Here is a 225026-nt window from a genome sequence, read left to right on the forward strand (position 1 = left end):
CCGACCAACCCGCATTGTGGAACGAGGATATTGGTGAAGAGCCCGTTCATTGATTCCCGGAGAGCCGACGCCCGCCTATGTATGTAAAGCACATTGACGCCTTCCCCTATCAAAAAGGGGGCATGAGCGAAAAAGTCAGAGCGTTCGACTGGAGCAAGACGTCGTTGGGGCCCTTGCATCTCTGGCCCACATCATTGCGTATTGCCGTCGATACCTTGCTGGCGTCCAAATTTCCGGCATGCCTGGTCTGGGGCACGGACCTCACCACTGTCTATAACGACGCTTTCAAGCCGCTGCTGGGGGCAAAGCCCGAATCCTTGGGCAAGGGTTTCGACGACGTCTGGAGCGAGGCCTGGGAGCACGTTGGGGCATTTGCCTTCCGCGCTTTCAGCGGCGAGGCGACCTTCATCGAAAATTTCGCCGTACAAGTCAATCGCCATGGCACCATGGAACAGGCGTATTTCACGTTCTGCTATAGCCCTGTGCGTGACGAGAGCGGTGCCGTGGCCGGTTTTCTCGACACGGTGGTGGAAACCACCGACACGATGGTTGCCCAACAGCAATTGCGCGAGCAGGCCGCCATTTTCGAGCGGTTGGTGGTCGAGCGCACTGCCGATCGCAATCGGTTCTGGCAATTGTCTTCGGACATCATGGTGGTGACGCGCGAAGACTTGACTGTCACTTCAAGCAACCCGGCCTGGTTTCAGGTACTCGGGTGGGAAGCTGACGAGTTACTGGGCGCGCAGATCCTCGACCTTGTTCATCCTGACGATCAAGCCATGGTGCAGTCGGCAGTAGAGAGGATGTCGCAAGGCGAGCGGGTCAGGGACATAGACACCCGTCTGCGCACCAAGGACGGGCACTATCGCTGGATCAACTGGGCGGCGGCGCCGGCCGAGGGCTTCTATCATGCGGTGGGACGCGATGTCAGCCCTGAGCGAGAGCGCGCCGAAGCCTTGCGCCAGGCCGGGGAGCTGCTGCGTCATAGCCAGAAAATGGACGCGGTAGGGCAACTGACCGGGGGCCTGGCGCATGACTTCAACAACCTGCTCGGTGGTATCGCCGGCAGCCTGGAGATGCTCGCGCTCCGGCTGGAGAAGGGCCGGCTGGATGAACTCAGCCGTTATATCGACGCCGCCCAGGGGGCGGCCAGGCGCGCTGCCACCCTGACTCACCGGCTCCTGGCCTTTTCTCGCCGGCAGACGCTTGATCCGAGCCCGACAGACGTCAATCAGTTGGTCCATGGCATGGAAGATATGATCCGCCGGACCCTGGGCCCGACCATCACCCTTGCGGTCGATGTGGAACCCGGGTTGTGGACGACCCTGGTTGATGCCCACCAATTGGAAAGCACTTTGCTCAACCTGTGTATCAATGCCCGCGATGCCATGCCTGAGGGAGGGCAGCTGGGCATTTGTGCCCGTAACTACAGCCATGCAGGCAACACCTGGAGCGATGAGGTTCTGCCCTTGGGCGATTACCTGACGCTGAAGGTCATCGATACGGGCTGTGGCATGACGGCCGAGGTGATAGAGCGCGCTTTCGAGCCGTTTTTCACCACCAAGCCCGTCGGCCAGGGCACCGGCCTGGGGTTGTCGATGGTGTATGGCTTCGCTCGCCAATCCGGCGGGCGTATTCGAATCCACTCCACGCTCGGACAAGGCACCCGGATGCAGTTGTATCTGCCGCGTCACGAAGACGGCCAGTCATTGCCGCTCGATGAACCGCCTGACACGGTAGAGCCCCTGGTGGGAACAGGGGATCGGATTCTGCTGATCGACGACGAATCGACCCTGCGGATGCTGATCAAGGACATGTTGAGCGAGCAGGAATTCCAGGTCATGGAAGTGCCGGATGGGCATGCCGGCCTTGCCGTGCTGCAAGCCGACACACCGATCGACCTATTGATTACCGATATCGGCTTGCCGGGAGGCCTCAATGGTCGGCAAGTGGCTGACGCCGCACGGGTCCTGCGCCCCGGCCTCAAGGTGTTGTTCATTACCGGCTTTGCCGAACAGTCGGTGACTGATCGCCAGGGCCTGGAGCCCGGAATGGAGGTCATGACCAAGCCGTTCTCGCTGGATGATCTGACCCGGCGCGTGCGGGCCATGCTCAACGCTGATTGACCGTGTCATGCTGGGGGCTTTGCTGGGGCGCCTGGGGCTTGCGGGCGCGGCGCTCCAGTATCAGGTAGACCACGCAGGCAATTGCCAGTGGCAGCAGGAAGTAGAGCGCCCGATAGCCGATCAGCGCCGCCAGCAGGGTGCCTTTGGAGTATTGAGGGTGAAGCAGCGTGATGAACACGGCTTCGAGTACTCCGAGCCCGGCCGGGATATGGGTAATCACGCCGGCGATGCTACTGATCAATAGTATTGCCAGAATCGTCGGGTAGCCGACCTTGCCTGGTAGCAGCAAGTAGATCAGCAGAGCCATCAACGCCCAGTTGCACGGCCCCATCAGTGCCTGTGTCACCGCCAGGCGAAAGGATGGCAGGGTGATTTCGTGGTCGCCAATGGACCAGGTGCGACGCCTGGCGAAGCGGCAAGCCAGCAGGTAGGCGCATGCGGCCAGCAAAAGCATCGCACCGATCACCCGCAACCCCATGGCGCCGACTTGAATGCCAGGTGGTAACTCCGGCAGCCCCATGACGAACACGCTCCCGGCCACCAACAGATAGCTGAGCCAGTTGGTGACCAGGCACAGGCTGAGAATTTTAGTGATGGTCGCTACGTCCAGCCCCAGCTTTGAGTACAGGCGGTAACGCAGGGCCACGCCACCTACCCAGGAACTGAGGTTGAGATTGAAGGCGTAACAGACAAACGCCAGCGGCAGCACCTGGCGAGTGGGTAGCTTATGCCCGGTATAACGACGCCCAAGCAGGTCGTAACTGCTGAACAGCGTATAGCTGCACAGTGCGATTGCCACCCCGATCGCCAGGGTGCTCAACCGGTAGGATTGCAAGGCTTGCTTGACCTCCTGCCACTCCAGATTGCGCAGCAGCATGAACAGCAGCACCGGCACCAGAATGAAAAAGAGCAGGGTCAAACCGCGTTTGGCCCAGACCCATTTGCTTTTGTGCGTGTGGGGGGCGTTTGGCTTCATGGGTGTTTGGCCTGATCGAGAGGCGCAGGGGCGCCGGGCGGCGCTTCCGGCGTCGGCACCATGGGTATCAGTTTGGGGGAGTGGGCTGGCAGCCAGCCAACGATGGCAGGAAAGCGCCGCAGAAAGTGGAACGTGAGGAAAATAAGCGGAGCCCGCCACCAGTACCCGCGCAGTACCCGTTGCAGGGTGACGGCCTTGCAGTGAGCCTGTGCAAGACCCAGCAGATGCTCATGCAGCCGCTCGTTCAGCTTGCGGTCGCGGATAATCAGGTTGGCTTCCAGGTTCAGCGCCAGGCTCAGCGGGTCGAGATTGCTCGATCCTATCGTCGACCATTGGTCATCGATCAGTGCCACCTTGCCGTGCAACGGTCGCTCACAGTATTCATGAATGACCACACCGTCGCGCAGCAAGTAGTTGTAGAGCAGGCGTGAGCACAAAAGCACCAGTGGCAAGTCGGGCATGCCCTGCAGAATCAGGGTCACTTTCACGCCACGGCGGGCGGCATTGCGTATTGCCCGCAATAAGCGATAGCCGGGAAAGAAATAGGCGTTGGCGATCACAACCCGCTCCCTGGCGCTCCGGATGGCGATCAGGTAGTGCTGTTCAATGTCGCGCTGGTGCTCGTGGTTGTCCCGGATGCACAGCAGCATGCTCGCCTGGGCGCTGTCGGCCTCGATGGGCGCCGAACGGCTGCGCCAGGGCGTTGGATTGCGCCGCACCCGGCTGGTTTCATCGAGCAATTGCAGGCTCGCGCGATGCAGGTCAGCGACGATCGGGCCGCGTACCCGTACGGCATAATCCTGTTTGGCCATCGGGCCGAAGTCGGCCAGGTGATCGGCCGAGTAATTGATGCCGCCGACAAAGGCCGTCTCGCCGTCGATCACCAAAATTTTACGGTGCATTCGCCGAAACAGATTGGTGCGCATGCCCAAAAGCTTGGGGCTGGGATCGAACGCCTGCAGGTGCACGCCAACCTCGACCAATGCCTGCAGGAAGTCCGAGCTGAGGTCGGCGGTGCCATAGCCATCGACCAGTACCTCGACGCGAACGCCGCGCCGCGCCGCATCGATCAACACCTGTTGCAGTTGCTGGCCGACCTTGTCTTCGAAAATGATGAAGGTCTCGAGCAGCACTTCTTCGCGGGCATCGTTGATGGCCTGGAAGACACTTGGGAAGTAGTCCTCGCCGTTGATCAGCAGTTGCACCTGATTGCTGTCTCGCCATGTTGCGCTCATAGATGCACCTCCACAGCCAGGGGTGCATGATCGGAAAGGTGAGACCAGGGCTTGCGTGATAGCACCTGCGGTTGATGGGCGGTGGCATTGCGAAGGTAGATGCGGTCCAGGCAGAGCAAGGGCCAGCGCGCTGGAAAGCTCTTGGCGGGTGCACCGAACGCCTGCGTGAAGACTTCCTGCATGGTGCATTCGGCCAGTTGCGCATCGGCCCGCTTGCGCCAGTCGTTGAAGTCGCCGGCCAGGATTACCGGCGCATCGGCCGGCAAGCTGTCGAGCAGATGGCACAGCAGCTGCAACTGTTTTTGGCGTTGGCGCTCGCGCAACCCCAGATGGACGCAAATGGTATGTACCTCGGGCTGCCCTGGCAGTGCCAGCACCGAATGCAGCAAGCCGCGTTCTTCGTTACCGGTAATGGTAACGTCCAGGTTGGCATGACGCACGATCGGGAACTTCGACAACAGGGCGTTGCCATGTTCGCCATCGGGATAGACGGCATTGCGGCCATAGGCGAACACCGGCCACATGCTGTCGGCAAGAAACTCATATTGTGGAATGTCGGACCAGTTGTCATAGCGCTGGCCATGCTGGCGATGGGTGCCGAGCACTTCTTGAAGGAACACGACGTCGGCCGACAGGGTGCGTACCGCATCGCGCAGTTCCGGCAACACAAAGTGCCGATTCAACGGGCTGAAACCCTTGTGTGTGTTGACCGTCAGTATTCGCAGCGAACGGACCTGGAGGGCCTGTGCACTGAAGGGTTGCGGTTGGGGCCTACTCATGCGCAATGTCCCTGGCTGATCATCGGAGAAAGGTTCAGGCAGCCGCAAACGCGAGGCTCACTCTATTTTCCGACTTTCCGGGGCTCAGGAAGTTTCAGGCTGTCGGATACCCGGCGCACCTGCTTGATGGCAGGTTTCAGGCGGCGGAGCTGATGCCGCAGGCGAGCAGGGTCCGCTCGATGGCGCCGACCACCAGGTTTTCCATCAGCGCCAGGCGCTGGGAGTCCGGCAGTGGGCAGTCCTCCAGCCAGCCCGGCAAGTGATTGACCAGGTTGGCGATGGCATGCCCGGCGGCCTTGAGCTGCATGCCGCCAAGGGTGGTATGCGGGGCAATCAACTGCAACAGCTGGCGTTCGTACTGCTCGCGCAGGTTGATGATCTGTTGTTGTTGGGTGTCAGTCAGGCAGCAAAGGTCACGTTCGGCCAGGCGAAACTGCAAGGGGCGCTCCCGGTGCAGGTTCCAATGGGCCCGGATCAGCACGCCAAGCGGATTTTCCGTAGCGCGCAGCCGCTTGGAACCCAGCGTCAGCGTGGCCAGCAGCTCTTCGTGCAACTCTTCGATCAGATCGAACAGCAGATGCTGCTTGCTGGGGAAATGATGGTAGAGCGAGCCGGCCGTGAGCCCCAGATGGGCCGCCAACTCACGCATACTGACCTGGCCGAAGCCCTTCAAGGCGAAGAGCTCCAGGGCCTTGTCACGACTTTCTTCATAACGCGAGCATTGCGCTGGATTAGTCATCGTGACGTTCCTGGCCTTAGTAGGAATGAAACCCGCGACCGCTCTTGCGGCCCAGGTAGCCGGCCGCGACCATCTCCTTGAGCAGCGGGGCGGGGCGGTATTTGCTGTCGTTGAAGCCATCATGGAAGGCTTCCATGATGGCCAGCAGGGTATCGAGCCCGATCAAATCGGCCAACGCCAGCGGGCCGATCGGCTGGTTGCAGCCCAGGCGCATGCCGGTGTCGATGTCCTCGGCACTGGCCAGGCCTTCCTGCAACACCATGACCGCTTCGTTGATCATGGGCACCAGGATGCGATTGACCACAAAACCTGGACGGTTGCCGGCGGTGATGGCCGTCTTGCCGACCCGTTCGGCCAGGGCCAGGGCCAGGGCATGGGTCGCATCGCTGGTCTGCAGGCCACCAATCACCTCAATCAGCGTCATCACCGGCACCGGGTTGAAGAAGTGCAGGCCGATAAAGCGCTCGGGCTGGCTGACACTGGCAGCCAACTGGGTGATCGACAGCGACGAGGTGTTGGAAGCGATCACGCAGTCCGCTTTCACCTGGGCGTTGACCTGCTGCAGGATGCGCAGCTTGAGCTCGAGGTTCTCGGTTGCCGCCTCGATCACCAGCTCGACGTTTTGCAGGCTTGCATAGTCGGTGCTGGTCTGGATGCGTTCGAGCGCATGGCTGGCCTGCTCGGCAGTGAGGGTTTCCTTGCTCACCTGACGCTCGAGGTTCTTGCGCAGGGTGCCCATGCCACGTTCGAGCGCGGCGTCGGACAGGTCGATCAAGGTCACCGAAAAACCGGCCAGGGCGCAGATCTGGGCAATGCCGTTGCCCATGGTGCCAGCGCCGATGACTGCAATGTTTTGCACGTTCATTTAACTACTCCGCAAATGATCAGACGCGTTCGAACAGCAGCGCAATACCTTGGCCGCCGCCGATGCACATGGTCGCCAGGGCATAGCGGCCCTGGGTGCGATGCAGTTCGTAGATGGCTTTGGTCGCGATGATCACGCCGGTTGCACCGACCGGGTGGCCGAGCGAGATGCCCGAGCCGTTAGGGTTGACCTTGGCCGGGTCGAAATCCAGTTCGTGGGCGACGGCACAGGCCTGGGCGGCAAAGGCTTCGTTGGATTCGATCACGTCCAGGTCGGAGACTGTCAGGCCGGCCTTCTGCAGGACCAGGCGGGTAGCCGGAATCGGGCCCAGGCCCATCATCGACGGCTCGACGCCGGCATGGGCGTAGGCCACCAGCCGGGCCATGGGGCGCAGGTTCTGCTGGCGTACGGTGGCGCCGGTGGCCAGGACCATGGCGGCAGCGCCGTCGTTGAGGCCCGAAGCGTTGCCGGCGGTCACGGTGCCGTCTTTCTTGAACGCGGTTTTCATGGCCGCCAGTTGCTCGGCGGTGACATCGCCACGGACGTGCTCATCGACAGCGAACAGTTGCTTGCCTTTGCGGCTGGCCACTTCGATCGGCACGATCTGCTCGACGAAACGCCCTTCGGCGATGGCACGGGCTGCGCGCTTTTGGCTGACCAGGGCCAATTCGTCTTGCATCTGCCGGGTGATACCGCGGTTTTGCGCGATGTTTTCCGCAGTGATGCCCATGTGGATGCCGGCAAACGGATCGTGAAGAATGCCGAGCATGTAGTCGATGGCCTGCATGTCACCCATGCGTGCGCCCCAGCGCGCCTGCGGCAGCAGGTAAGGGCCACGGCTCATGGATTCGGCGCCGGCGGCGATGACCGCACCGGCATCGCCGAGCATCAGGCTTTGCGCGGCCGAGACGATCGCTTGCAGGCCCGAACCGCACAGGCGGTTGACGTTGAAGGCCGGAGTTTCCTTGGGAATACCGGCATTCATGGCGGCAACGCGCCCCAGGTAGGCATCGCGCGCCTCGGTCGGGATGACGTTGCCCATGACCATGTGGCCGATCAGCTCCGGCGCCAGGGTCGAGCGCTCCAGGGCAGCGCGGGTCACGTCGGTGGCCAGCTGCGACAGCGGTACATCCTTGAGCGAACCGCCAAAGCTGCCGATGGCCGAGCGCGCGGCGCTTACTACATAAATATCGTTATTGCTCATGTCGACTCCACTGATCGATAGCGGGGGCGTTACGGCAAGGGCATTGGCAGCTGAGGGCCGACGTGCTATTGGTGCCGGTCGGTTTCATGCTGCCCTGATACCCTGCAACGGCCACCCTGGGGGTTGTGTCGAGTCTAGGGGCGCAGGCGGGCACGGCCTATGCCAAAACTGTCCAGCGTACCTGGCATTTTTTGCCACAGTCGGCTGGCGTCATGTCGGAAAATGAAATGCGGGAAAACGATTCAGTCGCGGTCTACTTCGTCCACGCCATGCTCCATGGGCTGCGCGCTCAACCTGAACGGGTCGAGCGCTTGCTGGAGCAGGCGGGCATCGCTGCCAACATGCTGGAAGACCCCACGGCGCGGGTCCCGGCCCCGGCCTTCGCACGGCTTTGGCTGCTGTTGATCCGTGACCTGGACGATGAGTTCTTTCATCTGGACTCCCATGGCATGCCGCCGGGCAGCTTTGCGCTGATCTGTCGGGCATTGATCCAGGAACCGAACCTGGAGAAGGCCTTGCGCCAATGCCTGGCCAATTTTGCGCTGTTTCTGCGCGACCTGCGCGGCACCCTCAGCATCCGTGGACAACGCGCAGTGATCAGCCTGGAGACCCGCCTGCAAGACCCGGTCGCCCGCAGCCTTGCCGAGGAAACCTTTCTGGTGTTGGTTATCAGCCTGCTGTGCTGGTTGGGCGGGCGGCGTATTCCCATCGACCGCACCGACCTGTACGACCTGCGCCCGCCACTGGCTGACGACCCATTGCTGTGGGGGCCCAACCTGACCCTCGGCGCCGGGCGCACCGAAATCGAATTCGCGGCCAGTTGGTTGCACCTGCCGGTGATCCAGGACCTGGCAGCCCTCAAGACCTTCCTGCGTACCGCACCGCAATGGCTGGTCATCCGTTTTCGCAATCAGCATGGCCTGGCCGCGCAGGTCTACCAAAGGCTGCGCAACAGCCAGTATGGGCAATGGCCGACATTGCTCGCCATGGCCCGGGAGCAAGGCTTGAGCCCGACGACCTTTCGCCGCCAGCTGGAGCGCGAAGGCCGTTCCTTCCAGGAGATCAAGGATGAAGTGCGCCGGGCCATGGCGTTCGAGCGCTTGCGCGAAACCGGCCTGAGCATCGCCGAAATCGCCGAGCAGACCGGTTTCCAGGAACCCAGCGCGTTTCACCGGGCGTTCAAGAAGTGGACGGGGGAGAGCCCGGGCAGCTATCGGCTGCGCACGCGGCGTAACCGCGGCGAGCCGATTTAGGGGCGCTTTCGTTCAGTCGTCGAGGGCAGCAGCCAGCCTCTTGACCTGGATAAGGTTGCCGCCGGCCACTTTGGTGACACGACTGCCATATTCCGGATCAGCCTTATACAGGTAGGACAATATGATGTGTTTGCTCTCGGTGCCGGCGGTGGCCAGCGATTGGCCGAAGCTGTTGACCAGATCGCTTTTCTCCTTCTTGCTGTAGGACCTGTAAAGCTCAGCGGTCTGCTGGAAGTTCTGCTCGCGCTGGATCCTGGCCTGTTGAGTGGTACCGCTCAAGGTCTTCTGGCTGTAGCGCGCAGCGTCGTCGGCCGGACGCGGCGCGAGGATACTCGGCTCGTAATTCACGCCGCTGGTGGTCTGCCCCGGGTTCATCGCGCCATCCTGGTTGCCGTTGTTCACGGCAACGCGTGGGCGATTCACTGGCAAGCTCAATGCGTTGGCCCCCACCCGGTACATCTGGGTATCGGCATAGGAAAACAGGCGGCCCTGGAGCAGGCGGTCTTCCGACGGCTCGATCCCCGGCACCAGGTTGGAGGGCGCCATGGCAACCTGTTCGGTTTCCTGGAAGAAATTTCCGACATTCTTGTTCAGTACCATCTGGCCGATCTTGCGTTCGGGAATATTCGGCCAGATTTTCGTCGCGTCCAGGGGGTCGAAGTCAAAGCCGGCCAATTGCTCTGGCTTGAGCACCTGGATGTAGAGGTCCCATTTCGGGAAGTCGCCTTTATCAATGGCTCTGACCTGACCAGGTCGGTGGTCATGTGGCTATAGTCAGCGGCCTGTATCTTGGCTACTTGCTGGGGGTCGAGGTTTTTCTGGCCCTGAAGGCTCTTCCAGCGGAATTTCACGTAATGCACGTCGCCCTGGGCATTGATGAACTTGTAGGCATGGACGCTGTTGCCATCCATGAAACGGTAGCCGGCCGGCCAGGCTGGAGGTCTGAGCCTGACGCGGGGTGTTGAGCATTGAAAAGCCCTTGCTCGACTTGATCAAGATGCATGCCTCCCAACTCAATTGAGGTGTATGCACAGGTCAAGGCGCAGTTCAGCGATGGCGAGCTGGTCGACCTGACGATGGCCATCGCCACCATCAATTGCTGGAATCGTCTGGCGGTAAGTTTTCGCCAGGTGCCGGTGGGGTGAACGACCGTTGATCCCCAAGGCCGACGCAATGGCAAAAGGCCCTCCACACTTTAGGGGTAACGGTGGGCTTTCGAGCCGCTCGGGAGTCCGAACCCGTTAGCCCAAGTTCGGAGAACCGTCATGAATATCCGTTTATGGCTAGGCACCGGCGTGATGGCTGTGGCATGTGTCACTACCGGCGTGCAGGCCCAAGGCACGCCAGTGGAGTATGAATACGGCATGAAGCTGGACATCGCCAAGGTCATTGCGCTGACTGAACCCGACCAACAGATCTGTGAAGTCGTGAAAGCGCAAATGACCTATCTCGATTCGTCGGGCCAGCAGCGCGAACTCCAGTACCTCAAGCTTGCCGATGTATGCAGCTACCGGGACTGAAGAGTTCTTCAATCCCGGTCGGGCGTGATACCTTCAGGGTTGACCAGCCGTTCACCGCGTTCCAGCGCTGCAATTTGAGCCATGTCTTCGGTGCTCAAATGCAGTGCTGTCGCCTTGAGGTTGCCTGGATATAACCCAGGGTCATGGCGTGGGTTCCGACCACGGCAATGGCTTGGCTCTTATTGCAGCGTCGGGACGAAAAAGGCTGTGGTCTGGTAGCCTTGGAGCCTTCAGTCGCACTGGGTTTGTCGATGGCCAATCACAAGATCGAAATTCGTCGTCGCAACGTTGAGAAGATCCTTTTGGCGGCCGAGAAAGTTTTTGCCGAAAAGGGCTACGGCGGCACTGCCATGGCCGACATCGCCGAAGAGGCCGACCTGCCACGTACCAACCTGCATTACTACTTCAGCACCAAAAGCGAGCTGTACCAGGCGGTGCTGCTTGGCCTGCTGGATATCTGGAAACAGGATGCGCTGTGCTTTGAAATGCACGATGACCCGCGCGTGGTGCTCAGCAGCTACATTCGCGCCAAGATGAACCACTCGCGTACGCGGCCCCATGGTTCGAAAGTCTGGGCCAATGAAATCATCCACGGCGCGCCGAACCTCGGCCAGAAGCTGGACGAAAGCCTGTATGGCTGGGCAAAGATGAAGGAGGCGAAAATCCGTCAGTGGGTCGATGACAAGCGCATCCTCGCGGTGGAGCCTTCGAGCCTTCTCTACATGATCTGGGCCTCGACCCAACATTACGCCGACTTCAGTCATCAGGTGACGTTGCTCAACAAACATCAGCCTTTGTCGCCATTGCAGTTCGAGCGGGCGGTGGAGACGGTGACCGGTGTGATCTTGCGGGGGATCGGGTTGGAGCCTTGAGGGCCCTATCGCTGGCAAGCCAGCTCCCACAGGGGGTTTGAGTAATCCTGTGGGAGCTGGCTTGCCAGCGATGAGGTCATGTCAAACACCATAGAACCTCAAGGCTGAACGCTATACGGATTGCGCGGATCATGCTCCCAATCCAGGAACCCCTTGCCGGTGTCCTGCACCACCATCTCTATGCAGCCCTGCACCGGGCAGGTGATCTGGCACAGGTTACAACCCACGCATTCGGCGTCGATCACCTCGTAGCGATGAGTGCCGTCGGCCTGCCTGAGGCTGGCAATCGCCTGGTGCGCAGTGTCCTCGCAGGCAATGTGGCAACGACCGCAGCCAATACAGGCCTGCTGGTCGATTTTGGCGATGATTTGATAGTTCATGTCCAGGTACTTCCAGTCGGTGGTGTTGCCCACCGCTCGCCCGGAGAAGTCTTGCAGGTTGTTGTAGCCCTGGCTGTCCATCCAGCGCGAAAGGCCATCTTTCATCTCTTCGACGATGCGAAAGCCGTGAAGCATCGCCGCGGTGCAGACCTGCACCGAGCCGCAGCCCAGGGCGATGAACTCTGCCGCGTCGCGCCAACTGCCGATGCCGCCGATGCCGCTGATCGGCAGGCCGCGCGTCTGCGGATCACGAGCGATCTCGGCGACCATGTTCAAGGCAATGGGCTTGACCGCCGAGCCGCAGTAGCCGCCGTGAGTGCTCTTGCTGCCGACGATGGGCAGGGCGACCATGCGCTCGAGGTCCACGCTGGTGATCGAATTGATGGTGTTGATCAGCGACACCGCGTCGGCGCCCCCGCGCCAGGCCGCTCGCGCCGCCTGGCGGATATCGGTGATATTGGGCGTCAGTTTGACGATGACGGGCAACGAGCCGTGGGTCTTGCACCAGCGGGTGACTTGCTCCACGTACTCCGGTACCTGTCCCACCGCAGCGCCCATGCCGCGTTCGGGCATGCCGTGAGGGCAGCCGAAATTCAGCTCGATGCCGTCCGCGCCGGTGGCTTCGACCAGTGGCAGGATCGCTTTCCACGAATCTTCCACACAAGGGACCATCAAGGAGACGATCAGCGCACGGTCGGGCCAGGCCTTCTTGACCTGGGTGATTTCGCGCAGGTTGATTTCCAGCGAGCGATCGGTGATCAGCTCGATATTGTTCATGCCGATGACTTCGCGGTTGACCCCGTAATGGGCCGAATAGCGCGATGACACGTTCACCGCCGCCGGGTCTTCACCGAGGGTTTTCCAGACCACGCCGCCCCAGCCGGCCTCGAAGGCACGAACCACGTTGTAGGCCTTGTCGGTAGGCGGTGCGGAGGCCAGCCAGAAAGGGTTGGGAGCTTTGATGCCAGCGAATTGAATCGACAGATCGGCCATTTATGCGGCCTCCACGTTAAGCATCAGTTGGGCATGGATGGCCTCGGCGGCCAGTTTGCCGTGCTGCACGGCCTGGACGGTGAGGTCCTGGCCGAGCGACGTGCAGTCACCGCCGGCATAGACGCCGGGAACACTGGTTCGCAGTTGCTCGTCGACCAGGATGCGGTCGCCATCGCGCTTGAGTTCAGCGGCCAGCGGATCGCTCAGAGCGTTGTCGTCGAAGCATTGGCCGATGGCCTTGAAGATCGCGTCGGCAGCAAGCTCGAAGGTTTCGCCCGTGGTGCACAGGCGGCCGTTCTCCAGGTGAGTGCGGGCAAACTGCATGCCGCGAACGCGGCCCTGGTCATCGAGCAGTACCTGCTGCGGTTGCGCCCAGGTCAGCAGGCGCACCTGATTGGCCTTGGCGATGTCTTGCTCATGCCTGGTGGCGCCCATGTCCTCCAGGCCCCGGCGGTACACCAGGTTGACATCCCGGGCGCCCAGGCGGGCCATTTGCACGGCCATGTCGATGGCCGTGTTACCGGCACCGATCACGATGCAGCGGTCGGCCAGTGGCAGGCTTGTCAGGTCGTCGGCCTGGCGCAGCTCACGGATGTACCGGGTGGCGGCAAGCATGCCGGGCGCGCTGTCATCGGCCAGGCCCAGCTGGCGGCTGGCGGCAAGGCCGAGCCCGAGGAACACCGCGTCGAACTGCTGGTGCAATTCACTGAGGCTCAGGTCTACCCCCAGGGTGCGGCCGTGGCGAATCTCGATGCCGCCGATTTCCAGCAGGAAAGCCACTTCGCGCTGGGCGAAATCGTCCACCAGCTTGTATTTGGCGATGCCGTATTCGTTGAGCCCGCCGGCTTTTTCAGAAGCCTCGAAGATCACCACGTCGTGGCCGTGCAGCGCCAACCGATGGGCGCAGGACAAGCCGGCCGGGCCCGCACCGACCACTGCAATGCGCTTGCCGGTAGCGGCAGCGCGTTGAAAGGGGTGCTCGCTGAAGTGGGCGTTGTCCAGGGCATAGCGCTGCAGTTGCCCGATCAGCACCGGGGCGCACTCTTGATGGTGGTTGCGTACGCAGGCTTGCTGGCACAGCACCTCGGTGGGGCAGACCCGGGCGCAACTGCCGCCAAGGATATTGGCCGAGAGGATTTTTTCGGCGGCGCCCTGGACGTTCTCCTGGTTGATGTTGCGGATGAAGGAGGGGATGTCGATTTCGCTGGGGCACGCGTTGACGCAAGGCGCGTCGTAGCAGTACAGGCAGCGCGAGCTTTCCAGCACGGCCTGGCGGGCGTTGAGTGGGGGTGCCAGATCGCTGAAGCGGTCTGCCAGGGTGGTCGCATCGTTGCGTGGTTGCGGCAAGTGGTTCAGGGATTCGATCACGGTAGTGGCCTCATATTCTTATTGACCTGGGCAGAACTCCCGTAGCCGCTGCCGAAGGCTGCGCTCGCGTGCGAAGCACGCGCAAGATCTCAAGATCGCCGGGGAGCCCCTTCGGGACTCCAGCGCAGCCTTCGGCAGCGGCTACACGGTTCGCCATTTGCCCCAAAAATATCTACAGTCAGCGGTCGACCGGGATCGGGCGGCGCTGTTCGGCACGCTTTTGCAGCAGATCGAACACCGCCGGGTAGGCCGGTCGCTCGATATAGCGCCCCGCCCCGCGTTCGGCCCTAAGGTCACCGTTGGCCCAGACCAGCCGGCCCTGGCTGATGGTGTGGCTGGGGATGCCGCGTACGGTCTTGCCCTCGAAAATATTGAAATCGACGTTCTGGTGATGGGTCGCAGCCGAGATGGTCCGGCTGCCGTGAGGGTCCCAGAGCACCAGATCGGCATCGGCACCCACGCGGATCGTGCCCTTGCGCGGGAACAGGTTGAAAATCTTCGCGGTGTTGGTCGAGGTCAAGGCAACGAAGTCATGCATCGACAACTTGCCGCTGTTGACGCCCTCGTCCCAGAGCACGGCCATGCGATCCTCGATGCCGGCGGTGCCATTGGGAATCTTGCTGAAATCGTCGCGGCCGGCCGCCTTCTGCTCGGCGCAGAAGCAGCAGTGGTCGGTAGCGGTGGTGTGCAGGTTGCCGGACTGCAGGCCTTGCCAGAGGGCCTCCTGGTGACCGCGTGGGCGGAAGGGCGGGCTCATCACATAACCAGCGGCGGTCTGCCAGTCGGGGTGGCGGTAGACGCTGTCATCGAGCATCAGGTGCCCGGCCAGCACTTCGCCGTAGACCGGTTGGCCCTTGGCCCGCGCGTAGCGGATCTCATCGAGGGCTTCGCGGGTCGAGACATGCACCAGGTACAGCGGTGTACCCAGGGTTTCGGCGATGCGAATGGCGCGGCTGGCGGCTTCGCCCTCGACTTGCGAGGGGCGCGACAGGGGATGGGCTTCGGGCCCGGTGAGGCCCTGGGCGAGCAATTTGCGTTGCAGGTGATAGACCAGTTCGCCGTTCTCGGCGTGCACGGTGGGCACCGCGCCCAGTTCCAGGCAGCGTTCGAAGCTGGCGACCAGGGTGTCGTCGGCCGCCATGATCGCATTCTTGTAGGCCATGAAATGCTTGAAGCTGTTCACCCCGTGGAGGTTGACCAGTTCGGCCATCTCGAAGCGAACCTGTTCGCTCCACCAGGTGATGGCAACGTGAAAGCCATAGTCGGCTGCGGATTTTTCTGCCCAGCTGCGCCATTGGTGAAAGGCTTCGAGCAGTGATTGTTGCGGATTGGGAATGACGAAGTCGATGATCGAGGTCGTGCCCCCGGCAAGGCCTGCGGCAGTGCCGCTGAAGAAGTCTTCGCTGGCCACCGTCCCCATGAAGGGCAGTTGCATGTGGGTGTGCGGGTCGATGCCGCCAGGCATCAAATACTGGCCGCTGCCATCGAGCACTTCGCAACCGGCCGGCGGGTCGAGGTTTTCACCGATGGCCTGGATCAGGCCGCCGTCACACAGCACATCAGCGCGATAACATTCTTCGTGAGTGACCACGGTGGCACCACGGATCAACAAAGTCATACCGAGTTCCTCGCAGGCTGGACCGGTGCATTGCCGGTACTGGTTTTTTCTTGTGCCGTCCTGGCGGAAGTTCAATTCCTGCCAGTGGTGTCAAGATTTGAATCTAGTTGCTGATTTTCGATTGAGCAAGATTTTTTATATAAGCTTATAACCATGGCAACTTATTGATTGATAAGGATAAAAAATTGTTCAGACAGTATTCGGTAAAAGTCTGGGCCGGTTGGCGAGCTTGACAGGAAGCAGAAATGGTCAAGATTCCACATGAGTGAACAACCCGAAAAACCGTGGAGCGGCCATGCACCAGATCAGATCGCAAGTGACCGAGCGTGAAGGCCTGTATGAGCTTGAAGCCGGTAGCGATGTACTCGACAGTCCTCGTTACAACCACGACATCGCGCCCACCAAAGTGCGCGAGCGAACCTGGAACAAGTGGCACATCACCGCCCTGTGGGTCGGCATGTCGATCTGTGTGCCGACCTATACCCTGGGCGGTGTACTCACGGCGTATTTCGGCCTGTCGGTAGGCGAGGCGCTGCTGGCGATCCTGCTGGCCAACATCGTTGTGCTGATTCCCCTGACCCTCAACGCCTTCCCCGGCACCAAGTACGGCATTCCGTTCCCGGTGCTGTTGCGTTCTTCCTTTGGCGTGATCGGCTCCAACGTGCCGTGCCTGATCCGGGCCCTGGTGGCCTGCGGCTGGTTCGGTATCCAGACGATGTTCGGCGGCCTGGCCATTCACCTGTTCCTCGGGTCGCTGTCGGCAGACTGGAAAAGCCTGGGTGGCACCGGCGAGGTGATTGGTTTCATGCTGTTCTGGGTCTTGAACCTGTGGGTGGTGCTGCGCGGCGCCGAATCGATCAAATGGCTGGAAACCCTCTCGGCGCCCTTGTTGGTGCTGGTCGGTGCCGGCTTGCTGGTATGGGCATTGCCGAACGTATCGGTCAGCGAATTGATCGCACAACCGCCCAAGCGCGCGGAAGGTGCCAGCGTGTACGGCTATTTCTTCGCCGGTTTGACCGCCATGGTCGGTTTCTGGGCGACCCTGTCGTTGAATATCCCGGACTTCAGCCGCTATGCCAAAAGCCAGAAGGACCAGATTGTCGGGCAGATCATCGGCCTGCCGTTGACCATGTTCCTGTTCGCGGCCCTGGGTGTGGTGATGACCGCCGCATCGGCGTCCCTGGTCGGCGAGACCGTATCGGACCCTGTCACCCTGATCGGCCACATCCAAAGCCCGGTCTGGGTGGCGTTGGCCATGGCCCTGATCATCATCGCGACCTTGTCGACCAATACCGCCGCGAACATCGTTTCGCCCACCAACGACTTCCAGAATATCGCGCCCAAGCTGATCGGGCGGACCACGGCGGTGCTGCTCACCGGGTTGGTGGGGTTGGCCCTGATGGCCCACGAGTTGCTCAAGAAGCTGGGCCTGCTGGTCTCTGACGTGAGCCTGGAATCGGTCTATTCGAACTGGTTGCTGGGCTACTCCAGCTTGCTGGGGCCGATCGCCGGGATCATGGTGGTGGACTACTTCCTGATCCGCAAACAGACCCTGGACCTGGCCGGCCTGTACCGCGACGACGTTTATCCCGCCTGGAACTGGTTCGGTTTTATCGCCTTCGGCGTTCCGGTGGCGCTGACACTGCTGTCGCTGGGCAGTCCAGCCTTCAGCTGGTTCTACGACTTCGGCTGGTTCACCGGTTCGGCATTGGGCGGGTTGCTCTACTACGGACTCAGCACCCTGGGTGGCATCCAGACTGCCCGTGAAGCCAAGCCCAGCGCCTGACAAAAAGGGGATTCGGACCCCACTTCTGCCTGAGGAGGTCACCATGAGCGCAGCACAAGACGTACTGCAGTCCACCCACCGGCACATCGACAGCGACCGCCTCTGGAAATCGCTGATGGACCTGGCCCGGCTCGGGGCCACGGTCAAGGGCGGCGTTTGTCGCCTGGCCCTGAGCGACCTCGATCGCCAGGCGCGCGACATGTTCGTGCAATGGGCTGAAGAGGCGGGCTGTACGGTCAGCATCGATGCGGTGGGCAATATCTTTGCCCGTCGGCCGGGGCGCAACCCGCAGCTGCCGCCGGTGATGACCGGCAGCCATATCGATACCCAGCCCACCGGTGGCAAGTTCGACGGCTGTTTCGGCGTGCTGGCAGGCCTTGAGGTGTTGCGCACGCTCAATGACCTCAAGGTCGAGACCGAAGCGCCGCTGGAGGTAGTGGTCTGGACCAACGAGGAGGGCTCGCGCTTTGCGCCGTGCATGATGGGCTCCGGGGTTTTTGCCGAGAAATTCACCCTGAAGGAAACCCTGGCCAAGACCGATGCCGAGGGCATCACGGTAGGCCAGGCCCTCAATGCCATTGGCTACGCCGGCCCGCGCGCGGTCAGCGGGCATGCGGTGGGGGCGTATTTCGAGGCGCATATCGAGCAGGGCCCGATTCTCGAAGATCAACACAAGACCATTGGCGTGGTGCTCGGCGCGCTTGGGCAGAAGTGGTTCGACCTGACCTTGAACGGCGTCGAAGCCCATGCCGGGCCGACCCCCATGCACCTGCGCAGGGATGCTCTGGTCGGGGCCAGCGCGGTGGTTGCAGCGGTCAACCGGGTTGCGCTGGAACATCAACCGCACGCCTGTGGCACGGTGGGTTGCCTGCAGGCTTACCCGGGCTCGCGAAACGTGATTCCGGGGGAGGTCAGGATGACGCTGGACTTCAGGCATCTGGAGCCTGCGCGGCTGGACTCGATGATCGCCCAGGTGCGCCAGGTGATCGAGAGCACCTGCCTGCAGCACCACCTGAGTTTCACCTTGAAGCCGACGGCCGACTTCCCGCCGCTGTACTTCGAGAAGGGCTGTGTCGATGCCGTGCGCAGCGCGGCGCAGGCCCTGGGGCTGTCGCACATGGATATCGTCAGCGGCGCCGGGCATGACGCGATCTTCCTTGCCGAGCTGGGGCCGGCGGGGATGATCTTCGTGCCGTGCGAAGGGGGTATCAGCCACAACGAAATCGAGAACGCCGATCCGGATGACCTGGCGGCGGGGTGTGCGGTGTTGCTGCGGGCGATGCTGGCGGCGTCGGAGGCGATTGCCAAGGCGCAGTTGGCGGCTTGATTCTCTGTTGCCTGTAAGGGCCTCATCGCTGGCAAGCCAGCTCCCACAAAGATCGAATACATTGGCCCCTGTGGGAGCTGACTTGCCAGCGATAAGCTCCGAAGGAGCCTCAGTAATCACATTAAATTATCAATTTAACTTAATGATTAATAAAAACAAAAGTCACGAAATTAAAGTAATTTCTAACTTACCGAATGCTGGAAGCCAGCTCAAAAATCGGAATATACATCAGGATCACTATCACCCCGATCAGCAACCCGATGAACGTCATCAGCAACGGCTCGAACAGCCGCACGAACCACTCCAGCCAGCGGCTCATCTCCTCGTCGTAGAAGTCGGCGGTGCGCTCCATCATCTGCCCCAGGTTGCCGGACTGTTCACCGGCGCGCAGCAAGCGCAGCGAGACCGGCGTCGAAAGTTTGTTCTGCTCCAATGCGCTGGACAGCGCCTGGCCTTCGCGAATGCGTTCGCTGGCCTGATCCAGACGGGTACGCGAGGCCGCATTGAGCAAGCCTCGAACCATGCCCATGGCCGTCAGAATCGGAATGCCGCCCTGCAGCAGAATCCCCAATGAGCGGTAGAAGCGTGCCAGTTCATACATGAACAGCCGCTGGTGCACGGCCGGAACACGTTCGATCAGGCGGTTGAGGGCGCGGCGAAATCCGGCCTGGCGCATCAACAGCGCCAGCGCGGCCAGCGCGCCGAACAGGCCGCCGAACAGTTCAGCCTGATGCGCGTGCAGGAACAGGCCGGCATGCATCAACAGTCGCGACAGCCAGGGCAGGTTGTTGCCCAGCCCTTCGAACACCAGGCTGAAACGTGGCACCACGTACCCCATCAGGAACAACACCACGCCGCCGCCGACGATCAACAGCAGCAGGGGATAGATGGAAGCGCTGACGATCTTCTGCCGGACCTCGTCCATGCGCTGGCGATAACTCACGTAACGGCCCAGCGCCTCGCCGACCGCCCCGGTTTTTTCACTCGACTGCACCAGCGCCACGTACAGCGGTGGAAACACCTGCGGGTCATGCGCCAGGGCCTGGGAGAAGGACTTGCCTTCGTACAGCAGGCGGACCAGCTCATCGAGGGTTTTTCGCGCCTGGGGGGCCGACTCTTTCTCGGCCAGGCTTTCCAGTGCGTCGATCAAGGGCAGGCCGGCATTGAGCAAGGTGGTCAGTTCCTGGCTGAACAACACCAGCGCAAAGGTTTCGCCGCGGCTCCAGCGCAGGCTGGGCAAGCGTTGCATGCTGCGCAGGCTCAACACCCGCAGCCCCTGTTCCTCGGCCTGCCGGCGAGCCTCGGCAGGCCCGCTGGCCTCGATCACCAGCGACACCACTGCCTGGTTGCCGACTGCCTTGAGTTGATAGCGCATGGTTTGGCCCTCGCTCACTGCCAGCTGGTTATTTCGGCGTTTTCGCCTTCGCCGCCCGGCTGGCCGTCCTTGCCCATGGACAACAGGTCGAATTCGCCATTCTCGCCAGGCGCGCGATAGACATAGTTGCGACCCCAGGGGTCTTGCGGAACGTTTTTCTGCAAGTAGGGCCCGGCCCAGCGGGTTTCATCGGTGGGCGCTGCGGTCAGTGCCTGCAGGCCCTGTTCCGATGTCGGGTAGTGGCCGACTTCCAGGCGGTACAGATCCAGGGCCTTGGACAAGCCTTCGATTTGCGCCCGGGCAACCTTGGCTTCGGATTTGCCCAGTTGGTTGAAGTATTTGGGGGCGACGAGGCCGGCCAACAGCCCCAATACCACCAGCACCACCAGCAGTTCGAGCAGGGTGAAGCCTTGCTCACGGCGCAAGGCACGGCGTGGATAAATCGACATGAGGACCTCCCAGGGGCCAGGACCGCATCGACGTGCAGTCTCTGCAGGGCCTATGCAAATCCCGTGCGCGAGCGGCCGGTTTCGCTGCGAAGCCCAGCCGGCAGCGCTTTGCCGACCCGGCACAGTGCTTGCGTAAGAGCAAACAACCGCGCCGAAAGTGGGGAATGGTCCCCACTTTCAGGGTGGGGTGGACAGGGAGGTGGGAGCATGCGACTGCTGACGCTGTATGTCCTGGCCTGGCTGGCGTTGCCGGGCAATGCACAGGCCGATATCTATGTCTCGGTGGCGGCTGATGGCAGCTATGTATTGTCCAACGTGCACCGCGCCGGGCGCCGCTATGAACGGGTGATCGCCGAGCCTGCCAGCCTTGGCAGGCCCACCGGACTGTCGGCCTCCACCGCGCAGCGACCCTATGCCGAAATGGTGGCGGCGGCGGCCACGGCCAACGCATTGCCGGCGGCCTTGCTGCACGCTGTAATCCAGGCCGAGTCGAGCTACAACCCCAGGGCGCGCTCGGACAAGGGCGCGGCGGGCTTGATGCAGCTGATGCCCGGCACCGCCCGGGAACTGGGGGTCAGCAATGTGCTCGACCCGGCATCGAATATCCAGGGCGGGGCGCGTTACCTCAAGCGCCTGATGGTGATGTTCGACAACGATATGGCTCTGGCGCTGGCGGCCTATAACGCCGGGCCTGCGGCGGTATTGAGTCGTGGGCGAGTCATCCCGCCGTTCAGTGAGACCCAGCGCTATGTGCCCAGCGTGCTGCGCACCTATCGCGCCCTGCAGGGCCTTGCCCCGGATGCGCCGCTGTGAGGGCGGGCGGAGCAATGGCCCATCCGCGCCCATTAATGGGTACAGCCTCCATCGCGCAGCGCCAGCCCCCGATTAATGGGGGTTGGGGGGTAAACCCCCAATGCAGCTTCGAGATTTGCTCTTAACTATCTGAATATAAACAATAAAATATATGGCACGGGCCTTGCTCCAGCGGTTCTATCGATCCCCGCAGCGGCGAAATGACCCCGGAGGCCCGCCACCATGAAATGGCACACCCAACCCCATCGCCTGATAAACCTGAGCCTGCTGGCAGCTGCCTTGCTGGGCACAGGATCCTTTGTCGAGGCCGCCGCACGTTGCGAGCGAACACTAGTCGCCAATGTCGTCGCGTTCGACCAACCACTTATGTTCAACCGCCTTGGTGCGCAGAACGCCAACGGGATGATCTTCGCCCTGCGCCGCGACGTGGTCGACGACAACGATGTCCCGTTGACCCAGGGCGGTTCGGCCATTCCCGGCAAAGTCACGCTACGCCCGGACAAACGCCCGCGGCCCATGGTGCTGCGCGTGGCCGCCGGTGATTGCCTGACCGTCAACCTGCAGAACCTGTTGGCCTACCAGGCCAACCCGAACAAACACAAGGAAGGCGGCGAAGGGGAAGAGGACCCCCATGCCCTTCCCGTCGCCGACGAGCAGGTCAGCACCCGCCATGTCGGCCTGCAAATAAACGGCATGCAGCCACTCAACAGCATCTCGGACCTGGCGGCCAACACCGGGCGCAATGGCGATTTCCTGCTGGCCCCCGGCGCCAGCCGCTCTTACACGATCTACGCCGAGCGCGAAGGCGCGTACGCTGCCAGCAGTCTGGGGGCGACCTTCGGCGGCGAAGCCACCTCCGGCAACGTAGCCAACGGTCTGTTTGCCCAGGTAGTGGTGGTGCCCAAGGGTGGCCGCACCTACCGCAACGCGGTCACCGAAGAAGAAATGCGCCTGGCCAGCAGCGGCCGGACACCGGCCGGGCAACCGATCATCGATTACCAGGCCCGTTACCCGCAGCGCGAACCCTGGATCCGTGAGGGCAAGGCCGGGACGCCGATCCTGAACATGGTCGACGGCAGCGAGATCATCGCCAGCGACACCGATGCGATCGTGATGGGCCCCAATGCCGACGGCAGTTTCCCGCCTTCGACCTATCCGCTGGAGAACCTGGGCAAACGTAACCCGGCCTTGCCCAACCGGCTTGAGCCGTTCCGCGATTTCGCCTCTGTGTTCAACGACGAGTCGGCCGTGACCCAGGCGTTCCCCGGTTACTGGTCGGACCCGGTGATGGGCCGTGTGCTGGAACCGGTCGGTGATGCGTTCATGATCAACTATGGCTCCGGTGGCTTGGGCGCCGATGTCGTTGCCAACCGCCTGGGCGTGGGCCCGATGCACGATTGCCTGTCCTGTGCCTATGAGGAGTTCTTCCTCAGCGCCCACACCGCCGGCGATGTCGCCATGCTGGTGGACGTACCGGCCAACATCGGCCTGGAGCACATGCAGCCCGGCCAGGTTCCGCCCGCCGACAAGGTCGGGATCAAGGCAACCATGGCGCTGTTCCCGGCCGAGCCGTCGAATGTGAACCACAGCTACATTGGCGACTTCGTCAAATTCCGCAATACCCACAATGGCAAAGAGCAGCACATCTTCCACCTGCACGGCCATCAATGGCTGTTCAACCCGAACGACGACAACTCCGACTACGTCGATGCCCAAGGCATTGGCCCTGGCTCGGGCTATACCTATGAAATCGCCAACGGTGGCTCGGGCAACCGCAACCGGGTGTCTGGCGATGCCATCTATCACTGCCATTTCTACCCGCACTTCGCCCAGGGCATGTGGAGCATGTGGCGGGTCCATGATGTGTTCGAAGAGGGCACCCGCCTGGAAGTCTCCCAACAAGGCCCGGATGGCTATCACAGTACCCCGTTTGCCCTGCGCAGCGGCAAGCCGGCTGCCGGCGCCCGGGCCTTGCCCGATGGCGAGATCGTTGCCGGTACGCCGATTCCGGCGGTGGTCCCGCTGCCTGGCAAAGCCATGCCGCCGATGCCTGGCCAGGTGGCGGTAGTGCCCAAGCTCGGTGAACGCCTGGTTGCGGCGCATGAGGATGGCAATCCTCACGGCGGCAACAGCGAACCTTCGATCATCGGCTCGGTGGCGCTGGTCGATCGCAGCGATGCCAACCGCAACCCCGACGGCACGCTGAAAAACCCCGGCTATCCCTTCTGGATCGGCGGAATCGAAAGCACGGTCGGGCAACGCCCACCAACCCCGCCACTGGACATGCTCGACCCGACCAAGGCCCAGCAGTTGCGTGACAGCGGCGAGGCCCTGTGGGCCGCGCTTGATCCAACCCAGGTCAATGGCTGGGACGGTGGTCTGCCACGGCACTCGCTGGACGGTGTGGCAGCCGGTGGCAAAGCCGATTCAGTGGTCAGCGCCCTGGATTTCTCCAAGCGGATTACCCGGGCCAAGGCGGTCTTTATCCCTGAGGAGGGCAACGATGTCGAGCAGGCGGCCATGGCCTTCCACGCCAAGCGCGAACACCCAAGCTACGCCGTGCTGCCGGGCAACATCGTGCAGCCGCGCAATTTCCGCACCAACGGCTCGACACCGGTGGCCGGTGCGCCATACTTCGAACCGTGCATGGACGACCGGCAGAAACGCCTGACTTCCAGTGCCGGTCTCGGCGAGTTCAACAGCGGCGAGCGTGCCGATGGCATGTCCTTTACCGGCTCTTCGCCATTCACTGCCGACCATCCGCGTATCTATAAAGGTGCCAACATTCAGTTCGACGCCGTGTTCAACAAGGTCGGTTACCACTTCCCGCAGCAGCGGATGATTTCGCTCTGGGACGACGCCTGGGCGGTGATCAACAAGCAACGGCCACCAGAACCGCTGGTCATGCGCATGAATACCTTCGATTGCGTGATGTACCAGCACACCAACCTGATTCCGTCCTACTACGAGCTGGACGATTTCCAGGTGCGCACCCCGACCGACGTGATCGGCCAGCACATCCACCTGCCCAAGTGGGACCTGACTGCGGCCGACGGCTCCTCCAACGGCTGGAACTACGAGGACGGCATCCTGTCGCCAGCCACTGTGGTTGAGCGCATCCACGCCATTCGTCAATTCAACGGCTGCCAGCAGCCCGATCCGCGCGACGGTACGGCTACCTGCCCGCAAGCGAAGAACCATCCGTACTTCGGCCAATACGGCCGGGCTGACTGGGTCGGTGCGCGTACGGCCATGCAGCGTTGGTTCGTCGACCCCGTGGTGAACACACGGGGTATCGACCGTGGCCTGGGCACCATCTTCACCCACGACCACATGGGCCCATCGACTCACCAGCAACTGGGGCTGTACGCCACCGTGCTGGCTGAACCTGCCGGCTCAACCTGGTTCCATGCCGAGACCGGCGAGCCACTGGGTACGCGCCAGGACGGCGGGCCGACTTCATGGCAGGCGGTGGTGTCCACCGGTGACCTGGATGGCGATGGCCGCAACGACAGCTTCCGGGAGTTCTTCCTGGAATACAGCGACTTCCAGCATGCCTATGAAGCCGGCGTCTATGTCGGTGCCGGCCCCAACGGCGTGCCTGACGCCGGGGCATTCCCGGCCACCGCGGACAGCTTCCGTTACGCCATCAACCCGCCGGTACGCCAAGGCTCGGAAAATATGCTCGACTCGGTGACCGAAGTGGCGGGCGGCGAGGTGCCGAGTTGCCCGAACCGGCCTTGCCCGCAAGCGATTTCGGTCGATGACCCGGGGATATTCGTGGTCAACTACCGCAGCGAGCCGCTGGGGCTGCGGGTCTACGATCCGAATCGCATCGCGCCGGACGGCAAGCCCGGCATGCAGGCCGACGGTCTGGCCGGTGACCTGGGCTATGCCCTGCAAACGCGTACCGACCGAGCCATCGCTGCATTGAACATGGCGCCGAGCGCAATCACCGCGGCAACGGGCCCAACCGGTGGCACCACCACCTTCCCGCCGCATATCAACCGTGGCGGCGATCAGCCGGGCGATCCGTTCACCCCTATGCTGCGGACCTACACGGGTGACAACGTGCGCTTGCGGGTGCATGCCGGTGGCTATGAGGAAACCCACAACGTGACCCTGCACGGCGTCAAATGGCTGCAGACCGGCAGCGGCTTCGGCAGCAGCTCCAACTCCGGCTGGCGCGCCTCGCAGATGATCGGCCTCTCCGAGCAGATGGGCTTCCTGGCGCCGGTCACGATGGCCTCCAGCTCGGCGGCCACTACCGGTGACTACCTGTACTCGATGGACGCCGCGATGGAGGGCTACTGGAGCGGTATCTGGGGCGTGATGCGCAACTACACCGCCAGCCGCAATGACCTGTTCGCGCTGCCGAACAACCCCAAACCGGTGGCGGCGCGCAACACCGTGGCCTTTGACGGGGTGTGCCCGCGCTACAGTGCCAACCCCAACGGTATCGGTACCCGGCCGACCCAGCAGCGCAGCTTTGAAGTGGTCGCGGCGCTGGCCAACGACATCCTGAGCAACCCACTGGCCCTGACCATCGGTGATCCGCAGGGCGTCGGCCAGCATGTGGGCGGGCCGCTGAACCCGGACGGCGGCACCCTGGTACTCAACCCACGGCCGACCACCATCGCGCAAGCCACTGTGGTCGACCTCGAGGATGGCGTGAGCTTCACCATTGGCGGTCAGGCCGGCCCACTGCATGACCCGACCGCCGTCCTGTATGTGCGCAAGGCCGACCTGGACCCTGTCACCGGCAAGCTCAAGGCCGGGGTCCCGATCGAGCCGCTGATGCTGCGTGCGGCGGCTGGCGACTGCATCAGCGTCACCCTGGAGAATCGTCTGCCGCTGGTGATGCCTGACCTGGCCAACACCTCGGTCATGCAGGGCACGGTCAAGCGCGATCGCAATGGCGCCAAGGGCTCGACCACCTTCAACAACAACCTGATGCGGCCATCGAGCCATATCGGTCTGCACGCCCAGTTGCTGACCTACGACATCACCAAGGCCGACGGCGCGAATGTCGGCATCAACCCGGTCCAGACCGTGCCGCCGCGCAACGGCAGCAGCGGGGCTTATCCGAGCAAGACCTACCAGTACTACGCCGGGCATCTGGAGCGCGAAGGCAAGCCGGTCTCGCAGCTGGGACGCAACGTTGACAACATCAACGCCACGGCCATCGAGTTCGGTGGGCTGAACCTGACCCCGGCCGATGTGATCAAGCAGCCGCAGAAAGGCCTGGCCGGCGGCATGAGCATCCTGCCGGTCGGCGCCACCTGGACCGAAGACGCCAGCAGCCGCGCCCAGGCCACGGTGCAGGCGCCGAACCAGACCGCCTACCGCGACTTCATGCTGCTCTGGCAAAAGGGCTTGAACCTGCGCTGGGCCAATGGTCGGCCGGTGGAAAGCATCGCCTCTGGAGGTGGCGGCATGCCGGAAGATCCGGAAGACAACTCGGGCATGGCGTTCAACTACAAGACCGAGCCCATGTGGTACCGCTTCGGCCTCGCTCCGGACGCGCCGTTCGGCCATGCCGATGGTCATGGCTGGGCGGATGTCAACAACGCGCACATGGCCTACAGCAATGCGTTGGTCGGTGGCGATCCGGTGACCCCGGTCCTGCGCGTCAAGCCCGGACAGCCGTTCCGCACCCATGTGCTGATGGCCGCTGGCAGTGCGCGCGGTTCGACCTTCCAGCTCGACGGTCACCTCTGGCCGCTGCAATCGGTGCAAAGCGAGAAGACTGACAGCAATGGATTTCCGATGAACTCGCCAGGTGTCGGCTCGGTGCGCTTCGGCCACAATCCGATGTCGATGTACAGCGGCGCCCAGGAGAGTGTACTGCCGGCCGGGCACTTCAGCTTCATGATGCCCAGCGGCGGCGGGATCAACGCAGTCCCCGGCGATTATCTGATGCGCGACTACGCTGGTTTTGGCAATGCCGGCGGCCTGTGGGGACTCCTGCGGGTCACCAATGAGCCGGAACCGGCCGCCACTCCGACACCGTGAAGATTGTCTGTGGCAAATGAGGAACGGGCCCGATCCCATGGGCCCGCTCTGTACAAAAAATAATAAAGCCACCGGGCCAAGCCGGTGAGCCAGGAGGATGCGCAGTGAACGCCTCAATCGTCAAAGGACCCTTTGTTGCGCTGCTGATGGGCCTGTTCCTGGCCGCGCTGCTGTATTGGTATGAGGGGCAGTGTGATGATGTGTTGCCACTCATTACTCCCGTGGAGCCCCAGCAACGGCTGGAGCGTGACGGGGTGTCGATTGAATTCGAGGCCCGGCCGGTCAACGGCGGTGCGTTGACCGAGGGCATGTTTGCCGATGTCCGCTTTCGCATCACCGATTCGGCCTCCGGCCAGCCATTGTCGGGAATCGCCCCCGGAGCCTGGCTTGATCAGGCTCAGGCTGGCGAACTCGCTTCGGCGCGGGACAAGAGCTGCAAATCCCGGGTGGCCCTGTACCTCAAGAGCAGCATCGGGGCACGACCCTTGCTCGACCTGAACAGCTACTACCTGCTGGTACTGAACAAGGACGCCAGCCTGACAGTCATCGATCCGTCGGTTTCCGTGGGCGGGGTCACCAGCACCATGGCCCGCATCGCGCTCAAGCAAGCGCCGATGGACTGGGTTGCCGGCGCCGATGACAAACGGGTGTTCGTGTCCATGCCGACTGCCGGGGAAGTGGCGGTGATCGACGCGGAAAAATTCCAGCTGCTCGCCAACCTGAGCGCCGGCAGTGAACCGGTACGGGTCGCCCTGCAACCGGACGAACGCCTGTTGTGGGTTGGCAACAATGCCCGCGATGAGGCCAGGAGCGGGGTGACGATCATCGATACACAGTCGCTCAAAACCCTCAAGTACCTGGCCACCGGCAAAGGTCACCATGAAATCGCCTTCAGCAAGGACTCGCGTTATGCCTTTGTCAGCAACCGGGACAGCGGCACGTTGAGCGTGATCGATGTGGCAACGCTCGAGGTCCAGCAGCAACTGCACACAGGCTCGCACCCCTTGTCGGTGGCCTATTCACCCTTGTCCCAGGCCGTTTATGTTGCCGATGGCAAGGACGGCACCATTACCGTCGTCGATGCCGCCAGCCTGCAAGTGCGCAAGGTGATCAAGGGTCAGCGGGGCCTGGGGCCGATGCGCTTCAGTGAAGATGGCCGTTTCGGCATCGTGCTCAATACCCTGGAAAACCGGGCGCAAGTGATCGACGCGGCCAGTGACGAAGTGATTCATAGCCTGGAAGTGTCACCGGAACCCTTTCAACTGACCTTCACCAAGGCGTATGCCTATATTCGCGGCCTGGCCTCGCCGCGAGTGACCATGATCAACCTGTCCACCCTGGGCAAGGACCGTCAGCCGATCCTCCAGGGTTTCGAGGCCGGCCCTGCGGCACCGAGGCTGGCCGGTGATTTGCCATTGGCCCCGGGGTTGAGCCCGTCGCGCGATGACAACTCGGTGTTCGTGGTCAATCCGGTCGACAACACCACTTACTTCTATGCCGAAGGCATGAACGCACCCATGTCCGGTTACCCCAACCGCGGGCACACCGCCCGGGCGGCCATGGTCATCGATCGCAGCCTGCGCGAAGTGGAGCCGGGGGTGTACAGCTCGCGAGTGAAGATGCCGGTGGCCGGGCGCTTCGATGTGGCCTTTTTGCTCAACCAGCCGCAGATCGTGCATTGCTTCAACACTGAAATAGAAGTCAATCCGGCCCTGGAAAAAGCCCTGGCCACACCGCGCCTGGAGTTCCTGATGGACAAAGTGTCGGCGCCCCTGGGCAGTCCGTTCAACGTCCGCCTGCGGGTGGTTGAAGGGCGCAGCGGTCATCCACGCAAGGGCCTCAAGGATTTGCAGTTGCGTTACTACCTGGCGCCTTCTTCACGGCCGCAGGAAGTGCTGACCAAAGAGGTGGCCGACGGCATCTATGAAGCCGCGCTGGACCTGCCCCAGGTCGGTGCCTATTACCTGCATGCCCGCTCGGCCACCCTGGGTGCCGCCTTCGATCAGCAGACCTATACCAGCTTGCGGGTCTTGCCGGGAAACCCGGTAAAGGTCCCCACAGGGAAAACCGAGCCATAAGGAGCAACCCATGAAATCCATGACTGTGAGCATTGCCATGGCACTTTTCGGCCTGGTGGGGATGGGCGGCCAGGTTCAGGCCCATTCGATGGACGAGCATGCCCAGCATGCCCAACAGGCAGCTGACACCCGGCAGGAGGGTACGCAGGTGTCGTTTGCCGATGTGTCGTTGCTCGATCAGAACGGTAAGCCGGTGCGCCTGAACCAGGATCTGGTCCGCGACCGGATCGTGGTGATGGGCTTCATCTACACCAGTTGCACCACGGTTTGCCCATTGGTGTCATCGATCATGAGCAAAGTACAACAGCAGCTCGGCGGGCGAGTTGGCGACGACGTGCAACTGGTCTCGATCAGCATCGATCCGCAACGCGACGACCCGCCACGCTTGCTTGGCTATGCGAAAAAATTCCAGAGCGGCCCCGGCTGGAGCTGGCTGACCGGCAGCCCCCAGGCGATCAACGATACCCTCAAGGGCCTGGGCACCTGGACTGCCGATTATCGCAATCATCCGCCGCTGATCCTGGTCGGCGATGGCCGCAGTGATCACTGGACCCGCTTTTACGGCTTCACCGACCCGGCGCTGCTGGTCAAGCGCGTGCAGGAACTGGGGGCTGCGCGCGTGCACGCCCGGCATACCGCCGTCGCACAGGGGGAGCAGCCATGAAGCGCCTTCAATGGATCGCCCTGACCCTCTGCTGCTGGGCCTTGCCGACGCTGGCACATGAGGCCGCAGTGCCGCCTGCACCTGCTCAGCCGCCAAGCGGAACACATGATGCCCAGGCGTATTTTACCGACACTCAGCTGCTCGACCAGAATGGCCAGCCCCTGCGCTTTTACAGTGATGTATTGAAAAACCGCGTGGTGCTGCTCAATGTGATCTTCACCCACTGCAACGATGCCTGCCCGCTGATCACCCGTAAACTCAAGGAGGTACGCGACGCCCTGGGCGAGCCCCTGGCCAGCCAGGTGTATTTCATCTCCCTGACCAGCGACCCGCAAAACGACAGTCCGTCGGTGCTCAAAGACTTTGCCCGCAAGCAGGGTGCGGACAATCCCAATTGGCTGTTCCTGACCGGCGAACAGGCGAACATTGATCTGGTGCTGGGCCGTCTGGGCCACCTTATTCCAAGCCCCGAGCAACATTCGACGCAGCTTATCGTCGGTGACGTCGCCAATAAACGCTGGAGCAAGATCCGACCGGACGCACCGGCTGCGGCCATCGCCCAGCGCCTGCAATTGTTGACCATGCCCGTAGTCGGGCGCTGAGTGCAGGTGGCCGCCATGAAGCCCATTGCGTTGTGGATGACCGGCCTGCTGGCGTTGAGCGGCTTGGCCCATGGGCTGCAATTGTCGGACAGCGAAGCCGCCGGCAAGCGGCTGTACCGGGAAGGGCTTTCGGCCCTGGCGGTCGAACTCTCGGCCCGGGTCGGCGCTTCGGACATGCTCGTGCCGGCCCAGGCCGTACCCTGCGCCAACTGTCATGGCGCCGACGGCCGGGGCCGGCCGGAAGGCGGCGTGCGCCCGCCCGACATTACCTGGCGACGGCTGAGCACGCCTTACGGGCAGTCCGTCAATGGCCGCCAGTACCCGGCCTACACCGAGGCAGCCATCGCCCGGGCCGTTGCCGAAGGGCGTGACCCGGCCGGTAACCGGCTCGATCCGGCCATGCCGCGGTTTGTCCTGACCCTGCGCGACCAGGCCAACCTCACCGCCTACCTCAAGCGTCTGGAAGACGACAGCGACCCCGGCCTGCAAGCCCGGCACTTGCGCCTTGGCACACTGTTGCCACGGCAAGGGCCGCAGGCAGAGTTGGGCAATACGGTGGCCAGCGTACTCAACGCCTCGATTGAGCAGATCAACCAGGCCGGGGGTATTCACGGGCGCAGCCTGGAACTGGTGAGCGTCGATCCCGGTGCCGACAAGGAAAGCGCCAGGGCGGCGTTGAACACGCTGATTAATGGCGAACAGGTGTTTGCCCTGATCGCGCCGTTGGCGCCGGCCCTGGACGAGGAGATGGCCGGGCTGCTGGAGCAGGCTCAAGTACCGCTGGTGGGGTCGCTGTCGCTGTTCGGTGTGAGCCAGAACAGCAGGCAGATCTTCGAACCTCTGCCAGGCCTGCGTGAGCAGGTACTGGCGCTGGCGCGGTACGCCGCAGGCGCCCTGCAGTTGGCAACGACCGACACGGTGATCGTCCACCCGGCTGACGACACCCAATCGGCCCTGGCGGATAATCTCGCCGAACGCCTGCGCGGCCAGGGCTGGACCCGGGTGCGTGAAGTCGCTTACAGCGCCGATAGCCTGCAGGCCCTGCAAGGCGCCCAGGCAGTGTTCTATCTCGGCCAGGCCAGCGAGTTCGCCACGCTCGCCGGGCAACTGGAAAGGGCGGGCCTGAACCCCTATCTATTTGCCGCCTCGACCCAAGTGGCGAGCCAGGTCCTGCAAGTTCCGCTGGCATTTTCGGAGCGCTTGTTCCTGGCGTTTCCATTCGTTCCCCAGGACTGGACGGCAGCGGGCAGGGCGGCCTTGACCGAGCTGCGCCAACGCAGCGGCCTGGGCGGTCAGCATGCGGTCCTGCAAGTGGGTGCCTATTGCTCGGTGCTGTTGCTCAGCGAGGGGCTGAAACGGGCCGGTCGCGATGTCAGTCGACAGCGCCTGATCGACGCGCTCGAGAGTCTTCATGATTTTGACACCGGCCTGACGCCTCAACTGAATTTCGGCCCCGGCAAGCGCCTTGGCCTCAGTGGCGGGCATATCGTGCGAGTGGAATTGCCCGAGCAACGGTTCGATTCGATGGGCGCGTTCATTGAAGTCCCTTAGAGGTCCTCCACCATGAAAACCTGTTATTGGCTGCTGCTGGTGCTGTCCCTGATGGTTTCGACCGGCGAAGCGCAGGAGGAGGCCGTCGCGGCGCGGGTCAATGGCGTGCCGATCACGGTCTTTCGCCTGGAGCGGTACTTTGCTGACTATCTGCAGGCCCAGGGTCGCGCGGTCGCCAGCATCCGCAACCCGGATGTGTACAAACGCCTGCGCCGCGCCGCGCTCGATGAGTTGATCGACAAGGCGCTGCTGTTGGAGCAAGCCCGCAAGCAGGGTCTGGTAGTCGATGAGCAGGCCGTGGCTCACCAGCTGGCGTCATTGCGAGGGGATTTCGGCTCATCCGAGGTGTTTGCCCAGCGCCTGGCCGATGCGGGCTTCGATGAGGCCAGTTTTACCGAGTACCTTCGCCAGGAGTGGGCTGCCCAACACGTCTTCGCCGAACTTGTCCGGGTGCCCGAGCCGACTGCCAGCGAAGTCGAGGCTGCCTGGGCACAAGCGCATCCTGGCGCCCAGGCCAAAGATTTCTCAGCGGCTCAGAACCAAAATTTGACGCCAGAGGTCGAACGAATGCGAGAGCTTGCTATGGTTAAAGAAATGCTTATCACTCAGAGGCAGGCTCAGGCCCGCGCAACGGCGCTCAAGGAGTTGCGCTCGCGCAGTCGAATCGAGCTGGCACGCGGCCAATAACCGCCTGGCCCCCAAGTTGGGGGGGAAACCCGGATTGACCGTTGACCGCCTTCCCCCGGAGTTGGGGAAGGAGACTAGGCAGTTTGGAAAATTTCCAGTTAAATCAGCGGTATGGCTAAATGAAATTATCGGTATGCGGTCTGGCATGAAGCGTGCTTAAGCCTAAGTGAGGCGCGCACTCCCAGGCCCGAAACCGGACCTGACAGTTACAAGGAGTCCACCTTGGCAAACACAGTATTGATAGTCGAGGACGAACTAATCCTTGCGCAAAACCTCAAGGCTTTCCTTGAGACCAAGTGCCTGGATGTCCGTGTGGCCCATGACGGTGCCAAAGCCATCAGCATTGCCGAAGGTTTTGCACCCGAAGTCGTCGTACTGGATTTTCGCTTGCCCGACATGGAGGGGTTCCAGGTACTCGAAGCTGTCCGCCGCAACAGGAATTGCCATTTTGTACTGATGACCGCGCATCCGAGTGACCAGGTTTACAAGCGCGCAGAACAACTGGGCATCAGCCACATCCTGTTGAAACCCTTTCCATTGGCGGAACTGGCACGCGTGGTCTGTGACCTGATGGGCAAGGAATCCGGGGCAAGGCCGGGCACACAAGGCGAAGGGTTCGTCGAGCGGCGTCAATGCAGGAAGGAGAGTTTCCCGCTGCAGCTGTATGACGGCAGTTGGGTATTGGCGGATCGTCGACGCACCGTGCCGACGCCTCCGGTTCCCGACGACACGCAACAGCTTACCGGGGAATAGGGGCGCGTACAGACGAGCATGTGCTGGCGCGCCGGATGGGTGAAAACCCCGGAGCGTTGGAGTGCATGCCATGGAACGTCTGTCTGTTGCTGCCGTGCCGCCGTCAGCCATTGCCATACCGGAGCTTGAAACCACACCACCACGGTTTGCCCGGGCCCTGTTGCAGCAGGCCAAGGCAACCGCCGCCAGCCAGGGCGAACGCACGCTCGCCGCACTGGAAACCCTTTCGACACTCGACCCACAGGCTTTCACCCAGTGCCTTGGCCGCACGCTCCATTACCCGGTGCTCGACAGCCAGAGCCTGTTCGGCACTGCCCCGGTGTTCGAGCACATCACCCTGGCCCAGGCCATCAAGCGCGAATTCGTCATGGTGCGCCAGGGTGAAGAGCTGATCGGCGTTTTTGCCGACCCCTTCGATGAACACCGCCTGGCCTGGATCGACGAAAACCTTCGCGGCGCCTCCCTGTACCTGGCCCATGCCGCCGATCTCGGCGCCTTCCTGGCCCGTCATGAAGAGAGCTTCCACGCCGTTGAATCGCTCAACGCCCAGACCGATACCTGCGATGTGCATGAAGCGCTGGAAAGCCTGTCGCTGACCAGCATCAGCGAAGACGCCAGCGTGGTGGTCAAGCTGGTCAACTCCACGCTGTACGACGCGCTGAAAATGCATGCCAGCGACATTCACCTGGGCATGACCGGCAGCGGTCTGGTGATCAAATACCGCATCGACGGGGTCCTCAACAATATCAGCAAGGTCCAGGGCAGTGAGTTCGCCGAACAGGTGATCTCGCGGGTCAAGGTCATGGCCGAGTTGGACATCGGCGAGAAACGCGTGCCCCAGGACGGTCGGTTCAAGATCGGCATCAGCGGCCGGCAGATCGATTTTCGCGTGTCGATCATGCCGAGCATTTTCGGCGAAGACGCGGTGCTGCGGGTGCTGGACAAGCAAGACCTGGCCGACCGGGCCAATGGCGTCCGTCTGGAATCGCTGGGCTTTGAAGACGCGACCTTGCGCCACCTGCGCCGGCTGGCCGCAGAACCGTACGGCATGGTCCTGGTGACCGGCCCGACCGGCAGCGGCAAGACCACCACGCTCTACGCCATGATCACCGAGATCAACCATGGGGTGGACAAGATCATCACCATCGAGGACCCGGTGGAGTACCAGCTGCCCGGCGTCCTGCAGATTCCCGTCAACGAGAAAAAGGGCCTGACCTTCGCCCGCGGCCTGCGCTCGATCCTGCGCCACGACCCGGACAAGATCATGGTCGGCGAGATACGCGACCCGGATACGGCGCAAATCGCCGTGCAATCGGCGCTGACCGGTCACCTGGTGTTCACCACCATCCACGCCAACAACGTCTTCGACGTGATTGGCCGCTTCACCCAGATGGAGGTCGACCCCTACAGCTTCGTTTCCGCGCTCAACGCGGTGCTGGCCCAGCGCCTGATCCGCCTGGTCTGCAGCGATTGCGCCAGGCCCTGCCCACCGAGCGCCGAGGAGCTTTCGGCCTCGGGCCTCGATGCGCAGAAGGTCAAGGATTACCGCTTCGTCCACGGCAGCGGTTGTGGCCGTTGCCGTGGCACCGGCTATCGCGGCCGTACGGCCATCGCCGAACTGCTCCATCTGGACGACGAGATTCGCCAGATGATCATCGAACGCCAACCGATCGCCCGCATCAAGGCCCTGGCCTGCAGCCGTGGCTTGCGCCTGTTGCGGGGATCGGCGCTGGAACTGGTGCGTGATGGACGCACGACACTGGAGGAGATCAATCGTGTCACATTCGTGGACTGAACGTTACATCGCCGTACTCGGGCCCAATGGGGTCGGCCTGTGCCGCCGCCGTGGCGGTACTTGCGAGTGGCTGGGCAGTGTCGGCTTCATCAGCGACCACTTTCCCGCCTGGCCCGTGGCAACCGAAACCCTGGAGCGGCTGCTGGCCGAGCAGGTTCGCGGCCGCGCCGAGCTGTGCGTGGTGCTGTCGAACCACTACAGCCGTTTCTGCCGGGTGCCGTGGAGCGACCAGATCAACACCGACACTGAACTGCAGGTGTACGCCGGGATCTGCTTCGAGGAGATTTTCGGCCTCTCGGCACACAACTGGACGCTCAGCCTGTCCGCCGAGGCGGCAGGGCAGCCACGGGTCGCCGCGGCCGTGCCCGACGAACTGCTGCTGCGCCTGCGGGCCCTGGCCGGCAACCTGAGCCTGCGCCTGGTCTCGGTGCAGCCCTACCTGATGGCGGCCTTCAACCACTTCGACGGGCAAATGGCCAAGGACGACTTTCTGTTCGTCGTCGCCGAGCCAGGCCGCAGCACCTTGCTGGTGGCGCGCGAAGGCCGCTGGGAGAGCGTGCGTTCGGTCTGCGGCCCCGATTCCGACGGCGCGCTGGGCGCGCTGATTGCCCGCGAGCATGAACTGCTCGGGGATGACAGCACGCGGCCACTGCCGATCTATCTCCATGCGCCGGGTCGCATCGACAGCACGCCTTGCCTGGACCAGGAGGCGGTGGTGCTGCTGGCCTGGCAGGCGGCAGCCGCGCCGGTGCGCGATGTGCTTTATGTCATGTCCCGGACGGTGCACTGAAATGCGCGCCTTGAACCTGGATTTTCAACCCCGGCGTCGGGCCAGCGCCTGCGGCTGGAGCCTGTTGCTGGTCGGGCTGCTGCTGGGCGCCGTCGGCCTGTGGACCCACCTGCAGCTCGACACCCAGGCACAGCAAGCCCATGGCCGGCTGCGCCACGCCCAGGGCCAGTTGCACGGCGAAGCACAGGGCGCTGCCGGCCTGTCGCCGGCCGAAAGTCGCGAGCAGGCCAGCCGCCTGGCGGAGATGCGGCGTATTTCGGCGCAACTGCGCAGGCCCTGGGAGCGCTTGTTCGCGATGCTCGAAGCACTGCCTCGCGAGCATGTCGCCTTGCTCGCGCTGACGCCCGATGCCCGCAAGGGGCAAGTGCGCATCAGTGCCGAGGCGCGTGACCTGGAGGCGATGCTGGCGTTCCACCGGCAGCTGGAAGCCAGCGCCGAGCTCAGCGACGTTTCCCTGCTCAACCACGAAGTCGATGCCAAATCGGCCGAACACCCGGTGCAATTCAATCTACAGGCCAGTTGGGAGGTGGGCGATGCACATCCCTAGGTTGATCATCCATGAACACCTGCAACGGCTCGGTTGGCCGGGTGTGGCCGGGGTGGCGCTGCTGCTGTTGGCACTGGGTCATGCCGCATTCGGGCTGATGCCCGCCTGGCAGCGGCTGCAGGGCTTGAGCGAACAGAACCAGGAGGCCAGCACCTACCTGGCGCAGATCGAGCAGGGCACGGTCGCACCGCCCGAAGTCCCCCAGCGGCAACTGGACGAGTTCCGTCAACGCCTGCCGGCACAGCTGGAGGCCACTTCGGCAATCGACCGGATCTACGTCCTGGCCAGCCAGGAGCGAATCGTCCTGGCCCGTGGCGAATACTCCCTGGGCACCGACCCCAGGACTCATCTGGCGCGTTATCAGATTCTGTTGCCGGTACGCGGCAGCTATCCGCAACTGCGGCGTTTTCTCCATGCACTGCTCAGCGAACTGCCGGCCGTGGTGCTCGAGGATGTCGACCTGCAACGCAAGCGCATTGCCGACACCGAGCTCAATGGACGCATCCGACTGACCCTGTATCTGTCGAGGTCATCATGAACGCACGCAAAGGCTTGGGTTGGGGGGTGTTCCTGAGTGCGGCGGCGATCTTTGCCTGGGCTCCCGGGCACTGGTTCGAGGACGCCGATGAAGTGGAAGTGGTGCCGGCAACGGCAGCGACCGCCAAGAACGTAAAAGCGGCCACGCAACCACTGGCCGGCAAGGCTGCGGTGGCGCAGTCCAAGCCCAGCGGTGTCAGCCCGCTACAACCTCAGGCCGACCTGTTTGCGCCTCACAGCTGGAAGCCGGCACCGGTCCTTGCCACCGTGACGGCGCAGGCCCTGGCCAATGCGCCAGTGCCGCTGGCGGCCCCGACTGCGCCACCGCTGCCTTTTCAGTTCATCGGCCGGATCGATGATCGTAATGACGTGCAGGTTTTCCTGCAAAAAGGCGAAAAGCTCTATGTCGTGCGTAACGGCGACATGATCGATGACACCTACAGGATCGTGGGTATCTCCGATACCGAGATGAACATGGTCTATCTTCCTTTGCACCAGTCCCAGACTTTGTCTGTAGGGAGTGCTCCATGATTGCGGTCAAACGGTCTTCACCGTTGTTGTGGCTGTTACTGGGGACCAGCCTGTTGCTGGCCGGTTGCAGCGCCACGCTGGCAAGAAAACAAGGAATGGCCCTGATCGAAGACGGCCAGTACGAAGCGGGGATCAATCGCCTGGAGGATGGCGTAAAAGACAACCCACGTGACACCAAGCTCAATATCGCCCTGAACCATGCCCGGGCCCGCTCGGTCAAGGCGCTGCTGGCCCAGGCCGACCTGGACCGCTCGACCCGTGACTTCGCCTCGGCGAGTGAAGGTTACCGGCGCGTGCTGGTGATCGAACCGAACAATGAGCGGGCCAAGGATTCCCTGCGCCAGCTCGAACACCTGCGCACCCTCGACCAGCGCCTGGTCCAGGCCGAGACCGACCTGCGCCGCGGCGACGTGGTCGGTGCCGAGCGCCAGGTGCGTTACATCCTCACCCTGGACCCCAAGCACGAAGGTGCGCTGGAAATGCGTCGCAGCATCGATGAAGTCAACAGCCGCACCAATGTGCCAAACCCGCAGTTGCGCACGCGCCTGGAACGGCCGGTGACCCTGGAGTTTCGCGATGCCAACCTCAAGGTCATCTTCGAGGTCCTGTCCCAGGTCGCCGGGCTCAACTTCATCTTCGACAAGGACCTGCGCCCCGAGCTCAAGGCCACCATTTTCGTGCGCGATGTGCGCATTGAAGATGCCGTCGAGTTGCTGTTGCAGCAGAACCAGCTGCACCAGAAGGTGGTGAACGAAAACACCATCCTGATTTACCCCGATTCACCGCAGAAAACCAAGGACTATCAGGAGCTGGTGATGCGCACCTTCTACCTGACCAATATCGACGCCAACACCGCACTGAACATGGTCAAGACCATGCTCAAGACCCGCGATGTGTTCGTCGATGAACGCCTCAACACCTTGAGCATGCGCGACACTGCCGATGCGGTGCGCATGGCCGAGAAGTTGCTGCAATCGCAGGATCAGTCAAACCCCGAAGTGGTGCTGGAAGTGGAAGTGATGGAAGTGGCCCGCCAGCGCATCCTCGACCTCGGCATGCAGTGGCCCAACACCTTCGGCGTGCTCACCAGTGACGGTACGCCGGTGACCATTCTCAACCAACTGCGCAGCATCGACTCGAGCCGTATCACCATCTCGCCATCGCCGCAGCTGCGCATCAACGCCCAGGACAACGACATCAATACCCTGGCAAGCCCGGTGATCCGCGTCAGCAGCCGCGAGCAGGCGCGCATCCATATCGGCCAGCGGGTACCGATCGTCAGCGCCACCTCGGTGCCGTCGACCCAAGGCCCGGTGATCACCGAAAGCATCACCTACCTGGATGTGGGTCTGAAGCTGGAAGTGACCCCGGTGGTGCACCTGAACAACGAAGTGGCGATCAAGGTCGCGCTGGAAGTCAGTAACGCCACACCGCTGGAGCCGACTCGCCAGGGCACCATCCCGGTCCAGGTCGACACCCGCAACGCCCAGACCACGCTGCGCCTGCACGATGGCGAAACGCAGATCCTGGCGGGCCTGGTGCGCAACGACCACGGTTCCACCGGCAACAAGATCCCGGGCCTTGGCGACATTCCCGGTCTGGGTCGGCTGTTCGGCAGCAACAAGGACTCGGTCGGCAAGTCCGAACTGGTGCTGTCGATCACCCCGCGCATCGTGCGTAACCTGCCGTACCAGAGCCCATCGGACATGGAGTTCCCTTCGGGCACCGAAACCAGCATGCGCATCCCGAGCCAGGACCGCGCGGTGGTGGGAGAGACGGACAGCGATGTCGCCAAGCCAATGGCCGCTCAGCCACTGGCCGTAGCACCGATTCAGACGAAGCCTGCGCCATGAACACGTCCGAACGCGGTTTTACCCTGATCGAGGTGGTCGTGACCCTGGCCCTGGTCGGCCTGTTGGCCGCGATGGCCGCGCCCTTGACCGAAACCGTGATCCGCCGTGGCAAGGAACAGGACATGAAGATCGCGCTGTACCAGATCCGCGACGCCATCGATGCCTACAAGCGCGCCGCCGACGCCGGGCATATCGAAAAATCGGTCAGCAGCAGCGGCTACCCGCCCAACCTGCAGGTACTGGTCGATGGCGTTCGCGATGTGCGCAGTGCAAAGGGCGCGAAGGTGTACTTCCTGCGGCGCATTCCCAGCGACCCGCTGGCCAATGCCCGCCAGGCCAATGCCCGCCAAGACGAAGACAGCTGGGGCCTGCGCGCCTATGACAGTCCACCCGACAGCCCGCGTGAGGGCGAGGACGTCTTCGACGTCTATTCGCTGGCACGCGGCAAGGGCCTCAATGGCATTGCCTACCGGGAGTGGTGATCACATGCGACGCAGCCAGGGCTTTACCTTGATCGAACTGCTGGTGGTGATGGCGATTATCGCGACGCTGATGACCATCGCCGTGCCGCGCTATTTCAGCAGCCTGGAGACGTCTCGCGAAACCACCCTGCGCCAGAGCCTGGCAGTGATCCGTGAAGCGCTCGACCACTACTACGGCGACACCGGGCGCTACCCCGAGTCCATCGAGGACATGGTGACCCAGCGTTACCTGCGCAGCTTGCCGCTGGACCCGATCACCGAACGCAACGATATGTGGGTCCTGGTGCCACCGCCCGAGGGCGTGGCCGGCGGGGTTGCCGATGTGAAAAGCGGAGCGACCGGGAGGGCCCGTGATGGCAGCCAGTATGCGCAGTGGTAGCGACGCCAGGGGGCAGCAGGGGTTTACCTACCTCGGCGTGCTGTTTCTGATCGTGCTGATGGGCTCGATGCTGGCAACGGCCGGCGAGGTCTGGTCAACGATCGGGCAACGCCAGCGCGAGCGCGAGCTGCTGTGGGTCGGCACCCAGTATGCCCAGGCCCTGCGCAGCTACTACCGCGCCTCGCCGGGCCTGGCGCAATACCCGGCTGCGCTGGAAGACCTGCTCGAGGACAAGCGCTTTCCGTCGCCGCAGCGGCACCTGCGCAGGCTCTATCCGGATCCGTTGACCGGCAGCCGCGACTGGGGCCTGTTGCACTCCTTCGACGGGCGCATTACCGGGGTCTACAGTCAAGACACGCAGCGGCCCCTGATACAAGCGAATTTCCCAACCCAATGGGTGGATTTCGAAGGCTTGACCCAGCATTCGGACTGGCAGTTCGTTGCCGAGAAGGCCTTTCTCGACACCGCCGCAAGCGCCGCCCGTGCGGCCAAGAGCCAATGACCAGGAAGTCGTGAGGAGAAAGACCATGTTCGGTTATCGCCAGAAGCAGACCAGGTCCAGCACACATGGCAGCAGTCGGCGGCGCTTTGCCTGGGCGCTGGTGTTGTTGAGCCTGGCAGCGCCCACGTTTGCGGCGTCCGAAGAGGACGAGATGAAGGGTTTTATCGTCGACCAAGCCATTTCCCACACCGGTCACGATTTTTATCGCGCCTTTTCCGAACGCCTGCGCAGTACCAGTCGCCTGGATTTCAACCTGGTAGTGCGTGAGCGGCCCTCGGCCCGTTGGGGCAGCCTGATCTGGGTCGAGTATGAGCAGCGCACGATCTACCGGCGTTTTTTGCCGCCCAACACCGTCGACCTCGAAGAAATCGCCTATGAGGCTGCCGACCTGGTCAAGGCCCAGATTCTCCAGCGCAGGCTGGAAATCCTACTGCAAGACACCACCGATTTGGAGAAGGACGAATTATGAACAAGATGATCCCTTCACTCTCGATCTCCCTGGCATCGGGCCTGTTGCTGGCCGGCGCCGTCAACGCGACCGAGCTGGTCTACACCCCGGTCAACCCATCCTTCGGCGGCAACCCGCTCAACGGGACCTGGCTGCTCAACAACGCCCAGTCGCAGAACGACCATGACGACCCGGACCTCGAGTCGCGTTCGTCGCTGGCCGGGACCACGGCATTTGAACGCTTCACCAGCCAGCTGGAGTCGCGGCTGCTGTCCCAGCTGCTGACCAATATCCAGAACGGCAACACCGGTAGCTTGCAGACCGACGCGTTCCTGATCGAAATCGTCGACGTCGACGGCGTATTGACCATCGTGGTGAGCAACAAGGCCACCGGGGAAACTTCGGAAATCGTCGTCGATGGGCTCCGCTTCAATTGAACCACCGTCAAATAGGATGACAGACCATGAAAAAAATCTTGATGTTGGTCATGCTGGTAGCAGCCTTGCAGGGATGCGGCGTACGTGAGCCGATGCCTGCCGAGCAGGATATCGATACCCCGACCCTCACCCCGCGTGCCTCGACCTATTACGATCTGCTGGCGATGCCCAGGCCCAAGGGGCGTCTGGTAGCGGTGGTGTATGGCTTCCGGGACCAGACCGGACAGTACAAGCCGACGCCGGCAAGCTCGTTCTCGACCAGCGTCACCCAAGGCGCGGCGAGCATGTTGATGGACGCCTTGCAGGCCAGTGGCTGGTTCGTGGTGCTCGAGCGCGAAGGGCTGCAGAACCTGCTGACCGAACGCAAGATAATCCGGGCCTCGCAGAAGAAACCCAATACACCGGTGAATATCCAGGGTGAGCTGCCGCCCTTGCAAGCGGCGAACCTGATGCTCGAAGGCGGGGTCATTGCCTACGACACCAATGTGCGCAGCGGCGGGGAGGGTGCGCGTTACCTGGGTATCGGTGCGGCCCGCGAGTACCGGGTCGACCAGGTTACCGTGAACCTGCGGGCGGTGGATGTGCGCAGCGGTCAGGTGCTGGCCAATGTGATGACCAGCAAGACCATCTATTCGGTGGCGCGCACGGCCGGTGTGTTCAAGTTCGTCGAGTTCAAGAAACTGCTGGAGGCGGAGGTGGGCTATACCACCAACGAACCGGCGCAGCTGTGCGTGCTGTCGGCCATCGAGTCGGCCGTGGGGCACCTGCTGGCGCAGGGCATCGAGCGCAAGATGTGGCAAGTGGCCGATGGCAAGGGCGCGGAAGATCCCTCGGTGGACAAGTACCTGAGCCAGAACGTTGCCGATGCACCGGCGCAGTGAAGTCTGGCTTGGGCGGTCGACCGGATCACGGCGGTGATGCCATCGCGGGCAAGCCCGCTCCCACAGGGTCGCGTCGTTCACAATATGTGAATTGACAATGTTCCCTTGTGGGAGCTGGCTTGCCAGCGATACAGGCGACACGATCTCTGAAGCTATTGCCTGGCTGCCCCATCCAGCAAGGCCTCAACCAGCGCCCGCGCCATCTCGACATTCTGGATAATACCCATCACCACCCCTTTGTCGTTCAGATGCAAATGCTCGACGGCATCCCAGGCGGTGGCTTCGATGCAACCCAGCAGCATGCCGACATGCAGCAACGCATCTTCGGCGCGGATGCCTTCGCGCACGCTGAAGAGGGGCTGACTGTCACTGTCCAGGGAGCCGAAGGTTTTGTGTGCGGTGGTGGTGATTGATGGTAGATGGGGTGGATCGGGGACGATCTTGATCATGGTGCTTCTCCTATGCATATGGAGCCGTCACCTTTCGCTGCGATACGAATGGGTGGCAGCTGTGCGCGGTTTCGCAGACCGAGGCATAGGAACTCGGCGCACCCGAGGGTGCCCCACGCACAGCCGCCATAAAACGATATGGGCGCTATTGCGTTATGCCTCGGACTGCGACATCCGGTCGTTGAATTGGCAACGACCGGGCAAGACTAGCCACGCGTCCAGGCAGGCGCAACAGGTTATAGCGCGCGCGGATTATGCTTGGGAAATTTCTCTGTGCAACCCCGGAAGCAACCTACAGCCCCCTCGGCCAACGCAAATCCTGTAGCCGCTGCCGCAGGCTGCGCTCGCCTGCGCCAGCAGGCGCAGGGTCTCAAGAACGCAGGGGAGCCCCGTTGGGACTCCAGCGCAGCCTGCGGCAGCGGCTACAGGAAATTGCGTATAGATGTTGCTGTCAGTGCGCCCCAGCTGCCTTGTTCAGGTCGCTTTCAGTCCATTGGGTGTACACGCAAGCATCCGAGGTCGCCCAACGCACCCTGACCTGATCGCCAGCCGACAACGGCATCCCGCCCGCCGACAGCGCCTTGACCGTCATGGCCGTACCCCCGGCAGTCACCACGCTGCAGGTCAGGCTCTCACCCAGGAACAACACCTCGGTGACTTTGGCCGCCACTTCGTTCCAGCCCGCCGCCAACGGCTCGCTGGCAGCTTGCGCCGCACTCAACGCCACGGCCTTTTCCGGGCGAACCATCAACAGCACGTCCTGATCGGCTTTCAGCCCTGTGGTCAGGCGGATCGACAGCGGTTGCCCTTCGAACGTCGCCACGGCATTGCCCTGAGCCTTGAGCTTGAGGAAATTGGAGTTGCCCAGGAACGAGGCGACGAAGGCATTCGGCGGGTTCTGATACAAGTCATAGCCGCTGCCAAGGCCGACGATCTTGCCGTGGCTGAAGATGGCGATGCGCTGGGACAGGCGCATGGCTTCTTCCTGGTCGTGGGTCACGTAGACGATGGTGATGCCCAGGCGCCGATGCAGCTGGCGCAGTTCGTCCTGCAGGTCTTCACGCAGTTTTTTGTCCAGGGCGCCCAGCGGTTCGTCCATCAGCAGGATGCGTGGCTCGTAGACCAGCGCCCGGGCGATGGCCACGCGCTGCTGCTGGCCGCCGGACAGTTGCGAAGGGCGGCGGTGGGCAAACTGCTCGAGTTGCACCAGCTTGAGCATGGCCTCGACCCGGCGCTCGCGCTCGGCGCTGGCTTGCTTGCGGATAGCCAGCGGGAAGCCGATATTGTCGCGCACCGACAGGTGCGGAAACAGTGAGTAGCGCTGGAACACCATGCCGATGTCGCGCTTGTGCGGCGGCACGTTGACCAGCGACTGGCCATTGACCTGGATTTCCCCGGAGCTGGGCGTTTCGAAACCGGCCAGCATCGACAGGGTGGTGCTCTTGCCCGAGCCGCTGGAGCCGAGGAAGGTCAGGAACTCGCCGTCCTGGATATCCAGCGAAATGTTGTCCACGGCCGCGAAGTCGCCGTAGTGCTTGTTCAGGTTGCGCAGGCTGACCAGGGTCTTGCCTTGTTCTGTGGTGTCTTTGATTACGGCACTCATCTTCTTCTCCTGGGCGCTCAGGCGCTGACTTCATTGCGCCGGCGCAGAGCGGCGGCGATCATCATGACCAATACCGACAGGCCGATCAGCAGCGTCGAGGCGACGGCGATGACGGGGGTCAGGTCCTGGCGCAGGGTGGTCCACATTTTTACCGGCAAGGTTTGCAGGGTCGGGCTGGCCATCATCACGCTGAGCACCACCTCGTCCCACGACACCAGGAACGCGAACAGCGCACCGGCCACCATGCCCGGGCGAATTGCCGGGAAGGTCACCTTGTACACCGCCTGCAGGCGCGACGCCCCGCAGATGACGGCGGCATCCTCGATCGACTGATCAAACAGCTTCAGCGAGTTGATGATCGAAATGATGGTGAACGGCAGGGCGACGATCACGTGGCTGACCACGAAGGAAAACATCGTCCCGGTGTAGCCGAGCTTGAGAAACAGCGCATAGACCGCCACCGCGATGATCACCAGCGGCACGATCATCGGCAGGGTAAACAGCCCATAGAGCATCTCCCGCCCGCGAAAGCGTCCGCGTACCAGGGCAAAGGCCGTTGGCAGCCCCAGCGCGACCGCGAAGATCGTGGTCAGGATCGCGACCTTGAGGCTGGCGAAGGCCGCATCCATCCAGTCGGCATTGGAGAAGAACTGCTCGTACCATTTCAGCGTCCAGCCCGGTGGCGGAAATACCAGCCACTGGGAGGAGCCGAACGACAGCAGGACGATGAACACGATCGGCAGCACCAGAAACAGCGCGATCAGGCCCGTCGTCGTGTAGAGGCCGATGCGCATGCGCCGGCTCATGGCGTTGGGAGTCAGGAGCATGACGGCTTACCTCGCGTTACTGGAGCCGACCGGGGATTCCGGTTGCAGCTTCAGGTAGAAGTAGAACAGCACCAGGGTGATCAGGATCAGCAACGCTGCGGCGGCGCTGGCCAGGCCCCAGTTGAGGAACGATTGCACCTGCTGGACGATGAACTCGGGCAGCATCATGTTCTGCGCACCACCGAGCAGGGCCGGGGTGACGTAGTAACCCAGCGACATCACGAACACCATCAAGGCACCCGAGAACAGACCCGAGCGGCACAGCGGCAGGAATACCCGGAAGAAGTTGGTCCAGGGGCTGGCGCCGCAGATGGAACCGGCCTGCAGCACCATCGGGTCGATGGCCTGCATGGTCGCCTGCAGCGGCAGGACGATGAACGGGATCATGATGTAGCTCATGCCGATCACAACGCCGGTGAGGTTGTGCACCATCTCCAGGGGTTGGTCGATGATGCCCATGGCCATCAAGGCCTTGTTGATCACCCCCGAAGCCTGCAACAGCACAAGCCAGGAATAGGTGCGCGCCAACAGGCTGGTCCACATCGACAGCAGGACGATATTGAGCAGCCAGCGACCCCAGCCACGTGGCACCAGGGTAATCGCCCAGGCCAGCGGGAAGCCCAACAGCAGGCTGAACAGGGTGACCAGGCCGGCTACCGAGAAGGTATTGAACAGCACCCGTGCGTAGGCGGAGTTGGCGAACAACTGTTCGTAGTTGCCCAGGCCCGGCACCGGCTCCATGACGCCGCGCAGCAGCAGGCCGATCAATGGCGCAAAGAAAAACAGGCCGAGGAACAGCAGGGCAGGGACCAGGTTACCGGCGCCTCGCCAACGCTGTGCCATTGTGGTGGAGTCTTTCATCACCGTGGCCTTGCTCGGAGCCTGGCCGGCAGCGCTTGCGGCGCTGACGGCGGGCGTGGATTGACGGGACGTGGCGGCCGTCATTTTCACTTGACCAGCCATTCGTTCCACCGTGTCGCGATAGCCGGGCCATTTTTAGCCCAGTATGCGAAGTCTAGAGTGATCTGGTCCTTTGCGTAGGCAGTCGGCAGGTTCGGTGCGAGCTCTTCTTTGAGCAGGCTGACGCTGTCGAGGTTGACTGGCGCGTAGGCGGTCTGGTTGGCGAAGTCGGCCTGGCCCTTGGCCGAACTGGAGTTGGCCAGGAAGCGCATGGCGGCGTCCTTGTTCTTCGAGCCTTTGGGAATGACCAGCACATCGGCCATGACCAGGTTCTGCTTCCAGCTCACGCCCACTGGCGCGCCATCCTGTTGCAGGGCATAGACCCGGCCATTCCAGAACTGGCCAAGGCTCGCTTCACCTGAAGCGAGCAATTGCTGCGACTGGGCGCCGCCGCCCCACCAGACGATGTCTTTCTTGATGGTGTCGAGCTTCTTGAAGGCGCGGTCCAGGTCCAGCGGGTAGAGCTTGTCGGCCGCTACGCCGTCGGCCAGCAGGGCCAGTTCCAGTACGCCAGGGCTTGGCCATTTGTAGAGGGCGCGTTTGCCGGGATAGGTCTTGGTGTCGAACAGCGCGGTCCAGTCCTGAGGCTTGCCGGCGCCCAGCTTGCTTTCGTTGTAGCCGAGCACGAAGGAGAAGTAGAAGGAGCCGACACCGTGATCGGTCACGAAACGCGGGTCGATGCGGTCGCGCTTGATCACGTTGAAGTCCAGCGGCTCGAGCAGGCCTTCGCTGGCCGCGCGCAGGGCGAAGTCGGCTTCGACGTCGACCACGTCCCATTGCACATTGCCGCTTTCGACCATGGCCTTGAGCTTGCCGTAGTCGGTAGGGCCGTCCTGGACCACTTTGATGCCCGTTTCTTTGCTGAATGGTTCGGCCCAGGCCTGCTTTTGCGCGTCCTGGGTCGTGCCGCCCCAGCTGACGAAGCTCATGCTTTCGGCTGCCAGCGTAGCGTTGCAGGTTACGGCGAGCAGGCCGGCTGCCAGCAGCGCGGTTGCACGTTTTTTGAACACCATGGGTACGCCCTCATTTTGTTGTTGTGTTTTGAGCGGGCTGTAGATGCCCGCCTAACGGGAGCAGCAGGTCTTTCGGGCCCTGGTTCAGGGCGAACGACTATTCGGTCTACGGGATATCATATTATGGTATTCCAAACTTTTAGCAAGAGGTTGCTTCTACCGGTCATCCGCAGAGCTGCCCGGACATGCCTTGCGCAGTCGCTATAGTTAGAAGGCAGTGAAGCGAAAGGATTAAAAAAATGGCGTTGATCAGTCGTGAAGTGTGGTGGCTTGAGCCGCCCAAGCCGGGCCAGGCTGAAGCGGACCTCCATTGGGGGTTCCTGGAAATCTATTCCGACAGGCCGCCGGTGTTTGTCGATGAGCGCCCGACGGAGGAGCAGATGAAGGCGCGCAAGAGCTGCCGGAATTTTCCCAAGGCCGACGACTGACCCTTCTTGTGTATTCCAGTGATGCTGACGCCCAATTCCAGCGATTGTGAGTCACCCATCGCCGATGATTCTGAGCCACTCGTGCAGCCAGCGCTGCTGAGCGTCTGAACATTGCGTAGTCCATTTCCCAAATGCATGGCAGCGGGGTGCCCTTGTGGCGTTTTCTCTGCACACTGGCCGCCCACGATTCAAGAGCTTTCATCGTTACTACCACGACGGCCCTTGATTCATGTCCGTATGAGGGGCCTTTCCAGTGGTGGAGGCGTCTCATTGCCGCATACAGGGATTGCATGCCAAATGAACTTCGAAAACATGAACGAAGCCGAAACGCCGGTGGCCGAAAGTCAGATCAGCAAACAGGGCTGCACAGTCGTTGCGTATCATGAGTCAGTGCAGTGCTACTTTCGTCCGGGAACGGAAGAACTGGTCTTCATTGCCGACTGCCAGGCGGGTGAGTTTGAAACACACTGGCGCGACATGATGATACGCATGGACGAGTTCCATCAGGCCAAGGCCAACTACTCCAGTGTTTTGGAACACTATGCCCGTGCCGCAGCCGAGGCCGCACTTTCGCCCCCCGACGCGGAAAACCACCACAAGGCCGTGACAACGGCAGAGAGTGAACTGGAGAAAACAAGAGCGGCGCTACACAGCAAGCTGGGTGATTTTTCGCAGCAAGGGATGAGTTATGACGAGGTGGTCGAGCTTATTCCAGTCGTGGGGCAGGCAAAAGCCAAACGCGGGAGTAAGCCGACCCGCTATGCATATGTCAAAAAAGGCTATTTCAGTAAAAGCCAGGACGGCAGAAAGCTGCACACGGTCTCCTTGAAAGGCAGCGACAAGAAAGGTGGCGGGAAAAGCATCTACAGCAAGGACAAAAACGGCCGAACCCGAATCGATACGCAAAAACTGGCCGAACAACTTACAGACCTGAAATGGCCAACCTTAAAGCTTGAACTGAAAGATGTCCTCCAATGGACCGGCTCGGATTTCGATCTGGACGAGCTGAAAAAGGATTGCGTCCTGTTCGAGTGGGCAGAAAAGTGGAATGACAGCTTGTACGGCAAGACCGAGTTGGGCGCCAACGTAGACGTTTCCGGCGCTGCGCAGTTCATGCGTTTCGTGTCCAATGTCGGGGCCAGTGCGGAGTTCGACCCAAACAAGGGCCAGGCCTCCTTCAAGGGCGAAGCCAAGGCCAACCTGTCCCTGGCCTCTGCGACAGTCAACCTGACTGGCTACATACCGGACCGTCTCGGTTGGTCGTTGTCCTACACCAACACCAAAGGCCATGTCTTCGACATGGGCATGCTACGCCTGTTCGTGGCACCCGAGTTGAGCGGTTTCATCGGTGCCTCGGTGCTGATCGAAGGGCAACTGCAAGTGGTGCTGAAAGGCGACCAGCAAATGCTGGCAGGCCAGTCGGGCGGCCGATTGCCGCGCTTCAGGGAAAGGAGAACCCGAGGGGCAGTCTTCCACCAGCAGATGGCCGCTGAGGACGAAGGCTTGAGGCTCTCCGGCGAAGCCTTTGCCGGCGCACGGGCGGAGGGCAGCTTCAAGGGCGGGTTGCAATGGCTGAAACCCGCCCCGCCGGTGGATCCCAATGCCAGCTTGGCCGGCATATTGAAATCCAGCGGTGAATTTACCGAGTTTTGCAGTATCGGCGGCAATATTGCCGGGCTGGCCGGTGCTGGGGCAGGCGGCAAGTTTCATTGCACTTTTATCAATGGCAAGTTCTGCTTTCATGTGGCTGCCAGCCTGTGTTGGGGCGTTGGGGCCAAGAGTGGTGTTATCTGTGAAGTGGGTACGAATACGATTGTCGAGTTTGGTGCTTGGTTGATCTATCAGCTGTATCGGTTGGATTACAGTTTTTTTGATATGGTGGAAAAAGGGAACTTTGAGGTTTACAGTCAGTATTGTGTCATGCAGGTAGAAAGTATAGGAAGTGATATCTATGAGGGCTTCCGAGGGTTAGAGACAAATGTTAAGTCTGTTGCTATTGAATTTAGTAAATTCATAAAAGATGTTGCGGATGAAAACAAAAAGAGTCTTGAGGCCTCGAGACGGCGCAATCAACTGGCCGAAAATATCAACGCTCTCCCAGAGAGACTGTTGCGGCACACCCCCGAGGCCAAGGGGATACTACTTTATCTGCTCACACGCCATGGAACCTGGGACCTCTTGGATCCCGGAAACCGTGGTAACGGTCTGATTCCGGACATCTACCAGCAGCGTAAGGAAGCGGTCATGTGGGTGCTCAAAAGCATCCAGACCCGTGCCGAATGGCGCAAGGTGCTCTGTCGCATGACCCCGGATGGCGTCAGCATGTCCCAGGACGACAACGAGTTCGCCGTTGCCGAGCAGCAGGAAAAATATCTGGTGAGTTTCTTGCAGCTGGGCTTCAACCGCGATCAGGAGTTGTACAAGGAAAAGAGCGAACTGGCGGTTATTTATGATCGTTTGAAAACAGAAGTCGCTTGGGGGTACGCCCTGACCATGAATGATACTTTTTATTACCAGCTCAACACCGGCTCTAACACTCATTATCCGCAGCGCTGCAACTTCGGACCGTGTAATGCGGAATCACGCCATTTGGCGTAAAGGCAGGAGTTTTCATGGATACAATAAAACCGACTGTAAGCCTGTTGTTTATCTTGACCTTGATTGGTTGTGATCAGGTAGGCAAGTCAGTGAGCAATTCCGAAGTCAGGGTTTCCTCGCAGGAGCTGCAACAGTTTATTCAGAAAATTAAAAGCAATCTGGTTTTTGTCGAGGGTGGCGATTTTCTGATGGGGGATTATGGCTCGCAGTATGGCCCAGAAAAACTGCCATACGACGGCGATAGGGATAGTAAGCCACTACACAAAGTTGAGCTCAGCAGTTACTCCATTGACAGGTACAAGATCACTAATAAGGACTTTCAATTTTACCTTAAATATAACGGATTGCAGTTAAGGGTTGTGGACGAAGGGAATCAAGATGACTGGAAAAATATCAATGATGCACCGAACATACCTGCCCATTTGGACTGGTACGAGGCAGACCAATATTGCAGTTGGTTGGCGCAGATCAGCGATCTGCCATTTTCCCTGCCGACAGAAGCTCAGTGGGAGTATGCCGCACGCAGCCGTGGACAATTTTTGATGGTGGCCACCGATGACGGCACCTACAAGACTGATCACCGTCCTGTGACAGAGCAAGATGGTCCTCGAGGCATAAATATTTCCACCTCTTGGGATCGGGAAGCTTACGCCAAGCAGATGGGGTGGAAGACACGTTCCTTGACGCCCTTGCCCGTGGACAGGTTCCCGCCTAATCCGCTGGGACTATATGCCATGTCCGACAATGGTCAGGAGTGGGTCAAGGACTGGTATGACCCAGACTATTACCAAAACTCCCCGGTCAAGGACCCTCAAGGCCCGGACTCACCCGTGTTTAGGGGACCCGCATCCAATAACAAATACGCCAAGGTCTTACGCGGAGTGAGTTATGCCGACCCACAGTGGGGGGGCGGCGTAAATGTGCAGCGTAGTTACAGAAATCCAGATGGGCATTTCTACAGCGTTGTGAATAAAGAAGAGTTGTTATCAATTGCTGATAAAACAGCCCGCTGCGTAGTAAACGACCCCAAGCTATGAATTGATAAACGTGAGAATAAAACAATGTCCCAAGGGACAGGTGTTCCCATGCCAATAATAAAAAACCGGAAAAACTACCTTGCTATCGCGATCAGGACAGTAAGCCACTGAATAAGGTCAGGGCTGGCTCAGAATCATCAGCGCGGAGGATCACAATCACTGGAGCGAGGGGCTCGTAACCTATGGAACAAGTCGTTCATTTCCACAGATATGCCGTATAGAACCAGCAGCGTCCACACTTCTCACATGTTGTTACCTCACACCCCAATCGGGGGCAAAACCTGCTTCGGTAACAGTCTGGCGGGCTACCCCAGCCCTTGCGTTCAACTGCCTGTCAGGCCCGACCCAGTGCGCTTCGCGCGCTTTTCCAAACGCTCGATCGGCAAATTGGCCGGTTGATTGCATATGCTTGTCTGTACAAGTATCTGCGTGTGCGTAGGACCTTGCGTCACGCAGTACGAGTACTCACGCGCCACAAGCGCCCATGTTGGTCTTCAGGGAAAAAAACAATGAAAAAAGCTTTTCTGACCCTTTCTGCTCTGGCTTTGTGTGTGGCTGCCGGTTCTGCGCTGGCCAAGGAATACAAGGAGTTGCGCTTTGGCGTCGATCCGTCTTACGCACCGTTCGAGTCCAAGGCCGCCGATGGCAGCCTGGTGGGCTTCGATATCGACCTGGGCAATGCGATCTGCGCTGAACTGAAGGTCAAGTGCAAATGGGTCGAAAGTGATTTCGATGGCATGATTCCGGGCCTCAAGGCCAACAAGTTCGACGGTGTGATCTCGTCCATGACGGTCACGCCGGCGCGCGAGAAAGTCATCGACTTCTCCAGTGAGCTGTTCTCGGGCCCCACCTCTTTCGTGTTCAAGAAAGGCGCCGGCCTGAGCGAAGATATTGCGTCGCTCAAGGGCAAGAAAGTCGGCTACGAGCAAGGCACCATCCAGGAAGCCTACGCCAAGGCCGTTCTGAACAAGGCCGGGGTCCAGACCCAGGCCTACCAGAACCAGGATCAGGTCTACGCCGACCTGATCTCCGGCCGCCTCGATGCCTCGATCCAGGACATGCTGCAAGCGGAACTGGGTTTCCTGAAGTCGCCACAAGGTGCCGACTTTGAAGTCAGCAAGCCGGTCGACAGTGAGCTGCTGCCATCGAAAACCGCAGTGGGTATCAACAAAGGCAACCAGGAGCTCAAGGCGCTTCTGGATAAAGGCATCAAGGCACTGCACGACAATGGCACCTACGCTGCCGTCCAGCAAAAGCACTTTGGTGACCTGAACCTCCACAGCGGCCAATAACGACCCTGCGCCCATCTGTCGATGGGCGCTTTTCGATTGCCAAAGGGCTGCCCAATGTTCGAACACCTATTGCAGATTCTGGGGCTGTCAGGCTTCAGCCTGAAGGGCTTCGGCCCGCTGTTGCTGCAAGGCTCCTGGATGACCGTCAAATTATCGGTACTGTCGCTGTTGTTGAGCGTATTGCTCGGCTTGATCGGCGCAAGTGCCAAGCTTTCAAGATCGTCCCTGCTGCGCGTCCCTGCGCAGCTCTACACCACGCTGATCCGCGGGGTACCGGACCTGGTGTTGATGCTGCTGATTTTCTACAGCCTGCAAACCTGGCTGACCAGCCTCACCGAAGTGCTGGGCTGGGACTATATCGAGATCGACCCGTTCAGCGCCGGGGTCATCACCCTGGGCTTTATCTACGGGGCGTATTTCACCGAGACCTTTCGCGGCGCCATCCTCGCCGTGCCGCGCGGGCAGATGGAAGCCGCAACCGCCTACGGCCTGACCCGTGGCCAGCGTTTTCGCTTCGTGGTCTTCCCGCAAATGATGCGCTTCGCCCTGCCGGGCATCGGCAATAACTGGATGGTGATCCTCAAGGCCACAGCGCTGGTTTCGATCATCGGCCTGGCCGATCTGGTCAAGGTGGCCCAGGATGCCGGCAAAAGCTCCTATCAACTGTTTTTCTTCCTGGTGCTCGCTGCCTTGATCTACCTGGTGATTACCACTGCTTCGAATTACGTCTTGCGCCGGCTGGAGATCTTCTACGCAGCAGGCACCCGGGAGGCGGTACGATGATCGAACTTCTGCAGGAATACTGGAAACCCTTCCTGTATCACGACGGCTATCACATCACCGGCCTGGCCATGACGCTGTGGCTGCTCAGCGCATCGCTGGTCATCGGCTTCGTGATGTCGATCCCGCTGTCGATTGCCCGGGTGTCATCCAATGCCTGGGTGCGCTGGCCGGTGCAGTTCTACACCTACCTGTTTCGCGGCACGCCTTTGTATATCCAGCTGCTGATCTGCTACACCGGGATCTACAGCCTCGCCGCGGTGCGCGCCCAGCCGCTGCTCGACGCCTTCTTTCGCGATGCGCTGAACTGCACCATCCTGGCCTTTGCCCTGAACACCTGCGCCTACACCACGGAAATCTTCGCCGGGGCCATTCGCAGCATGAACCATGGTGAAGTCGAGGCGGCCAAGGCCTATGGCCTGCGCGGCTGGAAGCTCTATGCCTACATCATCATGCCGTCGGCCCTGCGCCGTTCGCTGCCGTTCTACAGCAACGAAGTGATCCTGATGCTGCACTCGACCACCGTGGCCTTTACCGCCACCGTGCCGGACATCCTCAAGGTCGCGCGCGATGCCAACTCGGCCACTTTCCTGACCTTCCAGTCCTTTGGCATCGCCGCGGCGATCTACCTGGCGGTCACTTTTTCCCTGGTCGGTCTGTTCCGCCTGGCTGAGCGCCGTTGGCTGTCCTTCCTTGGCCCAGCCCACTAATTCAGGAACTTGCACATGTACAAACTGACCGTTGAAAACCTGCACAAGAGCTACGGTAGCCATGAAGTGCTCAAGGGCGTTTCGCTTAAAGCCAAGACTGGCGATGTGATCAGCCTGATCGGCGCCAGCGGCTCGGGCAAGAGCACCTTCCTGCGTTGCATCAATTTCCTCGAGACCCCCAACGACGGCGCCATGAGCCTGGACAACCAGCCGATCCACATGGCTCACGACCGGCACGGCATGCGCGTGGCCGACGCCGATGAGTTGCAACGCCTGCGCACGCGCCTGGCGATGGTGTTCCAGCACTTCAACCTGTGGAGCCACATGACCGTGCTCGACAACATCACCATGGCCCCGCGCCGGGTGCTGGGTGTCAGCAAAAAGGATGCAGAGGAACGGGCCAGGCGTTATCTGGACAAGGTGGGGTTGCCGTCACGGGTCGCCGATCAGTACCCGGCGTTTCTCTCGGGCGGGCAACAACAGCGCGTCGCCATCGCCCGGGCCCTGACCATGGAGCCGGAGATCATGCTGTTCGACGAGCCGACCTCGGCCCTGGACCCGGAACTGGTGGGCGAAGTGCTCAAGGTCATCCAGGGGCTGGCCGAGGAAGGCCGCACCATGATCATGGTGACCCACGAAATGAGCTTTGCGCGCAAAGTGTCGAATCAGGTGCTGTTTCTGCATCAGGGGCGGGTCGAAGAGCAGGGCGCACCCGAGGACGTACTGGGCAATCCTAAAAGCGAGCGCCTGCAGCAATTTCTCAGTGGCAACCTGAAATAAGCCGGCGCAACCCACCCTCGGGCGACTGGCCAGTCGCCCGAGGGTGCTCGACTATCCCTCGAAACCTATCCCTTGAAACCAACGCACTCCACCACTTCAAGATCATACCCGGTCAGCCCCGCATATTTGAGCGGCGGCCCAAGGTGCCGGAGCTTGCCGACGCCCAGGTCCTGGAGAATCTGCGCACCGGTGCCGACTTCGGAGTAGATCCTGGACTGTGAGCGGTTGTACTGCCGAGGCGCCTGGGTCAATTGCGGTATCCGTTCGAGCAGCGCCTGCGAGGACTCGTGATTGGCCAGCACCACCACCACGCCGCAGCCTTCAGAGGCGACTTTCTGCAGCGCCGCCCACAGTGTCCAGTTGGAGGGGCCGGTGTACTCGGCGCCGACCAGGTCACGCAAGGGGTCGATCACATGCACGCGCACCAGCGTCGGGTCGTCACGGCGGATGTTGCCCATGACCATGGCCATGTGCACACCGCCTTCGATGCGGTCTTCGTAAGTGATCAGGCGGAAGGTGCCATGCACCGTCGGTAAATCCCGTTCGCCGATGCGCACCACTGTGTGTTCGGTGCTGAGGCGGTAGTGGATCAGGTCGGCGATGGTGCCGATCTTGATGCCGTGGCGCTCGGCGAATACTTCAAGTTCCGGGCGGCGGGCCATGGTGCCGTCGTCGTTCATCACTTCGACGATCACCGAAGCCGGGGTGAAACCGGCCAGGCGGGCCAGGTCGCACCCGGCTTCGGTGTGTCCGGCGCGGGTCAGGACGCCACCTTCGCGGGCACGCAGCGGGAAGATGTGCCCCGGCTGCACCACGTCTGCTGCCGTGGCACCTGGCGCCACGGCGGCCTCTACGGTGCGCGCCCGATCGGCGGCCGAGATGCCGGTGGTCACGCCCGTGGCCGCTTCGATGGAGACGGTAAAGGCGGTGCTGAAGACGCTGCCGTTGCTCGGCACCATCTGTTCCAGGCCCAGCCGCTGGCAATGCTCGTCGGTCAGGGTCAGGCAGATCAGGCCACGTGCTTCGCGGGCCATGAAGCTGATCGCTTGCGCATTGCAGTGGTCGGCGGCGAGCAACAGATCGCCTTCGTTTTCCCGGTCTTCGTCGTCCACCAGCAGGACCATCTTGCCTTGCCGGTAGTCTTCGAGGATCTCTTCGATGCTGTTAAAGGCCATGGGTATTTCTCGGTACGGGCAGTTAAATGGCTATGGTATACCGTGATACAGAAGCACACCAACCCGCCTGGCCGTTTCGCAGCCTTGCGCGCACGGTCCAGGCGGGTACCGAAAAAAAGTGACGGTGTAAGTGTTGGGTCAGCATGGCGCCCTGAAGATCCAGGAGCGCCCGGTGATAACCGGGCCTGCGCGCAAGCGACCGGTACTTGAGCTCAGGCGCTTGAAGTTTCGGAAAATGCTCACGGATCAGGGGTGCTGCCTCGTCATCGCTGATCGCAATGGCTGTGGCGCCTTGAAAACGTTGTTCCGGGTTCAGCTAGTCGAATCCCGTGTACCCGCTTTCGTCGATCCGGAAACATTCCATTTCAGCTTTTCCCTGCCACAATGCTGACACCGATCCGATCCGCCAGGTCGAGCACCTCGTCGTAGACGCCGGCGTCTTCCAGAAGGCTGCGCGAAGTGCCTTGTTGCTGCAGCACGCCGGCGGGAATCCGGTCACCGAACAGAACAAATGCGCGTGCCGAGTCGTCCTGCCTGGAGACCCACGAAAGTCCTTGCGCCTCGGGGCATTGGTGATGCACCGCCTCGGCCCACTTCCGTGTGGCCGGGTACTGATCCTTCTCTGTGTCGATCAGCTGCTTGCGGGGGATGCCCAGCTTGCGAAGTGCCACGCTTCCCAGGTCGGCCAGTTGAAGGTCTTGCGTGACCTTGATGGCTGAATGCTGTTGGCCGGAGAGCTTGTTCTTTTCAAAACTCTTGAATCCCGGCACATGCGGCACGTCATGGAAGACAGTCTCCATCAACGCGCACGGCATCGTGGTGCCGGCATACAAGGTGGGAATGGGCTGGCCCTGCTCGTTCTGGATCGGGCTGAAGCGCGCATTAACCTGGATGCCGGGATTGAACTGATCGGCCCCATACTTTTCCAGGTGAACGCGATGCAGCGCCTCGCCCGCCGCCAGCGGGGTCAGGGTGATATGGAGTTTGTCTGGCGGTGCTGGCGTAACGGACGAAGACGCCTCGTTTGGCTTAGGCGTCACCACTACGCCCGAAGGCTTGGCGGCTCGCTTAGCCATGGGCGATCTCTTGCACTTCATCGCGTGCGGCCTCTATCACCCGCTCAGGCTGCACGCCGATCAGGTCCTGCGGCCGCTTAGCCCCGAGGAAGCTGTTCGGCGAGCGAAACCAGTAGGCCATGCCCCAGCCGTCCTTGTGGCCGGCGAGCGCCTCGATGACCCTGGCCAGCGCCTTGAGCGGGCGAAAGCCGGCGTCGCGATCCAGACCGTAGGCAGGGTAATAGTCGACGCCGTTATGGTGGATGGCGAAGATCAGCCCTTGCTTCTTCCACTTGTTGGGTTGGGCGCTGGGGTTGCGCGTACTAAGCCCGGCCAGTTGAGCGACGTCTGCCGCGGTCAGCCAGTCCCCGCTCTCCAGTACGGCCTTACGCGCTTGCACGAGCATGGCCGCTTCCTTGAGCAGGCGCGGCGAAGGGGGCGTTCGCGGCATCAGCACCTCGGCAAGTCGCTCAAGCGACTCCCGATCATGCCGTTCGAGCAGCACGTCGAACATGGAGGATGCCATATTCGAGAAGTTCTCTGCCAGGGCCTCGAAGACAGTCGGCTTGATGTGATCGAACGTGACCACCAGAACCCGATCGGCGTGTGACTTCCCAAGTCGGGCCTGAACCTCTTTGGGCGTACCAATCAAGGTGGAGACTCCCGGATGCTCTTGAACATCACTCATGGATGTTCTCCTGTGATTATGCGAGTTATCAAATAGTAGCATATCCAGTATAACCCTAAAGATTCCCATCTTGCCTCATCCGGCAAGTGGCTGCGATGCCTTTCACTGTGCGTCTCGTTATCCGCTTAATTAGGCCCATTTTGCCTATCTTCAGGCGCACATCAGGGCAAATTCTCCAGCCGCCTTCAGACACCGGGGGAACCCACCGACCGCCAGACGCCAAAGCAAGGTGCTGTGGCCTGCCACAACACCCCATTCTCTGTGGCGAACTGGCAAAAACTGGCCTTTACTGATTACCACGCCCTATATCCTGAGGGACGCGCCATGCCTAAAAAAATGAAGGCCGCTGTCGTTCTTGAGTTTGGCAAACCGCTGCAAATCCAGGAAGTGGAGGTACCCACCCCCGGCCCAGGCCAGATCCTGGTCAAGATTGCCGCTTCCGGCGTATGCCACACCGACCTGCATGCCGCCGAAGGCGACTGGCCGGTCAAACCCAACCCGCCCTTCATTCCAGGCCACGAGGGCGTGGGCCACGTCGTCGGCGTGGGTACCGGCGTCAAGAATGTCAAGGAAGGCGACCGGGTAGGCATCCCCTGGTTGCATTCCGCCTGCGGCCATTGCGAGCACTGCCTGGGCGGCTGGGAAACACTCTGCGAAGCCCAACAGAATACCGGCTACTCGGTGAATGGTGGCTTTGCCGAATATGCCCTGGCGAACGCCAACTTCGTCGGTCACTTGCCGGACAACATCGGCTTCATCGAGATCGCCCCAATATTGTGTGCCGGCGTGACCGTCTACAAGGGCTTGAAAATGACCGATACCCGCCCCGGACAGTGGGTGGCGATCTCCGGCATCGGCGGCCTCGGCCACATGGCGGTGCAGTACGCCAAGGCCATGGGCCTGAATGTTGCCGCCATCGATGTGGACGATCAGAAACTGGAACTCGCGCGGCACTTCGGCGCCACGCTCACCGTCAACGCCCTGAACCAGGACCCGGCAGCCTACTTGAAGAAGGAAATCGGAGGAACCCATGGCGTGCTGGTTACCGCCGTCTCGCCAAAGGCCTTTGCACAAGCCCTGGGCATGACTCGCCGCGGCGGAACCATCGCCCTCAACGGCCTGCCGCCGGGCGAGTTCTCCCTGTCGATCTTCGACATGGTGCTCAATGGCACCACAGTGCGTGGCTCCATCGTCGGCACCCGGCTGGACCTGCAGGAAGCGTTGAATTTCGCTGCCGAAGGCAAGGTCAAGGCGACGGTCCACAGCGAGCCCCTGGAAAACATCAACGACATCTTCACCCGTATGCGCAAAGGCCAGATCGAAGGCCGCATAGTGCTCGATCTCACAGCCTGATGCCGAAGGCCAGGAGCAGTTCCAAGTGCGGACAGAGGAGGCCGGTGGACTTACTCAAAGTGTCGAACCTGGCACAACGCCAGCGAGCATGATTCAGCGCCATTCCTGCAGTGTCCCGAGGTCGAACGGCAACGGCGCGACTTCACGCATGCGTTCGGTTTCCACCGACACGACCTGTGCCTCGCGGGCTGTGCGGATGCGCTCGGACGCCTGTTGCGCCACCGACTGCTGCCGGCAGGGGCCCGTCGCATCGGCAGCGTTTCGCCGGCCTTGCCATCGGTGGCGCCATTGGCACCGGCCTGTTCATGGGCAGCGCCTTCGCCATCGGCTTTGCCGGCCCCAGCGTGCTGCTCAGTTATGCCATCGGTGCCCTCATCACCTTGCTGTTGATGGGCTGCCTGGCGGAAATGACCGTGGCCCACTCGACCTCGGGCTCGTTCGGCGCCTATGCCGAATACTATGTCAGCCCTTTGGCAGGGTTCCTGGTGCGCTACGCCTAGTGGGCGGCGATCGTGCTCGCGGCGTTGTCGGCGATGAACAGCCAGCTGTACATCACCACGCGCATGATGTTCAGCCTGTCGCGTGCCGGTCATGCGCCCAAAGCGATGGGGGCGCTGAGCAAGCGCGGGATACCGGTCAATGCCTTGATGCTGTCGAGTATCGGCATTGCGCTGGCAACCGTTCTCAATGTGTTCTTCCCCGAAACGTCCTTTTTTCGTGAAAGGGCCCAAGGCGCAGCAGCGCTATCAATCGATGCCATGAGGCCCCGATTTTACGGATAAAAGTACCGAACTGGCTGGACAGCGCAGCCTGACATTTTCAATCCGACGAGGCGTCATACCCAGCCCAATGTGCCGGCGCAGAGCATGTCGGTGCGTATTGGCGCGCCTCGTAATGATACAAATATTTTTAAACAATTGAGTTTTGAAATAAAACGTGTCATTTATAGGCGCAACAAAACCAACAACACCCCGCCAGACCGGAATCAAAGGAGTCACTAAAATGAACAAGATCGAACTTCTGGGCGCTCTCGCGCTGAGCGCCTTCAGCATTCTGGCCCATGCCGAGGAAGAGACCCTGCGTATCGGCATCGAATCGGCCTACCCACCGTTTTCCTATAAAACCCCGGAAGGCAACATCAGTGGGTTCGACTACGACATCGGCAATGCGCTCTGTGAAGAGATGAAGGTCAAGTGCCAGTGGGTCATACAGGAGTTCGACGGCATGATCCCCTCGCTGAAAGTGCGCAAGATCGATGCGGTGCTGTCGTCGATGTCGATCACTGAGGACCGCATGAAGTCCGTCGACTTCACTAAAAAGTACTATCACACCCCAGGCAAGTTCGCGATGAAGGCGGGCAACGCGATCAATGACCCCATGGTGGATCTCAAGGGCAAGAAAGTCGGCGTGCAACGCGCCTCGACCTACGACCGTTACGCCACCGAGCAGCTTGAGAAAGCCGGGGTGATCGTGGTGCGCTATTCCGGGCAGAACGAAGCCTTCCTCGACCTCGCATCCGGTCGCCTGGACGCCACCCTGGCGGACATCGTCAACACCGATGAAAGCTTCATCAAAACGCCTGCGGGCAAGGGCTTCGCCCTGACCGGCCCGGACATCAACGACCCCAAATACTTCGGCAGGGGCGCCGGGATCGCCGTGCGCAAAGGCGACAGCGCCAACGCTGCGCGCTTCAACGTCGCCATCGATGCCATCCGCGCCAACGGCAAGTACCAGCAAGTGCAGGCCAAGTACTTCACGTTTGACATCTACGGCCAATAACCCCGACCGCGGCGCTGGCGTCTCGCCTGTGAGGCGCCGCTTTCTCGTTGTCCCGCGCGCCTTGCGGCGCATCGCGTGAGGAATTTCATCATGCTTTACGGCTACGGCTCGAGCATCCTCGAGGGTGCCTGGCTCACCATCAACCTGGCCCTGACCTCCATGGCGCTGGCCATTGCCCTGGGCCTTCTGGGCGCGGCCTTTCGCCTGTCGCCACTGAAGTGGCTGGCACTGCTTGGCGAAGGCTACACCACCCTGATTCGCGGAATCCCCGACCTGGTGCTTATCCTGCTGATTTTCTACGGTGGCCAGGATCTGGTGAACCGCATCGCACTGTTGCTCGGTTATACCCGCTACATCGATATCAACCCCTTTATCGCCGGCGTCTGCACCATGGGCTTCATCTTTGGTGCCTATCTCTCGGAAACCTTTCGCGGCGCCTTCATGGCCATCCCCAAAGGGCAGGGCGAAGCCGGCGTGGCCTATGGCATGAGTGGCCTGCAGGTGTTCTGGCGCATCCTGGTGCCGCAGATGATTCGCCTGGCCATTCCCGGGTTCACCAACAATTGGCTGGTGCTGACCAAGTCCACCGCACTGATCTCGGTGATCGGCCTGCAGGACATGATGTTCAAGGCCAAGAACGCGGCGGATGCAACCCATCAGCCCTTTACCTTTTTCCTTGCGGTGGCGGCCCTGTATCTGGCGCTGACCAGTTTGTCGCTACTGGCCCTGCGTTACCTGGAAAAACACTACTCGGTCGGCATCAAAGCCGCCGACCTGTGAGTGAGGAGTGAACCCATGATTCTCGACTACGCCCTGATCTGGGAAAACCTGCCGCTGTATTTCGGCGGCGCGCTACTGACCCTGAAGATTCTGCTGATCTCCCTGGCGTGCGGCCTGGTGCTGGCGATTCCCCTGGCGTTGATGCGGGTGTCGCGCTCAGTGCTCATCAGCTTTCCGGCCTGGCTGTACACCTACGTGATTCGCGGCACGCCGATGCTGGTGCAATTGTTCCTCATCTATTACGGCCTGGCGCAGTTCGAGGCTGTACGTCAAAGCGTGCTCTGGCCCTGGTTGTCCAGCGCCACTTTCTGCGCTTGCCTGGCGTTCGCGATCAATACCAGTGCCTACAGCGCCGAACTCCTGGCTGGCAGCCTGAAGGCCACGTCCAATGGCGAGATCGAAGCGGGCAGGGCCATGGGCATGTCTCGCTGGACCCTGTACCGGCGGATTCTCCTGCCTTCGGCCTTGCGCCGCGCGTTGCCGCAGTACAGCAACGAAGTCTTGATGATGCTGCAAACCACCAGCCTTGCCTCCATCGTCACCCTGGTCGACATCACCGGGGCAGCCCGCACCGTCAGCTCGCGATTCTATATGCCGTTCGAAGCCTTCATTACCGCCGGCCTCATCTACCTGGTCCTGACGTTCATCCTGGTTCGACTGTTCAAGCTGGCCGAGCGCCACTGGCTGGCGTATCTGGCGCCACGCAAGCATTAAGGAAAATCTCATGAACCACATTCAATACCTGTTGCCCTGGAGCGCCACTGGCACCGAGCGCCACCTGTCGTTGTTCCGCTTTGGCAGTGGGCCGCGCAAGGCCTACATCCAGGCCTCGCTGCATGCCGACGAATTGCCGGGCATGCGCGTTGCCGTCGAGCTCAAGCGCCGTCTGCGCGAGCTGGAAGAGCAGGGGCGCCTGACCGGAGTGATCGAACTGGTGCCGGTGGCCAATCCGATCGGGCTTGGGCAAATGTTCCAGGCGACTCACCAGGGCCGCTTCGAGTTCTCCAGCGGGAAGAACTTCAATCGGGACTTCCCGGTGCTCGCCGACGCCGTGGCGTCCCGCCTGGAAGGCCGGTTGGGTGACGATGCGCAGGCCAATATCGCGCTCATCCGCCGCACCATGGTCGATGTCCTGATGGACTTGCCCGCGGCCGGATCGGAGCTCGATGAATTGCGCCGCCGGCTGTTGCAGCACGCCTGCGATGCCGACGTGGTGCTGGACCTGCATTGCGACTTCGAGTCGATCATGTTGCTCTACGCCTTCCCGCAAAACTGGCCACGCCTGCGTTCGCTGGCTGCGCGGCTGGGCGCAGGCGCCGCACTGCTGGCCGAGGATGCCGGCGGCAATGCCTTCGATGAAGCGTGCGCGATGCCCTGGCTGCGCCTGGCCGAACGCTTCCCCGAGGCCAATATTCCGCTGGCCTGCCTGGCCACCACCATCGAGTTGCGCGGCATGGCCGATACCGAACGCGAGCCGTGCCTGGCCAGTGCCGAGCAGATTCTCGGTTTTCTGGCCGAGCAGGGCCTGATCAGCGGCGACTGGCCTGCCGCACCAGCCACTTGCTGTGAAGCCACGCCGTTCGCCGGGGCGCAGTACGCCTATGCACCGCACCCGGGCGTGGTGAGTTTTCTGCAACCGCTGGGTGCCCGGGTCAAGGTGGGAGACCCGTTGTTCGAGGTGCTTGACCCGCTGACCGATCGACACAGCGTGGTACACGCCTGCACCGACGGCATTCTCTATGCCCGCGAGCGCCTGCGTTTCGCCCAGCCCGGACTGTGGTTGGCCAAGGTGGCCGGCAGTACTCCCATTCGCCAGGGTCGCTTGCTCAGCGACTGATTCAACAGAGTGCAAACCATGAACAAACTCGAAGTTCGCGATCTCCACAAGCGCTACGGTCGTCACGAAGTGCTCAAGGGCGTTTCCCTTCAGGCACAAGCCGGCGATGTGATCAGCATCATCGGCTCCAGTGGCTCGGGCAAAAGTACCTTTCTGCGCTGCATCAACCTGCTGGAACAACCCAACGAAGGCCGCATTCTGCTCAATGGAGAAGAACTGAAGCTGGTGGCCAACCGGCTCGGCGGGCTCAAGGCCGTCGAGCCTGGACAACTGCAGCGCATGCGCTCGCGCCTGGCGATGGTATTCCAGCATTTCAACCTGTGGTCGCACATGAGCGCCCTGGAAAATGTCATGGAAGCCCCGGTGCATGTGCAGGGCTTGAGCAAGCAGCAGGCGCGGGAAAAAGCCGAGCACTATTTGCACAAGGTCGGCGTCGCACACCGCAAGGGTGCCTATCCGGCACACATGTCCGGTGGCGAGCAGCAGCGGGTGGCGATTGCCCGGGCACTGGCGATGGAACCGGAGGTGATGCTCTTCGACGAACCGACCTCGGCACTCGACCCGGAACTGGTCGGCGAAGTGCTCAAGGTGATGCAGGACCTGGCCCAGGAAGGCCGCACCATGGTGGTGGTGACCCATGAAATGGGCTTTGCCCGCGAGGTGTCGAACCAGTTGGTGTTCCTCCACCAGGGCCGCGTCGAAGAAAGCGGCAACCCCCGCGATGTGCTGGTCAGGCCGCAGTCCGAACGGCTGCAGCAGTTCCTTGCCGGCAGCTTGAAATAGCCCGGCACACCGACTGTTGGCCGCGCACGCCAACAGTCGGCTTCGGATACACTGGCGCCCACCTTGTACCTGCACACATTGAGCCGGATATGCCTACTCCCTCGAAGAACTCGACTGTCTATGCCGCACCGGTGATGCGCAAACTGGCGCAAATCGTCCCCGACCTGCAACCGTCGCTGCGCAAGGTGGCGGACTATATCCTGCGCCATCCACTCAAGGCCGCTACCTTGACCATCGAGGAGCTGGCCCGGGAGACCGCGACTTCGCCTGCGGCCGTCAACCGCCTGGCCAAGGTCATGGACCTGGGCGGTTTCACCGGCATGAAGGCCGAGCTGGTCGCGACCTTGCAGCAAATGGTTTCCCCGGTCGACAAGTTGCGCAACGAACTGGCCCATCGCCCCGATGGTGCATTTGGCCTGCATGAGCAAATCCAGAGCGCCACCAGCAACCTCGGCACCGCCGGCACCAACAACCATGCCGAGAGCTTCGAAGCCTTCGTCAACTGCCTGACCAAGGCCCGCAAAATTTATATCCTGGGTTTTGGCAACAGCGTTTACATGGCCGGCCTGGCAGCCTCGACCCTCATGCCGTTCTGCGCCGACGCCACGGCGATCAGCATGGAGGGCGGCAACGAAAACGCGGCTTACCGGCTGGCAGCGATCACTGACCAGGACGTGCTGCTGGCCATCGCCTTGCCTCGCTATTCCCTCGACACGACGCAGCTTGCACGGTTCGCCAGCGAGCGTGGCGCGACGGTACTGGCGATCACCGATTCACCCGCATCGCCCCTGGCCCCCATCGCCCGGCACGTGCTCTTCGCGCCAGCCGACCACCCGGTCCTGACCAGTTCCAACATCGCCGTGCTGGCCTTGATCGAAGGGTTGGTGGCGGGGGTGATGACACGTAATAAACAAGCGGTAAGGCTGGCGACCGAACTCACTGAAAGCGTGATGAGTTACTTGCACATGCCGGACGGTCATAAGTCTGCCAGGAAGTAATGTGCCCGTGCGGCCTGGCAGCATGTCCTTGATTCGTTATGGCAAGTGGCTGACGTGTGCCGCATGCATTGCAGGTTCTCGCGCCGTGCCCTGCGCCCAGTCTCCCCGAATGTACTGTTCCAATTGCTGAATCAGGTCAGCCTGCGCGGTGATGGCCTCTTTAACCAGGTCGCCAATGGACAGCAAGCCCAGCAGTCGTCCGTTTTCCACTACCGGCAAATGGCGCAGGTGGCTATCGGTCATGATCCCCATGCACGTCTCGACGCTTTGGCGCGAGTCCACCGTCACCACGGGTGCACTCATGATTGCGCTGACGGGGGTGCCGAACGAGGAGCGTCCCAGCAGAACAACCTTGCGCGCGTAGTCGCGCTCGCTGATGACGCCTACCACCTGGCCATTCTCCACGACCGGCAGAGCACCGACATTTTTTTCAGTCATTACCTTCATTACCTTCAATGCATCCAGCACCATCTGATCGGGAGCGATGGTGTGGACTTGCTGGTTTTGCATGGCCTTTGACTTCAGGAGTTGTGCGACGGTCTTCATGGGGTCTCTCCAGTACAGGGTCGGGGGGTGTGGCCAAAAAAAAAGCAAAGGCGCCTGGAGCCGGCCAGCAGCTCCAGGCGCCTTTGCCTGGTGTTCATCGATTTGTGGTGGTCAACGTTGACCATCCGGGACCCGCCAAAGATTTCGGCAGGGTTGCCAGAGCTAGAGCAGATTCCATGCCAGCCACGGCAAAGGGGGCTTTTCCGGGCTTCTCGCTGCATTGCATTGAACCAGAAGGGGGCGGGTGAGCCCTGCGGGTGCTTTTTTGGGGCAATACGTGCAGGGCTCAATAGAGCCCGGGAATCAGCCGCCAGGTCTTTGCGCAATAGGCTTCGTATTCGGCACCGAACTGCGCATGCAGCAGTGCTTCCTCGGCACGAATACGCGCGATCAGCGGAATGAGCATCAGCACCGTCAGCAACACGCCGACGCCGGAGCGAAAGGCCAGTGCCCAGCCTAACGCGTTGATCAGCAGCCCGAGATAGCTGGGGTTGCGCAGCGTACGGTAGATACCCGTGGTGACCAGGGTATGGCCGGGTTGAATAGCCACCAGCCCGCTGAAGCGGTTGCCCAGCACGAAAACCGGCCAGAGCCGCAGCGCACCCCCGGCGATAAAAAGCACGACCCCCAGCCAGCGCATGCCCTCGCCATCGAGCGTCCAGATATCCAGCCGGTCGGTGTAGGCCGGCAGAAAAGCGGCGAGCAGGCCGAGCACTCCGAAAACCGGCAGCACCCATCGGTTCGCTTTGTCTTCACGCTCACCCGGGCTCAGGTTGCCCTCGGTGCAAAGTGCCAACGCAGCCAGCACCAGAGTGGCCAGCGCGATGACCACCAATGCGGGCTGGGCAAAGTACGCAGCGAAGCCACCCCATCCCAGTACGGCGAGGCCGAGATAGGCGAGGGTGGTTGCCAGGCTCAAAAGAGCCAGGCGGGGGGTGATTTTCATGGCTTGTACGCTCTGCAGGCCTCGATTCGATCAGCGTAGAAGTATCTGGAGACCGAGTCGCTAGCATCGCTGGCAAGCCAGCTCCTACAGAGTCCGCGCAAACCTGTAGGAGCTGGCTTGCCAGCGATGGCCTCACCGCCAAGTTTCAGGCAAGCCACCCTGTTCGCACTAGGCACCTCGTCTCGACTTCCACCGCCTCAACAACATCAGGTAGATGAGCGCATTGATCACCAGCACCAGCACACCCAGCCATACCTGAATGCCAGGTGTCAGCCCGGCCGGATAGATCAGCGGCCACAGATAATGTTCGATGAACCCACCGCTATAGCCCGCGTCTCCGGCAGCCCGGCGCATGTCGTTTTCCCAACCGGTCAACGGGCACGGCCACTGGAAACCCTCGACCGCTGCTCCCCAGGCCATGGCAGGCAGGTGCCACCAGCACAGGCGGGGCCATTTGAGCGCCAGCAGCCCGCCGCCCAGCACGAAGACAATGAACAGCAGGTGGAACAGCAGCAAGCCATCGGCGGCTATCCGGTAGAACATGTCGACTCCGTATCAGTGTGGCACGGGGCCCAGCGTAACCCGCGCCGCCAGGCCGCCACCTTCCCGATTGCTAAGTGTCAGACTGCCGCCGATGGCCTGCGCCAGTTGCTGGGCAATGGCCAGGCCCAGGCCCGTGCCACCGGTGTCGCGGTTGCGCGAATTCTTCGCTGCGCACGGTCTTGATGTAGGCCGGCTCACTGTCTTCATCGAGCAGGCGTTGGCGCAGCCGACTGACCAGCAGATCGATGGAGCGGTCGAACAGGTCGGCATCGCGGCCCTGGGTCAGGTTCAGCAACTGATCGCGGCTCAGCACCCGCTGAGGGTGATCGAGGAACTCCCGCAGCAGCCGATATTCGGCGCCGCTGAGTGCAACCATGGTGCCGCTGCGATCGAGCAGGTGGCGAGTGGTGGTGTCCAGTTGCCAGTCGCCGAAGCTGATCAGGCGTCCCGCTTCGGTAACCCGCAGGTTGGGCGGAAGCATCCGGGTACGGCGCAACACGGCCTTGATCCGGGCCAGCAGCTCACGGGCGGCGAAAGGTTTGACCAGATAATCGTCGGCGCCCATTTCCAGGCCGATGATTCGGTCGGTCTCGTCGTTGCGTGCGGTCAGTATCAGCACCGGGATGGCCTTGTGCATGCCGGACCGGAGCTCACGACACAGCACCAGCCCATCGTCGCCCGGCATCATGATGTCCAGCACGATCAAGTCCACCGGTGTGGTCTCGAGGAACGAACGCATCTGTCGTCCATCGGCGACCACGGTGGCGCGCAGACCGTTCTTCTTCAGGTAGTTGGCCACCAGTTCGCGAATTTCACGGTCGTCATCGACGACCAGTATGTGATCGATATGGTCCATTGCCTGCTACCTCGGTTTCCAGGGCGTGTCGCATTCTATCGAGCCACACACCGAGCGCTGCGCGGCTTTGTATTGCAGTGTATCGGGTCGGCCGTAGATACACTGGCTGACAAATCCAGGTCGATTCTAGTCCTTTTGTATCGAACTGTATTTCCTGGCCGTTTGGATACACAGCGGCTGGCAGCCCCAGCCAGGCCGACACATTCGAGATACGTGCGCAGTCCTTAATAGCCGCACCGAGTCGCCATGCCAGGCCACTCACCTGGAGGTCTGCATCATGAAAAAACTCAACAGTTATGTCAGCGGGTTGTTCCTTGCGCTTGCGAGCGTCGCAGCTCATGCCGGCAACACGACCGCCGAACGCCCATACAAGAGCGCGTGGGAACGAGTAAGCTGTAAATATCGGGGCTACAAATCGAACTTTGGCTATGCCGTGCGCTCAAACTCTTCAATTTCCAGATTAGAACGATCAGCATCAATAATTGCAGTCTGAACGCAACAACCACTTTTTGAGGTTCATGCAATGCGATTAACGCTACCTACCTTTGCTCTAGGCATTTTGATCGCACAAGGCGCAATAGCCGCAGGAGATGGAAGCGCAGCCGTCGGCGGCGGCCTTGGTGGCGCATTGGGTAACATAGTCGGTCAGCAGATTGGCGGAAGTACCGGTGCTGCGATCGGCGCTGGCGTAGGGGGTGCTGCAGGCAGCGCCGTCGGTGCGCCGAAAGGCAACAGAACCGAAGCCGCTATCGGCGGCGGGCTCGGGTCCGCAGGCGGTTCGGTGATTGGCAATCAAATCGGTGGTGCAACCGGGTCCACTATTGGCGCAGGCCTGGGTGGCGCCGCGGGCGGCGCATTAGGCAATAACGTGGCCGACGATGATCGTGATCACGGCTCAAGCAGAAAGAGTTACAACGGTAAGCACAAGCATAAGTACAAGCATAAGCATAAGCACGATTAAGTGGCTGAGTTGACTAATCCTTGATCAGCAGAAAAATCCGGAATCCGATAAGGATTTCGGATTTTTTTATGCTTATTGCCCAGGATTTGAATGCAGTTCTGGAAAATCCATTCAAATCCGCGCCAGCGCCTGGGCCAGGTCGGCGCGCAGGTCTTCGACATCCTCGACACCCACTGACAAACGCACCAGCGAATCGCCGATGCCGAGTTGCGCGCGGGTGTCTGCGGGGATGCTGGCGTGCGTCATGATCGCCGGGTGCTCAATCAGGCTTTCCACCCCGCCCAGGCTCTCGGCCAGGGCGAAGATCCGCACACTCTCGAGAAAGCGCTTGGCGCCGGCCAGGTCGCTGTTCAGGTCGAGGGAAATCATCCCACCGAAACCGCGCATCTGCCGCCGCGCCAGTTCGTGCTGCGGGTGCGACGGCAGGCCCGGATAATAGACGCGCGCCACCTGAGGCTGACGTTCCAGCCATTGCGCCAGCTCCAGCCCGTTGCTGCAGTGGCGTTCCATGCGCAGCGCCAGGGTCTTCACACCGCGCAGGGTGAGAAAAGCATCGAATGGCCCGGCGATAGCACCCACCGCGTTCTGCAGGAAGCCCAGGCGCTCGCGCAGCTCGAAGTTCTGCCCGACCACCGCGATGCCGCCGATCACGTCGGAGTGGCCGTTCAGGTACTTGGTCGTCGAGTGCAGCACGATATCGAAGCCCAGCTCCAGCGGGCGCTGAATCCACGGGCTGGCAAAGGTGTTGTCGGCCACACAGATGATGCCTCGCTCGCGGCAGATGCGCGCGACGGCGGCGAGGTCCGTGAGGCGCAGCAACGGATTGCTCGGCGTTTCGACCAGGACCATCCGCGTGTCGTCCTGCAGCGCCGCTTCGAATGCCGCCAGGTCAACCAGATCGACGAAGCTGAATCGATGTCCGGCGCTGCGTCGGCGCACCTTGTCGAACAGTCGGAACGTACCGCCGTACAGGTCATTGCCGGAGACGATGTGGGAGCCTGCGTCGAGCAGTTCGAGCACGGTGGAGATCGTCGCCAGCCCGGAGGCGAAGGCGAAGGCCTGGGTACCGCCCTCGAGGTCCGCCACGCAACGCTCCAGCGCCCAGCGCGTGGGGTTGTGCGAGCGCCCGTAGTCGAGGCCCTTGTGCACACCGGGGCTCTGCTGCGCATAGGTGGAATTGGCGTAAATCGGCGGCATCAGCGCCCCGGTGGAAGGGTCCGGCGCCTGTCCGGCATGGATCACACGGGTGGCGAAGGCGCGTGGCGCGGCGGTTTCATCGTGCTGGCTCATGGGAGGGATCTGCGCAAGTGATTGAGCATGTCGACGCGGGTAATCAGGCCGTGGAAGCCCGAGGCGTCGGCAATGATTGCCACCAGCCCACGGTCGAGCTCCGCTTCCAGTTCAGCCAGGCTGGCGCCGGGGGGCAGGGTTTCCAGCTTGCCGGTCATCGCGCTGGCCACGGTCATGCTGAAGTGCGAAGCGTCTTCGTGCACGCCAAGCAGAATATCGGACTCGTCGATCACCCCGACCAACCGCTGTCCGTCCACCAGCACCGGCAGTTGCGACACATCAGCCAGGCGCATGCGCTGGAAGGCGGTGAGCAGAGTGTCGTCCGGGCCCACGCTGATCACCCGGCCATCCTCGAAACGCCGCGCGATCAGGTCGCGCAGATCGCCGTAGCGCTTGCGCGCAAGCAAGCCCTGATCGGTCATCCACTGGTCGTTGTAGACCTTCGACAGGTAGCGGGTGCCGGTGTCGCAGACGAAGCTGACCACCCGTTTCGGCTCGGTTTGCTCGCGGCAGTAGCGCAGTGCCGCCGCCAGCAATGTGCCGGTCGAAGAACCGCCGAGAATGCCTTCGGCGCGCAGCAGTTGGCGGGCATGGTCGAAGCTTTCCTCGTCACTGATCGAATAGGACTGACGCACGCTGGAAAGGTCGGCAATAGACGGAATGAAGTCTTCGCCGATGCCCTCGACCGCCCAGGAGCCGGGTGTACCGAGGGTGCCGCTGCGGCTGTATTCGGCGACCACTGAGCCGACGGGATCGGCCAGTACCATGGCCAGGTCAGGCTGCACGCGGCGAAAGAAGCGGGTCAGCCCGGTCAGCGTGCCGGCCGAACCGACGCCGACGACGATGGCATCCACATCATGCTGGGTCTGCGCCCAGATCTCCGGAGCGGTGCTGCACTCGTGGGCCAGCGGGTTGGCCGGGTTGTTGAACTGATCGGCGAAGAAGGCGTCGGGAATCTCCTGCGCCAGCCGCGCAGCAACGTCCTGGTAGTAGTCGGGATGGCCCTTGCCGACGTCGGAGCGGGTGATGTGCACTTCGGCGCCCATCGCCTTGAGGTGCAGGACCTTCTCGGTGGACATCTTGTCCGGCACCACCAACACCACCCGGTAACCCTTGGCGCGGCCGACCAGGGCAAGACCCAGGCCGGTGTTGCCGGCGGTGGCTTCGACTATGGTGCCGCCGGGTCGCAGGCGACCGTCGCGCTCGGCGGTGTCGATCATCGCCAGGCCGATGCGATCCTTGATCGAACCGCCGGGGTTCTGCGATTCGAGCTTGAGAAACAGCGTGCACGGGCCGGTATCGAAGCGGCTGACGCGCACCAGCGGCGTATTGCCGATCAGTTCGAGTACGGCGGGGCGGGAGTCGTTCGGCATGTCGTCACCTCGCTGCGGGATTCCGCATTGGATGGACAGCAACCAGCGGCCAGTCAGCGCGCCAGTTGCAGGCAAAAGTCTCGCTTGGAACATAGGCCGGGATTGCGCCAACCGCAACTTTGTGCAGCCAGCCGGTAGCGTCGCCGCCTAAACGACAAAGGGGTTTTTTGTGTCCCTGCTAAGCTTTCCTGATGCGATGGAGGATCGTGCCATGACAAACAAATATGCCCTTCCCCTTGCGATCGAGAAGCTCTACGAAAATCAGCAGGCGATTGCTGCGGCGCTTGATGAACTGGTGCTCCTGGCCGAGCACCTGGGGCGCAACGACCTGGCCCACAACATTCGCCAGGCGCTGAAGACTCTGGACCACAATGCTCAGTCCATTGACGATGCGATAGCCGACCTGAAGAAGGTGCACTAGCGCGCCTTCCGTACTGGCTACATCGGCGCATGCGGTTAGCACGAGCTCGCGGCTCGCAGCGTCTTCGTGTGTGGATCGCCGTGCCCATCGGCACAATCCTGTGAGATGTGGGACTGCAAATGCTGAATGGTCAGAGTCGCCTCGGTCGTAAATTTACATTCGCGTTCTCGGTGCTTAGGAAATATCCTACGCAGCGCTAGTCCGTTTCCGGGTTGTCTGGCGCGCCTTCGATCACTACTCTCCTTGAGTCGCTGCAAATTCAGCGACCGGGTGTGGAAGCCCGTCGATGTCAGGCGCACAAGCGCCGCCTTTGGGACTGGCGTTTTTTTGCGCCAGCGCTTTATGGCGGCTGTGCGCGGGGCACCTTTGGTGCGCCGGGCTCCTGACATCCCGGTCTTCCACACCTGCGTACGGCCGCCACCCATCATGTGGAAGTGATGCTGACGGTTTCATCAATATGTCAGGAGTTGCACTAATGATAAAAATCGTTCCCGATCCACCATCCTCGCTTCCACCCGGAACCATCCACAAAACCGCCGAAACCGCCTTTGGCTCATGCGATGCCGGCCATGCGCCGCTGTTCGCCGTGCGCGGAGGCATCAATGCCGAAGACGCCCTGGTGCATGCCTCACTGATGCTTAGGTGCGCCTGCGCAACCGCCAATGAAGCCTGCAACCAGTCGAACAAAGTGGAGAAAGGCCTGCTTTGGTCAACCTTGCATTCGCTCGAGGTGGCCAAGGCATTGGTCGATGCGCTGCTCGATGGCGCTGAAGCACGCGGGCAGAACCCGCCGGCTGAGTAAAGTCGTCCGGGGCGCCCGTGTTGGCCGGTTGTGGGCAACACGGGCGCCTACGTCAGGGGTTATCAACCCCGAATTTTCATCTCGCCTCGGCATGCCTGGGCAAGGCGATAGAAATCAGGGCCGCCAGCAACACGAACAGCGTGGATACCCAAAGGCAGGCTTCCAGCCCGTAGCGTTGATAAATCCACCCGGACAGCAGGGTGCCGATAAGTCGGCCCAGGGCGTTGGACATGTAGTAGAAACCCACGTCCAGCGACACCCCATCCTCCTTGGCGTAGGCGACGATGAGGTAGCTGTGTAGCGAGGAGTTCACCGCGAACAGGGCGCCGAACACCATCAGCCCACCCAGCAGCACCACATGAGGCGACCAGCCCGCCGAGAGGCCAAGTGCGATAGCGGCAGGCAACCCCGCCAGCATTGCCGCCCAAACGAAGGCCGCTCGCCCGTCTGGAACGTGCCCGCGATTCTTTCCCGTGATGTTCGGGGCCAGGGACTGGATGATGCCGTAGCCGATGACCCACGCCGCCAGGAAGCCGCCGACCCGCCAGAAGTCCCAGCCCAGCACCGTGCTCAGGTACACCGGTAGCGCCACCACGAACCATACGTCACGGGCGCCGAAGAGGAACATGCGCGCCGCCGAGAGGATGTTGATCGCCCGGCTCTTGGAGAGGAGCTCGCGGAACTTCGGCTTGGCCTTGGCCTTGCCCAGGTCCTTTTTCAGCAGCAACAGGCTGGCGACCCAGATCAGCGCCAGCAGAGCAGCCATCAGCAGCACGGCGCCGGTAAAGCCCAGCCATGCCAGCAACGCACCACCAAGGAAGAAACCCACGCCTTTGAGCGCGTTCTTCGAGCCGGTGAGGATCGCCACCCACTGGTAGAGCGTGCCTTGCCGGTTGTCGGGCACCAGGAGTTTGATCGAGCTCTTGGCGCTCATCTTGTTGAGGTCTTTGGCAATGCCCGACAAGGCCTGGGCGCCCATCACCCAAGGGAGGGTCAGCCAGGCGGCGGGCACTGTCAGCATCAGCAAGGCCGCCACCTGCAGGCCCAAACCGATGTTCATGGTGCGATTGAGGCCCAGGCGGGCGCCGAAGTAGCCGCCCACCAGATTGGTAATGACACCGAAGAACTCGTAGAACAGGAATAGCGCAGCGATTTGCAGCGGTGTGTAGCCCAGGGTATGGAAGTGCAGCACCACCAACATGCGCAGCGCGCCGTCGGTGAGGGTGAAGGCCCAGTAATTGCCGGTCACCAGCAGATACTGGCGCACTGGCGAGGGCAGGGCGGACAACGCGTTCATGATCGCCCCCGTCAACCAGCCAGGCCGACCAGTCTGGCCAGTTCGGCAGCGCGGTTGGCATAACCCCATTCGTTGTCGTACCAGGCGTAGATTTTCACCTGGGTGCCGTTGACCACCATGGTCGACAGCGCATCGATGATCGAGGAACGCGGGTCGGTGCGGTAGTCGATGGACACCAGTGGCCGTTCCTCAAAGCCGAGGATGTTCTTCAGCGGGCCATCGGCGGCAGCCTTGAGCAGGGCGTTGACCTCAGCCACCGTAGTGGCGCGCTCGACTTCGAACACGCAATCGGTGAGCGAGGCGTTGGCCAGCGGCACGCGCACGGCGTGGCCGTTCAGGCGCCCGCGCAGTTCAGGGAAGATTTCCGCAATCGCCGTCGCCGAGCCGGTGCTGGTCGGGATGAGGCTCATGCCCGAAGCGCGGGCGCGGCGCAGATCCTTGTGCGGCTGATCGAGGATGCTCTGGGTGTTGGTCAGGTCGTGGATCGTAGTGATCGAACCATGGCGGATACCCAGGCTCTCGTGGATCACCTTGACCACCGGGGCCAGACAGTTGGTGGTGCAGGAGGCGGCGGTCACGATGCGGTGCAGTGCCGGATCGAACAAATGCTGGTTGACGCCCATGACCACGTTCAACGCGCCTTGCTCCTTGACCGGGGCACAGACCACCACGCGCTTTACGCCTTGCTCCAGATAGGCCTGGAGCAGCGCGACGGTCTTCATCTTGCCGCTGGCTTCGAGCACCAGATCGCAGCCCGACCAGTCGGTGTCAGCAATCGCCTTGTTGGCGGTGACCTTGATACGCTTGCCGTCGATCACTACATGATCGCCTTCGCTGCTGGCTTCGTTGTGCCAACGGCCATGCACCGAGTCGAAGTTGATCAGGTGGGCGTGAGTGGCGGCGTCACCCGCCGGGTCGTTGATGTGCACGAATTCGAACTCTGGCCAGCCCCAGGCTGCACGCAGGGCAAGACGACCGATGCGACCGAAACCGTTGATTCCTATTTTGATGCTCATGGGTTGTTCTCTTGGGCTGCTATCTACGGGCGATGACAACGGGGTGACGTCGAAAGGGCTTTTCAGATGGAGCGTTGATTAACGCGTTTGGAGAGTTCTTGCGCCGATTCCTTGCGTTCGGAATAGCGGTCGACCAGATAGTCCTGCCGCTCGCGCAGCAGCAACGTGAACTTCACCAGTTCTTCCATCACGTCCACGACACGGTCGTAGTAGGAAGATGGCTTCATGCGCCCGGCCTCATCGAACTCCAGGTAGGCCTTCGGTACCGAGGACTGGTTGGGGATGGTGAACATGCGCATCCAACGACCCAGCACACGCAGCTGGTTGACCACGTTGAAGGATTGCGAACCCCCACAAACCTGCATCACCGCCAGAGTCTTGCCCTGGGTTGGGCGCACCGCGCCCATGGTCAACGGAACCCAGTCGATCTGCGCCTTGAACACTGCGCTCATCGAGCCGTGACGTTCCGGGGAGCACCAGACCTGACCTTCTGACCAGAGCACCAATTCGCGCAGCTCTTGCACCTTGGGATGGATGTCCGGCACGTCATCCGGCAACGGCAGCTCAGATGGGTTGAAGATGCGTGTTTCTGCGCCGAAGTGCTGCAACAGGCGCGCAGCTTCCTCGGTCAGCAGGCGGCTGAACGAACGCTCGCGAGTCGAGCCGTAAAGTAGCAGGATACGCGGCTTGTGCGTGGCCGACAGCGTAGTGCCGAGTTTATCGAGGGTCGGCAGGTCGACCAGTTCGGCATCGAGGTTGGGGATGTGTTCATCAGTCATATGTTTACTCCTGAGCGAGGTCGCCCTTGGGATGATCGAACCAGCGGCGCTTGAACCAGAGGGCCATGAAGGCCACCAACCCGGCGACGTATTGGTTGTTGCCGCCCGCGATCTGATTGCACACAAATCCAGACCGTCAGATAGCGATCCAAAAAAGCAAGACGGCTTTTACTCATCGTCATTGACTCAGCAGCAAGCGGCCAGGCGCTGAGGGCGATCACCCATCACGTCGAGGCGTTTGGCGTCTGGGCTGAGCCAATGCCGGTTGGCGTCCAGAGTGGATTTCAGTACCGCGATCACCCAGTCCGGCAGACTGGGGTGCAGCCGGTAGTACACCCATTGACCTTGCCGACGATCCTCCAGCAACCCGCAATTGCGCAGTTGCGCCAGATGGCGGGAAATCTTCGGCTGGCTCTCATCGAGCGCGCAGGTCAGTTCACACACGCACAGCTCTTGCTCACGGGTGATGAGCAACATCAGGCGGACGCGGGTTTCATCAGCCAGGCATTTGAATACGGTGGTCGGTGTCAGATGGTCAGCCATAGGGGTCTCAACGTTTGGTCTTCACCAACACGAACATCTTGATGCGCTCATGAATTTCGTGAAGGGTGTGACGGAATGCATCGTGCTTGGTGCCAACTGCGAGCGGGCAGCGTTAGCCACACAAACAAACAGCACGTGGGTTTTATCGGTCATCGCCAAGTCTCGAGTTAGATATGGTTTTACGAATATACGTTTTTTCGAATATTCAGCAAAGCAGTAAACTCGACGCACCTGCAAAATGTCCATTCCGCCCCGTAGACGTTCCTGGCTCGAAACTGAATTGCAGACAACGAAATCCTCTGTGCAGGGCTTTACATGTGCATGGATATGCACATATATTCTCGCCATGAACGTTGCCACTAACCGCTCCCAAGCCATTGAGTCTGTCATTGAGTCTCTCGATGGCGCATTTTTCAAGGCCCTCTGCGAGCCGCCAAGAGTCGCGGTGCTCAAGCGCGTGATGCAACTGGGTCGAGCCGATGTAACAGCGATTGCAGCTGATTTACCCCAGGAGCGCTCGGTGGTATCTCGTCATCTTCAGGTGCTGCTGGTCGCAGGGATCGTGCGCGCGACCAAGGTGGGGCGTCAGGTGTTCTATGAGGTGGACGGCCCAGCCATCGTCAAGCGACTGGAGGACATCCTCCATCACACCAAAAGCATTGCTTCGTTGTGCTGCCCAGGCGGATCTCGCTGATTTTTGTTTACCTTAATATGTGTATAGGTGCGCATATATGAACGCAATGGATCGCTCATTCGATGTTGTCGTAATAGGCGCAGGGCAGGCAGGGCTGGCCTGTGGCTGGCATTTGAAACAGCAGGGGCTCGATTTCCTTATCCTGGATGAGCAGCAGCAACCAGGGGGTAACTGGCGTAACTACTACGACAACCTCGAACTGTTCTCGCCGGCAGCGTACTCCTCGTTACCGGGGCTGCCGTTTCCTGGAGCACCGGAGCACTACCCCTCTCGCGATGAAGTAGTGCACTACCTGGAGCAGTACGCATGCTTCTTCGAGTTACCGATTCTTCCGGGGATTAAGGTCATAAAGGTGAATCAGGAAGCTGGAGGGTTCCAGATAGTGGCTGCCAATGGGCAGCGCTTCTTTACCAGGGCACTGGTTGTGGCCTCAGGGGCATTCAGTCGCCCATTTACCCCGGACATTCCGGGGCTCGAAAGCTTTCGGGGTGTTCACCTTCACAGCGCCGAGTATCGGAATACACAAGCGTTCAGAGGGCAACGCATTGTGGTCATTGGCGCGGCGAATTCGGCAGTACAGATAGCTTATGAGCTCGCCACAGTGGCTGAGGTCACGCTGGCCACACGCGAGGCGATTCGATTCTTTGCGCAGAAGCTACTCGGCGCGGACTTCCATGCCTGGCTGAAATGGACAGGCCTGGAAAGAACCCGCTGGTTAAATGATCAGAGCACACCGGTACTGGATGACGGCACATACAAAGAAGCGCTGAAGTCAGGACTTTTCAATCATCGGTCGATGTTTGGGCAGATAACCCCGACCGGAGTTGTCTGGGCAGATGGTCAGCATGAAGCTGTTGATTGCCTGGTCTTCGCCACTGGGTTCCGCCCAAATATTTCCTTTCTTGAAGACCTGGCGGTGACGGATGATCATGGGCGATTGATGCAGCGCGATGGACGAGCACTGTATACCCCAGGCCTGTACTTTGTGGGTCTACCAATGCAGCGCAATTTCGCTTCAGCAACCCTCAGAGGTGTGGGACCTGACGCTGAAGTCATCCTCCCGCATTTGCTACGCCATCTGCGTTCCACAGGTACAGAACCGCTGACAGCAACGCAGCGATGAACAAAAGCTTAACGGCCCTGATCCGTACGCCAATTCATTCGCTCACGGAACGGTGAAGAGCACACTATACAGTACCCATTTCCATCTCCGGACTTAAGGTTCCTAGCCAAGCGACTAGACACACAATGATTATCGCCACCGAGAACTCTAGCGCCATGCTACGCCGTAAAGCATTAACGGCCCCAGTGTATTCTCCGTTCTGGATCGACCGTTTTAACAGTGGGCTCAAGTGAAAGCGGTTCAGCGTGGCCAATACAAGCATCGCTGCAAATAGTACTATTTTCAAACAAAGCAGCACGCCATAAGTGCTAAACGTTATATTTTCTACTGTTGGACCTACGATGAAAAGATAATTTACTATGCCGGTAACACTTAGGCTAACCACGATCAATGCACCCGCTGATTCGAACCCCGTAAGTACTCGGGAGAGAATGCGCACCTCTTGCTCGCCATTAAGTATTTTCGTACGCAGTAATAAAGCGAATGCCGCCAGAGCGCCGAGCCATCCTCCCGCTGCCAAAAGGTGGAAGATGTCGCTGGCGAAATGCACGTAACGCCGGTTGCCTTCGTCCATGGCTCCATGCCCTGTCCAAGCCAGGGTTGCAAGCGCGGTTGCACCGCACAAGGTAACCACCCAGAGGCTCAGGGTTGGAAAGCGTTTGTTCACCGTCATCGCTACACCTGCTAGAACAAGAGCAGCAATCCGAACCATCCATGTGAGTCCGACATCGGTACCCATAAGCACCATTTCGAAGACATGGCGTTGAAGTTCCATAAGTTCTGCAACGCCACTCATTGCCTTGGCAAGTAACAACATGGCAGCCAGAGACAGCAGTACGCCAAAAACAACTGTGCCGAAAATCAGCGACTCAAAGTTCAAGACGGCACCAGAGATTCGCTCTTTTCCCCTAAGGCTGTACAAACCAAAAATGGCCAATCCAAACAGCAGCATGAGGTCCATATAAAGAACGAAGCGAACGGCGATGTTGACTGAGTCGCTCATGAATCACTTCACTTTAAAAACAAGGTTGCCTGTTATGGGGTGAGTGTCGGAAGAGACTGCTCGCCATTCGACCTTGTAAGTACCAGTGGTTAGCGGAGCGGCAGGCGTGATGACCATCGTTTTCGGATCGTCGCTGCCTGAGACACTCGCCTTGACAGCCATTGGGGAATGCGACATGCCCGGCATGTCGGTCATGATCAGTTTTGCACCGGAGAACTGAGTTGTGAGGTTCTCAGAGAAATGCAGCTCAATCCTGGAAGGTGCTGTGGAGGTCGAGCCTTCCGAAGGAGTGGAGGACACTAGTTTTGGATGTGCTTGGGCGATAGCGCTCAAAAGCAAACCAGCGGTAAGTGCGACAGCAACGGTAGTAGTTTTAAAGAGTGACATGCAGGGCTCCTCACAGCGCAAGCTGTTGGTTCGAGGTTTTGTAGGGAAGTTCTAGTTTTGCTTCTCGATGTGGGTTGAAAACCACTGACGAATACCAAGCGTATGCCGCGCCCTGGTACGGACTGAGCCCCGGTAGTGGGTCAGGAGAGCCGCGTCAAAGAGCCAGGACACGATGACACATGACCGCAAACCGTTCGATTACATTTCAGTAAGCTTTGTGAGTGTAGACAAGGTGGTTATTCACGTTCACGACCCTGTTGTTCTCCGGTCTGATCAAGCCATTGTCGGATTTGGCCAGGAAAAGCATGTCATCGATCATTCGAGACATACGCTTCAGATCATCCAGGTTCGAGTACAGATTGTCTTCGTAGTCCTCGATGTTCCGTTTTCTGGAGAGGACGACTTTGGTGTGAGTCATCAGATTGCTGACCGGCGTACGCAGTTCATGAGCAATGTCCGCGGAAAAATTCGATAGCTGTACAAAAGCATCATCCAGCCGTGACAGCATCGCGTTGAACGACGAGACCATTTGTTGCAGCTCTTTGGGAACGGACGCTAACGGGATGCGCTCTTTGAGTGATTTAGCCGACATCGAGGCCGCGACCCTGGTCACCTGACGAATAGGGCGCATACCACTGCTGGCAACCATCCACCCTAGCTCTGCGCTGATGAATGCACTGATCACCAAGCATCATGACATCCAGAATCAACAGGTCATACGCCTCGCTCAAGGCATGTTGAAGGGCCTCGCTGCCTTCGTTCTACGATGAGCTTTCCAATCGCCCCAATCAAGAGTAATGTAGTTCAGTCTACATAATATGTATCTAAACCTACATGAATAGATGGATAGTCCTTATTCTAGGGTTGCCGACTGCAAACGCCACCGAGCGCATGCGGGCATGGCGGGCGTTGAAGGCCTGTGGTGCGGCTGTTCTGCGGGATGGCGCCTACTTGCTGCCGGATATCGAGCTCTGCCGCGAAGCGTTGGCTGCAATCGAGCGTGACATCCTTGCCATCAATGGCACGGCGTACCTATTGCCGGTCGATGACCCAGACGGTGAGCGTTTTATCGCGCTGTTCGACCGTAGCGATGACTACACCAAGCTCAATGCAGAGATCGAAGCCTGTCGCGCACAGCTCAATGTTGAAAATGCATTAGCGACGGCCAAGCAGATTCGCAAGTTGCGCAAGGCCTACGTTCAACTGACGAGCATCGACTACTTCCCAGGCCAGTCGAAACAGCAGATCGACTCAGCTTTACAGGCGCTTGAAACAACGCTGAGCAGAGCCCTGTCTGCGGATGAGCCGTATAGCCGAGACCAGCCCATTACCGTGTTGAACCAGGGCGATTATCAGGGCCGTATCTGGGCAACGCGCAAGCGCCCCTGGGTTGATCGTCTGGCCAGTGCCTGGCTGATACAACGCTTTATCGATCCCCAGGCGCGCATTCTCTGGCTGGACAGCCCCCAGGACTGCCCGGTAGATGCGTTGGGTTTCGACTTTGATGAGGCGACCTTCAGTCACGTCGGTAACCGTGTGACGTTTGAAACCTTGCAAGCCAGCTTCGACCTCGATGCACCAGGCCTCAACCGCCTGACCACATTGGTGCATTACCTCGATGTCGGTGGCTTCCAGCCCGTTGAAGCTGCCGGTATTGAGCGCGTGCTGGCAGGGCTGCGCGAAACCATTCCCCATGACGACTATCTGCTGACAGCGGCAAGTGCCATTTTCGATGGTTTACTCGCTGGGTTTGTGCGAGAGGAAAATCCCGATGAGTAACGCCTTCAAACCCGAAGTTGAACAAGATCTACTGCGACCCGAAGCCGTCAGCCTGCTGCAGGCCTTCTGGTTCTGGCTGAAGTTGGGTTTCATCAGCTTCGGCGGGCCCGCAGGCCAGATTTCGATCATGCATCAGGAGTTGGTCGAGCGGCGGCGCTGGATTTCCGAACGGCGTTTTCTCCATGCGCTGAACTACTGCATGCTGCTTCCCGGACCGGAAGCTCAGCAGTTGGCTACCTACATTGGTTGGTTGATGCATCGCACCTGGGGGGGCGTCATAGCCGGCGTGCTTTTTGTACTGCCGTCATTGTTCATCATGATTGCATTGTCCTGGGTCTACGTCGCCTTTGGCGACGTCCCCGTAGTGGCTGGAATGTTCTATGGCATCAAGCCCGCTGTGACGGCCATTGTCGTACACGCCGCTCACCGGATTGGCTCGCGAGCGCTGAAGAACAGCTGGTTGTGGGCGATCGCAGCGGCGTCATTCGTCGCGATTTTCGCATTGAATGTGCCTTTTCCCTTGATTGTCCTGGGGGCAGCCTTGCTGGGCTACCTCGGTGGGCGCCTGGCGCCGGAAAAGTTCAGAATCGGTGGCCACGGCGCTACGAAAAAGTCGTTCGGCCCGGCATTGATCGATGACGATACACCGACGCCCGTACATGCGCGTTTCCGCTGGCCTCGGCTGGTGCTGCTGATGTTGATCGGTGCCGTGCTATGGATCTTGCCGATGGGCATCCTGACCGCGCTCCATGGCTGGGATGGCACCTTGACCCAGATGGGCTGGTTTTTCACCAAGGCTGCTTTGCTGACCTTTGGTGGGGCGTACGCGGTATTGCCGTATGTGTACCAGGGGGCGGTTGGTCATTACGGCTGGTTGACCCCTACGCAGATGATCGATGGCCTGGCCCTGGGCGAAACCACGCCAGGGCCGCTGATCATGGTCGTGGCCTTCGTCGGCTTTGTCGGTGCCTACGTCCAGCAGGTCTTCGGCGCCGATCAGGCATTTCTCGCCGGAGCGGTAGCGGCCAGCCTGGTCACCTGGTTCACTTTCCTGCCTTCGTTTCTGTTCATCCTGGCCGGTGGCCCGCTGGTGGAGTCGACCCACAACGAACTCAAGTTCACCGCGCCACTGACGGGCATTACCGCCGCCGTTGTAGGGGTAATCCTTAATCTGGCGATGTTCTTCGGTTATCACGTGCTGTGGCCCCAGGGGTTTGCCGGCGATCTGGACTGGCCGTCCTTGCTGATCGCCGTGGCAGCGGCCATTGCCTTGTTTCGCTACAAGCGCGGCGTCATTCAGGTGCTGCTCAGCTGCGGTGTTGTTGGTTTAGTGGTGTATCTGGTGCGCGACGGAAACTGGGGTGCATTTTTTCAGTTGTGGTCGTAGTGCCTGTCCGTTGATCCATCGCCCATCAAATTGGGCAGGAGGTGTGACGTGAAGTGGATTACCCGTGAGCGACCGAAGATTGATCGCATAGCCTGCCCTTGGCTGATTACAAAATTTATCGATCCGCAGGCTGAGTTTTTGTACATCCCCAGCAACGCTGTGCTGCGGATTGCCGCAGAGCAAAACGCGACACCTTTCGATATTCCCGGCGTTGAGCTTACTCACGATGGCGAGCTGTGCAGTTTTGATGCGTTTCTGAAAAAGTATCAGCTCAATGATCCGGCCTTGCAGCATTTGGCCAGGATTGTGCGCGGAGCTGACACCTCTCGGCTGGAGCTAACGCCGCAATCGGCGGGTTTGTATGCGATTTCATTGGGGCTATCGCATAATTTCGCTGATGACCAGCAGATGTTAGCGCATGGGTTGATCATCTATGACGCCCTGTACGCCTGGTGCAAGGACTGTCAGAGCGAGTCGCACAACTGGCCTGCGCAGATGTGAGGCGGCGCCGAGCGCCACCACGAACAGACCAAAATAACTGGAGAGTTCAAACACCCAACCGTCGCCTTATGCGTTCAAGCCGATCCAGCCATGCATGCCGACATAGATGCCGACACCGATGATCAGCACACTGGAAAGGTAAGGTGCACGACGTGCTACGGTGCCCAACCAAGGCCAGCGGTTGGAGGCTTGTTTGGCACCAATGGCTGCAGCAGCACCGACAGCGACGAGGGTGATCGCCAAGCCAATGCTGAAGCACAGCACCAGCATGCCTCCCAACGCCACTTCTTTGACCTGGAGGCAAAGTAGCAGAACCGTAATGGCCGCAGGGCAGGGAATGAGGCCGCCTGTCAACCCGAACAGGATGATCTGGCCCGTGGTGACTTCACGATTGGTGAAACGCTTGCGGATGTCATTGGCATGCGCAAGCTCATGCGCATCCTGATACCCCTCAAGCGACAACTCCAGGCCTTCCAGCTCGGAATGCGCATGCCCATGGTCATGCTCACGATAATCCAGATCATATTCGTGGGAATGGCCGGCATGTCCGAGGCTCAAGCGCGCACTAAACTCATGAGGCTCGGGAATGTCGGCTTTCGACTCAAGGAAACCTTCGCTCTCGACAAACGAAAACACTTGGGTGCCACCGCCAGGGCGGGTAGTTATCAAGCGCACCTGTGCAGCCGGCCATGCATGCCCACTCAGCGCCTTCAAGCGCCAGCGTGGCGGCACACCCTCTTCAAAGATCGATAGTTCGATACGGCCATGACCGGTATCGATACGATGGGTTTCATCGTGGTGCCCATGGTCATGCTCGCCGTGGTGATGATCATCACCTTGCTCGAACTTGAACATCTGCTCGCCACGCCACGTACGCCACAGCATCCACAGCGCGATCAGAATGATCAGTGCGGATGATGCGAGCTGAAAGTACGGCTCGGTGGTTTGAGCATCAAGGCCTTTACCCAGATACATGCCGCCAATAGCGACCAACCACACCACTGCCGTGTGCGACAGTGTCGCGGCCAAACCCAGCAACACAGCCTGTTTCACTGAACCACGGATGGCGACAATGAAAGCGGCCATCATGGTTTTCGAGTGGCCGGGCTCCAGGCCATGCAGGGCGCCGAGCAAGATAGCGCTAGGGAAATACAACCAGGCGTGCGACCCGCCCTGTTGCAAGAGTTCAGCGAAATTGGGCATGTCAGGCCTAGAGGTATTTGGTGATTTGTTTAAACGCCTCGAGCGGAGCGCGCTCGCCGCCACTCAACGCGCAGACGGTGTCTTCCAGGCAGTGATCGATGTGATCCTGAATAAGCGTGCGCTTGGCCTGACACACCGCTTTTTCCACAGCATGCAGTTGCTGGGCAATGTCGACGCACTCACGACCTTCTTCGATCATGGTGATGATGCTTCGCAGGTGACCGTCAGCACGCTTGAGGCGCTTGATGATCGCCTCATGGCTTTGGTGGGTATGTGGATGCGGATGGTTGTGTTCGTGCTCATTCATGACTTGAGCCTCTGGCCTCAATGAATTACGCTGGCATCCTATCCCCCGGGGGGGGTTAGGTCAAACGCATCTGTATTGCCATAAAATGAGCTGAAAAGCAGCCAATATGTTCAGCAAAGCCCTGACAACGACAGTGGTATTCGCGCTTGCTCTCGCCATGCTGATGGCTTGGGCCGGGCATACCTATACGTTATCGGTGGCAACGAAACAGCCTGCCTGGGAGATTGCGCAAGACGACTATCACTCTCACGGCGAGGACGAGGCGTCTTCCTCCTATGCGAGCTTTTCAGATCACTATCATTCGCCGTTGACTCCTGACCACCAGCACGAAACGCCGCAACTTACTTCTCTGCTGATATTGACCGAACAACCCAGGCTATCGATGTGGGTTGATGCCCCGCGCTATGCCGTTCCCCGTCCGCCGATATTCTTGATCGAGCGCCCACCCCGTCCTTCGTTCGCTTCCTGACCATGGCCGCGCTGCGGCCCAAGATCACTGCAACGTAGGATTTTGATCCATGCATTCGCATACCATGCGCGGCGTGGGCGCATTCACTGTGCCCTCGCGTCGCCCGCTACTGCTGTTGTTTCTGTGCGTCGCGTCACTTTTCTTCGCCATCCCCGAGGCACTGGCTCACGCCGTGGCTGAAGGTGACAAAGGCTTCATCCAGGAAAGCTCCGGCGTCATGTTGCTGCCCTTCATCTACATGGGCGCCAAGCACATGATGACGGGCTACGACCACCTGCTGTTTCTCTTCGGGGTGATCTTCTTCCTCTATCGCCTGAAGGATGTAGGGCTCTATGTCACGCTATTCGCGGTAGGCCACTCGGTCACGTTGCTGCTTGGCGTGCTCACCGAAGTCAGCATCAGCTCCTACGTGATCGACGCCATCATCGGCTTCTCGGTGGTGTACAAGGCGCTCGACAACCTGGGCGCGTTCCAGCGCTGGTTTGGTGTCCAGCCCAACACCAAAGTGGCCACGCTGACCTTCGGCCTGTTCCATGGTTTCGGTCTGGCCACCAAGATCCAGGAGTACGAAATCTCGCCTGATGGCCTGATCCCGAACCTGATCGCCTTCAACGTCGGCGTCGAGATTGGCCAGTTGCTGGCCCTCAGCGCGATTCTCATTCTGATGGGGTATTGGCGGCGCACTGGTAGCTTCTGGCGCCACGCCTATGCGGCCAACGTCGCCATGATGAGTGCCGGTTTCCTGCTGATGGGTTACCAGCTGACCGGCCTGTTTGTCTCTGCCTAAGGAATTCTGACCATGTTCAATACTCCACTGCCAACCGTTAATGAGTTGCCCAGCAGCCGCCAGTTGCTACGTTCGACAGCCATCGCACTGGTCACCGCCGTCGGCCTTTTGGTGACTGTCGTCATGCCATCGGAATACGCCATCGATCCAACAGGTGTGGGACGTGCTTTGGGTCTGACGCAAATGGGCGAACTGAAAATCACCCTCGCGCAAGAAGCCCTGGCGGACGCCGCGCCGCCCCAGCCAGTCGCCGTCGCACCGGCTCCGCAGATCGCGCAAGCTCAGCCAATTGCGAAGCCGGCAGCAGAACCAGTGGTCGTGCCTGATTCGGCCTTGAAGACGAATAATATGACCGTCACGCTCAAGCCGGGTGAAGGGACAGAGATCAAGCTGGAAATGGTGAAGAACGCCACCGTCAGTTATGAGTGGACAACCGCCGGAGGTCCAGTGAATTACGACACCCATGGCGAGCCGTACAACGCTGAGAAAGGTTACTTCCACAGCTACAGCAAAGGTAAGCAGGTCAAAGGCGACAAAGGCGAGTTCACCGCCATTTTCGACGGTACCCATGGCTGGTTCTGGCGTAACCGTAGCAACACCAGTGTGACCATATCACTGAAAACGACCGGTAATTACTTGAGCGTTAAGCAGTAATCCAAGGACGACCGTTCTCCCGCTGAAAGGCGGGAGAACGACCTGCTCAGAGATGTTTAACTTCATCATTTTTTGGAAAGACTTCCCCATGAAAACATCAGCAACTTTGTTCCGTACGATGCTCTTGATCTGCTTCTTGGGTCTGATGACTGCATGCAGTGGTGGCGAGAAAGAAACAACTTCCGAGAGCGTCGGGCACGGGCACTCGCACGAGTGACGCCATGAAAAACAAGGCCGTAAGTGTCAGAGTGCCAGCGTTTTTCAGCGATTGGAACGCCTGCTGGAACTTCTGGATTTCTAAATATCATCAGAAAGATCAAAATCTTACAGAGCTGTAATGTTTACCTAAGGTTTCTGACAGGGGACGAGTCTTAAAGTTATATCGAGCCTTGAGCTCACTCCCCCGAGAATCATCTCTTGATGTGGATTCAACGGGTTAACCAAATCTCATTCGAGGATACCCCAATGAAATCCATGAAAGCACTGATGGTCGTTGCCGCATTAACCGTCTCTTTTCTGGCTATGGCCGAAGGCGGTGGTGACCGGACATTCGCTCGTATGGATGCAGCAAAGAAGAACACAGTGGATGCGTACCAAATTACCCAAAAGTGAGACAATCAAGCTCCTCTAGCCAAGAGCAATGCCAAAGCTGTCGACCAAGCCACGTACTGAGCGTCTTGATGAGATCCCAAGCTGACAGAAATGTAATCACTTCGGTGGTTAAAGTGTGGCAATTTCTCAGCTCGCCTGCCGTATGAATTTTGTCATTTGCGGCGGCGGGCAAGGCTCATCGGGATTCGCGACGAACTCCTGAGTGAACGCCCACCAGCCGGTAAGCACAACGCTCAGTGTGTTTCGCGCGGTTTCCCTTTTGACTGATTGGACATAAACGGCATGCATTCCAAAACCTCTAGGCGGACCTTCGTGAAAGGCCTCGCCGCTGGTGGCATTCTCGGCGGCCTTGGTCTGTGGCGCACGCCTGTATGGGCCGTGACCAGCCCTGGTCTGCCGAGCGTACTGACCGGCAATGAATTTGACCTGTTCATTGGCGAAACCCCAGTGAACATCACCGGTTCGCCGCGTACAGCCATGACCATCAACGGCACTTTGCCGGGGCCGCTGCTGCGTTGGCGCGAAGGGGATACAGTCACGCTGCGGGTGAAGAACCGCCTGGATCAGGACACTTCCATCCATTGGCACGGGATCATCCTGCCGGCAAACATGGACGGTGTACCGGGCTTGAGCTTCCATGGCATCGCGCCCGATGGTATGTATGAGTACAAATTCAAGGTGCATCAGAACGGCACTTACTGGTACCACAGTCACTCTGGCTTGCAGGAGCAGGTAGGCGTCTATGGGCCGATCGTGATCGATTCCAAGGAACCTGAGCCTTTCCAATACGACCGTGATTACGTTGTGATGTTGAGTGACTGGACCGATGAAGATCCAGATCGAGTCATGGCCAAGCTGAAGAAGCAGTCGGATTACTACAACCACCACAAGCCTACAGTTGCCGACTTCATCGACGATGTCAGCGAGAAGGGCTGGTCCGCGACAGTGGCGGATCGAAAAATGTGGGCCGAAATGAAAATGAACCCCACCGATCTCGCAGACGTCAGTGGATTTACTTACACCTATCTCATGAATGGTCAGGCCCCTGACGGCAACTGGACCGGTATTTTCAAACCCGGCGAAAAGCTTCGCCTGCGCTTCATCAATGGCTCAGCCATGAGCTACTTCGACGTCCGCATTCCAGGCTTGAAAATGACCGTCGTGGCCGCCGACGGCCAGCACGTCAACCCTGTCAGCGTCGATGAGTTTCGCATCGCCGTGGCAGAAACCTATGACGTGATCGTCGAGCCTGCCAGTGCTGAGGCTTATACCATTTTCGCCCAGTCCATGGATCGCACCGGGTATGCCCGCGGAACCCTGGCCGTGCGCGAAGGGCTGAGCGCACCGGTACCGGCAACTGATCCACGCCCGCTGTTAACCATGGATGACATGGGGATGGGTGGTATGGACCACGGCAGCATGGCGGGGATGGACCACGGCTCCATGAAGCAAGGTGATATGTCCGGTATGGATCACAGCAAGATGACTGGCATGGACCACGGCGACATGTCCGGAATGTCCGGTATGGATCACAGCAAGATGACCGGCATGGATCATGGCGAGATGTCAGGGATGGCTGGAATGGGTGGCATGGAGATGCAATCTCACCCGGCTTCCGAAACCAATAACCCCCTGGTTGATATGCAAGCCATGAGCACTGCGCCAAAACTCAACGACCCGGGTATTGGCTTACGGAACAATGGCCGTCGTGTCCTCACTTACGCCGACCTGAAGAGCACTTTCCAGGACCCTGATGGCCGCGAGCCAAATCGTACGATTGAGCTGCACCTGACTGGCCATATGGAGAAGTTTTCCTGGTCATTCAACGGCATCAAATTCTCCGACGCCGAGCCATTGCGCCTCAAATATGGCGAGCGCCTGCGCATCACGCTGGTGAACGACACCATGATGACCCATCCCGTCCACCTCCACGGAATGTGGAGCGACCTCGAGGATGAGAGCGGTAATTTCATGGTACGCAAGCACACGATCGACATGCCGCCAGGTACCAAACGCAGCTATCGAGTGACCGCCGATGCCCTGGGGCGCTGGGCCTACCATTGCCACCTGCTGTTTCACATGGAAATGGGCATGTTCCGTGAAGTACGGGTCGATGAGTAAAGGAGACGGGTTATGAGCACATATATGAATCGTAAGTCATTGATCGGTTGCGCCCTTGCTGCTGGCCTGATGACTGGAGCGATGGACAGCAAAATGAATCACGAGGCGATGGATCATGACTCAAAAACCAAAAAAGCGGATTGAGACCATGACCCATAAGCTTTTACGTCCGACCCTGATGGCGTTGACGGTTTCGGTCAGCTCGGTGTTTGTTGGTATCGCTAGCGCAGCTGAAGAGATGGATCACTCCAGGATGGATCACGGTTCGATGGGAACCATGGACCATAGCAAGATGGGCGCGATGGACCACGGCACAATGAACATGGACCAAGACCAGATGGAGGGCATGGATCACAGCAAAATGAAAATGGAGGCTGGGGCAACCACCACGAGTCGGACCCCCATTCCAGTACTGACCGATGCTGACCGTGCAGCTGCTTTTCCGCCTGTCGCTGGTCATGGCGTTCATGACAAAAAACTCAACTCTTTTTTCCTTCTTGATCAGTTCGAGTACCAGGACGCGGATAACGGCAGTGCTTTGAGTTGGGATGCGTCAGGATGGATCGGCGGCGACATTGATCGTTTGTGGCTGCGTTCGGAAGGCGAGCGCACCAACGGTGTGACCGAAGATGCCGAACTTCAAGCGCTTTGGGGGCATTCGATTGGCCCTTGGTGGGATGTTGTTACCGGCGTACGCCAAGACTTCAAACCGGGCTCGCCGCAGACATGGGGTGCCTTCGGTATCCAAGGCATGGCCCTCTACAACTTCGAAGCAGAAGCAACTGCTTTCATCGGCGAGAACGGCCAGACCGCCGCTCGATTAGAAGGTGACTACGACATTCTGCTCACCAACCGCCTGATCTTGCAGCCGACAGCCGAAGTGAACTTCTACGGGAAAAACGATCCTCAGCGCGGGATTGGCTCTGGCTTGGCCAATACCGAAGTGGGCTTGCGACTGCGCTACGAGATTGTTCGTGAATTTGCTCCCTATATCGGGGTCACCTGGAGTCGCGCCTATGGCAACACCGCCGATTACGCCAGCGACGAAGGGGAAGATACCAACGAGGCTCGATTTGTAGCCGGTATTCGCATGTGGTTCTAAGGGGCTGACATGAAAAGAACAATCAAAACGTTGAGTGCTACCGGTGTGGTTACAGCCATTGTAGGTGCCGGGGTCGTGTATTTTGGTGTGTTTAACGTGGGTGCCGATGACCCTCATTCGCATCCCGTATACACCTTGCTTTCGACCGCTCGGGATCGCTCGATCGAAGTGCGCTCCCGAGACATCAAAGTCCCCGAACTGACGGATGAAGGGCTCATTCGTGCAGGTGCCGGCAACTACAATGCGATGTGCATTGGCTGCCACCTGGCGCCAGGGCTCGCGCAAACCGAGTTGAGCAAGAGTCTTTATCCGGCTCCCCCGAATTTGTCGAAGCTCGGTGTGGATGGAAATCCTGCCGCAGCGTTCTGGATCATCAAGCACGGCATCAAGTCCACGGGCATGCCTGCCTGGGGGAGAAGCATGGCAGATCCCTATATCTGGGGAATGGTCGCCTTTCTTCAACAGCTTCCTGCCATGAATGCTGAGCAATATAGAGCTCTTGCCGCGAGCAGCGGTGGCCACCAGCACGGTGGTGGTGAGACCAGGATGCATAACCACGAAGTTCAGCATAACGGTGAAAATGAAGCGTCTTCTAGCGGTGATGCAAGTGGAGTTGGGGGGCTCGCCGAAGCTGACGTTCACCACGACGATACAAGCAACGCCCATGCTCACGATAAAGCCGTAGCACCTGCTCCGGATGAAAGCGTCGAGCACGCCCATCCTGAAGGAATGGGTTCGTCACACGATGCTCCTGCAAGTTCAGTAGCTCAGCCAAAGACTCATACCCATGCCGATGGCAAGGAGCACACCCATGCGCAATAGCTTTCTTCGTTCTGGTCGGGCACTTCGTCTCGCGACATTCGCAGTTCTGTTTATCGGCTCGGCGGCTCATGCCACAGAACCTCTGACGATTGACGTCCATCGGGACGCTAACTGTGGATGCTGCAAGAAGTGGATTCAGCACCTTGAAACAAACGGCTTCACCGTCGTTGATCATGTAGAAACCAACATGAGCGCGGTCAAGCAGGACCTGGGTGTTGTTCCGCGTCTATCGTCATGCCACACCGCGGTGATCAACGGAAAGTTCGTTGAAGGCCATGTACCTGCGGAGCAAATAGTCGCATTGAGCAAACGCGATGACCTTATCGGGATCGCTGTGCCGGGTATGCCGGCAGGCTCGCCTGGTATGGAGTTCGGTGGGAAGCAGGATGCTTATCAGGTCATCGGCCTGAACAAAGCAGGTACCGACCAAGTGATCGCGGAGTACCCAGAAAACTAATCTTCACCCCGGTTTTTGCATAGTCATCGCCCATGACCATGCCGCCGCCCATCATCCCATTCGCCATCATGCCGGCCCCCGCGCCTTCGACCGCTTGGGCAATACCTGGTCGTCATGCCAGCCTGCCCGGATCGAATAGCGCCGCCTGCACCTTGTCATTGAAGCGCGACACCATCATCAGCATGGATTCCACGGAGTCGCTGTCATCCAGCCGACAGCCCGTCAGCAAGGCAATCCCGCCCAGCATTACTCATGCTCCAGTGCCTCGATGATTGGACAATTCAGCCCTCCATCTCCGGCGTCACATTGCTGCACCAAGCTGACCAGTTTTTTTTGTAACGCGCCAAGGTCGACGATTTTCTGTTCAATCAGCGCCAGCTTGCTGACTGCTAATGCCCGCGTCTCGACGCACGCACAGCCTTTATCCAGCCGTAACAGTCCGCCAATTTCGGATAGCGTAAAGCCGAGTGCCTGTGCTCGTTTGATAAAGCGCAGGCACTCTGCCTGTTCCACCGCATAGCGGCGGTGACCACCCAGCGGCTTGGTGGGCTCATCCAGCAGGCCGAGTCGCTGGTAATAACGAATTGTCTCGACATTCACTCCAGCTGCATCCGCCAGCTTTCCAATGGTCAGCTCTTTCGACACCACGTTCCCCTTGATTCCGTACCCAGGTACAGGGTTTAGAGTATCACTTGGGCAAACAGGCTCAAGGAAACCGACATGGCATTAATCACGGGAAAAAACTCGCTAATCGCCAGTGCGCTTGCCGCTATTGGTGCATCCGTATGTTGTGTCGGACCACTGATATTGCTGACCCTTGGGATCGGCGGTGCCTGGGTCGCAAATCTGACGGCACTGGAATCCTATCGCCCGATCTTCATCGGGCTGACGCTGCTGTTTCTGGGGTTGGCCTTCCACAGGCTCTACCTTGTACCACAGGCCTGTACCTCGGGTTCGTCTTGCGCAGTCTCTCGTCCCCTCAAGCGGCAACGGTTCATTTTCTGGTTGGTTGCAGTACTGCTGCTCGGCCTATTGGCCGTGCCTTGGCTCGCCCCACTGTTTTACTGAGAGGAGATCACCATGCGCCAACTACTGATTGCCCTGCTCGTCAGTTTACCCTTGGCAGCTCTGGCCGCCCCACCAGTATCCGTTACGCTCGGAGTGCAGAACATGACATGCGCGGTTTGCCCGATCACAGTGAAGAAGGCATTGCAGAAGGTACCAGGCGTAAGTACTGTCACAGTCGATTTCGACAAGAAAACGGCCACTGTGACCTTCGACCCAGACCAAACCACGTACGAGTCGCTCACCAAAGCGACAATGAACGCAGGCTACCCCTCCACCGTGCAGAAGTGATGCCGCATGAGTACCATTGTTCTTGAGTCTGTGCTGACCTGCCCGCACTGTGGTTTCGCCAGGCGCGAAACCATGCCCACAGATGCCTGTCTGTACTTCTACGAATGCAGCAACTGCAAAAAACTACTGCGCCCTGATCCAGGCGACTGCTGCGTGTTCTGCTCCTTCGGCTCGGTGAAATGCCCACCGATTCAAGCGCAGCGAGGATGTTGTGGATAGGTGGTACACCGGGCCATCACGTTACTGCTTGACCTTGCCGCAGTGGCAAGGTCCAACCTCATAAGCAGAGAGGTTCCTCAGGAGGTGGGTGATGGCCAGCCTATTCCCCCATACCGCTACCGCCACTTCTAATCCTGTCCAGCAATGGACGCTCGGCGTAGCGGGAATGACTTGCGCCTCGTGCGTCGGGCGCATCGAAAAAGCCCTGCTAAATGTACCGGGTGTACGGTCGGCAGCGGTGAATCTGGCCAGTGAAATGGCCAGGGTTCGGGCCGTATCCGGCGTAGTATCGCTGTCAGTGTTGATTCAAACGGTGGCAGCTGCCGGCTACGAGGCCAGCGTTCCGGCTGCCGAGGTGTCCACCACGCCAGCGCTTCACCGTGACTGGTGGCCGGTGGTTGCGGCCGCCGTGCTGTCCTTGCCGTTGGTGATACAATCGTCGGAGACCTAGTGGTTGTGCGGCCGGGCGAGCAGGGTGCCGGCGGACGGCGTGGTGCACGAAGGGCGAAGCCATCTCGACGAGTCACTGCTGACCGGTGAGAGTCTGCCAGTGGCGAAAGGTGAAGGCGACCCGGTGACCGGTGGCGCAATCAATGGCGAAGGTCTGCTACTGATCATGACCTCAGCGGTCGGCGCGGAAAGCACCCTGTCCCGGATCATTCGACTGGTCGAAAACGCCCAGGCGACCAAGGCGCCGATTCAGCGCTTGGTCGATCGAATCAGCGCCGTCTTCGTACCGGTGGTGCTGATGGTCGCGGCGATGACCTTGCTGATTGGCTGGTGGCTGGTGGCTGACTGGCGAGGTGGCCGGTCCGCTGATTAACGCGGTGGCGGTATTGGTTATCGCATGCCCCTGTGCGTTGGGCCTCGCCACACCAACCGTGATCATGGCGGGTACCGGGGTCGGCGCGCGCCACGGCATTCTGATCAAGGATGCGCAAGCCTTGGAAATTGCTTGCAGTTCGTGCAGCGGCGTTGGCCGAGGCTGGCAACACCGTGTCCTGGCTTGCGGATCTATCCAAGCGACCACAGTTGTTGGGCCTGATTGCCTTCGGTGATGTGCTAAAGCCCTCCGCACGGTTAGCCGTGGCCCGGTTGAAAGCGCTGGGTATCCGTACCGTGATGATTACCGGCGACAACCTTGGAGCCGCCAGCAGCGTGGCCAGGCTACTCGGCCTCGACGAGGTACGCGCCGAGGTGCTGCCCGGTGACAAAGCAGCGGCGGTACTGGCACTGAAGGTCGACGGCGCAGTTGTGGCGATGGTTGGTGACGGCATCAACGACGCGCCAGCACTGGCAGCGGCCGATGTCGGTATCGCGATGTCGACCGGTACCGACGTAGCGATGCATACCGCCGGTATCACCCTGATGCGCGGCGACCCGGCGTTGGTGGCGGATGCCCTGCTGCTGTCCCGTCACACCTATGGGCGGATTTTGAAGAGTCTGCTCTGGGCCTTCATCTACAACCTGATCGGTATTCCGCTGGCGGCAATGGGCCTGTTGAGTCCGGTGGTGGCTGGCGCGGCAATGGCGAGGTTCAGGCCATTGCCCTGAGCCAAATCGAGGCGCTGAATGCGCGTATCACCACGCTGCGGATCATGCGCGAGGCCCTGTCATATCTGGCCGAGCATTGCGATGACGCTGAGCAACCACCTGGGCTGGTTCTGGATGACTTCCCTCCCATGACTTGCCCGAAAGGAGAACATCATGACGCGTAATAATCCCACAATGGTCCAGCTGGGAGTCGGTGCTGCCATTATCCTGGCGGCTGCCTATGTCTTGTTCCCCGCTTTTCAAGTTTGGATCATAGCCGCCGCGCCAGTTTTGCTATTGCTGCTGTGTCCGCTAGTGATGGTGTTTTGTATGCGCAACATGCACAAGGATGCGCCAACTACCGATGACACACTGAAGGTCAAACCGACCAAACGTGATCCAGACGATAGGCCGTGAGCTGTAACTATTTTCATGCTCAGCGAGTTGGGCCGGGCTGTTTAGCGCCTCCTTGTTTCTACACGAGAAGGTGCCTATTGGACTTCAGACTCGTCCTGACAGATTTGTAATTGTACAGTCAGTTATCAGCGGCTAGACTCCCCCGCATGAAACACTACCTACGGTGCTGCCTCATTTTCCTGATTAGCCTGGCGCTTCCCCTCAGTGGGATGGCGGGCATTCAGGCACCGACAGAACCTTGCCCAATGAAAACGGCGGGCATGGCCATGATGGGTGATATGGGTCAGGACTGCTGTCAGGACATGAAAAGCCCCTCCGATCACGGCAAACCCTGCAAACCTGGCCAGGAGTGCAAAACTGGCGGAATGTTGCAAGTCTCAATCGTCAAGCCCCCCATCACCGTGTTCAGCCCCGTTGTGCTTTCCTTCTCCAGCGACTTCGTGCCTGCCCAAACCCCTTCCGGGGTATGGCGACCGCCGCGCGCTTGATTCCTGTACCACATTGAGCCTCATCCCGCCCTGGCGGGATGGCCTATCTGCGCGCATGTTCAAGAGGCGCGCAGTGGATCATCACAGGAATCGTGAACATGAACTCCAAGTGTTATCGCACAGGTTGGCCCATCATGGCTGCCCTGGCGGCAAGTGTGCTGGCATTGCCGAGCCAGGCTGGCGCCTTGACGCTCGACGAAGCGTTACGACTGGCTGAAGACAATGCGCCGTCGCTGACCGCCCAGGCAGCCAAACTGAAAGCTGCCAGCAGCGCCGCCATTCCCGCCGGCGAACTACCCGATCCGAAATTACTGCTGGGTGTGCAGAACTATCCCATTGGCGGTCCCGATCGCTGGAGCATTGACCAGGACTTCATGACCATGCAGATGGTCGGGGTCATGCAAGAAGTGCCCAGCCGCGACAAACGCAAGGCACGTATCGAGGTCGCCGAGGCGGCCGTCGACCGCGCTGCGGCTGAAGGCCGCGTGGAGCGACTGAATGTCCGTCAGGCCACCGCATTGGCCTGGATCAGCAGCTATTCGGTCGAACGTAAAGAGGCACTGTTCCAGGACTTCTATCGGGAAAACCGGCTGCTGGCCGATACCGTCCGGGCGCAGATCGCCGGCGGCCGTGCCCAGCCTGCCGATGCAGTCACGCCGAAACAGGAAGCCGCTCAGTTGGCGGAGCAACAGGACGAACTGATTCGTCTGCGTGCGCAAGCCCGAGCCGCGCTCAAACGCTGGATTGGTCCGGCTGCCAATGATCAGCCAACCGGCAGCTTGCCGCCGTGGCCCATCGATACTTCGGGTTATATCCATAAGCTCCGACATCATCCGGAGCTGGCGGCTTTCGCCCCTATGACTCGTGAAGCGCAGGCCAAAGTGCGTGAAGCCGAGGCGGAAAAGCAGTCCGACTGGAGCTGGGAACTCGATTACCAGCGCCGCGGGCGGGAATTTGGCGACATGGTGAGCGTGCAATTCACCTTCGACCTGCCACTGTTCCCCGGCTCCCGACAAAATCCGAAGATCGCCGCCAAACACGCCGAACTCAATCAATTGGAGGCCGAGCGCGAAGCCCAGGTACGCGAGCATACCGAGCAACTGGAGGAGAGTCTGGCCGATTACGAGCGCCTGAACCGCGCCGTACAACGCAGCCAGGACAGCCTGTTACCCCTGGCCAAGGAAAAGGTCGGGCTGAGCATGGCCAGCTACCGCGCCGGCAAAGGCGACTTGGCAGCCGTCATCGCTGCTCGACGTGAACTCATAGAGGCCCGCCTCAAACAAATTGACTTCGAAGAACAGCGAGCGCTGACTAGTGCGCGCCTGTACTTCACTTACGGGGAAACCAGCCAATGAGCACTCGAATCTGGAAAGGGGCTTTGTTGGCAAGCTTCTCGGTTGCCTTGGGGGTTGCCGGCGGGTACTGGTTCGCTCAGCAGCGCATGAGCGCAATGCCTGGTGCCGCCACCGAACAGAGTCCCAGGACGCAAGACGAACGCAAGGCACTGTATTGGTACGATCCAATGTACCCGCAGCAGAAGTTCGATAAACCGGGTAAATCGCCCTTCATGGACATGCAACTGGTGCCGCAATACGTGGACGCCTCGACGAACAGCGCAGCCGTCAGCATCGACCCAAGTCTGACCCAGAACCTCGGCCTGCGCCTGGCGACAGTCAGTCGGGGAGTTCTCGCTTCCAGCCTGGACGTGGTGGGTGTGCTGGCGTTCAACGAGCGGGATGTCGCGGTAGTTCAGGCGCGTACCGCTGGCTTTGTGGAGCGGGTCTATGCCCATGCTCCAGGTGATGTACTCAAAGCCAACGCGGCATTGGCGGACATACTGGTACCGGAATGGGCCGCTGCCCAGGAAGAGTTTCTTGCACTCAAACGCAATGGCGATGCTGACCTGCTGGCGGCGGCACGCCAACGGCTGCGCCTCACCGGGATGCCGGCGGCGCTGATTACTCAGGTAGAGCGCAGCGGCAAGGTCCAGCCGAACCTGACCCTCACCAGTCCCATTGGTGGTGTGCTGCAAGAGTTGGAGGTACGCGAGGGAATGACGGTGGCCGCCGGCGAGACCCTGGCACGCGTCAATGGTTTGAGTAGTGTCTGGCTGGCCGTGTCCGTTCCAGAGTCGGAGGCTGGAACGATCGTCGTCGGTCAAACGGTAGAAGCACGCCTGCCAGCCTTCCCAGGGACTGTGCTCAACGGCACGGTTAGCGCGATTCTTCCGGAAACCAATCCGGACAGTCGCACCATTCGTGTACGCGTCGAACTACCCAACCCTGACGGGCGCCTCAGACCCGGATTGACGGCACAGGTGCGCCTGAGTCGCTCGACCGGGCAAAGCGTGTTGTGGGTACCGAGCGAGGCTGTTGTTCGCACCGGCCGACGCGCCTTGGTGATGCTTGCCGAAGACGCCGGTCGCTACCGGCCAGTAGAGGTTCAACTTGGGCAGGAAAGCGAAGGCAAGACGGTGGTGTTGAAAGGTCTGGAGGAAGGCCAGCAGGTGGTTTCCTCCGGACAGTTCCTGCTCGACTCCGAGGCCAGCCTCAAGGGAATCGTCGCGAGAACGCTGGAAATACCACCACCTCCCTCCACAGCTGCAGCCTTTCATGAGACCGATGGGCAGGTTATCGAAATCGACAGCAAAGAGGTAACCCTCGCCCATGGGCCGTTCAAGACGCTGGGCATGCCTGGCATGACCATGACCTTCCCATTGGCTGACCCGGCGCTCATGCAAGGACTCAAGGCGGGCGACAAGGTTCGTGTATCAGTCAGTCAAACCGACGATGGTTTGCGAGTAGAGCGCCTGGAAAAATCAGGGGGCCAGCCATGATCGCTGCCCTTATCCGCTGGTCAGTGGCCAACCGCTTCCTGGTGCTGCTGGCGACGCTGTTCGTCACCGCCTGGGGTGTCTGGTCGGTGCAGAGCACCCCCATCGATGCACTGCCGGACCTCTCCGATGTTCAGGTGATCATCCGCACGCCTTATCCCGGACAAGCACCGCAGATCGTTGAAAACCAGGTGACCTATCCGTTGACCACCACCATGCTCTCGGTACCGGGGGCAAAGACCGTGCGTGGCTACTCCTTCTTCGGCGACAGCTTCGTTTACGTGCTGTTTGAAGACGGTACTGACGTGTACTGGGCTCGCTCGCGGGTGCTGGAATACCTGAGCCAGATACAAAGTCGCCTGCCAGCCACCGCCAAACCGGCGTTGGGGCCAGATGCCACGGGGGTAGGCTGGATATATCAGTACGCGCTGGTGGATCGCAGTGGCGGCCACGACCTGGCGCAACTGCGCGCCCTGCAGGACTGGTTCCTCAAGTTCGAACTCAAGACCCTGGCGAACGTTGCCGAGGTGGCCACCGTGGGCGGCATGGTCAAGCAGTACCAAGTGCAGCTCGACCCACTCAAACTGGCGAGCCTGGGCATTACCCAGGCCGAGGTTGTCGAGGCCATCGGCAAGGCCAATCAGGAAACCGGTGGTGCGGTGCTGGAGATGGCCGAGGCCGAGTACATGGTGCGCGCCTCCGGTTACCTGAAGACCCTCAATGACTTTCGCGCGATTCCACTCAAGCTCGGTGTCGGTGGCGTACCGGTAAGCCTGGGCGATGTGGCGACTATCCAGTTGGGCCCGGAAATGCGTCGCGGCATCACCGAACTCGACGGCGAAGGCGAGACGGTCGGCGGCGTGGTGATTCTGCGCAGTGGCAAGAACGCTCGCGAAACCATTGCAGCGGTCAAGACCAAGCTCGACGAGTTGAAAAGAAGCCTGCCTGCCGGGGTTGAAATCGTCACTACCTACGACCGCAGCAAGCTGATTGACCGCGCCGTGGAAAATCTCAGCCACAAACTGCTTGAGGAGTTCATCGTCGTCGCCTTGGTCTGCGGGCTATTTCTCTGGCATCTGCGCTCATCGCTGGTGGCCATTATCTCCCTGCCGATTGGGGTGCTCATTGCTTTCATCGTCATGCGCCACCAAGGGATCAATGCCAACATCATGTCCCTCGGCGGGATCGCTATTGCCATCGGTGCCATGGTCGACGCCGCGGTGGTCATGATCGAAAACGCCCACAAAAAGGTCGAGGCGTGGCACGCGGCCCATCCTGGGGAAGAACTGGAGGGCGAACACCACTGGCATGTGATGACCGAAGCGGCCGCCGAGGTTGGGCCGGCGTTGTTCTTCTGCCTGTTGATCATCACTCTATCGTTCATTCCGGTGTTCACCCTGGAGGCCCAGGAGGGCCGCCTGTTCGGCCCGTTGGCCTTCACCAAAACCTATGCCATGGCTGCGGCGGCCGGTCTGTCGGTGACCTTGGTGCCGGTGTTGATGGGCTATTGGATTCGCGGACGGATTCCCAAAGAAGAACAGAACCCGTTGAACCGCTGGCTGATCAGGCTCTATCAACCAGCCCTGGACGCGGTGCTGCATCGGCCCAAAGTCACCCTGCTGATCGCGCTACTGGTTTTTCTCAGCACGTTATGGCCGATCGCTCGCTTGGGTGGCGAGTTCCTGCCACCGCTGGACGAGGGCGACCTGCTCTACATGCCCTCGGCCCTGCCGGGGTTGTCAGCGCAGAAGGCAGCGCAGCTGTTGCAGCAGACCGACCGCCTGATCAAGACGGTGCCCGAAGTCGAGCATGTCTTTGGTAAAGCTGGCCGCGCTGAAACCGCCACCGACCCGGCACCGCTAGAGATGTTCGAGACCACCATCCAGTTCAAGCCGCGTGAGCAATGGCGCCCCGGCCTGACTCAGGAGAAGCTGGTAGAGGAATTGGATCGGGTGGTACGTGTCCCAGGATTGACCAACATCTGGATACCGCCGATCCGCAACCGTATCGACATGCTCGCCACTGGGATCAAGAGCCCGATCGGGGTGAAGATCGCCGGCGCCAACTTGACGGATATCGATGCGGCCACTCAGGCCGTCGAGCGCGTGGCCAAGGACGTGCCCGGGGTCAGTTCGGCCCTGGCTGAGCGCCTGACCGGCGGACGTTATATCGACGTGGATATCGACCGTAAGGCCGCTGCCCGCTACGGGCTGAATATCGCCGATGTGCAATCAATCGTCGCCGGGGCTATCGGCGGTGAAAATGTTGGAGAGACGATTGAAGGGCTCGCGCGCTTCCCGATCAACGTGCGTTATCCCCGTGAGTGGCGTGACTCGCTCGGCACTCTGGAGCAATTGCCGATCTTCACCCCGCAGGGGAGTCAGATCACTCTCGGCACGGTGGCGAAGGTCAAGGTCAGCGACGGCCCGCCGATGTTCAAGAGCGAGAACGCACGACCTTCCGGCTGGGTGTACATCGATGTGCGTGGCCGGGATATTGCTTCGGTGGTTGCCGACCTGCGCCGGGTCGTCAGTGAGCAGGTCAAATTGCAGCCAGGAATGAGCCTGAGCTACTCAGGGCAGTTCGAATTTCTTGAACGAGCCAACGCGCGGCTCAAGCTGGTGGTGCCGGCCACGCTGCTGATCATCTTCGTGCTGCTCTACCTGACATTCGCCCGTTTCGACGAGGCCTTGCTGATCATGGCAACCCTGCCGTTCGCGCTGACTGGCGGGGCGTGGTTCCTCTATCTGCTCGGGTTCAACCTGTCTGTAGCTACGGGCGTCGGGTTTATCGCCTTGGCAGGTGTGTCTGCCGAATTTGGCGTGATCATGCTGCTCTATCTGAAGAACGCCTGGGCCGAACATGAAGACGCCGGTGACAGTACCGAGCGTGGTCTGGTTGCAGCGATTCGCGAAGGCGCGGTGCAGCGCGTTCGACCCAAGGCCATGACAGTGGCGGTCATCATCGCCGGCCTGTTGCCGATTTTCTGGGGAAGCGGAACCGGCAGCGAAGTGATGAGCCGCATCGCCGCGCCCATGGTCGGCGGCATGATCACTGCACCCTTACTCTCCCTGTTCGTCATTCCGGCAGCCTACCGCCTGATGCGCCGCCGGCGCCTCGCGTAGCAGGCACGCGCCGCCGGCCCGACCGGGTGGCGGCGAGTGAGGGGGGGGACTGGATCACGCGTTCACGATCATCTCGAAACCGCCGAAGATCATCCGCTGACCATCGAAGGGCATCGGGTTGACGTCCGGTTGGAGCCGGGGATCGGCCATGACCTTGGCCATCCCCGCATCGCGCATTTGACGGTTGGGCCAGAGTATCCAGGAAAACACCACCGTCTCGTCTTCCTTCCGTTTTACCGCCATCGGGAACGAGGTCAGTTTGCCGTCGGGCACATCATCCCCCCAGCACTCGACAACGCTCAATGCCCCATACTCCTTGAAAATGGCCGCAGCGGATTCGGCATGGCGCTTGAACGCCTCGCGGTTGGCGGTAGGTACGGCAGCAACTAAGCCATCAACATAAGACATGATCAATCTCCTGCCTGGATTGCGTGGATAGGCGCAATCGACCTCGCGCCGATCGCGTCTGCGATCCCGGGTCGATCTGCTTATAAGTCGATCCGGCGGGCGTCAATTCGACAGGCCTGCCGGTGAAGATCTTCACGCGCCGACCGACGGTCATTCCCGACCCTTGCAGTCGATACCAGGCTGGTGTCAGGTGCAGCAGCCATTGCCCACCCGGCAGAAACAGGACGCGCTGATCCCTTCATCGGCCCGGGCCATCGCCAGGTCGAGACGGGGTTGCACTGCCGCCAGTTCCGCGTGCTTGCCAAGGCGCTGCAGGCACTCCACATAGCCGTGCAGGCTCCATACATTGTCCGGGTGCTGTGACGCCCGACTGAGGGAGTTATCCAGCCCCAGATCGGCCCGATAGACCTGTGCCGCTTCTTCTGCCCGGCCTTGCTCCAGGAGCAGCGCGCCCAGCGCATGCCGGGCCGGTTGCATCCATCCCCACGGCTCGTCGTAGGGCAGGTTGTCGTCCAGTTCCAGTGCCTGGTGCAGGTACGCAAAGGCGCTGTCGTGGTTGCCCTTGCGATACTCGATTTCCCCCCGCAGCATCTGGGCGGCAATGGCCAGGATATCGGTGCAGGTATTGTTGAAGATGTACCGTGTCGGTGGCACTCGGGGTAATGCTTCAAGGAAGCGTTGTTGCTCGGCTTCTGCGGCGGCTATCTGCGCCAATGCCGCGTGCGCCACCCCTTTGCCGTAATGGAGTACCGCCGTCGTCATGCTGTACAGCTGCGGGTCGTCGGGCAGGGGCTCGGCAAGAATTTCCCGCCACTTGCCGAACCGTATCAGCACGTGCACCTTCATCGACACGAAGCCTTCCAGCCAATCGGCCATGGGCGGCTGCGTCACGCGCAGCAGTTCTTCGGGAATCGTCGCGGCAAGTTCATTGGCGGCGTCCAGGGCCGGGCGGTACTGGCCGAGAAACATCGCCGAATAGAGCTTGAAGTGATAGTTGTGGCTTCTGTAGAGCGTGTAGAAATGCAGCGGCCCTTCACGTTCCAGGTACTTGCGGTCGGCCAGGATCGCCTGGCCGTTGGTCACCATCCCTGCATGGTAATGGCCGCAGAGTACGTCGATATGCGACGCCATATGGCGCAAATGCCCTGCATCGGGCACCAGATCGCGCAGCACATCGCAAGCCCGCAACGCCCGTTCCGGGTGGGGCGACATCTCCATGGTATGGATATACATGTGCAGCACGCCCGGGTGTGGTTGCTCCCCGTGCTGTTCCATTCGCCGCAGCGCCTGCTCGAGAACGGCCACTGCCTCGAGCGTATCGGCGCCCGCTGCCGGAGCTCCGCTCTTGAGGTCCCATAACTGCCAGGGCGTGCGGTTGATCAGCGCCTCGGCAAACAGCGCGCTGACATCAGGATCGTCGGGAAAGGCGGCGTAGACATCGCGCATGGCCGCCGCATAGGCATCGTTCCAGGTGCAGAGCTCTTCAGGCCCTGCCGTGTGATCGGATCGGTAACGCTGCTCCAGCGCCCGGATCAGCGCCTGTTCCACTGGCGTCGCGCCGTCGACGCGTGCCAGCGCGGCTTCCGTCGCCCGGCGGGCCTCGGCCACGGCCTGGGTCAGTTCCGGCTGGGTAAAGGCGTCCCAGCGCTTGTTGTAGTTCGAGCCCGAGGCATGCGCGATGCCCCAATAAGCCATCGCGCATCGGCTGTCGAGTTCGGCAGCCTTGTGGAAACACCGTACGGATTCTTCATGGTTGTAGCCGTAGCACCACAACAGCCCACGATCGAACCAGACTTGCGCCTGATCGGAGCTCGTTGTGACCGGACGGCGGTAGGTACCCAAATCGTAATAGTCACGCATCGACTTGTCCTCGCTGGGTCGTCACTGCATGCCACACAGACCTCCATGAATTTACGTCAATGATTTCGTGGGTGAGCGCCAGCCTGATAAATGGCACTATATGCAGCTCTCGAGCAGTAGAACCGACGACTGTGCCGTTTAGATCCAGGAGCGCAACCCATTGAGTACGCAGAAAACCGTGACCGTCATTGCGCCAGACTTTTCCTTGCGCGGAAAGGTCACGCCACCGGGTTCCAAATCCATCACCAACCGTGCCTTGCTGCTGGCTGCGCTGGCTTCGGGCACCAGTCGCCTGACCGGTGCACTGAAAAGCGACGACACCCGGCACATGTCCAATGCGCTGCGGCTGATGGGCGTGATCATCGACGAACCCGACGACACCACCTTCGTGGTCACCAGCCAGGGCAGGCTGCAGGTGCCCGGGCAGGCGCTGTTCCTCGGCAATGCCGGGACCGCGATGCGTTTTCTGACGGCGGCGGTGGCGACGGTCGATGGGACGGTGGTCCTCGATGGTGATGACTATATGCGCAAGCGGCCCATCGGCCCGCTGCTGGCGTCCTTGCGTCAGGGTGGCTTGAACGTCGACAGCCCCAATGGCTGCCCACCGGTCACCGTCCAGGGTGCCGGGCAGGTTCAGGCCAGGCGCTTCGAGATCGACGGGGGTTTGTCCAGCCAGTACGTTTCGGCGCTGCTGATGCTGGCTGCCTGCGGTCAGGCGCCCATTGAAGTGGCGCTGACCGGCAAGGACATCGGCGCGCGCGGTTATGTCGACCTGACCCTGGCGTGCATGCGCGCCTTCGGTGCTCGGGTCGAAGCGCTGGACGACAGTACCTGGCGCGTGGCCGCGACCGGTTATACCGCTACCGATTACCTGATCGAGCCGGATGCCTCTGCGGCGACCTACCTCTGGGCGGCGCAGGCCTTGACCGACGGCGCCATCGACCTGGGCGTCGCCGATGCGGACTTCACCCAGCCCGATGCCCGGGCCAATGAGGTGATCGTACAGTTTCCGAACATGCCGGCTGTGATCAACGGTTCGCAGATGCAAGATGCCATCCCGACCCTGGCCGTACTGGCAGCCTTCAACCGGACACCGGTGCGCTTCACCGAACTTGCCAACCTGCGGGTCAAGGAATGTGACCGCGTCCAGGCCCTGTACGACGGTTTGAATGCCATCCGCCCGGGGTTGGCGACTGTCGAGGGTGATGACCTGCTGGTAGCGGCCGACCCGGCGCTGGCCGGGACGTCCTGCAACGCGCTGATCGACACCCACGCCGACCATCGGATTGCCATGTGCTTTGCATTGGCTGGATTGAAAGTCTCGGGTATCCGGATTCAAGATCCCGATTGCGTGGCCAAGACCTATCCGGGTTACTGGCAGGCGCTGGCCTCGCTTGGGGTGCAGATGCAGTTCGAGAACGCGTAGGTCCGAGTGATTCTGGAGGCCCTTCGGGCCTCAGCGCAGCCTGCGGCAGCGGCTACAAAGGTCCGTCGGCGTAGCCGCTGCCGAAGGCTGCGCTGAGGCCCGGAGGGCCTCTCGATTCAGAGGTATCCCTATATCTTCCACCGCCTGGCCGTTCGTGCCAGGCGATGCTGCAAGCGATCGAGGTTCTTCACCAGTTGCCGGGTCAGCAACTGGTAGCCCGCAAGCTCCGTGGGTACGCCGCCCTCGGTTGGCATCTCCAGCAGCGCGGCTTCGGCCTTGCGCTCCAGCCTGTCCGTAGCCCCTGCCTGCAACGCCCGGGCCATGCCGATCAGTTGCCGCGAGATATAGCGGTGCTCGGCACTCAAGCGGCTCTGCAACTGAGTCATGTCTGCCTGGTCCGCCCCTGTAGGGCGGATGTTGGCGAGGATCTCCAGTGTGCTCAGGCACATCCTGAAGTGGCCCTGGATAGCCTCCAGTTCGGTGATGGAGATTTTGACTTCCTTGGACACCGAAGGCATGAGCGAGCGCAGTTGTAGCATGGTGGCGTTCAGTTTCGTCATCAGCTTGAGATGCTCGTCGGCGTTGGCCGACTGCCCACTGATGATGCGCCCGTACACCGTGGCGCAGTCGCGCAAGCCACTGGCCAGGTTGTAGCGCCATGAGTAGACCGCATACAGCGGCAGGGCGAAGGAAAATGCCAGCGCCAGGACAATGCCGATGAGGATGTCCACCGTGCGCCACAGGCCGTCGGTCATCGGGTTGTAGCCATGGCCGGCGACGACGAACAGGGTGATGGCCGAGAGCAGGGCGGTATAGCCGCCCTTGCCGATGGCGTGATAGGCGAAGAAACCGCACGCCAGCGACATGATGCTGTACGTCAACAGCGGTATGCCCAGCCAGGCCTGCTGGGCGACCACCGCCAGGCCGAGCCCGGCACCGATCAAGGTGCCATAGGCCCGCTCGATGGCTTTCTTGCCGATATTGCCGTGGTGTTGCAGGCCGCCAATCACAATCAGCATGGTCACCGAGGCCCATTCACCGTGGGGCAGGTTCAGGCCGGTGGTCAACAGGATCGAGACCAGCAACCCTAGCACCACGCGCGCGGCGTGGATCAAGCGGGCGTGATGGTAGCGTCGGTACGGGTCCAGCAGGGGCCGCAGCAGTCTTCGCAGCCAGGACGGCAGGTGTAAGGAGAGAGCTGTCTTCATCCGTTGAGTGACCCATTGCCAGCAGGATTGGACAGCCATGTAACGCTGAAACGGTCGCTTATCCAAGCACATTTTGCCGGGTATAAACCACCAGCACGATTGCCCCGTGTTCAGATCCTGCACGTGTGCTCTTCATTCAAAGGTCCTTGACCAACCGCAGGGCGTCATAGATTGCCGCATGGGTATTGCGCGCGGCCACGGCATCGCCAATGCGAAACAGCTGGAACGAGCCAGCTGGGTTGGTCACCACTTGCTGAGGATTGCCAACGATCAGGTCCTGCTGCTCGATGACGCCGCCATTGCTGGAGGCGGCCTTGAGTTCGAAATACAACTCGTCCAGCGGCCGGGTGCCGTGGTTGACCAGCACCTGATCGATGCGGCGGGTCTTGCGGGCATTGCCGTAGTCGCTGTCGATGGTCGCCAGCAACGCCTGCCCCTCGCGCTCGACCGCGAGCAGGCGAAAGGTGACCGTGAAGGTAGTGTCCAGGGCCTGCAGCGAGCGCATATAGGGCACCAGGTACATGGCCATGACTTCCGGGGCGAAGCTCCGGTCGGGGGTCATGATTTCCACTTTGGCGCCGCTTTTGGCGATGAACTCGGCCGCCTGCAGACCGGCGTGGTCGCCGGCGTCATCGAACAGCAAGTCCAGCGTCTCGGTGGGTAGGGTCATGGTGTTGTTCCGTTCAATGTCGATACACCACTCCAGGCCGTTGGCATTGGCTCGGCACTCCGAGACTTGCGGTCTGACTCACCCGCTCTCACAGAATATTGTGGCCTGGCTCAGATATCTTGTAGGAGCGGCGGGGGCGCCTAGCCTTGCCCGCGATAGATTCACTGCGGTGATTCAGACAAACCGCGTCGTCTGCATCGCTGGCAAGGCTAGGCGCCCCCGCCGCTCCCACAGAAAGGTCAGGAGAAAACCGCCATGATCCAATGCAAACGCGCCTACGCCCCCGCGTCGACCGATGACGGTCTGCGCATACTGGTGGACCGTCTCTGGCCGCGCAATTGCCGCAAGGACCAACTCCCGCTGCACGCCTGGAATCGCGAGGTGGCGCCCTCGACCGAGCTGCGTCGCGCATTCAAGCAGGGCGAACTGGATTTCGACGCCTTTCGCACGCGCTACCGGCAGGAGCTGGCGGGACGACCCGAACACTGGATGTCGCTGATGGACGCCGCCCGCAAGGGCACCTTGACCCTGATCTACTCGGCCAAGGACACGTTGCACAACAATGCCCAAGTCCTGGCCGAGTGGCTTGAAGACGAACTCGACCGGGAAAACGCGCCAAGCTCGCCCGTGTGCTATGCCAATGAGCCGCATCGACATTGAGACCCGCTTATTGGCTGACCAGTCGCGCCATGAAGCCATGGATGTGCTTGGCGATTTCCACGGGCTGTTCTTCAGCGGCGAAATGTCCGGCATCGATCAAGTGCAATTCGGCATTTGGCAGATCCTTGAGGTAGGCCTCGGCACCGGGCGAGATGAAGGCAGGATCATGCTTGCCCCAGACAATAAGTGTGGGTGGCTGCTGCAACCGCAGAAATTCCTGCCATTGGGGATAGGCCTCTATGTTGCTCCAATAGTCTTGAAATAGCTGGACCTGAATTTTTTGATCATTGGCCGCCTGCAGAAATACCAGATCATGTGTCCAGCTATCTGGGTTCATCAGAAACTCTTTTCCTTTTACATCGCGTAAATATTGCCCATTGATAATGAACTCGCGACTCACGTAGGAATAGAGTTTGGCGACCTGCTCCGGCGAGCGGTCCTCATGCATTTTACGAAAGAATTCCAGTCTCGTTGGCGTCAGCCCCGATAAGTAGGCATTGGCATTTTGAACGATCAAACCCTGTAGGCGTTCAGGTTGGGCGAGCATCAATCGATACCCCACTGGCGCGCCAAAGTCCTGCATATAAAGGGTATAGCGATCAATTTTCAGTTTTTCGACCAGGCCGGCAACATGCTTGGCAAGCAGGTCGAAACTGTAGGTCATCTGATTCGGGTCAGGTCGGTCGCTATAACCAGAGCCCAGGTAGTCCGGGGCAATGACATGAAAGCTGCCAGACAACAAGGGGATCAGCGCACGATAGGTATGGGAAGAGGAAGGGAAACCATGTAACAGCAGAAGGGTCGGTTTTGAGCGATCCCCGGCCTCGCGGTAGAAGATTTTTTGCCCGTCCACATCTTGATATTGGTACGTCGTCCGGGCTGGCCATTCGAGCGTGTTGGCGAAGGCGCCTGAAGAAAACCAGCCGACAAAGAGTGCCAATAAAACAGTTGCGGGTATTCGTCCGAGTGCGTTGTGAATCACTTTCACTTGTTCTCTCCTTGAAAAAAAGTTGTCAGGGCAACCACCTGAAAGTAACAAGTGAGGTGTTTTGGCAACAACAGAATCATTATATCGAGGCATTACTCGTGCAGGCCGCATGCGGCCATGGACCTGATTGCGGCCAACCCGATGGCCCGGGCAAGACCGTCGGGTTGCGAACTATCTAGCCTTGTTTGAGCGCCGACACCATTAGCGGGGCAATCTGCTCGTCGGTCATCGCCGGGTAGACTTCCATGTCGAGCATATCGCTCCAGTTCAGTACCCATTTTTGCAGCAGCGTCACGTCATTGGCTTCAGCCACGCCGAAACCGGATCGGCGCCCGACGGCATGCCAGCGGCCGAGCATGGTTACCCCGTCAGGGGGAAGTGCGCCACCGCTCTCGATAAACCGTGTCATTGCCTTGTTGCGACAATCGTGTCTGATCGTCCAGCTGAGGATAAATAACATAGGTCACCTCCGAAAAAGGATAGGCACCCGTTGTTTTACGCGCCCTGCTGGTGCCGTGGCCACGGTCGCGCCTGCATTTCCCTTGGGAAGGAATAGCAGGCTGATGCCAGTCGTGTACGACCGCTGATCTACCGCGCTCGACCATCGCGTTTGTAGCGGCTGCTGTAAGGCTGCGTCCGAGTGCATAGCGCTCGTAAAGTCAGTTCACCGAAGCAATCGTCTCAGGCTGCCAGCCACCACCCAGCGCCTTGTAAATGGCAACAATACCGCGATAAAGATCGACCTCGGCCAATGCCTGGGCGTCTTCGGCGTTGAGGCGTTCGCGTTCGGCATCGAGCAGTATCAGGTAGTCCTCGGTGCCTTCGCGGTAGCGGATGCCGGCCAGGTCAGCAGCCTTGCGGCTGGACTCGCTCTGGCGGATCAGCGACAGCAAGCGCTGCTGGCGCTTGCCGTAGTCGCTGAAGGCGTTTTCCGATTCCTCCAGGGCCAGCAGCACTTGCTGCTCATAGCTTGCCAACGCGCCTTCGGCATCGGCATTGGCGCGGCGAATCTGCGCGCGCACGCTGCCCAGGTCGAAGGCGGCCCAGGTAATGCTCGGGCCGAGCGCCCAGGCGTTGGCGGCCGATGAACCGATCTGCGAACCGCGAGCGGCGGTAAAGCCAAGGAACCCGCTGAGGCTGACCCGTGGGAACAGGTCGGCCGTGGCCACGCCGATACTGGCGGTGGCGGCGGCCAGTTTGCGTTCGGCGCTCATGATATCCGGGCGACGCCGCAACAACTCGCCGGGGTCACCGACCGGCAGCGCCTTGGCGATGGCCGGCAATTGCGCCGGGCCAAGGTCAACGCTGAGCTGGTCGGGACGTTGCCCCAGCAGGGTGGCGATGCGGTTGCGTGCGCGGATCTGCTCGGCCTGCAGCTGCGGCACTGTGGCTTCGACCGCTGCCAGGCGGGCGTCGGCACGGGTCACATCCAGCTCGTTGCCAACCCCAGCTTCGCGCAGGCTCTCGGTGATGTCACGCGAGGCCTGCTGGTTTTTCAGGTTGGCGAGGGCGATCCTCTCTCGCAGTTGCGCACCGCGCAGTTGCCCGTAGGCATCGACCAGCTCGGCGATCAGGGTCACCTGCAGCTGGTTGAGGTCGGCGGCGGCTACGTCTTCTTCGGCATCGCTGACCTCGATCGCACGCTGGATGCGCCCGAACAGGTCAATCTCCCAGGCCATGTCCAGGCCCAGGTCATAGCGTTCGCTATTGACCCGTTGCTCGGTCTGGCCAGGAATCTGGCCTTTGCCCAGGTCGCTGCTGGCACGTGCGGTCACGACCGGCAATGTGTCGTTGCTGACGTCGTCGCGAATCGCCCGGGCGGCTTTCAGACGGGCGTAGGCCACGCGCAGTTCACGGTTGCCCTGCAGGGACTGGCTGACCAACTGGTTCAAGGTCGGGTCCTCGAACTGCCGCCACCAGATCGCATCGAAACGACCACGGTCGAATTTGCCCTGTGCCTCTTTGCCTTCGGCGGCACTGATGTGCGCCGCGGCGGTCTGCGGTGCCTGGTAGTCGGGCCCGACCGCACACGCGCTCAGGGCCAGCACCAACAGGCTCGGCATAAACAGTTTCATACTCATGCCTGGCTCTCCAGTTTCAGCAGTTTGGCGGCTTTGCGTGCGTCGCTTCGTTCGACGTAACGACGGATCAGCACAAAGAACACCGGTGTCAGCAACAGGCCGAAGAAGGTTACCCCGAGCATCCCGGAGAACACCGCCACGCCCATGGCATGCCGCATTTCGGCACCGGCACCGGACGACAGCACCAGCGGCACCACACCCATGATGAAGGCGAAGGAGGTCATCAGGATCGGCCGCAGACGCAGGCGGCAGGCTTCCAGCACTGCGCTGAGTGGATCGAGGCCTTCCTCTTGCTTGTCCTTGGCGAACTCGACGATGAGGATCGCGTTCTTGCACGCCAGGCCCACCAGTACGATCAAGCCGATCTGGGTGAAGATGTTGTTGTCACCACCGGACAGGATCACCCCGGTGATGGCCGACAGCACCGTCATCGGCACGATCAGGATCACCGCCAGTGGCAGGCTCCAGCTTTCGTACTGGGCTGCCAGCACCAGGAACGCCAGCAGTACGCAGAGCGGGAAGACGAACAACGCGGTATTGCCGGCCAGGATCTGCTGGTAGGTCAACTCGGTCCACTCGTAGGTCATGCCGTTGGGCAACTCTTCCTTGAGCAGCTTCTCGATGGCTTTCTCGGCCTGGCCGGAGCTGTAGCCCGGTGCTGCCGCGCCGTTGATCTCGGCGGTGACGAAGCCGTTGTAGTGCATGACCCGGTCCGGCCCCGAGGTGTCGCTGACCTTGATGAAGGTCGCCAACGGGATCATCTCGCCAAGATTGTTGCGTACCTTCAACTGACCGATCTGCTCGGCCTCGAGGCGGAACTGCTGTTCGGCCTGGACGTTGACCTGATAGGTGCGGCCAAAGCGGTTGAAGTCATTGGCATACAGCGAGCCCAGGTAGATCTGCAGGGTGTCGAAGATGTCACTGATCGCCACGCCATGGGTCTTGGCCTTTTCCCGGTCGATAGCGGCATCGACCTGGGGCACGTTGACCTGATAGCTGGTGAACAGGCCGGCCAGTTCCGGCACGTTGTGGCTCTTGGCGATGATGTTCTGGGTTTCCTTGTACAGCGCCTCATAACCCAGGCCGCCACGGTCCTCGATCTGCAGGCGGAAGCCACCGATGGTGCCCAGCCCCTGTACCGGCGGCGGTGGGAAGATCGCGATATAGGCGTCCTCGATGTCGGCGAACTTGGCGTTCAGCGCGGCGGCGATGGCAGCGGCCGACTGGCTCGGGTCCGTGCGCTCATCGAAGGGCTTGAGCGGGGTGAACACGATGCCGCTGTTGGGGCTGTTGGTGAAGCCGTTGATCGACAGCCCCGGGAAGGCCACGGAGTTGGCCACGCCCGGTTGTTCCAGGGCGATTTCCGACATCTTCTTGATGACCGCTTCGGTACGGTCCAGGCTCGCCGCATCCGGCAACTGGGCGAAGGCCACCAGGTATTGCTTGTCCTGGGCAGGCACGAAGCCGGTCGGGGTGGTGGCAAAGCCCAGCCAGGTCAGGACCATGAAGCCTGCGTAGAGGACCAGGGCAATGCCGCTGCTGCGGATCACGCGGGTTACGGTGCCGACATAGCCATGGCTGGCGCGGTCGAAGAAGCGGTTGAACGGGCGGAACAACCAGCCGCCGAGCAGCTTGTCGAGGAATTTCGAGAAGCGGTCCTTGGGCGCGTGGTGGTCCTTGAGCAATACCGCGGCCAGGGCCGGCGACAGGGTCAGGGAGTTGAAGGCCGAGATCACCGTGGAAATGGCGATGGTCAGGGCGAACTGCTTGTAGAACTGCCCGGTAAGGCCGGAGATGAAGGCCGCCGGCACGAATACCGCGCAGAGCACCAGCGCCGTGGCGATGATCGGCCCTGTCACTTCACGCATGGCCCGCTTGGTGGCCTCGATCGGCGTCAGGCCCAGGCCGATGTTACGCTCGACGTTCTCCACCACCACGATGGCGTCGTCCACCACGATGCCGATGGCCAATACCAGCCCGAACAGCGACAGGGCGTTGAGCGAGAAGCCGAACATGTGCATCACGGCAAAGGTACCGATCAACGACACCGGAACCGCCACCAGCGGGATGATCGAGGCGCGCCAGGTCTGCAGGAACAGGATCACCACCAGCACCACCAGGATCAGTGCTTCGAACAGGGTATGGACCACCGCTTCGATCGAGCCACGGACGAAGATGGTCGGGTCATAGACGATGCTGTAGTCCATGCCTTCGGGGAAGCTCTCCTTGAGTTCGGCCATTTTCGCCCGGACTTCGTTGGAGATCTCGATGGCATTGGAACCCGGACGCTGGAAGATCGGGATTGCCACCGCCGGCTGGTTGTTGAGCAAGGAGCGCAGGGCGTACTGGCTGGAACCCAGCTCGACCCGGGCGATGTCCTTCAGGCGCGTGATTTCGCCATTGGCGCCGGAGCGGATGATGATGTTCTCGAACTCTTCCTCACTGACCAGGCGGCCCTGGGTGTTGACCGAGAGCTGGAAGCTGGTGGCGCCGGGGGCGGGCGGTGCGCCCAACTGGCCGGCAGCGACCTGGCGGTTCTGCTCGCGAATCGCATTGACCACGTCAGTCGCCGTAAGGTTGCGCGAGGCGACCTTGTTGGGGTCGAGCCAGACCCGCAGGGAGTAGTCGCCCATGCCGAACAACTGCACGTCGCCCACGCCACCCAACCGTGCCAGCTCATCCTTGATATTGAGGATGGCGTAGTTGGACAGATAGAGCATGTCGTAGCGGTTATCCGGCGAGGTCAGGTGCACGACCATGGTCAGGTCGGGCGAGGCCTTGTCGACGGTGATGCCGATGCGGGTGACTTCTTCGGGCAGCTTGGGCTGGGTCCGCGTCACGCGGTTCTGCACCTGGACCTGGGCGTTGTCCAGGTCGGTGCCCAGGGCAAAGGTGATGGTCAGGGTGATCTTGCCGTCGGCGGTCGATTGCGAGGACATGTACAGCATGTTCTCGACCCCGGTGATGGCCTGTTCCAGCGGCGCGGCAACGGTTTCGCCGATGACCTTGGGGTTGGCCCCCGGGAAGTTGGCGCGTACCACGACGGTCGGCGGCACCACTTCGGGGTATTCGCTGATCGGCAACTGGAACAGCGAGATGCTACCGGCGATCAGGATCAGCAGCGACAGCACTGCAGCGAAGATCGGCCGGGAAATAAAGAACTGGGAGAAATTCATGGGCGTGATCTCTTAACCGCGTGGGGCCTGCGCACTTGCCACCTTCACGGTCGAAGCCGGAGTGACACGTGGCGGGTTGCTGGCTTCAAGGGCCTGGCGTTGCTGGGCGAGGGCGGCCAGGGTGGCGTCACTGGCCATTGGCGTGTCCTGCGGCTGTACCGGCGATCCCGGCCGCACGCGCTGCAGGCCCTTGACCACGATGCGGTCTTCCTTGCTCAGGCCGCTGCGCACGATGCGCAAGCCTTCGAGCTTGGGACCCAGTTCGACGGCGCGGTAGGTGGCCTTGTTATCGGCATCCATGACCAGTACGAATTTCTTGCCCAGATCGGTACCGACCGCTTCATCGTTGATCAGCACCGCTGAGTAGGTGGCACTGCCGACCAGCTTCAGGCGGGCATACAGACCGGGGGTGAAGCTGCCGTCGCGGTTGTCGAACACCGCACGACCGCGGATAGTGCCGGTCTTGGGGTTGACCTGGTTGTCGACGAAGTTCATCTGGCCCAGGTGCGGGTTGCCGTCTTCGTTGGACAGGCCCAGATAGACCGGGGTGGTCTGGCCGCGCTGGCCCTGGCGTGCCAGTTGGGTGTACTTGAGGTAGACGCGTTCGTCGGCATCGAAGTAGGCGTAGACCTTGTCCGTTGACACCACGCTGGTGAGGGGCGTGGTATCGGCATTGACGATGTTGCCGGCAGTGATCAGCGCGCGGCTGACCCGGCCGCTGATCGGCGCAGTCACCCGGGTAAAGCTCAGGTTCAGTTTGGCCACGTCCAGCTGTGCCTGTATCGCGGCAACGCCGGCGCGGGCTTCCTGGGCAGCGGTGGTGCGCGATTCGGCCAGTTCCGCGGAAATCGCATTGCTCGAGCGCAGGCGTTCGCCGCGCTGGGCTTCGTTGGCGCTGCGCACGGCGGTGGCGCGGGCTTGCTGAAGCTGGGCTTCGAGGCGGCGGACCTCGGCCTCGAATGGACGCGGGTCGATCTGGAACAGCAGATCGCCTTTTTTCACCAGAGCACCTTCAGTGAAGGCGACCTGGTCGATCTGGCCCGATACGCGCGGGCGAACTTCGACGGTCTCTGGCGCTTCCAGGCGCCCGGTGAACTCATCCCACTCATTGATCGGCTGTTCCAGCACCTTGGCAACGCTGACTTTGGGCGCGGCCGGAGCCTGGGTGGCCTCCGGGGCACGACCGCAGGCGCTCATCACCAGCACCGCCAAGGCGGCGAGGGGGTAGCGCAAATATTTGAGTGACTGTTCCATGGGGAGTCCGCCGATTTATTGAGAATGGGCGGATGATGCGAGCTGGAACCATTGACGACGAATCGAATGGGCCGAAGGTAACTATCACTCGGATTGATATAGTGCTCTGGGACGGGGGTTTCGGGGTTTGACAGTTTGAGCTGTGGGGCATTTGTCGCTGGCAACCGGGACGCCGCCCGGGCGCATTCTCACGCCTCAGGCGTCGCGCAGCAGGTCGTGGGCGTTGAGCAGCCCGTAGGCAATTTCCGGGTGCTTCTCCAGGCCGCGTCGAATCGCGGTCGGGATGGCCTGGCGGGTTTTGCGGCAGAGCCCGGGCAGTTCGCCGATCTGGATGACGATGCCGCGCATGGTGCGCACTTCGTTGAAGCCCGGGGCGACCTCCACACGCAGGCCCAGCAGTTCGAACATGCGTTGCTGCATGTGCTCCAGGTCAGTCAGGCTTTGCAGGTTTTCCAGGCGCTCGAGCAGGCGTTTTTCTTCCTGGCGGGTCAGGCGCAGGATGCGCAGGTCCGTGCCCGGTGTTTCCAGCAGGCGCTCGCGGTCGCAGATGCAGGCACCTGGAGGGCAGGGTTGGCGCAGCGAAAGTGAGGGGGTCATGGGCAGCTATCATAGTCAACCGGGGTTGGCTTTGCCCATGACCGTTAGTAAGGAGGGATAAATACCTACTTCACCGACATCATGGCGCACCTGGGCAACTCCATGATCCCGCGCACCCGGGTCAATGCCGAGGAACGTGGCAGCGCGGATTTGTCGCGGCTGGGGTATTTGGCTAATCTGGAACATGACGCCGGCCATCCTCAATGCCATCAAGACGCAGGACCTGGATGCGGCACGGGCGGCCAACTCCCACAAGGGTGTAATCAGCCATGCCTCTTGCCATTGCCGATCTCGATATCGCCCTGCCCAAACTGGCCCGCAAGATCCGCGTGCTCGAGGCACTGGCCTGGCCGGACGGGGTAGAGGAGCGCTTTCTCGCCGACTGGCGCGCCGGGCGTCCGACCTTGCCGGACGTCACGCTGGAACCGCGCAACCACCAAAGCGAAATCGAAAGCCTGGAAGCGCTGGCCAGCCAGTGCGACTTCGGCCACCCCGCGGGCCAGTTCCTGGCCATGACCGCGCGCAGCTACGCCACCGCCGGGCGCATGCTCGGAGCTATCGGCACGCCGGCCTTCGCCGACTATTCGGCGCAGCTGTACCGCCGCCCCGACTTCTTCTACCCGCGCTCGCAGCTGACGGCACTCGATGCGGCGCGCTTTTTCCTCGATACCACCGATGCACTGCTTGGCGGCCAGCACATCCCCAAAACCGTCGCCGATATCCCGGCCCAGGACTTCGCCGAGTGGATGCAGCCGGAGCTTGATCGCTTCTTCGGGACCGGCCAGGTCAAGGTCATGGTCGACCCGGGGCTCGCCTCCAAGGCCATCGCCGGTGCCAGTCGCATCCGCCTGCGCGCCAGTGCCCTGTTTTCCGAACTGGACAAGGGCCAGCTGTTGCAACATGAAGCTTTCGTCCACGCCGCCACCGCCCAGAACGGCATGCTGCAACCCAACCTGGGCTGCCTGGCCTTGGGCGCGCCACGCACCACGGCGACCCAGGAAGGCATCGCCATGCTCGCCGAGCTGCTCACCGGCAGCATCGACATCCAGCGCCTGCGCCGCATCACCCTGCGCGTGCTGGCCGTGCAGCAGGCCCTGGACGGCGCCGACTTCATTGAGGTGTTCAAGGGCTTTCTCCAGGCCGGCCAGACCGAGGAAGAATCATTCCGCTCCACCCAGCGGATCTTCCGTGGCGGCGATGTGCGCGGCGGCAGTGCTTTCACCAAGGATGCCTGCTACCTCAGCGGCCTGATCAGCGTGCACACCCTGTTGCGCGTGGCCATCCGCGACAACCGCCCGGAATTGGTCAACCACCTGTTCGCCGGACGACTGACCACCGCCGATGTGGTACGCCTGGCGCCCTTGTTCGAATCCGGTTGGCTGCAACCGCCGCGCTATGTGCCGTTCTGGGCCAGGGACATGCGCTTGCTGGCGGCGTTCTTCGCCTTCTCGGCCTTTGCCGGGCGCATCAAGCTGGACTTGATCGACCTGGACCGGTTTGTTGCGCTGGAGGAAGAGAGTGACTGATGACTCTCCATTGGCCAGCGCCCGGTTGGGTTACGCACCCGCTTGCAGAGGGAACAACCCCAGGAGCAAACACATGCCCAGAATGAGGAAGCTCAAGGCGAAGGCCCGCTTCATGGTGTATTTCTGGTGGTCACTGAATTCCACCCCGGCCAAGCCGCACAACAGGTAGGTAGAAGCCACAAGGGGGCTGAGCAGGCTGCCAAGGCGTAGGCGTTGCTTGGCGTCAAGGCGGTGGTACGCAAGAAAGCCGAAGGATTCGTTCACATCGCGCTGGCCCAGAGCGGTCAGACCGATGTGACCGTAGCGCCGTCAGTGTGAAAGTCGGGGGCATGCCCCTTGATCAATAATGGTAACAGGCGCGCAAGCGCTCACCGAGATTGAGGTGGAAAGATGGCCAAGGCCGCAGATGTCGTGGTGAAATGCCTGGAAAATGAAGGGGTCAAGTATGTATTCGGCATTCCTGGTGAAGAAAACCTGGACCTGCTGGAGTCGTTGCGCTGTTCCAGCATCAAGCTGGTACTGACCCGCCACGAGCAGTCGGCTGGCTTCATGGCCGCCACCTACGGGCGCCTCACCGGCAAGACCGGCGTCAGCCTGTCGACCCTCGGCCCCGGTGCCACCAACCTGGTTACCGCCGGCGCCTATGCGTTTCTGGGCGGTATGCCGATGCTGATGATCACGGGCCAGAAGCCCATCAAGAAATCCAAGCAGGGCCGTTTCCAGATCCTCGACGTCGTGGGGATGATGCAGCCGCTGACCAAGTACACCCACCAGCTGGCTTCAGCCGACAACATTCCGTCCCGTATACGCGAGGCTATCCGTCTGGCCGAGGAAGAAAAACCGGGAGCGGTGCACCTGGAGCTGCCCGAGGATATCGCTGCCGAGGAGACTGACAGCACCCCGATTGCACCCAGCCTCAGCCGTCGGCCGCTGGCCGAGCACAAGTCTATCAGTGCGGCGGTTTCCAAGCTCAAAGCGGCACGAAGCCCGATCCTGGTGATCGGGGCAGGCGCCAATCGGAAAATGACGGCAAAGGTACTGCGCCAGCTGATCGACAAAACCGGTATTCCTTTCGTCACCACGCAAATGGGCAAAGGCGTCGTGGATGAGCGCCATCCGCGCTTCCTCGGCAACGCCGCGCTGTCGTCCGGGGACTTCGTTCACCGCGCTGTCGAGGCGGCGGACCTGATCGTCAACATCGGCCACGATGTCATCGAAAAACCACCGTTTTTCATGGTCCGCGGTGGCACCGAAGTGATTCACGTGAACTTCCGTTCTGCCGAGGTCGACCCGGTCTATTTCCCGCAGATTGAAGTAGTCGGCGATATTGCCAACGCCGTCTGGCAGATCAGCGAGGCGCTCAGCCCCCAGGCTCATTGGGACTTCAGCCGTCTGCTGGCCATCCGTGAAGCTAACGAGGCCCAGGTTGCAGAGGGCGCCGATGACGCGCGATTCCCGATCTACCCGCAGCGCCTGGTGGCCGATGTGCGCCGGGCGCTGCCGTCCGAGGGTATCGTGGCCCTGGACAACGGCATCTACAAGATCTGGTTCGCACGCAACTACAAGGCGCACATACCCAACACCGTGCTGCTGGACAACGCGCTCGCAACCATGGGCGCCGGGTTGCCATCGGCCATGGCCGCACGTCTGGTTTATCCGGACAGGCCGATCATTTCCGTTTGCGGCGATGGTGGCTTCATGATGAACAGTCAGGAGCTGGAGACCGCTGTGAGGATGAAGATGAACCTGATCGTCATTATCCTGCGCGACGATGGCTACGGCATGATCCGCTGGAAACAATCGCAGATGGGCTTTACCGATTTCGGCCTTGATTACGGGAATCCAGACTTTGTCATGTATGCGCAAAGCTATGGTGCCAAGGGGCACAGGGTGGAGAGCGCAGAGGCATTTCTACCATTGCTCGAGCGTTGCATGGCGGAACCCGGGGTTCACCTTATCGACTGCCCGGTGGACTACTCAGAGAATGATTTCATTCTCAATAACGAGCTCAAAAGAAGAAGCGCCCTTGTTTGAGTCAGCGCAAGATCTGATCGATTAATAGAAGGACGGCGATAATGACCATGATTGCTCCCGAGAGGCGACTGACCGCTTGAGCTGCCACGGGGCGTGCCTGCAACACGACTCGAGAACCGAACCCCACCAGCAGGTAGATCACTCCACAACTGAAGGCGTGGAGCAGGCCTAGCGCGACGATCTGCATCGGAACCGGCCAGGAGGCCGTCGGGTCGGTGAATTGTGGCAACAAGGCCAGAAAAAGCAGAAAAACCTTGGGGTTGAGGCCGCTTACGCAGGCCCCTTTAAGTGTCCAGCGCGCCCAGGAGCCGGATGCTTGAGCTTCGCCGGCGCGAGGTACTGAAGGATGCAGGAGCATGTTGAGTCCCAGCCAAAGCAGATACGCAGCCCCGGCAATGGTGAGCACCGAAAGGGCAATGGGGCTGCTTGCAATCAGACCACCGACACCGGCCGCCACGATTAGCGTTGCCAACAAATGTCCGATCAACTGGTTATCTTCTTCACGTCATCACCCGTGATCTACCGGCTTTTCAACAGCTTTATGATGACCGCCTTTCCACGTTACCCAATGTTCAGCGATTGACCTCCACCCTTGTGATGAAGCGTGTCATTCAAGACCGTTCGCTTCCCCTGTGATTTGAGCAAGTCTCATAGTGAAATAGCGATGAGAAACTAAGCGTGACAAAGCACATTCGGCCGAAGCCCCGAGTGCCGCACTTGCGATGAACCGCACGCAATACCTGCGTGCGGCGATCCATCAGCGATGACTTTCAAAACTTGAAGGTGTATCGAACTATCAGGCGATTTTCGTTGGCGCTGTCGGCGTAGGTGGAACGATTGGTGGAGTTGCGCCACTGTGCCGACACATTCTTGAACGGACCACTTTGTACGGTGTAGGTGATGTCGGTGACGCGCTCCCATTCCTTGCCATCCTCCCCAGGGATCGCAGTGAGGCGGCCTGGGATGTACTCAAGAGAGCAGGATCTACCTCATCGCCTTTGACATATTTCAGGCCCAGGGTTAACCCAGGCAGGCCAGCCGCTGCGAAATCGAAATCGTAGCGCACTAACCAGACCCGTTCGTTGGGCGCGGTAAAGGTACTCACCAACGACTCACCGAACAGGTAGGTGTCGGCGCCATTGATAAAGGCGAAGGACGTTTCCCCCCAGGCTTTCTGGAAACCGGCGCCGAAGGTGTGGCCGCTCAGGCGATAGGCCAATAGTGTGCTGAGTGTGCGGTTGTCCACTTCACCCAGGCCTTCATCTCCCGTTTCGCTGGCAGCAAAATAGCGGATGTCAGAGATGACCGATCCCGGGCCAAGCGCTCGATCAAGCTTCAACCCGAAAAACTGGGCGCGGTAGAGGTCTTCCAGTTCGGCCACATGGTAGCTGAGCGTGAGTTCCGGCAACGCTTTGTAGTCCAGTGCCAGATAGGTGTAGTGATCGGCTTCGACCGGTTTGTAACCAAAGGTGGTCAGCGATTCAAAATCCGTCGAGTTACGCTCTTTTACCGCGTTGATCCGCAGGGCACTGAAGGTCAAAGGCTCAAGGTCTTTGGATACCAGCATTCCACCGCGGAACACTTGCGGGAGCAGGCGGCTGTTGTTGCTCGATAACATCGGCATCACCGGATTGAGGCCGCCGATACGCAGTTCGCTGCGTCCCAGGCGTGCCTTGGCGGTCGGTATCAGCTTGCTGTACTCGTCTTTCACGTTGCGTTGCGAATCATAGGCCAGCAGGCCGGACCCGGTGCGGTCTGGGCTGGAATCCAGTTTGACCCCGACCAGGCCGAGCGCATCGATGCCAAAGCCGAGGGTGCCCTCGGTGTAGCCAGACTGCACGTTGAGGATAAAGCCTTGGGCCCAAAGTTTTGCAATCAAGTAGTGCGTGGCACATCAGTTTGAAACTGCCACGCCGCATTGGATGACTGTCGATACCGAAGTACTCGTCATCCAGCAGATCCGCCAACGCGACCCAGAGGCGAGCGAATGCGGCGGCCGAGACTCTGGACCGTGGGGACTCCAGCAATTGAGGATCGATGTCGGCCTTTTGTAGTGCAAGTGACACGTCCATGTGGCGTTGTCTGGCACTGTAAAGCGCTTCATGCACCAGGCCGATTGACGTGGTTCCTTTGTCTTGGGCTGTAGCCATGACTTCTCCGTTCTATTGACGGCTGTGCTCGGTCAATGCATATGTGCCCCAGGTGCCCCGGAAAACTACGCAAAACGTCGGAGCGCACCAGGTCGGAATGTGTAAGCCCCATGATTGCTGGCACTAATGGGCTGAGAGCACTGGCCTTCACAGACTATCCGGATCCCCGAAGAACATCTGAATCCGAGACCGCAACCAGCGCTCCCCCGGGTCATTGTCCTGCGACCCACGCCAGGCCATGTGCAGCTCGAACGACTGGACATCGATCGGCAGCTCTTCGGCACGCACGCCGCCGGCGGCGGTCAGGGCGTCGGCCGTATAGTCGGGCACGGTTGCGACGATATCGGTGCCGGCCAGCAGCGTGCTCAACCCATTGAACTGAGGCACGGCCAGCACCACGTGACGCTTGCGCCCGACTTTTTCAAGCTCAGCGTCGACGAACCCGCTCAGGTCGCCGGCAAACGAAACCAGCGCATGGGGCCTGGAGCAGAAGTCGTCCAGGCTCAGCGCGCCCGGCATGGTGTCGGCGCGCAGCAGCTTCGGCTTGCTGCGGCGCAGCACCTTGCGCTTGGCATTGGCCGGCAGGTCGGCGGTGTAGCTCACTCCGATGGAGATTTCCCCGGAGGCCAGCAAGGAGGGCATCAGAATATAGTTGACCCGTCGCACCACCAGGACAATGCCAGGCGCTTCGGCGCGCACGCGCTTGAGCAGCATCGGCAGCAAGGCGAATTCGGCATCGTCGGACAGGCCGATGCGAAACACTGCGTTGCTGGTGGCCGGGTCGAAATCGGCCGCGCGGCTGACCGCGGTAGAGATGGAATCGAGTGCCGGCGAGAGCAGGGCGAAGATTTCCACCGCCCTGGCCGAGGGTTCCATGCTGCGGCCGGTACGGACGAACAAGGGGTCGTCGAACAGGTTGCGCAAGCGCGACAGGGCCGCGCTGATGGCCGGCTGCCCCAGGAAGAGTTTTTCCGCCGCACGCGTCACACTGCGCTCATGCATCAGTGTTTCGAATACGATCAGCAGGTTCAGATCGACGCGACGCAGGTCGTTACGGTTCATCTGGTTCGCTTCACTGGGCTGTCAGGAATGGGGCTCGGAGTGAATCTTACGGGCAAAGGCTGTTACCCTGCATCGGAAAATTTGATTTTTGCCGCTGTAGAATGGATCTGCAATCAATGACAGGCATGTCGACTATTAATGGCCACTGATGGTCTAACCGGTAAAGCCCGGATAGAGTTCATGGCATTAGAGGTTTATTTGGCGAGGTTTGCGATGTCCCGCACGATTCGTTTTCACAAGTTTGGCCCGGCCGAGGTGCTCAAGTGCGAAGAGCAGGTACCTGTGCAGCCCGCACCCGGTGAGGTGCAAATACGTGTCGAAGCGATCGGCATCAGTTGGTATGACGTGCTTTGGCGCCAGAACCTGGCACCGTCCCAGGCGCATCTGCCTGCCGGGCTGGGTCATGAAATGGCAGGCATCGTGCTGGCAGTGGGCGAGGGCGTGGACGATCTGGCAGTGGGCGACAAGGTGGCCAGCTTCCCGGCCGAGAGCCCCAACCAGTATCCGGTCTACGGCGAAGTGATCGTATTGCCACGCACGGCCCTGACCCGCTACCCGGACATCCTGACCCCGATCGAGGCCAGCGTGCATTACACGCCGTTGCTGATCGCCTATTTTGCCTATGTCGACCTGGCGCGGTTCAAGCCAGGGCAAACCGCGCTGATCACCGATGCCAGCCATTGTGCCGGCCCTTCGTTCGTGCAATTGGGCAAGGCACTGGGTATCAAGGTCATCGCGGCGACCAAATCCGCAGATGAGCGCGAGTACCTGCTGTCGTTGGGCGCCGACAAGGTCATCGTCACCGAGGAGCAGGATCTGCTCATGCAGATCAGGAAGTACACCGACGGGCGTGGCGTCGACATGGCCCTGGATGGCCTGGGCGGCCCGCAGATGTCACTGTTGGGCGATGCCCTGGCGCCGCGCGGCAGCCTGGTCCTGTACGGCTTGCAAGGCGGCAACCAGACGCCATTCCCGGCCTGTGCAGCGTTCCAGAAGAACATTCAGTTCTTCGTGCACTGCCTGGGCAACTTCACCGGCAAGCCGGAGCTGGGCATTACCCAGGATCAGGTCGCATTGCAGCGAGCCCTGCGCGATATCAATCAGATGACCGCGGATCGGGTCCTGGTGCCGCAAATCACCCGGGTCTATCCGTTCGAGCAGTTCGTCGAAGCGCATCGCTACATGGACGAGTGCCCGTGTCGCGGCCGGGTGGCGTTGCAGATGCCCCCCGCCTGAAGGCGGCTTGCAGCGGCGTGAAGCCTGTTGCTCCTCGTTGTTTCCCTATAGCGCCAAGGCTGACTGCCTTGGCGCTTCTTTATATGCAGATTATTCCGATCTTGCTTTAGGAAATTTCCTCTTGGTTAATCATGGTGGATAAACCTATTCCTCGGTTATTTTTGCGGTTTATAGGGGCTTGTGTCTCTCTTCTTGATGTTGCCTGGGATTTGAAGAAAAACTGAACTGGTTTTTTGCTGGATTCTGTATCTTTTAATCACTGCACAAGTGCCGATAATAGCTCACTCACCGTATTCTCACGGAATGAGACATGATCGTACATCCGCTTCGTATTACGTGTTTTTCAGTGCTCGATGGTGAGCTTTCCGAACCCTGTACTTGCCGTCAAGGCATGCGTGTGTGCAGGTTTGAGCGAACACAGAAGATTTAAAGTTTCTGTTTAATCTGTGATGAATTCGCCGGTAAACAGTTGTAGGAAGTTATTGGAAAATTCCTAGGATGTCGCAATTAAAAGACGACCACTCCTGACGGGAGTGGTTTGCCCGGTTACGCGTACTTGGCGCGTTGTTCGGCGATCCCTGTTTGCTGCCAAACGTTAATCTGTGTCGCGCTACTTGGCCGTGCCGAGCGTGACCGTCATTGAATGTCAGGTAAAAGCTATGAGCACGACTCACGATCAGGCCATGAAAAACGTATACCACCAGGTATTGCAGCGGATGCTCAGCTATTTCTCCATTGCGCAGAAAACTTCATTGCAACTGTTGATCCAGCGACTGATCGTGGCCGCCGGAGGGATCGAGCGTATTGGCGGGTTCAGAGTCATGCTGGCTTACGGGGGTGGCAAGGACAGCTCCCACGCGCTGGCATTCCTGCGCGCTGCACAATTGAGCATCGCGGCCCGTGCGCCGGATACCTTCGACCTGCGCGTGGCAACCTGTCGCCACGCAGGCATCACCTCTGCGGTGATGGAGAACATCCAGCGTAGCTATCGTGCCTTGTTCGCCGATGACGACCCCCGGGTTGAAGTGCTGATGGTCGATGATTGCCAGATATTGCCTTTTGACGCCGATGCACGCCTTTCAACGGCCACCTGTAAATCCAATCGCATGGACTTGCTGATGGCCGGTCATCTGACCGGCGGCCAGGCACGCGCCTCGTTTTGCAATAGCTGCTATTTGTCCCTGGCGGATTTCTATCGACGCATCATGGCCTGGGAAGGCGGCGTCGACCTGGTAGTGGGCGCCGACCTGCCGTCCGAGCAGGCAAGGTACCTGGCCTGGGGCAGGAGTACCTTGCGTGACGCCGGGTTGTTGCGCACCGAGGCAGCCCCCCGGCACGGGGCCTTGCTGGAGCAATTCGAGCCCTTGGGGCATGAATATTATCGGCAACTCCACGGCGAGAATCATATCGGCGCGGCCCCTTTACCCAGTCTGCCGATAGAACCGCGCTTTTTGTCGATTCATGACCTGGTTCATGTGCCCAACCCGGCGAAAAGCACATTGCTCACCGAGTTTCTCGGGTTCCGGTACGCCGACCTTGCGTTCGCCTTCAGTGAATCCGATTGTGCCAATCCCTTGTTGATGGCCCATATGCGTGGGCTGCGTGCCCAGTTCCTGCAGAACCGCAGTTATCGCGAGGGCATCGACGAGTACCTGCAACTGGCCGAGGCCATGATGCGACGCAAGCGCATGCCCGCCGAACTGATCGAGCAGGCCCTGGCTGCCTACCGGGGCGAGGCTGGCTTGAAACAGCGGCGCCAGTTGGCGACCGATTTTGCGCAACAAGCCTATGGCTTGAGCGAGGTACAACTGGTTTGCCTGCTGCACGCGCCCTTCGTCAGCCAGGGGCGGGACCTGGAAGCTTTTCTACGCCACTGTCATCCAGGCATGCTGGTCGCATTGCCGTATCTGCACAAGGCGCTGCAGGGCAAGGCTTCGCCTGAGCCGGTGATGCAGTGGCTGGTGGATATCAGCGGTTTGCCGCAAGAGGCGCTGCAGCGTTTGTACCGCATGCAAAGGGCGGACGGGCTCGACCGTAGTTCGCTGATTGCCCGTGTGCGTGCCAGTGACCCGGACAAGTGCCGCATCAAGGCGCATGACCCGCGCACTGGAAAAACGGCCTTCGAGCTTGTCTGCGGTCGCTGATGAACAGGCAACGGAAAACGGGTTTCGCCTACCAGGCGGTCTATCGCTACCTATCGACCCTGGTCAACGAAGTCGCACCCGGAACGCGGAAAAAACTGCCGTCATTGCGTGATTTGTCCCGGCGCTTGAAAGTGTCCATTTCAACCATTCAATACGCCTATTCCTTGCTGGAAAGCGAAGGGCGGATCTATTCGGTCGCCAAATCCGGGTATTTCGCCATGCCGCCCGGTAGCCGGGGCGTCTGTCAGAATGAAAAGGACATGCTGCAGACGATGCAGTATTACGCCAATCGGCCGGACATGCTGGTGTTGAGTCGCGTCGAGCCGACGGCGTTGATGTCGCTGGACAACCCGCTGTTGATGCTCGAGCGCGAACTGCTGCGACAGAATCCGCGCTGGCAGGGCAGTATCCGGCAACCTTGCGGCGAGCTTGAATTGCGTGCAGCCCTGGCGGCACGTTACACCCGCTCGGCGCAGCACTATTGGTGCGCCGATGACGTTTACATCGGCGTCGATGTACGGGCGGTGCTGGAGATCATGTTGAGCGCGCTCGAGCTGCGCGGCAGTACCGTGCTGGTTTCGTCGCCGTGCTCCTGGATGATTCTGCGGGTATTGCAGGCCGCTGGCCTGCGCATTATCGAAGTACCGCTTTGCCAGGCCGGTCGCCTGGACCTGGAACAGTTCAAGCGGTTGCTGCGCAGCGAACCGGTGCGGCTGGTGTTGCTGTGTTCGGGCGTGAGTTCGCCCCAGGGCAGCCTGATGCCCGAATCGGACAAGCGCGCCATTGCCCGGCTGTTGGAGCTTCATGGGGCATGGCTGCTGGAAAACGATCTGGATGGCGAGTTCTGTTTTGGCGACGAGCCGGGGCAGAAACTGCGTGATCTGGTCAATCCCGATCGCTTGCTGGTGTTTTCTTCGCTCGAGAAGATCGTCGGCCCCGAAGCCCCCTACGGTTATCTGCTGTCCCGGCATTTCAGCGCGCAACTGCAGCGGCACTTTCTGTTGCGTTCATTTCGCATGCCCCCCATTCGCCAGCGGGCCATCGCCCGCTTGTATCGCAAGGGCCGGATAGACCTTCACCTGCAGCAATTGCGGCGCTACCTGCAAGAATGCCTGTATGGCCTGGCCCGGCAACTCCAGGAGCATCTGGGTGAACAACTGCATCTGAGCTTGCCCATGGGCGGTGCCGGGCTCTGGACCCGGGTCGTGGAGCCAGTGGAGCCACGGCGGGTATTCGAGCGCTTGCTCGAGCGCAGGATAGTCATCGCCCCGGGGGAAATTTTCAGTTTGCAGGGGTTGCACCGGCAATATTTTCGCCTCGGTTTCCCGCAGGACGGTCGTCAGGATCTCACTTGGGCGCTCCAGGCCATTAGTGAGGTGCTGCGCCAGGAACGCCTGGAGTGAGCAAAATCCGAGGCCTCGAATCGTTCCATTTTTGAGACTCTTCAGCTCAGTCTGGCGACTACCGAAGGCAAAATTCAGGAACTACTGTGTATCTCCCGCCCCATTGGCGCCGACATTCAGTCGCACCGATGGAACACTGGAGAGGGCGCAGGCCTGAGCTTATCGACCGCCTGCCCTCGCTGATACACGAGGAGATGGAAATGAGCGCTTCCGTTAACGCAGCGTATGAATCCCCTACAGGCCACGTGGATAGCGGGTTTCAGCGGATCGTGTCATTCGTCGTACCACGGACAGATACCACGGTTCGGCACAGGGCTTGCAGCGATGCAGGCCCTTGGCGTTTCGGGTCGGGGTTACGTTGGGGTCACGACACCGCTTCGATCAAGCGCACGATATCGGGCTGCCCTCGGTGTTCGGCCTGCCACAAATCATAGGCCGCCTGCATGGCCACTGGCGCACAACAAAAAAGCCCCCACCGCTTCGATGGGGGCGATACAGCGGATACGATTACTTGCGCTGTGAATCAAGCACTTCCTTGTTATTCACCACATCTTGCGCCTTCATGTAACTTTCGATCAGCAGTTGGTAGGCCGGGAAAATTTTGGTGTAAACCTCAGCCCATTGCTGAGCATCGTCTCGGTTCCAGGTTTTTTGCAGCTCAGAAGCGACTGCGCCCGTATCCATCGGTACTACACCAGCCTGGACCACACGAGCGAGCGTAATTTCCTGCGCCATCTTGGTGTAGGTGCCCGAGGCATCCACCACGACGAAGACCTGATAACCGTCATGGACGGCGCTGATGGCGGGGAAGGCCATGCACACGCTGGTGATGGTGCCGGCAATGATAAGTTGCTTCTTGCCAGTGGCTTTCACTGCGGCCACGAAATCCGGATTGTCCCAGGCATTGATCTCACCCTTGCGCGCCACGTACTGGGCGTGAGGAGCATTTTCATGAATCTCGGGGATCAGGGGGCCGTTCGGGCCTTGCGGTACGGAGGCAGTGGTGATGACCGGAATCTTGGCTAGCGTTGCCATCTTGGCCAGTGCCGCAGCGCGCAGGCGTAGCTCGGGCATCGGCATATCGCCCACTGTCTGGAACAGACCACTCTGGTGATCGATCAGCAGCATGACGGCGTTGGATGGGTCAATGGCAGGTCTCTGGTTGTTAAAGTTAGCAGGCGTGCTCATGGGGACTCTCCTCGGATGGGATGGCGACGATCAGGCCGCCGAAAAAACCCTCATAGCGTCATGACGCCATGAAGGAACTCAATGGGCGATTTGTCCAAAGCGCCCGCTGTTGAAATCGTTGATCGCCTGAACGATCTCGTCTTGCGTGTTCATGACGAAGGGGCACACCAACACGTAGGCTACAATCACAGGGCGCCGATTTCCCATTTGCAGGGGCGCTCGCCAAGTACCTGCTAAGTGTGGAGATACCAAAATGCTCATCGCCATCATCATCGACCAAGAAAGCCTAGACGCATTTGTCCATCCTGCCCTTGACCTTGTGAGCGGGTGCCTCATCGAACTGGAAGCACCAGTGCAACTGGAGTTGTTCCCTACGCAAAATCTGCCGCAGCATAGCCCTGCGATTGATCCGGATTTCACCTAGCGCGGTTTCCGGAAGCGTTGCCCATTGATCGTGATCGACGGTGCCGGGCTGGGCCGGACAGGACCGGGGCCACACTGCTCGGCACTCGAACCAACGTAGTTTGTCAGGTTGGCTTCCTTGGTCTGCCGAATCAGTCTCTGGTCGGCGCGCTCTTCATCGGTCAGTGGTAGCTCACTGGCCCAACGTTCGCGCTCGGGGTCAGGCATGGGTTCAGGGGGTAGCAAGGGCATGGCATCAGGACGCTGCCAGTGCGGGTCACAGGCTTGCTGCGGTGTCGGCTGGACATCGATGGCGGGCTCTTGGTCCTTGCGCGCGTACGCGGCTTTGGACAAAGCGAAAGCAATCCTGCGAGCGGCTTCAAATTCAGTGTCGATGTTGATCTGCACATTGGTCTGGATATCGACGGCATCATCGCGTGCCATCGGCGGCATCAACCGCGACAGGCAGTCGCGGATGAAGGCTTCGGGTTTGGTCTTGGCGTAGTCGAGGAGAAAGGCTGCACCGCCCATGGCTTGGTACACCGCCAAGATGTCATTGGCGATTTCGCCGCCGATTAATTGCCGCTGGTTTTTATCCAAGCTGCCTTTAACCCTGCCGCCAGATTTGACGCAACCGGGTTTTCGACCACGGGTTGCCATTTATTCCACCGCCTCATCCAGTGTCACATCCATCCATTGCAGCTTGCCGGTGGTGTCGTATTTGAACCCTGCCTTGCCAGAACTGGGCGGCTGCTCGGGCTGCTCTTTTAGCCATTCAGCGAGCGCCATGACCAGTACGCGGGCTTCGGCTACGGGATCGCCGTCAAAAGTAAGGGTTGCCATTGCTCGATCTCCTATTGCGGTATACCCAACTGGTAAGGGTTCGGTCCAGCGTCAGGGGTAGGCGGTGGCACTGTGGGCGGTCTGATTTCCTTCATGCCAATGACTTTACCGGCACCGTCGCGGACGGCTTGCAATACCGCACCGTTGTTGTATTTCACCTGAAAAATCTGCCCCGCCGAATCGCGGACGAACTGCATTTCGGGAACGAGTCTGGGCCCGGCGCCAGCGTTGGCTGGCGTGGGCGGTAGTGGAGCCGGTGCATTGAATTCCCGCATCATCCGTTCCGTATGGGACGATTGTTCCCGCTGCCTTTCCAGTTCTTTAGCAATACGCTCCGCCACACTTGCATCGATTAATTGCTGGATAGCCGTACCCAAACCCGAAACGTCCACAGGATCGGGGGCTTTATCCGGTAGCTCGATGCCGAGTTGCCGCGCCCGGTACAACAGGCGGCCGAGCGCGGGATGCGTACTTGCAGGCGCTGGTTCTTCCTTTCGCGGGGGCGGGGGCCGATTAAGGATATTGCTCATTTCAGTCGCGCCTGTGCAATCAAACCGCGCAGTTTGATTTCCTGCCCGCCGTGCAAAAACGGAAGGTTTAGCAAATCGTTAAATTTACGGATGAGTGTTTCGTCGCCACCGGCTGCCACCAACTCATCGCGGACTTGGCGACCTTCAAGGCAAAGGGGATGTGAAGCGGAAATGTTGTCCATGATTTTAACCTCTATATAAATTCACTTAGCCCAAGTTTTAAAACGCGGTTACTGCTTTGGGCCACAGCCGCGCCCGTCGTCGTTATACTCGTTAGCTTCAGCAGTTGAAGGCCAGCGAACTGGGCTGGGTCAAAGGCGACGACTCGATTAGCCGCTGCCTGAAAAACCAGAAAATCACCAGCGCTATTGCGCACCGGGAAAAAGCTGGTACTGCCATCCACATTGGTTTCAAAGCCAATACCAGCCGAGTCCCATGCCGTGGACATTTGAACGCAGCTAAGGGTCAGCCCGGTAACGTTGACGCTATCACTAACGCCAGATGCGGCTGTGGAAAGCGTCACCGTGGCAAATGTGCGGCTGGATGGTTTGGGGCGGATGGGTCTGGTTGCCATGATTCACCTCTTATCCCGAGCATCAATCAATACGCGATATCTCGCTTGCAGTTGCGGGTCAGCGAGATATTTTTTACGCTCGGTCTTCATCACGTTTTCGATTGCAGCGATCTCTTGGGCAATCGCACCGCCTGACGTGGGCAGGGAACCACTACCGATGGCGCTGTTAAACAAATGTTCGAGCACTTCCACACTGTTCAACATTGACCCTTGATTGCTGATCTGGCTCAAGTGCGCCTGATCCTTGGCCGGGAGATTGTTCAAATATTCCTGCGCCACTTGCAGATTCGATTCGTAGGAAGTGCCCCAACGCTTGCGCAAGGTGATTTCTGTATTCAGCTTGAGGCGTTCGTTACGCCGGTCGAGTTCGCGCCATTCGCCATCGGTCAACTGATCCTCATAAGAAGGGGGTGCGCTTCCTTGCGCCGGAGCACTGCCTCCAACTTGTTGCGCATTAATCCGTCGCGTCGCCTCCGACACCCACCAGCAGCAGTCCTGAACCATCTTCGCGCTAAAGTTGTGGTCGTGGGCGAAATCGGCGAAGGCTTGGAAAATCGGGTCGGACTTATGCTCGAAAAGGTTATAGCGGTGGCGTTGCCGTTGTGGCCGTGGCGGATTAGCGAGTGCATCCTGATACCATTGAATGGCTTGCTGGATATGCCGCGCATTGTGCTGAAGCTGGGAAAAATCCGAGAGAAAAACAGCACTCAGCTGTCCGATTGCGGCCTGCACTTGTTGGGCAGTTACACCGGGGGGGGCTGCTTGCCCAAAGATCGTTTGGCCGCCTTGAAAGTCGGCAACCTCCCTTGGTGACAACAGGTCAACGTCGGTTGTTCCCCACGAATCAGGTTGTATGGGCGCCAGCGGGGACGGTGCGACAGGCGCTAGCTCGCCGCCGCTATCATAAAGCTCAATGTCAGTGCTCATAGTAATTCAGCCTTCAGTTTCTGTAGCTTGACTAGCCGCAATTCCTCACGCAAAAGCCTTAGCGGCTTCCGGCAAAGCGAGTGGACGTTTTGCCCTTCGACCCACTCGCCGTTGTCGTCAAGCTCAGGCACCAGATCAAGCTCGACCTCTTCGTACAAGTTGCAGAACTGGCAGGTGTGCGCCCCCCAGACATAGCGGGGGAGTTTTTTCACGGTTAAATCGACGACGCGGATGTAGGGGTCGAAGTGAGAGTAAAACAGGGCAATGCCCATACCAAGGAGCACATAGCGGAAATGCGTGCTTTGAATCGTCACCAGCGCGTCCTTGGCTTTGACGGCGCGCAGGAATTGTTTTGGCGAGTACATTCCGGTCTTGCCTTTGAAGCGGGCGACGATTATGTGTAAGAGTTCGGTTTCTGCTGCGGTCATGACTTAGCCCTCGCCACAAGGTCGCGCATCAAGCCCCAAGGTCTGGAGCATTGCCGGTGGAGCATGACACCGGGGATCGGGTTATTATAAATGTCCAGTTCTGGTTTTAATGCCTCCATGACTCCACGTTCATCTTGAAGGCAATAAGCACAGCAGTCAGGGCTGGGTGGCCGTTTAGCCAATAAGCGTTTGGCTACTTCAGGATCAGCAGTAACTGCCAAGCAGATCAAACGCCATGATTGAGTTCTATCTGCTGATCGCCACAGTGCAGTTTCGTAAGTCACTTCTAATGTCCGTTGGGTTTCTTCCTTGCGTATAAATACGCTGATCTGGTCGGCATCTGGCGCAGCCTCACCAATAGAGTAAGCTATTAATTCTATTAGCTTTTCCAGACTGCCACGGAAGGCAATGTAAAACTTTGCGCAATAGGCGGTATGGGCGAGCACTATCAGTTGATCTTCAAGTTTCATGGTCGATCACCGCAGCGTTGCTGAATCTAACAGTTCGGCTAATGCAGCATCGCGGGAAGGTTTACCGCGTACCATCATTACATTGTCAGCCAGTCGCGTTACACACCACTGGCACTCCTGATCTGGCCCTCGGTAGTCAATTGAAAAGCCGGGTGGAAGGCCTTCAGTGCTGGTGAGAAGTGCTGGTAATGGATAGAAGTGCAGTAACTGCATAGTGCAAAACCCGCGTCCGGCATCGACCACTAACAGTTCGGCATAGCCGCTGCGATCTTCATAAATCACGTTGACTCTATCGAAGGGTCTGAATTGATCGGATACCACACTCCAAAGCCCTGATTGCAGCAGCCTTTCCTTTGAAGTGTTGCGCGGCACCACTGCGGACCAAACGTTGTTCCGGCTCTCGTTGAACGTAATAGCGCTGCGGTACAACGGGATGATCTTTTCCGCTGGGGCTTCTGCGGTTTCAGTGCTGGGGCTGTTGGCCATGTTGGGTATCTCCAAAGTCAGGTGTATTTGGTATTTTGACTTCAGCATGAACCGGCATGGCAGCAGATGTGCGGCTTGTTAGTTAGAACCCTTTAAACTCATAGGCAACTCGACGAACGGTTTGGATATCCGGTGCGTCAAGCCCATTCAGTTCATAAAACTTCATCAGGATACTGGTCCAGCCACAGCGGTTTTTGTCTACAAGTGCAGCCCGCTTTCTGCGAATCACGTCTTCGATGTGCGCCTCGATCAAGGCAGTGCGGAAGTCACGGGCAAGCCGGGCCTTCCTGTTGCCAATGGCCTGGAGTCGCTGGAGTTCCACCTGCGCCCGCTGCCAAGCCAATAGAGGCGCACGGGCCTCGTCGGAGCAGAGTTCCATCTGCCTGTCCAAACCCCACTCAACCAGTAAAGACAGGGCTTTCTGGTCGCCCTTCTGCGCCTTGTCGATCAGGCGACGAATTTCAGTGTGTGTCAGTTTCACATCTACCTCCTCAAGCCCCAAGCGGGCAGCAGGATCATTTCTGGGCGCCTTTCTCTATCTAGGAGCTAGGGGTAGTAGCGCTCACCATGTTGTTGCGTCTCTTAGCGCATCCTGCGAGGTCGGCCACCTAAACCCTTACGTCTTTCCGATATAAAAAAACAGCTTTCACATAACCGTCTATGGGGGTTTTCAGGCCTCCATGTAGCCCGGTTGTAACCCCATCGGCACCGAACCGCTCTACCACAGGGTTTTTATGGCCGGAATCAGCGGATCAAAGATCCGTTTAGGGGTTCTTTCAGGTCATGGTGGACCTGTTTCGAGTGCCCGCGTTCCGCTGTATATCCATCCATCATTTACCCTCTCTTCGTGGTAGGAATCAGCCCTGTTACCACAACCATCATTCACCGCGTCCAGTGTTTATAGGCTTGTCTGCCTTCAGATGCGCTGCTTGGAGAGCAGGCATATGTGTTTTTAGAGCCCGCAATGACGCCGCATGAACTCCAAGGCGTCGTCCACCTGCTCGATGGTCACTTCACACAACAGGTTGACGTGCCTATGCAGAAAAAACGCTCGCTGCGAGTGAGGCATCCGCCGCAACTGCGGCGCAAGCGCGACAGCCGTACGGGTTATGACGGCAAGGTTGGGGAACTCGGGACGCGGGTTGAACAAATGGTTTTCTTCGCACCGGGCACGCACAAAAGCTTGATGCATATCGTCGGGGGCGTCATTTCTCAAGTAAGTCACCCCATCCATAAAGTCTCCGCCCGGTTTGTCCGTTAAAGCTTTAAGTGCTTCGTATAATTTTCCGCTCATAAAGCTGCCTACCTTGGGCGTTCGGCCCGTCATAACGGTAATCTGCTAATTTTCTATTTCTCTATGTCCGCCTTACTGTTTTCACTACTAGCGCGCAATAACCGCATTAGCAATTGCGCAACAGTTTCACCCGGCAGGCGTGCAGCTAATAAAGCCTCTGCATCTGCCATATCCAGATATGCGGCAATGCGTTTTTGTCCTAGTGCTTTACGGCGCAGGCGGAATACACGCTGCTTGCGGGCGTTCCGGTTCACCGTCCCCTTCAACTCGACCCATCCCTGTTGCAACAAACGGTCAAGGTCGCCGGGGCCGACTTCTCGGCATTGGCTCGGGTGCGCCAGCTTTGTTCCTGTTTTCATCACTACCTCCAGCGTTCCCGCGTTCCCGTGCGTTCCCGCCTGTTCCGGGAACGCGCAAACCCTTGTGCAGCAAGGCCCCGTGGCACATTTTTTCACGCGTTCCGGGGGGGTATCGCGTGCACATCCAAAAAAAACCTTTTTTAAAAATTGTCACCTTTGAAAAAATCCTCCACGCGTGGATGTACGGGAACATATATTTTTTTTACCATTCCAAGGCTCTAGCCTGTGGCTTTGCGCGTTCCGGGAACGCGCCGGAACAGCCTTGGCGAAAAAGCCCACCAGCCGCTCTAGCCCGTGGCTTCCAGCGTTCCCGACCGTTCCGGAACGCCCTATCGCCCTATTCAGACAGCCGCACCGCTGGAATGCCCTGATCTGCGGCCCTGTGTTCGATGGCCGTGGTGTCCGTGAGGTAGATCAAGGCTTCGACAAAGGTCTTGCTGTTCAACATCTTGGCGCGCCTTAGAAGCACCGAACGCGGCACCCAACCGGCCTTGAGGGCGTCATCTTCCGCAGTCCGCAGGGGCGTGAACTGGCCTTCCTTGAGAAAGCCCACCAGCATGGCGGCGTTGGCCTGTGTCTCACCGCAGTGCATGTAGTCCCCGACGAAGGCCAGAATCGTCGCATCGGAGGCCCGCACGAAGGCAGCCGCCCATGCCACGTGTTCCATCGTGATGACGGGGTAAACGTGGTTGTCGTAAACCGCCAACACTCCCGCGATCCGTTCAGCCTTCTCGTAGCTGCGCACATGCAGGGCCTTGGCGAAAGGCGAGCAGGTGGACAGGCCACGTTGATGGAACTCTTCCAGCAGGGCATCGAGGGCCTGATCGGCCTCGTCGCTGATCGTGATCAAGGTTTCTTTTTTATCGGCGGCAAAGTCCCCCGCCACCGTCTCCATCCTGAGCATGGCGGTCTTGGCCACGTCGGGCATGTGGATCGGCTTCAGCGAGCGCCGGGGTTTAGGGTCGCTCCTGCTTTGCACGAACAAGTCCCGACCCAGCAGTCCATCCGCGATGTTATCCAGTTTGAGGGCTTCCCCCAGCTTTTCCGGGGTGGCGAAGCCAAGCAAGGACACCGCTGGATGCTGGATGAGGCGCCCCTTCGCCCCGACTTTGGTGCGGGTCGGGTAGCTGCCGCTGGATGCCGAGAACAGCGACAGCAGGATCCCGGCCAGTTCAACCATCCACGGCTGTGCCCCTTTCCCGGTCATGTTGCAGAAGAAATGCGCGACCTCATCGATTGCAATCAGCAGACCCCGGTAGTCTTCGAGGAGTTCTTCCAGTCCCTGCCCTGACGCCATTCGCCCTTTGACTTCCGCACCGGCCTGCCCAGCCAGTGCCATGGCGGCCCTGAGTGGAATGTCCTTGCCCGCGCCGGTCACGGCAATGCCACAACCATAAAGGTTACAGCGCGCACCGTTGGGCAGGGCGAAGTAGCCCCCACAGCCAGAGGCCATGGCAATGAGGGTCGCCAGTGTAGTCAGTTCGACCTGTGGCTTGTGGGCGCCCTCTAGCACCGCATTGACGGCACCTTCCATCACACCCCGGAAGGGCATCGGGAATCGGATAGCGGGTGCTGGCTTCTTGCTGGATTTCACCGGGGTGTCGAAGCAGCCCTGATCATCGCGCGGGCCAGTCCAACTCTCGGCGTAGGCTTTCTTGACTTCCCGTTCTGCGAATTTCATCGCCTCTTCTTCGTTACGCCTTTTGCTGGTGCAGTAAGCCCATAAGCCCGGCGTATGCAGGACCGTGGTCAACACATCGGCCAATGCTGCCCCACCGTCAATCAACTTATTCAGCAGACCGTACATGACCTCGGAACGCTGGCCTTCCGGCAAGGTGCCCTCGACCAAAGCCTGCTGATCGGTTGACAGGCCGATCAGGGGGAGTGGACTGCCATTGGTGGCTATGGGGGTCGGCATGATCGTCTTGGCCGTGGCCTTGACCTTGGCCGTAGGCTTTGCCGTATCGACTTGTGACAGGAAGGCGAAGGCGTCCGGGCCGTAGGTCTTGTCGTTCTGTTCCAACAGGGCCGCAGGCACAACTACGCGGCCTTTCTTCAGTTTGCTTGCAGTAGGCAGGTTGAGGGTGCCGGGTAGCCGCATGATGCGGCAGATGTCGTGGCAGTGGTCGCTGCCCAAGGCCAGCTCCAGCCGCTTGTTGATCGACTCCAGCTCGTCGGTGTTGCTGCCATCGTGTAGGATCGGCTCCTTCAGCCGGTAGAAGATCCCCAGACCATTGCCACTATCGACCACTTCGCTGGGCACGGGCAGACCCCCGTCTGCGATCAACTGCCGCGCCGTCAGCTTCCATGCCGCGTGTGCCTCTGGCGTCAACGCCTCCTTCGGCGGATCGTGATCGATGTGGTGATAACACAACGCGGCAATGTCGGCCTTACTAGCCTTCTTGCCAGGATCACGGATCAACGGGTTCACGGCAAAATACAGGTTCGCCTTGCCGTTGTGCTGCTTGATGAATGGAAGCAGTTCGTCGATCTGGTCGGGATGCACAGCCTTCGCCGTGATGGGCCCGTCCGGCACGATGGCGACCAGTTGCACGTACCAGTCAGGTAGCCAGCCTTGGCGGTGCCCCTTCAGAAAGCCAAGCGGTTGCTCGGCAGGGCCGCCCGTACCTTCCAACTGCGGTTGATCTTGGGTCAGGCAACCCGGCGTACTAGTGGGCTCCCTCTCGGGGATCAGGGCCCGCACTTCACCCAGCCGCCGGTTAAACCCGGCATCGTCCTTGCCCTCAAGGTCGCACAGCTGCTTAAGCCCGAATTCCGTCAAGAGTGCTCGTGCTACGTCTCTGTCCGCGCGGATCAGTCTCTCAAAGCGCCAAACGGTGCGCAGCGAAATCTTCCTCGCACTCGCGGGGGTGCACTCGACCGGCGCTTGCCCGGTGTCGAGTTCGGTACTACGATCAGGTTGTGCGTTTCCCTTGGCCCCCTGCGCCGGTTCATCCCCGGCCTCGGGGTTTTCTTTTGCGTCCATGGTTATGCCCCCTCACTCAGCAGGGCACGCTTGGCTGCCTTGGCGGCAACGGCTTTTGCGGCATTGGCGTCCTGTTCGGTCCTGACGTAGCAGGCAGCGAGAACGGCGCGAATGTCGGCCACCCGCCAGCCGACCGAACGCGGGGCGATTTGCAGGGCTTTAGGGTAGATGCCGTCCTTGATCCCGTTCCACCATGAGGCGCGGGAGATGCCGACAAGGGCAATGACGACGGGCAGGCGGACGATTGCCGAATTAGGCAGGTCGTCGAAGTTCTTGATGGGATCGAAAGCAGTAGCCACGACGGCACTCCTCCTGATTTAAGGGAAAGAATGCCTGTCTCCAGAAACTGCCTGTCACAGCTGACGCCACAGACGTGGATCGGCTTTTAACAAACCCCGGATGGGGAGGATGCCGTACCAATTACTTGAATGAATTTATAGTCCCTTGGATTTTGCTGGTCAAGGGTGGCACTCACGTGCTACAAGCAAACCGCACACGTAGTCGGCCCAGTGGTTCATCAGGCGTCGTCTTTCGGGCAGATAGCGGGCCTTGTTGTAGACGCCTCTTACGCCACCAGCGATGTGAGCCAACTGCGCTTCGATGGCATCGGCATCGAACATCTGCTGATCACCCTCGCGGGCTTCATTCAGGTAGGTCGAAGCAATGTGCCGGAATCCGTGTACCGTTTGTTTACCGCCGTAACCTAAAAACTTCAGCGCATTTAATAGCGAATTACTGGAAATACCTTTTTGCTTTCCGCGCCCTGGCAGAATGAATTTGCTGGTGGGATGCATGGCTTTCAATTCATGCAAAATGTCCACCACTGGCGGACTCAGTGGCACCAATAGCGGCTTGTCTTTTTTCATCCTTTCACTGGGGATTTCCCACAACAGATTTTTAAAATCGAATTCGCTCCATTCGGCCTGGAGCAATTCGTTTGCCCTTGTGAAAACCAATATGACCAATTGCAACGCCAACCGGGTTTCGCGGAACTTGTACGTAGCGATTTTCTTGACCAGTTCGGGAAATTCTTTCTGGCTGACATGCGCCCGGTTTTTCGTTTTGGGGATCTTCAATGCCCCTTCGCGGCCTACGGCCACGTTGTGCACCAGCCTCCCGTTGTTGATGGCGAAGTCGAGAATGGCGCGGATGCTACCCAATAGCCGAAAGGCGAATGCGGTAGCCCCCGTGGCCTGGACCTTTTTGAGTACGGTGATAATGTCCGGCGCCTCGATTGCTGTGACCGGCATCGTGCCCAGGAGGGGGAAGGCATGGGTCTCCAAGGCGCTCCAGACGTTGCGGGCATACTTGGTGGACCATAGGTGTGCCCGGCTCTCGTACCATTCCTTGGCGAAGGCTGAGAAGGTATCAGCCTTGGCCTGCCTGTCATCGCGGACCTGCTGTTGCTTCACCAAGGACGGGTCCTTGCCCGCCTTCAATGTCTCGCGCATGCCATCGGCTTTCTTGCGGGCTTGGGCAAGGCTGGTGGCCGGATAGGCACCGAGGCCCAACAGCTTTTCCTTGCCGTCGATGTAGTACCTGAACCGCCAGTACTTGGCGCCGGTAGCAAAGACCCACAGGTATACGCCATCGCCGTCGCTGAGCTTGAGGATCTTCTGCCCGTCAGGGCAGGTAGCGTTCCGGCATTTCACATCAGTCAGCTTCGTGGTCATGGCGGCAGCCCTTTCTGTGGTATCTGCCTCAATTAATACCACGGTCGCCTGTGAGATACCACTAGATTCAACTGGATTACCCTAGACACTAAAAAGGGCTGTAACCCAGCAGCGGCAAGGGTTGCAGCCGTCTAGCTCAAGCGTTCATGGGCTACTTCGACTGTCGTTAATGCAGCCAACTTCAATGGCCAAAAGCCAACGATTGATCCGGCCGACACGGCCATGTTGCTGATCGACCATCAAAGTGGCTTGTTCCAGATCGTGAAGGATATTGAGGTCCCGCAACTTCGAGCGAATGCAATTGCCCTGGCCAAGGCCGCCAGGCTGTTGAACATCCCTGTCATTACCACCGCCTCCGTACCGCAGGGCCCGAATGGCCCGTTGATTCCCGAGATCCAGGAAGCCGCGCCGCATGCGCAGTACGTTGCCCGTCGCGGTGAAATCAATGCCTGGGACAACCCCGAATTTGTCGCGGCCGTAGAAGCCACCGGCAAGAAAACCCTGGTGATCGCCGGCACCTTGACCAGCGTCTGCCTGGCATTCCCCTCCATCAGTGCAGTGCACGCCGGCTACAAGGTGTTCGCCGTGGTCGATGCCAGCGGCAACCATTCGAAACTGGCCACTGAGCTGACCATTGCGCGCCTGGCGCAGGCTGGCGCGGTGCCGATCGACATCATGGCGACCCTCTCGGAACTGCAAGGTTCGTGGAACCGGCCAGATGCGCAGGAGTGGGCTAAGGTCTATACCCAGGCCATGCCTCACTACCAGTTGCTCATCGAAAGTTACATCAAGGCTCAGGAGGTCGCGAACAACCACGAAGAGCTTGATTCGCAACGTAAATAAGCGCTGTCCAACCGGGTGAAACCGATCCGTTTCGATGGGCGCCAGACGGTTCCCATGACCTAAAGGAGAATGAAAATGTCCACAGCCTACAAACGTCTCGACAAGGATCAAGCGGCCGTATTGTTGGTCGATCACCAGACCGGCCTGCTGTCGCTGGTTCGCGATATCGAGCCGGACAAGTTCAAGAACAACGTGTTGGCATTGGCCGACCTTGCCAAGTACTTCAAGCTGCCGACCATTCTGACCACCAGTTTCGAGAACGGCCCGAACGGTCCGCTGGTACCGGAGTTGAAGGCACAGTTCCCTGATGCGCCGTACATCGCCCGGCCGGGCCAGATCAATGCCTGGGATAACGAAGATTTCGTCAAGGCGATCAAGGCGACCGGCAAGAAACAATTGATCATCGCGGGCGTCGTCACCGAGGTGTGCGTGGCGTTCCCGGCGCTGTCGGCGATCGAGGCGGGCTACGACGTATTCGTGGTGACCGACGCCTCGGGCACCTTCAATGAAATCACCCGGCATTCGGCCTGGAACCGCATGTCCGAAGCCGGTGCACAGCTGATGACCTGGTTCGGCCTGGCCTGCGAACTGCATCGCGACTGGCGCAACGATGTGGAAGGGTTGGGCACGCTGTTCTCCAACCACATTCCGGATTACCGCAACCTGATCACCAGCTACAGCACACTGACCGCAGGCAAGTAAAACGCTCGTCAGGGGCTGGTCGGTTGATCAGCCTTTGACGCAAAGGAGTGAGTTCATGAGTGGGTCCATTGTTCGAGCGGTACAGGACGGCATCCCTTATCAAGTGGAGCTGAGCGATGGCGTGCATCAATGGCTGGCAGACGAAAGTGCTCAATTGGGCGGCAAGGATTCGGGCCCCAATCCTCATCAACTGTTGTTGTCGGCGCTCGGCGCCTGCACTGCCATCACCTTGGCCATGTATGCCCAGCGCAAGGAAATCCCGCTCAAGGGCATCGATGTACAATTGAGTATCCTCAAGGAAGAAGGGCGACCTGAAGTCCATACCGAGATATCGCGCTCGATTACCTTGAACGGGGACCTCGACGACAAGCAGCGCCAGCGTTTGCTGGAGGTCGCCAACGTCTGCCCGCTGCACAAGCTGCTGAGCGGGACTATCCGGATCGACAGCCAACTGACCTGAAAGAACAGACCATGAGCAATCAAGAAACCCACTGCCATTTGTCGACCTCTTCGGACTGTCCGATAGAGGAGGGACTGCGTGTCATACAACGGGTGACCGCGCGTACGGCCGAGGTCGGTGGCGGCATTCCCGTCAGCCGGGTGATGCCGTCGCGGCAGCGTCGCAAGATTGGAGCCTGGTGTTTTCTCGATCATGCCGGCCCCGCGGTTTTTCAAAGTCGGGGTGGCCTGCGTGTGGGGCCGCACCCGCATATCGGCTTGCAGACCTTCACCTGGATGATCGAAGGCCAGGTGCTGCACCGTGACAGCCTGGGCAACGTCCAGGTGATCCGGCCAGGGCAGGTCAATCTCATGACCGCCGGGCGGGGCATCACCCATACCGAAGAATCCCTGCTCGACGAACATCATTTGCACGCGGCGCAGTTGTGGATTGCCTTGCCCGAATCGGACAAGCATTGCACGCCGGCCTTCGATCATTATCCCGACCTGCCGGTATGGTCCCAGGACGGGCTGCAGATCACGCTGCTGGCCGGCAGCTTTGCCGGAAGAACGGCACCGACCCGGCTCTTTTCAGCGCTGGTGGGACTCGACCTGGCCAGCCAGGGCGCCGTCGATACCGGGCTCATTCTCGATCCGGCCTTCGAATACGGCGTGCTGATACTCGAAGGTGCCGTGGAGGTGAACGGGCAAACCTTTACCAGCGACGAACTGGCCTACCTGGGCCGCGGCCTGCACGATGTCCAGCTGCAAACATCCGGGGCTTGCCGGGCGCTGCTGCTGCTGGGCGGCGAGCCTTTTGCCGAGGAAATCCTGATGTGGTGGAACTTCGTCGGCCATGACAAGCGGGAAATGGCTGAGGCGCTGCAGGACTGGAACAACCGCAACCTCGACCGTTTTGGCGATGTGGCCGGTTACGACGGGCCTCGACTGGTCGCTCCGGAACTGCCCTGGAGACAGGTGTAAGTCGTCGATTTTTTGCTGCTCATTGCCGCAGCGGCGGCGTCGATCAAAGGGTTGCAGTCTGATCGGGTGTGGCGATGCCTTTCATGAAAATGGCGATGGCCTCTTCGATCAGGCGGTCTTGTTCGGCCTGCGAGGGGATATCCAGCAGCCCCAGCAGGCAGCGCAACTGAAGATCGCCTGTCAATCCGTCGAGGAAAAACACTGCGCGGGTGTGAGCGTCGCCAGGCGTGATCAAGCCCGCGCCGTCGGCCCAGGTGAAGTACTCGGCCAGGCACCGATAGGCCGTGGCCGGCGCTGCGGCGAAGAACGACCGCGCCGCTTCCGGGGCGCGTGGCGCCTCGGCAACCACCAGTCGATGCAGCGCAAGGGTCCTCGGCGCCAACACCACCCCGATGAACTTATAGGCAATCGTCGACAACGCTTCGCCCAATGGCAATCGTTTCAGGTCCAGGTGGGTGAGGGGGGTGACGTTCTCGGCGCAGAGGTGCTCGATGATCGCAGCAAATAGCCCGTCCTTGTCACCGAAATAGGCATAGATCGTACGCTTGGAGCCACCGATCCTGGCAATGATCCCGTCCACGCTGACGCCGGCATAGCCGTCCTCAAGGAACATTTCGCTCGCCGTGTGGAGAATGGCTTGGCGTTTTTCTACTTGTCTGGGCCGCTGCATGAAGGAGTCGTCTTTCAAAGGTTAGGTACGGTACGGGTGAGTTCTGCTGCGCGCAGAAACCTTCGTAGACTAACGATCAACACTCGCGCTGACCAGTGTCCTTCCAAGTCGCCAACAGAATAAAACCTCCTCGATAAAGCACAAAAACCTCTTGAGCAGGGATTGACAGCGCCTGCCTGGGAGGATTAGTTTTGTCGAAAGGGTACGGTAACGTACCGTACCGTAATGCCTAACCATAAAAACAACAGAGGTAGTACTCATGCGTTTCGTGCGATTCATGGAAAACAGCCACAAGGGCCTGGCTGTGGAAGAGGCTGGCGTGCTCAGAGGGCTGTTGGAGAACGAGCCCGGTTATCCGGGTAGCCTCCACGATTTGCTGACGGCAGGGCCGACAGCGCTAAAGGCGGCGTACCGGCAGCTGCGCGACGCGCGGTTGATCGACCAGGCCGCTATCACCTTGCTCCCTCCGATCGAACGCCCGTCGAAGATCGTCTGCGTAGGCCTCAACTACGCCGATCACACCAAGGAGAGCCCTTACGAGCAGCCCGCTTACCCCACCTTCTTTCCCGGCCTCAACCTTAATCGGTCACGACAGCGCCATCGTGCGTCCGCGTGTCTCCGAGCAGCTCGACTTCGAAGGTGAGTTGGCCGTGATCATCGGCGTGGGAGGACGACACATTGCCAAGGAGCGCGCGCTCGAACATGTCGCCGGATATTCCATATTCAATGAAGCTTCGGTACGGGACTATCAGTTCAAGTCGCCGCAATGGACGATCGGTAAAAACTTCGACGCAACGGGTGCCTTCGGTCCGTCCTTCGTCAGTGCCGACGAACTGCCGCCAGGTGCAGCAGGGCTAGGCCTGGTCACGCGGCTGAACGGCCAGGTGGTCCAGCAGTGCAATACTGCCGACATGATCTTCAGCGTCGCCGACATAATTGCCATCCTCAGCGAGGCGGTGACACTCGAACCCGGCGACGTCATCGTCACCGGAACTCCGGCCGGCATCGGTTGGGCCCGTCGTCCTCCATTGTTCATGAAACCGGGCGACCTCTGCACCGTGGAGATCGAGGGACTTGGTACCTTGAGCAATGCCATCGCCGACGAGACTCATCCGGCCTAAGCCCACGCGACTGCCATTCACTCGAACGCGTCACCGCCATGGCCGTGCGGCGCAACCCCACGCCCTGGTGACCGGCGCCTGAACTGTGTGTTGCCTGACCCACCCCCGGATGCGTGTACCGGGGGTAGGGCAGAGGAGGAACTGCCGTGCTCCAGCTTGAAGACATTAACCATGTCGTGTACTGCCATCCTGACCTGGATGTGATTGAAAGATTTCTGACCGATTTCGGGCTGGTCGTCGCCCAGCGCACCGAGCAACATCTTTATATGCGAGGGGCCGGCTCATTGCCCTATGTGTATGTCGCCGAGCGTGCCGAGCGCGCCAGCTTTGGCGCCATTGCCTTTGCCGTAAAAGGGATGGCCGACCTCGAGCAGGCAAGCCGATTGCCGGGGGCTTCTCGGATCGAAGCGCTTGAGGGGCCAGGAGGTGGGCAGCGAGTTTCGCTGACAGACCCGGCTGGCCGGCGCATCGACCTGGTCCATGGCATCGAACCGGTGCAGCCCTTGTCGATCCGCCCGGGACTGACTCACAACACGGCCATCGAAAAGCGTCGGCTGGGTGTCGCACAACGGCCGCCCAAGGGGCCGGCGCAAGTCTTGCGCATCGGTCATGCAGCGATCGGCGTCCGGGACCTGCATACAAACCTGGAGTGGTACACGCGCACCTTGGGCCTGCTGCCCTCGGACCTGGTCGTGGAAGGAGGCAAGGACAATCCTGTCGCAGCCTTCCTGCGCATCAACCGCGGCAGTGAGTGGACCGATCATCACACCATTGCCTTGTTCACCGCCGATGAAGACCGCATTCACCACGCCTCCTTCGAAGTGCAGGACTTCGATGCCCAATGCCAGGGTCACCACTGGATGGTCGCGCAAGGCTGGTCGCCGTTCTGGGGCGTGGGCAGGCATTTGCTGGGTAGTCAGATCTTCGATTACTGGCTGGATCCGTCCGGCAACATCATCGAGCACTTCACCGATGGCGATCAGTACAACCAGCATTCTCCTCTGGGTTATACCGCCTCCTGCGACTCCAGCCTGTACCAGTGGGGGCCCCAGATGTCGGTGGAGAACTTTCTCGGCGGGGTCTGCGAGATCGAGCGCAACGCCCGGCGCTGACCGGGTTCAACGTTGCAATGGCTCAGTGTTAACGACAGGAGAGATACAATGAACGAACCGGTGAACGATCACTGTCTGGATTTATTGTTTCGCAAGGCCCGTAGCCAGAACGGCTGGCTCGACAAACCCGTGCGCGATGAAACCCTTAAAACGCTGTACGACCTGGTGCGTTGGGGGCCGACCAGTGCCAACAGTTGCCCGGCCAGGATCGTGTTCTTGCGCACGCCCCAGGCCAAGCAACGGTTGCTGCCGGCATTGAGTGCCGGGAATGTGGAAAAGACCCTGAGCGCGCCGGTCACGGCGGTCATCGGCTACGACATGGCCTTCTATGATCAGTTGCCCAAATTGTTTCCCCACCATCCCGGCGTGCGCGAGTGGGTCCTCGAACAGCCTGAATTGATCGAAGCCACTGCGTTGCGCAACAGCTCGATGCAGGGCGCCTACTTCATTCTGGCGGCGCGTGCCCTGGGCCTCGATTGCGGGCCGATGTCTGGGTTTGAACATGCCAGGGTGGATAACGAGTTTTTCCCGCAGCAACGATCGTTGCGAGACTGTTTTGCAGACATGCAGATCAAGTCGAACTTTATCTGCAACCTGGGATATGGCGATCCCAGCAAAGTATTCGCACGAAGTCCGCGCCTGGACTTTGACGAGGCCTGCGTACTTTTATAACCCAGTAATCATGTGACTGACCCCCAGCCGACAGATGAAGGCGGCATGCCGTCGCCTTCGAATCGTACGGGCAAAACAATAACAACAAGGAAAACATCGATGAAAACCATCTCGAAATGGCATGTGCTCGTGGGCGGATTCCTCGCTTATTTGTTCGACGCCATGGAAATAATACTCTTGACCCTTGCACTACCGGTTATTCGCCAGGACTTGGGCTTGAGTTTCAATGAAGCGGGAATGCTGGCCTCGGCAACATTGTTGGGCATTGGCTTCAGCAGTATTACCACCGGTTGGTACTCGGACAATTTCGGCCGGCGTAATGCCTTGCTGATTTCGTTATTGATCTTCGGCGCACTGACGACTCTGGTGGCGGTCGCCCACAGTTGGGCGTTGCTGCTGGTGCTGAGATTTCTCTCGGGCCTGGGACTGGGCGGTGTCTGGGGGATTGTCTCGGCTTATGTAACGGAAACCTGGCCGCCCCATCAGCGGGCACGGGCAATCGGCTTTGTGCTGAGTTCCTTCCCGGTCGGCGCCAGTATCGCGGCATTGGCGGCAGGTGCATTCTTGCCTGATTGGGAAATGCTGTTTCTGGTGGCAGGCGTCTCAACACTGATTCCTGTCGTATATATCCTGCTGTTCGTGCCCGAATCCCAAGAGTGGAAAGCGCAAAAAGCCCTGTCGCGGACAAACTCCGGCGTGGGCAGCAACGTTTCGATCGGAGAAATCTTCGCGCCTGAACTGCGCCGTCTCACCTTGTTGGGCACCCTGGCGGCCAGTTGTGCGGTGATTGGCTTTTGGGGGGCCAGTACCTGGCTGCCGACCTATCTGGTCCAGGAGCGAGGGCTGAACATCGGCATGATGGCCAGCTTTATCGCGATACTGAACGTGGGGGCCTTCATCGGCATCAATGCCTTCGGCCTGATCGCCGACTGGATCGGCAAGAAGAACGCCACGCTGCTGTCGCTCTTGGGCTGCGCCATCATGTTGTCGATCTACTCCGTCACCGAGCAGAATCGAATCCTGTTCTGGCTGGGGCCGGTCTATGCCTTCTTCTACGCCTTCGCCAGTTTGTTCGCGTCCTATTTCAGCGCGCTGTACCCGACTCGGGTTCGTACGCTGGGCGCGGGTTTCTGCTTCAACTTCGGTCGCGGTCTCGCTGCCTTCGCGCCTCTGCTCTTGAGTGGGATTGCCGCCCATTACAGCCTCGCACTCGGGCTATTGGTCTGCGCGGGGTTTTTCGCCCTGGCCACGATCACCATGCTCTTCATGCCGAGTACTGAAGGGACCAGTGTCAGTGCAAAGGCCAGCGAACTTTTGCCTGGCTGACGCGGCGGCTTTTCTGAAATACCTGTGCGTTCGTAATTCCAACTCTTAGTAAATCAAAAATCACAGTCCTTGTGTCGGGTACTTCAAGTACCGGGCCATGGCCTGCCTATGCGGAGCGTTTAATGATGGCTACTCGGTTGCAGCATTTTATCAATGGCGAACTTGTCGACGGTTTGAGTGAGCGGTATTCCGATGTTTACGATCCGGCTACCGGCAGGGTCACGGCCAGGGTTCCCCTGGCCACTGGCACCGAGCTCCACGAGGCAGTATCGGCAGCGCGGGAAGCCTTCCCGGGCTGGTCGGGCATGACACCGCTGCGTCGGGCGCGGGTATTGAGCACGTTCAAGGATTTGCTCGAGCGCAACGCCGCTGAGCTGGCAACATTGATTAGCGCGGAGCATGGCAAAACCCATTCCGATGCGCTGGGAGAAGTTACCCGTGGCATCGAGGTGGTCGAGTTCGCCTGTGGTGGGCCGCACCTGCTCAAAGGTGAAGTGAGCGAGAATATCGGCAGCAGCATCGACTCCCACTCACTGCGCCAGCCATTGGGGGTGGTGGCTGGCATAACGCCGTTCAATTTCCCGGCGATGGTCGCACTGTGGATGTTTCCGGTGGCGTTGGTCTGTGGCAACACCTTCGTTCTCAAACCCTCTGAACGCGATCCCTCGGCGGCAATTTTCCTGGCCAAACTGCTGCAGCAGGCAGGCCTGCCCGCAGGTGTATTCAACGTGGTCCACGGCGACAAGGAGGCCGTCGATGCCATAGTGGAACATCCGGACATCCAGGCGGTCAGCTTCGTTGGCTCTACTCCCATTGCCCGTTCCATCTATGCCAAGGGTGCCGCCAACGGCAAGCGGGTCCAGGCCCTGGGCGGCGCCAAGAATCATATGGTGATCATGCCGGATGCGGATCTGGACAAGGCCGCCGATGCATTGATGGGGGCGGCTTACGGCGCAGCCGGAGAACGCTGCATGGCCATTTCGATTGCCGTGGCGGTGGGCGATGCCGTCGCCGATGCGTTGGTCTCGCGACTGGCGCCACGGGTGAGTGCACTTAAGATCGGCCCGGGCGATGACCCTGAGGCACAAATGGGGCCACTGGTCAGTCGTGCCCATCGTGACAATGTCAAAGGGTACGTCGACCTCGGCGTGGCAGAGGGCGCTCGGTTGGTGGTGGATGGGCGCACGTTCCAGATGCAGCAGCCCGGTTATGAGCAGGGCTTCTATCTCGGCGCCAGCCTGTTCGACCATGTCACGCCTGACATGCGCATCTACCAGGACGAGATCTTCGGGCCCGTGCTGGGTGTGGTGCGGGTCCAGAGCTACAAGGAAGCGGTGGTGCTGATCAACGCGCATCAATATGGCAACGGCACCGCCATCTTCACCCGCGATGGCGACTCGGCGCGAATGTTCGCTCACGAAATACAAGTGGGCATGGTCGGCATCAACGTGCCCATCCCGGTACCCATGGCGTTCCACAGCTTCGGCGGCTGGAAGAACTCACTGTTCGGCGATCACCACATGCACGGGCCCGAAGGGGTGCGTTTCTACACTCGGCTCAAAACCGTCACCTCTCGCTGGCTGAGCGGCATCGGCAGCGGAGCCGACTTCGTAATGCCGACGATGAAGTAAAGAGCTGTCGACACAACTGCTTCCTGCTCAAAACAACAACAAAAAAAGTTCGATGCCGCCCGCCTCGCAGAAGCCGGGCGCTCGAACCCTAGGAGCCTTACCCATGACCTCCCCGAAAAACTGCGCACGTGCGGTTCTGGCTGCGCTCGGCCTGATGTTTCTGGCACAGTGTGCACACGCGCTGACCTGGAGCGACACCTTCATCGGCTATCGCTATGGCACGGATTTCACCGAGCCAGGCGTTGACGAAAAAATCCAGAAAAACGTCGTGCAGATCAGCCATGCCAGCGGTTATGCCCTTGGGCAGAACTTCTTCAATCTGGATATTCTCAAGTCCGACCATCACGATCCAAGGAAGGACAGTAGCTCCGGTGCCGTCGAGGGTTACCTGGTCTATCGCCACCAACTCTACCTGAGCAAGGTGTTCGACCGCTCCTTCGCCTTCGGGCCGGTGAAAGAGGTCGCCATGAGCGGCGGTATCGAACTCAACTACAAGAACACTGCGTTCGCTACCCGCAAGAAGTTGCTGGTCTTCGGCCCGACCTTGAAGTTCGACGTACCCGGTTTCCTCGATTTCAGCCTGCTGTACGCCTATGAATGGAACCATTGCGGGCTGCAGAACTGTACCGAGAACCTTGCGTTCGACCCTTACTATGTCGTGCATGCCGCCTGGGGTATTCCGTTTCAGCTGGGCCAGGTCCCCTTGCGGTTCCAGGGGTTCGCCAATTACCGGACGGCCAAGGGCGAGGACTACTTCAAGGTCAAGACGACAGAGGAAACTCAGGTTCGTACGGCCTTGATGGTGGATGTCGGGGAGCTGGCCCTTAACAGGAAGAACAAAGTGCTGGTCGGTTTGGGTTATGAGTACTGGCGCCATAAATATGGAGCCCATGGCAAGCCTGGGGCCACAACCTCGGCACCGATGGTGCAGTTGGAGTGGCACTTCTGAGTTGAGCAAGATGCCCCGCTTTCTTGATGGAAGCGGGGCTTGATCGTCTGGCAAAGCGCCCACGACTGATCGTAGGCGCAAGAGGAAACGGGTGTACTTATCGATTTTTCGGTTGCACGACGGGTAACGGCTTATAAAGGCTGATTTGTGATTTGCGACGAGAGACACCGATCAACAACATCGCGCCGGCGACCACTGCGGTCATTAGCGTTTCATAGCGGTAGGTAGGGCTGATCAACATGTAGCCCAACACGACACTGATGAGTGCAATGACAAACCAGGTAAGCCAAGGGAATAACCACATTTTGAAGGAAAGTACTTCGCCTTCTTTTTCAAGAATCGCTCGCATACGCAGTTGTGAGACAGCGATCACCAGATACACCAGCAGTGCAATCGCTCCAGTCGTAGACAACAGGAAACTGAAGACCTTGCCGGGAAACGCATAGTTGACGAAACATCCAACGAAGCCGGCCAGCGTGGAGAGAATTACCGCGACAGTCGGAACGCCATTGCTGGAAATATGGCGAGTGATGGGGTGTGCTTCACCACGTGCGCCAAGCGAGTAGAGCATGCGAGATGCAGTGTACAGCCCTGAATTCATGCAACTGGTCACAGCAACCAAAACCACGATGTCGACCATCATCTTGGCGCCAGGAACATTCAGGATTTCCAGCGCTCGCTGGAAGGAGCCAACCTGCAGCAGACGCGGGTCATTCCAGGCAACCAGCGAAACAATGAAGAAAATCGAAAAAATGTAGAAAATGGCGATGCGATAGACGACGAGGTTCGTGGCCTTGCGAATCTTTTCTTTTGGATTTGAGGTTTCATCTGCCGCGATAGTGACAATTTCCGCACCGAAGAACGAGAAAATAGTCACCAGTACGCCGCCAAGAACGGCGCCAAAGCCATTTGGCATAAAGCCGCCGTTACCGAGAAGCTGGCCAACGCCAGACACTTCAGCCAACGGCCAGTACCCCGATACACCCAGTGCGCATACGACGATGAAAGCAAGAATCGCGATAACTTTGACCAAGGCAAACCAGTATTCAAATTCACCAAAGTTCTTGACGCTTATCAGGTTGGTACAAGAAAGCGTGATCATGATCAGAAACGCAAACAGCCATGACGGAACAGAAGGAATCCAGGCGTGAAGAATATCGGCACCTGCGATGGCCTCGACGGGAATGATGAGCACCCAGAACCACCAGTAAAGCCATCCGATGGTGAACCCGGCCCATGGGCCTATCGCTTTGCCTGCATAGGTCGAGAACGAGCCACTGTCAGGATTGGCGATGGCCATTTCGCCGAGCATTCGCATCACCAATAGAACCAGGAGGCCGGCTATGCCATAGGAGATCAGAATTGCCGGCCCTGCTGTTGCGATGGCGTTGGAGGACCCTATAAACAACCCGGCCCCAATGATTCCTGCAATCGAAATCATCGAGACCTGACGTGACGTCAAACCATGCTTGAGTGAGTGATGCTCGTTATTTTGAAGCGAAGCCATGATCTACCCTCGATCGGCACGTTACCTTGCACCCGAATACGGCAGCGGTCCCGGGAAAAAAAGCAACGGAATTAGAATAAGCTTTATTGTTAGCTCAGTTGTTAGGCTGTTAGTTGCTTATGTGCTGCCATTGTTTGTTCCTTGTCATTGATTTCGGGTGGCAGCGAAAAATTAATGAACTTTTCTTGTTTTATGGAATAGGGCTTGAAGTGCACCGGCCTGCAACCGGGTTCGTTGAGCCCGGTTGTGTTTGTCATCAGTCGAAAACGATGCCCTGAGCCAGCGGCAGTTCGCGGGAGTAGTTCACGGTATTGGTTTGACGACGCATGTAGGCTTTCCACGAGTCAGAACCAGACTCACGACCGCCACCGGTTTCTTTCTCGCCACCGAAGGCACCGCCGATCTCGGCACCACTGGTACCAATGTTGACGTTGGCGATGCCGCAGTCACTGCCCGAAGCGCTTTGGAAGGTTTCAGCTTCACGGATGTCCGTGGTGAAGATGCAAGAAGAGAGGCCTTGCGGTACTTCATTATTCAGGCGCAGTGCTTCCTCGAACTCGTCGTAGGTCAGCACGTAGAGAATTGGAGCAAATGTCTCGTGTCGCACGACTTCGCTTTGACCTGGCATTTCAACGATGGCAGGTGTGACGTAGTAGGCGTTCGGATACTTGTCTTGCAGCTGACGCTCACCGCCGAAAACCTGACCACCCTCATCACGAGCTTTGGTCAAGGCATCCTGCATTGCGCAGTAGGCCAGTTTGTCTACCAGCGGACCGACCAGGTTGTCCTGGCGTGGATCACCGATTCGGACCTTGGCATAAGCTGCCTTGACCCGTGCGACAACTTCGTCTTTTACCGAACGGTGAACAATCAGACGACGCAGGGTGGTGCAACGCTGACCAGCAGTACCGACTGCGGAAAACAGAATGCCACGAACAGCCAGGTCCAGGTCAGCGCTTGGCGTCAGGATCATGGCGTTGTTGCCTCCCAGCTCGAGGATGCTGCGGCCAAAACGCGAAGCAACGCGTGGACCTACTTCGCGACCCATGCGAGTGCTGCCTGTAGCACTGATCAGTGGTACGCGCGAATCATCGACGAGCGCTTCACCAGCATCGCGATCACCGATGATCAACTGAGCGATACCCTCTGGAGCGTCACCGAAAGTGGCCAGTGCTTTTTCAAGCAGCGCCTGACAAGCCAATGCCGTCAACGGGGTCTTTTCCGAGGGTTTCCACAGCACAGCGTTACCGCATACCAGTGCAAGCGTCGTGTTCCACGCCCATACGGCAACAGGGAAGTTGAAGGCGCTGATTACGCCAACGACGCCCAAAGGCTGCCAGGTTTCACGCATGTGGTGACCCGGGCGTTCGGAGGCAATCGTCAAACCATAGAGCTGGCGGGACAGACCTACTGCGAAGTCGCAGATGTCGATCATTTCCTGAACTTCACCCAAACCTTCCTGGGTGATCTTGCCGGCCTCGATGGAAACCAGTTCGCCCAATTGCGCCTTATGCTCGCGCAACACTTCGCCGAGGATTCTGACCAACTCACCACGGCGTGGTGCAGGTACGCTACGCCACTTCAAAAAAGCACTATGGGCACTTTCAATGCGCGTCAAAACTTGCTCTTTCCCTTCCAGAGTGACGGAAGCGATTTGGCTGCCATCAATGGGAGTGTGAACGGGATAGTTTCCGTTCGTAAATGCAGTTTCTGCCACGCCCAAATGTTTAAGCAGGTCGGCAACCATTTTTAATCTCCTACATCTGATACTGGTTGAAATCGTTGATGTAGGTCAGTATTAATCTGTAAACCCCATCCTCACAAACGACGTTTTAGAAGCACATGATTCCGATTTGGAATGAATTGCAGCAACCTCACCATCAGGTAGACACAAATGTCCAAGCGTTTGATGCCTTCAACCACTGCCTTGCAGTGCTTTGAAGCCGCGGCCCGCCACCTCAGCTTCACCCGAGCAGCGCAGGAGCTGCACCTGACGCAGAGCGCTGTCAGCAAGCAGGTGGCTCAGCTTGAGGAGATGCTTTGCCACAATCTTTTTCAGCGAGTTCGTCGACGTTTACATCTCACCCCAGCCGGCGCCCTCTACCTCACAGAGGTCAACAAGATCCTTACCCAGGTCGATATCTCGAGCCGATACATATTGACTTACGGGGGGGAAACCGAGGTCCTGACTGTCGCAACCCAGCCGACGTTCGGGGCCCGGTGGCTCATCCCCAATTTAAGGGGGTTCAGCAGTCAGCACCGCAATATCCACCTCGACATACGAAACGAACTCGAGCCGTTTGATCTGCTGAGGGCCAAGGCAGACGTAGCGTTCTTCTTTGGCCAAGGCACCTGGCCAGGGGCGACCTGCATTGAGCTTTTCACCGAAGAAGTCGTTCCTGTGTGCTCGCCTGACATCATGGTCAAACACGTTTTCGAGAGCGCCGAGGCGCTCACGGAGCACATGCTGCTCCAGTGCACCTCTCGTCCCGAAGCCTGGCACGAATGGTTTCTGGAGCAAAATCTGCACTCCCAGAATAGCTATCACGGCCCGCGCTTCGACACGTTCTACATGTGTATCAGAGCGGCGCAGGCCGGATGCGGCATCGCGCTCATTCCGCGATATCTGGTTGCCGAGGAGCTGGCCGAGGGCAAGCTGGTCATTCCTTGGGATCACCCCATGGCAAGCGAAGGTGCGCACTTTATCGCCCACGCCGAGCATTCCGCGGAGGTCCCGAAAGTCAAGGCGTTCGTCGAGTGGATCATGAAGCAGGTCAACGGCGCTCAGCGGAGAAAACACTAAACAACCAGAATTATTGGAATGACACTGAGATTTTATTTCGCTTGCGGCGGGTCGGCATTCCTCGTTTAGATATAAATAACATCGATCTCAGCAGGCTATTACAATGTCTTTGCATGTATGCCCCAATACCCGGAAAAATGTGAAAAAACCGGATCTCATTTCTTTCTTCCAGGGAGGGGTATGAGCATGAGTCGTGAAAATATCAGTAGTTCGATTTCCATTGTTCATCCTATTACTTTGTCTCACGGCAAGAATGCCGAGGTATGGGACTTGGACGGTAAGCGGTATATCGATTTTGTCGGCGGCATTGGTGTGTTGAATCTGGGACACTGCAATGAAAGAGTCGTTGAAGCGATCCAGCATCAGGCCGCCAAACTCACGCATTACGCCTTCAACGCTGCCCCACACGATCCGTATGTCAGGTTCATGGATCAGCTGGAAAAATTCATCCCGGTCAGCTACCCGCTCAGCGGCATGCTCACCAACAGTGGCGCAGAAGCCGCTGAAAACGCGCTGAAAATTGTCAGGGGCGTAACAGGCAAAACGGCGGTGATCGCATTCGATGGCGGTTTTCACGGTCGGACCCTCGCGACACTGAACCTTAACGGGAAGGTTGCCCCTTACAAGCAGCGTGTGGGCGTTCTTCCTGGCCCGGTATTTCACCTTCCATACCCAAGTAAAGATACCGGGGTTACGACTCAACAAGCGTTAAAGGCAATGGACCGGTTGTTCAGCGTCGAGATCGACGTGAGTGACGTGGCGTGCTTCATCTTCGAGCCTGTTCAAGGCGAGGGAGGGTTCCTGGCCATGGAGCCGGAATTCGCTCAGGCACTTCGAAGACTTTGCGATGAAAAGGGAATTCTGATCGTCATTGACGAAATTCAGTCGGGCTTTGGACGCACAGGTCAGCGCTTTGCTTTCTCTCGACTGGGTATAGAGCCTGACTTGCTCCTGTTGGGCAAAAGTATCGCCGGCGGTATACCCCTGGGGGCCGTTGTCGGTCGAAAAATGCTGATGGATACCTTGCCTAAGGGAGGCCTTGGCGGCACCTATTCAGGTAACCCCATTGCTTGTGCTGCCGGCCTCGCCACTCTGGCGCAGATGACTGACGAGAATCTGTCGACCTGGGGTGAAATGCAGGAAAAAGCCATTGTCGGTCGCTACCGCTCATGGCAGGCCAAGAAGGTATCTCCCTACCTTGGGCGGATGACCGGCATAGGCGCAATGCGTGGGTTTGAACTGGTTACGCCTCAGGGCGAGCCTGCTACTGCGCAGCTGGCAGAGCTTCTTGTATTGGCCAGAAAGGCGGGGCTGCTGCTCATGCCAAGCGGCAAGGCACGTCACATCATTCGATTGCTTGCACCACTGACGACTGAACCCGAAGTATTAAACGAAGGCCTCGATATCCTCGAAAGCTGCCTCGCTGGAATTCGTTAAGCCATGATCGCCCGGATTGCTGCTCCAGTAGAGCTCACGGAGCTTTACCGAGCCATGCCGAGTGCCGAGCAAAATTTATTTCAAATCTCGCCATTGTGCGAATCAGCCAATCAGTTGCTGTGGAGAATATTCGGAATGAACGCTGCAAGTTTCGCGAACCGTGACGAAATCCGGGCTAGTTTTTCCCGTGCCATGTCGGACATGTATAAAGCTGAAGTCCCGCTTTATGGGACATTGATGGAGTTGGTATCGGAGACGAACGACATTGTCATGACCAGCTCGCCCAAGATCGCGGAAAGCCTGAAGAGCACGGATGAGCTGCAGCGACTCGAAATGGAGCGACATGGCGCCATTCGTGTCGGTACCGCCACTGAATTGGCCACCCTGAGCCGCTTGTTCGCAGTGATGGGCATGGAGCCGGTGGGTTATTATGATTTGACGCCCGCGGGCGTTCCAGTTCACTCCACGGCATTCCGGGCCGTTCACGAGGCATCCCTGCAGGTCAGCCCATTCCGTGTGTTTACCTCGCTATTGCGTCTGGAGCTGATCGAGAACGAGGAGCTTCGTACCTTTGCCAGTTCGGTCCTGGCAAAACGAAACATTTTTACCTCTCGCGTCATCGAGCTTATCGAACAGTCTGAGCGTGAAGGTGGGCTGAGCGCTGCCGACGCCGATGAGTTCGTCCAACAAGCACTGGAAACCTTCCGTTGGCACAACACTGCGACGGTCACCCTGGATGAATACAAGCAACTTAATGCGCAGCACCGATTGATCGCAGATGTGGTTGCGTTCAAGGGGCCTCACATTAATCACCTGACTCCCCGCACCCTCGACATTGATATCGTTCAAGCCGCAATGCCCAGGAAGGGTATTACCCCCAAAGCAGTGGTCGAAGGGCCCCCGCGCCGTGAGTGCCCGATTCTCCTGCGCCAGACCAGCTTCAAGGCCCTGGATGAAAAGATCACCTTCCTCGGCCAGCCTGCCAACGAATCCGGCAGCCATTCGGCGCGCTTTGGTGAAATCGAGCAACGTGGCGCGGCGCTCACGCCCAAGGGCCGCGAGCTTTATGATGAGCTTTTGAATGCTGCTCGAAGCGAGTTGGGCGAGTTTCCAAACGAATCCAACGCTGCGCGGTATGTTGAAATTCTTGAGAAAACCTTCAAGGCATTCCCTGACAGTTACGAGGAAATGCGCATAAAAGGTTTGGCTTATTTCAAGTATTTCCCAAGCCGAACGGGTGTCGCTGCACGCAACAGTGAACGCCTGCTCGAGGGCCTTGAACAACTCATTCATACTGGCCAGGTGAGCTTTGAGCCCCTTGTTTATGAGGACTTTCTGCCGGTCAGCGCTGCCGGGATCTTCCAGTCAAACCTCGGTGACGACTCCCAGTCCCACTATGCAATCAGCTCGAACCAGGAAGATTTTCACACGGCACTCGGCCGCGAGACGATCAACGAATTGAAGCTGTACGCCGATACCCAACACCGTTCGTTGCTCGATTGCTCGAACATACTGCGCATTCCATCTCTGGCGTGATGCCAGCCTCCACTACCCATGGGCCTCCATGGGTAGTGTCCTGCCGCTTGCCGGCTGCCCCTCAGTTCCCACACGTTCGCGAATTTACCCTCAAGCCCTTTAGCCTTGGCGCCGGGGAGTTTGCGCCGGACCGTCCTGGAAACCATAAAAAAGGGCCGTAAAACGGCCCAAGAGGGTAATAATCGACGGTGCTCCGCATCCCTGTGCCGGATTCGATCAGCGCGCGCCAGAGGCTACAGAATGACTCGCAGGCACTGCCCTGCATGGTAAAGGTTGAAGCCTGTTTCATAGGCCAGCGCGCGTACACCGGCGGTTTTCAGCTCCGCTGTGGGCGCAAAGGGAACAGGCAGCGCGCGCGTATCACCTTTCGCCAGAAAATCGGCGAACGCCTTCCCCATGACAGTGCCAGTAGTGTTGCCCCGGCCGTTGTAGCCGTTCGCAGCGATAATTCCCGGAGCGGGCTCAAACAACTTGACCAGGTGATCCGGGGTGAAATCGATGCAACCTGTCCAGTGCATCTGCCATTCAACCTTGCCCAGCTGTGGGAAGTAGTGGCCCTGGATTCGATCCGCCCAGCTACGGATGAACCAGTCAGGCTTGTTGCTCATCTTGCCCATGCTTCCCAGGATGAGGCGACCTTGGTCGTCGCGACGAATGCTGCTCAACACCAGGCGTGTATCCCACGAGCCCTGGCCATACTTCAAAATCTCATTGGCAGCATCCGAGGTCAGGGGGGCCGAAGCGACGTTGTAGTAATAGCCTTTGAAGTAGTTCTGTTTGATGCCGGCCCATTCACCTTCGGTATATGCACCAGTGGAAACCACGACCTTCTCGGCCACGACTGATCCGCCGGCAGTAGCAACGGCCCAGCCAGCGCCATTGCGCTGGACAGTTTGAACGGGCGATTGCTGGAAAATCTGACCGCCGGAGTTGATGACGGCTTGCGCAAGCCCGACGGTATAGGCCATGGGATTGATGGTCCCGGCGCGGCGATCGAGCAGTGCTGTAGGAATCTTGTCGGTACCGCAATAATCACGGCACTTCGCCCCGGTCAGTAGTTCAACATCAGCGCCACGACGCTTCCACTGGTCATGTCGAGATTCGATATCCCTTGCGCCCGCGGCGTTGTGGGCCATGTGGAGAGTACCGTCGTTGCGGGCCTGGCAGTCGATACCGTATTTGTTGATCAGCGCAAAGACAGTCGCCGGAGCGCGGCCCATGACCGTATTGAATCTCTCTCCGATCCCGGCCCCCAGGGTTTTCTCCGCATCATCAGGCGGGATCCAGCTACCTGCGTTTACCAGTCCGACATTACGGCCCGAACCGCCTGTACCAATTGCTGCAGCCTCAATCAAAGCCACGGACATCCCTTGCTCCAGAAGGTGCAGGGCAGCGGAAAGGCCAGTGATACCTCCCCCGATAACGCACACGTCCACGTTAACCGTACCATTGAGCGTAATCGGGGAAACCTGACGAGTTGTGACATGTTCCCACAAACATTGTTCACGCAGCTGATCCATTTCGACCTCATACCGTCGGCATTGCCAATTCAACCGGATACATAATTTTAAATAATGACCTGCGTCATTCTTGATCCGATTCCTTGGTTTGGCCAAACGACGTTTCCTCTGAATATCATTCTATTTAGGCATAACCCTGACGATGTGCCCTTGTCTGCAGGTCATTCCAGAAGCGAATGAAGAGGCGACGTTTTGTCGTTTGTTACTTCATGAAGGCTGCGTAAAAATCCCGCAGGACAGGTCGGTAGTGGTTTTGCTGCTCGCAACAATGCCAATGACAAAGCTTGTCAGTGCCTCTGTCAGGCGCTGTTCGGACACCTCAACGTTGTTCCATAAAGACTGCCCGTAGAGCATTCCAATGACCGCATTGGTAATCAGGCAAATCTGACCGTCCAATCGGCCTTGCTCCCCATGGTCAGTGGCGATAATTGCGCTTAGTAGAGCGGCGTAGGCATCTTTCAGTTGGTTGGCCTGGTGCTTGTGTTCTTCGCTGAGGTTCACGAATTCGCGGGCAACCAGCGCCAGCCGATGCTTTTCGGTCAGTTGGAAGGCAACGAACGCATGAACAAAACGACGCAAGCGGTCAGCGTTGGTTTTGGCGCCTTTCATCCGGCGCTTGGTTTCGATCAACAGGTCCGATAGGGCTGACTCTATAAGCTCGAACAACAGGCACTGTTTGTTTTCGATGTGGTGATAGAGCGATCCGGCGTGCAGTCCCACATAGCCCGCCAGGTCGCGCAAGCCAATTGCCTGGTAGCCCCGGGTTGCAAAGAGCTCGGTCGCGGCATCAAGAAGGCGGTCACGGGCGCTGGATGTTGGGCTGGATGAAGCGCGGGCCGCAGGCATGAAGGAGTCCTGTGTTCTTTGATCGAGCCATTTGCCGAGCCGTTACCGTGCAAATTGGGTTTGACCAAATGTAAGACAACAGGCATCTTACGTAAAGACTAAATCGCGGAGGTGTTTATGGAAGGTCAGGCGGTCGTAATCGTAGGCGGTGCTTCGGGATTGGGGTTGGAAACGGCCAAGTTGATGCAGAAGCGTGGGGCCCGAAAAATCGGGATCATTGATCGCAATGAGCAGCTGATGGTCGAAGCGGCGGCGATATTGCGCGCTGATGGCTGCGAGATCGCCACGGCTGTGGGTGATATTTCTCGGCAGGCAAGCGCCCACGGTGCGTTTCAGAAAATCGTCGACGCATTCGGTCGAGTGGACTGCCTGGTCAATAGTGCGGCAATTTATCCGCGCAAGGATATTCTCGAGATCACCGACGAAGAATGGGATCTCGAAAATGCAGTCAACATCAAGGGGACCTACCATATGATGGTCGCTGCCGTGCGGCACATGCAGGCATTCGTCGCCGCACCTGCGGTGACCGGCCGTATTGTCAATGTCACCTCCGTGGATGCCTTCAAGGCCCACCCGCAAAACGCGCACTACGCGGCTACCAAGGCTGCGGTAGTGAGTCTGACCAAATCCTTCGCTCAGGCCTGTGCCAAGGATCAAATTCTGGTCAATTCGGTCGCGCCGGCCGGTTTTGCCACCGAGCGTGCCAAGCAACTGGGCTTTCTCGGCGAGCTGGCCGCAGCGAACCCTTTGGGGCGTGCAGCGGAGCCGGCAGAAATCGCCGAGTGGATCGTGATGATGGGCAGTAGCCGCAACAGCTATGCCACCGGCGAGAACGTGATTGTCAGCGGAGGCTATATCTATGCCTGATTCCACTTCGATTCCGGCCGGGTATCGTTGCGCGCTGGTAACCGGCGCTACCAGTGGCATCGGCAAGGCTATCGTCATGGCTTTGCGCGATGCAGGGTTGCAGGTAATCGCCGTGGGCCGCAGTCGCGAAGCCCTGGATGCTCTGCAGGCGGAGAAGGGTGTTATTGCGCTGCAAGCAGATGTGCGTCAGACCGAAGCTTTCGCTGAAATCCTGCGCCAATATCCGGTGGATGTGCTGGTGAACAACGCCGGTATTCTATCTACGCGGGCTGCATTCCAGGGCATGGATCCGGCTGAAATCGACAATATGTTCGATATCAATCTAAAGGCGCCGCTGCAACTGACGCGTCAGGTGTTGCCAGGCATGATCGAGCGCGGTCATGGTCATCTGTTTTTTCTCGGGTCCAGTGCCGGGCGAGCACCGCATCCGGGCGCAGCTGTCTATGGTGCGTCCAAGGCGGGCGTCAGTTTGTTTTGCGACGCGCTGCGCTGCGATCTGCTGGGTTCTGGAGTGCGAGTGACCGAGATTGCTCCGGGCCGGGTACAGACACAGCTCTACCGTACGGCCATGGGCATGGAGGCCGCTGGGAGTGAGCTCTACGACGGCTATGAGTCAATCATGCCTGAAGATATAGCCCAGCTGCTGCTGGCTGCCTTGCGCCTGCCGCAGCAAGTGGATGTCACGCGCCTTGAGGTGTTCCCCACGGCACAAGCGGTCGGCGGTTCACGCATGGTAAAAACCGGTATCTAGGTTTCAGGGGAGGGTATTGGCGCCATCGCCCTCCAATCGCTTGATGAAGTGACCAACGATGCAAAATGCAAGGGGTTACTTCTTGACTGCCTGTAAGACAACATATAACTTACATTAAAGGTGGCTTAATTGCCTCTTGCCATGAGCTCAAGAATTTCAGGGGATACGACGATGACTGCTACTTCATGCCGGGTCGGCGTGGACATAGGTGGAACCTTTACGGATATCGCGCTGGATGCAGGCGGTGTACTGCATTCGACCAAGATTCTTACTGACTATGAATTGCCTGAGCGTGCAATTCTCACCGGTGTCAGGAGTGTCGTCGAAGCCGCGGGGCTGAAGCTGTCCGACATCGATCAACTGATCCATGGCACAACATTGGCAACCAACGCCTTGATCGAACGGCGTGGCGCCAGGACGGCGTTCATTACGACCGAAGGTTTTCGCGACACGCTGGAAATGCGCACCGAGAATCGATTTGAACAATACGACATCAATATTGCGTTGCCGCCGCCGCTGATCGAGCGCGAGCACCGCTATACCTTGCGTGAGCGGCTGGATGTGCACGGTGAGGTGCTGATTGCGCCGCAAGGTTGCGAGATCGAGGTGCTGGTTGAGCGCATTGCTGCCGGCAACTACGAGAGCGTTGCGATCGGCTTGCTCCACAGCTACGTCAATGGTGCCCATGAGCGTCTGCTGCGCGATGCGTTGCAAGCTCGCCTGCCGAAGGTTCTGATCTCGATTTCCAGCGAAGTTTCACCGCAGATGCGCGAGTTCGAGCGCTTCAATACGGTCTGCGCCAATGCCTACGTCAAGCCGCTGATCAAGTCATACCTGGATCGCCTGGTGGTGACGCTCAAGGAGGCGGGTGCCGATTGCCCGGTGTTCATGATTCACTCAGGTGGCGGCATTATTTCCGTGCAGAGCGCTGCTGAATTCCCTGTGCGTCTGGTCGAGTCGGGCCCGGCGGGTGGCGCCATCTTCGCCGCGGATATTGCGCGTAAGTATTCCCTGGATTCGGTGGTTTCGTTCGACATGGGCGGAACCACGGCAAAGATCTGCCTGATCGAGAATCAGGTGCCTAAAACCGCCAAGACCTTCGAAGTAGCGCGTACCTATCGCTTCAAAAAGGGCAGTGGCATGCCCATTTCCATCCCTGTCGTGGAGATGGTTGAAATCGGTGCCGGTGGTGGTTCGATCGCAAGTATCGACAGCATGCGCCAGATTCGCGTCGGGCCGCACAGTGCCGCCTCTGAACCAGGGCCGGCCTGCTACGGCCGCGGTGGTCTGGAACCGACCATCACCGATGCCAACCTGCTGCTTGGGCGTCTGGATGCTGACAATTTCGCTGGCGGCGCCATGCGCCTGGTCACCGAAAATGCCGCTTCGGCCGTGGCTCGCGTCATTGGCGAACCGCTGAACATGGAGGCGCGCACTGCCGCTTACGGCATCTGCGAAGTGGTCGATGAAAACATGGCCAACGCCGGCCGTGTGCATGCAGTGGAGAGCGGCAAGGACATAGCCGATTACACCATGATCACCTTTGGCGGTGGCGGCCCGCTGCATGCGGCGCGCCTGTGCGAAAAGATGGGAGTGTCGCGTTTTCTGGTTCCGGCGGGTGCAGGTGTCGGGTCGGCCATTGGTTTCCTGCGGGCGCCGTTCGGTTACGAGGCCGTGCGCAGTGCATTCGTGCGCCTGTCCGGGTTCGACGCGGTGCAGGTCAATGCGCTGATCGAAGACATGAAAGCAGAGGCCATCGGCTTCCTCCGTCAGGGCATGCCCGAAGGTGAACCAGAGTTGGAATGCACTGCCTTCATGCGCTATGTCGGTCAGGGTTGGGAAATTCCGGTGAGTCTGCCATTCAAGCCGTTCACCAAGAGCGACATTGTCCAGTTCAAGGCTTTGTTCGAGGCAGCCTACACGATGTTTTTCGGGCGCCCGATCGAGGGGCCGGATGTCGAAATCGTCAGTTGGTCGGTCAAGGCCAGCTCCCCATTGATGGACGTCCAGCCGGTAGAGCAGATCAAGGCATCGCACCGTGCCCACGAAGTGTCCCGGCGTGAGGTGTTCGATGTGGTTGGCGGCGGCTTCGTCGATGCCGGCATCTATCAGCGTGAAGAATTGCAGCCGGGGGCACGGATCGACGGTCCGGCCATCATCGCAGAGCGCGAGACCTCGACTTTCGTGTCGTCCTCGTTCACCGCCACGGTCCAGCCCGACGGCTGCCTGCTGGTTGTTCGGCGCTAAGCCTCACTTGCATACAAGGCGATTACCCATGAGCGAAACATTGATCGATATCCAGATGCAGGTGATGTGGAATCGCCTGATCTCCGTGGTGGAAGAACAGGCCTTGACCCTGATCCGCACGGCATTCTCCACCAGCGTGCGCGAGGCGGGCGACCTCTCTGCAGGCGTATTCGACCGCGCCGGCAACATGCTGGCCCAGGCGGTTACCGGCACCCCCGGTCACGTCAATACCATGGCTGAGGCGGTGGTGCATTTCATCAACGACATCGGCCAGGACAACATCTTCGAAGGCGATGTGTATGTGACCAACGACCCGTGGAAGGGCACCGGCCATTTGCACGACATTACCATCGTCTCGCCGTCGTTCTACAAGGGTGAGTTGATTGGCTACTTCGCGAGCACCGCGCACGTGGTCGACATTGGTGGACGCGGCTTCGGCCCCGATGCCCGAGAGGTCTATGAAGAAGGGCTGTTCATCCCGGTTCTGAAGCTGTTCGAGCGCGGTAAGGTCAACCGGGACTTCATCAACATCCTGCGCAACAACGTGCGTGAGAATGATCGGGTTGTCGGCGACTTCTACGCCCTGGCGGCTTGCAACGAAACCGGGCACAAGCGCTTGTTGAGCATGTTGGACGAGTTTCGCCTCGACAATCTGGAGCACATCGGCGGCTTCATCCTCGAACACAGTCGTCGCGCCACTCTGGAATGCTTCAAGTCGCTGCCTCACGGCACGTACAAAAACAGCATGACGCTCGATGGCTATGATGTGCCGGTCACGCTGGCGGTGACGCTGACAGTCGGTCTGGATGGCATCCTCACCGACTTCACCGGTACTTCCGGCATGAGCCAGTTCGGTATCAACGTGCCCCTGGGCTACGCCAAGGCTTATGCCTGCTATGGCCTCAAGTGCATCGTTGCGCCGGAAATCCCGAACAACTCGGCCTCACTGGCGCCCTTCGAGGTCACCGCACCTGAAGGCTGCATCCTCAACGCCAAGCATCCGGCTCCGGTTTCGGTGCGCCATGTTCTGGGGCACTTCGTTCCGGATCTGGTCCTCGGTGCACTGCACAAATGCCTCCCGGGACAAGTTCCTGCCGAAGGTGCGAGCGCTCTGTGGAACCTGCACCTGAGCGTGCGCCCACTGGAGAGTAATCCAGAGGGGCGTAACGCCGAGATGTTGATGTTCAACAGTGGTGGCATGGGCGCGCGGGCGGCCAAGGATGGTTTGAGTGCGACGGCGTTCCCCAGCGGCGTACACACCATGCCGGTGGAAGCGACCGAGCACGCAGGCCCGGTGATTGTCTGGCGCAAGGAACTGCGTGAAGGCTCCGGTGGTGCCGGCCTGTTGCGTGGCGGTCTGGGGCAGGAAATCGAAGTGTCGGCCGCCAAGGGCTATTCCTTCCGTTTCAGCGCCATGTTCGACCGCATCCAGTATCCGGCGCGGGGCCTTGAGGGCGGCAAGGAAGGCGCCCAGGGGTATGTGGGGCTCGATGACGGAACGTTGCTGCGTGGTAAGGGCCAACAGTTCGTTCCTGCCGATCGCCGTCTGGTGCTCAGGCTGCCCGGTGGCGGCGGTTATGGTGACCCGGGTCAGCGCACTCGTGAGGATGTGGCCAGAGACCTGCGCTTCGGTTACATCAGCGCCGAGCAGGCACGCAACGATTATGGCTACGAGCCAGAGCAGGGGAGCTAAGCAATGGAATTTCAAAGTTCGCGGGTCAGAACGGTCAAGAGTTCTCCCAGCATGGCTGTTTCGGTCCTGGCCAAGAAAATGCTGGCGCAAGGCGAGCCCGTCATCAATCTCAGCCTTGGTGAGCCGGACTTCAATACGCCGGCCCACGTGATAGAGGCGGCTCACCAGGCCATGCTCGCAGGCAACAATCACTACACCGCACCTAACGGCTATGAAGAACTGCGCCAGGCCATCGTGTCCAAGTTCGCCCGTGAAAACGGGCTGGATTATGGTCTCGACGAGATCTGCATTGCCAACGGCGCCAAACAGCTCCTGTTCAATGCCTTCCTTGCCACGCTGGAGCCGGGCGACGAGGTCATCACGCCGGCACCGTATTGGGTCTCCTACACCGACATGGTGCTGCTCAATGGTGGCGTGCCAAAGGTCATTCCTTGTGGCTCCGAGTATGGTTTCAAGCTTGATGCGCAGCGCCTGGAAGCGGCGATAACGCCGAAGACCCGCTGGCTGATGCTCAACTCGCCGAACAACCCCTGTGGTGCGATCTACACCCGGGAAGAGTTCGCCGCCCTGGGCGCGGTGCTGGAGCGGCATCCCAAGGTGCTGGTCATCTCTGACGAGATTTATGAGCACATCATCCTTGGCGAAAAGCCGTTTGTACCCTTCGTCAAGGCTTGCCCTGGCCTGCGTGAACGCACGCTGTTGATCAATGGTGTGTCCAAGGCCTATGCCATGACCGGCTACCGCCTGGGCTATGCCGCCGGCCCGAAAGAGCTGATCGTGGCAATGAACAAGACCCAGTCGCAAACCACCACCTGCCCGTCAGCGATTTCGCAGCTGGCGGCTGCTGCGGCGTTGGACGGGCCACAGGATTTTGTGCGTGAAGCGAACCGTGAATATCAAGCCCGTGGCGCCATGGTGGTCGAGGGGCTGTCAGCCATCGAGGGCCTGGAACTGCAGATGCCGGAAGGTGCTTTCTACGCGTTCCCCAAATGCGCAGCGTTTATCGGCAAGCGTGCCCCGGACGGTCAGGTAATCGAAAGCGATACGGACCTGGCCAACTACCTGTTGCGGGTGGGGAAAGTCGCCACCGTGCCGGGCTCTGCGTTCGGTCTGGAACCCTACATTCGCTTGTCGTTTGCCACGTCTCGCGAGCAACTCGAGCAGGCCATTGTGCAGATGCGCGAAGCGCTTTGCGCGCTGGTTTAGAAGTCGCTCCAATTCACTAATTCGAGATTTTCATGATGAGCAAGCCCTTCAAACGACTGTTGATTACCGGAGCTGCCGGCCGCCTTGGCCGCGTGCTGCGCGCGGAAATGCAGGCCTGCGCCGAGGTCCTGCGCCTGACCGATATCGCCGACATGGGGAACGCGGCACCGCACGAGGAGCTGGTGCGCTGCGACCTGGCCAACATTGCCGATGTGCTGCCGCTGGCCGAAGGTGTAGACGCGATCATTCATGCCGGCGGTGTGCCGCTGGAGAACACATTCGACTTGATCCTCAAAGGCAATATCGTCGGCACCTACAACGTGTACGAAGCGGCGCGCCAACACGGCGTGAAGCGGGTGATCTACACCAGTTCCAACCACGCTATCGGCTTCTATGATCGGACCGAAACCATTGATGCCAGCGTGCCGCACCGGCCGGACAGCCTGTATGGCGTGAGCAAGTGTTTTGCCGAGGATCTTGGGCGCTACTACTGGGATAAGTTCGGCATCGAATCGGTGAATATTCGTATCGGATCGTCGTTCGAGGAGCCGCTGGATCGTCGCATGCTGGCGACCTGGCTGTCATTCGCCGACTTTGCCCGGATCGTCGAGCGTGCCCTGCATGCACCGCGTGTCGGTCACATGATCGTGTATGGCATGTCCGATAACCGCGAGACCCTCTGGGACAATCACCTTGCGTCGTCTCTGGGCTATGTGCCCAAGGACAGTGCCGATGAGTACCGCGAGAAGGTGATGGCCAATACCCCGCGGCTCGATCCGAATGAGCCTGCGGCCCGCTATCACGGCGGGAATTTCGCCGGGGCCGGTCATTTCGAAGATGCGCAATAACGCCAATTCATCGTATTCGTAGAGGTCTGAGCCATGGCTTCGACAGCAGTAAAGCAACAGTACGACGTAGTCATCGTGGGCGGTGCAGTCAATGGCAGCGCCACCGCGTATTTCCTTGCCAACAACCCGGATTTCACCGGCTCGGTGTTGGTGATAGAGCGTGACTGGACCTACGCGCAATCAGCTACCGCGTTGTCCAGCAGCTCGATTCGCCAGCAGTTCTCCAACCCGATCAACATCCAGATTTCCAGGTTCGGTGCCGAGTTCGTTCGAGCATTTCCTGAAACCATGGAGGTCAATGGCGACAAGCCGGACCTGGCGTTCAGGGAGAACGGCTACCTGTTCCTGGCCGACCAGCGCGGCTTTGAGGTGTTGGAGCGTTTGCATGGTACTCAGGTGGAGAACGGCGCCGATGTAGTCATGCTCGATCCCGAGCAATTGGTCGAGCGCTTCCCGTGGGTCAACCCGGACAGCCTGGCTGGTGCCAGTTTTGGCCGCACCGGTGAAGGCTGGTTCGACAGCTACGGCATGCTCAATGGCTTTCGCAAAAAAGCCCGTTCGATGGGTATCGAATACATCGAGAACGAAGTCGTCGAGGTGTTGCGCAGCGGGGATCTGATTACCGGTGTGCGCCTGGCCAGCGGCGAACGGATCGGCTGCGGCATGCTGGTCAATACCGCCGGCACCCGTGGGCCCAAAGTGGCGCGCATGGCCGGCCTGGATATTCCGGTAGAAGCTCGTCGACGTTCGCTGTTCGTCTTCGACTGCCACACGCCACTGCCGGGGGTGGTGCCCCTGACCATCGATCCGACCGGGGTGTTCTTCCGTCCCGAGGGGCATCTTTACCTGGGCGGTACCTACCCGAAAGTCGATCCCGAAGTGGATGTCAACGACTTTGACGTCCTGCACGATGAGTTCGAAGAAGAGGTGTGGCCGATCCTTGCCGAGCGCGTGCCTGCATTCGAGGCGATCAAGGTGGTCAACTCCTGGGCGGGTCATTATGACTTCTGCGTGCTGGACCATAACGCGATCGTCGGGCCTCACAACGAAGTCCGCAACTTCCTGTTCTGTAATGGCTTCAGCGGCCATGGCCTGCAGCAGGCGCCAGCGATCGGCCGCGGGCTGAGTGAGCTGATTACCTACGGCGGTTATCGCAGCCTGGACTTGAGTGCGTTGTCGTACGAGCGAGTAGTCGAAAACCGTCCCTTTTTGGAGGACTCGGTCATCTGACCGCGTAGCCTGATGGAGAATAAAATGATGAACAAAGTATCCTCGGGTCTGCGTAGTGGCGGACAGGTTCTGGTCGATGCGCTGCGGATCAATGGTGTCGAGCGTGCGTTCTGCGTGCCGGGTGAAAGCTACCTGGCGGTGCTCGATGCGCTGCATGATGCCCGCGACGAGATCGAGTTGATTGTCTGCCGCCAAGAGGGCGGTGCGGCCTACATGGCCGAAGCCTATGGCAAACTCACCGGAAAGCCCGGCATCTGCTTCGTGACCCGAGGCCCAGGGGCGACCAACGCTTCGGTGGGTGTGCACACGGCGTTCCAGGACTCTACGCCGATGATCCTCTTCATCGGCCAGGTGGCTCGTGATCAGGTGGAGCGTGAGGCTTTTCAGGAGATCGACTACCGCCGCATGTTTGGCCAAATGGCCAAGTGGGTGGTGGAGGTGGATGATGCTGCACGCCTGCCCGAATTGCTCAGCCAGGCTTTTCATCGCGCCACTAACGGCCGGCCGGGTCCGGTGGTTGTGGCACTGCCCGAAGATATGCTGACCGATCGGGTCAGCGTGACTGATGCCGGACCTGCGCAGGCGATCGAGCCTGCTGCATCGCCTGCATCGCTGGCGCAACTGCAAGGTTTGATTGGCGAAGCGCAACGACCTCTGGTGGTGCTGGGTGGCGGTGGTTGGAGTGTCGAGGCGGTGGAGAACGTCCGCACCTTCATCGAGAAACAGAACCTGCCCGTGGCAGCCTCCTTCCGTTGCCAGGATCTGTTCAATAACACTTTGCCCAACTACGCCGGTGATTTGGGGTTGGCTGCGGGGCCGGAGCTGGTTGAGGCGGTCAAGAACGCCGACCTGCTGTTGGTGGTGGGCGCACGCCTGGGCGAGATGAGCACCGGTGGCTATGCCTTGGTGGACATTCCCGTGCCGAAGCAGAAGTTGGTGCATGTGCATGCCGGCATCGAAGAGTTGGGGCGCGTCTACCAGCCAACCTTGGCGATCAACGCCGGGATGAAGACTTTCGCCGCTCAGGTCGCCGAATTGCCTGCGGTCAAACATGAGGCCTTCAATGATTGGACGGCAAAGCTCAATCGCGGTTATCGCGCCAACTTTGATTGCCCTCCGTCACCGGGGCCGGTGCAGATGGGGGAAGTGATCGCCTGGTTGAACGAGCGACTGCCGCACGACAGTATCCTCACTTGCGGTGCCGGCAATTACACCGGATGGCTGCACCGCGGTTACCAGCATCGTACGTTCCGTACGCTGTTGGGGCCCACCAACGGTTCGATGGGTTATGGCGTACCTGCCGCAGTCGCGGCCAAAATCACCGCCCCGGAGCGCATGGTGGTGGCCTTTGCCGGTGACGGTTGCTTCCTCATGAACGGCCAGGAATTGGCGACAGCAGCGAACTACGACGCCCGGTTGATCGTGATCGTGGTCAACAATGGCATGTACGGCACCATTCGTATGCACCAGGAGCGCAGCTACCCGGGACGTGTTTGCGGTACTGAGCTGCACAATCCGGATTTTGCCGCCTTGGCACGTTCCTACGGCTTCCACGGCGAGACGGTCGTTGCTACCGAACAGTTCGCTGCAGCCTTTGAGCGTTGTGTTGCCAGCGCAAAACCCGCCCTTATTGAGGTGCAGGTAGATCCCGAAGCCCTGACGCCTCGAATGACACTGAGCCAGATTCGCGAAAAAGCCCTCGCTTCCCTTTGACTTCCTTCAGGCGGGGCGGATACCCATCCCCCTGCCTTTTTTGTTCCCAATTTACGTGAGCACATCAGCATGAGACTTGCCGATCCCGAACTGCTGCGCGAGTTTTGCTACATAGATGGAAGTTGGATTGCTGCCGATAGCGGCCAGACGATCGATGTCACCAATCCGGCTACGGGTGAGCGCCTGGGCAGTGTTCCGCGCATGGGTGTGAGAGAAACGCGCCGGGCCATTGCGGCCGCCGAAGCCGCATTGCCTGCCTGGCGGGCATTGACGGCCAAGGAGCGGGCGGCGCGGTTGCAAGCCTGGTTCCGCGAAATCATGCATCACCAGGAAGATCTGGCGCAGATCATGACGGCCGAACAGGGCAAGCCTCTGGCTGAGGCGCGTGGCGAAATCGCTTTTGCCGCCGCCTATGTGGAGTGGTATGCGGAAGAAGGCAAGCGCATTTACGGGGATGTTATTCCGTCTCCCCATGCAGGCCGTCGGTTGATCGTGACGAAGGAGCCGATTGGGGTGTGTGCGGCTATCACGCCATGGAATTTTCCGGCAGCAATGATCACCCGCAAGGCCGCACCGGCCTTGGCTGCAGGTTGCACCCTGGTGCTCAAGCCGGCCTCGCAGACGCCTTACAGTGCCCTGGCGCTTTGCGTGCTGGCGGAGCGTGCTGGCATTCCTCGCGGAGTGTTGAGCGTGGTGACCGGGGATTCTGCAGCTATCGGTGGCGAGCTGACTTCCAGCCCGGTGGTGCGCAAATTGTCTTTCACCGGCTCTACGCCCATTGGCATCAAGCTTCTGGAGCAATGCGCCGCTACGGTCAAGAAAGTCACCCTGGAGCTGGGTGGGAACGCACCGTTCATTGTGTTCGACGATGCAGATCTGGATGCGGCGGTGGAAGGGGCATTGATTGCCAAGTTCCGCAACTCGGGGCAAACGTGCGTCTGCGCCAATCGCTTCTATATCCAGGACGGTATCTACGATCGTTTCGTGGAAAAGTTTGCCGCGCGAGTCTCGGGTCTGGTTGTGGGTAATGGTGCACAGGCCGGCACCACCATCGGTCCCATGATTGATGGCAAGGCCGTGGCAGGCGTCGAGGCGCTGGTTGCGCAGGCCCGGGAAGCAGGAGCGCGGGTCGTAGCAGGGGGCAAGCGCCACGCTTTCGGAGGGGCTTTCTACGAGCCGACGCTGCTGGCTGACGTCACGGCCGACATGCGCGTGGCCCAAGAAGAAATCTTCGGTCCGGTGGCGCCGTTGTTTCGCTTCAGTACCGAGGAGGAGGTGATCGCCCAGGCCAATGCCACCGAATTCGGTCTGGCGTGCTATCTCTATGCCCGGGACCTGGCGCGAGTATGGCGAGTCTCCGAGGCGCTGGAGTACGGAATGGTTGGGGTCAACGTAGGGGTGCTGGCGACCGAGGTCGCCCCCTTCGGCGGCGTGAAGTCCTCGGGATTAGGCCGCGAAGGCTCCCGCTATGGCATCGAGGACTACCTGGAAATCAAGTACGTGTGTCTGGGACTCGACTGATGCGTGAAGGGTGGAGCGGAGACTACTCTCCGCTGTCTACCAGGCGTTGATAGCGCGTCAGGCTTTCTTCCAGATGCTTGCGCAGCGCGGAGCGAGCGCCGTTGACGTCGCCCATGGAAATGGCAGAGAGGATCGCACCGTGCTCGCGACCGATTTTCTTGATATGCGCCAGCCGATTTTTACCGGTCGACTGGCCATGCTTGAGGTGCAGATCGAAAATGATATCCGGGCCGAGTGCCTCGAGAAGCTGGGTGAAATGCGGATTATTGGTCGCGCGCGCAATCGCCAGGTGAAACTCGAAATCGGCCTTGGCTTCTTCTTCGAGGTTGCTGCCATCCAGTGCATTGAAGCGATCAAAGGCTTCAGTGATGTGCGACATGCTCGTCGGGCTTCGGCGTTCGGCTGCTCGCGCAACGGATTCGGTTTCGATGCCCAGGCGCAGCTCAAGTATATGTGCTGCGGCGCGCACGTCATCGACCGATGTGCTCAATGCGTAGCCGATGCGTTTGACATCCTGCTCCACCACAAACACTCCGACACCCTGGCGTGCAATCAAGCGTCCACCCAGGCGCAACGAGGCTACCGCTTCGCGTATCACGGGGCGGCTGACGTTGAATTCCTTGCAAAGCTCCTGCTCGGAAGGAAGCTTTTGGCCTGGGCCATAAGTGCCCACGTCTATGCGGTTGGACAGTTCCTTGATCACCGTCTCCGCCAGATTGGCTCTTCGCGTACCTAGCGTCGCGTTCATTTTATTGCTCCTGAAAAACTGATTGTTCGTGCTTTGGGTGAATGATTGAGCAGGTTGGTCGGCTCGGTCAAATAAGTCAGAGGCATGGAATCTCGCTGTTTTGACGATAGCCGGAGTGAGACGAAAGCAACCTACTCATATGTTATCAAGCAACTGACCTTTGCTGGTGCGATTGGCCAAATACGCCGCTCAAAGGATGTCCTGGTGGTGCATTTTTCTGCTCAGACGCTTTCTTCGTCATCATTTTCGCTTCAGGTGAGTATACACCATTGACAGTTGCCTGCTGACTGTTATCTTACAAGTGCGCTTCTAGGAAAAGATAGCGCGTCAGCAGCGAGATGTCCCGAAGAAGGCCTGGTCCCCGTGAAAGGGCTCAGGCGTGGAAAAGAAGACTTGCACGCCAACGTGCTCAATTCGTTTTGTCCGATGATTTCTGGGAGGGGAATATGCGTAAACATAACCTGGGCTTTACAGCACTTGCGGCGGCGATGACCACCGTTCTGAGTGTTGGGTCCGCTACTGCCGCTGAAACCGAGCAGGTCAAGATCGGCTTTGCCGGGCCGCTTACCGGGCCGTCCGGCCACCAGGGCCTGGATGTGGAGCATGGCGTGAGCATCGCCATCGAAGAGGCCAATCAGCAAAAACTGAAGATCGGTGACAAAGTTGTCGAGTTCAAGCTGGTCTCTGAAGACGATGTGGCCGACCCGCGCACGGGTACCGCGGTCGCCCAGCGTCTGGTGGATGCGAAGGTGGCGGTGGTTATCGGCCACTACAACTCAGGCACCAGCATCCCGGCTTCGAAAATATACGGCGATGCCGGCATTCCACAAATCTCTCCTTCAGCCACCAATCCCGCTTTGACCCGCCAGGGCATCAAGTCGGTATTTCGGGTGGTAAACGACGACGCCACCTTGGGTCGCTATGCCGGTAATTACCTGGTCAACCAGCTCGGTGCCAAGCGCATCGCTATCCTGGACGACCGCACAGCTTACGGTCAGGGGCTGGCCGATGAAGTGAACAAGGCGGTCAAGGCCGCGGGTGGGAATGTGGTTGTACGCGAGTACACCAATGACAAATCCACAGACTTCAACGCCATTTTGACGACCGCCAAGGCCCAGCAGGCAGACGCTGTGTTCTTCGCAGCCCTGGATTATCAGGCTGCGCCCATGGCCAAGCAAATGAAGAACCTGGGCCTGAAAGCCAAGTTCATGAACATCGGCAACCTCCCTAACGATGAGTTCAAGAAGATGGCCGGTAAAGCTGCCGAAGGGACTTATGCCTGGAACTACGGCACGCCGCTGCAAGAGATGCCCAAAGGTGCAGCGTTTGAACAGAAGCTCAAAGACAAGTACGGCATGGGTGTCGTGCAGTCTTCGCCGGCGGCTTATGACGCTACATGGGCGGCTATCAATGCCATGGTCAAGGCTCAGTCCGCCGACCCGGCTGTCTACTTGCCAGTGCTGAAAAGCTCATCCTACGACGGCGTGACTGGAACTATCGCCTTCGACGATGCCGGCAATCTGAAGAACGCTGCAGCGACCATCTTCCAGTTCGCTGACGGCAAGTGGAACACCCTTTCCGTCGCGCGCGACTGAAAAAACGGCGCCATCCAGAACGATAAGCGGGCCAGCATGGCCCGCGACAATAAAAAGACATTTATTTCCGATCTGCCAAAAATGTCACCGCGTCGCTGTTGCCAGCTTGCGCTGGTAGATGAAACGCAGATTTGAGGATTCAGAAAGTGGAAGCCAATCTTAATATCTTGTTGCAGCAGGTCCTCAACGGACTGGTGCTCGGTAGCATCTACGCTTTGGTTGCCCTGGGCTACACCATGGTTTACGGCATTATCGGCCTGATCAACTTCGCTCACGGCGAAATCGTGATGGTCGGGGCGATGGTGACCATCTCCGTGCTGACCATGCTTGCTGGCTTCGGCTTTGCGCCGGGTGTGTTGACGCTGTTGTTGGCAATCATGATTGCCGCAATGGTGTGCATGCTCATGGCCCAGGGCATGGAGAAGTTCGCCTACCGCCCGCTACGCAAGGCACCGCGCCTGACTCCCCTGATCCTGGCGATCGGAATTTCGATCTTCCTGCAAAACCTGGCCATGATGATCTGGGGGCGCGGCTATAAAACCTTCCCGGAAGTCGTCGAGACCCTGCCGATTGATGTATTCGGCGCCACCATCACTAACGTGCAGATGAGCATCATGATCATCTCGGTGGTCATCATGTTTGCCCTCTGGCTGCTGGTGGACAAGACCAGGCTCGGCAAGGCCATGCGTGCCACCGCCCAGAATCAGGAAGTGGCGGGACTGATGGGCATCAACATCAACCGTGTCATTTGCGCAACTTTCGTTATCGGCGCCTCCCTGGGTGCCATCGCCGGCGTCATGCGCGCCGTCAACTACGGCCAGGCCGACGCCTATATGGGATTATTGCTGGGTCTCAAGGCGTTTTCCGCGGCAGTCCTTGGTGGTATCGGCAATCTGTTCGGTGCCATGGCCGGCGGCATTCTCCTGGGTTTGATCGAATCGTTGGCAGCAGGCTACACGGGCCACCTGACAGGAGGTTTTCTGGGCGCCAACTACCAGGACATTTTTGCCTTCATGGTACTCATCATGGTGTTGCTGCTGCGGCCCAATGGTTTGATGGGCGAGCGTCAGGCCGACCGCGCCTAGGAGGCTGCCGACATGAAAAACAATTACGCACAATACGCCTTGCTGATTCTGGCATTCATTGCACTGCCCTTCGTGGTGGATGCAGTCCCGTTCCTTGGTCCAACCTGGGTGCGCATTCTCGGCTTTGCCATGCTCTACGTTCTCTTGGCGTTGGGGCTCAATATCGTGATCGGCTATGCCGGCTTGCTGGATATGGGGTACATCGGGTTCTACGCCATCGGGGCATACCTGTATGCCTTACTGTCTTCGCCGCATCTGAACATGGCGGGATTGGTCGATGGGGTATTGAACTGGCCGATCTGGATCATCATCCCATTGGCGGCGATTCTCGCAGCCATTTGCGGAGTGCTCATCGGCGCGCCGGTACTCAAGTTGCGCGGTGACTATCTGGCGATCGTCACACTGGGCTTCGGCGAAATCATCCGCATCTTCATGAACAACCTGGATCAGCCGGTGAACATCACCAACGGTCCCCAAGGCATCAGCGGCATCGCCCCGCTGCATATCGATGGTGGAGCCTGGTCCTACGCTGGCGGTGAAGCGCCGCATGCGGTCCTGTCGCTGCAGACCAAGTGGAGCCTGTTCGGCCTGGAAGTCTCGCCGGTGATCAGCTACTACCTGTTCTTTCTGGCGGTGGTGATCCTTTCGATCATTTTGTCCAAACGCCTGGAAGTGTCCCGCATCGGTCGTGCCTGGATGGCATTGCGCGAGGATGAAGTGGCTGCCGAGGCCATGGGGCTGAACAAGCGCAACCTCAAGCTGCTGGCGTTCGCCATGGGAGCTACCTTTGGCGGTGTTTCCGGCGCGCTGTTTTCCAGCTACCAGGGCTTCGTCAGCCCGGAGTCCTTCACTTTGATGGAATCCATCATGGTGCTGGCAATGGTGGTGCTCGGTGGCATGGGATCGATTCGTGGCGTGGTGTTGGGTGCACTGATTCTGTCGATCATGCCGGAGGTGTTCCGCGACTTGGTCAACTGGGTTCAGCCATTTGTGCTGGATAACGTCACCTTCATCAGCCGCGAAGTGCTGCGCAACATTCTCGATGCCTCGACCCTGCGCATGCTGGTGTTCGGACTGGCGTTGATCCTGGTGATGCGTTTTCGTCCCGAAGGCCTGTGGCCATCCAATAGACGGCGTGCCGAACTGCATGAAGACGATTCCGAACCAGGGGCTACGGAAAACGCGCTCGATAGCACAGCAGCGCATTTGGCATCGGCCCCACTCGAGTACAAGGTCAAGGCGGACAAGGTATGAGCGACGTATTACTGGAGCTGCGTTCGGTCAGCAAATTCTTTGGCGGCCTGCAGGCCCTGCACAATATCGACCTGAGTATCAAACGCGGTGAAATCCGCGGTTTGCTTGGGCCTAACGGGGCAGGCAAGACCACGTTGTTCAACGTGCTCACCGGCTTGTATCGCGCCGAAGAGGGCAAGGTAGAGTTCAACGGCAAGCCTCTGCGCATCAGCAAACCCCATAAGGTCGTGGAGGCGGGCATCTCGCGTACGTTTCAGAATATTCGCCTGTTCCACAATATGACTGCCTTGGAGAACGTCATGATCGGCCGCCATGTGCGCACCCATTGTGGTGTGTTCGGCGCCATTCTGCGGACACGTCGTTGCGTACAGGAGGAGCGCGAGATTCATGAGGCGGCCCGGTACTGGCTCGATTATGTTGGCATTGGTCGCTTCGCTGACGAACTGGCGAAAAATCTTTCCTACGGCGATCAGCGGCGTCTTGAAATTGCTCGTGCCTTGGCTACCGAACCCTTGCTGGTCGCCCTGGATGAACCGGCTGCGGGGATGAACGCTTCAGAAACCGAAGGTCTGCGGCAATTGATGTGCAAGATGCAGGCGGACGGCAAGACGGTGTTGCTGATCGAACACGACGTGAAGCTGGTCATGGGCTTGTGCGATCACGTCACGGTATTGGAGTTCGGCAAGAAAATTGCCGATGGTCTACCGTCGCAGGTGCAGAAAGACCCTCGAGTGATCGAGGCTTATTTGGGTTCGGAGACGGTGGCCTGAGCATGAAAAATATTCTGGAAGTGAGCGACCTGAAGGTTTCCTACGGCGCCATTCAGGCAATCAAAGGTCTGAATTTTCACGTAGGCGAAGGCGAAATGGTCGCGTTGATCGGTGCCAACGGTGCTGGCAAGACAACCACCCTCAAAACACTCGCAGGGCTGCTCACCCCGGCAGGCGGGAAGATCACCTTCGACGGCAAGGCTCACGCGAAGATCAAGGGTTTTGACTTGATCCGCGAAGGCTTGGCATTGGTCCCTGAGGGGCGAGGCATTTTCCCCAAATTGACGGTGTACGAAAACCTGGAGATGGGCGCCTTCTCCCGCACGGATGGTAAAAATGCGATTGAGGTCGATATCGAACGCATGTTCGGCATTTTTCCACGGCTAAAAGAGCGGGCATTCCAGTTGGCGGGAACCATGTCAGGCGGCGAGCAGCAAATGCTGGCGATTTCCCGCGCGCTGATGGGCAAGCCCAAGCTGCTGTTGCTCGATGAGCCGTCCATGGGGTTGGCTCCGATCATCGTCCAGAAAATATTCGAGACCATCCGCGAAGTCGTTAAAGGCGGTGTGACGTTATTGCTGGTGGAACAGAACGCGAAACTCGCCCTGCAAACCTGCCAGCGAGCTTATGTGATTGATGGAGGGCGCATTGCCTTGGAAGGGCAGGCTGAAGAGCTCCTGCACAACGAACGAGTACAGAAGGCCTACCTGGGAGAATAGGTGCACCGACGGTGGTTCCCCTTCCTCTATTGGGGAGGGGGAACCGTGGCCTTGAACCCAACCAGCGATCAGTTGCAGTTGCCAGAAATGGATTTCTGTATGTATAACCAGTATCCCATGAATTCTGGTCCGCTCGCCCCGTGACAAGCCAACCTCTGGAAGATCCCTTCTATTACCTGCACAACTTCAGCCGCGTCCTCGACTGGCTGGAGCCGCGTTATGCGGATCTGTTCAATGACGAAGAGCGGCGGTTTCTCGCCGATTTCCGTTGCCTGCCGAAAAACAGCCAGGCCTTGCTGGTACGCATGGTCATGCGCAAGGGGCCGTTGTATCGCGCCAGCAAGCTCAGCTATGCCGAGATTGGCTCGACCGTGCAGGCCGTCGCGCCATTGCTGGAACACGGCTGGGTAGACGATCAGTTTCCCTTGAACCTGGAGCAGCTTTTCCAGGTGCTGGTAAAGCCTGAGATCGTCGCCAGTTTCGGGCCGCTGTTCGAGCGGCCGCGCGCGGGCAAGGCTGAGCTGCTGGCCGCCTTGTTGCCGCAATGCCTCCAGGTGCAGGCCTTCAGACAGTGGTGCCCGGCGCTGGACGATCATTTGTATGTGCTCAAGGTCCGTGGCTTGTGCGACCGGCTGCGGCTGCTGTTCTTCGGCAATCTTTATCAGGACTGGACGGAATTCGTGCTGGCCGACCTGGGGCTGCTGCGTTATGAAACCGTTGAATTGAGTGCCGAGTCCCGGGCGCTGCGCAGTCGCGAGGACCTGGACACCTGCCTGGCGCTGCATGCCTGTGGCGAGCAGTTCGAGGCCGGGGCCGATGCTGGGCCGATTCTCGATCAGGTGCTTGCCGCGCGCAGCAGCAACCCCTGGCTGGAGCGGCGCCGGGGCAAATTGCTGTTTCAGTTGGGACAGCATTGCGAACGCAGCGCCGAGTGGGGAACCGCGCTGACGATCTATCAGGACTGCGTGCACCCTGAAGCACGCTTGCGCACTCTCCGCGTTCTTGAGCGCAGCGAACAGTATGCGGCGGCCATGGCCCTGGCCCGGGATATCGAACTGGCGCCGGGCAATGCGGCCGAGTCCCAGCAGTTGATGCGCATCATGCCGCGATTGCGGCGCAAGTTGGGCCAGGCGGCCATCGCCAGGCCCGATCCGGCGCCGAGCAGCCGCCTGGACCTGACCTTGCCGCGCCCGCTGGAGGGCTGGAGCGTCGAACAGGTCGTCCAGGCGCACCTGAACGAGGCGCTGGGCCCCGTGCATTATGTCGAGAACACCTTGCTCAACTCCCTGTTCGGATTGTTGTGCTGGCCGGCGATATTCGCCCCCATACCCGGGGCGTTCTTCCATCCCTTCCAGAGCGGCCCGGCCGACCTGCATCAGGGCGAGTTTCGCGAGCGTCGCGCCGAGCTGTTCGCCGCCTGCCTGGCGCAACTGGACGATGGCCGCTACAAGGCCAGCATCCGTGAGCATTACCGAAGCAAGTGGGGCCTGCAGTCGCCTTTCGTGTTCTGCGGCAATTTGAGCGAAGCGCTGCTGGAAGAGGCATTGCTGTGCCTGCCGGCCGAACACCTCAAGCACTGGTTCGAGCGCCTGCTGGGCGACATACAGGCCAACCGGGCGGGAATGCCCGACCTGATCCAGTTCTGGCCGCAGCAGCAACGTTACCGGATGATCGAGGTCAAGGGCCCGGGCGATCGCCTGCAGGACAACCAGCTGCGCTGGATCGACTTCTGCAGCCGGCATGGCATGCCGGTCACGGTGTGCTACGTGCAATGGCAGGAGCCTGACGCATGAGTTATGTGGTGGCGGTTCGGGCGTTGTGTGAGTTCACCGCCAAGGTCGGTGACCTGGACCTGCGCTTCACGCCGTCGCCGACCGCCCAGGAGGGGATCGCCGGCCACCGCCGGGTCACGGCGCGGCGCGGGCAGGGCTATCAGGCCGAGGTGCCCCGGGTGGCCGAGCTGTTCGATGCGCATTTCCTGTTCGATGTGAGCAAGCGCGAAGGCACCGGCAAGCGCCATCTGTCCACCCTGTGCCTGCGCAATGTGGTGCCGGCGCCGCTGATCGGTCCGCGCCTGGCGTCGGCGCGCAGTACGGTAATGTTTTCCGCGACCCTGAGCCCGCGTCACTACTATGCGGACCTGCTCGGGCTGCCCGCGCAATGGTCGCAGTCGCGGCAGATGGGTGAGCAACAGCGCCGGGAATTTCTGGCCCGATTCACCCCTGACAGCCAGGGTGTCGGCTTTGCCGTGCTGGGCGGGGCCTTCGGTGAAGGCATCGACCTGCCGGGGGCGCGCTTGATCGGCGCTTTTATCGCCACCCTGGGGCTGGCACAGCTCAACCCGGTCAACGAGCAACTCAAGCAGCGCATGGGAGCGATCTTTGGCGATGGTTACGATTACACCTACCTGTATCCCGGGGTGCAGAAGGTTGTGCAGGCGGCGGGGAGGGTGATTCGCTGTCAGCATGACCGCGGCGTGGTGGTATTGATCGATGAACGCTTCGGGCAGGCCAAGGTACAGCAGCTGTTTCCCACATGGTGGCAATGCCCATCGGCATTTTTAGCGGGGCAGGGATAGAACGCTTCGCCTACCGGTCCAACTGCCAGTAAACTCCGTAACCTCCAGACTCAAACTCTTTTTTTTTTAGAGGTTTTGCATGAAGCTCAGTCCTTTAGCGGGCAAACCTGCACCAGCATGTGCACTGGTCGATATTCCCCGGTTGCTGACAGCCTATTACACCGGCCAGCCCGACGCGTCGATCGCCGCCCAACGTGTGGCGTTCGGTACGTCCGGCCACAGGGGCAGTGCGTTTGACCTGAGTTTCAACGAAAATCACGTCCTGGCCATCAGCCAGGCCATTTGCCTGTATCGCCAGGCCAAGGGCATCGATGGCCCGCTGTTTGTCGGTGTCGATACCCACGCGCTGTCCACCCCGGCCGGCGCCAGTGCGCTGCAGGTGCTGGCCGCCAACGGCGTCGAAGTCATGATCGCCAAGGATGACGAGTACACGCCGACCCCGGCCGTGTCCCATGCCATCCTCTGCTACAACCGCGGCCGCAGCAGCGGCCTGGCCGACGGTATCGTCATCACCCCGTCGCACAACCCGCCGCAAAGCGGTGGGTTCAAATACAACCCGCCCAATGGTGGCCCGGCCGATTCCGACGTCACCAAATGGATTGAAGCCAAGGCCAACGAGCTGCTTGCCGATGGCCTCAAGGGCGTCAAGCGCATGGATTACGAGCAGGCGTTGAACGCTGCCACGACCCATCGCCATGATTACCTCAACACTTACGTGGCCGATCTGGGCAATGTCATCGACATGGACGCCATCCGCGCTGCAGACCTGCGTCTGGGCGTCGACCCGTTGGGCGGCGCCGGCGTTCGCTACTGGGCGGCGATTGCCGAGCATTACAAGCTGAACCTGGAAGTGGTCAACAGTGAAGTCGACCCGACGTTCCGCTTCATGTGCGTGGATTGGGACGGCCAGATCCGCATGGACCCGTCTTCGAACTACGCCATGCAAGGGCTGATTGGCCTCAAGGATCGTTTCGACGTCGCCTTCGCCTGCGACCCGGACCACGACCGCCACGGCATCGTTACCCCGTCCGGCGGCTTGCTGCAGCCGAACAATTACCTGGCCGTAGCCATCGATTACCTGTTCAACAACCGGCCGCAATGGCGCAGCGATGCGGCCGTGGGCAAGACCGTGGTCAGCAGTGGCCTGATCGATCGGGTCACGGCGCGCCTGGGGCGCCGTCTGCATGAAGTGCCGGTGGGCTTCAAGTTCTTCGCCGACGGTCTGTTCGACGGTTCGCTGGGCTTTGGCGGGGAGGAGAGTGCGGGGGCGTCGTTTTTGCGCCGCGACGGTAGTGTCTGGTGCACCGACAAGGACGGCCTGATTCCGGCGCTGCTGGCGGCCGAAATCACAGCCAAAACCGGGCTCGATCCGAACCAGTACTACGAAAAGCTTGCGCAAGACTTGGGCCGGCCATTCGCGACCCGCGTCGAGGCCAAGGCCAACCCGCAGCAGAAGGCCCTGTTGAGCAAGCTGTCGCCCGAGCAGGTCAAGTCGACCAGCCTGGCCGGCGAGCCTATCGAACAGATCCTCAGCCATGCCCCGGGCAACGGCCAGGCCATCGGCGGCTTGAAGGTCATGACCGCCAACGGCTGGTTTGCGGCGCGACCTTCGGGGACCGAGGATATCTACAAGATTTACGCCGAGAGCTTTATCGACGAGGCGCATCTGCAGCGTCTGGTGGCTGAGGCGCAGGTGTTGGTGGATGCTGCGATTGCTTAGATTTTGCTTTAAGTTAATTTGTTAAGTCATTGATTTTTGGTTGATTGTTATGCCTCATCGCTGGCAAGCCAGCTCCCACAGGTTCGGTGTGGTCTTGTGGTCCTTGTGGGAGCTGGCTTGCCAGCGATGAGGCCCGAACAGGCAACAACAAATTCCCTGAAGTAAATAAAGAAAGGGCCTGAAACTCAGGCCCTTTTTCTTTTTCAAGCTACATCAACCAACACAATCTCACTGTCTTCCACAGCGGTAACCCGCAACGTCCGCTCATCCTCAACAGCCACCCCATCGCGCGCCGCCGCACGCACCCCGTTGACCTCGATCAGACCCTTGGCCGGCACCAGGTAGGCACGCCGTCCGGCATCCAGCACATACTCCGCCGTCTCCCCAGCCTTCAAATTGGCCGCTACCAGCCGCGCATCGGCGCGAATCCGCAGGCTTTGGTCATCGCCGGCCTTGCCACTGGCCAGGGTGACGAACCCTTCGCCACGCTCGCCCTTGGGGAAGGGCCTGGCGCCCCAGGACGGTGCTGCGCCGCGTTGGTCGGGCATGATCCAGATCTGGAAGATCCGGGTGGGCACCGATTCCAGGTTGTACTCACTGTGGGCGATACCGGTACCGGCGCTCATGACCTGCACATCACCGGCTTCGGTTCGACCCTTGTTGCCCAGGTTGTCCTGGTGGGTGATCGCGCCTTCACGGACATAGGTAATGATCTCCATGTCCCGGTGCGGGTGCTGCGGGAATCCGGTGCCGGGGGCGATCACGTCATCGTTCCATACCCGCAGGTTGCCCCAGTTCATGCGCTCGGGGTCGTAATACTCGGCGAAGGAAAAATGGTGATGGGCATCGAGCCAGCCGTGGTTGGCACCACCGAGGGACTTGAAGGGTCGCAGTTGCAGCATGGCGTCATCTCCTGAGCAGGGAATCGTTTGGATGGGCCCATCATCTATCAACACAGGATCGAAAATAAGCGAAAAATATCCGTAATGATGATCGTAATATTAGATAGGTTTTGTTGCCTGAAACTTAGCGCTGTTTATGCGATTCATCGCCTAATGAGCTGATCTATAGGCAATTGACTGGCAGTCGCGCGCGAATGGAGCGAACATGAGCGCCTGTCATTGCCAACCCTTGGAGTCCGCGTGCCCGAGCTGCCTGCCGAACTGTCGCCCCCCGCCCAATTGCCCTTGCTCAAGCGCCTGGCCGCGCGCTTTCTCGGTCGTGGCCTGAGTCGCCTGCGCGCCCAGCACCGCGATTCCTGGTTCCAGGGGCATGTGGTCGGGCAACGCACCGGCCATGCCGATGGCCTGCGCGAGGGCTATGAAGAAGGTCGTATCGACGGTATCGAAGAAGGGCGCCAGGTCTTGCTGATCCGCGATTCGCGGCCGCAAGGCCATGCGGTGCCGGGGGTAGACGACAACCTGTTCGACGATTGGCGACTGCCGGTCACTGCCCAATTGAAGAAGCGCATCAAGGCCGACGTCGCCCAACGCCTGCCGAGCCACGCGCAACCGAGCGCGGCGCAGTGGAAGATGATTTTCAGCGATACCCCGTCCACCTATGTGATTGCCGGCGCCGGCGCAGGCAAGTCGACCTCGCTGGTACTGCGGATCCTGCTGCTGACCCATTACCTGGGCTTCGAGCTCGGCTCCATGACGGTGGTGACCTTCACCCGTGAGTCACGCAAGGACTTCATCAGCAAGCTCATCGAGGTGCTGGGGCTGTGGGGACACTCGCTGAGCCAGGCCCAGGCGCGTGAAGTGGTGCGCACCTTTCATTCACGCATCCTGCCGCTGGTCCGCAGCCTGCCCGGGTTCGGCCAGTTGCGCGCTTTCGAGAACCTCAGCAATGCCGTGCAGGCGGGAGCCGAGGCGGGCGAGCAGAGCAATCCGTTCGATTTGCGCCTCAATGATGCCCAGCGCCAGCAGCTCAACCTCTGCTACCGAGATCTGCACGCCGGCAACGAACGCTTTCGCGAGCTGATGGCGATGTTGCGCAGGCAAGCCCTGCAACTCAAGGAGCTGGATCGCGACCACCCCGATGTGCAGAAACGGGTGGCGGTGACGCAATTGTCCGCCAGCCGCGACGAAGAACTGTGCGACACCATCGAAGACCTCTGGTTTCGCGCCGGTGCCTGGCCGATCAAAGGCATCGAGCCCAACCGGCAGACGGTCGAGATCAACGGCAGCGCCTTTCACTTCCACGGCTACATCGCGCAAATGGATGCCTGGGTCGTTCTGGGCTTCGACCCGGGGGAAAACCAGCAATACAAGCGCCCTGGCGCCAAGCTGCCGGTGTGGGCCGAGTGGGTGATAAAACGCACACTGTTTCAAGCTTTCTGCGGTAAGCCAGTGATCTGGTTGGAAAACTATGCCGCCGCCAAGCGCCTGCTTCAGTCGTTGGCAACCGATGCAGTGGCCGGCCCCGGGTTCGATTACAAGGTCAAGGGCGAATTGAGCGCAGCCCCCTTGCTCGACAGTTTCGTCGCCGCAGCCAGTTTTATCGAGAACCTGGGGCTGGATGTGTCTGTGGCCGTGGGGCAAATGAGCTTTGCCCGCGATGACAGCGACCGCTGGTTCTTCGAAGCGCTGAGCCTGTTCTGGAAGGCTTTCGAGACACATCTGCTCGAGCAATCACCACCGATCATGACCTATAACCGCATGTTCGCGCTGTTTGGCGAGAATACTCCGGAGAATCTCAAGCAGGTCACGGATGAGTTGCTCAGGCCGTTATCGCATCTGATGATCGATGAGTTCCAGGACGTCTCGCCGCAAATCGTCTCCTGGCTGCGCGCCAGCCTGCGCGAGATCCGCAGCCGCGGGCCATCGATGCACCTCGGACGGGCTGCGCAGCATTCATCCTTGTTGTGCGTGGGCGATGACTGGCAGTCGATCTATGGCTGGCGGGGCAGTTCGCCGAAGTACTTCATGGAGTTTGCCAAGGAGTTCCTCTCGCCGGCAACGACCCGGGTCATGCTCAGCGACAACTATCGCAGCCATCAGCACATCATCGATGCGGCCGAACACATTGTGAAATCCGCCCCGGCCATCACCGGCAAAAAAGCCAGGGCCTGTGGGCCGGCTGCCGAGGAACCGGTGCCGGTCTCGGTACTCGATCGTGATGATCCGGGCTTGGCCCAGCGCCTGCTCGAGCACTACAAGCGCGGCGATTCGATCTTGCTGTTGTATCGAAAAGGCAGCGATAAGTTATTGATTGCAGAGCATTTACAAGCGTTGGTAAATCACGAGTCCGCGCTTGCGCCGCCGGCCCGGCGCTTCAAGCAGTTGACCTATCACAGCTCCAAGGGGTTGCAGGCGGATGCCGTGTTCATGCTCGGCGATTGCCAGCACGTGACCCGCTCACCCTACAAGAACCAGGTTTACCGCATGGCGGGTCTTGGCCGCAGCGGTGATGCCGAACCTTTCGATAACGCACAGAAGGACGAGATCCTGCGGCTGGCCTATGTCGCCATTACCCGGGCGGTCAAGCACTGTTACTGGTATGTCGATGCACCGAATGGCGATAGCGCGAACGTGCCGCGCGCATCGTTGCAGGTGAATGCCGACAAGGCCTTTTTCGACGACTGGCGCGGGCGAGAAAAGGCCCGCCAATAGCGGGCCCCCGGACACCAGTGCAGGATTCAGCCGACAGCGGCGAAAGCAAGCGGAGGGGTGAACGCCTCCAGTTCCGCTTCGACTGCTTCGATGATGCGTTCTACATCCGGCGCGTTCATCACCGTGGCACAGGGTATGCCGGCGATGGCGATCAGGGTTTCTCCAGTGGCGCGGTCGAACAGTCGCGCCACCATGCTGCAGGGCGCATCCATGCTGCCCTCGAAGCCCAACGGGTGAAAATGCCAACGCATGACCTGACAGGCGTTGGGGAACGTCAGTTTATTCATGAGGCCCACCTTGTGATCGACCGGCAGGAGCGATCAGGCCTGCACCTGACCATGACAGTTCTTAACGGTAGCACTGGTTTCGGTTTTAAGTGGTTTTTTCCAGGCCGTCTGTCTTGTGCTTTCGAACTTTTCGACGTACGTCCTATAGCCAAAAAACGCGAAGTGCCGGAGACCCCTCGCAATATTCTCGCATACAGGTTTGCGCAAACGTTTTGCCGAGAGAAAACGGGGTTTTTATCGATGTTTAGTTATAAGTTTTTTTTCAACCGACTTATCCTTTCCAGTATCCGACTTTGCGCATGACCGACAAGGAGACTCGCATGCGTTATTCCGCGCTTACCGACCGTATTGGAGGTGAGGGAGCCGATGCCTGGAACATTCACCATCGAGCCCTGGCGTTACTGAAAGAAGGCCGCGATATTTTGTTGTTGTCGGTGGGCGACCCCGACTTCGATACCCCCCGGCCGGTTGTGCAGGCTGCGATCGACAGCCTGCTGGCCGGCGATACCCATTACTCCGATGTGCGCGGCAGCCTGGCACTGCGACAGAGCATCGCCCGGCGCCAGACGCGGCTCAGCGGTCAACCGCTGAATGCGAACGAAGTGATCATCATGCCGGGCGCCCAGTGCGCGGTGTATTCGGTCGTGCACTGCCTACTGGACCCCGGCGATGAAGTCATCGTCGCCGAGCCCATGTATGTCACCTATGAAGCGGTGTTCGGCGCCTGTGGGGCGAAAGTGGTACCGGTACCCGTCAAACCGCAAAACGGTTTTCGTGTACAGGCCGCTGAAGTGGCTGCGCGGATTACCCCGCGAACCCGTGCGCTGCTGCTCAACAGCCCGCATAACCCCTCTGGCGCGAGCTTGTCGCGATCGGCCTGGGAGCAGCTGGCGCAGCTGTGCGTAGAGCATGACCTGTGGCTGATCTCCGATGAGGTGTACAGCGAGCTGCTCTATGAAGGTGAGCATGTCAGCCCCGCCAGCCTTCCGGGAATGGCCGGGCGCACGGCGACCATCAACAGTCTGTCCAAGTCCCACGCGATGTCCGGCTGGCGGATCGGCTGGGTGATTGGCCCGCAAACCCTGGCCAATCATCTGGCGAACTTGTCCTTGTGCATGGTCTATGGCCTGCCGGACTTCATCCAGAACGCCGCCCAGGTGGCGATCGAGGCCGACCTGCCGGCCGTCGAGCAGATGCGCCAGGCCTATCGTCAGCGTCGTGACCGGGTGTGCGCGACGCTGGAGGGTTGTGCCGGGATACGCGTGCACAAGCCCGACGGCGGCATGTTCGTGATGATCGATATCCGTGAAACCGGGCTGGGCGCCCAGGCCTTTGCCCACCGACTGCTGGAAGACCACGGGGTGTCGGTGCTGGCCGGCGAGGCGTTCGGCCCGAGCGCTGCCGGGCACTTGCGCCTGGGGCTGGTGCTTGATAGCGAGCGGCTGGAGGAGGCGTGCCGGCGGATTGCACGCTGTGCGGTGGAGGTGCTCGAAGAAGCGACACCGCGCAGTGCAGCCGGGTGTCTGTAGTCGCTGAGATTGCTGGCGCCCGCTACGCGGGCGAGCGCAGCCTGGCGGCAGCGGCTACACCGACTGAGTTGGGCCGGACACTTGTAGCCGCTGCCGCAGGCTGTCGCAATGGCGCACCAGCTCGACCGCGCAGCGGTCGTAAAAAACGCGAATCAGAAAATGTAATCAGTCGTGAGAAAACTCGACTCGCGATTACGAATGATCTCGCTGATCAGCTCTTTATTGCTCTCCTGAAACCTGGTCGCCACCAGCGTACGGATCGAAAAGGTCCGCAGCGCATCGTGAACCGAGAGCGTGCCCTCGGCCGAGTTCTTGCGGCCGTTGAAGGGGAAGGTGTCCGGCCCGCGCTGGCACTGGGCATTGATGTTGATGCGCCCGACCTGGTTGGCAAAAGTATCGACCAATCGCCCGACCTGGGCTGAGTCGGTGCCGAAAATACTCAGCTGCTGGCCGAAATCCGACTCCAGGACATAGTCGATGACCGTCTCCAGGTCGCGATAGGGCACCACGGGCACCACCGGGCCGAACTGTTCTTCGTGATACACCCGCATCGCCGGGCTGACCGGGTACAACACGGCAGGGTAGAAGAACGATCCACGGGTCTGGCCACCCCCTTCATTGACGACCCTGGCACCCTTGTCGATGGCATCGGCCACCAGTGTGTTGAGGTAGTCGGTCTTGCCTGGCTCGGGCAGCGGGGTCAGGGCCACGCCTGGTTCCCACGGCATGCCCGGCTTGAGGCTGGCCAGCTTGTGGTTGAATTTTTCGATGAAACTGTCGACCACTTGTTCGTGGACAAAGAGGATTTTCAAGGCGGTGCAACGTTGGCCGTTGAACGACAGGGAGCCGGTAACGGCTTCGTTGACGGCATTGTCCAGATCGACCTCGGGCAGCACGATGCCCGGGTTCTTGGCATCCAGGCCCAGCGCTGCACGCAGGCGGTGAGGGCGCGGGTGCAGTTTTTTCAGGTCGCTGGCGGCCTTGTTGGTACCGATGAAGGCGAAGATATCGATCTTGCCACTGGCCATCAGGGCGCTGACGGTTTCCCGGCCACGGCCATAGATAACGTTGATCACCCCGGCCGGAAAGCTGTCGCGGAACGCTTCCAGCAGCGGGCGTATCAACAACACGCCGAATTTGGCCGGCTTGAACACCACCGTGTTACCCATGATCAGCGCCGGGATCAGGGTGGTGAAGGTCTCGTTCAGCGGGTAGTTGTAGGGGCCCATGCACAAGGCAACGCCCAGCGGGACGCGACGGATCTGGCCGAGGGTGTCCTGTTCGAGTTCAAAGCGGCTGGAGCGACGATCGAGATCCTTCAGGGCATTGATGGTATCGACGATGTAGTCGCAGGTGCGGTCGAACTCCTTTTCCGAGTCCTTGAGGTTCTTGCCGATTTCCCACATCAGCAACTTGACCACGGCTGCGCGTTGCTCGCGCATCCGCGCCAGGAAGGCTTCGACGTGCTGGATACGTTCGGCCACGCGCATCGTCGGCCAGGCACCCTGGCCTTTGTCGTAGGCGCGCACGGCGGCGTCAAGTGCGGTCAGGGCGGTCTCGGCGTCGAGCAGCGGCGTGCTGCCCAGAATCACTTGTTCATCCCCGTTCGCAGTGCGAAGGTAGACCGGGCTGCGCACCGGCGCCAGCGGCCCTTGCCAGCGCTGCAGCGCGCCGTCGACCAAGTACTCACGCTGCTCGATGGGAGAGCCAGGACGGTAGGCTTCAGGAATGTCCGCGGCGGCGGGGAACAACCGATCGAGAGTATTTTCCACAGCGTTGCACCTCGTATTATTGTGATGAATCGTTTCAGCCAGCATAACTCCATCATCGGGGAAAACGCCATAGGCACTCAATTTCGGCGATGACCTGCCGATAGCCCGAGAGAGTGATAGCTCGGGTATACAAGGCGTACATCCCAGCATCTGTTCCAGCGTGCGCAGGCTTTTGGCCGTTCCTTGGCCGTGCGACTGCTGCCTGTCGGTTTTCTGCTGCTGGGCAGCACCCTATCGGTGAACGATGTGCTCAGGGACGTGTACCCGCTCAAGGGCAACGAACGCATCCTGGGCCTGGACTATCGGCGGCTGCCGGATCAATACCCGCTGCTGCAGCGTGCCCGGGCGAACCGCAGTCCGATCCTGGCCGGCCCGGTGGCGGCGGGACCGCGTGGCGGTTGGCCGCAGTTGTCACTGTTGTCGTCGGCTCTGTTTCTCTTCGCACTGAGCAGTACCGGGCTGTTCAGCCTGTTCGCGGTGCAATTGAGCCGCGGCAATCGCCTGATCAAGAACCGCAATAAAGAATTGCACAGTCAGAAGGAAAAATTGCGTCTGGCCGGTGTCGAGCTGGAGCGGCTGGCGCACTACGATGCGCTGACCGGCCTGCCCAATCGCGTACTGTTCAACGACGGCATCGCCCTGTGCCCCGGACATGGCACCACCACCGAACAGCTATTGCGCCATGCGGACACGGCCATGTACGGCGCCAAGGAAAACGGCCGCAATGATTACCGCTATTTCCGCAGTGAAATGACCGAGCGGATTCATCAGCGCCTGACCCAGGAACGCGCGTTGCGCCGGGCGCTGGAGAACAACGAGTTTGAGGTCTGGTACCAGCGTCACCGAAAGCGTGATCATGGAAAGCCCCAAACAGGCCAGGACGGTGCTCGCCGCTATCCAGCAGATGGACGTGACCACCGCCATCGGTGATTTCGGTACTGGTTATTCTTCGCTCGCCTACCTGAAACTGCTACCGATCGATCACTTGAAGATCGACCGGGCATTCATCCACGACCTGCCGCACGACGAGAACGATGTCGCCATTACCCGGGCGATCATCAATATCGGCCATGCGCTGGGCTTCAAGATCACCGCCGAGGGCATCGAGACCCGCGAACAGTTTGAATTTCTGCGCAATGCAGGGTGCGATCAGGGGCAGGGCTATCTGATCGCCAGGCCCATGCCGGCCGTAGCGTTCGAAGCCTGGATGGGCCAAGAGCGTCGGGTTGGACAGGGCCCGTGAAACCTTCGCCGAGGCAGCCGACGCGCTCGGCGATAACGCCGTATTCGATCATGCCGACGTGATCCTGCAGCGCGGCACCAGTGCCGATCGGCAATTGCGCCAGGAGGCTGCACAGGCCAGGGCCGGCATACCCCTGGCGCTTTCGCTTGAGCGCATCGTCGATCAGCTGCTGATTGAAACCGCCACCGTTTAAGGGCGCTCAATCGGCTTTTCCATGATCGGAGGAGCCCCTGCGGGACTCCCCCGGCGATCTCGAAATGCTGCGCCTGCGGTCAAATCAGAAGGTGATTTCCATGTTCACCGTTGGCGTAGAGGTACGGCTGCCTTGCCCGCCATCCACGCCGAACTTGTTGTGCCAGTACTCGTAACCCACGCCGAACCAGACATTGGGCTTGATGTTCTTGCCGGGGCGGGCGGCGAACATCAGCGAGGTGCGCATCAAGGTTTCGGCGGCGGTGTCGTTGTCGTTGTAGTCTTCGCCTTTCTCGCCGATGTAGTTGACGAAACCCTGGAACTTGGCCGCGTGATCGCCGATATGGAAAGGCCGCATCCACACCAGGTTGAGGTTGTAGGTGCCGTCGAACGTCAACTCTTCGTGCCTGGCGCCGGGAATGCCGGTCTGGTTGTGCTCACGGTAATACAGCACGCTGAAATCCAGCACGCCGACGGTGTTGAACTTCAGGGTGGGGCCGAACACCACGGCACGCTTATTGGATGACGCCAGGTTGTTGTTGCGGTTGGCGTCGAAACCCAGGGTGAACGCATAGTCCTTGATCCAGCCTGTGCCCAGCGGTTTGTCGAACACCCGTGAGGCGAACAGCTGGTGCCGGTAGACCGCGTAGACCTCACTGCCACCATGGTCGGTGCCTTTGCGCGGGTCGTTGCTGTCGGAAAAGAACACGTCGAGGTTGAGGAAGTTGCTGCCATAGCGGTAGCCGTCGGCGTGGGTGAAACTGTAGATCCGCTTGGAAATGTATTCCGGGTTTTTCGGGTTGGTGAACTCTTGCCCGTAGCGAAAGCCGACGCTGTTGTTCATCCACTCCAAGGCGGATGCCTGCCCCATGCCTGCCATTGCCACAATCACGGCTGCGCCTTGTACTGTCCATTTCATTATTATTGTTTGCCTGTTCATGGATGAGTGATGACTGCCCGGTCAGCAGTATCAACAGGTTTTCATGATCACCAAAGAACAGAATTTAGAGCATGCTGATGCCGAATCGGCATCAGTAAAACTGACTTAAAAGTCAGGATATTCAGACGTTTAGCGCTGATTGCTCAGGCAGTGACTGCCGCCGTCTCATTGCTTTCACGCCGGGCGATTTCTTCGCTGAACAAGCGTGAAACGGCGTCCACGGCGACTGGCAAATAGCGGTCTGCGCGGATGTACAAACCAAGATCGCTGACCACCCCACCGTTGTCCCTGAGCGGGACGTGCACCAGTTCCCCACTGGCAAGGTCGCTTTCGATACCGATGCGGGTCTGGAACGCCACGCCCAGGTTGCGCTTGGCCAATTGCCGGGCCAGCTCCATGGAGCCGCTCTCCAGCACTGGCCTGGCCATCAGGCGCAGGCGTTTGTAGAGCGGGTCGAGCAGGTGGTGGATCGACAGTTCGCTCTTGGCCAGGATCAGCCCGTACTCCGAGCAGGTGGCAAAGCTGACGTCCCGGCGCGATGCCAGCGGATGCTCAGGTGTGACGATGGCGCCGAGACGAAAATGACCGACCGCCAACTGTTGCAACTGCGGGGTACGGGGCAGGGCGAAGGCCAGGCCTATGTCGGCCCTGCCACTGTGCACGGCTTCGGGAATCGATTGCGAACCGAGCACGGTGACGCCAATGGTCACCTGCGGGTAGCGCTCGCGCATATGGGCCAGCACACAGGGCAGCAGATCGACGGTAACGCCTTCGACCGTGGCGATCTCTACATGGCCGCTGTGCAGGCCTTGCATGGCGTCGAGCTCGGAGCGAACCCGCTCCAGGTCCTGCAGGACCACGGTCACGTGGCGGGCGAGAATTTCACCGGCAGGGGTGAGGCGCAGGCCAGCGGGAAGTCGATCGAACAGCGGGGCGCCGATCTCGTCTTCGAGCTTGAGGATCTGCCGGTTCACGGCCGAGGAGGCGACATTCAGGCGCCGGGCAGCCTCGCGTATGGAGTTGCAGTGGCGGACCATGTCGAAGTAGTGGATGGCCGGTGAGTGGAAGCGCAGTTTGCGGCTCATGGTGGTGGCGTGCCCCGGGGGATTTTGGCCGGATCATACCTTGTGTTGCCTGTAACGGCCCTATCGCTGGCAAGCGGGCACAACCTGTAAGTGCACGCGCAGTGACAAGCCGTCCTTGGATCAAACAACTGATGGCTGATAACCAGTGGAGCGGGACCTGCTGTAAACGCAACCTGAATTTTCGCTTGAGTGAACTGGCGTCGATTCTGGTGAAAATGGCTCTTAGAATTCACCATTTAGGCTCCTTCGGTAGAGAACTAGCAAGCGCGTGGCGGAGACAGATAGGCCACCCATTAACTTGAGATGACCGTTCCGAGTAGTGTCAATGGTTTGAATCGGAATGATATGTATTTACTTACAAAAGATAATCGTTATCATTGGCGAGATAATTCATACCAAAGGTGTCCATGGTGGCTCTATCGCGCATTTACCCAGCCTCTCTGTCGTTGCTGGGCGTTCTGGTTGTACCTGATTTACAGGCGGAAACGGAGTCTGCTCTAACCCTACCGACAACCGCTGTGAACAGTGAGTACAGCGAGCAGAGCTATATGTCGACCGAAAGCAGGAGTGCGCTGAAGATCGATGCCCCGCTACGCGACATCCCGCAAACCGTGAACGTGATACCCCAGAGCGTGATCAAGGATCAGGGCGCACAGTCGATGGAAGACGTGCTGAAGAACGTCCCCGGCATCGGCCTGTCCAATGGCGACGGCCAGCGCGACCAGGTCACCATTCGCGGCTTCAGTGCCATCGGCGACATGTATGTCGACGGCGTCCGTGACGACGCGCTGTACTTCCGCGACCTGTCCAACGTCGAGCGGGTGGAAGTGATCAAGGGGCCGGCAGCGGTGCTCTATGGCCGCGGCTCATCCGGTGGCCTGATCAACAGCATCAGCAAGAAACCCAACTTCACCCCCAAGCAGGAAGTGGGTGTCAGCTTCGACAGCGAGGGTAAAAAGCGCACGCAGTTCGACGCCGGCTGGGCCGATCAGCAGCAGGGCGATAAAGCTTTCCGGGTGACCGGGGCGTTGGAGAACAGCGACACCTTCCGTGACGACGGTTATATCGATCGCAAAGCCATCGCGCCTTCGGCCTACTTCAAGCTCTCAGACGATCTGGAGCTGAACCTGGGCGCTACCTATCTGTATGACAAGCGTCTGATCGACTTCGGCATCCCTGCGCGAGGCAATCGTCCGGTCGATGTGGACCGCGATAAGCGCTTCGGTTCCGCCGACCCGGATGACGACTACACCCGCAGCGAGGTGTTTTCGTTCACGGCCGGTGTCGACTACCGGATCAATGACGACTTCAGCCTGAGCAATACCAGCCGCTATTACCACTACGATCTGGATCGCAACAACACGCTCGCGGACTCGAGCCCGACGCGCTTCGTTACCGCCGCCAATGGTGAATTGCTGGTGAAACTCAACCGCGGCAATGTGCAGCGCAAGGAAGACGGCTGGTTCAACCAGACCGATCTCAAGCAACACGCCGTGCTCGCCGGGATGAACCATAACCTTCTCTATGGCGTGGAACTGGGGCGCCAGGTGAAGGACCAGTCCGTGTTCAGCCAATCCAACGTGGCGCGGGTGCCGGTGTATCGCGATGGTTTGGTCGATGTGCCGTTCCAGGCCAACCGGCAAACCGCCAAGGGCACCAATACCCAGGACACCGCCGGGTTCTACGTGCAGGACCTGATCGAACTGGCGCCGCAGTGGAAGGCACTGCTGGGTGTGCGCTATGACGTGTTCGATCAGGAATATTCGGATGACCTGACCCGCGCCTCCATGTCCCGAACCGACCATACCTGGAGCCCGCGCGCAGGCCTGGTCTACCAGCCTGACCAGGTTCAGTCCTATTACGTCTCTGTGAGCCGTTCCTACCAACCCTCTGCTGAAATGTTCGCCCTGAGTACGACGAACCAAGACTTGGAGCCGGAAGAGACCACCAACTTCGAGATCGGCGGCAAGTGGGACCTGCTCGACAATCGCCTGGCCTTGACAGCGGCGCTGTTCCGTCTGGAACGCACCAATATGAAAACCACCGATCCAGCGAACCCGACCAAACTAGTGCTTGCGGGTGAGCAGCGTACTGATGGTCTCGAACTGACCGCCAGCGGACAGTTGAGTGACAAATGGCAGGTCTATGCCGGTTACGCCTATCTGGATGCCGAGATCACCAAGTCCAACAGCCGTACCAACGGTGTCGCCAACGAAGGTCAGGTGCCCACTCTGACTCCGCGCCACAGTGCCAACCTGTGGTTGGTGCGTTCGCTGACGCAAACCTGGCGTGTGGGCATGGGAGCCAACTATGTCGATGACCGCTACACTGCATTGGATAACACGGTAGTCATGCCGGCTTACACAACGGTGGACGCCGCGTTGCTGTACAACCAGCCGAAATGGGACATGGCCCTGCGTCTGCGCAATGTCTTCGACAAGGACTATTACGCATCGGCGCATGGCTCGGTGGATCTGATCACGCCCGGCGCGCCACGGACACTGGAGCTGAGCACCAACTACCGATTCTGAGTACAGACTTCAAGAACAAGCGCCCGGTATTGCGACACTTCCGGGCTTTCCACTCCACTGCCGCATCGCGGTATCGGCTGAAGCCCTTGTAGTCGACCAGTTCCTGGTTCAGGGTCTTGAGCACGCGGTGCATGCGCCGGGCCCAGGCCGGGTTGGTGGCGATGTCTTCGAGGCTCAGCAGCCTGGTGATGTCCAGGCGCTCATCGACGCCCTTGCGGTACAAGTGCACCTGCTTGCCATAGATGCGTTGCAGCTCTTCACCCAAGCGGGCGTGTTCCGGGCCACGTACGGTGTAGTTGGGTGCTGGTGTACAGCACCCGACCGTCGCGCGAGCGCGTCAGCGCACTATTGGCACCGCGGTTGATGGCCATCTCGAAGTCATCGAACATCAGCGCCGAGCGCTGGAAAAACTCGCTGTTGGGGAGGCCCACCGCCTGTGCCCTAGGCAGCCGGTTGACCCGTTCGGCCGCCAGGTTGATGAAACGCACCCGGGCCTCGCCGTCGCAGACAATGATTGCTTCGCTGAAACTGTCGAGCAGCGCGTGCAGCGCCGGGGTTTCCAACAGTGCGGCGAGTATGTCGCTGCTGACGTTGACCGACGAGCGCATGCCCATTTGCAGGGCGCCCAGCAGGTTCTTGTCATTCATGGATGGAGCTCTCCGAGGCTACCGGCGCCACGCCCGATCTGGCGCAATACCGCGACCTGCCAGGCCACGCCTTCCCTGATCAGGATGCGCGAACAATGCACGTTGAAGTTCAGCGTTCGGCCGCTCAGGTCCGGCAGCACGATGCTGTGCCAGGTCCGCTCCGGTGGCGAGGTATCGAGCAGGGAGCGGGCGATGCTGGCGCCCTTGGTGATGCCGAAGGTTTCTTCAAAGGCCGAGTTGCGCCACTGTGGTTGCAGGTGTTCGTCGATGACCAGTACGGCATCGGGCACCGCATCGAACACTCGGCGCAAGGCCTCGATACGCTGCTCTGCGTCGTGCTGCACACGCAACTCCTGGCTGACATCGCGGATACTGCCCCATATGCGCAACAGTTGCCCGCCGGCGATGGTGGCGCGCACGTCGTTTTCTACGTAGGCAGGCGAGCCGTCGTGGCGGCGGTCTACCGACAAGGCGCCGTCGACGCAGAAATCCGCCTCGATCAGGCGCCGCACGAATTCTTCGTTGGCCGGACTGCGCGGCCAATACAAGCGCACCGGCTGCTGATTGAAGTCGACGTCCGAAGGCATCTCGTAGACCTGCGCCATGGCGCGGTTGCACATGCGCCAGTGCGAGTTGTTTTCGAACACCTGGCGCACGATTTCGTCCGGTGACTGGTTGATGTCCACCGCGTCGGCGAACTCGATGCACCAGTAGGCCACCTTGGCGCTGAGCAGCATCTGGCTCATGACTTCGTTGGCGTTCTGCAGTTCCTGCATGCGCCTGCCGAGCGGGCCGAGCGGCATTTCGAGCAGGTGCAGGCGGGCAGGGTGCACCGAACGCCATTCCAGGATGCCGCTGGCCACCACCGGCAGCAGGCCACCGTTGTGGCGGATCAGGGTCAGCTCCAGGCTGTGCACCCGCTCATCGGCAGGTGGGTTGGCGAACAGATGCTGCAAGGCGCGCACCGATTCGGCGGTGTAAATCAGTTCGATCGGCTGATCGGGCAGGAAGTCGGGGTCGTATCCGAGCTGATTACTCATGCCGGTGGAGACCGCGAGCAGGTTTCCGTGCGCTGAAATCGTGGTGGAAAGGGCCATGCCTCTTTCGCTCAGTAAACCTAGTGTGTCCATCTTCACTCTCGATGCCGGTGTGCAAATGAAGAAAACAGGGGCACATTGCGTGCCAGGGGGGAAAGCCAGGCAAATAAAGGGGGGCGCCTCTGGAGTGCTGTGTATTTACTGTGCTGTATGCATTTTTGCAGCACTTTGCGGTTAAATCCAATATCCCTTGCGACCGCTTCGCGGTCGAGCGCAGCCTTCGGCAGCGGCTACACGAGTACGCCGTGACACGGTCCATGTAGCCGCTGCCGCCAGGCTGTCGCAGTGGCGCACCAGCTCGGCCGCGTCAGCGGTCGCAAGGTCTACAGCCAGGCGGTGATCCTGCCGATTCACCACGACGATTCGGCCTCCACCCTCAGGGCTATAGCACCTATCGCCCGTCAGGCTATAACCTTGTGATTTACAGTCTGATCCGATGACCAACCTCAAGGATGATCCATTGCATTTCCTCAAGCGCATTTACCTGGGGTTGTTGTTCACTACCGTTCTCGGCTTCTCCGCCCACGGCGCTGCGTCGCAGCCACCGGCCCTTGCCACCGATGCCCAAGGCTACGCACCCGCCGAGAGCTGCATGGGCTGTCACAAGGAACAGGCCGACGCCTGGAAAAACTCTGATCACGACTGGGCCATGCGCCCGGCGACAGCAGCCAATGTGCTGGGCAACTTCAAGGATGCGCGTTTCAAGGACGGCAAGGTCCAGGCGCGGTTCTTTCGCAAGGGCGAGAAATTCTTCGTCAACACCGAGGGCGCCGACGGCAAGGCCGCGGACTTCGAAATCCTCTACACCTTCGGCTACAAGCCCTTGCAGCAGTACCTGGTGGCCTTCCCCGGTGGCCGTTTGCAAAGCCTGACCATCGCCTGGGACAGCCGGGCCAGGGGCGCGGGCGGTCAACGCTGGTTTTCCCTGTATCCGGGGCAGCATTTCGCCTCCACCGACCCCTTGCACTGGACTGGCCGCTACCAGAACTGGAACGCCATGTGCGCCGATTGCCATTCGAGCAATCTGCTGAAGAATTACGACGACAAGACCGATACCTTTGCCACCACCTGGCACGAGCCGAATGTCGGCTGCCAGTCCTGCCATGGGCCAGCACAGGCCCATGTCGACTGGGCGTCCAGGGCGAAGCCGGCCCAGGCCTACGGTTCGCCCGCCGAGATCGGCCTTGAAGTCGATTACCAGGCCATGGGCAGTCACGGCATGGTCGATCAATGCGCCTACTGCCACAGCCGTCGGCAGAGCCTGAACGTGGGGCAGCTGCCGGACAAGCCACTGCTTGCAAGCGTGCTGCCGGCGACCCTGCCCATCGGCATGTACCATGCCGATGGGCAGATGCAGGGTGAGGTCTATGTCTATGGCTCTTTCACCCAGAGCAAGATGTTCGCCGCCGGCGTCACCTGCACCGACTGCCACGACCCGCACACCACCAAGGTGAAAATCGAAGGCAACGGCCTCTGCCAGCAGTGCCACAACCCAACCCCGCCCGAGCGTTTCCCGAGCCTGCAGGCGAAGAACTACGACAGCCCCGAACACCATCACCACCAGGCCGGCTCTCAGGGCGCGCAGTGCGTCAATTGCCACATGCCGGCCCAGACCTACATGGTGGTCGACCCGCGTCGTGATCACAGCTTCCGCCTGCCGCGCCCGGACCTCGCCGCAGAGACCGAGAGCCCCGACGCCTGCACCGCCTGCCACAAGGACAAGCAACCGGCGTGGGCGGCGAAAACCATCGAAGGCTGGTTCGGCACGCCGCAACGACCACCGCACTATGGGCAGGCCCTGCATGCCGGGCGCACGGGGCAGGCCGACGCATTGCAGCAATTGACCGCCCTGATCGGCGACCTGGGCAAGCCGGCCATCGTTCGGGCCACGGCGGCCGAGCAACTGGCGACGATGGGTGAACCGGCGCTGCCGAGCCTGGCGCAGGCGCTCAAGGATGACAGCTCACTGGTACGGGCCTACGCGGCGTCCGGCTTCAGCCGGCAAACGCCAGTGCAGCGGGTCAAGTACCTGTTGCCCTTGCTGCACGACGACAACCTTGCCGTGCGCGACGAGGCCCTGCGCGCCTTGGTCGGCATCTCGCTGATTGCCTTGCCCGAAGCCGAGCGCGAGCCCTACAAGGCGGCGCTGGCGGACTACGAGCGGCGCCTGCGCGGCAATGCCGACCTACCGGGCAACCGCCTGAACCTGGCGGTTCTGCTCGAGCGCGACGGGCGTCAGCAAGAAGCGCTGGAGCAGTATCGCCAGGCCCTCGAGCTCGATCCGTACTTTTCCCCGGCGCGGGTGAACCTGGTGACCCTGGCCAACTCGATGCTGCGCCAGGACGAGGCCGAACAGGTCCTTCGCGAGGGTGTCGCGTTGAAGGATATGCCGGCCACTGATCACGGTAACATCACCTATATGCTGGCGTTGTTGCTGATCGAGCGAAACAAGACCGAAGAGGCGCTGCCGTTGTTCGAGACAGCAGCCCGGGAATTGCCGCAGAACCCGCGCATTCGCTACAACCAGGGGTTGTTGCTGCTGCAGATGCAGCGCCGGGCAGAGGCGCAGGCGGCGTTGGAAGCGGGCCTGGCCCAGGCGCCGGATGATGCTGACTTGCTCTACGCGATGGTTTACCTGCATGGCTCGGGTCGGCAGCAGGAAGAGGCGATCAATTATGTTCGCAGGTTGGAAAAGGCAGCGCCGCAGGATGAGCGTTTGCCGGATCTGAAACGTCAGCTGGGATTGCGTTAAGTCAGGTCAGGTCAGACTGTGGGAGCGGGCTTGCCCGCGATGCTAACGACGCGGTATGTCAGAAATACAGCGGCGATACCATCGCGGGCAAGCCCGCTCCCACAGGGGGACGGTGCAACCCTTCTACTGTGCAACCCCCAGAAACCACCGGTAATAGGGATTGCCACCATCCTCACGCATCACCTCGCGCAACCCTTCCCCCCACTCATGACGCTCTCTCTTGTAAGCATGCAAACCCACCTGATAGAAGTGCGTCAGGCGGTTCTGCTGGCCGTCCAGGCGGGCCTGGAAGTCGTCGTTGCTATTGATCAGCGCCGGTTGCCGGCGCAAGTCCAACAGCGCCGGCAGCACCCGGGTGATCTCATTGCTGCGCACCCACGGCGCGTATTCGATCAGCGGCTGGTCGTCGGTGACCGCCAATGCCTGGCCGGCAAAGCGTTCAAGGCCTGCGCGATCGGTGATGTAGGTCGAGAGCAATGCCGCCGGCGAGACGATGCCGACCTCGGCCAGCGCACTGCGCACCGTGTCCTGCTCGAAGCGCTGACCGATGCGCTCCACATCCAGCGCGATCGGGTCCGGGGAGCCAACCAACAGCATCTCGTGGAACTCGGTGGTCCAGAGGCTGGCGTGGGGGAACACATCGAGGAAGCTGCGCACCAGCGCCTGTGAGTCTTCGAGGTTCTGGGTCGGCAGGGGCAGCCATTGGGCGACAATCCCTTGTGGCTGCAGGCGTCGGGCGGCCAGGGCATAGAAGTCGCGGGAGTAGAGGTTGACCACGCCACTGGCCGAAGGCGGTGGTGGTTCCAGGGTGATCAGGTCGTAGGCTTGTTCGCTGCGCAGCAGTTCCTGGCGCCCGTCGCGCAGGCGAATATCGATCCGGTTGTCGCCAGGCGCGTTGTAGTTGCCCGTGAACAGCGGGGCCGCCTCGACCACTGTCGGCAACAGTTCGGCCACCACCCGCTGCTCCAGCGCCGGGTAACGCAGCAGGGCGCCAGCGGTGATACCGGTACCCATGCCGATCACCAGTGCCGAGCGCGGCTGGCCATTGTGAATCAGCAGCGGCAGCAGGGCCTGCAGGCGCATGTAACGCAGCGAAGGCATGGCGTCGCCGGTATTCGATACGCCCTGGATGTAAAGCCGATTGAAAGTGCGCCCTGGCTTGCCTTGGGTCACCACGGCAACGGTGCCGCCACGACCTTCTTCATAAAAGGCCAGCTTGCCGTTGCGCGCGCCGGGCATCAACTGGGCCAAGCGCTCGGGTGGCACCATGATGACCAGCGCGACGCTGGCCAGGGCGACCAGGATGACGCCCCGGCGATTGTCTTTCTTGACGTGGCTGCCGCGCAATACCGCCGTCAAGCCGATACCGGCAGCCAGAAGCGCCAGCACGCCCAGGGTGCGGATCAAACCCAGATGCGGGATCAGGACAAACCCTGTCAGTAGCACACCGAGGATGCCGCCCAGGGTGTTGAGCGCCACCACCGCGCCGACGTCGCGCCCGACATGACCGCTGTCCACGCTCAGGCGCAGGGCCAGCGGAAAGGCCGCGCCAAGCAATAGCGTCGGGACGAAGACAATGCACAGGGCGGCGACGGCAAAGCGTGCGCTCATGCCGCTCAGGCCATCGCCACCGAGCAGGTGCACGGCTTGCTCGGCCTGGGTTTGCAGCACGACCAGCCAGCGCCCGAGCACGGAGATTTCGAGTAGCGCCAACAACCCGGCCGCAGCGATCAGCAGCCCGAATACGCCCCATGGGTCGCGAATCCGGTCGGCGCGTCGTGCATACAGGACACTGCCCAGCACCAGGCCGGTCAAGTAGGTTGCCAGCACCACGGCAAAGGCAAAGGTACGGGTGCTCATGAACTGCACGATCGACTGGGTCCAGACCACTTCATAACCCAGGGCCACGCCACCGGCGATGGCGTAGAGCAGCAATGGCAGGTTGGAGTGTTTGCCATCCCTGGCATGCTTGGCGGGGGTGGTGGCGGTGGCTACGGCAGCCGCAACGTGCGTGCGGGCATAGGCCAATGCGCCGAGCAACGCCAGCAGGTTGAGCGCCGCAGCGGCGTAGGCCGAGCCTTTCACGCCCAGAATCGGGATAAGGACAAAAGCACTGAGCAGGGTGCCGACGATGGCCCCGGCGGTATTAGCGGCATACAAACGACCGCCCGCGCGACCCAGGCTGTCAGCCGCAGGGGCCAGCGCCCGCATCAGCACGGGCAAGGTTCCGCCCATCATGAACGCCGGCACACCAACCAGCAGGAAGGGTAGCAGCCAGGCCAGCAGACCGACTTGGTCGCTCAAGCGGGCAAAGGGCCCAGCGGCCATTCCCAGGCCATGGGTGGCGGCGATGCCCAGGGCGGCGACGGCCAATTCGAGCAGTGCATAGAGCAGCACAGGGCGTTGCAGGCGGTCAGCAAAGCGGCCGAACACCCAGCCCCCCAATGCCAGCCCGGCAAAGAAGGCGCTGATGCCACTGGTGATGGCGTACACCTCGACGCCCACAACCAGCGAAAGCTGTTTGATCCACAGGACCTGATAGACCAGCGCCGCAGCACCCGACACGAACAGCATCAGGGCCGGGGCCCACGGCAAGGCGCGGGTCGGCATCTGCGTTTGCGCCGCAGAAGTGCTCTGGCGCGAAGAAGTACGGCTGGCGGAGGTCATCGAACGGTGGTCCTTGTACCGGGGAAAACGTGCATGTACTCATTGCAGGAGCGGCCAAGGCCGCTCCTGCAAGTCAACGCGATTACTGTTTCTGACCCTTCATCTTCTCTTCGATCCTGGCGTCCACGGCTGCCCGCACCTGGTCGATGCTGAAGCTGGCCGGCTTCTGGCTGGGTGGGTATTCGACGAAGGTTTCCAGGAATTTGGCGGCCTTCATGGTGGCTACCCCCGCCAGGTAGACGTTCTTGGTCTGCCAGTCGTAGTACTGGTCAGAGACGATGTCGGCACGCTCGTAAGGGTCCATGCGCAGGTTGAAGATCTTCGGTACCCGCAGGCAGGTGAACGGGTTGCTCCAGACCACAAAGCCACCAGGCGCACGCTGTTCGCAGAACACTGCCTTCCAGTTGCCGGCACGCATCGACACCAGCACGCCATCGTCGTTGAAATAGTAGAACTCGTTGCGGGCACTCTTGGGTTGCTGGCCGGTCAGGTACGGCAATTGGTTGTAGCCGTCCAGGTGAACCTTGAAGTTGTTGCCGCCGGAGGTCGGTGCCCAGCCCTTGAGCAGTTTGTCTTTCACCTCGGTGTCACCGGCAGCGGCGAGCAGGGTCGGGAACCAGTCCAGGCCCGAGAACATCTCGTTGGAAATCTCACCCGCCTTGATTTTGCCCGGCCAGCGGACAATCGCCGGCACCCGGTAGGCGCCTTCCCAGTTGGAGTTCTTCTCGTTGCGGAACGGCGTGGTCGCCGCGTCCGGCCAGGAGAACTGGTTCGGCCCGTTGTCGGTGGTGTAGACCACAATGGTGTTGTCGGCGATTTTCAGGTCGTCGAGGGTTTGCAACAGTTTGCCCACATCGCCGTCATGCTCGACCATACCGTCGGCATACTCGTTGCCCGGCATGCCGCTCTGGCCTTTCATCGATTCGCGCACGTGAGTGAACAAGTGCATGCGCGTGGTGTTCATCCAGACGAAGAAGGGCTTGTCCGCGTCGGTTTGCTTCTTGATGAAGGCCTGGGCGGCAGCGGTAGTTTCGTCGTCGATGGTTTCCATGCGCTTGGTGTTCAGCGCCCCGGTATCTTCGATCTTGCCATCGGCGAAGCTGTGGATCACCCCGCGTGGCGAGTTGGCCTTGACGAAATCCGGGTCATCCTTGGGCCAGTACGGGCGTTCGGGTTCCTCTTCGGCATTGAGGTGGTAGAGGTTACCGAAGAACTCGTCGAAACCGTGGGCAGTCGGCAGGTATTCGTCGCGGTCACCGAGGTGGTTCTTGCCGAACTGGCCGGTGGCGTAACCCTGGGACTTGAGCGCCTGGGCGATGGTGATGTCACGCTTTTGCAAGCCCACGGGCGCACCGGGAATGCCGACCTTGGACAGACCGGTGCGCAGCGGTGTCTGGCCGGTGATGAAGCTGGAACGACCTGCGGTGCAACTGTTCTCCGCGTAGTAGTCGGTGAAGATCATCCCTTCCTTGGCAATCCGGTCGATATTCGGGGTCTTGTAGCCGACCACGCCCATGGAATAGGCACTGATATTGGTCTGGCCAATGTCATCGCCGAAAATCACCAGGATGTTCGGTTTATTGGCAGCGGCGGCCGTAGCCGAAAGCCCCATTGCCGCAGCCGCCACCAGGGCGAATTGCGGTAGCCACTTGCGTGCGCGAACCATATGACAGCTCTCCATGTTGTGACTTCTGGCCGCTACAGGCGACCATCGGTTGGTTCCGAATACCTCCGTTGTCACAGCCGCCCGATTCCCATGAGCCGGGCAACCATCACGTTCGACTACCTTCGGTTTGTTATCAATCAATCAGGGGCGGGCATCGAATGGATAGATGCGACTCCACTCACTGGCCATGTCGACCACCGTCCAGCCCTTGGCATTGGCTTCGTCCAGCGCCTTGTCGAGCTTGCCGATCTTGGATTGCCGGTCGTAGGCCCACTCGCGCTTGCTGTCGGTGTGATGGACCAGGCCCATGAAGCGCTTGCCCTTGCCGGCAGCCGTCCACTGCAGCATCTGCAGGTCGCCGTCGGAGTTGCCGAAGGCCAGCACGGGGCGTCTGCCGATGATCGAATCGATACTCTGCGGTTTGCCCGGGCCATCGTCGTTGTGCGCAAGCCTTGGCGTACGCAGGATGGAGGGGTTGCCGTCGCCAGGCTGGAACTGGGTCACGAATGTGGTGCCGATGACCTGCTCCGGCGGTATGCCGTAGACCTCTTCGGCAAAGGTGCGCATAAAGGCGACTTCGCCCCCTGAAACGATGTAAGTCTTGAAGCCGTTGGCGCGTAGGTAGTCGAGCAGTTCCAGCATTGGCTGGAAGACCATCTCGGTATAGGGCCTGCTGGATTTGGGATGCCGGGCCTTGGCCAGCCAGGCCTTGGCGTTGGCGCTGAAGGCTTCTGTGGTGATGCCGGTATGGGTCGCGCCGACGATTTTCATCAAGCCGTCCATGCCGGCGGCGGCCAGGGCCTGGTGATCGTTTTCAAGCACGGCCTTGAAAGGTTGCTGCTCTTTCCATTCGGGGTGCTCGGGAGCCAGGCGCCTGACCTCGTCGAAGGCGAACAGCACCTGGAAGTAACCCGGTTGCTCGCTCCACAAGGTACCGTCGTTATCGAACACGGCGATGCGCTCGGCGGGTGCGACGAAATCCGTGCTGCCATCACGGGTGACGGCTTCGACAAACGCCATGATCGATGCTTTCGACGAGCCGTCCTTCCAGGATTCCAGCGGTTCGGCCGCCTGCGCGAGCATGGGCAACAGCAGGGTCAGGGCCAGGCCGTAGAGCCAGTTGCCGGCGGAAGATTTTTGTATCATGGTCGGTCCTTGAGCGTTGTCGTCGAGCCTGGATTAAGGGGGCGCAGCCCATGTGCGTGCGCAACGGGCGCTTGCCTCTTTTCGATACTTTGAAGCAGTGCTGGCAAGTCTTGCTTGCACTGGTGCAACGCCTGATCCTGCGCAGGTGTGGATCCAAAAAGCGCGTTGAACAAGCCTAGCAGGCGTTTGGCCGAGGGTGAGGGCAGAGGCAGCTCCAATAATCCGAGCGCCTGCCATTTGCGCCGCGCCCACAGGTAAAGGGCCGTGAGCTGTGGTGGACTTGCGTCGAGTTGGCCGGGAATTTGCTGCCAGGCGTATTCGGCCGACGCCAGCCAACGCTCGCGACGCAGGGTGCGCCGGTGCTGCCAGGCATTGGCGGCACGTTGGTAGACAGGGCGTCCCCAATAGGCCAGCAGGCAAAGCGCAATCATCACCCCAGCCAGCAGCAGCCAATGTCGGGCCAGGTGCACGCGAGTTCGCTGCCCCAGCGCTTGCAAGTCCGCAGTGATCGAAAACGGTGGCCGATAGGTGGTGTTGGCCGTCGCCTCGAAGTCGACCGCAGGCAGGCGGGCGGTGCGCACCTGATTGGCCGAACTGTCCCACCAGCGTACCTGCAGCGGCGGCAGGCTGAAGTGCCCGGCGCGCTCGATTCGGTAGCTGGCGCCATCGATTCGCTGGCCGCCACTGACACCACCGCGGCCGTCACCCAGGGGCGAAATGCTCGGCGTTTGCCGATAGCGCCTGAGACCGGCGACATCACCCAATGCAGTCTCGGGCAAGAGCATGCTCTGGGCGCCATCGGCCTGGAGGGTCACCTGGCGGGTGACGGTATCGCCGACCGTGGAGGAGGGGCTGGAGTAGCTGATCTGCTGTGTCAGGCGCACGGCCTGGGCCACCAGCACCGCCTCACCGGGGGCGAAGCCTTCGGGCTGCCTGGCGCTGAAGGTTTGCGGCGCGCTTTGCACGGTTGTCGGTGCACTGGCCTGGCCGGGGCTGACCTGGATCGTCAGGGCCGGAATGCTGAAGCTCTGCGCCTGTTGCGGGGTGATCAGGTAGCTGTAGCGCAAGCCGAAAAAGGTTTTGCCCAATCGCGTTACGGTGAGATTGCGTGCTTCGCTGGTGGGCGGCATCACCACCGCGCCAGGCAGGCTCAGGTTCGGCAGCCGTGGCGCCTGGGTGAACCAGGTATCGACCAGCACATCGACCTGCAACTGCACGGTGCCACCGACCACGACGCTGGCTGTCGGTTGCAGGCTGGTCTCCACCAGCACCTGCGGTTCGTCAGCCAGCACCGGCAAGGCCAGGAGGGCGCAGAGCAACGCGAACAGACCTCTCATGGCCGGGCTCCGGCGGGGGGCGCCTGATGCTCGGCATCCTGCAGGCTGAATTTCTGCTTGAGGAAGGTGGCCGGCGAAGTGGTGAGGTTCTGCAGCCACAGCTCATCGGAGCTGGCCTGCTGCGTTTCTATCTGGCGGCTATCGCCCTTGTCCTTGGGCTTGTCGAACTTGACCTGGTCGGGTTCTGTCTGCGGGGCCTTTTCGGCGGCGTCGTCGTAGTCTTTCTGCAAGGCTCTGGCCAGCGCCAGGTTGGCCGTCGCCTCGGGGAATTGTGGTTGCAGTTTCAGGGCATGCTCATAGGCGGCAATGGCCTGGTCGAAGTGGAACTGGCGGGTATGGATGTTGCCCTGGTAGAAATACGCCTGGGGGCTGTCCAGCCGGGCGAAGCTACCCAGGGCCCGGTCGTAGTCGGCAGCGCGATAGGCGGCCAGGCCTTGCCAGTAGGGATCCTCGAACAGCGTCGAGGCCTTGCCGTAGTGATGGTGGTCGAATGCCCACCGGCCTTGCTGATCGGCGGTCATGAAGGCATCGGCCAAGGCCCCGGCCCGGGCCGGGGCGGGGTTGAGCAGGCAGCCAACGGCCAGCAGGACGGCGCCGGCCCAGTTCAGATTCCAGCCACGGCGAATGCACAGCAAGGCCAGCACCGCCAGCGGCCAGGTCAGCCAGTAGCCGGCATCCTTCCAATGAATCTGCCGGGCATCGGCGCTGGCGGCCTGAAAGTGACGTTGTGCATGCAATTCAATCCAGTCCAGGTCGTCATCATCAAGGGTCAGGCTGCCCAGCGGCGCATCGAGGGCCTTGGCCAGTTGCTGCAGGCCGGCCTGATCGAAGCGGCCGACTTGCGCGCGGCCATCACTGTCGGTGCGCGGTTGGCCATCGGCATTGCGCAGCACGCCACCGTCGCTGCTGCCCACTGCCAGGATCAGCACTTGCAGCGGTGTCCCTTCGAGGCTCTTTTCCAGCGCCGCAAACTGGCTGGCATCGGCACCATCGGTCATCAGTACCACTGTGCCCGGCACCTGTTCGGCGGCCAGCAGTCGCCTGGCCTGCTCGATCACTCCGAGGGCATCCTTGCCGGGCCGCTCTATCAGTGGCGTGGCCAGGGCCTGCAGGAAACTGTCGAGCAAGGCCAAATCGTCGCTGGGCGGCAGCACCAGGTGGGCGCTGCCGGCATAGGCCAGCAGACCGATGCGCAAGCCGTGCTGGCGTGCGATCAGGTCATGCATTTTATGTTTGGCGGCTTCAAGGCGGCTGGGCGCTACATCGCTGGCGTCCATTGACGGCGAAAGGTCCAGGGCCAGCAGCAGTACCGCCTGGTTCTCCAGGAACGGCGGACGGTCCTGTTCCCAGGTCGGGCCGGCTGCCGCCAGAGCGCCAAGTATCAGCAAGGCACTGAGCAGATGAACCGGTTGCAGGCGCTGGCGGGTCGTTGGCGTGATCAGCAGATGCTTGAGCAGATGCGCGGCGATGCTGCCCTGCAAGCGTCGTTGCCTGATCTGGTGGCGGCGCCACAGCGGCAACAGCACGCCCAGGGGGATCAGCAGCAGGAACAGGGGGCGCAGAAAGTGCAGGGCAGAGAGGTCGATATCCATTTCAACCCTCCGCCATCGTGTCTGCCCGTGCCCCGGGCCTGAGGCGTGCCGCCAGCATGGCGATCAAGTGCCCCAGCAGCAACACGCCCATGGCCAGGCCCAGCGGCCACCAGAACAGGTCCAGTTTGGGCTGATGGCTGAGGGTCTTGACCTGATGCGGGGTGAGCCGGTCGAGGCTGGCGTAGACCTGGTCGAGCTGAGTACGGTCTTCGGCCCGGAAGAACTGGCCACCGGTGACCTCGGCGATCTGTTGCAGGGCCTGCAGGTTGACTCGCTCTTCGCCGCTGGCCGTGGGGTCGCCAATGCCGATGGCATGGATGACGATCCCCTTGGCCGCCGCCATCGATGCCGCATGTTCGGGGGTAATCGCGCTGGCGGTGTCGTTGCCGTCGGTGAGCAGGATCAGCACTTTGTTTTGTTCGTCGGCCTTGGCGAACAGCTTCAGGGCCAGGCCGATGGCATCGCCAATGGCGGTGTTGGGCCCGGCCATGCCGATGCCGGTTTCATCCAGCAGAATCCTCACGCTGGCGTGGTCGAGGGTAAGCGGTGCCTGCGGATAGGCGCCGCTACCGAACACGATCAGGCCCAGGCGGTCGTCCTTGCGCCGTTCGATGAAGCCGCGCACCACATCCTTGACCGCGTCCAGACGGTTGATCCGTTGCCCGGCAGCATTGGTGAAATCAGTGGTTTCCATGGATTGGGAAATATCGATGGCAAGCATCAGGTCACGCACCGGCTGTTGCTTCTCGATGGGCGGTTCGACCCGCACCGGACGCGCCACTGCCACGCACAGCAGCACCCAGACCAACAGGTTGAGCAGCAGCTGCCAGCGACTGGAACGGATACCCGGCGTGCGGGGTTCCTGGCCCACCGCGCGACTCATGGCCGCGAAGAAGGGGACTCGCACGGCAGAACGTGCCTGCTGGTAGGCGGGCAGGTAGCGGTAGCCGAACCAGGGCAGCGGCAGCAAGAGCAGTAACCAGGGGTAGTCAAGCTGCCACATGGTGCGTCTCCACCCAGCGCATGCTCAGGGCCAGCAAGCGCTGACCCTGCTCTGGGGCCAGCTCTAGCAGTTGATGCTCCGGTGCATAGGCCAGATGGGCCAGTTGCCGGGAAAAATCCGGCGGCAGCGGTTCACGGCTGGTGCGTTCGAGAAACGCCTGCCATTGGGCCCCGCCGAGGTTGCCCACCGCAGGCCGGTCCGGCATCGACAGGGCAACGCGCTTGAGCAATTCAGGCAATTGGCGCAACGCGACAATCTGCTGCGAATGGTCACCGAGCAGGCCCAGCAGGCCCTCGAGTTGTTCAAGCCCTTCACGGCGGTAGCGGTCACGCTGCCATTGCCGGTAATAGCGTACCCCCCACCACAGGGCCCCCAGCAGGACCACTGCCAACAACAGCCACCAGCCCCAGGTCTGCGGCGTGTAGCTGATCGCTGGCGGCAGGGCCAGTTCCTGCAACTGATCGATGGTCGGGGCCTTGTCGCTCATCGCGCAACCCCCGAGAGCCGGCCCAGTTCATTGCGCACTTGTTCGAGCGCCGGCTGGCCGGTGCTGATCATCATCAAGGGTACCTGGCTGCTGCGCAGCAGGCTGGCGACATCCTTGAGCCTGCCGCTGAGATAGTCACCCAGCGGCTTGCGCACCTGGTGCCGGTCGATCTCCAGTTCGACCTGCAATTGCCCCTGGGTGATCAGCTGCCGACCTCGCTCGGGCAGGGCCAGGGCCAGCGGGTCGTAAACCTGCAAGGCGATCACGTCGTTGTGGGCCGACAACTGGCGAAGCAGTTGCGTCGTTCTGGCCGTGGTGCCGGCAAAATCGCTGATCAGGCAGATGAGGTGATCATGGGGCGCCAGGGCCAGGCACTTGCGCAAGACCCCATCGAGCTGCTCCTCGTGCTCGGCATCGGGGTTGTCTGCGGCCAGCGCGTGGTTCTGCCGTGTCAGCTCGACGCAGAAGGCCTCGATGCGCGTACGGCTGCGCAAGGGCGAGAGGCTTGCGATCTTGCTGTCGTTGAACACCAGGCCACCCACCCGGTCACCGGCCTGATACACCATCCAGGCCGCCAGCGCGCCGAGTTCGGCTGCAATCGCCGATTTGAAGCTGCGCGTGGAGCCGAAGAACATCGACATGCGCTGGTCGACCACGATCAGCGCCGGGCGATCGCGCTCTTCGGTATAGGTGCGCACAAAGGGCTTGCCCATGCGCAGCGATGCGCGCCAGTCGAGGTGGCGCAAGTCGTCGCCGGGCTGGTAGCGCCGCAGCTCTTCGAAATTCAGGCCGCGGCCGCGCAGGCGCGAGGCATGGGCGCCAGCGAGGATGCTCGCGCGCGGCTGGCGGGCGAGGAAACTCAGGCCGCGGACCTTGAACTCCAACGCCATCAACTGCGCCATCGAGACGTAGACGAAGCCATCGGTTTCACGCTGTTGCGACTGCATGCAGAGGGTGCTCCTCAGGCCGGGATGGCTACCTTGTCGAGCAGGCGATCGAGTACCTGGTCGGCACCGACCCCGTCGGCCATTGCGTCATAGCTGAGCTTGAGGCGATGGCGCAGCACCGGATGCACCACGGCGCGAACGTCATCCGGCGAGACGAAGTCAGCCCCGGCCAGCCACGCGTGAGCCCGGGCTGCGCGGTCCAGGCCGATGCCGCCGCGCGGGCTGGCACCGATGGCAATCCAGCGGGCCAGGTCCGGGTCGTAATCGACCGGGTGGCGAGTCGCGTTGATCAGGTCGATCAGGTACTGATCGATGGCCGCCGACACATGGACCGCACTGACTTCCTTGCGCGCGGCGAAAATCACGTTCTGCGCCAGGGTGTAAGGCGGCGTGGGCGGTTCGCTGCCGGCGACGGCCTGTTCTTCATTGCGCAACAGGCGCAGCACCTGGCTCTCGTCGGCCGGCAGCGGATAGTCGAGCAGTACCTTCATCAGGAAGCGGTCCATCTGCGCCTCGGGCAGCGGGTAGGTGCCTTCCTGCTCGATCGGGTTCTGGGTGGCCAGCACGATAAACAGCTTGGGCATCTTGTGGCTGGTGCCGGCCACGGTGATTTGCCGTTCTTCCATGGCCTCGAGCAGGGCGGCCTGAACCTTGGCCGGCGCCCGGTTGATCTCATCGGCCAGAATCAGGTTGCCGAACAACGGCCCTGGCTGGAAGCGGATCACGTTCTGCCCGTCGGCCTGGTGCAGCACCTCGGCGCCGGTGATGTCCGAGGGCAGCAAGTCCGGGGTGAACTGGATGCGGCTCATCTGTGCGTCCAGGTGCTTGGCCAGGGCTTTGACCGTGCGGGTCTTGGCCAGCCCCGGGAGGCTTTCGAGCAACAGATGGCCGTTAGCCAAAAGGCCCAGCATGACCTGGCGGATCACCGCCTCCTGACCGAGTACGGATTCGGCAATGCTGGCCTGCAAGGCGTTGATGTCGTCGCGGGTACTCATATCAGCAATCCTCGTTGCAGCGAATGCTTGCGTGGTGACACCCTTTCGGTGCAAGCCATAGGCGGTCCTGTCCTAAAGTGCAGCTGGCGTCAGCATTGGCAACTGCCATTGACCTTCGACGACTTCCGGGCCTGGCATATACATGCGCAGCACGCCATAAAAGGGACCGTTGGGTGCGGGCAGCCAATTGCTTTCCTTGCTCTTGCCGGGGGATTTGTGGCTCAGGTACAGGGTGATCCCGCCATCGGCGTCGGTCTTGAGGTTGCCGAGCATGCGCGAGTTGATCAGGTAGCGATTGAGCGACCAGCAGCTTGGTCTTGCCGTCATACATTGTCAGCGACCAGAACGCCCTGGCAGGCGGCAACCGGCCTTTGTCGAAGTGCAACACGTAGCGCTGCTTGGCGCCGTTGAGCGGCTTGCCCGTCTTGTCGACGAAATAGCCCATGTAGCTGGCTTCTTCGGCAGAGTTGCCAAAGATGCCCATGTTGGCGCCGGCATAGCGATACAGGTAATTGTTCTTCAGGTGCTCGCGGCTGCCGAACAGATCGCCGCTGGTCACGGCATGGGTATCGACCTTGTCTTTCTTGAACGCGGCGAACTCGGCCTTGCCATCGGCGATGCCGGCTTGCAGCGCCTTGAGCTGGGCCGACGTCAGGGTCTGTTCATCGAATGTCAGGCCCGGGCCGACCCCGATCGTTGCCAGGCGCTGACGCAGCTCGGTCTCGCTGGGGGCGGGCGCGGCGAAGGCCAGCATGAAGTTGAGGTAGCCAAACAGCGCCGGGCTGTCGGTCATGCCCGGTTGCGGCCTGGGCCAGGTCACGGGCGGGGCTGCGGCGGCTGCCTTCTTGCCAAGAAAGCCGCCGAGCGTCTTGACTTCATAGCCTTGCTGGATTTGCCGAACCTTGACCAGGTCCTGTTCATCGAACAGCTGCGTGCGGTAAAGCCCATAGACGATGTTGCTTTCGCTGCTGATCACCTTGTCGATACCGGCCGGCGCCTGCCCCTTCCAGCCGGGGCCGGCAATCAGGAAGTGGCCACCCTTGTTACCAGTGGTGCGGGTGCCAAGGTAGGCGAAATTCTGGGTATAGAGGTCGATCAGTTGCGTGGAGTAATAGCGGCCCGCTTTGATGGCTGGCAGGGTCAGCACCAGCGGTTCGGCACGCAGGTCCATCCAGACGAACGAGTAGGGTGTGTCTGAATTGGGCGTGATAAAGGCCGTGTCCTTCGGGCTGAAGACTTTGGCACTGTGACCGATCTGGTTGAAGGGCGCCTTGTAGTCCGGGCTTTCCTTGTCGACGGCCTGGCTGTACAGCGTCTTGTACATTTCAACGACCGGAAAACCGTACAGGTAACTCTCCTTTGCGATGGCCTGGGCCTGGGCCGGCGTTGCCGTGAATTCAGCCCACGCGTTGCCGGCGAGCAGCAGCGAAAGTGCGCCCGTCAGCCAATAGGCATGTCCGATTGCCGCCATGCTTTTCCTCCCCCGAAGGCTGTTGTCTATTTAACCTGCGTGATGTCGTCGAGCTTCCAGCTCTTGTCGAAATAGGCTTCGGTCGGTGCGTACAAGCGGAAATAGCTGAACCACTGCTTGCCAGGGATGGTCTGGACCCAGTTGCTTTCAAAGCCTTGGGGCGCTGTTGGAGCAAAGTAGAGGTCGATCGAACCGTCGGCGTTTTTCTTCAGGTCCTGGCGTGAAGAGAGGTCGGCCTTGCGCTGGGGATTGTCGATCAGGCAGCGGGTGTCGATGTCATAGACGGTCATCGACCAGAACTGCCTGGCCGGTGGCTCGCTGGCCAGATGCAGCCGATAGGTCTTGCCGCCATCGAGCCAATTGCCCGCCTGGTCGGTATAGGCGCCCAGGTAGGTCTGGCCAAGCCCCGGGGTCTTCGAGACCATGCCCTTGGTGTTGGTCACGGCTTCATAGAACCAGGCCGTCCGTTCCCAGAGCTGATCGTAATTGGCGGTGCGCTGGGACGGTTCGTCGATGTTGAGCACGGTGTCCCATTTCCGATCGGGCCAGTACTGGCTCTTGGGGAAGCGTTTGGCGAAGGCATTGGCCTTGGCAATCAGTTCACCCATCTGGGCGCCTTGCTCCAGGGCCTTGCGCTGGTGTTCGCTGGGCGTGAATGGCTGGCCTTTCTCGATGCCAAGGCTGGCGAGCATGGCCATGTAGAACCGATCGCGCTCATTGACCGGCTCATGTTCAATGATTTCGTGCAGGCGCTGCCAATATTCCATGCCTCGTGGCTGGGTGCCCGACCAGGCACGACCGTTGGGGGAAAGCAGGCGAGTCTTGTCCGGATGCTCGCGCTGTTCATAGGGGTACATGCGCAACTGTTCGACCAGCGCCTGGCCCTTGGCCGGGTCCGGGTCGAGCACACGAAAGCCCACCAGCACATTCATGCTTTTGGACTTGGCCAGATAATATTTGCCCGCATCGGCCGGGGGTTTTGCGCCGGGCGGCAGAATCAGGTACTTGCCACCCTGGCCTTTGTCCGGCCCGGTCTGGCCCATGTCGATGATCGCACGCTGCCAGACGTCGCCCACGCCACCGGCCGTAGGGCCCTCAGGTAGCTCGACAACCATGGGGCCGGTCTCGCTGAGGTCGACGAAGCCGATGATATAAGGCGTCGTGGCATTGGCGGTGATCACGCCGAGCTTGTCCTCGTAGGTCTTGAGGACCATCAGGTCGCCATTGCGGGCATCGAGCTTGTCGTGGAACTCCTTTTGCCATTGCGCCGAAGACACCAGCGGCAGGGCCCACAGATAAGCCTGGGTCGCCTGCTGGTAGTCCAGCTCCTGGTAAAGCGTGGCGATGGTTTCGCGAGTTGGCAGTTGGCCGTCCATTGCCAGTTTGCCGATGCGGGTATCGAGGTCTTGAGCATGAATGCTGCCGATACTCAGGGCCAGCAGACCGATGCAGATGCCGTTGACTGCTTTTTTCATGCTTGGTCCTTAAATCCTGAAAGCGTCCGACATGTCCTAGGGAAAGCTAGCAGCAACAGGTGAAATCGCCAGTTTGTTGCGTAAATCTTTCAATGACTTAAGGCGCGATTGGGATGTAGGTACGCAGGAGTGGAGTGGGTTGGGGAGGACTGAAGCGAAGCATCCGCACGGCGGAATGGTCTCCGTCTGTTAAGATGGTTTTGCAGCGATCAATGTGCTTATTAATCAAAGTTATACAGTCAATATATCCGTCGCGGCCGAGCGCAGCCTTCGGCAGCGGCTACATGGACCGTGTCAGGCGAACCTTTGTAGCCGCTGCCGAAGGCTGCGCTCGGGCGCGCAGCGGCCGTAACGCCCTCGAAAACTCACCCGATACAGGATTCAGGTTTGTCAGATTCCCCCCAAGCAGTCGCCCCCTCCAACGCGCTCCCGGACCTGCAAAACCCGCTGGTCCAGTACCTGGCGCGTTTGATGCCCTCCAGCCAGTTGACCTTGAAATATGTGCTGCAGGATGCTGCCGACCGCCTGGGGTTCGAAGATACCGACATTCGCGAGGTGCCCTGGCACCAGCTGCAAACGGGCCATGTCACGGCGCTGGTGGCGGCTTTGCGCGAAGACGGCTATGCGCCCAATACCTCGTCCTTGTATGTCAACGCCTTGCGCGGGGTGATGAACGAAGCCTGGCGTTTGAGCCTGATCGACCAGGATCATCTGTTGAAGATGCGCTCGGTCAAACCGGCGCAAGGAACCCGTCTGGGCAGCGGGCGCAACCTCAAGCGCAGCCTGATCCGCGAGCTGATGGATGCCTGCGCGGCCGATCCGCGGCCGCAGGGCCTGCGCGACGCCGCCGTGATCGCGATTCTGTATGGCTCGGGCATGCGCAAGTCCGAGTCGGTCAACCTTGAACTGGCTCAGGTCGACTTTGCCGAACGCAGCCTGCAAGTGCTGGGCAAGGGCAACAAGCAACTGATCAAGTATGCGCCCGCCTGGGCCTTCGACAAACTCAACGCCTGGCTGGATTTCCGGCGTTCGCAATTGCCCGAAGGGCAGGCCGACGATCCCTTCCTGTTCAACCGCATTCGACGCGGCAGCCACATCACCCGCGAGCGCATCACCAAGCATGCGATCTACTACATTGCTCGCCAGCGCGGGCACCAGGTTGGCGTGAAGATCATGCCGCACGATTTCCGACGCTCCTTCATCACTCGGGTCATCGAAGAGCACGACCTGTCGATTGCGCAAAAACTGGCGCATCACACCAACATCCAGACCACTGCCAACTATGACATGCGCGATGACAACGAGCGGCGACGGGCGGTGGATCGCTACGACTATTGACGCTCTGCGCAACCGCTATTCGGCGCTGACTTTCCAGTGCACCGCACCTATCGGAAAGGTGACCTGCTCCATGCGATGGGCCAGGCCGTAGGTCAACGAGTCCTTGGCCGTGATCACTTTTTCTTCCGCCGAGAGGCACTTGAAGATATCGAGCTGCTCCTTGGCATCCTCGGTCTCCACCTGGAAGATTTCGGCATAGCGTTGCAGGTCGTTGTTGAGGCTGAAGAAGTATTCCCGCAAGCGCGAATGCTCCACCGAACTTTGGCTGAAATACCAGTTCATCGGGTGGATCAGAAACCGCGAATGGGGGGTGGCGATGCGTTCGGCTGCCGCGAGAAAGACAACGATGCCCATCGATTCGATATTGCCGGCGTTGATGGCCACCAGCGGTACCGGCAACGACTTGAGAAAGCTGTACATGGTAAAGCCGAAGTTGGTGCTGCCGCCCGTGGTCGAGAGGTTGAGCCAAAGCGAGGTGGCCCCCTGGTCAAGAGCTTCGAGGCAACGGTCACGGAAACGCTCGTGAGTGCCCTGGTCGATCTGACAGTGAAAATGCACGATGTGTTGAGTCACTGCGAATTTCCCTGTCGCAAAAAAGGCCGGTACACAAGCTTGGCTCGTGACCGGCCCCTGGTCAACTATCACTATTTGCGGCCGCCCCCTTGTGGAGTCTGGCCACCTTTTTTGGTGTCGGGGGCCTTGGTGCGGTCCTCGGTCATTTTTCCGCCACCGGTTGATCCGGAAGCCTGTCCACCTTTCTTGCCGGCTTCGGAGGCTTTTTCGCGATCTTTGGAGAGGTTTGCTGGGTTCGACTTGCTTGTTTTAGCCATGATGCTTTTCCTCTTTCATATGAGTGCGCGAGGATCTTGCCCCTCACACTGCATGGGAAATGAAGTAGGATTTAAAGTTTAGTCTATCTTGTTAAACAATGACGAATGGTAGAACTATTATTCCTCCAGCCCGAGCAGCCCATCCATTATCCGCAAGCAGTGGACCAGCCCCGGCGACATATCGCCAATGCGTCGGCTGAGAATGATTGGTGAAGTGGCATTGGCATCGAGCAGGGGGGTGTAGCCGATGTCGGCACGGTGCAGCACCTGTACCGAGGCCGGCACCAGGGTGACGCCGATACCGGCTGCCACCAGGCCGATTGCCGTCTGAAGTTCGTTGGTCCACTGGGCGACCTTGATGGCCATGCCATGGGCATCGAACAACGCGATCACATGGTCGGCATAGCTGGGGCGGGGGTTGCCGGGGTAGAGCACGAAGGGTTCGCTGGCCAGGTCCTTGAGGCTGACAGGGCCTGCCAGCAAGGGATGGCCGGCGGGCAGGGCGGCGACCAGCCGGTCCTCGGTCAGCACGCGCTGTTCAATGGCCGGGTCATCGATGCGGATGCGACCGAAGCCGATATCTATTCGCCCGGCCTTGAGCGCCTGAACCTGTTGCAGCGTGGTCATTTCCGACAGGCCGAGTTCCAGCTCCAGCGTGTCGCCACTGCGCAGGCGGCGGATCAGTTCGGGTAGCACGCCATACAGTGTCGAGGGTGCAAAGCCGATGCCCAGCCAGGTTTTTTCGCCCAGGCCGATACGCCGGGTGTTGTCGCAGACCTTGCCCAGTTGTTCGAGCAAGGCGCTGGAGTGTTCATAAAAGAACCGCCCGGCCTCGGTCAGTCGCAATGGCCGGCCCCGCTCGAGCAGCATCACCCCCAATTCGTCTTCCAGTTGCTGGATCTGCCGGCTCAGGGGCGGCTGGGCAATGTGCAGGCGCTCGGCTGCGCGGGTGAAGTTGAGGGTTTCCCCAAGCACCTGGAAATAGCGCAGATGACGAAGCTCCATGGGGTCACTCCTTGGCGGGTGGGCTGATTGTTTGGATACCTTGGGGGTATATCTTGTGGGTGATTCTAAAGCGCAACCGTTGAAAACGGGAGGGCGGAATTGAGTGGGGTCGCTAAAGAACCTTGTGGGTATTGAGTCCTGGGGGCTGCTTTGCAGCCCTTCGCTGGCAAGCCAGCTCCCACAGGTAGAGAGAGTGCCACCGATCATTGTGGGAGCTGGCTTGCCAGCGATGAGGCCTTCAAGGCTCACACAAATGTTTCTGCAGGTTTAAACCCTGGCAGGATCAAGGTCCTAGGAATTACCCTACGATTTCTGTTGTCCTTCAGTAACTTGCCCCGGGGAAGGTCTTCGCACTAGTCTCGCCCGGCCACTGAATGTTCGGTGATCGGGTTTGGCGACCCGGGTTAAATTATTCAAACCTCCATTGCAGTAGCTGGCGGTAATACGTCGGCGTCGTCTGTCATGGCAGCTGTGCGCGGGAGGGCTTCGGCCCTGCCGGGTTTTGCCTAATTTACCGGTTCGCCAACCCGCGTATAGCTGCCACCTATTTGTTTGGCGACGAATTCGTGGAAGCTCCAACTAAATTTGGATATTTACCATGAAAAAGATCGTCCCCGATCCACCCGCCTTCTACTTTCGTGAAACCGCCGAAACCTCCATCGGCGCCTGCGATGGCCATGCCCCACTGTTCACCGTCCGCCCCGGCATCAGCGCCGAAGATGCCCTGGTGCATGCCGCGCTCTATCTCAGATGCGCCAGCGACAACGGTCAGCAAGCCATGGAGTACACCGCCGAACCGGGCCGGGGCTTTGCCTGGGCCACCCAGCATTCGGTACAGATCGCCAAGGCGCTGATCGATGCGGTGCTCGATGGCATAGAAGCCCGTCATCTGGATACGGCTACCCACATCCAACCACAATAACCAAAGCCGAACCCGCAATACCCTCGTTCCACTCTGCGCGGGAATGCCTGCGCAGACGCTCCGCGTCGTGACGCTGGAGTGTCAGGCTTCCCACCAGAACGCAGGAATGAGGGAAGCCTGTGACTAGAGTCCTGCCAACGCGGCCTTCAGCGTGCTGCAAAACCAGCGTTGCGCCGTGCTGTCGCCGCCATGCTCCTGCCAGTACAGGCTCACCTCGATCTCCGGTACGTTGAATGGCAACTCCACTACACGCGTGCAGCTATTGCTGGCGAACAGCTGCGCAGTACGTGAGGGCAGAGTCACCAGCAGATCGGAGTTGGAAACGACGCCGGGCAGCACGCTGAAGTGCGGAACCCGCAGGCTTATCTTGCGTTCGAGTCCGGCCTCATGCAGGCGATCTTCCACGAAATGGTGGCCGGTGGCGGCGGACACTACTACGTGCTTTTCACCCATGTATTGCTCGAGCGTGAGGTGTTCGCCAATGCGTGGATGATCCTCTCTGACCAGGCAGACATAGTGCTCATTGAAAATCAGATCGCTCTGGGCCTGCACCGGGATATAGCTGCGGTTGCAGATGGCGGCGTCGATCTTGCCGGTATTGAGCCATTCATCGAGCCGAGCGACCTCGACCTGGATTACCTCCAGCTCCACTTGGGGCGCCACTTTCTGCATGAGCTTCAGGATATACGGCAGCAAGTAGATTTCGCCAAGGTCTGATAGCGCCAGGCGAAAGCAGCGGGTCGATTGCAGCGGGTCGAACTGGCTTGTGTGGGCAATGGCTCGCTCGATTTCAGAGAGCGAAAAACGGAACACCGTGTAGAGCTGGGTAGCGAGGAAAGTAGGCTGCATGCCGTCGCGATTGCGCTTGAACAGCGTATCGCCCAATAGCTGACGCAGGCGGGAGAGGGCGTAGCTGACCGAGGGTTGGGTGATGTGCAGACGTTCTGCCGCACCGCTCACGCTTCGGGTTTCAAAGATGGTGACAAAAACGCGGATGAGGTTCAGATCGACCATGGTTCACCTATATAGATAGTGTCTATTTCAAGAACAAAAAAGTATCTATTTGATCTATGTTAATTCAAAACTTATGGTGCTTGCATCGATTAAAAACGTTGAGCGACCACCATGACTACCGTGCATTCCCTCACCTACGAGCTCCTGCGGCGCCAGGGCATTACCACCATTTTTGGCAACCCGGGCTCCAATGAACTGCCTTTCTTGCAGGACTTCCCGTCGGACTTCAGCTACATCCTCGGGTTGCACGAGGGGGTTGTCGTCGGTATGGCCGATGGCTTTGCACAAGCCCGTGGTAAACCATCGCTGGTCAATCTGCATTCCGCTGCCGGCACCGGCAATGCGATGGGGGCACTGGCCAACGCCTGGAACTCGCATACGCCGCTGATCGTGACGGCTGGTCAACAGACCAGGGCCATGATTGGCGTGGAAGCCTTGTTGACCAACGTCGATGCCGTCAGCCTGCCGCGCCCCCTGGTCAAATGGAGCTATGAGCCGGCCAGCGCCCAGGAAGTGCCGCAAGCCATGAGCCGGGCGATTCATATGGCGTCGATGCCCGCGCCAGGGCCGGTCTATCTATCCGTGCCTTACAACGACTGGTCCGCCCTGGCTGACCCGCAGTCGGCCTATCTGTTCGAGCGCAAGGTCGAGAGCGCCGGGTTGCCTGGCGAAGCATGCCTGCAGGCGTTGCTCGATCGCCTGGTTTCGGCGCGCAACCCAGTGATCGTGCTCGGGCCGGATGTCGATGCGGTGAAGGCCAATCAACATGCCGTCACCCTGGCCGAGCGTCTCAAGGCCCCGGTGTGGGTGGCGCCATCGGCGCCGCGTTGCCCGTTCCCGACCACTCATGCGTGCTTTCGCGGCTTGCTGCCGGCTGGCATCGCGACGATTTCCCGGCTGCTCGAAGGGCATGACCTGATCCTGGTGTTCGGCGCCCCGGTATTCCGATATCACCAATACGACCCGGGTGATTACCTGCCTGCCGGCGCCCACCTGATCGCAGTGACCTGCGATGTCCAGGAAGCTGCCCGTGCGCCGATGGGCGATGCGATCGTGGCCGACATTGGCCTGACGCTGCAGGCGCTGGCCGAACGTCTGGAACCGCTCGACCGGCCGATGCCTGCGCGCTTGCCGGCGCCTGCGAGCGTGCGCCAGGGCCCGGGCCCGCTGCTTCCGGAAACCGTCTTCGACACCTTGAACGAGATGGCCCCGCGCGATGCCATCTACCTGAACGAGTCGACCTCGACCACGGCAACCCTGTGGCAACGCCTGAACATGGAACAACCCGGCAGCTATTACTTTGCGGCGGCCGGGGGCCTGGGTTTCGCGATGCCGGCTGCAGTCGGGGTGCAATTGGCCGAACCCGCCCGGCAGGTGATCGCGGTGATCGGCGATGGCTCGGCCAACTACAGCATCAGCGCGCTATGGACAGCTGCCAATTACGGCGTGCCGGCCATCTTCGTGATTATGAAAAACGGAACCTACGGTGCCTTGCGCTGGTTCGCCGGCGTGCTGGGAGTAGAGGATGTGCCGGGGCTGGACGTGCCCGGTATCGATTTCTGCGCGTTGGCCACCGGCTATGGCATGCGCGCGTTGCGGGCTGAATCGCAAGGCGAATTGGTCGATGCGCTGCGCGAGGCACTGGCGCTCGATGAGCCGGTGCTGATTGAAGTTCTGACACTGGCGCCGGGCGCTTGAAGGGGGCCGTATGAGTCGTTCGATGCCATTGAATGTGGAAGATTACCGCCGTCTGGCGCGCAAGCGGCTGCCTCGGATGATCTACGACTATCTGGATGGAGGCGCGGAGCAGGAAACGGGGCTTGGGCACAACCGCGAGGTGTTCGAGGGGCTGCGGTTCCGCCCTCGACGGTTGGTGAATGTAAGCCAGCGGGACTTGTCGACCACGCTCTTTGGCCAGGCATTGCCGATGCCGCTGCTGATTGCACCGACCGGTCTCAATGGCGCCTTCTGGGCCAACGGCGACTTGGCCCTGGCGCGCTCGGCCGCACGTGCCGGCATCCCGTTCGTACTGTCGACGGCGTCGAACATCTCTATCGAAGAGCTGGCGCGCCAGTGCGATGGCGAACTCTGGTTCCAGCTTTACGTAGTGCATCGCAACCTGGCCGAGCAGATGGTCAAGCGCGCTCTGGCGGCGGGTTACCGGACGCTGGTCTTGACCACCGATGTTGGCGTCAACGGTTACCGCGAGAGGGATCTGCGCAACGACTTCAAGATGCCCATGCGCTATACCCCGGATGTGCTGCTGCAAGGTTGCCTGCACCCGCGTTGGTCGTTCGATCTGCTGCGCCACGGCATGCCACAGCTGGCCAACTTCGCCAGTGTCGACGCCTCAAGTCTCGAGGTGCAGGCGGCGTTGATGAGCCGACAAATGGATGCCACCTTCGACTGGGATGCGCTGGCCTGGCTGCGTGAACTCTGGCCGCATCGGCTGCTGGTCAAGGGCCTTCTCGATCCTGAGGATGCGGTGCGTTGTGTTGCCATGGGCATCGACGGGGTGATTCTGTCGAACCACGGTGCTCGCCAACTCGATGCCTGCATCTCGCCCATGCAGGTATTGGCCGACACGGTGGCGCGGGTTTTATCCCCGGTACTCATCGACAGCGGCTTTCGCAGCGGCGCCGATATCGTCAAGGCCCTGACCCTTGGCGCTGATGCGGTGTTGCTGGGCCGAGCGACACTGTATGGCCTGGCGGCGGCCGGCGAAGCGGGCGTGGATGACGTGTTGCGCCTGCTCAAGGCCGAGATCGATCGCACCCTGGCGCACATCGGTTGCCCGTCGATCAGTCAGCTTTCACCCGACTTCCTCATACCCCCATCTCACCTGAGTGCACCGGCCAGCGCCTGTCACAGCCGTTGAGTCGCAATCACGTTTCAAGCAACGAGGACGCCTTCATGGCTGCAATAACAATAACCGGCTTGCGGGCACGGGCTGTCAACGCGCCACTGCAATACCCCATTCACACGGCCGTCGGCACAGTCTCGACAGCGCCATTGGTACTGATCGACCTTGCGACCAGTGCCGGCGTTACCGGCCACGCCTATGTGTTTGCCTATACCGGGCTTGCGCTCAAGCCGCTCAAGCAGTTGGTTGAAACCCTGGCTGAGTTACTCATCGATCAGCCCTTGGCACCTCAGGCGCTGGAGCAGGCCTTGCAACAACGATTTTGCCTGTTGGGTTTCACCGGGCTGGTGCGCATGGCCGCCGCCGGGCTGGACATGGCCGCCTGGGATGCCCTTGCCAAGGCCCACGGGCTGCCGCTGGTGGAATTGCTTGGCGGCAAAGCGCGGGCCTTGAAAAGCTATGACAGCCACAGCCTGGATGGTGAGCAGCTGGCCACCGAACGTGCCGTGCATGCGGCGGAGCAGGGCTTCACCGCGGTCAAGACCAAGATCGGTTACGCCACCCTTGAAAAAGACCTGCGTGTGGTGCGCAGCCTGCGCACGGTGCTGGGCGACGAATTCGGGTTGATGGTCGATTACAACCAGAGCCTGGACGTGAACGAAGCGATCCGCCGGGGCCTGGCCCTGCAGGATGAAGGCATTGCCTGGATCGAAGAGCCCACGTTACAGCATGACTATGTCGGGCATGGGCGCATTCGTCAGGCGCTGCGGGTGCCCGTGCAAATGGGCGAGAACTGGTTCGGCGCGGAAGATATGTTCAAGTCACTGCAGGCCGGTGCCTCGGACCTGGCGATGCCCGACATGATGAAAATCGGCGGCGTCACCGGCTGGTTGCGCGCCAGCGCCCTGGCCGAGCAGTTTGGCCTGCCGCTATCCAGTCACTTGTTCCAGGAGTTCAGCGCGCACCTGTTGGCAGTGACGCCGACGGCTCATTGGCTGGAACGCCTG

209 protein-coding genes and 18 pseudogenes (2 of these 227 running past the window's edge) are annotated in these 225026 nt (G+C 60.2%); 126 read left to right on the forward strand and 101 right to left on the reverse strand.

From position 1 onward, the window contains the following. Positions 1 to 53, forward strand: the end of a protein-coding gene (locus tag NVV94_RS11425) for a nucleoside deaminase (protein WP_258447247.1). It extends 415 nt beyond the left edge of the window; 53 of the gene's 468 nt are visible here — the last part of the coding sequence; its start codon lies beyond the left edge, outside the window; the stop codon is at positions 51 to 53. Between the two features lie 69 nt (positions 54 to 122). Next, the gene (locus tag NVV94_RS11430; protein WP_258447248.1) at positions 123 to 2126 is read left to right on the forward strand and encodes a PAS domain-containing sensor histidine kinase; all 2004 of its coding nucleotides are present in this window, start codon (positions 123 to 125) and stop codon (positions 2124 to 2126) included. On the opposite strand, the gene NVV94_RS11435 is transcribed toward NVV94_RS11430, so the two are convergent. From NVV94_RS11435 to NVV94_RS11460, 6 genes are all read right to left on the reverse strand, one after another. Beyond that, the gene (locus tag NVV94_RS11435) at positions 2113 to 3102 is read right to left on the reverse strand and encodes a lysylphosphatidylglycerol synthase domain-containing protein (protein WP_258447249.1); all 990 of its coding nucleotides are present in this window, start codon (positions 3100 to 3102) and stop codon (positions 2113 to 2115) included. The genes NVV94_RS11430 and NVV94_RS11435 overlap by 14 nt on opposite strands. After that, the gene (clsB, locus tag NVV94_RS11440; protein ID WP_258447250.1) at positions 3099 to 4337 is read right to left on the reverse strand and encodes a cardiolipin synthase ClsB; all 1239 of its coding nucleotides are present in this window, start codon (positions 4335 to 4337) and stop codon (positions 3099 to 3101) included. The genes NVV94_RS11435 and clsB overlap by 4 nt, the downstream gene beginning before the upstream one ends. Then, a complete protein-coding gene (locus NVV94_RS11445; protein WP_258447251.1) occupies positions 4334 to 5116 on the reverse strand; it encodes an endonuclease/exonuclease/phosphatase family protein in 783 nt (260 codons plus the stop codon). Before NVV94_RS11445 ends, clsB begins: the two co-directional genes overlap by 4 nt. Before the next feature lie 136 nt (positions 5117 to 5252). Beyond that, positions 5253 to 5855, reverse strand: coding sequence for a TetR/AcrR family transcriptional regulator (locus tag NVV94_RS11450; RefSeq protein WP_258447252.1), 603 nt, complete (start codon positions 5853 to 5855; stop codon positions 5253 to 5255). Between the two features lie 16 nt (positions 5856 to 5871). After that, the gene (locus tag NVV94_RS11455; RefSeq protein ID WP_258447253.1) at positions 5872 to 6720 is read right to left on the reverse strand and encodes a 3-hydroxybutyryl-CoA dehydrogenase; all 849 of its coding nucleotides are present in this window, start codon (positions 6718 to 6720) and stop codon (positions 5872 to 5874) included. A gap of 19 nt (positions 6721 to 6739) precedes the next feature. After that, positions 6740 to 7924, reverse strand: coding sequence for an acetyl-CoA C-acyltransferase family protein (locus NVV94_RS11460; RefSeq protein WP_258447254.1), 1185 nt, complete (start codon positions 7922 to 7924; stop codon positions 6740 to 6742). A gap of 227 nt (positions 7925 to 8151) precedes the next feature. Between NVV94_RS11460 and NVV94_RS11465 the strand changes: the two genes are divergently transcribed. After that, entirely contained in the window at positions 8152 to 9177 is a 1026-nt protein-coding gene (locus NVV94_RS11465) for an AraC family transcriptional regulator (RefSeq protein WP_258447672.1), read from the forward strand. A 12-nt stretch (positions 9178 to 9189) separates the two neighbouring features. Here NVV94_RS11465 and NVV94_RS11470 read toward each other — a convergent pair. Further along, a pseudogene (locus NVV94_RS11470) lies at positions 9190 to 10106 on the reverse strand (catalase); the annotation flags it as partial. 90 nt (positions 10107 to 10196) lie between these two features. Between NVV94_RS11470 and NVV94_RS11475 the strand changes: the two are divergent. From NVV94_RS11475 to NVV94_RS11490, 3 genes and pseudogenes are all read left to right on the forward strand, one after another. Then, positions 10197 to 10322: pseudogene (locus NVV94_RS11475) on the forward strand (carboxymuconolactone decarboxylase family protein); the annotation flags it as partial. A 120-nt stretch (positions 10323 to 10442) separates the two neighbouring features. Then, a complete protein-coding gene (locus NVV94_RS11480) occupies positions 10443 to 10697 on the forward strand; it encodes a DUF2790 domain-containing protein (RefSeq protein ID WP_258447255.1) in 255 nt (84 codons plus the stop codon). A 251-nt stretch (positions 10698 to 10948) separates the two neighbouring features. Further along, positions 10949 to 11569 carry a TetR/AcrR family transcriptional regulator gene (locus NVV94_RS11490; protein ID WP_258447673.1) on the forward strand — a complete coding sequence of 207 codons (621 nt, stop codon included), beginning with the start codon at positions 10949 to 10951 and terminating at the stop codon, positions 11567 to 11569. Positions 11570 to 11667: 98 nt separating this feature from the next. Here NVV94_RS11490 and preA read toward each other — a convergent pair whose 3' ends face one another. From preA to hydA, 3 genes are all read right to left on the reverse strand, one after another. Further along, positions 11668 to 12942, reverse strand: coding sequence for an NAD-dependent dihydropyrimidine dehydrogenase subunit PreA (preA, locus tag NVV94_RS11495; protein WP_258447256.1), 1275 nt, complete (start codon positions 12940 to 12942; stop codon positions 11668 to 11670). Next, on the reverse strand, positions 12943 to 14310 hold the full coding sequence (locus tag NVV94_RS11500; protein ID WP_258447257.1) for an NAD(P)-dependent oxidoreductase: 1368 nt from the start codon (positions 14308 to 14310) through the stop codon (positions 12943 to 12945). It lies immediately after the preceding gene. A gap of 178 nt (positions 14311 to 14488) precedes the next feature. Beyond that, positions 14489 to 15928 carry a dihydropyrimidinase gene (hydA, locus tag NVV94_RS11505; RefSeq protein WP_258447258.1) on the reverse strand — a complete coding sequence of 480 codons (1440 nt, stop codon included), beginning with the start codon at positions 15926 to 15928 and terminating at the stop codon, positions 14489 to 14491. A 295-nt stretch (positions 15929 to 16223) separates the two neighbouring features. Here hydA and NVV94_RS11510 point away from each other — a divergent pair, with 295 nt between their 5' ends. Further along, positions 16224 to 17714 carry an NCS1 family nucleobase:cation symporter-1 gene (locus NVV94_RS11510; protein WP_258447259.1) on the forward strand — a complete coding sequence of 497 codons (1491 nt, stop codon included), beginning with the start codon at positions 16224 to 16226 and terminating at the stop codon, positions 17712 to 17714. A gap of 43 nt (positions 17715 to 17757) precedes the next feature. Then, on the forward strand, positions 17758 to 19041 hold the full coding sequence (locus NVV94_RS11515; RefSeq protein WP_258447260.1) for a Zn-dependent hydrolase: 1284 nt from the start codon (positions 17758 to 17760) through the stop codon (positions 19039 to 19041). A 187-nt stretch (positions 19042 to 19228) separates the two neighbouring features. Here NVV94_RS11515 and NVV94_RS11520 read toward each other — a convergent pair whose 3' ends face one another. Both NVV94_RS11520 and gspG read right to left on the reverse strand, forming a co-directional pair. After that, positions 19229 to 20416 (reverse strand): type II secretion system F family protein, encoded by a 1188-nt coding sequence (locus tag NVV94_RS11520; RefSeq protein WP_258447261.1) that lies wholly within the window; start codon positions 20414 to 20416, stop codon positions 19229 to 19231. A 14-nt stretch (positions 20417 to 20430) separates the two neighbouring features. After that, complete coding sequence (gspG, locus tag NVV94_RS11525; RefSeq protein ID WP_258447262.1) at positions 20431 to 20865, reverse strand: type II secretion system major pseudopilin GspG; 435 nt, start codon at positions 20863 to 20865, stop codon at positions 20431 to 20433. 207 nt (positions 20866 to 21072) lie between these two features. Here gspG and NVV94_RS11530 point away from each other — a divergent pair, with 207 nt between their 5' ends. The 20 genes from NVV94_RS11530 (at position 21073) to NVV94_RS11625 (ending at position 43210) form a co-directional block, all read left to right on the forward strand. Beyond that, positions 21073 to 21678, forward strand: a complete 606-nt coding sequence (locus NVV94_RS11530; RefSeq protein WP_258447263.1) for a lytic transglycosylase domain-containing protein — start codon at positions 21073 to 21075, stop codon at positions 21676 to 21678. Positions 21679 to 21900: 222 nt separating this feature from the next. After that, positions 21901 to 27693: a manganese-oxidizing multicopper oxidase MnxG gene (gene mnxG / locus NVV94_RS11535; protein WP_258447264.1), complete on the forward strand. Its 5793-nt coding sequence runs from the start codon at positions 21901 to 21903 to the stop codon at positions 27691 to 27693. Positions 27694 to 27839: 146 nt separating this feature from the next. After that, positions 27840 to 29771: a YncE family protein gene (locus tag NVV94_RS11540; protein WP_408733498.1), complete on the forward strand. Its 1932-nt coding sequence runs from the start codon at positions 27840 to 27842 to the stop codon at positions 29769 to 29771. A gap of 19 nt (positions 29772 to 29790) precedes the next feature. Then, complete coding sequence (locus NVV94_RS11545; protein ID WP_258447674.1) at positions 29791 to 30435, forward strand: SCO family protein; 645 nt, start codon at positions 29791 to 29793, stop codon at positions 30433 to 30435. Beyond that, positions 30432 to 31037 (forward strand): SCO family protein, encoded by a 606-nt coding sequence (locus NVV94_RS11550; protein ID WP_258447266.1) that lies wholly within the window; start codon positions 30432 to 30434, stop codon positions 31035 to 31037. The genes NVV94_RS11545 and NVV94_RS11550 overlap by 4 nt, the downstream gene beginning before the upstream one ends. 15 nt (positions 31038 to 31052) lie before the next feature. Then, positions 31053 to 32588 carry an ABC transporter substrate-binding protein gene (locus NVV94_RS11555; protein ID WP_258447267.1) on the forward strand — a complete coding sequence of 512 codons (1536 nt, stop codon included), beginning with the start codon at positions 31053 to 31055 and terminating at the stop codon, positions 32586 to 32588. 12 nt (positions 32589 to 32600) lie between these two features. After that, a complete protein-coding gene (locus NVV94_RS11560) occupies positions 32601 to 33275 on the forward strand; it encodes a SurA N-terminal domain-containing protein (RefSeq protein ID WP_258447268.1) in 675 nt (224 codons plus the stop codon). Positions 33276 to 33497: 222 nt separating this feature from the next. Next, complete coding sequence (locus tag NVV94_RS11565) at positions 33498 to 34028, forward strand: response regulator (RefSeq protein ID WP_258447269.1); 531 nt, start codon at positions 33498 to 33500, stop codon at positions 34026 to 34028. Positions 34029 to 34098: 70 nt separating this feature from the next. Next, a complete protein-coding gene (locus NVV94_RS11570) occupies positions 34099 to 35823 on the forward strand; it encodes a GspE/PulE family protein (protein WP_258447270.1) in 1725 nt (574 codons plus the stop codon). Next, positions 35774 to 36613 (forward strand): hypothetical protein, encoded by an 840-nt coding sequence (locus NVV94_RS11575; RefSeq protein ID WP_408733499.1) that lies wholly within the window; start codon positions 35774 to 35776, stop codon positions 36611 to 36613. Before NVV94_RS11570 ends, NVV94_RS11575 begins: the two co-directional genes overlap by 50 nt. 1 nt (position 36614) lies before the next feature. Beyond that, on the forward strand, positions 36615 to 37160 hold the full coding sequence (locus NVV94_RS11580; protein WP_258447272.1) for a PilN domain-containing protein: 546 nt from the start codon (positions 36615 to 36617) through the stop codon (positions 37158 to 37160). Further along, on the forward strand, positions 37147 to 37698 hold the full coding sequence (locus NVV94_RS11585) for a GspMb/PilO family protein (RefSeq protein ID WP_258447273.1): 552 nt from the start codon (positions 37147 to 37149) through the stop codon (positions 37696 to 37698). Before NVV94_RS11580 ends, NVV94_RS11585 begins: the two co-directional genes overlap by 14 nt. Beyond that, positions 37695 to 38228: a hypothetical protein gene (locus tag NVV94_RS11590; RefSeq protein ID WP_258447274.1), complete on the forward strand. Its 534-nt coding sequence runs from the start codon at positions 37695 to 37697 to the stop codon at positions 38226 to 38228. The genes NVV94_RS11585 and NVV94_RS11590 overlap by 4 nt, the downstream gene beginning before the upstream one ends. Before the next feature lie 95 nt (positions 38229 to 38323). After that, positions 38324 to 40081, forward strand: a complete 1758-nt coding sequence (locus NVV94_RS11595) for a secretin N-terminal domain-containing protein (RefSeq protein WP_408733500.1) — start codon at positions 38324 to 38326, stop codon at positions 40079 to 40081. Next, a complete protein-coding gene (locus tag NVV94_RS11600; RefSeq protein ID WP_258447276.1) occupies positions 40078 to 40563 on the forward strand; it encodes a type II secretion system protein in 486 nt (161 codons plus the stop codon). Before NVV94_RS11595 ends, NVV94_RS11600 begins: the two co-directional genes overlap by 4 nt. A gap of 4 nt (positions 40564 to 40567) precedes the next feature. Continuing rightward, positions 40568 to 40942, forward strand: coding sequence for a type II secretion system protein (locus NVV94_RS11605; RefSeq protein ID WP_258447277.1), 375 nt, complete (start codon positions 40568 to 40570; stop codon positions 40940 to 40942). Then, on the forward strand, positions 40917 to 41444 hold the full coding sequence (locus NVV94_RS11610) for a type II secretion system protein (RefSeq protein WP_258447278.1): 528 nt from the start codon (positions 40917 to 40919) through the stop codon (positions 41442 to 41444). The genes NVV94_RS11605 and NVV94_RS11610 overlap by 26 nt, the downstream gene beginning before the upstream one ends. Before the next feature lie 25 nt (positions 41445 to 41469). Further along, on the forward strand, positions 41470 to 41913 hold the full coding sequence (gene csgE / locus NVV94_RS11615; protein WP_258447279.1) for a curli production assembly/transport protein CsgE: 444 nt from the start codon (positions 41470 to 41472) through the stop codon (positions 41911 to 41913). 5 nt (positions 41914 to 41918) lie between these two features. Then, positions 41919 to 42329: a curli assembly protein CsgF gene (locus NVV94_RS11620; protein WP_258447675.1), complete on the forward strand. Its 411-nt coding sequence runs from the start codon at positions 41919 to 41921 to the stop codon at positions 42327 to 42329. A 26-nt stretch (positions 42330 to 42355) separates the two neighbouring features. Then, a complete protein-coding gene (locus tag NVV94_RS11625) occupies positions 42356 to 43210 on the forward strand; it encodes a CsgG/HfaB family protein (protein ID WP_258447280.1) in 855 nt (284 codons plus the stop codon). A 152-nt stretch (positions 43211 to 43362) separates the two neighbouring features. Here NVV94_RS11625 and NVV94_RS11630 read toward each other — a convergent pair whose 3' ends face one another. From NVV94_RS11630 to NVV94_RS11650, 5 genes are all read right to left on the reverse strand, one after another. Beyond that, positions 43363 to 43659, reverse strand: coding sequence for a DUF6124 family protein (locus tag NVV94_RS11630; RefSeq protein ID WP_258447281.1), 297 nt, complete (start codon positions 43657 to 43659; stop codon positions 43363 to 43365). Between the two features lie 451 nt (positions 43660 to 44110). Further along, positions 44111 to 45262, reverse strand: a complete 1152-nt coding sequence (locus NVV94_RS11635; RefSeq protein WP_258447282.1) for an ABC transporter ATP-binding protein — start codon at positions 45260 to 45262, stop codon at positions 44111 to 44113. A 17-nt stretch (positions 45263 to 45279) separates the two neighbouring features. Next, positions 45280 to 46089, reverse strand: a complete 810-nt coding sequence (locus tag NVV94_RS11640) for an ABC transporter permease (protein ID WP_258447283.1) — start codon at positions 46087 to 46089, stop codon at positions 45280 to 45282. Between the two features lie 6 nt (positions 46090 to 46095). Beyond that, positions 46096 to 47052: an ABC transporter permease gene (locus NVV94_RS11645; protein WP_258447284.1), complete on the reverse strand. Its 957-nt coding sequence runs from the start codon at positions 47050 to 47052 to the stop codon at positions 46096 to 46098. Continuing rightward, a complete protein-coding gene (locus tag NVV94_RS11650) occupies positions 47037 to 48062 on the reverse strand; it encodes a polyamine ABC transporter substrate-binding protein (protein WP_258447285.1) in 1026 nt (341 codons plus the stop codon). Before NVV94_RS11650 ends, NVV94_RS11645 begins: the two co-directional genes overlap by 16 nt. A 239-nt stretch (positions 48063 to 48301) precedes the next feature. Here NVV94_RS11650 and NVV94_RS11655 point away from each other — a divergent pair, with 239 nt between their 5' ends. From NVV94_RS11655 to NVV94_RS11685, 7 genes are all read left to right on the forward strand, one after another. Beyond that, complete coding sequence (locus NVV94_RS11655; protein WP_258447286.1) at positions 48302 to 48490, forward strand: hypothetical protein; 189 nt, start codon at positions 48302 to 48304, stop codon at positions 48488 to 48490. Between the two features lie 297 nt (positions 48491 to 48787). After that, on the forward strand, positions 48788 to 51088 hold the full coding sequence (locus NVV94_RS11660; RefSeq protein WP_258447287.1) for a hypothetical protein: 2301 nt from the start codon (positions 48788 to 48790) through the stop codon (positions 51086 to 51088). Between the two features lie 14 nt (positions 51089 to 51102). Then, positions 51103 to 52125 carry a formylglycine-generating enzyme family protein gene (locus NVV94_RS11665; protein ID WP_258447288.1) on the forward strand — a complete coding sequence of 341 codons (1023 nt, stop codon included), beginning with the start codon at positions 51103 to 51105 and terminating at the stop codon, positions 52123 to 52125. Positions 52126 to 52634: 509 nt separating this feature from the next. Beyond that, entirely contained in the window at positions 52635 to 53417 is a 783-nt protein-coding gene (locus NVV94_RS11670) for a transporter substrate-binding domain-containing protein (protein ID WP_258447289.1), read from the forward strand. 54 nt (positions 53418 to 53471) lie between these two features. After that, positions 53472 to 54200 carry an ABC transporter permease gene (locus NVV94_RS11675; protein ID WP_258443423.1) on the forward strand — a complete coding sequence of 243 codons (729 nt, stop codon included), beginning with the start codon at positions 53472 to 53474 and terminating at the stop codon, positions 54198 to 54200. Then, complete coding sequence (locus NVV94_RS11680; RefSeq protein WP_258443422.1) at positions 54197 to 54907, forward strand: ABC transporter permease; 711 nt, start codon at positions 54197 to 54199, stop codon at positions 54905 to 54907. Before NVV94_RS11675 ends, NVV94_RS11680 begins: the two co-directional genes overlap by 4 nt. 15 nt (positions 54908 to 54922) lie before the next feature. Continuing rightward, entirely contained in the window at positions 54923 to 55687 is a 765-nt protein-coding gene (locus tag NVV94_RS11685; RefSeq protein ID WP_258447290.1) for an ABC transporter ATP-binding protein, read from the forward strand. Positions 55688 to 55752: 65 nt separating this feature from the next. Here NVV94_RS11685 and ribBA read toward each other — a convergent pair whose 3' ends face one another. From ribBA to NVV94_RS11700, 3 genes are all read right to left on the reverse strand, one after another. Beyond that, entirely contained in the window at positions 55753 to 56862 is a 1110-nt protein-coding gene (ribBA, locus tag NVV94_RS11690; RefSeq protein WP_258447291.1) for a bifunctional 3,4-dihydroxy-2-butanone-4-phosphate synthase/GTP cyclohydrolase II, read from the reverse strand. A 365-nt stretch (positions 56863 to 57227) separates the two neighbouring features. Further along, positions 57228 to 57938 (reverse strand): RES family NAD+ phosphorylase, encoded by a 711-nt coding sequence (locus NVV94_RS11695; RefSeq protein ID WP_258447292.1) that lies wholly within the window; start codon positions 57936 to 57938, stop codon positions 57228 to 57230. Beyond that, on the reverse strand, positions 57931 to 58605 hold the full coding sequence (locus NVV94_RS11700; protein WP_258447294.1) for a hypothetical protein: 675 nt from the start codon (positions 58603 to 58605) through the stop codon (positions 57931 to 57933). The genes NVV94_RS11695 and NVV94_RS11700 overlap by 8 nt, the downstream gene beginning before the upstream one ends. A gap of 324 nt (positions 58606 to 58929) precedes the next feature. Between NVV94_RS11700 and adhP the strand changes: the two genes are divergently transcribed. From adhP to NVV94_RS11740, 8 genes and pseudogenes are all read left to right on the forward strand, one after another. After that, positions 58930 to 59958 (forward strand): alcohol dehydrogenase AdhP, encoded by a 1029-nt coding sequence (gene adhP / locus NVV94_RS11705; protein ID WP_258447295.1) that lies wholly within the window; start codon positions 58930 to 58932, stop codon positions 59956 to 59958. 269 nt (positions 59959 to 60227) lie between these two features. After that, a pseudogene (locus NVV94_RS11710) lies at positions 60228 to 60671 on the forward strand (hypothetical protein); the annotation flags it as partial. A 289-nt stretch (positions 60672 to 60960) separates the two neighbouring features. After that, entirely contained in the window at positions 60961 to 61737 is a 777-nt protein-coding gene (locus NVV94_RS11715) for an ABC transporter substrate-binding protein (RefSeq protein WP_258447296.1), read from the forward strand. Positions 61738 to 61827: 90 nt separating this feature from the next. Then, positions 61828 to 62517, forward strand: coding sequence for an ABC transporter permease (locus tag NVV94_RS11720; protein WP_258447297.1), 690 nt, complete (start codon positions 61828 to 61830; stop codon positions 62515 to 62517). Positions 62518 to 62532: 15 nt separating this feature from the next. Beyond that, positions 62533 to 63231, forward strand: coding sequence for an ABC transporter permease (locus NVV94_RS11725; protein WP_258447298.1), 699 nt, complete (start codon positions 62533 to 62535; stop codon positions 63229 to 63231). A 10-nt stretch (positions 63232 to 63241) separates the two neighbouring features. Next, entirely contained in the window at positions 63242 to 64354 is a 1113-nt protein-coding gene (locus NVV94_RS11730) for a succinylglutamate desuccinylase/aspartoacylase family protein (RefSeq protein WP_258447299.1), read from the forward strand. 18 nt (positions 64355 to 64372) lie between these two features. Next, a complete protein-coding gene (locus NVV94_RS11735) occupies positions 64373 to 65137 on the forward strand; it encodes an ABC transporter ATP-binding protein (protein ID WP_258447300.1) in 765 nt (254 codons plus the stop codon). Positions 65138 to 65226: 89 nt separating this feature from the next. Continuing rightward, positions 65227 to 66135 carry a MurR/RpiR family transcriptional regulator gene (locus tag NVV94_RS11740; protein WP_258447301.1) on the forward strand — a complete coding sequence of 303 codons (909 nt, stop codon included), beginning with the start codon at positions 65227 to 65229 and terminating at the stop codon, positions 66133 to 66135. Positions 66136 to 66234: 99 nt separating this feature from the next. On the opposite strand, the pseudogene NVV94_RS11745 reads toward NVV94_RS11740, so the two are convergent. The 5 genes and pseudogenes from NVV94_RS11745 to NVV94_RS11765 all read right to left on the reverse strand — a co-directional run. Beyond that, a pseudogene (locus tag NVV94_RS11745) lies at positions 66235 to 66681 on the reverse strand (CBS domain-containing protein); the annotation flags it as partial. Positions 66682 to 66967: 286 nt separating this feature from the next. Continuing rightward, positions 66968 to 67627, reverse strand: coding sequence for an isoprenylcysteine carboxylmethyltransferase family protein (locus tag NVV94_RS11750; RefSeq protein WP_258447302.1), 660 nt, complete (start codon positions 67625 to 67627; stop codon positions 66968 to 66970). Positions 67628 to 67795: 168 nt separating this feature from the next. Next, a complete protein-coding gene (locus tag NVV94_RS11755; RefSeq protein ID WP_258447303.1) occupies positions 67796 to 68170 on the reverse strand; it encodes a DUF2784 domain-containing protein in 375 nt (124 codons plus the stop codon). 12 nt (positions 68171 to 68182) lie between these two features. Further along, complete coding sequence (locus NVV94_RS11760) at positions 68183 to 68293, reverse strand: hypothetical protein (protein WP_258447676.1); 111 nt, start codon at positions 68291 to 68293, stop codon at positions 68183 to 68185. Continuing rightward, positions 68241 to 69026 (reverse strand): response regulator, encoded by a 786-nt coding sequence (locus NVV94_RS11765; protein WP_258447304.1) that lies wholly within the window; start codon positions 69024 to 69026, stop codon positions 68241 to 68243. Before NVV94_RS11765 ends, NVV94_RS11760 begins: the two co-directional genes overlap by 53 nt. 277 nt (positions 69027 to 69303) lie before the next feature. Between NVV94_RS11765 and NVV94_RS11770 the strand changes: the two genes are divergently transcribed. Further along, positions 69304 to 69519 (forward strand): hypothetical protein, encoded by a 216-nt coding sequence (locus tag NVV94_RS11770; RefSeq protein ID WP_258447305.1) that lies wholly within the window; start codon positions 69304 to 69306, stop codon positions 69517 to 69519. A gap of 30 nt (positions 69520 to 69549) precedes the next feature. Next, complete coding sequence (locus NVV94_RS11775) at positions 69550 to 69987, forward strand: glycine zipper domain-containing protein (RefSeq protein WP_258447306.1); 438 nt, start codon at positions 69550 to 69552, stop codon at positions 69985 to 69987. A gap of 111 nt (positions 69988 to 70098) precedes the next feature. Here NVV94_RS11775 and NVV94_RS11780 read toward each other — a convergent pair whose 3' ends face one another. Then, positions 70099 to 71277, reverse strand: coding sequence for a PLP-dependent aspartate aminotransferase family protein (locus tag NVV94_RS11780; protein ID WP_258447307.1), 1179 nt, complete (start codon positions 71275 to 71277; stop codon positions 70099 to 70101). Next, positions 71274 to 72650, reverse strand: a complete 1377-nt coding sequence (locus NVV94_RS11785) for a cystathionine beta-synthase (protein ID WP_258447308.1) — start codon at positions 72648 to 72650, stop codon at positions 71274 to 71276. Before NVV94_RS11785 ends, NVV94_RS11780 begins: the two co-directional genes overlap by 4 nt. A gap of 211 nt (positions 72651 to 72861) precedes the next feature. On the opposite strand from NVV94_RS11785, the gene NVV94_RS11790 reads away from it, so the two are divergent. Together NVV94_RS11790 and NVV94_RS11795 are read left to right on the forward strand one after the other, a co-directional pair. Continuing rightward, on the forward strand, positions 72862 to 73071 hold the full coding sequence (locus NVV94_RS11790; protein WP_258447309.1) for a hypothetical protein: 210 nt from the start codon (positions 72862 to 72864) through the stop codon (positions 73069 to 73071). A gap of 475 nt (positions 73072 to 73546) precedes the next feature. Further along, positions 73547 to 73873 (forward strand): DUF3077 domain-containing protein, encoded by a 327-nt coding sequence (locus NVV94_RS11795; protein WP_258447310.1) that lies wholly within the window; start codon positions 73547 to 73549, stop codon positions 73871 to 73873. A 76-nt stretch (positions 73874 to 73949) separates the two neighbouring features. Here the strand turns inward: NVV94_RS11795 and arsJ are convergent, their stop codons facing one another. The 5 genes and pseudogenes from arsJ to NVV94_RS11820 all read right to left on the reverse strand — a co-directional run. Continuing rightward, complete coding sequence (arsJ, locus tag NVV94_RS11800; protein WP_258447311.1) at positions 73950 to 75170, reverse strand: organoarsenical effux MFS transporter ArsJ; 1221 nt, start codon at positions 75168 to 75170, stop codon at positions 73950 to 73952. 11 nt (positions 75171 to 75181) lie between these two features. Beyond that, the gene (locus tag NVV94_RS11805; protein WP_258447312.1) at positions 75182 to 76186 is read right to left on the reverse strand and encodes an ArsJ-associated glyceraldehyde-3-phosphate dehydrogenase; all 1005 of its coding nucleotides are present in this window, start codon (positions 76184 to 76186) and stop codon (positions 75182 to 75184) included. 62 nt (positions 76187 to 76248) lie between these two features. Next, a complete protein-coding gene (gene arsH, locus NVV94_RS11810) occupies positions 76249 to 76965 on the reverse strand; it encodes an arsenical resistance protein ArsH (RefSeq protein WP_258447313.1) in 717 nt (238 codons plus the stop codon). Positions 76966 to 77151: 186 nt separating this feature from the next. After that, a complete protein-coding gene (locus tag NVV94_RS11815; RefSeq protein WP_258447314.1) occupies positions 77152 to 77508 on the reverse strand; it encodes a metalloregulator ArsR/SmtB family transcription factor in 357 nt (118 codons plus the stop codon). 7 nt (positions 77509 to 77515) lie between these two features. Beyond that, a pseudogene (locus tag NVV94_RS11820) lies at positions 77516 to 77596 on the reverse strand (ArsR family transcriptional regulator); the annotation flags it as partial. A 258-nt stretch (positions 77597 to 77854) separates the two neighbouring features. Between NVV94_RS11820 and NVV94_RS11825 the strand changes: the two are divergent. Together NVV94_RS11825 and NVV94_RS11830 are read left to right on the forward strand one after the other, a co-directional pair. Beyond that, complete coding sequence (locus tag NVV94_RS11825; RefSeq protein ID WP_258447315.1) at positions 77855 to 78202, forward strand: helix-turn-helix transcriptional regulator; 348 nt, start codon at positions 77855 to 77857, stop codon at positions 78200 to 78202. Positions 78203 to 78239: 37 nt separating this feature from the next. Then, positions 78240 to 79325, forward strand: a complete 1086-nt coding sequence (locus NVV94_RS11830) for an NAD(P)/FAD-dependent oxidoreductase (protein WP_258447316.1) — start codon at positions 78240 to 78242, stop codon at positions 79323 to 79325. 64 nt (positions 79326 to 79389) lie between these two features. Here the strand turns inward: NVV94_RS11830 and copD are convergent, their stop codons facing one another. From copD to NVV94_RS26700, 4 genes and pseudogenes are all read right to left on the reverse strand, one after another. Next, positions 79390 to 80328, reverse strand: a complete 939-nt coding sequence (copD, locus tag NVV94_RS11835) for a copper homeostasis membrane protein CopD (RefSeq protein WP_258447317.1) — start codon at positions 80326 to 80328, stop codon at positions 79390 to 79392. A 3-nt stretch (positions 80329 to 80331) separates the two neighbouring features. Beyond that, on the reverse strand, positions 80332 to 80715 hold the full coding sequence (gene copC, locus NVV94_RS11840; RefSeq protein WP_258447318.1) for a copper homeostasis periplasmic binding protein CopC: 384 nt from the start codon (positions 80713 to 80715) through the stop codon (positions 80332 to 80334). 250 nt (positions 80716 to 80965) lie between these two features. After that, a pseudogene (locus NVV94_RS11845) lies at positions 80966 to 81403 on the reverse strand (histidine kinase dimerization/phospho-acceptor domain-containing protein); the annotation flags it as partial. Then, positions 81399 to 81470 (reverse strand): annotated as a pseudogene (locus tag NVV94_RS26700) (DNA-binding response regulator); the annotation flags it as partial. The pseudogenes NVV94_RS11845 and NVV94_RS26700, both read right to left, overlap by 5 nt. Before the next feature lie 79 nt (positions 81471 to 81549). Between NVV94_RS26700 and NVV94_RS11850 the strand changes: the two are divergent. Genes NVV94_RS11850 through NVV94_RS11860 form a run of 3 tightly spaced genes read left to right on the forward strand, consistent with a single transcriptional unit; the run spans position 81550 to position 84382 of the window. Further along, positions 81550 to 82494 (forward strand): chromate resistance protein, encoded by a 945-nt coding sequence (locus tag NVV94_RS11850; protein ID WP_258447319.1) that lies wholly within the window; start codon positions 81550 to 81552, stop codon positions 82492 to 82494. Further along, positions 82487 to 83881 (forward strand): chromate efflux transporter, encoded by a 1395-nt coding sequence (gene chrA, locus NVV94_RS11855; RefSeq protein WP_258447320.1) that lies wholly within the window; start codon positions 82487 to 82489, stop codon positions 83879 to 83881. The genes NVV94_RS11850 and chrA overlap by 8 nt, the downstream gene beginning before the upstream one ends. Positions 83882 to 83929: 48 nt before the next feature. Next, positions 83930 to 84382 carry a chromate resistance protein ChrB domain-containing protein gene (locus NVV94_RS11860; protein WP_258447321.1) on the forward strand — a complete coding sequence of 151 codons (453 nt, stop codon included), beginning with the start codon at positions 83930 to 83932 and terminating at the stop codon, positions 84380 to 84382. A 66-nt stretch (positions 84383 to 84448) separates the two neighbouring features. On the opposite strand, the gene NVV94_RS11865 is transcribed toward NVV94_RS11860, so the two are convergent. Both NVV94_RS11865 and NVV94_RS11870 read right to left on the reverse strand, forming a co-directional pair. Continuing rightward, positions 84449 to 85585: a nickel/cobalt efflux protein RcnA gene (locus NVV94_RS11865; protein ID WP_258447322.1), complete on the reverse strand. Its 1137-nt coding sequence runs from the start codon at positions 85583 to 85585 to the stop codon at positions 84449 to 84451. A gap of 7 nt (positions 85586 to 85592) precedes the next feature. After that, entirely contained in the window at positions 85593 to 85892 is a 300-nt protein-coding gene (locus NVV94_RS11870; RefSeq protein ID WP_258447323.1) for a metal-sensing transcriptional repressor, read from the reverse strand. A gap of 106 nt (positions 85893 to 85998) precedes the next feature. Between NVV94_RS11870 and NVV94_RS11875 the strand changes: the two genes are divergently transcribed. The 9 genes and pseudogenes from NVV94_RS11875 (at position 85999) to NVV94_RS11915 (ending at position 92916) form a co-directional block, all read left to right on the forward strand. Beyond that, positions 85999 to 86361 (forward strand): hypothetical protein, encoded by a 363-nt coding sequence (locus NVV94_RS11875; RefSeq protein WP_258447324.1) that lies wholly within the window; start codon positions 85999 to 86001, stop codon positions 86359 to 86361. A gap of 49 nt (positions 86362 to 86410) precedes the next feature. After that, positions 86411 to 87148, forward strand: coding sequence for a HupE/UreJ family protein (locus tag NVV94_RS11880; RefSeq protein ID WP_258447325.1), 738 nt, complete (start codon positions 86411 to 86413; stop codon positions 87146 to 87148). Positions 87149 to 87160: 12 nt separating this feature from the next. After that, the gene (locus NVV94_RS11885) at positions 87161 to 87802 is read left to right on the forward strand and encodes a transmembrane anchor protein (protein WP_258447326.1); all 642 of its coding nucleotides are present in this window, start codon (positions 87161 to 87163) and stop codon (positions 87800 to 87802) included. A 465-nt stretch (positions 87803 to 88267) separates the two neighbouring features. After that, positions 88268 to 88411, forward strand: a pseudogene (locus NVV94_RS11890) (co-regulatory protein PtrA N-terminal domain-containing protein); the annotation flags it as partial. Positions 88412 to 88696: 285 nt separating this feature from the next. Further along, positions 88697 to 90535: a copper resistance system multicopper oxidase gene (locus NVV94_RS11895; RefSeq protein ID WP_258447677.1), complete on the forward strand. Its 1839-nt coding sequence runs from the start codon at positions 88697 to 88699 to the stop codon at positions 90533 to 90535. A 12-nt stretch (positions 90536 to 90547) separates the two neighbouring features. Then, positions 90548 to 90679 carry a hypothetical protein gene (locus NVV94_RS11900; protein WP_258447327.1) on the forward strand — a complete coding sequence of 44 codons (132 nt, stop codon included), beginning with the start codon at positions 90548 to 90550 and terminating at the stop codon, positions 90677 to 90679. Next, positions 90651 to 91637, forward strand: coding sequence for a copper resistance protein B (locus tag NVV94_RS11905; protein WP_258447328.1), 987 nt, complete (start codon positions 90651 to 90653; stop codon positions 91635 to 91637). The genes NVV94_RS11900 and NVV94_RS11905 overlap by 29 nt, the downstream gene beginning before the upstream one ends. Before the next feature lie 9 nt (positions 91638 to 91646). Then, positions 91647 to 92459, forward strand: a complete 813-nt coding sequence (locus tag NVV94_RS11910) for a cytochrome c (protein ID WP_258447329.1) — start codon at positions 91647 to 91649, stop codon at positions 92457 to 92459. Then, a complete protein-coding gene (locus NVV94_RS11915; protein WP_258447330.1) occupies positions 92449 to 92916 on the forward strand; it encodes a DUF411 domain-containing protein in 468 nt (155 codons plus the stop codon). The genes NVV94_RS11910 and NVV94_RS11915 overlap by 11 nt, the downstream gene beginning before the upstream one ends. A 112-nt stretch (positions 92917 to 93028) precedes the next feature. On the opposite strand, the gene NVV94_RS11920 is transcribed toward NVV94_RS11915, so the two are convergent. Together NVV94_RS11920 and merR are read right to left on the reverse strand one after the other, a co-directional pair. Then, the gene (locus NVV94_RS11920; protein WP_258447331.1) at positions 93029 to 93163 is read right to left on the reverse strand and encodes a hypothetical protein; all 135 of its coding nucleotides are present in this window, start codon (positions 93161 to 93163) and stop codon (positions 93029 to 93031) included. Continuing rightward, positions 93163 to 93561, reverse strand: coding sequence for an Hg(II)-responsive transcriptional regulator (gene merR / locus NVV94_RS11925; protein WP_258447332.1), 399 nt, complete (start codon positions 93559 to 93561; stop codon positions 93163 to 93165). Before merR ends, NVV94_RS11920 begins: the two co-directional genes overlap by 1 nt. Before the next feature lie 75 nt (positions 93562 to 93636). Between merR and NVV94_RS11930 the strand changes: the two genes are divergently transcribed. The 9 genes and pseudogenes from NVV94_RS11930 to NVV94_RS11970 all read left to right on the forward strand — a co-directional run bounded on the left by NVV94_RS11930 (position 93637) and on the right by NVV94_RS11970 (position 102887). After that, positions 93637 to 93984 (forward strand): mercuric transporter MerT family protein, encoded by a 348-nt coding sequence (locus NVV94_RS11930; RefSeq protein WP_258447333.1) that lies wholly within the window; start codon positions 93637 to 93639, stop codon positions 93982 to 93984. Positions 93985 to 93996: 12 nt separating this feature from the next. After that, on the forward strand, positions 93997 to 94272 hold the full coding sequence (merP, locus tag NVV94_RS11935) for a mercury resistance system periplasmic binding protein MerP (protein WP_258447334.1): 276 nt from the start codon (positions 93997 to 93999) through the stop codon (positions 94270 to 94272). 6 nt (positions 94273 to 94278) lie between these two features. Continuing rightward, positions 94279 to 94491, forward strand: a complete 213-nt coding sequence (locus NVV94_RS11940) for a GDCCVxC domain-containing (seleno)protein (RefSeq protein ID WP_258447335.1) — start codon at positions 94279 to 94281, stop codon at positions 94489 to 94491. 91 nt (positions 94492 to 94582) lie between these two features. Then, positions 94583 to 95937, forward strand: a pseudogene (locus NVV94_RS11945) (heavy metal translocating P-type ATPase); the annotation flags it as partial. A 261-nt stretch (positions 95938 to 96198) separates the two neighbouring features. Next, entirely contained in the window at positions 96199 to 96441 is a 243-nt protein-coding gene (locus NVV94_RS11950) for a DUF2933 domain-containing protein (RefSeq protein WP_258447336.1), read from the forward strand. A 146-nt stretch (positions 96442 to 96587) separates the two neighbouring features. Beyond that, on the forward strand, positions 96588 to 96929 hold the full coding sequence (locus tag NVV94_RS11955) for a hypothetical protein (protein WP_258447337.1): 342 nt from the start codon (positions 96588 to 96590) through the stop codon (positions 96927 to 96929). A 98-nt stretch (positions 96930 to 97027) separates the two neighbouring features. Beyond that, entirely contained in the window at positions 97028 to 98284 is a 1257-nt protein-coding gene (locus tag NVV94_RS11960) for a TolC family protein (RefSeq protein WP_258447338.1), read from the forward strand. Continuing rightward, on the forward strand, positions 98281 to 99765 hold the full coding sequence (locus NVV94_RS11965) for an efflux RND transporter periplasmic adaptor subunit (protein ID WP_258447339.1): 1485 nt from the start codon (positions 98281 to 98283) through the stop codon (positions 99763 to 99765). Before NVV94_RS11960 ends, NVV94_RS11965 begins: the two co-directional genes overlap by 4 nt. After that, positions 99762 to 102887, forward strand: coding sequence for an efflux RND transporter permease subunit (locus NVV94_RS11970; protein ID WP_258447340.1), 3126 nt, complete (start codon positions 99762 to 99764; stop codon positions 102885 to 102887). Before NVV94_RS11965 ends, NVV94_RS11970 begins: the two co-directional genes overlap by 4 nt. Positions 102888 to 102941: 54 nt before the next feature. Here NVV94_RS11970 and NVV94_RS11975 read toward each other — a convergent pair whose 3' ends face one another. After that, positions 102942 to 103295 carry a DUF1428 domain-containing protein gene (locus tag NVV94_RS11975; protein ID WP_258447341.1) on the reverse strand — a complete coding sequence of 118 codons (354 nt, stop codon included), beginning with the start codon at positions 103293 to 103295 and terminating at the stop codon, positions 102942 to 102944. Positions 103296 to 103481: 186 nt separating this feature from the next. Then, positions 103482 to 105155 (reverse strand): M48 family metallopeptidase, encoded by a 1674-nt coding sequence (locus NVV94_RS11980; protein ID WP_258447342.1) that lies wholly within the window; start codon positions 105153 to 105155, stop codon positions 103482 to 103484. A gap of 160 nt (positions 105156 to 105315) precedes the next feature. On the opposite strand from NVV94_RS11980, the gene aroA reads away from it, so the two are divergent. Further along, on the forward strand, positions 105316 to 106581 hold the full coding sequence (aroA, locus tag NVV94_RS11985; protein WP_258447343.1) for a 3-phosphoshikimate 1-carboxyvinyltransferase: 1266 nt from the start codon (positions 105316 to 105318) through the stop codon (positions 106579 to 106581). A 128-nt stretch (positions 106582 to 106709) separates the two neighbouring features. Here the strand turns inward: aroA and NVV94_RS11990 are convergent, their stop codons facing one another. Together NVV94_RS11990 and NVV94_RS11995 are read right to left on the reverse strand one after the other, a co-directional pair. Further along, positions 106710 to 107789, reverse strand: coding sequence for an FUSC family protein (locus NVV94_RS11990; protein ID WP_258447344.1), 1080 nt, complete (start codon positions 107787 to 107789; stop codon positions 106710 to 106712). Between the two features lie 136 nt (positions 107790 to 107925). Further along, a pseudogene (locus tag NVV94_RS11995) lies at positions 107926 to 108432 on the reverse strand (N-methylproline demethylase); the annotation flags it as partial. Positions 108433 to 108714: 282 nt separating this feature from the next. Between NVV94_RS11995 and NVV94_RS12000 the strand changes: the two are divergent. Beyond that, positions 108715 to 109119, forward strand: coding sequence for a DUF488 domain-containing protein (locus tag NVV94_RS12000; protein WP_258447345.1), 405 nt, complete (start codon positions 108715 to 108717; stop codon positions 109117 to 109119). Between the two features lie 7 nt (positions 109120 to 109126). Here NVV94_RS12000 and NVV94_RS12005 read toward each other — a convergent pair whose 3' ends face one another. From NVV94_RS12005 to NVV94_RS12030, 6 genes are all read right to left on the reverse strand, one after another. After that, positions 109127 to 110107, reverse strand: a complete 981-nt coding sequence (locus tag NVV94_RS12005) for an alpha/beta fold hydrolase (RefSeq protein WP_258447346.1) — start codon at positions 110105 to 110107, stop codon at positions 109127 to 109129. 175 nt (positions 110108 to 110282) lie between these two features. Then, positions 110283 to 110567, reverse strand: coding sequence for a DUF3303 domain-containing protein (locus tag NVV94_RS12010; RefSeq protein ID WP_258447347.1), 285 nt, complete (start codon positions 110565 to 110567; stop codon positions 110283 to 110285). Between the two features lie 199 nt (positions 110568 to 110766). After that, the gene (locus NVV94_RS12015; protein ID WP_258447348.1) at positions 110767 to 112188 is read right to left on the reverse strand and encodes an efflux transporter outer membrane subunit; all 1422 of its coding nucleotides are present in this window, start codon (positions 112186 to 112188) and stop codon (positions 110767 to 110769) included. Further along, on the reverse strand, positions 112185 to 115364 hold the full coding sequence (locus tag NVV94_RS12020; protein ID WP_258447349.1) for an efflux RND transporter permease subunit: 3180 nt from the start codon (positions 115362 to 115364) through the stop codon (positions 112185 to 112187). The genes NVV94_RS12015 and NVV94_RS12020 overlap by 4 nt, the downstream gene beginning before the upstream one ends. Before the next feature lie 12 nt (positions 115365 to 115376). Then, positions 115377 to 116618 (reverse strand): multidrug efflux RND transporter periplasmic adaptor subunit MexE, encoded by a 1242-nt coding sequence (gene mexE / locus NVV94_RS12025; RefSeq protein ID WP_258447350.1) that lies wholly within the window; start codon positions 116616 to 116618, stop codon positions 115377 to 115379. 195 nt (positions 116619 to 116813) lie between these two features. Continuing rightward, positions 116814 to 117215 carry a hypothetical protein gene (locus NVV94_RS12030; RefSeq protein WP_258447351.1) on the reverse strand — a complete coding sequence of 134 codons (402 nt, stop codon included), beginning with the start codon at positions 117213 to 117215 and terminating at the stop codon, positions 116814 to 116816. A gap of 60 nt (positions 117216 to 117275) precedes the next feature. On the opposite strand from NVV94_RS12030, the pseudogene NVV94_RS12035 reads away from it, so the two are divergent. Beyond that, positions 117276 to 117459 (forward strand): annotated as a pseudogene (locus NVV94_RS12035) (GntR family transcriptional regulator); the annotation flags it as partial. A gap of 25 nt (positions 117460 to 117484) precedes the next feature. Continuing rightward, entirely contained in the window at positions 117485 to 118741 is a 1257-nt protein-coding gene (locus NVV94_RS12040; RefSeq protein WP_258447352.1) for a flavohemoglobin expression-modulating QEGLA motif protein, read from the forward strand. A gap of 30 nt (positions 118742 to 118771) precedes the next feature. On the opposite strand, the pseudogene NVV94_RS12045 reads toward NVV94_RS12040, so the two are convergent. Beyond that, positions 118772 to 118936, reverse strand: a pseudogene (locus NVV94_RS12045) (citrate transporter); the annotation flags it as partial. Positions 118937 to 119131: 195 nt separating this feature from the next. Here NVV94_RS12045 and NVV94_RS12050 point away from each other — a divergent pair. Continuing rightward, positions 119132 to 120775: an acetolactate synthase large subunit gene (locus tag NVV94_RS12050; RefSeq protein WP_258447353.1), complete on the forward strand. Its 1644-nt coding sequence runs from the start codon at positions 119132 to 119134 to the stop codon at positions 120773 to 120775. Position 120776: 1 nt separating this feature from the next. Here NVV94_RS12050 and NVV94_RS12055 read toward each other — a convergent pair whose 3' ends face one another. Beyond that, positions 120777 to 121262 (reverse strand): LysE family translocator, encoded by a 486-nt coding sequence (locus NVV94_RS12055; RefSeq protein ID WP_258447354.1) that lies wholly within the window; start codon positions 121260 to 121262, stop codon positions 120777 to 120779. 5 nt (positions 121263 to 121267) lie between these two features. Here NVV94_RS12055 and NVV94_RS12060 point away from each other — a divergent pair. Continuing rightward, positions 121268 to 121411, forward strand: a pseudogene (locus tag NVV94_RS12060) (Lrp/AsnC ligand binding domain-containing protein); the annotation flags it as partial. Positions 121412 to 121545: 134 nt separating this feature from the next. Here the strand turns inward: NVV94_RS12060 and NVV94_RS12065 are convergent. The 4 genes and pseudogenes from NVV94_RS12065 to NVV94_RS12080 all read right to left on the reverse strand — a co-directional run bounded on the left by NVV94_RS12065 (position 121546) and on the right by NVV94_RS12080 (position 123987). Continuing rightward, positions 121546 to 121740, reverse strand: a complete 195-nt coding sequence (locus tag NVV94_RS12065) for an OprD family outer membrane porin (RefSeq protein ID WP_309304295.1) — start codon at positions 121738 to 121740, stop codon at positions 121546 to 121548. Positions 121741 to 121805: 65 nt separating this feature from the next. Then, positions 121806 to 122615 (reverse strand): annotated as a pseudogene (locus NVV94_RS12070) (OprD family outer membrane porin); the annotation flags it as partial. Continuing rightward, a complete protein-coding gene (locus NVV94_RS12075) occupies positions 122500 to 122925 on the reverse strand; it encodes an AraC family transcriptional regulator ligand-binding domain-containing protein (protein WP_309304287.1) in 426 nt (141 codons plus the stop codon). The pseudogene NVV94_RS12070 and the gene NVV94_RS12075, both read right to left, overlap by 116 nt. Before the next feature lie 147 nt (positions 122926 to 123072). After that, entirely contained in the window at positions 123073 to 123987 is a 915-nt protein-coding gene (locus tag NVV94_RS12080; protein ID WP_258447355.1) for a LysR family transcriptional regulator, read from the reverse strand. Between the two features lie 213 nt (positions 123988 to 124200). Here NVV94_RS12080 and NVV94_RS12085 point away from each other — a divergent pair, with 213 nt between their 5' ends. The 3 genes from NVV94_RS12085 to NVV94_RS12095 all read left to right on the forward strand — a co-directional run bounded on the left by NVV94_RS12085 (position 124201) and on the right by NVV94_RS12095 (position 128770). Further along, the gene (locus NVV94_RS12085; protein WP_258447356.1) at positions 124201 to 125223 is read left to right on the forward strand and encodes a zinc-dependent alcohol dehydrogenase family protein; all 1023 of its coding nucleotides are present in this window, start codon (positions 124201 to 124203) and stop codon (positions 125221 to 125223) included. 659 nt (positions 125224 to 125882) lie between these two features. Continuing rightward, a complete protein-coding gene (locus NVV94_RS12090; RefSeq protein WP_258447357.1) occupies positions 125883 to 127367 on the forward strand; it encodes a hypothetical protein in 1485 nt (494 codons plus the stop codon). Next, positions 127367 to 128770, forward strand: a complete 1404-nt coding sequence (locus tag NVV94_RS12095; RefSeq protein ID WP_258447358.1) for a PLP-dependent aminotransferase family protein — start codon at positions 127367 to 127369, stop codon at positions 128768 to 128770. The genes NVV94_RS12090 and NVV94_RS12095 overlap by 1 nt, the downstream gene beginning before the upstream one ends. A gap of 507 nt (positions 128771 to 129277) precedes the next feature. Here the strand turns inward: NVV94_RS12095 and NVV94_RS12100 are convergent. Continuing rightward, positions 129278 to 129958: a hydrolase gene (locus NVV94_RS12100; protein ID WP_258447359.1), complete on the reverse strand. Its 681-nt coding sequence runs from the start codon at positions 129956 to 129958 to the stop codon at positions 129278 to 129280. 78 nt (positions 129959 to 130036) lie between these two features. Then, a complete protein-coding gene (locus NVV94_RS26880) occupies positions 130037 to 130294 on the reverse strand; it encodes a pirin-like C-terminal cupin domain-containing protein (RefSeq protein WP_408733467.1) in 258 nt (85 codons plus the stop codon). Here NVV94_RS26880 and NVV94_RS12105 point away from each other — a divergent pair. Beyond that, positions 130212 to 130382, forward strand: coding sequence for a hypothetical protein (locus NVV94_RS12105; protein ID WP_258447360.1), 171 nt, complete (start codon positions 130212 to 130214; stop codon positions 130380 to 130382). The genes NVV94_RS26880 and NVV94_RS12105 overlap by 83 nt on opposite strands. Here NVV94_RS12105 and NVV94_RS12110 read toward each other — a convergent pair. The 9 genes from NVV94_RS12110 to NVV94_RS12150 are packed head-to-tail and all read right to left on the reverse strand — an operon-like array spanning position 130379 to position 134618. After that, positions 130379 to 131020 (reverse strand): hypothetical protein, encoded by a 642-nt coding sequence (locus tag NVV94_RS12110; RefSeq protein WP_258447361.1) that lies wholly within the window; start codon positions 131018 to 131020, stop codon positions 130379 to 130381. The genes NVV94_RS12105 and NVV94_RS12110 overlap by 4 nt on opposite strands. After that, positions 131021 to 131203, reverse strand: coding sequence for a hypothetical protein (locus NVV94_RS12115; protein WP_258447362.1), 183 nt, complete (start codon positions 131201 to 131203; stop codon positions 131021 to 131023). 11 nt (positions 131204 to 131214) lie between these two features. Next, positions 131215 to 131733: a hypothetical protein gene (locus NVV94_RS12120; RefSeq protein ID WP_258447363.1), complete on the reverse strand. Its 519-nt coding sequence runs from the start codon at positions 131731 to 131733 to the stop codon at positions 131215 to 131217. Next, complete coding sequence (locus NVV94_RS12125; RefSeq protein ID WP_258447364.1) at positions 131730 to 131915, reverse strand: hypothetical protein; 186 nt, start codon at positions 131913 to 131915, stop codon at positions 131730 to 131732. The genes NVV94_RS12120 and NVV94_RS12125 overlap by 4 nt, the downstream gene beginning before the upstream one ends. An 11-nt stretch (positions 131916 to 131926) precedes the next feature. After that, positions 131927 to 132307, reverse strand: coding sequence for a hypothetical protein (locus NVV94_RS12130; RefSeq protein WP_258447365.1), 381 nt, complete (start codon positions 132305 to 132307; stop codon positions 131927 to 131929). Between the two features lie 3 nt (positions 132308 to 132310). Beyond that, positions 132311 to 133234 (reverse strand): hypothetical protein, encoded by a 924-nt coding sequence (locus NVV94_RS12135; protein WP_258447366.1) that lies wholly within the window; start codon positions 133232 to 133234, stop codon positions 132311 to 132313. Then, complete coding sequence (locus tag NVV94_RS12140) at positions 133231 to 133662, reverse strand: hypothetical protein (RefSeq protein ID WP_258447367.1); 432 nt, start codon at positions 133660 to 133662, stop codon at positions 133231 to 133233. The genes NVV94_RS12135 and NVV94_RS12140 overlap by 4 nt, the downstream gene beginning before the upstream one ends. After that, entirely contained in the window at positions 133659 to 134132 is a 474-nt protein-coding gene (locus tag NVV94_RS12145) for a hypothetical protein (protein WP_258447368.1), read from the reverse strand. Before NVV94_RS12145 ends, NVV94_RS12140 begins: the two co-directional genes overlap by 4 nt. Before the next feature lie 6 nt (positions 134133 to 134138). Then, positions 134139 to 134618, reverse strand: coding sequence for a hypothetical protein (locus NVV94_RS12150; protein ID WP_258447369.1), 480 nt, complete (start codon positions 134616 to 134618; stop codon positions 134139 to 134141). On the opposite strand from NVV94_RS12150, the pseudogene NVV94_RS26885 reads away from it, so the two are divergent. Then, positions 134580 to 134657: pseudogene (locus tag NVV94_RS26885) on the forward strand (hypothetical protein); the annotation flags it as partial. The gene NVV94_RS12150 and the pseudogene NVV94_RS26885 sit on opposite strands and share 39 nt — an antisense overlap. Positions 134658 to 134700: 43 nt before the next feature. Here the strand turns inward: NVV94_RS26885 and NVV94_RS12155 are convergent. Then, positions 134701 to 135099 carry a hypothetical protein gene (locus NVV94_RS12155; RefSeq protein WP_258447370.1) on the reverse strand — a complete coding sequence of 133 codons (399 nt, stop codon included), beginning with the start codon at positions 135097 to 135099 and terminating at the stop codon, positions 134701 to 134703. Positions 135100 to 135582: 483 nt separating this feature from the next. Between NVV94_RS12155 and NVV94_RS12160 the strand changes: the two genes are divergently transcribed. Then, entirely contained in the window at positions 135583 to 135879 is a 297-nt protein-coding gene (locus NVV94_RS12160) for a hypothetical protein (RefSeq protein WP_258447371.1), read from the forward strand. An 86-nt stretch (positions 135880 to 135965) separates the two neighbouring features. On the opposite strand, the gene NVV94_RS12165 is transcribed toward NVV94_RS12160, so the two are convergent. From NVV94_RS12165 to NVV94_RS12180, 4 genes are all read right to left on the reverse strand, one after another. Next, the gene (locus NVV94_RS12165) at positions 135966 to 136271 is read right to left on the reverse strand and encodes a hypothetical protein (protein WP_258447372.1); all 306 of its coding nucleotides are present in this window, start codon (positions 136269 to 136271) and stop codon (positions 135966 to 135968) included. Positions 136272 to 136608: 337 nt separating this feature from the next. Next, positions 136609 to 139257 carry a YfjI family protein gene (locus NVV94_RS12170; RefSeq protein ID WP_258447373.1) on the reverse strand — a complete coding sequence of 883 codons (2649 nt, stop codon included), beginning with the start codon at positions 139255 to 139257 and terminating at the stop codon, positions 136609 to 136611. 2 nt (positions 139258 to 139259) lie between these two features. Continuing rightward, entirely contained in the window at positions 139260 to 139556 is a 297-nt protein-coding gene (locus NVV94_RS12175) for an AlpA family transcriptional regulator (protein WP_258447374.1), read from the reverse strand. A 159-nt stretch (positions 139557 to 139715) separates the two neighbouring features. Next, a complete protein-coding gene (locus NVV94_RS12180; protein ID WP_258447375.1) occupies positions 139716 to 140930 on the reverse strand; it encodes an integrase arm-type DNA-binding domain-containing protein in 1215 nt (404 codons plus the stop codon). A gap of 222 nt (positions 140931 to 141152) precedes the next feature. Here NVV94_RS12180 and NVV94_RS12185 point away from each other — a divergent pair, with 222 nt between their 5' ends. The 4 genes from NVV94_RS12185 (at position 141153) to NVV94_RS12200 (ending at position 143897) form a co-directional block, all read left to right on the forward strand. Then, positions 141153 to 141773, forward strand: a complete 621-nt coding sequence (locus NVV94_RS12185) for an isochorismatase family protein (RefSeq protein ID WP_258447376.1) — start codon at positions 141153 to 141155, stop codon at positions 141771 to 141773. 75 nt (positions 141774 to 141848) lie between these two features. Then, positions 141849 to 142475 (forward strand): isochorismate family cysteine hydrolase YcaC, encoded by a 627-nt coding sequence (gene ycaC, locus NVV94_RS12190; protein WP_258447377.1) that lies wholly within the window; start codon positions 141849 to 141851, stop codon positions 142473 to 142475. A gap of 55 nt (positions 142476 to 142530) precedes the next feature. Then, the gene (locus NVV94_RS12195) at positions 142531 to 142935 is read left to right on the forward strand and encodes an OsmC family protein (RefSeq protein ID WP_258447378.1); all 405 of its coding nucleotides are present in this window, start codon (positions 142531 to 142533) and stop codon (positions 142933 to 142935) included. Between the two features lie 11 nt (positions 142936 to 142946). Beyond that, positions 142947 to 143897 carry a pirin family protein gene (locus NVV94_RS12200; RefSeq protein WP_258447379.1) on the forward strand — a complete coding sequence of 317 codons (951 nt, stop codon included), beginning with the start codon at positions 142947 to 142949 and terminating at the stop codon, positions 143895 to 143897. Between the two features lie 43 nt (positions 143898 to 143940). Here NVV94_RS12200 and NVV94_RS12205 read toward each other — a convergent pair whose 3' ends face one another. After that, entirely contained in the window at positions 143941 to 144510 is a 570-nt protein-coding gene (locus NVV94_RS12205; protein WP_258447380.1) for a TetR/AcrR family transcriptional regulator, read from the reverse strand. 316 nt (positions 144511 to 144826) lie between these two features. Here NVV94_RS12205 and NVV94_RS12210 point away from each other — a divergent pair, with 316 nt between their 5' ends. The 7 genes from NVV94_RS12210 to NVV94_RS12240 all read left to right on the forward strand — a co-directional run bounded on the left by NVV94_RS12210 (position 144827) and on the right by NVV94_RS12240 (position 151378). Further along, positions 144827 to 145210 (forward strand): hypothetical protein, encoded by a 384-nt coding sequence (locus NVV94_RS12210; protein ID WP_258447381.1) that lies wholly within the window; start codon positions 144827 to 144829, stop codon positions 145208 to 145210. Continuing rightward, entirely contained in the window at positions 145170 to 145688 is a 519-nt protein-coding gene (locus NVV94_RS12215; RefSeq protein ID WP_258447382.1) for a fumarylacetoacetate hydrolase family protein, read from the forward strand. Before NVV94_RS12210 ends, NVV94_RS12215 begins: the two co-directional genes overlap by 41 nt. Before the next feature lie 146 nt (positions 145689 to 145834). After that, positions 145835 to 146800 carry a 2,4,5-trihydroxytoluene oxygenase gene (locus NVV94_RS12220; RefSeq protein ID WP_258447383.1) on the forward strand — a complete coding sequence of 322 codons (966 nt, stop codon included), beginning with the start codon at positions 145835 to 145837 and terminating at the stop codon, positions 146798 to 146800. Between the two features lie 48 nt (positions 146801 to 146848). Beyond that, positions 146849 to 147472 carry a malonic semialdehyde reductase gene (locus NVV94_RS12225; RefSeq protein ID WP_258447384.1) on the forward strand — a complete coding sequence of 208 codons (624 nt, stop codon included), beginning with the start codon at positions 146849 to 146851 and terminating at the stop codon, positions 147470 to 147472. Positions 147473 to 147571: 99 nt separating this feature from the next. After that, on the forward strand, positions 147572 to 148798 hold the full coding sequence (locus tag NVV94_RS12230; protein WP_258447385.1) for an MFS transporter: 1227 nt from the start codon (positions 147572 to 147574) through the stop codon (positions 148796 to 148798). Positions 148799 to 148923: 125 nt separating this feature from the next. After that, positions 148924 to 150429 carry a CoA-acylating methylmalonate-semialdehyde dehydrogenase gene (locus NVV94_RS12235; RefSeq protein WP_258447680.1) on the forward strand — a complete coding sequence of 502 codons (1506 nt, stop codon included), beginning with the start codon at positions 148924 to 148926 and terminating at the stop codon, positions 150427 to 150429. 103 nt (positions 150430 to 150532) lie between these two features. After that, positions 150533 to 151378 carry a hypothetical protein gene (locus tag NVV94_RS12240; RefSeq protein ID WP_258447386.1) on the forward strand — a complete coding sequence of 282 codons (846 nt, stop codon included), beginning with the start codon at positions 150533 to 150535 and terminating at the stop codon, positions 151376 to 151378. A gap of 97 nt (positions 151379 to 151475) precedes the next feature. On the opposite strand, the gene NVV94_RS12245 is transcribed toward NVV94_RS12240, so the two are convergent. Both NVV94_RS12245 and NVV94_RS12250 read right to left on the reverse strand, forming a co-directional pair. After that, complete coding sequence (locus tag NVV94_RS12245) at positions 151476 to 152885, reverse strand: amino acid permease (protein ID WP_258447387.1); 1410 nt, start codon at positions 152883 to 152885, stop codon at positions 151476 to 151478. 256 nt (positions 152886 to 153141) lie between these two features. Then, on the reverse strand, positions 153142 to 154632 hold the full coding sequence (locus NVV94_RS12250) for an aldehyde dehydrogenase family protein (RefSeq protein WP_258447388.1): 1491 nt from the start codon (positions 154630 to 154632) through the stop codon (positions 153142 to 153144). A gap of 147 nt (positions 154633 to 154779) precedes the next feature. Here NVV94_RS12250 and gcvA point away from each other — a divergent pair, with 147 nt between their 5' ends. The 3 genes from gcvA to NVV94_RS12265 all read left to right on the forward strand — a co-directional run bounded on the left by gcvA (position 154780) and on the right by NVV94_RS12265 (position 158661). Further along, entirely contained in the window at positions 154780 to 155688 is a 909-nt protein-coding gene (gene gcvA, locus NVV94_RS12255; protein WP_258447389.1) for a transcriptional regulator GcvA, read from the forward strand. A 186-nt stretch (positions 155689 to 155874) separates the two neighbouring features. Continuing rightward, the gene (locus NVV94_RS12260; RefSeq protein ID WP_258447390.1) at positions 155875 to 157125 is read left to right on the forward strand and encodes an aspartate aminotransferase family protein; all 1251 of its coding nucleotides are present in this window, start codon (positions 155875 to 155877) and stop codon (positions 157123 to 157125) included. A gap of 135 nt (positions 157126 to 157260) precedes the next feature. Beyond that, complete coding sequence (locus NVV94_RS12265; RefSeq protein ID WP_258447681.1) at positions 157261 to 158661, forward strand: VOC family protein; 1401 nt, start codon at positions 157261 to 157263, stop codon at positions 158659 to 158661. A gap of 233 nt (positions 158662 to 158894) precedes the next feature. On the opposite strand, the gene NVV94_RS12270 is transcribed toward NVV94_RS12265, so the two are convergent. Beyond that, positions 158895 to 160181 carry an FAD-binding oxidoreductase gene (locus tag NVV94_RS12270; protein ID WP_258447391.1) on the reverse strand — a complete coding sequence of 429 codons (1287 nt, stop codon included), beginning with the start codon at positions 160179 to 160181 and terminating at the stop codon, positions 158895 to 158897. Between the two features lie 207 nt (positions 160182 to 160388). Continuing rightward, positions 160389 to 161027 (reverse strand): TetR/AcrR family transcriptional regulator, encoded by a 639-nt coding sequence (locus NVV94_RS12275; RefSeq protein WP_258447392.1) that lies wholly within the window; start codon positions 161025 to 161027, stop codon positions 160389 to 160391. Between the two features lie 117 nt (positions 161028 to 161144). On the opposite strand from NVV94_RS12275, the gene NVV94_RS12280 reads away from it, so the two are divergent. The 9 genes from NVV94_RS12280 (at position 161145) to gabD (ending at position 173103) form a co-directional block, all read left to right on the forward strand. Next, a complete protein-coding gene (locus NVV94_RS12280; protein WP_258447393.1) occupies positions 161145 to 161894 on the forward strand; it encodes an SDR family NAD(P)-dependent oxidoreductase in 750 nt (249 codons plus the stop codon). Further along, positions 161887 to 162645, forward strand: coding sequence for an SDR family oxidoreductase (locus NVV94_RS12285; RefSeq protein WP_258447394.1), 759 nt, complete (start codon positions 161887 to 161889; stop codon positions 162643 to 162645). The genes NVV94_RS12280 and NVV94_RS12285 overlap by 8 nt, the downstream gene beginning before the upstream one ends. Positions 162646 to 162816: 171 nt before the next feature. Continuing rightward, complete coding sequence (locus NVV94_RS12290) at positions 162817 to 164892, forward strand: hydantoinase/oxoprolinase family protein (RefSeq protein ID WP_258447395.1); 2076 nt, start codon at positions 162817 to 162819, stop codon at positions 164890 to 164892. Between the two features lie 28 nt (positions 164893 to 164920). Then, on the forward strand, positions 164921 to 166585 hold the full coding sequence (locus tag NVV94_RS12295; RefSeq protein WP_258447396.1) for a hydantoinase B/oxoprolinase family protein: 1665 nt from the start codon (positions 164921 to 164923) through the stop codon (positions 166583 to 166585). A 3-nt stretch (positions 166586 to 166588) separates the two neighbouring features. Then, positions 166589 to 167791 (forward strand): pyridoxal phosphate-dependent aminotransferase, encoded by a 1203-nt coding sequence (locus tag NVV94_RS12300; RefSeq protein WP_258447397.1) that lies wholly within the window; start codon positions 166589 to 166591, stop codon positions 167789 to 167791. A gap of 32 nt (positions 167792 to 167823) precedes the next feature. Further along, the gene (locus tag NVV94_RS12305) at positions 167824 to 168639 is read left to right on the forward strand and encodes an NAD-dependent epimerase/dehydratase family protein (RefSeq protein ID WP_408733468.1); all 816 of its coding nucleotides are present in this window, start codon (positions 167824 to 167826) and stop codon (positions 168637 to 168639) included. Between the two features lie 33 nt (positions 168640 to 168672). Next, a complete protein-coding gene (locus NVV94_RS12310; RefSeq protein WP_258447398.1) occupies positions 168673 to 169869 on the forward strand; it encodes an FAD-binding oxidoreductase in 1197 nt (398 codons plus the stop codon). 27 nt (positions 169870 to 169896) lie between these two features. Continuing rightward, positions 169897 to 171582 (forward strand): thiamine pyrophosphate-binding protein, encoded by a 1686-nt coding sequence (locus NVV94_RS12315; protein WP_258447683.1) that lies wholly within the window; start codon positions 169897 to 169899, stop codon positions 171580 to 171582. A gap of 69 nt (positions 171583 to 171651) precedes the next feature. After that, a complete protein-coding gene (gene gabD / locus NVV94_RS12320) occupies positions 171652 to 173103 on the forward strand; it encodes an NADP-dependent succinate-semialdehyde dehydrogenase (RefSeq protein WP_258447399.1) in 1452 nt (483 codons plus the stop codon). A gap of 22 nt (positions 173104 to 173125) precedes the next feature. Here the strand turns inward: gabD and NVV94_RS12325 are convergent, their stop codons facing one another. After that, the gene (locus tag NVV94_RS12325) at positions 173126 to 173851 is read right to left on the reverse strand and encodes a FadR/GntR family transcriptional regulator (RefSeq protein ID WP_258447400.1); all 726 of its coding nucleotides are present in this window, start codon (positions 173849 to 173851) and stop codon (positions 173126 to 173128) included. 446 nt (positions 173852 to 174297) lie between these two features. Between NVV94_RS12325 and NVV94_RS12330 the strand changes: the two genes are divergently transcribed. From NVV94_RS12330 to pgm, 8 genes and pseudogenes are all read left to right on the forward strand, one after another. Beyond that, a complete protein-coding gene (locus tag NVV94_RS12330) occupies positions 174298 to 175446 on the forward strand; it encodes a branched-chain amino acid ABC transporter substrate-binding protein (protein ID WP_258447401.1) in 1149 nt (382 codons plus the stop codon). 146 nt (positions 175447 to 175592) lie between these two features. Continuing rightward, positions 175593 to 176531 (forward strand): branched-chain amino acid ABC transporter permease, encoded by a 939-nt coding sequence (locus NVV94_RS12335; RefSeq protein ID WP_258447402.1) that lies wholly within the window; start codon positions 175593 to 175595, stop codon positions 176529 to 176531. A gap of 12 nt (positions 176532 to 176543) precedes the next feature. Next, entirely contained in the window at positions 176544 to 177785 is a 1242-nt protein-coding gene (locus tag NVV94_RS12340) for an ABC transporter permease subunit (protein ID WP_258447403.1), read from the forward strand. Continuing rightward, positions 177782 to 178555 carry an ABC transporter ATP-binding protein gene (locus NVV94_RS12345; RefSeq protein ID WP_258447404.1) on the forward strand — a complete coding sequence of 258 codons (774 nt, stop codon included), beginning with the start codon at positions 177782 to 177784 and terminating at the stop codon, positions 178553 to 178555. Before NVV94_RS12340 ends, NVV94_RS12345 begins: the two co-directional genes overlap by 4 nt. A 2-nt stretch (positions 178556 to 178557) precedes the next feature. Continuing rightward, positions 178558 to 179274: an ABC transporter ATP-binding protein gene (locus tag NVV94_RS12350; RefSeq protein WP_258447405.1), complete on the forward strand. Its 717-nt coding sequence runs from the start codon at positions 178558 to 178560 to the stop codon at positions 179272 to 179274. 140 nt (positions 179275 to 179414) lie between these two features. Continuing rightward, positions 179415 to 181067, forward strand: coding sequence for a VRR-NUC domain-containing protein (locus NVV94_RS12355; protein WP_258447406.1), 1653 nt, complete (start codon positions 179415 to 179417; stop codon positions 181065 to 181067). Between the two features lie 155 nt (positions 181068 to 181222). Then, positions 181223 to 181852, forward strand: a pseudogene (locus NVV94_RS12360) (helicase C-terminal domain-containing protein); the annotation flags it as partial. A 79-nt stretch (positions 181853 to 181931) separates the two neighbouring features. Beyond that, positions 181932 to 183572: a phosphoglucomutase (alpha-D-glucose-1,6-bisphosphate-dependent) gene (gene pgm, locus NVV94_RS12365; RefSeq protein WP_258447408.1), complete on the forward strand. Its 1641-nt coding sequence runs from the start codon at positions 181932 to 181934 to the stop codon at positions 183570 to 183572. Positions 183573 to 183775: 203 nt separating this feature from the next. Here pgm and NVV94_RS12370 read toward each other — a convergent pair whose 3' ends face one another. Further along, complete coding sequence (locus tag NVV94_RS12370; RefSeq protein ID WP_258447409.1) at positions 183776 to 184474, reverse strand: pirin family protein; 699 nt, start codon at positions 184472 to 184474, stop codon at positions 183776 to 183778. Between the two features lie 240 nt (positions 184475 to 184714). Between NVV94_RS12370 and NVV94_RS12375 the strand changes: the two genes are divergently transcribed. Then, the gene (locus NVV94_RS12375; protein WP_258447410.1) at positions 184715 to 187186 is read left to right on the forward strand and encodes a UvrD-helicase domain-containing protein; all 2472 of its coding nucleotides are present in this window, start codon (positions 184715 to 184717) and stop codon (positions 187184 to 187186) included. A 26-nt stretch (positions 187187 to 187212) separates the two neighbouring features. Here the strand turns inward: NVV94_RS12375 and NVV94_RS12380 are convergent, their stop codons facing one another. Further along, a complete protein-coding gene (locus NVV94_RS12380) occupies positions 187213 to 187473 on the reverse strand; it encodes a DUF1652 domain-containing protein (protein ID WP_258447411.1) in 261 nt (86 codons plus the stop codon). A gap of 320 nt (positions 187474 to 187793) precedes the next feature. On the opposite strand from NVV94_RS12380, the gene NVV94_RS12385 reads away from it, so the two are divergent. After that, entirely contained in the window at positions 187794 to 189002 is a 1209-nt protein-coding gene (locus NVV94_RS12385; protein WP_258447412.1) for a pyridoxal phosphate-dependent aminotransferase, read from the forward strand. A 152-nt stretch (positions 189003 to 189154) separates the two neighbouring features. On the opposite strand, the gene NVV94_RS12390 is transcribed toward NVV94_RS12385, so the two are convergent. After that, positions 189155 to 190819: an NADP-dependent glyceraldehyde-3-phosphate dehydrogenase gene (locus tag NVV94_RS12390; RefSeq protein WP_258447413.1), complete on the reverse strand. Its 1665-nt coding sequence runs from the start codon at positions 190817 to 190819 to the stop codon at positions 189155 to 189157. Positions 190820 to 190963: 144 nt separating this feature from the next. Between NVV94_RS12390 and NVV94_RS12395 the strand changes: the two genes are divergently transcribed. The 3 genes from NVV94_RS12395 to NVV94_RS12405 are packed head-to-tail and all read left to right on the forward strand — an operon-like array spanning position 190964 to position 192210. Next, on the forward strand, positions 190964 to 191704 hold the full coding sequence (locus NVV94_RS12395; protein WP_258447414.1) for a diguanylate cyclase domain-containing protein: 741 nt from the start codon (positions 190964 to 190966) through the stop codon (positions 191702 to 191704). Continuing rightward, positions 191631 to 192017 carry an EAL domain-containing protein gene (locus NVV94_RS12400; RefSeq protein WP_258447415.1) on the forward strand — a complete coding sequence of 129 codons (387 nt, stop codon included), beginning with the start codon at positions 191631 to 191633 and terminating at the stop codon, positions 192015 to 192017. Before NVV94_RS12395 ends, NVV94_RS12400 begins: the two co-directional genes overlap by 74 nt. Then, a complete protein-coding gene (locus NVV94_RS12405) occupies positions 192001 to 192210 on the forward strand; it encodes a hypothetical protein (protein WP_258447416.1) in 210 nt (69 codons plus the stop codon). The genes NVV94_RS12400 and NVV94_RS12405 overlap by 17 nt, the downstream gene beginning before the upstream one ends. Before the next feature lie 84 nt (positions 192211 to 192294). Here NVV94_RS12405 and NVV94_RS12410 read toward each other — a convergent pair whose 3' ends face one another. Then, positions 192295 to 193128, reverse strand: coding sequence for a nucleoside-binding protein (locus NVV94_RS12410; protein WP_258447417.1), 834 nt, complete (start codon positions 193126 to 193128; stop codon positions 192295 to 192297). A 164-nt stretch (positions 193129 to 193292) separates the two neighbouring features. Then, positions 193293 to 194234, reverse strand: a complete 942-nt coding sequence (locus NVV94_RS12415; RefSeq protein WP_258447418.1) for a LysR family transcriptional regulator — start codon at positions 194232 to 194234, stop codon at positions 193293 to 193295. A gap of 407 nt (positions 194235 to 194641) precedes the next feature. Here NVV94_RS12415 and NVV94_RS12420 point away from each other — a divergent pair, with 407 nt between their 5' ends. Then, complete coding sequence (locus NVV94_RS12420; protein WP_258447419.1) at positions 194642 to 196765, forward strand: TonB-dependent siderophore receptor; 2124 nt, start codon at positions 194642 to 194644, stop codon at positions 196763 to 196765. Here NVV94_RS12420 and NVV94_RS12425 read toward each other — a convergent pair. The 3 genes and pseudogenes from NVV94_RS12425 to NVV94_RS12435 form a co-directional block, all read right to left on the reverse strand. Then, positions 196713 to 196952, reverse strand: a pseudogene (locus NVV94_RS12425) (hypothetical protein); the annotation flags it as partial. The gene NVV94_RS12420 and the pseudogene NVV94_RS12425 overlap by 53 nt on opposite strands. A gap of 70 nt (positions 196953 to 197022) precedes the next feature. Next, positions 197023 to 197412: a PAS domain-containing protein gene (locus NVV94_RS12430; RefSeq protein WP_309304288.1), complete on the reverse strand. Its 390-nt coding sequence runs from the start codon at positions 197410 to 197412 to the stop codon at positions 197023 to 197025. Continuing rightward, positions 197409 to 198542: a PAS domain-containing protein gene (locus NVV94_RS12435; RefSeq protein ID WP_309304289.1), complete on the reverse strand. Its 1134-nt coding sequence runs from the start codon at positions 198540 to 198542 to the stop codon at positions 197409 to 197411. Before NVV94_RS12435 ends, NVV94_RS12430 begins: the two co-directional genes overlap by 4 nt. Positions 198543 to 198794: 252 nt before the next feature. Between NVV94_RS12435 and NVV94_RS12440 the strand changes: the two genes are divergently transcribed. Together NVV94_RS12440 and NVV94_RS12445 are read left to right on the forward strand one after the other, a co-directional pair. Beyond that, positions 198795 to 198929, forward strand: coding sequence for a hypothetical protein (locus NVV94_RS12440; protein ID WP_258447421.1), 135 nt, complete (start codon positions 198795 to 198797; stop codon positions 198927 to 198929). Positions 198930 to 198945: 16 nt separating this feature from the next. Beyond that, the gene (locus NVV94_RS12445) at positions 198946 to 201261 is read left to right on the forward strand and encodes a tetratricopeptide repeat protein (protein WP_258447422.1); all 2316 of its coding nucleotides are present in this window, start codon (positions 198946 to 198948) and stop codon (positions 201259 to 201261) included. A 123-nt stretch (positions 201262 to 201384) separates the two neighbouring features. On the opposite strand, the gene NVV94_RS12450 is transcribed toward NVV94_RS12445, so the two are convergent. The 11 genes and pseudogenes from NVV94_RS12450 to NVV94_RS12500 all read right to left on the reverse strand — a co-directional run bounded on the left by NVV94_RS12450 (position 201385) and on the right by NVV94_RS12500 (position 216047). Beyond that, positions 201385 to 203928, reverse strand: coding sequence for a fused MFS/spermidine synthase (locus tag NVV94_RS12450; RefSeq protein WP_408733469.1), 2544 nt, complete (start codon positions 203926 to 203928; stop codon positions 201385 to 201387). Between the two features lie 82 nt (positions 203929 to 204010). Further along, on the reverse strand, positions 204011 to 205594 hold the full coding sequence (locus NVV94_RS12455; protein WP_258447423.1) for an arylsulfatase: 1584 nt from the start codon (positions 205592 to 205594) through the stop codon (positions 204011 to 204013). A gap of 141 nt (positions 205595 to 205735) precedes the next feature. Beyond that, positions 205736 to 206740 carry an HAD family phosphatase gene (locus tag NVV94_RS12460; protein WP_258447424.1) on the reverse strand — a complete coding sequence of 335 codons (1005 nt, stop codon included), beginning with the start codon at positions 206738 to 206740 and terminating at the stop codon, positions 205736 to 205738. Next, positions 206737 to 208077 (reverse strand): BatD family protein, encoded by a 1341-nt coding sequence (locus NVV94_RS12465; RefSeq protein WP_258447425.1) that lies wholly within the window; start codon positions 208075 to 208077, stop codon positions 206737 to 206739. Before NVV94_RS12465 ends, NVV94_RS12460 begins: the two co-directional genes overlap by 4 nt. Next, the gene (locus NVV94_RS12470) at positions 208074 to 209669 is read right to left on the reverse strand and encodes a VWA domain-containing protein (protein ID WP_258447426.1); all 1596 of its coding nucleotides are present in this window, start codon (positions 209667 to 209669) and stop codon (positions 208074 to 208076) included. The genes NVV94_RS12465 and NVV94_RS12470 overlap by 4 nt, the downstream gene beginning before the upstream one ends. A 1-nt stretch (position 209670) precedes the next feature. Then, positions 209671 to 210672, reverse strand: a complete 1002-nt coding sequence (locus tag NVV94_RS12475; protein ID WP_258447427.1) for a VWA domain-containing protein — start codon at positions 210670 to 210672, stop codon at positions 209671 to 209673. Continuing rightward, positions 210659 to 211159, reverse strand: a complete 501-nt coding sequence (locus tag NVV94_RS12480; protein ID WP_258447428.1) for a DUF4381 domain-containing protein — start codon at positions 211157 to 211159, stop codon at positions 210659 to 210661. The genes NVV94_RS12475 and NVV94_RS12480 overlap by 14 nt, the downstream gene beginning before the upstream one ends. Next, a complete protein-coding gene (locus NVV94_RS12485) occupies positions 211156 to 212106 on the reverse strand; it encodes a DUF58 domain-containing protein (RefSeq protein WP_258447429.1) in 951 nt (316 codons plus the stop codon). The genes NVV94_RS12480 and NVV94_RS12485 overlap by 4 nt, the downstream gene beginning before the upstream one ends. A gap of 14 nt (positions 212107 to 212120) precedes the next feature. Next, a complete protein-coding gene (locus tag NVV94_RS12490) occupies positions 212121 to 213101 on the reverse strand; it encodes a MoxR family ATPase (protein WP_258447430.1) in 981 nt (326 codons plus the stop codon). 72 nt (positions 213102 to 213173) lie between these two features. Next, positions 213174 to 214425 (reverse strand): annotated as a pseudogene (locus NVV94_RS12495) (DUF1254 domain-containing protein). 173 nt (positions 214426 to 214598) lie between these two features. Beyond that, complete coding sequence (locus NVV94_RS12500) at positions 214599 to 216047, reverse strand: DUF1254 domain-containing protein (RefSeq protein ID WP_258447431.1); 1449 nt, start codon at positions 216045 to 216047, stop codon at positions 214599 to 214601. A gap of 471 nt (positions 216048 to 216518) precedes the next feature. On the opposite strand from NVV94_RS12500, the gene xerC reads away from it, so the two are divergent. Next, positions 216519 to 217385 (forward strand): tyrosine recombinase XerC, encoded by an 867-nt coding sequence (gene xerC, locus NVV94_RS12505; RefSeq protein ID WP_258447685.1) that lies wholly within the window; start codon positions 216519 to 216521, stop codon positions 217383 to 217385. 15 nt (positions 217386 to 217400) lie between these two features. Here the strand turns inward: xerC and NVV94_RS12510 are convergent, their stop codons facing one another. The 3 genes from NVV94_RS12510 to NVV94_RS12520 form a co-directional block, all read right to left on the reverse strand. Then, positions 217401 to 217958, reverse strand: a complete 558-nt coding sequence (locus tag NVV94_RS12510) for an ATP-dependent Clp protease proteolytic subunit (RefSeq protein WP_258447432.1) — start codon at positions 217956 to 217958, stop codon at positions 217401 to 217403. 71 nt (positions 217959 to 218029) lie between these two features. Then, positions 218030 to 218215 (reverse strand): KGG domain-containing protein, encoded by a 186-nt coding sequence (locus NVV94_RS12515; RefSeq protein WP_258447433.1) that lies wholly within the window; start codon positions 218213 to 218215, stop codon positions 218030 to 218032. A gap of 117 nt (positions 218216 to 218332) precedes the next feature. Then, positions 218333 to 219220, reverse strand: coding sequence for a LysR family transcriptional regulator (locus tag NVV94_RS12520; RefSeq protein ID WP_258447434.1), 888 nt, complete (start codon positions 219218 to 219220; stop codon positions 218333 to 218335). 598 nt (positions 219221 to 219818) lie between these two features. On the opposite strand from NVV94_RS12520, the gene NVV94_RS12525 reads away from it, so the two are divergent. Further along, positions 219819 to 220142 carry a DUF3077 domain-containing protein gene (locus NVV94_RS12525; protein WP_258447435.1) on the forward strand — a complete coding sequence of 108 codons (324 nt, stop codon included), beginning with the start codon at positions 219819 to 219821 and terminating at the stop codon, positions 220140 to 220142. Between the two features lie 123 nt (positions 220143 to 220265). Here NVV94_RS12525 and NVV94_RS12530 read toward each other — a convergent pair whose 3' ends face one another. After that, positions 220266 to 221156, reverse strand: coding sequence for a LysR family transcriptional regulator (locus NVV94_RS12530; protein ID WP_258447436.1), 891 nt, complete (start codon positions 221154 to 221156; stop codon positions 220266 to 220268). Positions 221157 to 221267: 111 nt separating this feature from the next. Between NVV94_RS12530 and mdlC the strand changes: the two genes are divergently transcribed. The 3 genes in view from mdlC to NVV94_RS12545 are tightly spaced (at most 35 nt apart) and all read left to right on the forward strand, a layout consistent with a single transcriptional unit that may run on beyond the window. Next, entirely contained in the window at positions 221268 to 222854 is a 1587-nt protein-coding gene (gene mdlC / locus NVV94_RS12535; protein WP_258447437.1) for a benzoylformate decarboxylase, read from the forward strand. 10 nt (positions 222855 to 222864) lie between these two features. Beyond that, positions 222865 to 224034 (forward strand): alpha-hydroxy-acid oxidizing protein, encoded by a 1170-nt coding sequence (locus NVV94_RS12540; protein ID WP_258447438.1) that lies wholly within the window; start codon positions 222865 to 222867, stop codon positions 224032 to 224034. A gap of 35 nt (positions 224035 to 224069) precedes the next feature. Then, positions 224070 to 225026, forward strand: the 5' portion of a protein-coding gene (locus NVV94_RS12545; RefSeq protein ID WP_258447439.1) for an enolase C-terminal domain-like protein. It continues 123 nt past the right edge of the window; 957 of the gene's 1080 nt are visible here — the first part of the coding sequence; it begins with the start codon at positions 224070 to 224072; its stop codon lies off the right edge, out of view.

The organism is Pseudomonas sp. LS1212 (assembly GCF_024741815.1).
Taxonomy (GTDB): domain Bacteria; phylum Pseudomonadota; class Gammaproteobacteria; order Pseudomonadales; family Pseudomonadaceae; genus Aquipseudomonas.

What these genes read in the sequence shown, in the direction of transcription:
- NVV94_RS11430 (WP_258447248.1), top strand. Translation starts at nt 123, where the DNA reads ATGAGCGAAAAAGTCAGAGCGTTCGACTGGAGCAAGACGTCGTTGGGG.
- NVV94_RS11435 (WP_258447249.1), bottom strand. Translation starts at nt 3,102, where the DNA reads ATGAAGCCAAACGCCCCCCACACGCACAAAAGCAAATGGGTCTGGGCC.
- clsB (WP_258447250.1), bottom strand. Translation starts at nt 4,337, where the DNA reads ATGAGCGCAACATGGCGAGACAGCAATCAGGTGCAACTGCTGATCAAC.
- NVV94_RS11445 (WP_258447251.1), bottom strand. Translation starts at nt 5,116, where the DNA reads ATGAGTAGGCCCCAACCGCAACCCTTCAGTGCACAGGCCCTCCAGGTC.
- NVV94_RS11450 (WP_258447252.1), bottom strand. Translation starts at nt 5,855, where the DNA reads ATGACTAATCCAGCGCAATGCTCGCGTTATGAAGAAAGTCGTGACAAG.
- NVV94_RS11455 (WP_258447253.1), bottom strand. Translation starts at nt 6,720, where the DNA reads ATGAACGTGCAAAACATTGCAGTCATCGGCGCTGGCACCATGGGCAAC.
- NVV94_RS11460 (WP_258447254.1), bottom strand. Translation starts at nt 7,924, where the DNA reads ATGAGCAATAACGATATTTATGTAGTAAGCGCCGCGCGCTCGGCCATC.
- NVV94_RS11465 (WP_258447672.1), top strand. Translation starts at nt 8,152, where the DNA reads ATGCGGGAAAACGATTCAGTCGCGGTCTACTTCGTCCACGCCATGCTC.
- NVV94_RS11480 (WP_258447255.1), top strand. Translation starts at nt 10,443, where the DNA reads ATGAATATCCGTTTATGGCTAGGCACCGGCGTGATGGCTGTGGCATGT.
- NVV94_RS11490 (WP_258447673.1), top strand. Translation starts at nt 10,949, where the DNA reads ATGGCCAATCACAAGATCGAAATTCGTCGTCGCAACGTTGAGAAGATC.
- preA (WP_258447256.1), bottom strand. Translation starts at nt 12,942, where the DNA reads ATGGCCGATCTGTCGATTCAATTCGCTGGCATCAAAGCTCCCAACCCT.
- hydA (WP_258447258.1), bottom strand. Translation starts at nt 15,928, where the DNA reads ATGACTTTGTTGATCCGTGGTGCCACCGTGGTCACTCACGAAGAATGT.
- NVV94_RS11510 (WP_258447259.1), top strand. Translation starts at nt 16,224, where the DNA reads ATGCACCAGATCAGATCGCAAGTGACCGAGCGTGAAGGCCTGTATGAG.
- NVV94_RS11515 (WP_258447260.1), top strand. Translation starts at nt 17,758, where the DNA reads ATGAGCGCAGCACAAGACGTACTGCAGTCCACCCACCGGCACATCGAC.
- NVV94_RS11520 (WP_258447261.1), bottom strand. Translation starts at nt 20,416, where the DNA reads ATGCGCTATCAACTCAAGGCAGTCGGCAACCAGGCAGTGGTGTCGCTG.
- gspG (WP_258447262.1), bottom strand. Translation starts at nt 20,865, where the DNA reads ATGTCGATTTATCCACGCCGTGCCTTGCGCCGTGAGCAAGGCTTCACC.
- NVV94_RS11530 (WP_258447263.1), top strand. Translation starts at nt 21,073, where the DNA reads ATGCGACTGCTGACGCTGTATGTCCTGGCCTGGCTGGCGTTGCCGGGC.
- mnxG (WP_258447264.1), top strand. Translation starts at nt 21,901, where the DNA reads ATGAAATGGCACACCCAACCCCATCGCCTGATAAACCTGAGCCTGCTG.
- NVV94_RS11540 (WP_408733498.1), top strand. Translation starts at nt 27,840, where the DNA reads ATGGGCCTGTTCCTGGCCGCGCTGCTGTATTGGTATGAGGGGCAGTGT.
- NVV94_RS11545 (WP_258447674.1), top strand. Translation starts at nt 29,791, where the DNA reads ATGACTGTGAGCATTGCCATGGCACTTTTCGGCCTGGTGGGGATGGGC.
- NVV94_RS11550 (WP_258447266.1), top strand. Translation starts at nt 30,432, where the DNA reads ATGAAGCGCCTTCAATGGATCGCCCTGACCCTCTGCTGCTGGGCCTTG.
- NVV94_RS11555 (WP_258447267.1), top strand. Translation starts at nt 31,053, where the DNA reads ATGAAGCCCATTGCGTTGTGGATGACCGGCCTGCTGGCGTTGAGCGGC.
- NVV94_RS11560 (WP_258447268.1), top strand. Translation starts at nt 32,601, where the DNA reads ATGAAAACCTGTTATTGGCTGCTGCTGGTGCTGTCCCTGATGGTTTCG.
- NVV94_RS11570 (WP_258447270.1), top strand. Translation starts at nt 34,099, where the DNA reads ATGGAACGTCTGTCTGTTGCTGCCGTGCCGCCGTCAGCCATTGCCATA.
- NVV94_RS11575 (WP_408733499.1), top strand. Translation starts at nt 35,774, where the DNA reads ATGGACGCACGACACTGGAGGAGATCAATCGTGTCACATTCGTGGACT.
- NVV94_RS11580 (WP_258447272.1), top strand. Translation starts at nt 36,615, where the DNA reads ATGCGCGCCTTGAACCTGGATTTTCAACCCCGGCGTCGGGCCAGCGCC.
- NVV94_RS11585 (WP_258447273.1), top strand. Translation starts at nt 37,147, where the DNA reads ATGCACATCCCTAGGTTGATCATCCATGAACACCTGCAACGGCTCGGT.
- NVV94_RS11590 (WP_258447274.1), top strand. Translation starts at nt 37,695, where the DNA reads ATGAACGCACGCAAAGGCTTGGGTTGGGGGGTGTTCCTGAGTGCGGCG.
- NVV94_RS11595 (WP_408733500.1), top strand. Translation starts at nt 38,324, where the DNA reads ATGGCCCTGATCGAAGACGGCCAGTACGAAGCGGGGATCAATCGCCTG.
- NVV94_RS11600 (WP_258447276.1), top strand. Translation starts at nt 40,078, where the DNA reads ATGAACACGTCCGAACGCGGTTTTACCCTGATCGAGGTGGTCGTGACC.
- NVV94_RS11605 (WP_258447277.1), top strand. Translation starts at nt 40,568, where the DNA reads ATGCGACGCAGCCAGGGCTTTACCTTGATCGAACTGCTGGTGGTGATG.
- NVV94_RS11610 (WP_258447278.1), top strand. Translation starts at nt 40,917, where the DNA reads ATGGCAGCCAGTATGCGCAGTGGTAGCGACGCCAGGGGGCAGCAGGGG.
- csgE (WP_258447279.1), top strand. Translation starts at nt 41,470, where the DNA reads ATGTTCGGTTATCGCCAGAAGCAGACCAGGTCCAGCACACATGGCAGC.
- NVV94_RS11620 (WP_258447675.1), top strand. Translation starts at nt 41,919, where the DNA reads ATGATCCCTTCACTCTCGATCTCCCTGGCATCGGGCCTGTTGCTGGCC.
- NVV94_RS11625 (WP_258447280.1), top strand. Translation starts at nt 42,356, where the DNA reads ATGAAAAAAATCTTGATGTTGGTCATGCTGGTAGCAGCCTTGCAGGGA.
- NVV94_RS11630 (WP_258447281.1), bottom strand. Translation starts at nt 43,659, where the DNA reads ATGATCAAGATCGTCCCCGATCCACCCCATCTACCATCAATCACCACC.
- NVV94_RS11635 (WP_258447282.1), bottom strand. Translation starts at nt 45,262, where the DNA reads ATGAGTGCCGTAATCAAAGACACCACAGAACAAGGCAAGACCCTGGTC.
- NVV94_RS11640 (WP_258447283.1), bottom strand. Translation starts at nt 46,089, where the DNA reads ATGCTCCTGACTCCCAACGCCATGAGCCGGCGCATGCGCATCGGCCTC.
- NVV94_RS11645 (WP_258447284.1), bottom strand. Translation starts at nt 47,052, where the DNA reads ATGGCTGGTCAAGTGAAAATGACGGCCGCCACGTCCCGTCAATCCACG.
- NVV94_RS11650 (WP_258447285.1), bottom strand. Translation starts at nt 48,062, where the DNA reads ATGGTGTTCAAAAAACGTGCAACCGCGCTGCTGGCAGCCGGCCTGCTC.
- NVV94_RS11655 (WP_258447286.1), top strand. Translation starts at nt 48,302, where the DNA reads ATGGCGTTGATCAGTCGTGAAGTGTGGTGGCTTGAGCCGCCCAAGCCG.
- NVV94_RS11660 (WP_258447287.1), top strand. Translation starts at nt 48,788, where the DNA reads ATGAACTTCGAAAACATGAACGAAGCCGAAACGCCGGTGGCCGAAAGT.
- NVV94_RS11665 (WP_258447288.1), top strand. Translation starts at nt 51,103, where the DNA reads ATGGATACAATAAAACCGACTGTAAGCCTGTTGTTTATCTTGACCTTG.
- NVV94_RS11670 (WP_258447289.1), top strand. Translation starts at nt 52,635, where the DNA reads ATGAAAAAAGCTTTTCTGACCCTTTCTGCTCTGGCTTTGTGTGTGGCT.
- NVV94_RS11675 (WP_258443423.1), top strand. Translation starts at nt 53,472, where the DNA reads ATGTTCGAACACCTATTGCAGATTCTGGGGCTGTCAGGCTTCAGCCTG.
- NVV94_RS11680 (WP_258443422.1), top strand. Translation starts at nt 54,197, where the DNA reads ATGATCGAACTTCTGCAGGAATACTGGAAACCCTTCCTGTATCACGAC.
- NVV94_RS11685 (WP_258447290.1), top strand. Translation starts at nt 54,923, where the DNA reads ATGTACAAACTGACCGTTGAAAACCTGCACAAGAGCTACGGTAGCCAT.
- ribBA (WP_258447291.1), bottom strand. Translation starts at nt 56,862, where the DNA reads ATGGCCTTTAACAGCATCGAAGAGATCCTCGAAGACTACCGGCAAGGC.
- NVV94_RS11695 (WP_258447292.1), bottom strand. Translation starts at nt 57,938, where the DNA reads ATGGCTAAGCGAGCCGCCAAGCCTTCGGGCGTAGTGGTGACGCCTAAG.
- NVV94_RS11700 (WP_258447294.1), bottom strand. Translation starts at nt 58,605, where the DNA reads ATGAGTGATGTTCAAGAGCATCCGGGAGTCTCCACCTTGATTGGTACG.
- adhP (WP_258447295.1), top strand. Translation starts at nt 58,930, where the DNA reads ATGCCTAAAAAAATGAAGGCCGCTGTCGTTCTTGAGTTTGGCAAACCG.
- NVV94_RS11715 (WP_258447296.1), top strand. Translation starts at nt 60,961, where the DNA reads ATGAACAAGATCGAACTTCTGGGCGCTCTCGCGCTGAGCGCCTTCAGC.
- NVV94_RS11720 (WP_258447297.1), top strand. Translation starts at nt 61,828, where the DNA reads ATGCTTTACGGCTACGGCTCGAGCATCCTCGAGGGTGCCTGGCTCACC.
- NVV94_RS11725 (WP_258447298.1), top strand. Translation starts at nt 62,533, where the DNA reads ATGATTCTCGACTACGCCCTGATCTGGGAAAACCTGCCGCTGTATTTC.
- NVV94_RS11730 (WP_258447299.1), top strand. Translation starts at nt 63,242, where the DNA reads ATGAACCACATTCAATACCTGTTGCCCTGGAGCGCCACTGGCACCGAG.
- NVV94_RS11735 (WP_258447300.1), top strand. Translation starts at nt 64,373, where the DNA reads ATGAACAAACTCGAAGTTCGCGATCTCCACAAGCGCTACGGTCGTCAC.
- NVV94_RS11740 (WP_258447301.1), top strand. Translation starts at nt 65,227, where the DNA reads ATGCCTACTCCCTCGAAGAACTCGACTGTCTATGCCGCACCGGTGATG.
- NVV94_RS11750 (WP_258447302.1), bottom strand. Translation starts at nt 67,627, where the DNA reads ATGAAAATCACCCCCCGCCTGGCTCTTTTGAGCCTGGCAACCACCCTC.
- NVV94_RS11755 (WP_258447303.1), bottom strand. Translation starts at nt 68,170, where the DNA reads ATGTTCTACCGGATAGCCGCCGATGGCTTGCTGCTGTTCCACCTGCTG.
- NVV94_RS11765 (WP_258447304.1), bottom strand. Translation starts at nt 69,026, where the DNA reads ATGGACCATATCGATCACATACTGGTCGTCGATGACGACCGTGAAATT.
- NVV94_RS11770 (WP_258447305.1), top strand. Translation starts at nt 69,304, where the DNA reads ATGAAAAAACTCAACAGTTATGTCAGCGGGTTGTTCCTTGCGCTTGCG.
- NVV94_RS11775 (WP_258447306.1), top strand. Translation starts at nt 69,550, where the DNA reads ATGCGATTAACGCTACCTACCTTTGCTCTAGGCATTTTGATCGCACAA.
- NVV94_RS11780 (WP_258447307.1), bottom strand. Translation starts at nt 71,277, where the DNA reads ATGAGCCAGCACGATGAAACCGCCGCGCCACGCGCCTTCGCCACCCGT.
- NVV94_RS11785 (WP_258447308.1), bottom strand. Translation starts at nt 72,650, where the DNA reads ATGCCGAACGACTCCCGCCCCGCCGTACTCGAACTGATCGGCAATACG.
- NVV94_RS11790 (WP_258447309.1), top strand. Translation starts at nt 72,862, where the DNA reads ATGACAAACAAATATGCCCTTCCCCTTGCGATCGAGAAGCTCTACGAA.
- NVV94_RS11795 (WP_258447310.1), top strand. Translation starts at nt 73,547, where the DNA reads ATGATAAAAATCGTTCCCGATCCACCATCCTCGCTTCCACCCGGAACC.
- arsJ (WP_258447311.1), bottom strand. Translation starts at nt 75,170, where the DNA reads ATGAACGCGTTGTCCGCCCTGCCCTCGCCAGTGCGCCAGTATCTGCTG.
- NVV94_RS11805 (WP_258447312.1), bottom strand. Translation starts at nt 76,186, where the DNA reads ATGAGCATCAAAATAGGAATCAACGGTTTCGGTCGCATCGGTCGTCTT.
- arsH (WP_258447313.1), bottom strand. Translation starts at nt 76,965, where the DNA reads ATGACTGATGAACACATCCCCAACCTCGATGCCGAACTGGTCGACCTG.
- NVV94_RS11815 (WP_258447314.1), bottom strand. Translation starts at nt 77,508, where the DNA reads ATGGCTGACCATCTGACACCGACCACCGTATTCAAATGCCTGGCTGAT.
- NVV94_RS11825 (WP_258447315.1), top strand. Translation starts at nt 77,855, where the DNA reads ATGAACGTTGCCACTAACCGCTCCCAAGCCATTGAGTCTGTCATTGAG.
- NVV94_RS11830 (WP_258447316.1), top strand. Translation starts at nt 78,240, where the DNA reads ATGAACGCAATGGATCGCTCATTCGATGTTGTCGTAATAGGCGCAGGG.
- copD (WP_258447317.1), bottom strand. Translation starts at nt 80,328, where the DNA reads ATGAGCGACTCAGTCAACATCGCCGTTCGCTTCGTTCTTTATATGGAC.
- copC (WP_258447318.1), bottom strand. Translation starts at nt 80,715, where the DNA reads ATGTCACTCTTTAAAACTACTACCGTTGCTGTCGCACTTACCGCTGGT.
- NVV94_RS11850 (WP_258447319.1), top strand. Translation starts at nt 81,550, where the DNA reads ATGAATAGATGGATAGTCCTTATTCTAGGGTTGCCGACTGCAAACGCC.
- chrA (WP_258447320.1), top strand. Translation starts at nt 82,487, where the DNA reads ATGAGTAACGCCTTCAAACCCGAAGTTGAACAAGATCTACTGCGACCC.
- NVV94_RS11865 (WP_258447322.1), bottom strand. Translation starts at nt 85,585, where the DNA reads ATGCCCAATTTCGCTGAACTCTTGCAACAGGGCGGGTCGCACGCCTGG.
- NVV94_RS11870 (WP_258447323.1), bottom strand. Translation starts at nt 85,892, where the DNA reads ATGAATGAGCACGAACACAACCATCCGCATCCACATACCCACCAAAGC.
- NVV94_RS11875 (WP_258447324.1), top strand. Translation starts at nt 85,999, where the DNA reads ATGTTCAGCAAAGCCCTGACAACGACAGTGGTATTCGCGCTTGCTCTC.
- NVV94_RS11880 (WP_258447325.1), top strand. Translation starts at nt 86,411, where the DNA reads ATGCATTCGCATACCATGCGCGGCGTGGGCGCATTCACTGTGCCCTCG.
- NVV94_RS11885 (WP_258447326.1), top strand. Translation starts at nt 87,161, where the DNA reads ATGTTCAATACTCCACTGCCAACCGTTAATGAGTTGCCCAGCAGCCGC.
- NVV94_RS11895 (WP_258447677.1), top strand. Translation starts at nt 88,697, where the DNA reads ATGCATTCCAAAACCTCTAGGCGGACCTTCGTGAAAGGCCTCGCCGCT.
- NVV94_RS11900 (WP_258447327.1), top strand. Translation starts at nt 90,548, where the DNA reads ATGAGCACATATATGAATCGTAAGTCATTGATCGGTTGCGCCCTTGCT.
- NVV94_RS11905 (WP_258447328.1), top strand. Translation starts at nt 90,651, where the DNA reads ATGACTCAAAAACCAAAAAAGCGGATTGAGACCATGACCCATAAGCTT.
- NVV94_RS11910 (WP_258447329.1), top strand. Translation starts at nt 91,647, where the DNA reads ATGAAAAGAACAATCAAAACGTTGAGTGCTACCGGTGTGGTTACAGCC.
- NVV94_RS11915 (WP_258447330.1), top strand. Translation starts at nt 92,449, where the DNA reads ATGCGCAATAGCTTTCTTCGTTCTGGTCGGGCACTTCGTCTCGCGACA.
- NVV94_RS11920 (WP_258447331.1), bottom strand. Translation starts at nt 93,163, where the DNA reads ATGCTGGGCGGGATTGCCTTGCTGACGGGCTGTCGGCTGGATGACAGC.
- NVV94_RS11930 (WP_258447333.1), top strand. Translation starts at nt 93,637, where the DNA reads ATGGCATTAATCACGGGAAAAAACTCGCTAATCGCCAGTGCGCTTGCC.
- merP (WP_258447334.1), top strand. Translation starts at nt 93,997, where the DNA reads ATGCGCCAACTACTGATTGCCCTGCTCGTCAGTTTACCCTTGGCAGCT.
- NVV94_RS11940 (WP_258447335.1), top strand. Translation starts at nt 94,279, where the DNA reads ATGAGTACCATTGTTCTTGAGTCTGTGCTGACCTGCCCGCACTGTGGT.
- NVV94_RS11950 (WP_258447336.1), top strand. Translation starts at nt 96,199, where the DNA reads ATGACGCGTAATAATCCCACAATGGTCCAGCTGGGAGTCGGTGCTGCC.
- NVV94_RS11955 (WP_258447337.1), top strand. Translation starts at nt 96,588, where the DNA reads ATGAAACACTACCTACGGTGCTGCCTCATTTTCCTGATTAGCCTGGCG.
- NVV94_RS11960 (WP_258447338.1), top strand. Translation starts at nt 97,028, where the DNA reads ATGAACTCCAAGTGTTATCGCACAGGTTGGCCCATCATGGCTGCCCTG.
- NVV94_RS11965 (WP_258447339.1), top strand. Translation starts at nt 98,281, where the DNA reads ATGAGCACTCGAATCTGGAAAGGGGCTTTGTTGGCAAGCTTCTCGGTT.
- NVV94_RS11970 (WP_258447340.1), top strand. Translation starts at nt 99,762, where the DNA reads ATGATCGCTGCCCTTATCCGCTGGTCAGTGGCCAACCGCTTCCTGGTG.
- NVV94_RS11975 (WP_258447341.1), bottom strand. Translation starts at nt 103,295, where the DNA reads ATGTCTTATGTTGATGGCTTAGTTGCTGCCGTACCTACCGCCAACCGC.
- NVV94_RS11980 (WP_258447342.1), bottom strand. Translation starts at nt 105,155, where the DNA reads ATGCGTGACTATTACGATTTGGGTACCTACCGCCGTCCGGTCACAACG.
- NVV94_RS11990 (WP_258447344.1), bottom strand. Translation starts at nt 107,789, where the DNA reads ATGAAGACAGCTCTCTCCTTACACCTGCCGTCCTGGCTGCGAAGACTG.
- NVV94_RS12000 (WP_258447345.1), top strand. Translation starts at nt 108,715, where the DNA reads ATGATCCAATGCAAACGCGCCTACGCCCCCGCGTCGACCGATGACGGT.
- NVV94_RS12010 (WP_258447347.1), bottom strand. Translation starts at nt 110,567, where the DNA reads ATGTTATTTATCCTCAGCTGGACGATCAGACACGATTGTCGCAACAAG.
- NVV94_RS12015 (WP_258447348.1), bottom strand. Translation starts at nt 112,188, where the DNA reads ATGAGTATGAAACTGTTTATGCCGAGCCTGTTGGTGCTGGCCCTGAGC.
- NVV94_RS12020 (WP_258447349.1), bottom strand. Translation starts at nt 115,364, where the DNA reads ATGAATTTCTCCCAGTTCTTTATTTCCCGGCCGATCTTCGCTGCAGTG.
- mexE (WP_258447350.1), bottom strand. Translation starts at nt 116,618, where the DNA reads ATGGAACAGTCACTCAAATATTTGCGCTACCCCCTCGCCGCCTTGGCG.
- NVV94_RS12030 (WP_258447351.1), bottom strand. Translation starts at nt 117,215, where the DNA reads ATGACCCCCTCACTTTCGCTGCGCCAACCCTGCCCTCCAGGTGCCTGC.
- NVV94_RS12040 (WP_258447352.1), top strand. Translation starts at nt 117,485, where the DNA reads ATGCCTCTTGCCATTGCCGATCTCGATATCGCCCTGCCCAAACTGGCC.
- NVV94_RS12050 (WP_258447353.1), top strand. Translation starts at nt 119,132, where the DNA reads ATGGCCAAGGCCGCAGATGTCGTGGTGAAATGCCTGGAAAATGAAGGG.
- NVV94_RS12075 (WP_309304287.1), bottom strand. Translation starts at nt 122,925, where the DNA reads ATGGCTACAGCCCAAGACAAAGGAACCACGTCAATCGGCCTGGTGCAT.
- NVV94_RS12080 (WP_258447355.1), bottom strand. Translation starts at nt 123,987, where the DNA reads ATGAACCGTAACGACCTGCGTCGCGTCGATCTGAACCTGCTGATCGTA.
- NVV94_RS12085 (WP_258447356.1), top strand. Translation starts at nt 124,201, where the DNA reads ATGTCCCGCACGATTCGTTTTCACAAGTTTGGCCCGGCCGAGGTGCTC.
- NVV94_RS12090 (WP_258447357.1), top strand. Translation starts at nt 125,883, where the DNA reads ATGAGCACGACTCACGATCAGGCCATGAAAAACGTATACCACCAGGTA.
- NVV94_RS12095 (WP_258447358.1), top strand. Translation starts at nt 127,367, where the DNA reads ATGAACAGGCAACGGAAAACGGGTTTCGCCTACCAGGCGGTCTATCGC.
- NVV94_RS12100 (WP_258447359.1), bottom strand. Translation starts at nt 129,958, where the DNA reads ATGAGCACGCCTGCTAACTTTAACAACCAGAGACCTGCCATTGACCCA.
- NVV94_RS12105 (WP_258447360.1), top strand. Translation starts at nt 130,212, where the DNA reads ATGCTCATCGCCATCATCATCGACCAAGAAAGCCTAGACGCATTTGTC.
- NVV94_RS26880 (WP_408733467.1), bottom strand. Translation starts at nt 130,294, where the DNA reads ATGAGGCACCCGCTCACAAGGTCAAGGGCAGGATGGACAAATGCGTCT.
- NVV94_RS12110 (WP_258447361.1), bottom strand. Translation starts at nt 131,020, where the DNA reads ATGGCAACCCGTGGTCGAAAACCCGGTTGCGTCAAATCTGGCGGCAGG.
- NVV94_RS12115 (WP_258447362.1), bottom strand. Translation starts at nt 131,203, where the DNA reads ATGGCAACCCTTACTTTTGACGGCGATCCCGTAGCCGAAGCCCGCGTA.
- NVV94_RS12120 (WP_258447363.1), bottom strand. Translation starts at nt 131,733, where the DNA reads ATGAGCAATATCCTTAATCGGCCCCCGCCCCCGCGAAAGGAAGAACCA.
- NVV94_RS12125 (WP_258447364.1), bottom strand. Translation starts at nt 131,915, where the DNA reads ATGGACAACATTTCCGCTTCACATCCCCTTTGCCTTGAAGGTCGCCAA.
- NVV94_RS12130 (WP_258447365.1), bottom strand. Translation starts at nt 132,307, where the DNA reads ATGGCAACCAGACCCATCCGCCCCAAACCATCCAGCCGCACATTTGCC.
- NVV94_RS12135 (WP_258447366.1), bottom strand. Translation starts at nt 133,234, where the DNA reads ATGAGCACTGACATTGAGCTTTATGATAGCGGCGGCGAGCTAGCGCCT.
- NVV94_RS12140 (WP_258447367.1), bottom strand. Translation starts at nt 133,662, where the DNA reads ATGACCGCAGCAGAAACCGAACTCTTACACATAATCGTCGCCCGCTTC.
- NVV94_RS12145 (WP_258447368.1), bottom strand. Translation starts at nt 134,132, where the DNA reads ATGAAACTTGAAGATCAACTGATAGTGCTCGCCCATACCGCCTATTGC.
- NVV94_RS12150 (WP_258447369.1), bottom strand. Translation starts at nt 134,618, where the DNA reads ATGGCCAACAGCCCCAGCACTGAAACCGCAGAAGCCCCAGCGGAAAAG.
- NVV94_RS12160 (WP_258447371.1), top strand. Translation starts at nt 135,583, where the DNA reads ATGACGCCGCATGAACTCCAAGGCGTCGTCCACCTGCTCGATGGTCAC.
- NVV94_RS12165 (WP_258447372.1), bottom strand. Translation starts at nt 136,271, where the DNA reads ATGAAAACAGGAACAAAGCTGGCGCACCCGAGCCAATGCCGAGAAGTC.
- NVV94_RS12170 (WP_258447373.1), bottom strand. Translation starts at nt 139,257, where the DNA reads ATGGACGCAAAAGAAAACCCCGAGGCCGGGGATGAACCGGCGCAGGGG.
- NVV94_RS12180 (WP_258447375.1), bottom strand. Translation starts at nt 140,930, where the DNA reads ATGACCACGAAGCTGACTGATGTGAAATGCCGGAACGCTACCTGCCCT.
- NVV94_RS12185 (WP_258447376.1), top strand. Translation starts at nt 141,153, where the DNA reads ATGTTGCTGATCGACCATCAAAGTGGCTTGTTCCAGATCGTGAAGGAT.
- ycaC (WP_258447377.1), top strand. Translation starts at nt 141,849, where the DNA reads ATGTCCACAGCCTACAAACGTCTCGACAAGGATCAAGCGGCCGTATTG.
- NVV94_RS12195 (WP_258447378.1), top strand. Translation starts at nt 142,531, where the DNA reads ATGAGTGGGTCCATTGTTCGAGCGGTACAGGACGGCATCCCTTATCAA.
- NVV94_RS12200 (WP_258447379.1), top strand. Translation starts at nt 142,947, where the DNA reads ATGAGCAATCAAGAAACCCACTGCCATTTGTCGACCTCTTCGGACTGT.
- NVV94_RS12205 (WP_258447380.1), bottom strand. Translation starts at nt 144,510, where the DNA reads ATGTTCCTTGAGGACGGCTATGCCGGCGTCAGCGTGGACGGGATCATT.
- NVV94_RS12210 (WP_258447381.1), top strand. Translation starts at nt 144,827, where the DNA reads ATGCGTTTCGTGCGATTCATGGAAAACAGCCACAAGGGCCTGGCTGTG.
- NVV94_RS12225 (WP_258447384.1), top strand. Translation starts at nt 146,849, where the DNA reads ATGAACGAACCGGTGAACGATCACTGTCTGGATTTATTGTTTCGCAAG.
- NVV94_RS12230 (WP_258447385.1), top strand. Translation starts at nt 147,572, where the DNA reads ATGAAAACCATCTCGAAATGGCATGTGCTCGTGGGCGGATTCCTCGCT.
- NVV94_RS12235 (WP_258447680.1), top strand. Translation starts at nt 148,924, where the DNA reads ATGGCTACTCGGTTGCAGCATTTTATCAATGGCGAACTTGTCGACGGT.
- NVV94_RS12240 (WP_258447386.1), top strand. Translation starts at nt 150,533, where the DNA reads ATGACCTCCCCGAAAAACTGCGCACGTGCGGTTCTGGCTGCGCTCGGC.
- NVV94_RS12245 (WP_258447387.1), bottom strand. Translation starts at nt 152,885, where the DNA reads ATGGCTTCGCTTCAAAATAACGAGCATCACTCACTCAAGCATGGTTTG.
- NVV94_RS12250 (WP_258447388.1), bottom strand. Translation starts at nt 154,632, where the DNA reads ATGGTTGCCGACCTGCTTAAACATTTGGGCGTGGCAGAAACTGCATTT.
- gcvA (WP_258447389.1), top strand. Translation starts at nt 154,780, where the DNA reads ATGTCCAAGCGTTTGATGCCTTCAACCACTGCCTTGCAGTGCTTTGAA.
- NVV94_RS12260 (WP_258447390.1), top strand. Translation starts at nt 155,875, where the DNA reads ATGAGTCGTGAAAATATCAGTAGTTCGATTTCCATTGTTCATCCTATT.
- NVV94_RS12265 (WP_258447681.1), top strand. Translation starts at nt 157,261, where the DNA reads ATGAACGCTGCAAGTTTCGCGAACCGTGACGAAATCCGGGCTAGTTTT.
- NVV94_RS12270 (WP_258447391.1), bottom strand. Translation starts at nt 160,181, where the DNA reads ATGGATCAGCTGCGTGAACAATGTTTGTGGGAACATGTCACAACTCGT.
- NVV94_RS12275 (WP_258447392.1), bottom strand. Translation starts at nt 161,027, where the DNA reads ATGCCTGCGGCCCGCGCTTCATCCAGCCCAACATCCAGCGCCCGTGAC.
- NVV94_RS12280 (WP_258447393.1), top strand. Translation starts at nt 161,145, where the DNA reads ATGGAAGGTCAGGCGGTCGTAATCGTAGGCGGTGCTTCGGGATTGGGG.
- NVV94_RS12285 (WP_258447394.1), top strand. Translation starts at nt 161,887, where the DNA reads ATGCCTGATTCCACTTCGATTCCGGCCGGGTATCGTTGCGCGCTGGTA.
- NVV94_RS12290 (WP_258447395.1), top strand. Translation starts at nt 162,817, where the DNA reads ATGACTGCTACTTCATGCCGGGTCGGCGTGGACATAGGTGGAACCTTT.
- NVV94_RS12295 (WP_258447396.1), top strand. Translation starts at nt 164,921, where the DNA reads ATGAGCGAAACATTGATCGATATCCAGATGCAGGTGATGTGGAATCGC.
- NVV94_RS12300 (WP_258447397.1), top strand. Translation starts at nt 166,589, where the DNA reads ATGGAATTTCAAAGTTCGCGGGTCAGAACGGTCAAGAGTTCTCCCAGC.
- NVV94_RS12305 (WP_408733468.1), top strand. Translation starts at nt 167,824, where the DNA reads ATGATGAGCAAGCCCTTCAAACGACTGTTGATTACCGGAGCTGCCGGC.
- NVV94_RS12310 (WP_258447398.1), top strand. Translation starts at nt 168,673, where the DNA reads ATGGCTTCGACAGCAGTAAAGCAACAGTACGACGTAGTCATCGTGGGC.
- NVV94_RS12315 (WP_258447683.1), top strand. Translation starts at nt 169,897, where the DNA reads ATGAACAAAGTATCCTCGGGTCTGCGTAGTGGCGGACAGGTTCTGGTC.
- gabD (WP_258447399.1), top strand. Translation starts at nt 171,652, where the DNA reads ATGAGACTTGCCGATCCCGAACTGCTGCGCGAGTTTTGCTACATAGAT.
- NVV94_RS12325 (WP_258447400.1), bottom strand. Translation starts at nt 173,851, where the DNA reads ATGAACGCGACGCTAGGTACGCGAAGAGCCAATCTGGCGGAGACGGTG.
- NVV94_RS12330 (WP_258447401.1), top strand. Translation starts at nt 174,298, where the DNA reads ATGCGTAAACATAACCTGGGCTTTACAGCACTTGCGGCGGCGATGACC.
- NVV94_RS12340 (WP_258447403.1), top strand. Translation starts at nt 176,544, where the DNA reads ATGAAAAACAATTACGCACAATACGCCTTGCTGATTCTGGCATTCATT.
- NVV94_RS12345 (WP_258447404.1), top strand. Translation starts at nt 177,782, where the DNA reads ATGAGCGACGTATTACTGGAGCTGCGTTCGGTCAGCAAATTCTTTGGC.
- NVV94_RS12350 (WP_258447405.1), top strand. Translation starts at nt 178,558, where the DNA reads ATGAAAAATATTCTGGAAGTGAGCGACCTGAAGGTTTCCTACGGCGCC.
- pgm (WP_258447408.1), top strand. Translation starts at nt 181,932, where the DNA reads ATGAAGCTCAGTCCTTTAGCGGGCAAACCTGCACCAGCATGTGCACTG.
- NVV94_RS12370 (WP_258447409.1), bottom strand. Translation starts at nt 184,474, where the DNA reads ATGCTGCAACTGCGACCCTTCAAGTCCCTCGGTGGTGCCAACCACGGC.
- NVV94_RS12380 (WP_258447411.1), bottom strand. Translation starts at nt 187,473, where the DNA reads ATGAATAAACTGACGTTCCCCAACGCCTGTCAGGTCATGCGTTGGCAT.
- NVV94_RS12385 (WP_258447412.1), top strand. Translation starts at nt 187,794, where the DNA reads ATGCGTTATTCCGCGCTTACCGACCGTATTGGAGGTGAGGGAGCCGAT.
- NVV94_RS12390 (WP_258447413.1), bottom strand. Translation starts at nt 190,819, where the DNA reads ATGCTGGCTGAAACGATTCATCACAATAATACGAGGTGCAACGCTGTG.
- NVV94_RS12400 (WP_258447415.1), top strand. Translation starts at nt 191,631, where the DNA reads ATGGAAAGCCCCAAACAGGCCAGGACGGTGCTCGCCGCTATCCAGCAG.
- NVV94_RS12410 (WP_258447417.1), bottom strand. Translation starts at nt 193,128, where the DNA reads ATGAAATGGACAGTACAAGGCGCAGCCGTGATTGTGGCAATGGCAGGC.
- NVV94_RS12415 (WP_258447418.1), bottom strand. Translation starts at nt 194,234, where the DNA reads ATGAGCCGCAAACTGCGCTTCCACTCACCGGCCATCCACTACTTCGAC.
- NVV94_RS12420 (WP_258447419.1), top strand. Translation starts at nt 194,642, where the DNA reads ATGGTGGCTCTATCGCGCATTTACCCAGCCTCTCTGTCGTTGCTGGGC.
- NVV94_RS12430 (WP_309304288.1), bottom strand. Translation starts at nt 197,412, where the DNA reads ATGAATGACAAGAACCTGCTGGGCGCCCTGCAAATGGGCATGCGCTCG.
- NVV94_RS12435 (WP_309304289.1), bottom strand. Translation starts at nt 198,542, where the DNA reads ATGGACACACTAGGTTTACTGAGCGAAAGAGGCATGGCCCTTTCCACC.
- NVV94_RS12445 (WP_258447422.1), top strand. Translation starts at nt 198,946, where the DNA reads ATGACCAACCTCAAGGATGATCCATTGCATTTCCTCAAGCGCATTTAC.
- NVV94_RS12450 (WP_408733469.1), bottom strand. Translation starts at nt 203,928, where the DNA reads ATGACCTCCGCCAGCCGTACTTCTTCGCGCCAGAGCACTTCTGCGGCG.
- NVV94_RS12455 (WP_258447423.1), bottom strand. Translation starts at nt 205,594, where the DNA reads ATGGTTCGCGCACGCAAGTGGCTACCGCAATTCGCCCTGGTGGCGGCT.
- NVV94_RS12460 (WP_258447424.1), bottom strand. Translation starts at nt 206,740, where the DNA reads ATGATACAAAAATCTTCCGCCGGCAACTGGCTCTACGGCCTGGCCCTG.
- NVV94_RS12465 (WP_258447425.1), bottom strand. Translation starts at nt 208,077, where the DNA reads ATGAGAGGTCTGTTCGCGTTGCTCTGCGCCCTCCTGGCCTTGCCGGTG.
- NVV94_RS12470 (WP_258447426.1), bottom strand. Translation starts at nt 209,669, where the DNA reads ATGGATATCGACCTCTCTGCCCTGCACTTTCTGCGCCCCCTGTTCCTG.
- NVV94_RS12475 (WP_258447427.1), bottom strand. Translation starts at nt 210,672, where the DNA reads ATGTGGCAGCTTGACTACCCCTGGTTACTGCTCTTGCTGCCGCTGCCC.
- NVV94_RS12480 (WP_258447428.1), bottom strand. Translation starts at nt 211,159, where the DNA reads ATGAGCGACAAGGCCCCGACCATCGATCAGTTGCAGGAACTGGCCCTG.
- NVV94_RS12485 (WP_258447429.1), bottom strand. Translation starts at nt 212,106, where the DNA reads ATGCAGTCGCAACAGCGTGAAACCGATGGCTTCGTCTACGTCTCGATG.
- NVV94_RS12490 (WP_258447430.1), bottom strand. Translation starts at nt 213,101, where the DNA reads ATGAGTACCCGCGACGACATCAACGCCTTGCAGGCCAGCATTGCCGAA.
- NVV94_RS12500 (WP_258447431.1), bottom strand. Translation starts at nt 216,047, where the DNA reads ATGAAAAAAGCAGTCAACGGCATCTGCATCGGTCTGCTGGCCCTGAGT.
- xerC (WP_258447685.1), top strand. Translation starts at nt 216,519, where the DNA reads ATGCCCTCCAGCCAGTTGACCTTGAAATATGTGCTGCAGGATGCTGCC.
- NVV94_RS12515 (WP_258447433.1), bottom strand. Translation starts at nt 218,215, where the DNA reads ATGGCTAAAACAAGCAAGTCGAACCCAGCAAACCTCTCCAAAGATCGC.
- NVV94_RS12520 (WP_258447434.1), bottom strand. Translation starts at nt 219,220, where the DNA reads ATGGAGCTTCGTCATCTGCGCTATTTCCAGGTGCTTGGGGAAACCCTC.
- NVV94_RS12525 (WP_258447435.1), top strand. Translation starts at nt 219,819, where the DNA reads ATGAAAAAGATCGTCCCCGATCCACCCGCCTTCTACTTTCGTGAAACC.
- NVV94_RS12530 (WP_258447436.1), bottom strand. Translation starts at nt 221,156, where the DNA reads ATGGTCGATCTGAACCTCATCCGCGTTTTTGTCACCATCTTTGAAACC.
- mdlC (WP_258447437.1), top strand. Translation starts at nt 221,268, where the DNA reads ATGACTACCGTGCATTCCCTCACCTACGAGCTCCTGCGGCGCCAGGGC.
- NVV94_RS12540 (WP_258447438.1), top strand. Translation starts at nt 222,865, where the DNA reads ATGAGTCGTTCGATGCCATTGAATGTGGAAGATTACCGCCGTCTGGCG.